We start from the raw sequence: 194,623 nt of genomic DNA on the forward strand, positions 1-194,623 counted from the left end.
GTGGCGCGGGTGCTGCTGGCCAGCTTCGACAGCGTCGAGGACGCCGGCCGGGCGGTGGCCGAGATCATCGCCGCCGGCATCATCCCCGGCGGCCTGGAAATGATGGACAACCTGGCGATTCGCGCCGCCGAAGACTTCATCCACGCCGGCTACCCGGTGGACGCCGCGGCCATCCTGCTGTGCGAGCTCGATGGCGTGGAGGCCGACGTGCAGGACGATTGCGAGCGGGTGGCGGCGGTGCTGCAGCAGGCCGGCGCGCGCGAGGTACGCCTGGCCTGCGATGAAGCCGAACGCGTGCGCTTCTGGGCCGGGCGCAAGAACGCCTTCCCGGCGGTGGGGCGGATTTCGCCGGACTACTACTGCATGGATGGCACCATCCCGCGCCGCGAGCTGCCACGGGTGCTCAAGGGCATCAGCGCGCTTTCCGAGGAATACGGCCTGCGCGTGGCCAACGTGTTCCACGCCGGCGACGGCAACATGCACCCGCTGATCCTGTTCGATGCCAACCTGCCCGGCGAGCTGGAGCGCGCCGAAGCCATCGGTGGGCGCATCCTCGAACTGTGCGTGGCGGTGGGCGGCAGCATCACCGGCGAGCACGGCGTGGGGCGCGAGAAGATCAACCAGATGTGCGCCCAGTTCAACAGCGACGAAATCACCCTGTTCCATGCCGTGAAGGCCGCCTTCGATCCGCAAGGGCTGCTCAACCCGGGCAAGAACATCCCCACCCTGCACCGCTGCGCCGAATTCGGCGCCCTGCACGTGCACCACGGGCAGCTGCCCTTCCCCGAACTGGAGCGCTTCTGATGAGCCTGGACCGCGACATCAGCCAGGACCTGCTGGAGCAGGTCAACCAGGCCCTGAACCTGGGCACGCCACTGCGCATCCAGGGCAGCAACAGCAAGGCCATGCTCGGCTGCCCGGTGGCCGGCGAAGTGGTCGATACCCGCCGCCACCGCGGCATCGTCAGCTACGACCCCACCGAACTGGTGCTCACCGCCCGCGCCGGCACGCCGTTGCTGGAGATCGAGGCAGCCCTGCACGAGGCCGGGCAGATGCTGCCTTGCGAGCCACCGCACCTGGGCCCCGAGGCGACCCTTGGCGGCATGGTGGCGGCGGGGTTGTCCGGGCCACGCCGGCCCTGGGCCGGCGCGGTGCGCGATTATGTGCTGGGCACGCGGGTCATCACCGGCCACGGCAAGCTGCTGCGCTTTGGCGGCGAGGTGATGAAGAACGTCGCCGGCTACGACGTGTCGCGCTTGATGGCCGGCAGCTTCGGCTGCCTCGGGCTGCTGACCGAGGTGTCGCTCAAGGTGCTGCCACGCCCCCGCCAATGCCTGAGCCTGCGCCTGGAAATGGACCGCCACCACGCCCTGGCCGAACTCGCTGAATGGGGCCAGCAGCCGTTGCCGATCAGCGCCGCCTGCCACGACGGCCAAGCCCTCTACCTGCGCCTGGAAGGCGGCGAAGGCTCGGTGCAATCGGCCCGCCAGCGCCTGGGTGGCGAGGTGCTCGACAGTCGCTTCTGGAGTGACCTGCGTGAACAGCGCCTGGCCTTTTTTGCTGACCCGGCGCCACTGTGGCGGCTGTCGCTGCCCATCGCCACGGCCGAGCTGGACCTGCCCGGCCAGCAACTGATCGACTGGGGCGGTGCACAGCGCTGGCTGAAAGCGAACGCGCCGGCGCAGCACATCCGCGAGCAGGTGGCCAAGGCCGGCGGCCACGCCACCGGCTATGCCCCGGGCGAGGCCAGCAGCGCCCCCCTGCCCGCCGCGCTGATGCGCTACCACCGCGCGCTCAAGCAGCAACTGGACCCCCAGGGCCTATTCAACCCTGGCCGCTTGTACCCCGACCTGTGAGGCCCCGCCATGCAAACCAACCTGAGCGATAGCGCCAAGGGCCTGGCCCGAGCCGAGGAGGCCGAAAGCATCCTGCGCAGCTGCGTGCACTGCGGCTTCTGCACCGCCACCTGCCCCACCTACCAGCTGCTCGGCGATGAGCTGGACGGGCCGCGCGGGCGCATCTACCTGATCAAGCAGGTGCTCGAAGGCGCGCCGGTCAGCGCCAGCACGCAACTGCACCTGGACCGCTGCCTGAGTTGCCGCAACTGCGAAACCACCTGCCCGTCGGGGGTGAAATACCATGACCTGCTGGACATCGGCCGCGCCGTGGTCGAGCAGCAGGTGACCCGCCCGCTCGGCCAGCGCCTGCTGCGCCAGGGCCTGCGCGCCGTGGTCCCGCGCCCGGCGTTGTTCAAGGCCCTGGCCCGCACCGGGCAAGCCCTGCGCCCGGTGCTACCGGCCACCCTGAAGAACAAGCTGCCGGCCCAGGTGGCAACCCCCGGCGAACGCCCGACGCCGCGCCACCCACGCCGGGTGCTGCTGCTCGAAGGCTGCGTGCAACCTGCCCTGTCGCCCAACACCAATGCCGCGGCGGCGCGCCTGCTGGACCGGCTGGGCATCAGCGTGGAGCCTGCGCGCGAAGCGGGCTGCTGCGGCGCGGTGGACTACCACCTCAATGCCCAGACGCAGGGCCTGCAACGTGCAAGGCGCAACATCGACGCCTGGTGGCCGGCGATCGAGGCCGGGGCCGAGGCCATCGTGCAGACCGCCAGCGGTTGCGGCGCCTTCGTGCGCGACTATGGCCACCTGCTGGAAAACGACCCGCACTACGCCGCCAAGGCCGCTCGTGTCAGCGCGCTGTCACGCGACCTGGTGGAAGTGCTGCGCGACGAGCCGGTCGAACAACTGGGCCTGTGCGCCGAGCAGCGCCTGGCCTTCCACTGCCCGTGCACCCTGCAACATGCCCTCAAGCTCGGCGGCCAGGTCGAGAACCTGCTGACGCGCCTGGGCTTCACCCTCACCGCAGTGCCGGACGGGCATCTGTGCTGCGGCTCCGCCGGCACCTATTCGCTGACCCAGCCGGCGCTGTCGCGGCAGTTGCGCGACAACCGCCTGAACGCGCTGGAAAGCGGCAAACCGCAAGTGATCGCCACCGCCAACATCGGCTGCCAGACCCACCTGGGCGGTGCCGGGCGCACGCCGGTGCGGCACTGGGTCGAAATCGTCGAAGCAGCCTTGAACCAGGAGAACCGCCATGCATAACAAGCCCGTGATCGGCCAGGACGAGGTGGCCCGGGTAATCGCCGCCGCCCGCCAGGAGGCCGAGGCGCAAACGTGGAGCGTGACCATCGCCGTGGTCGACGACGGTGGCCACCCGCTGGGCCTGCTGCGCCTGGACGGCTGCGCCCCGGCCAGCGCCTACATCGCCGTGGAAAAGGCCCGCAGCGCCGCGCTCGGGCGCAAGGAAACCCGCGATTACGAACAGATGGTCAACAACGGGCGCACCGCGTTCGTCACCGCCCCGCTGCTCACCAGCCTGGAAGGCGGCGTGCCCCTGCGCATCGATGGCCAGGTGGTCGGCGCCATCGGCGTGTCCGGGGTCAAGCCCGAGCAGGATGCCCAGGTGGCCAAGGCGGGTGCCGGGGCTTTGTGATCGGCAGTGCCGGCCTTTTTTTTAAAATGAACATGAACAGCGAGACACCCATGAACCCACTCAAGGTCGCCCCCATTCTGCAGCGCTTCATCGAAGAGGAAGTGCTGCCCGGCACGAGTATCGACGCCACTGCCTTCTGGCAAGGCTTCGCCAGCCTGGTCCACGACCTCGCTCCGCGCAACCGTGAACTGCTGGCCGAACGCGAACGTCTGCAAACCGAGCTGGACAGCTGGCATCGCCAGCACCCCGGGCCAATCGCCGACATGCCCGCCTACCAAGCCTTCCTGCGCAGCATCGGCTACCTGGTCGACAGCCCCGAAGGCGTGCAAATCAGCACCGCCAACGTCGACCGCGAAATCGCCGAGCAGGCCGGCCCGCAGCTGGTGGTACCGCTGAGCAACGCCCGCTATGCCCTCAATGCCGCCAACGCCCGCTGGGGTTCGTTGTATGACGCGCTGTACGGCACCGACGCGATCGCCGACAGCGACGGCGCCGAGCGCGGGCAAGGCTACAACCCGCGCCGCGGTGCCAAGGTGATCGCCTTCGGGCGGCAGTTCCTCGACCAGGCCGCGCCGCTGGCGGGCGCTTCCCATGCCGATGTCGCGGCCTATGCGATCGAGCAAGGCGCACTGCGCGCCACGCTCAAGGATGGCCGCCAGGTCGGCCTGCAAAGCGCTGCGCAATTGCGCGGTTACCAGGGCGAGCCGAAGCAGCCCACCGCCATCCTCCTGCAACACCACCGGCTGCACTTCGAAATCCAGATCAACGCCAGCAGCGCGATCGGCCAAAGCGACCTGGCCGGGGTCAAGGACATCCTCATGGAGGCCGCGCTGACCACCATCATCGACTGCGAAGACTCGGTGGCGGCCGTGGATGCCGAGGACAAGGTCAACGTCTACCGCAACTGGCTGGGCCTGATGAAGGGTGACCTCAGCGAGCAGGTCAGCAAAGGCGGCAAGACCTTCACCCGGGCGCTGGCCGAGGACCGCCAGTACCAGGGTAGCGATGGCCAGCCACTGACCCTGCCGGGGCGCTCGCTGCTGTTCATCCGCAACGTCGGCCACCTGATGACCAACCCGGCGATCCACGACCGTGACGGCCACGAAATCCCCGAAGGCATTCTCGACGCGGTGGTCACCAGCCTGATCGGCCTGCACGACCTCAAGCGCCGCGGCAATTCGCGCCAGGGCAGCCTGTACATCGTCAAGCCGAAGATGCACGGCCCGGCCGAAGTGGCCTTCGCCGACCAGCTGTTCGGCCGCGTCGAAGACTTGCTGGGCCTGCCACGCCATACCCTGAAGATGGGCATCATGGACGAAGAGCGGCGCACCAGTATCAACCTGCAGGCGTGCATCGCCAGTGCCTCGGCGCGGGTGGTGTTCATCAACACGGGCTTTCTCGACCGTACCGGCGACGAGATGCACAGCGCCATGCAGGCTGGCGCCATGCTGCGCAAGGGCGACATGAAGCACAGCGCCTGGATCCAGGCCTACGAACGCAACAACGTGCTGGTGGGCCTGGCCTGCGGCCTGCGCGGCAAGGCGCAGATCGGCAAAGGCATGTGGGCCATGCCCGACCTGATGGCCGCCATGCTCGAGCAGAAAATCGCCCAGCCCAAGGCCGGCGCCAACACCGCCTGGGTGCCCTCGCCCACGGCCGCGACCCTGCATGCGCTGCACTACCACCAGGTGGATGTGGCGGCGGTGCAGCAGGCCCTGGAGCAGGCCGACCCGGCCGCCGAGCGCGAGGCGTTGCTGCATGGCCTGCTGAGCATCCCGGTCAGCCCGGACCGGCCGTGGAGTGCAGCGGACATCCAGGCCGAGCTGGACAACAACTGCCAGGGCATCCTGGGCTACGTGGTGCGCTGGGTGGAGCAAGGGGTGGGCTGCTCCAAGGTGCCCGATATCCATGACGTGGGCCTGATGGAAGACCGCGCCACCCTGCGCATCTCCGCCCAGCACATCGCCAACTGGTTGCTGCATGGGGTGGTGACGGCAGATCAGGTAGAGGCGACGCTGCAGCGGATGGCCAAGGTGGTCGACCAGCAGAATGCCGGCGATGCGGCTTATCGGCCGATGGCCGGGGACTTTGCCGGGTCGTATGCGTACCGGGCGGCGCAGGCGCTGGTGTTCGAGGGGCGGCAGCAGCCGAGCGGGTATACCGAGCCGCTGCTGCATGGGTGGCGGTTGCGGTTCAAGCAGCAGGTTTTGGGGTGAAGCACTGAGGGGCCGCTGCGCGGCCCCATCGCCGGCAGGTTCAGCCCTGCGCGTCGACCACCACCGCCTCGCCGATCGCATAGAAATGCCCACCGGCCACATAGTGCAGGCTGCGCCACTGCGGGTCGGCATGCTCATAGGCCCAGTGGCCGTCCTTGAACACCCGGTCATCCGCCCACGCCGCCACCACTTCGCCTATGAACAGGTCGTAGGTGCTCTGGTTGTGCGGCTCGTCGATCACCCGGCACATCAGCCACGCCGAGCAGCCTTCCACCAACGGCGCCGCATGCCCTTCCACCCGCGCCAGCTCGACGCCGATGCGGGCCAGCTTGTCGGGCTGGTCGAGCAGGCTGCGGGTACCGACCTGATGGGTCAGCTGCGCCTGGGCCGCGGTGGGCACCTGCAGCGCGAACCCGCCACTGCCTTCGACCAGCTGCCGGGTGCGGGTGCCCTTGTCCAGCACCACGGTGACCTTGGGCGGGTCGAAGTCCAGCGCGCAGGCCCAGGCCGCGGCCATCACGTTGTCCACGCCCTGGTGGCTGGCCGATACCAGCACGGTCGGGCCGTGGTTGAGCAGGCGGTAGGCCTTTTTCAGGTCGACGGCTTGGAAGTGGCTGTTCATCGAAGTCCTCAGGTCTGGGTGCACGGGAGCGGGCAATTGTGCAGCATCGGCAGGGCTGGAAGCATCCTTTCAGCACCTTCAGATATTTCCTACGCACCGCTCGGAAGTTTCTTAATTGCCGCCGCCCTCTGCGGAAAACACCATCGCCCCTGGACCGCGCCAGCTACAGCCCGGCGCCCGCGCTCGATCGACAGGAGGCTCCGCATGCACCCGCACCTCAGCACCACCGCCGAACTGCGCAAGACCCTGCGTGAACTCATGGCCCACAAGGTCAGCAACCCGGACGACGACCCGCACCTCTCGGGGGTGTTGTTTTTCTGCGTGACCGATGAGCGCACGCGCCAACTGGTCGAGCGCATCGAGCTGCTGGCCAGCGAGGCGTTCTTCGACCCCTGCGGGCGCGCCATCGCCCAGCAGATGCGCGCGGCAGCCATCGAGGGGGTGTGCATCAAGCAGAAGCGCAAGGCGAGCGTCGAGGAAACGGTGATCCGCATCGCCCTGCTCGACAAGGGCTACATCACCGTCAGCAGCGCACGCCTGTGAGGCCTGGCGGGCGGCCTCAGCCGTACAGGTAGTCGATGTCCTTGTAGGCCAGCGCCGGCACCTGGCCGAGCAGGAAGTCGCGCAACTTGTGCATCTGCCGGGCCTTGGGGCTGGATTTGAGCCAGGTCATGTAATAGCCATCGCCGGTGGAAACGGCATGCTTGAACGGCGTGACCAGGCGCCCGGCGCCAAGGTCGGCGGTGGCCAGCACCAGGTCGACCACGGAAATGCCCAGGCCCTGCTGGGCCGCCGAGATGCCCTGGTCGAGGGTGTCGAACACCTGGCCCTGGTCGATGCTGATGTCCAGCGCATCCATGCGCGCCAGCCAGCGGCGCCAGTCGCGGCGGTCCGGCGACGGGTGCAGGAACTCGCAGTGGCGCAGGTCCGCCAGCTCCGGCTGGGCGCGCGGCATGTAGTCGGGGTGGCACACCGGGATCAGCCACTCATCGAACAGCTTGAAGCTTTCGACGTCGGCCGGGAAACGCCCGTTGGCCAGCAGGATCGCGCAGTCGTAGGGCTCGGAATAGAAGTCCACCGTGTCGATGTCCATCCACACGCTCGACAACTGCACGCTGCAGGCATCGTCGGCCTTCTTGAAGGCATCCAGGGCCCGCAGCAACCAGCGCACGGTGAGCGTGGAAGGCGCCTTGAGGCGCAGGCCGTAGCGGTCCTGGCGCAGCAGCGCACAGGCATTTTCGATGATCTTGAAGCCGACCTTGAGCTCTTGGGACAGCACCCGGCCGTGTTCGGTCAGGCTCAGCTTGGGGCCGCGGCGCTCGAACAGGTCGCAGCCGAACATGGCTTCGAGGGTCTTGATGTGATGGCTGACCGCGCCCTGGGTCAGCGCCAGCTCTTCGGCCGCCCGGGTGAACGACCCATAACGCGAAGCGACCTCGAAGGCACGTAGCGCGTGCAAAGCCTGGATCCGTTCCGACATGAAGCCCCCGAAGCATGAGTAAGACTAATAGTAGGTCATAGTTCCACGCGTTTTACAACGTTAAGTGCGTCTCAGAAAATGCAGGTAAATAACAAAGATAAGCCAACAACCTGCCTGCATATGACTGGAACTTTCTATTAATTAAACGCCTGGGGATATCATGTTTACGGGTTATGGAAATTGCTTACGCCTGGATGCGCTAGAGCTGACCGCCGAACATGAGCGGAACACGCATCACTGGACTTACCAGACACTACAACACTTTCGCAGCATTCTCGCCAACCCCGAGTTTCCGTGCCTGTTCGGGCGCAAGGCGGTCAATGGCGCCACCTGCCACATCCTCTTCGCCCGCGCCGAGCAACTGGCCGACGACATTGCCCAGGGCCTGGCCGACTACGTGCGCCACATCGCCCCGGTACCGGTCAAGCAACGCATCGGCAGCCCGCTGGTGGTGTTTCTCGAAACCCCCAGCGACATCACCCTTGCCGAACAACAGGCACTGGCCTGGAAGGTGCTGCGCGGCGTGCACGCGCGCGACCCGCAGCCCTGGCCACCGTCGATTCCCACCGACCCGGACGACAACGGCTGGTCATTCTGCTACGCCGGCATGCCGCTGTTCATCAACATGAACTTCCCCGGCCACCGGCAGATGAAAAGCCGCAATCTGGGCAAGCACATCACCTTCGTCATCAACCCGCGGGAAAACTTCGACGAGGTGGCCAACGCCGGCACCGAAAGCGGCCAGCGCATCCGTGCGCGCATTCGCGACCGCGTGCGCCACTACAACGACGGCGTCATGCCGGACAGCCTGGGCTTCTTCGGCGACGACGACAACTTCGAATGGAAGCAATACCAACTGCAGGAAGCAGGCTCGCTCAAGCCCTCGCGCTGCCCCTTTCATGCCCACGCCCACGCCACACCTGACACACAGATCGAGAACTGACCGTGAATACCGCACTCACCCTCACCTACGCACTGACTGTCCTGCTGCTGATCGCCACCCCGGGCCCGGTGGTGGCACTGATCGTCAACACCGCCGCCGCTTCCGGCTCGCGCAAGGCCATTTTCACCGCCGTCGGCACCAACTGGGCGTCGTTGGTGCTGATCGGTGCCGCCGCCTGGGTCATCCTCACCAGCGCGGCCATCGACAAGGCCTGGCTCAGCGGCATGAGCCTGCTCGGTTGCCTGTTCATCGGCTACATCGCCGTGGGCACCTTGCGCGAATGCCTGCAGGCACCGGCCGCCAGCGAAACCGCCGAGCCCACGCCCAAGGCCGGCCGCGGCGGCCTCTGGCAAGGCTTCATGGTGGGGATCTCCAACCCCAAGGACATCATCTTCTTCATCGCCTTCTTCCCGCAGTTCATCCAGATCACCGAGTCGTTCGGCAAGAGCATGGTGGTGCTGTCGCTGCTGTGGGTGTTCATCGATTTCGCCGTGCTCAGCCTGTACATCTTCGCCATCGGCAAGATCAGCTCGCCGCGCAGCAACCGCATCATTTCCCTGGCCTCGGGCGTTGCCCTGCTGCTGATCGCCGCCGGTGGCCTGGCCTACAACCTCAAGGCACTGGCGGGCTGAACCGGCCAGTGAAACGGGAGCGCCCATGACCACCCTCGATACCGCCGCACGCGGCCAGGGCCTGCCCTCGCCGCTGCAGCAGGATTACCAGCGCTTCCTGCAACTGGGCAGCCGCCGCGCCCCGCAAACCTTGCACGTTCATGAGCGCGGCTACCGCTCCGGCACCATCAACACCGATGCGCTGGGGCTGCGCTACAGCCATTGCGCCGGCAAGCGCTTCTCGGCCGCCGAGCGCGGCGGTGCCGGGCGCATCAACCTGCTGGTGGGTGGCTCCACGGCCATGGGCATCGGTGCCAGCAGCGATGAACACACGGTGGCCTCGCACCTGTCGATGCTGACTGGCGAGGTGTGGCTGAACCTCGCCGGCTGCGGGCTCAATGCCAGCCAGGAGCTGCTGCTGTTTCTCACCCACCAGCACCGCCTGGGCGAAATTGGCCACGTGGTGCTGCTCAGCGGGCTCAACAGCCTGGCCCACGAAGCCCTCGGCGAGGTGTTGGCCGGCCCGCACGCTGCGCAGTACGCCAAGGCCCACCAGGCCTACCTGAACAGCTTCAACGAAGGCATGCCGGCCCAGGGCGCAGCGCGGCAAGCGTCGTGGTTGCAGCGCCTTGCCCAGGCACTCGCCCCGCGCCGCCCGGAGCCCCTGGCAGACTGGCCGCTGTGCGCGCCAGAGAAGCGCCTGGCACGCGCCGCCGACAGCATCGGCCGCACCCTGCGCCAATGGGAGCGGATGCTGGCCGACAGCCACGCCACCCTCACCTTCATCCTGCAACCCTTGCTGCCCTGGTGCCGCGAGGCCCTGCCGGCCGGTGAAGTCGCCATGCTCGCGGCCCTGGACCGGCAACCCAGCAATTTCGATCGCCTGCTGCAGGGCACCTTCGACAGCCAGCTGCACATGGCCTTCTTCCGCCGCATCAAGAGCCAGGCCGACCCGGTGCCGTGCTACGACATGAACAGCATGCTCAGCAGCTCGCCGGTGTTCGGCGCCGACCTGTTCATCGACCGCCTGCACCTGAACGACCTGGGCAACAATGCGCTGGCCAAGGTAATCACCGCCAAACTCGGCCTGGCCCAGGAAAAACACGCCCAACGCAAGGTCACGCCGATCAAGCTTGTCTGACAATTGCACGCCGCGCTTTCGGTCTGGCCACAGGCTTGGCTAGAATACGGCGTCGTTCCGATACGCCCGAGGCGCAGCTGCAATTGTCATGAACACCCGAGCCATCCCCCCGTACCTGGCTGCGCTGCTCATCACACTGGTGCCGCAGGCATCGCTTGCGCTCGATGTGCGCATCGACCCGCATGCCGACCTGCTCTACCGCCAGGCCCTGCCGCTGCTGGAGCAAGCCGACCACCCGGACGACAGCGCCAGCCCTCTGCGCACCGCCGTAGGCGGCGACCCGGAGCTCAATCGCCAGGGCCAGGCCCTGGCCCGTACCCTGCCAACCGCGGTGGCCTTGCTGGAAAAGTCGGTGGAACTCGGCCACCCCGTGGCGCAGTACCGCCTGGCGCTGTACTACACGACCTACCTGCCCGCTGCGCAGATCGCCGATGCCGCCTGCCCGCTGCTCGAAGCGAGCCTGCAGCAGGGCTTTGCCCCGCCGGCAACGGCGATCGCCAGCTGGTGCCCGCCGTACAACGTCAGCAGCGCCTACCGCGAAGCGCTCGAAGCGGTGCCGAGCATGGCCACCCTGTATGCCGCCTATTACCCGCAACCGGCCACCCGCCTGGCTTGCAGCCGCAGCCAGCCGCAGGGGCTGGAAATGCAGTGGGGCCGGCAACGGGATTACCAGGCCGAGGTCTACCGGCTGCTCGGCGACCTCGACCCACTGCATCGCCAGGCCCTGCTGCAGAAGGCCGTGGACATCAACGGCTGCGTTGCCGCCCAGCAGCGCCTGACCAGCCACCGCTGAGCCTGCGGCGCCTGCCACAGGCAAACCAGCAAGATCGTTCAAGCCAGCCGCGTTGCACTCTGGCAAGCTGCTCTACCGTGTAACCGTGTCGCAGCCATCATGCCCAGCCATCCGCCCATCGCCCGCCGAGCTTTCCTCCACGGCGCCATCGCCATCCTTCCGCTGTCACTTGCCGTCGCCCCCTGGGGCCTGCTGGCCGGCTCCATGGCCATCGAAGCCAACCTCAGCGCCTGGGAAGGCCAGGGCCTGTCGGCGATCGTCTTCGCCGGCGCGGCGCAGCTGGTGGCCATCGGCATGCTCAAGGGCGGCGCCAACCTGCTGTCGATCCTTTTGACCACCCTGCTGCTGACCTCGCAGCACCTGCTGTATGGGCTGTCGATGCGCCCGGTGCTTTCCAGCCAGCCTTTGCGCTGGCGGCTGGGGCTGGGCTTTCTGCTCACCGACGAATTCTTCGCCCTCACCAGCCACTACGACCAGCAGCAGTTCAACCGCTGGTACGCGCTCGGCGTCGGCCTGACCTTCTACGTGGCCTGGAACCTGTTCACCCTGGCCGGCATCGTGCTGGGCCAGAACATCCCGCACCTTGACCAGCTGGGCCTGGACTTCTCCATCGTCGCCACCTTCGTCGCGCTGATCGCGCCGCTGGTGCGCAACCTCGCCACCGTGGTGTGCGTGGCGGTGTCGCTGTTCTGCTCGGTGCTGTTCAGCCACTGGCACTGGGAGACCGCGCTGGTGGCTGCCGGCCTGCTGGGCATGGCCGCCGGTTTCATCTGCCAGAAGTTTTCGGGAGTACGCGCATGACCTGGCTACTGATTTTCGCCATGGGCGCCGTGGTGTTTCTCAACCGCTATGCCTTTCTCGAGCCTCGCCTGCCGCTGCGCCTGAGCTCCAATGCACGCCAGTTCCTCGGCTTCGCCGTGCCCGGCATGCTCACCGCCATCTGCGGGCCGATCATCTTCCTGCCCGGCCACCAGCTCGACCTGAGCCCGCTCAACCCTTACCTGCTCGGCGCGCTGGTCGCCATCGCCCTGGTGCTGTTGACCCGCAGCGTGTTGCTGAGCATGCTGGTGAGCATGTTGATCTTCTTCCTGCTGCGCAGCTGGCTGGCATGACCAGGCCCCTGCGCGAACAAGCCCACCTCTGGCAGGCGCCCGCCCTGGGCGATGTCGAGATGCTGCACGCGCGCTACATCCAGCAGCGCTTCGCGCCCCATGTGCATGAAGGCTACGTGTTCACCGTGATCGAGTCCGGCGCCCAGAGCTTCTGGCACCGCGGCAGCGAGCACCTGGCGCCGGTGGGCAGCATGGTGCTGATCAACCCCGACGAACTGCACACCGGCGCCACCGCCCACGAGGCCGGTTGGCGCTACCGCGGCTTCTACCCCGAACATGAACGGGTCACCGGCGTGCTCGACGAGCTGGAACTGGGCCGCCACGGCATGCCGCGCTTTCGCGAAAGCGTGATCCAGGACCCAGCGCTGGCCTCGGCCTTCAGCCAGCTGCACCGCTTGTCCGAGCTGGGCGCCAGCGCCCTCGAACAACAGACCGCCTGGCGCCAGGCGGTGCTGGCGCTGGTGCAGCGCCACGGCCATTGCCCCGAACCCACGGCCCCCGGCAACGAGCCCGTGGCCGTGGCCCGCGCCCGCGAGCTGCTGGAAAGCCAACTGGCCGACCCACCTTCGCTGGAAGCGCTGGCGGCGGCGGTTAACTTGTCGCCCTTCCATTTCGCCCGCGTGTTCCGCCAGGCCACCGGGTTGCCACCGCACGCCTGGTTGAAACAGCGGCGCCTCACCCACGCCCGTGATCTGTTGAAAAGGGGCCAGGCAGCCTCTGAGGTGGCGTTCGCGCTAGGGTTTGCAGACCAGAGCCATTTGAGCCGGCAGTTCAAACAGGCCTACGGGGTGACCCCGGGGGCCTATCGCAAAGCATGCGTCGACGCAGCGTTGCCTGCCCGGCTGCTCAAAATCCCAACTCAAGTTGCAATGGGTCCGGCAGACTTCTGCGGATCTTGACGGCAATACCGACCAGGCGCACGGCTCGCCCCTGCCGCTTGGTATTCCAAAGCATGCGGCACAGGCCATGCACCACCTGCGGCTCCAATGCCAGGGCGCCCGCCTCGGCACTGGCCATGGTGAAATCGGCAAACTTCAGTTTGACCTGGTTCCTGACAATCGGCGGCGCATCGCCAAGCGCCTCCATGCGCATCGCCAGGGCCGCCAGCAGTCCATCCAGTTCGCTGGCACAGCGCGCAAAGTCATGGCAGTCGCTGGGCAAGGTGTGCTCGACGCCCAGTGACTGCACACCGCCCGCCTTGCCTTCGTAGCCCTCCTGCCCGCGGCAACGCTCCCACACATAGAAACCATGCGCCCCGAGCTGGCGCAGCAGCGCAGGGATCATCTGCTCGGTGACATCAGCGCATTTGACGCACCCCATGGCCTGCAGCACAGCCCAGGTCTTGGGCCCCACCCCGGGGATCTTGCGAATGTCCAGGTTCGCAAGAAAGGCCTGCACCTGATCCGGTGCAACCACAAACTGGCCATTGGGCTTGTTCACTTCAGAGGCCATTTTCGCCAGGTACTTCAACGGTGCGATGCCCGCCGAAGCCGTCAACTGCAGCTCTCGCTCGATGGTCGCCCGGATGCGGCTGGCCATGTGCGTTGCCGAACCGTTGCAGTGCGGCTGCCCTGTGACATCCAGCGTGGCCTCATCCAACGAGAGAAACTCGACGGTCGGCGTAAAGCGCCGGAAAATTTCCTCCAGCCTGCCAGTGACTGCCTCGTAACGCTCGAAGCGCACAGGCAAAAGCACCAGGTCCGGGCACAGGCGCTGCGCGGTGGCGGTTGCCATGCCGCTTCTGACGCCAAACGCCCTGGCAATGTAGTTGGAGGTACTGATCACGCCCCGCTCCAGCGCCGTGCCGCCCACAGCGACCGGCCGATCACGCAACCAGGGCGCATCCAGGAGCTCGACGGCGACGAAATAGGAGTCCATGTCGACGTGAATGAACTTGCGCGCACCGCCAGGCCGCTGAGGGTGTTCAGTCAAGCACGAATACCCCCAGCGAGGCAGAGCCATCGGCATTGCGCACTTCATGGACACCCTGGATATGCGGGGCGAACTCGCAGTACTGCGCCGCCAACGCCTCGACGGCTTGCAGATAGTCAACCAACGCAGCCGTCCAGCGCTCGCCGGGGGCGATGCACATGATCCCGGGTGGGTACGGGATCACCCCCTCGGCCGCCACTTGGCCCAGCACCTCCTTCACACAACGCAAGCGGGCCTCGCCCCGCACGAACTGCTGGTTGGCCCGGTAAGGCGAGCGATCGCACTGCGCCGCCCCGATTGCGCTGAAAATCTCGCTTTGCCGCTGCTCAACCTGATGCGTGCGATAAAGCGCATTGATGCGCTCGCCCAGCTCAGCAATGGACAGCCCCTCGTAAGTAGCTGCAGCTCCACGCAACGAAGGCAGCACCTGCAGCGCCGCAGTCCCCTTGTGCCAATGCGCTTCGAACGCTTCGAGCGCGTCTACCAGCCGGCTCAAGGCGGCGCTGTCACTGGAGGGCGTCATCAGCAGGGTGAAGGTGTAGAAGTCGGTTTTTTCCGGCGTGAACTCGCAGTCCTGCAGGTAGCGGGTCAGCAGGCAGGCCGGGATATCCAGCGGCCCGCGGGTGAGGAAAATGACTTTGCACGGGTCGACATGGTGCAGGCCAGGCTCGATCGCCAAGGCACCTTGTGGCTGGTACTGGCTCGAGGCATTCGAGACGGTCGGCATCAGCGGCCGGATCAAGCGACAGCGGCGCGCCACCTGCTCGCGCAACCACTGCGCAGCCGCCAACGCCTGGCGCCAGTGGCGCTCGCCCTCACCCTCGGCGAGCATGGCCGCATTCACTTCCAGCGACATGAACAGCGGATAGGAAGGGCTGGTCGAGGCGTGCTGCATGAAGGCGGCGTTGAACACCGGCCAGCTGCAGTAGCGGCGCAGGTGGCTGATATGCCGGTCCTTCTTGTGAATCTGCGAGGTTTGCGAGAGGCCGGACATCTGCTTGTGCACCGACTGGGTCACGACAATGCCCGGCGAGGCGTCGGTCAGTTGCACATTCAGCGGCGATAACCCGGCCAGCGCCGGAACAAAAGGCTCATACCCGGCCCAGGCGCCATCGAACAGCACGTAATCACACAAATGGCCGATGCGCGCCAACAAGGCTGACGCATCGACCACCACTCCATCGCACGTTGCCTGCTGGATCACCGCCAGGCGAAAGGGCCTGGGCTCACGCGCCCGGCGCTCACAAACCTGCCCCGCCCAGCTGCGCAGATGGGCTTCATCCAGGGCACCGACGCGATAGCCGCCCAGCAACCCACGCTCATCGCGCACATTGTCCAGGTACACCGGCAAGGCGCCGCACTGCACCAAGGCGCCAAGAAACACCGACTTGTGGCTGTTGCGATCCAGCAAAACCAGGTCGCCGGCCGCCAGCAGCGCGCTGGCAACCACCTTGTTGGCGGTGGACGTGCCATTGAGCACGAACCACGTCTCGTCGGCACCAAACACCCTTGCGGCCAGTTGCTCCGCCTCCAGCACCGGGCCTTCATGGCTCAGCACATCACCCAGCTCGGGCGCGGCATGGGGCACATCCACCTGGAACACGCCCTGCCCCAGCAAGCTCATGAAACGCGCCCCGGCAGGGTGCTGCTGCAAACACGCGCCACCTTGGTGCCCAGGGCAGGCGAAGGTAGGCCGGCGCTTGCCGACGAAAGACGCAACCGTGCGTGTGAAAGGGGGCAGCGCCTGGTGTTCGAAAGCGAGCGCGGCAGCCATCAACCGAGCCCTGTCGTGTGCCGACAAGGGTATGTCCACTCGCGGCTCATCGCCTGCCTCTGGCGGGCTGTGCCGATGTTCCGCGGCGATAAACAGCGGCAGGCCCCAACGCTCCACCGCTTCACGCACTGCGGGTTGCAGCGCATCTTCAGGCCTCAATAGCAAAACGCAAGCGAGCGCGAGGTTGGCTGACGAATTGAAAACGCTCGCCTGCATGCCCTCCCATGCAGCCATGGGCAGCCCCGCGCTATAGAGGATGGTCGGTGTCATGGGCAGTTCCTTTGAGGTTCCAGCGCACGGGCGCGATGAACAGCATGAGCGTCATCCAGATGAACGTTGCCGGGCCCGCAAGTACGAAGACCAGGCTGGCAACCAGCCCTGAAACGGCGTCACCAATGACGGCCGTGAAGTAATAGAGGGAAAAGTTGCGGCCAACTTCATGCTCGCTCGACAAGCATTGGATGTTGGTGACGATGGCGATATCGACGAATGCACCAATGAAGCCGACCAGAAACAGCACCAGCAGAAACAGCCAGCTGTTGAATTGCAGCGCCACTGCAGCCGCAAAGAACAGTGCGCCGTACAGCACCCAGTAACGCAGCACCAGGCGCGCAGTTGTGCGCGGGTTGAAGCGTGTGTAGAGCACGCCACCCAATACGGTGCCTGCCGCCAGCAGCGAGAACACGTAACCGACCGCCGCTTCAGAGGCAAAGTGCTCCAGCACCGAAGCCGGAAGAATGAAGCGAATCACCGACGTCGCGAACATCGCACAGAGCGTGGTGCAGCCAATGACAGCAAACAACGGCGCATTGCTGGCCCTGAGCTGGCCAACACTGCGCGCCGCATCGCGGATGATGGCGCGGCCTTCGAATGCCTGCCGGGCGCCTCGCCTGGCAGGCCCCAACGTTGCGATGGAAATGGCCGACAACACCAGGCATATGGCAAAGAACAGGAACGTTGCATCGCGAGACAGCAACAACACGCACACCGAGAAAACCAGCGGGCCGATAATCGAGGCAGCATCCTCGATCACCTGGATTCCGCTGTTGACCGAGGCCAACTGGTGCTTTTCGACAAGGTCGGGAAAGTACGCGCGAAACGTCGGCACATACAAACACTCGAGCGCGGTCATGACCATCGCCAGGCCAACCAACACGGGCAATACTGGCGCGAACAGGCTGAACGCCATGAAGAAGGCAAGTGCCAGGATGCCTTTGGCGGCCTCTACCAGAAACAGTGTGCGTTTCTTGTCGGCGTTATCCGCAAGCCACCCCCCCAAGGGCGAAAACACCATGCTCGGCAAGTAGCGGAAAAAATAGGCAATGCCAATCAACAGCAGATCCGCATCGGTCATGGACACGATTGCCACGGCAAAGGCCGCTTCGAAGGCAAACTCACCACATTTGGAAAAGCAGTAGCCCAACGTCAGGGAACGTGTGCCGCTGTTAAGACTCAACGCCTGCATATTTCATGCTTTCCTCAGCCAGCGGCATAAATCAATTCATGTTCCGTGATGTCCCGCCCAGGGACATCGAGCCGTTCGAACACCAGCTTTCGGAGAATGTCCTGTTCGCTCGCAGGCATCAGGTAGAACATGATGTTGCTGTACCAAAGCCAACCAAGCCGGGTCAGCCGGTAGTAATGGTTGTCCTCCACCACCAGGCCGGACTGGACCAGTGCATCGAGCCGCTGCATCAGCGCCTTGGGCACACGGCCCAGCTCGACCAGCCGCTTGTCGACCGAACCGTGGTAGGCCAGGCGCAGTACAAGGGGCTTGACCACATCCAGCACCGGGTCGTGCCGGCTGACCTGGCACAGGTGCTCGCCTGCCGTCATGCGTTGGGTATATTTTTCACGCAGGGAAACATTGGTAATGACGTGCCCTGCCACCGAAGAGATAGCGCCTACACCAAAGCCCAATAGGTCGTGATCGGCATAGCCGTAGACATGTTCGTGGTAGATGAACGCGTAATCATCGCTGAACAGTTCACCGGCCTGTGCGGGCCTGTGCACATAGCCATGGCCGTTGTACGGCACATAACCATACTGGCGCAGGTGCGCATCGAGCATGAACTTCATGTTGAGCTTGCGCATGGCGAGCATTACCTGCGTGGAGCGTGCCCTGATCTGCTTGTGCAACTTGACGGAGGTGGCGGCATTGTTGATGGGGTAGATATCGACATTGCTGACACCCATGGCGACGGCCTTGTCGATGTCGGCGAGTGTCTGTTGTTCGTTGCTGCCGTTCATGCCATAGAGAATGTCACACAGCACATGCCCGAAATGGGCGCGCAAGTGTTCAACGGCACGTTCGATCTTGCCAATGTCGGGGTCGAGGTTAAAGAGCTGGCGCCATTCGCTGTCTACCGTTTGCAGCCCAAAACGCGCATGGGTCACCCCGATATCGGCCAGCGCCCGCGCACGCGCTTCGGTGACACTGGTGACATTGAATTCGAATGAAAACTCCTTCACTTCGCTCATGTCGAAGTGACGGTGCAATGCCTCGCCAATGTCCTGGATATTGCGCGGCGACAACAGCGAAGGGGTGCCGCCGCCAAAAAATATTGCCCTGACGGGTACCGCTTTCAAATCGATCATCTGCGCCTTGTATTCGATCTCCCGGATCAGCGCCTGCGTATATCGGTCAATGTCGTCGGCACTCTTGTACAGCCCCCGCGTGAAAGGGCAGAACGAACAAATGGCTTCGCAAAAGGGCACATGAAAATACAACGCACGCGAACGTGCCGATTGATTGGCGCCGGCCATGATTTCTGAAAACTGGCTTGTGTCGGGCGCATAGCAGTTGTGTGTCTGAGCCGGGAAGAAGAAGTTATAAAGCGGAAATTGATAATCGAACTTTACCAGGCCTTTATCGAGCAGTCGCATATCGCCCCCCCGACAAGCCAGTCACCACACTGCCGCGCAACAGCGTCCTCCTGTTGACCTGGACGTCCTCACCAAAAAACGCTGCAATCCGTTCATTGATCGAGTGGTTGCCTTTGCCGCAGGTATAGACATCGATACTGATATACCCACGCTCGGGGTAGGTATGGTAGGAAAGGTGCGACTCCGACAATAGAAAGATCCCCGTCACACCCTCCCCGCCTGAAGAAAACTTGTGGATCATATCGCTGATGACGGTGAACCCGGATGCCTGCAATACAGTCAGAAAAAAGCGATGCAATGTCTTATCGTTGGTCAGCAACTTTGCGCTGGCACCTGTTATATCCCAAAGGGTGTGGTAGCCACGATCATCCATAAACCATGCTCCTTTCAAGAGGTAGAGAGGGGCGGCACTAGGCCGCCCCCTTGCTTACCACATGCACACACCTTGGGTAGTAACGCCCGTTACATCGGTGCGGAACAGTTCGATTGCAGATTTCATAAGAGAACTCCTTTCAGATTATTGAAATCGCCCTTGGTTGGTGCGGGCAATATCAATCTAGGACGATTTTCAGGTTTTGCTCAATGCCCAAATTCTAAAAACCCGGATACTGACCGCAGGCACAGGCCCGCGCGTAGGAATATTCCTACGCACAATTTCTCTCTATATTTCGACTGCCATACCGTTCAATCAGGCGCTACAACGATTTAGTTTCAGCTGCCGAGCATCATCCAAAGTCAACGCACTATCAGAAACTTTAAACATGCTGTTTATAAGTAACGAGTTGTTTCTACGCGTTGAGAGCACGCCTTAAATGCGTCCTGGCAAAGCCAGCAGAGCCCGGCCAATCCTCTGCTACACTCACAGGGCTGAATGGAGGATCCCGCCATGTCCGAAAGAGAGCTCACCACCCTGCTGTCGCTGATGAACCAGCGCCAAGCCTGCCTGAGCAGTGCCTGCAAGGAGATTGCCGACTGGATCGACCGGCAGGGCGATGTGCCCGCCGCTGGCAAGATCCGCGCAAGCCTCAAGGCCTTGGAGGCCGACGAGGCCCAGGTGCGAAAGACCTTGACCTCGTTGACGCTCGACAGGCCTTTGCCACGCTTTCGTAGCTGAACGAACAGGGGCCGCATTGCGCGGCCCCCGGTGCATCAGTTGAATCAGTGCTTCATGTGCATGTGGTCATGCCCGCCGGCCTCGGCGGTCAGGGCCTTCACTTCTGCCTGCACGTTCAACGTTTCCTTCCCGCCCTTGGCATCTTCGATGGTCAGGGTCAGTGGCACTTTCTCGCCTTCCTTCACCTGCTGGTTAAGGCCCATCAGCATCACGTGGTAGCCGTTGGGGTCCAGGCTCACCGGCTTGCCCGCCGGCAGCTCGACGGCCTTCACTTCCTTCATGCCCATCACGTCACCGTTCATGGTCATCTCGTGCACCTGCACGGTCTTGGCCACGGGCGAAGCCACGCCCACCAGCTTGCTGTCGCTGCTGGCGGTGAGGGTCATGAAGGCACCGGTGGACTGCTGGTGCGGTACGCTGGCACGCACCCAGGCATCGCTCACGGTGGTTTCGGCCAGGGCCGGCAGGGCCAGGCCCATCAGTGCCAGAACGGCCAAGCCGCGCTTGATTGGTTGCATCGACATTCAGCAGATCTCCATCAGGGTACGCAGGTCTTCGGCACATTCCTGGGCGTTCAGGGAATGGCCCAGGCTCAGGCGCAGGGTGCCACGCGTGTCGTAGACGTAGCTGGTGGATGAATGGGAAATGGTGTAGGTGTCACCGGCAGGTACCTTCTCGTAGAAGACCTTGAACTCCTTGGCCACCGCGGCGATTTCCTCGGGGGTACCGGTGAGCGCGGTGAACGTCGGGTCGAAGGCCTTGACGTAGGCATCGAGCACTTCGGGGGTGTCGCGCTCCGGGTCCAGGGTGATGAACACCACCTGGAACAGGTCGCGGTCGCGGCCCCTGAGCAGCTTGCGGATTTGCGCCGCGCGCGCCAGGGTCGTCGGGCACACCGCCGGGCACTGGGTGAAACCGAAGAAGATCATCGGCATGCTGCCGTAGAAGCTCGACAGGGTGCGTTCGTTGCCCTGGGGGTCCTTGAGGCGGAACTTGCGCCCGAGGATCTCGTTGCTCATGTTCTTGCCGTACTTGAAATCAAGCCCCCGGGCCGGGCTGCAGCCGGCCAGCAGGCCGAGCCCGAGAACGCCCATCCCGGCGACTACGGCGCGCCGGGTCAACAGATCATTCATGAAACCATCCTTTACAGGGAAGGTGCCCGCCCCAGAAGCGGGCCGGCCGAAAAACCGGGGCATTCTTGCATGACGCCCCGAGGGCTTCTACCCGACCAAGGCCAAGATGGCCCGCAGCCCTTTAAACACGGGCTGCGGCCTGTTGTCGCAGGGGTTGAAACCGTAACAGTTTGTTGCTAGAGACCCACAAAAAACCCTATCAGTAGTAGGCGTTTTCTTTCTGGGTGTGGTCGGTCACGTCACGCACGCCCTTGAGCTCTGGAATGCGCTCGAGCAGGGTGCGCTCGATGCCTTCCTTCAAGGTCACGTCGGCCTGGCCGCAGCCCTGGCAACCGCCACCGAATTGCAGCACCGCGATGCCATCGTCGACCACGTCGACCAGGCTCACCTGGCCGCCGTGGCTGGCCAGGCCCGGGTTGATCTCGGTCTGCAGGTAGTAGTTGATGCGCTCGTTGATCGGGCTGTCTTCGTTGACCATCGGCACCTTGGCGTTAGGCGCCTTGATGGTCAGCTGGCCACCCATGCGGTCGGTGGCGTAGTCGACCAGTGCGTCTTCCAGGAACGGCAGGCTGACCGCGTCGAGGTAGGCGGTGAAGCTCTTCAGGCCCACCGGCTCGTCGTCGGGCTTCTCTTCGCCCGGTTTGCAGTAGGCGATGCAGGTTTCGGCGTACTGGGTGCCCGGCTGGGTGATGAAAATGCGAATGCCGATGCCAGGCGTGTTCTGCTTGGAAAGCAGATCGGCCAGGTAATCATGGGCGGCGTCGGTAATGGTTATAGCGCTCATGGAAGTTCCTCACAGACTTGCGGCCAAGTGTACGCCAACCTGGCCTTTGAACAAAGTCCTAGTATTTGACTCGGGATAGCGCCAATGCCGGGCTCTGGCCCCGTGGCGCCGCCAGCCAGGCCTGCATTCGGCGGTATAGGCCACGCTCCAGCCATTGGTAGCTGAACCACGACATTAGTCCAATGGACGGCACGCACAGGGCGAACACCAGGTAGGGGTTCAGGTGCAGGCGCTGGCTGGCGAACCAGCCGGCATACAGCACCAGCACGTGCACCAGGTACACCGAGTACGAGCAGTCGCCCAGCGCCTTGAGCACCCGGTTGCCCTGGAAGTACGGCTCAAGGGCGACGAACGCCAGCACCACCAGCGCGCTGGGCAAGCCCCAGTGCAGCAGGCGCTGGGAAGCGTCGAGGTGATACAGCGCGTAGCCCGCCAGGCCCAGTATCGCCAACGGCAGCCACACACCCTCGCGGATCAGGCCACGGCGATACAGCACACCCAGGCCGATGCCGAGCAGGAACTCGTAGATGATGTCGTTGTTGTAGAAGCGGCTGAGCACGCCCAGGCGGCCCAGCACTTCGCTCACCAGCAGCAAGGCGAAGGTCACCAGCAGCAGGTGATGGCGCTGGCGAACCAGGAACGCCAGGCCGAACAGCAGGTAGAAGAACATCTCGAAATTCAGCGTCCAGCCCACGTTCAGGGTCGGGTACAGGCCATAGCCACCGGGGTTTTCCGCCGGGATGAACAGCAGCGACAGCAACAGGTGGTGCCAGGCGAATTCCTGATGCGGCATCCACTGGCTGAAGGCCAACAGCAGCGCCGCCATCAGCGCGGTGTAGAACCAGTAGGCAGGGACGATACGCAGGGCTCGGTTGAGCAGGAACTGACGCGGTTCGATGGCCTTGTCACGGGTCGAGAGGTAGATCACCAGCCCGCTGATGACGAAGAAGATGTCGACGCCCACCGCGCCGCGGTCGGTGAGCAACTGGCCGATGGGGCCGGTGGCGTGGAAGTCGAAGAAGATCTGCATGAAGTGGTGGCAGACCACCACCCAGGCGGCGAACGCCCGCAGTGCCTGAAGCGAATACAGCATGAAATACCCTGCGATTGCCGGTGCATTGAGGCCCGGCGAGCGCGTCGCGCTCGTTCGCTGGCAAGCCGGCTCCCACAAAGCTCAGGTACAGCATCGATCCTTGTGGGAGCCGGCTTGCCGGCGATTGGGCCACCCACCGTTTCCGACCGCAGGGCCTTCGGAAAGGTCAGCCGACCCGATCAGAGGTTCTCGTAGCGGTTCATGTCCAGCACACCCGCCTCGACCGGGGTGGTTTCCTTGATGTAGCTGTTGAGGTCGTGGAAGTAGCGCCAGAACTCCGGATGGCTGCGGCGCACACCCCAGCGCATGACGATACGCTCGAACTTGGCGGCATCATCGCGGGCGTACTCCATGTCTTCGACGAACTCCGGCACATCCTTGGTCGGGATGTTGAAGATGAAGTTCGGGTAACTGCTGAGCACCCCCGGGTACAGGGTCAAGGTATCCAGCCCCGGCTGGTAGCGCGAGGCTTCGCCGAGCAGGAACGCCACGTTGCTGTGCGCGCGGTTGCGCAACAGGCTGTAGACCTGGCGCTGGCCGCCCTCGCCTTCGATGCGCAGCATAATCGCCTCGGGCAGCTGGTTGATCACCTTCAGGCCCGCGGCCGGGCGCGACACCAGGCGGCTGAGCGACTGCTCGGCATTGCGAAACTCTTCGCTGACCTGCGGCCGCGAGCAGTAGGCGCCCTGGCAGCGGTTGATCGGGTCAGGCGCGGCATTGAGGCTGCCGGTGCGCTGCAGCAACTTGAGGCCGAAGTCGCGCTTGGGGTCGCGCGGGTCGAGCGCGATGCCGGTCGGGGTGTCGGTGTCGATGTCTTCGTAGTCGAGCCACATCTTCACCTTGCCGCTGTTCTGGTACCAGTTGCTGAGGATCGCCCCGCGCTGGCCGGCCGGCATCAGGCGCAGGAAGTTGACCTCGGCGCCGTTGCGGATCAGGTCGAAGTACAGGCGCGTCTGCAACTGGTGCGAGACGTTGCCGAACACATCGAAGTTGACCGCCAGCTGGTAATAGGTGCGCTCGAACAGCGGGTAGTCGAACAGCCACACGGTCAGCGGCACGTCGCCGATCAGGCCCTTGGTCACCGAGGCGCTGTCGAAGTGGCGGAAGATGCTCAGCAAGGCGTTGTCGTTGCCGGCCCACAGCGTGGCCCAGCCCGGTGCCGGCATTTCGGCGTAGGCTTCGCGGCGCAGCTTTTCATAGTCGTTGCGTTTGTCGCGGTAGGCGTGCCACAGCGACAGTACGCTGCCCACGTCGTCGATCTGGCCTGGCATCGCCAGCAGCGGCGTGGCCTCGCCCCGGTACTTGGCGTCGGTGATGTAGCGGTCGTGGGCCGGCTCCTGGAACAGCGCCCAGAAGTTGTCGCGGATCACGTCGGTGGCGATCTGCCCGCGGCACACCGGGCCGCGGATGAAGGTGCGCACGAAGTACTCGGCGTTGTCGAGCATGAACTGGTAACGCGCCACCGCCGGGATCGCCTCGAAGGTCTCGAACGGGTTGGCCCGGTGGCGCGGGCCATAGCCCGGCAGTGCCGTGGCATGCCAGTCGCCGGCATAGAACAGCTGCTTCACCCGCTTGAGCTTCTGCGGCCCCATGGGGTAGGTGATGTGGGTCTTGTGCACGATCACGCCCTGCACCGGAATCAACCGATAGTAGAAATCGGTGCCGGGTGGGTCGTTGGGGCGCCGCGTGGCGATCAGGTCGACCGGCTGGCCGCTTGGCGTGCGCGAGCGCACCCACTGGAAGAAGTGGCCCTGCTCGCCGCCGACGAAGTAGATGTGCGCCAGGAACAGGTGCTCGTACAACCAGCGGCCGACCAGGGCTTCGGTCGAGCCCGGGCGGTTGAGCAGCTCTTCCCAGTCGGCAATCTGCCGGGCTTCGGCGTCGCTGGGCTTGATTGGCTGGTACTCCACCGGGGCACCGGCGGCCAGCCAGCGGCGCATGGTGTCGTATTCCTTGTCGGTCAGGCCGGTCACGGCCAGCGGCATGCCCTCTTGCGGGTGGGCGCCGGCGTAGGCGTCGAACTCGTGGGGCAACGGGCACATGTTGGTGCGGTTCAGGCCCAGGACGATGTCATCAGGCAGCTTGGCATTGGGCGTGATGGGCGTCTTGTGCCCCAGCTCGAGCATGCGCGCCATCAGCGCGGCCTGGCTGCCCTGGTTGTCGAGCACCGAATAGAAGCCTTTCTTGCGCCACTCCTGTTCGCTGTGGGCGTCGTAGAACAGCCGCGTGGTGGGCACCGCCTTGCTCCGGTCACCCTGGTACACCGGTACCTTGGAGGCGCCGCGCACCGCCCCTTCGGGGCTTTCCAGCTTGAGCTGGCAGGCGGCGTCGTTGCACGCGTGGCAGGCCACGCACTTCTCGGTGAAGATCGGCTGGATATCCCGGGTGTAGGAAATTGCCGGGCTCGATTGGGGGGGCTGCGCGAACGCCATGCTGCTGGTCAGCAAGGCGAAAGCGGCAACCATAAGGCGATGCACCATGTGCCGTAAGTCCTGGTTCTTGAAAGCTATCACGATATGCCTGGTCGTCCTGGGTGCTTGCGCCTGAACATGAACAGAATTCATGCAAATGGCCGATGCGCCTAAAAACCGCGCAGCTTTGTTATGATTCCGCACCTTCTGATATTTGCCCGACCAGGTAGTTCCTATGTCCGACCGCAGCGCTCGTCTCCAAGCACTCCAGCACGCACTCAAAGAGCGCATCCTGATCCTCGACGGCGGCATGGGTACTATGATCCAAAGCTATCGCCTCGAGGAACACGACTATCGTGGCACGCGTTTCGCCGATTGGCCAAGCGACGTCAAGGGCAACAACGACCTGCTGCTGCTCAGCCGCCCGGATGTGATCGCCGCGATCGAGAAAGCCTACCTCGATGCCGGCGCCGATATCCTCGAAACCAACACCTTCAACGCCACGCAGATTTCCCAGGCCGACTACGGCATGGAATCGCTGGTCTACGAGCTGAACGTCGAGGGCGCGCGCGTCGCCCGCCAAGTGGCCGATGCCAAGACCCTGGAAACGCCCGACAAGCCGCGCTTCGTCGCCGGCGTGCTCGGCCCGACCAGCCGCACCTGCTCGATTTCCCCGGACGTCAACGACCCAGGCTATCGCAACGTCACCTTCGATGAGCTGGTGACCAACTACATCGAAGCCACCCGCGGCCTGATCGAGGGCGGCGCCGACCTGATCCTGATCGAGACTATCTTCGACACCCTCAACGCCAAGGCCGCGATCTTCGCCGTGCAGCAGGTGTTCGAGGACGACGGCGTCGAACTGCCGATCATGATCTCCGGCACCATCACCGACGCCTCCGGGCGCACCCTGTCGGGCCAGACCACCGAAGCGTTCTGGAACTCGGTGCGCCACGCCAAGCCGATTTCCGTGGGCCTCAACTGTGCCCTGGGCGCCAAGGACTTGCGCCCGTACCTGGAAGAGCTGTCGACCAAGGCCGACACCCACGTCTCGGCCCACCCCAACGCCGGCCTGCCCAACGCCTTCGGCGAATACGACGAAACCCCGGCCGAGATGGCCGCGGTGGTCGAAGAATTCGCCGCCAGTGGCTTCCTCAACATCATCGGCGGCTGCTGCGGCACCACCCCGGGCCACATCCAGGCCATTGCCGAAGCGGTCGCCAAGTACAAGCCGCGCGAGATCCCGGAAATCGCCAAAGCCTGCCGCCTGTCGGGCCTGGAGCCGTTCACCATCGATCGCCAGTCGTTGTTCGTCAACGTCGGTGAGCGCACCAACATCACCGGCTCCGCCAAGTTCGCCCGGCTGATCCGCGAAGAGAACTACACCGAGGCCCTGGAAGTCGCCCTGCAGCAGGTCGAGGCCGGCGCCCAGGTGATCGACATCAACATGGACGAAGGGATGCTCGACTCCCAGGCCGCCATGGTCCGCTTCCTCAACATGATCGCCGGCGAACCGGACATCTCCCGCGTGCCGATCATGATCGACTCCTCCAAGTGGGAAGTGATCGAGGCGGGCCTCAAGTGCATCCAGGGCAAGGGCATCGTCAACTCGATTTCCATGAAGGAAGGCGTCGAGCAGTTCAAGCACCACGCCCGCCTGTGCAAGCGCTATGGCGCCGCCGTGGTGGTGATGGCCTTCGACGAGGTCGGCCAGGCCGACACCGCCGCGCGCAAGAAGGAAATCTGCCAGCGCAGCTACGACATCCTGGTCAACGAAGTGGGCTTCCCGCCGGAAGACATCATCTTCGACCCGAACATCTTCGCCGTCGCCACCGGCATCGAAGAGCACAACAACTACGCCGTCGACTTCATCGAGGCCTGTGCCTACATCCGCGACCACCTGCCCCATGCCCTGAGCTCGGGCGGCGTGTCCAACGTGTCGTTCTCGTTCCGCGGCAACAACCCGGTGCGTGAGGCGATCCACTCGGTGTTCCTCTACCACGCCATCCGCAACGGCCTGACCATGGGTATCGTCAACGCCGGCCAGCTGGAGATCTATGACGAGATCCCCGCCGAGCTGCGCGAGAAGGTCGAGGACGTGGTGCTCAACCGCACCCCGGAAGGCACCGACGCGCTGCTGGCCATCGCCGACAACTACAGAGGCGGCGGCGCCACCAAGGAAGTGGAAAACGAAGCCTGGCGTTCGCTGCCGGTCGGCAAGCGCCTGGAGCACGCGCTGGTCAAGGGCATCACCGCACACATCGTCGAGGACACCGAAGAGTGCCGCCAGCAATGCGCGCGCCCCATCGAGGTCATCGAAGGCCCGCTGATGAGCGGCATGAACGTGGTCGGCGACCTGTTCGGCGCGGGCAAGATGTTCCTGCCGCAGGTGGTGAAATCCGCCCGCGTGATGAAGCAGGCGGTGGCCCACCTGATTCCGTTCATCGAAGCCGAAAAAGGCGACAAGCCCGAAGCCAAGGGCAAGATCCTCATGGCCACGGTCAAGGGCGACGTGCACGACATCGGCAAGAACATCGTCGGCGTGGTGCTGGGCTGCAACGGTTACGACATCGTCGACCTCGGCGTGATGGTGCCGGCCGAGAAGATCCTGCAGACCGCCCGCGACGAGAAGTGCGACATCATCGGCCTGTCGGGCCTGATCACCCCGTCGCTGGACGAGATGGTCCACGTCGCCCGCGAAATGCAGCGCCAGGGCTTCAACCTGCCGCTGATGATCGGCGGCGCCACCACCTCCAAGGCGCACACCGCAGTCAAGATCGAGCCCAAGTACAGCAACGATGCGGTCATCTACGTCACCGACGCCTCGCGCGCGGTGGGCGTGGCGACGCAGCTGCTGTCCAAGGAACTCAAGCCAGGCTTCGTCGAGAAGACCCGCCAGGACTACGTCGAGGTTCGTGAGCGCACCGCCAACCGCAGCGCCCGCACCGAGCGCCTGAGCTATGCCCAGGCGGTGGCGACCAAGCCGCAATACGACTGGGCCGGCTACCAGCCGGCGGTGCCCTCCTTCACCGGCGTCAAGGTGCTGGAGAACATCGACCTGCGCACCCTGGCCGAATACATCGACTGGACCCCGTTCTTCATCTCCTGGGACCTGGCCGGCAAGTTCCCGCGCATCCTCACCGACGAAGTGGTCGGCGAGGCAGCCACCGCGCTGTACCAGGACGCCCGCGAGATGCTCGACAAGCTGATCGACGAGAAGCTGATCAGTGCCCGTGCGGTGTTCGGCTTCTGGCCGGCCAACCAGGTGGCCGACGACGACATCGAAGTGTACGGCGACGATGGCCAGCCACTGGCCACCCTGCACCACCTGCGCCAGCAGACCATCAAGCCCGATGGCAAGCCGAACCTCTCCCTGGCCGACTTCGTCGCGCCCAAGGGCAGCGGCGTGACCGACTATGTCGGCGGCTTCATCACCACCGCCGGCATCGGCGCCGAGGAAGTGGCCAAGGCCTACCAGGACAAGGGCGACGACTACAGCTCGATCATGGTCAAGGCCCTGGCCGACCGCCTGGCCGAAGCCTGCGCCGAATGGCTGCACGAACAGGTGCGCAAGGAGCACTGGGGTTATGCCCGCGACGAGCACCTGGACAACGAGGCGCTGATCAAGGAGCAGTACAGCGGCATCCGCCCTGCCCCGGGCTACCCGGCCTGCCCGGACCACACCGAGAAGGAAACGCTGTTCCGCCTGCTCGACGGCAGCGCGATTGGCGAGACCGGGCCAAGCGGCGTGTTCCTCACCGAGCATTTTGCGATGTTCCCGGCGGCAGCGGTCAGCGGCTGGTACTTTGCCCACCCGCAGGCGCAGTACTTTGCCGTGGGCAAGGTGGACAAGGACCAGATCGACAGCTACAGCGCGCGCAAAGGGCAGGATGTGAGCGTCAGCGAGCGCTGGCTGGCGCCTAACCTTGGGTACGACAGCTAAGACTGTTTGGGCCCCCATCGCCGGCAAGCCGGCTCCTACAGGGACAGCGCAGGCCTTGAGTGCTCTGCGCTACTTGTGGGAGCCGGCTTGCCGGCGATAGGTCCGGTACATTCACCTACACTGTCCCTGATTGCCTCCGATTCCCCAGGAGCCCCCATGGACGATTCCAGCCAAGGCAAGCCCCCAACCTTCTGGCAAATGCTGCACAGCATCCTCGCCGCCGCCTTCGGCGTGCAGAGCGGCAAGAACCGCGCACGCGACTTCACCCACGGCAAGGCCAGCCATTTCATCGCATTGGGTACGTTATTCACCCTGGTGTTCATCGCGGTGCTGATCGGCCTGGTGCAGCTGGCCCTGCACCTCACCGCCCGCTAGAACGCAACCCGCCCGCGGAAATCCCTTCCGCGGGCGGCTCAGGTGGCATCACGGTCTGAAAACAAGGTGCTACTGGTGGCTGACCCAATACACGGCAGTGACCACCACCAGGACGATCAAGCAGAGAATCGCCCAGGCATCGACGCTGCTGTCAGCTTTGCGGACCTTGGTAGAGTTTCCCATTGCATTGCCTCTTGTAGTGTTTATGGGAATGCACTTCACCACCAGCAGTTAAGACGAGCCATGCCCTTTGCTCAAGCAGGGTCTTTCAATAGTCGACGGGTGACGCAAGAAAAGGATACTGGTAGCTCGAAGGCCGCCCTTGAGCACTGTAATGCTGGAAATCGACGCCGTAATCGTCCTTTTCCAGCAGCTTGAGCCAGCGCCTGGCCTTGGCCGGGTCGATCGACTGCAACACCGGCAAGCTGTGCTCGTCGCGCCCGTCGCGGTTCATCGCCAGGCCCTGGGCGTCATCATGCAGCATCACCATGGCCCAGCCTCCCAAACTGAAATGCCCGCCCATCAGCACGCCCAGGCGCCCGTCGATACGTGCGCGCAGCGCTTCGGGCGAGCTGTTGACCGCGCTGAACACCACGTCGCGCCCCGGCTTGCGCCCGGCGGCCTCGAAGGCCTGCATGGCGCCGAAGGCCATTTCGTCATTGGCCGACCACACCAGTTTGGTTTGCGGGTAACGCTGCAGCAGCTGCTGGGCCTGTTCGAAGGCGCGTTGCCGGCTCCAGCCGCCGTACACCACCTGGCGCAAGCGCACCCGCGGGAAATCGGCCAGGGCGCGGCGCATGCCCTGCTCGCGCAGCTGCGAGGCCGGCGTGGTCTTGACCCCGGAAAAGGCCACCAGGTCGATGAAGTCGTCGCTGGGCGGCAGCAACGCAACCATCTGGTGCAGCATCTGGTAGCCCGCCTGTTCGTCGTTGCCGGTCAGGGTGCCCAGCAACTGCCCGTACTTGCCCGGTTGCGCCTCGATGCTTTCGGCCTGGCCTGCGGTCAGGCCATTGTTGACCAAGAACAGCTTGACCCCGGTCCCCTTGGAAAGCCTGATGATTTCCGGCGCCACGTACTGCTCGTTGACCAGCACCAGGTAGTCGGGCCGCTGCGGCCCTTCGAGCACCGCCCGCGCCTGGGTCAGCGCCCGCTCGGCATTGCGCTCGCCATACTCCACGCGCAAGGTCATGCCCAGGTCGTCGGCGGCCGCCTGCATGAAGCGCGAATAGCTGAGCCAGAAGGTTTCGGTGGATTGCCCGGGGTTGAGGAACACCACCGAAGCAGCCTGGGCCGTGGCTGCCAGCGGCAAGCTCAGGCACAAGCTTTGGCACAGCGCCTTGAGCATGCGGTCCCCCTTGGGCAAACCGCGGAGTATAAACGCCAGAGGGCCAATCACGAACAAATGCCAGTCAGTCTCAGTTAGTTCGTTTGGTTCTTTTCATATGCAAAAACATCACTTTAGCGCATAACCCCAACCTGATATCGTTCCTCGGCTCCGAACCGGAGTGCGCGGCCGTGCGCGCGAATAGCTGCATGCAGCCTGAGACAGGACTTTTATGTACGTATACGACGAGTACGATCAGCGGATCATCGAGGACCGCGTCAAGCAGTTCCGTGATCAGACCCGCCGCTACCTGGCCGGTGAGCTGAGCGAAGAAGAATTCCGCCCTCTGCGCCTGCAGAACGGCCTCTATATCCAACGTTTCGCACCGATGCTGCGTGTCGCCGTGCCGTATGGCCAGCTCAACGCCCGCCAGGTCCGCACTCTGGCCAAGATCGCTCGCGACTACGACAAAGGCTACGCCCACATTTCCACCCGCCAGAACGTGCAGTACAACTGGCCGGCCCTGGAAGACATCCCGGACATCCTCGCCGAACTGGCCACCGTGCAGATGCACGCGATCCAGACCAGCGGCAACTGCCTGCGCAACACCACCACCGACCAGTTCGCCGGGGTTGCTGCAGATGAGATCATCGACCCACGCCCGTGGTGCGAGATCGTCCGCCAGTGGACCACCTTCCACCCCGAATTCGCCTACCTGCCGCGCAAGTTCAAGATCGCCATCAACGGTTCCAAAGAAGACCGCGCGGCCATCGAAGTGCACGACATCGGCCTTGAGCCGGTGCGCAACGCCGCAGGCGAGCTGGGCTTCCGCGTGCTGGTCGGCGGCGGCCTGGGCCGTACCCCGGTGGTCGGCTCGTTCATCAACGAGTTCCTGCCCTGGCAGGACCTGATCAGCTACCTGGACGCCATCCTGCGCGTGTACAACCGTTACGGTCGCCGTGACAACAAGTACAAGGCGCGGATCAAGATCCTGGTCAAGGCACTGACCCCGGAAGTGTTCGCCGAGAAGGTCGAGGCCGAGATGGCCCACCTGCGTGGCGGCAGCACCACCCTGACCGAAGACGAAGTGCAGCGTGTTTCGCGCCACTTCATCGACCCAGAGTACCTGGCCCTCGACAACGTCGACTACAGCGCCCAGGACGCCGAAAACCCAGGCTTCGCCCGCTGGCGCTCGCGCAACACCCGCGCCCACAAGCGCCCTGGCTACGTGGCCGTGACCCTGTCGCTCAAGCCCACCGGCGTTGCCCCGGGCGATCTGACCGACAAGCAGCTGGACGCCGTGGCGGACCTGGCCGAGCGCTACAGCTTCGGCTTCCTGCGTACCTCCCACGAGCAGAACATCATCCTCGCCGACGTCGAACAGCGCCAGCTGCACGCGCTGTGGCTGGAGCTGCGCGAAGGCGGTTTCGCCACGCCGAACATCGGCCTGCTGACCGACATCATCTGCTGCCCGGGCGGCGACTACTGCTCGCTGGCCAACGCCAAGTCGATCCCGATCGCCGAATCCATCCAGCGCCGTTTCGACGACCTCGACTACCTGTTCGACATCGGCGAAATCGACCTGAACATCTCCGGTTGCATGAACGCCTGCGGCCACCACCACGTCGGCCACATCGGCATCCTCGGCGTGGACAAGAAGGGTGAAGAGTTCTACCAGGTGTCGCTGGGCGGCAACGCCGCGCGTGACGCGAGCCTGGGCAAGATCCTCGGCCCATCCTTCGCCCAGGACGCCATGGCCGATGTGATCGAGAAGCTGATCGCCGTGTACGTCGAGCAACGTACCGAGGAAGAGCGTTTCATCGACACCTACCAGCGTATCGGCATCGACCCCTTCAAGGAGCGCGTCTATGCAGCGAATCATTAAGAACAACCAGATCGTCGACGAAACCTGGCACCTGCTGCCCAAGGAAACCAGCCTCGACGAGCTGACCAACTGCGACGACTACATCGTCCCGCTGCAGTTGTGGCGCGACCATGCCCACGTGCTCAAGGCCCGCGACGGCGGCCTGGGCGTGTGGCTGGACAGCGACGAGCAGGCGGAAGAGATCGGCGACGACGTGCAGCACTTCCAGGTCATCGCCCTGAACTTCCCGGCCTTCACCGACGGGCGCAACTACTCCAACGCGCGCCTGCTGCGTGACCGCTACCAGTTCAAGGGTGAGCTTCGCGCCATCGGCGACGTGCTGCGCGACCAGCTGTTCTTCATGGCCCGTTGCGGTTTCGATGCCTTCGCCATCCGTGCCGACAAGGACCCGGAAGACGCCCTGCAAAGCCTGAAAGACTTCTCGGTGACCTACCAGGCCGCCACCGACGAACCGCTGCCGCTGTTCCGCCGCCGCTGATCGTCCCCCCCACATGGCCCACCCACCGGTGGGCCATGTGCATTTCACATGCGCATTCAGGTTTACTGCTGGCCTGCCGATATCAAGGTTTACCCTTGATGATCAGTAAGGATGCTGGCGATGACCACCATTACCTCTGCGGTACGCCTGACACCCGTCGTTCAATTCGCCCCACGCGCCCCCCAGGTCGCGAGCACCAGCCTGCCCCAGGCACAGACCGTGCGCCCCAGCACCGTGGTCAGCCTTGGCCAGCAGACCTCCAGCATCGACGCCCAGACCTACACCGCCAAAGGCACGCTGCAAGAGCCGCAGGGCCAATACGTGTGGGAAAAGAACGGCCTCGACAAGCTCAGCATGTCCATGCACACCGCAATCCAGTCTTCCTCGCCTGCCGCCCGCTTCCAGGGGCTAGGCGCCGCCCTGCTCGAGCAGTTGGCAGCCAACGGTGGTCAGCGGATTTCCCAGTCAGGGCTGGCGGTCAATGACAGCACGGGTACCGACCCCTTGCTGCTGGGCATGCAGCAGGCCCGGTTGCGTGAACATGCGACCAATACCGTGACCTTCCAGCTCACCAGCGCCTCGGGGGCCACCATTTCCCTGGGCCTGTACAGCAGCGAAGCAGGCCTTGCGGTGGATGCCGATGTGCAGGGCGGCACCTTGACCGATGAAGAGCTCAAAGGCCTGGCAGCCTTGGCCGACAGCTTCCAGTCCACCATCAACGGCCTGACCCGCGAACCCCCTCAACTGCAACTGGGGGCGCTGGTCAAGCTCGACCCAAGCCTGTTCACCGGCCTGCAGCTCAATGCCAAGCTGGACACCGCCAGCGGCGTGCAGCAGACCTTCGACCTGAACCTGGGCGAAAGCACCCGCAGCCTGTTGCTCAAGGGCGCCAGCGGCGAAGTGAAGATGAACCTCGACACCCAGGGCGGTACCCTGCTGGGCAGCCAGGCGCAGCGCCAGGCCGCAGTGGCCAATTACCTGACCCAGTTCGATACTGCGCAGAAACGCGGCCAGGGCGATGCGCAACTGATGGCCCTGTTCAAGGATGCCTTCAGCCAACTCAACAGCGTGGACGACACCAGCACTCGCCCGACCAACCATGACACGGCGCTGAACAAGGTCAGCCGCACGCTGTTGAGCGGCCTGGCCGACTTCGATGCCTCGATCACCCAGGCCGTCGGCCAGAGCAACCCGATGCGCCCTGAAGAAGCCGACCACTTCGACTACAAGGTCTCGCAGTCCACCAGCCGCAAAGGCAATGCCGCCAACCTGGAGCTGCAGCAGGACCAGCAAGCCAGCCTCAAGGCCGCGTGGCACAAGGGCCTGAACCCGCTGGTGGATTTGATCCTGACCGGCGACAGCAAATCGCAGAACTACCGCTACCACGAAGTCGAGGACGTTTCGCGCAGCAGCACGCGCCTGGCGTTCGCCAACAACACCTTGGTGGAAGCCAGCGCTACCCAGGAAGCCAGCCAGAACGAGCGTGTGCGCACCTATCAGGATGGGGTGCTGAAGTCGGATGAGACCCAACGCGCCTCGGCGGACCAATCGCGCAACCTGCTGAACATGCTCGAAAAGCTGCTCGGCCAGGACCAAGCCGCCCGCCGCACCGGCGCGGCATCGACCCTGGAAGCCCAGCTCGAAGGCCAGCGCCACCTGTGGCTGTTGCAGTCGGTGCCGGGGCAGATCGCGGCCTGACCTTCATTACCCGCCTGAAATCACGAGCCAGGCATTGACTCGTGATTTCAGGTCAAAAGACCTTGGCCCCGCCCCGCCTTAATCAATCACCTCGAAACCCGCACACTGCTGCCCATGCCAACGAGCCTGGAACCCGAGCAACTAAGCTCTAGTTCTCTCGATCACTTCAGCAGGAGCACCACATGAGCATTCCATCCTTCGGCCTGGGCACCTTCCGCCTCACCGGCCAAACCGTCATCGATTCGGTCAAGGCCGCCCTGGAACTGGGCTACCGGGTCATCGACACCGCCCAGATCTACAAGAACGAAGGCGAAGTCGGCCAGGCCATCGCCGAAAGCGGCGTGCCGCGCAGCGAGCTGTTCATCACCACCAAGATCTGGGTCGAGAACTACGCCGCCGACAAGCTGGTACCGAGCCTGCGCGAGAGCCTGGCCAAGCTGCGTACCGACCACGTCGACCTGTTGCTGATCCACTGGCCGGCGCCGGGCAATGGCGTCGAACTGCGCGAATACATGACCGCGCTGGCGCAAGCCAAGCAACTGGGCCTGACCCGTCAGATCGGTGTTTCCAACTTCAACATCGACCTGACCCGGCAAGCGATCGAGGTGGTCGGCAAAGGTGAAATCGCCACCAACCAGGTCGAGCTCAGCCCCTATCTGCAGAACCGCAAACTGGCGGCGTTCCTTGAGGAACAGGGCATCACCGTGACCTCCTACATGACCCTGGCCTACGGCAAGGTGCTCAACGACCCGGTGCTCACCGCCATCGCCAGCAAGCACAAGGCCACCGTCGCCCAGGTGGCCCTGGCCTGGGCCCTGCAGCTGGGTTACGCGGTGATCCCGTCCTCGACCAAGCGCGAGAACCTGGCCAGCAACCTGCTTGCCCGCAGCCTGCGCCTGGACGCCGAGGACATGGCGCAGATCGCCACCCTGGAGCGCAACGGGCGGGAAGTCAGCCCGGCCAATCTCGCCCCAGCCTGGGACTGATGGGCCCGGCCTGCACGGCAGCCCCCCTTCCACCTTTAGACCGGAGCTCCTGATGAGCACGCTTTCTCCCAAACGGGTCCTCTTCGCCCTGGCCATCGGCGCCTTCGGCATCGGCACCACCGAGTTCACCCCGATGGGCCTGTTGCCGGTGATCGCCCAAGGCGTGGATGTGAGCATCCCCAGCGCCGGCATGCTGATCACCGCCTATGCCGTCGGCGTGATGGTCGGCGCGCCGATCATGACCCTGCTGTTCAGCCGCTTCGGCAAGCGCGCCGCGCTGATGGCGCTGATGGCCATCTTCACCCTTGGCAACCTGTTGTCGGCGCTGTCGCCGGACTACTACACCCTGCTCGCCTCGCGCCTGGTCACCAGCCTCAACCACGGCGCCTTCTTCGGCCTGGGCGCGGTGGTGGCGGCCAGCGTGGTGCCCAAGGACAAGCAGGCCAGCGCCGTGGCGACCATGTTCATGGGGCTGACCATCGCCAACATCGGCGGCGTGCCGGCGGCCACCTGGGTCGGCCAGCAGGTCGGCTGGCGCATGGCTTTCGCCGGCACCGCGGTGCTCGGCCTGCTGGCCATGGCCGCGCTGTGGTACGCCCTGCCCAAGGGTGAGCGCGGCAGCGTGCCGCAGGTGCGCAAGGAGCTGGCGGTGATTGCCCGGCCCAACGTGCTGCTGGCGATGGCCACTACCGTGCTCGGCGCCGGGGCCATGTTCACCCTGTATACCTACGTGGCACCGGTGCTGGCCGAGTTGACGGGGGCTTCGGACAGCTTCGTCACCCTTGGCCTGGTGCTGATCGGGGTCGGCTTCACCCTGGGCAACAGCCTCGGTGGGCGCCTGGCGGACTGGTCGCTGGACGGCGCCGCACGCATTTTCCTCGGCACCCTGGCGCTGATCATGCTGCTGATGCCGCTGGTGCTCGGCAGCCACATCGGCGCGGCCATCGCCCTGCTGGTGTGGGGCGTGTTCACCTTCGCCGTGGTGCCGCCGCTGCAGATGCGGGTGATGACCGCCGCCGCCGAGGCGCCGGGCCTGGCCTCGTCGATCAACGTCGGCGCGTTCAACCTGGGCAACGCCCTGGGGGCGGCCCTGGGGGGCGGCGTGATCAGCCTGAACCTGGGCTATGCGGCGGTGCCGATGGCCGGCGGCGTGCTGGCCGCCGCCGGCCTGCTGCTGGTGTGGCTGGGCGGGCGCGGCAAGGTGGCCGACAAGGCCCTGCCCAACGCAGCCTGAGGCACAACGCACTGAGGCTGCCCTGCAGCCTCAGAACCTCAACCCCACATTGACCATCCCCGCGGCTGCACCCAATACCACGAACTCCGCCCCCACCGGCCCCCAATGGGCGCCAAACGATGGAATGATCACGGGCGCAACGCCAAAGTGGTTGAGCGGGATCTTGTCGTCGTATTCGCCCTTGTAACCCTCGATCAACCCGGCGCTCAACTTGGCGTAAACGGGATACTGCGGATTTTCCCAGACCTTGCCCAGGTAGCCGTAGTAGGAGCGCTGGTAGAACGAGTTCTTGAAGGTCGCCGCGCCCCACAGCAGCCCATCGGTGTACACCCGCTCGATGCCGATCAGCTCCTGGTGGTTGTTGTGCTCGGGGTCATGGCTCCAGTGCCGGGTGTAGGCGCTGGTCTGCACGTACCAGTAATCCCCTTCTCGCTCAGTTTCCGCCGCCGATGCGGCAAGGCTTGCGATCAGCAAGCCGATCGCTGCGCTGGACGTCCTGTTCATGCTTCGCGCCTCGCGGGACAATTCCTTGACACTAGCCGGGGCGCCGAGAAACGCCAACGGGCGATAGTCAGAAATGGACTACAGGGAAAGGCGAAAACGCGATGCTCATTCTGTGCGAGGCTCTTTTGCGCCGCCTTTCTCGAGGATTACCGCAATGCTGCTCTCTAATGTGATTTTGCCTCTCCAGCGCTATGATGCCCTCAATGTCTGTAACCTGTTACAGCATGCTCGGAGGTCCATCATAGTGGCTAAAAAAGCTGATACCCCTTCAGAAGCTCAAACCGATGCACTGGAGCAGCAAGTGCCTCGCTGGGCCAGTGATGCCACCTACTGCGCGCATGTGCGTGCCCTGCAGATACGCGAGCAAGGCGTACTGTGCACCGACGATGGCAATCTTGTACGCGTTTCCAGCGACGGAGAAAAAACCGTAGTGGCCAAGGCCAAGGCCCGCCGCAAGGTCAAGTTGGGCGAAGTCATCACTGTGCGCAAGGCCAAGGAGAGCTCGACGGGTGAAGGTGCCTAGGCTGAGGGTTTTTGCAGGTCCGAATGGTTCCGGCAAAAGTACTATCAAGGCCGAAATGCCACCTACCTTGACGCAGCTATTCGTGAACGCGGACGAATTGGAAAATGAAGCGAGGACCACTGGCTTCATCGACCTTTCGCCCTTTGAAATCAAAACCACCTTGCACGAACTGCTCAGGTTCCATATCGACCATTACCTGATCAAGCAAAAACACCTGGCCGAACAGTCCGTAAAGCTCAGAATGCTTGGCAACCGGATTGATTACCGAGCAGTCGAAGTCGACTCTTACCTTGCTTCGGTCGCATCGGACTTTATTCGCCACCAGCTGTTGGAAAAAGGTATCAGCTTAAGTTTTGAAACAGTCATGTCGCACCCGAGCAAGATCGCGTTCATGCAACAGGCGCAATCGCGAGGCTACCGCACCTATCTCTATTTCGTGTCCACAGAAAACCCCGACATCAACATCGATCGCGTCGAAATCCGAGTTCAGCAAGGCGGCCATCCAGTCAGGCCTGACCTGATACGCAAACGCTACACAAGAGCGTTGGCTTTGCTGCCGAATGCCATTGCATGCAGCGATCGCGCTTATGTTTTCGATAACTCGGGGGAACGTGCCATCTGGCTAGCGGAGATCACTGACGGTACCCAGCTCGAGTATCGTTGCGAAGAAATACCCGAGTGGTTCTTCGGCGCCTATATGGCTGAAGTGGGCGCCGAGTGACGCTCTGAGGGCATTGCAGCATTGTTCCGCTAGGCGCAATTTTGAAGTGCTCTACGCCCACCTTCACACTTCGACCCTCCCGGCACTACGCTCCTTGATATTCATCCTGCCAAGGAGCGTACCCATGTCCCGCCCCCCGCTGCCCCCCTTCACCCGCGAAAGCGCCATCGAAAAGGTCCGCCTGGCCGAAGACGGCTGGAACAGCCGCGATGCCGCCAAGGTGGCACTTGCCTACACCGCCGATACCGTGTGGCGCAACCGCGTGGAGTTTCCACGGGGCCGTGCGCAGGTGGAGGCTTTTTTGCAACGCAAGTGGAACCACGAACTGGAATACCGCCTGATCAAGGAGCTGTGGGCGTTCACCGGCAACCGCATCGCCGTGCGCTACGCCTACGAGTACCACGACGACAGCGGCCAGTGGTTCCGTGCCTATGGCAACGAGAACTGGGAGTTTGCCGACGATGGCCTGATGCAGCATCGCCATTCGAGCATCAACGAGCACCCGATCGCCGAGGCCGAGCGCAAGTTCCGCTGGCCCCTGGGCCGGCGCCCGGATGACCACCCCGGGCTCAGCGACCTGGGCCTCTGACCAACATCAGCCGACAGGCAGCGTGACCTTGACCTCGAGCCCGCCCACCGGGCGGTTGGCCAGGGTCATGCTGCCGCCCTGCTCGAGCACGATGGCGCGTGCCGCCGGCAGGCCCAGGCCCACGCCACCGGTGTCCTTGTTACGCGAGCCTTCGATGCGAAAATACGGCTCGAACACCCGCGCCTGCAGGTGCTCGGCGATGCCCGGGCCGCGGTCGAGCACACGAATGACGATCTGCTCGGCCTCCACCGTGAGCTGCACTGCAGGCTCGCGGCCGTACTTGGCCGCGTTGTCGAGCAGGTTCACCACCACCCGCTTGATGCCGATCGGTCGGCCGACATAGACGCAGCGCTGCGGCCCGCTGTAGCCCACATCCACCCCCGCATCCTTGAAATCGTCGATGGCCGTGAGCAGCAGCCCGCCCAGGTCGAACGCCGTCACCGGCTCCAGCCGCGCATCATCGCGAAAGAACTGCAGCGCAGCGTCGACCATCGCCTGCATCTCGTCCACGTCCTTGAACATCTTCGCCTGCAGTTCGGCGTCTTCGATGAATTCGCCGCGCAGGCGCATGCGCGTGAGCGGCGCGCGCAGGTCGTGGGAGATCGCCGCCAGCATTTGCGTGCGGTCGTCGATGAAATGCTTGAGCTGGGCCTGGGTGGCGTTGAACGCAAGGATGGCCTGGCGCAGGTCGTGGGGGCCGACCACCGGGATCGGCGGGGCGTTGAAGTCCTTGCCGAAGCGCCGTGCGCCTTGGGCGAAGCGCTCCAGCGGGTCGGCCAGGTAACGCGCGGCGAACCAGGCCACCGCCAGGCTGGAGATCAGCATCAGGGTCAGGATGATCAGGTTGCGCGGCAGCTCATCCAGCCCCCAGCTGCGGTCGAGCACGTGAAACTGTATCCACGAAGCGTCCGCAAGCTGGATCAGCAGGGCATAACCGCGTGGCGTGGCCTGGGCGGGGAAGTCCGCAGGGCCGAACACCTCGATCTGCACCTGCTGGCGGTTCAACAGGGCGCGCAGCATGGTCGCGCCTTTGTGAAAGTCCTTTTCGACCCGCACGGGCAAGCCAGATTCCTCACGCTGGCGCAGCCACTGCACGCTGTACGACGCATCGCCTGCGGCACGGGCGATGGTCGAACGCTGCGCCACCGGCGCTGCATCGACCATGCGCGTCACGGTGGCGATCTTTTCGATCAGCCCGCTTTCGAGCAACGGCGGCTGCGCCCACACGCTCAGCAGCAGGCTGAACAAGCCCTTGAGCAACAGCAGGCTGAGCATCGCCGCCAAGGTGGTCAGGGCGATCCAGCGGGCGATGGTGATGCGTGGCCGCGGCAAGGCCTTGCGCGCCCAGGCCAGCCAGCTCATCGCTTGTTCACGTTGGCAGTGAACAGGTAGCCGGCATTGCGCAAGGTGCGGATCAACGGCTCGCTGCCGCCATCGGTTTCAAGCTTGCGGCGCAGCCGGCTCACCTGCACATCGATGCTGCGGTCATAGGCCTCGTGCGCCTCGCCCCGGGCCAGGTCCAGCAGCTGCTGGCGGCTGAGCACCCGCCGAGGGTGCTCGGCGAACACCAGCAACAGCTCGAACTCACCGTTGGACAAGGGGATCATCACGTTTTCCGGCGAACGCAGCTCGCGCCGCAGCACATCCAGCTGCCAGCCGGAAAACTCAAGCACAGTACGTGGGTTGCCCACAGGCCCGGGCGCCGTTTCGCCCGCCCGGCGCAGCACCGCGCGCACCCTGGCCAGAAGCTCGCGGGCGGCGAAGGGTTTGGTCAGGTAGTCGTCCGCGCCCAGCTCCAGGCCCACCACCCGATCGCTCAACTCGCCCATGGCGGTCAGCATGATCACCGCCACCTGGTATTCGGCGCGCAGGCGCTGGCACAGCACCAGGCCACTGTCGCCGGGCAGCATCACATCGAGAATGACCAGGTCCGGCACGCGCCGCTCCAGCGCCTGCCAAAGCCCGTCGCCATCAGCGGCCACATCGACGTCATAGCCGTGTTGGCGGAGGAATTTCTGTAACAGATCGAGCACTTCGACATCATCGTCGACAATCAGCAAATGACTCACGCCGGGCACCGCGAACAGAGGTAAATAAGGCGTACTGTAAAGCCAACTTCAGGCATCCGTCATATATTTCAACAACGCAATAAAGTGTCCACGCGGAGATATTTCGGACATTCGCGGGCAATCAATCACCTGCAGCATTGGCAGCAGTTCTTGCCTGGAATGAGCCTTATGCCTCTGTCATTTTCTGCTTGGTTTTCAGCCCGCAACTCGGTACTTGCCTTGACCCTCCTGGCGGCCGGAGGCTACCTGCAGCGGCCACCGTCCAATGGCTACGGGCAAACCGCCTACCAGACCAGCGACCCGGCCGAACCGGCCAACCGCGCCATCTTCGCCTTCAACCGCAGCGTCGACGCCCAGGCACTGGCGCCAGCCACCCATGGCTGCAAGCACGTGCCGGACTTCACGCCCCCCTGCATGCACAACTTTACCGCCAGCCTGAATGGCCACCGCATTATCTGGAGCTGAACCGCGATGAATGACGTACTACAGCCTCCAGTGCTGCTGTTCCGCCGCCTTGAGAGTGGCGCAGAGCAAGCGCTTTTGCATGAACTGGAGGCGCGGGTGTCGGATGATGGTCGCGATCTGATCGTCAGCCGCTACCGCGAGCGCTATGGCAACGGCGATGCACTGCAACGTCACGAAGTGCACCGCCGCGTACCGATCGCCGCGCTGCTCAAGTGGATGGGCAGGAAAGGCTTGCCGCTCTAGCCGGTGCCGATACCGCTACGATCTGCAAGGCAGGTGCGGCCCTATCGCCGGCAAGCCGGCCCCCACAGGTGCTGCGCTGTGCTTGTGGGAGCCGGCTTGCCGGCGATAGGGCCACACCGCACCCCGATGTCCGAAACGCGCTAGTGGGTGCCTGTTCGACGTGAGACAGACAAAAGCAGCGCTGGCTATCCTCCAGCCGCAATGCCTTGCCATCACTCGAAAAAGAGCCTCGCCCATGACGACTCCAGCCGCCACCTTGGCCTCGCCCTCCACAGCCACCGACCAGCCCCAAGGCTTTCTGGTCAGCATCGTCGGTGCCGCCGCCTTCGCCCACCTGCTCAACGACCTGATCCAGGCCGTGCTGCCTTCGATCTACCCGATGCTCAAGAGCGACTTCTCGCTGAGCTTCGCCCAGATCGGCTGGATCGCCCTGGTCTACCAGGTCACCGCCTCGCTGCTGCAGCCCTGGGTGGGCATGTACACCGACAAGCACCCCCAACCCTACCTGCTGCCCGCCGGCATGCTGGTCACCCTGGTCGGTATCGCCCTGCTCGCCTTCGCCGACAGCTACAGCATGCTGCTGGTGGCCGCGGCGGTGGTCGGCGTCGGTTCCGCCACCTTCCACCCCGAAGCCTCGCGGGTGGCGCGGATGGCCTCCGGCGGGCGCTTCGGCACCGCGCAATCGACCTTCCAGGTGGGCGGCAACACCGGTTCTGCGATCGGCCCGCTGCTGACCGCCGCCATCATCATCCCCCACGGCCAGTCGGCCATCGCCTGGTTCATGCTCGCCGCCGCATTGGCAGTGTGCGTGCTGCTGCGGGTCACCGGCTGGACCGTGCGCCACGGCCAGACCCGGCTCAAGACCTTCGCCGGCCAGCAGGCCCCGGGGCTGTCCAAGGGCGCCATGTGGCGCGCAGTGGGAGTGATCGCGGTGCTGATGTTCGCCAAGTTCGTCTACATCGCCTCGTTCACCAACTACTTCACCTTCTACCTGATCGAGCACTTCGGCCTGAGCGTGCAGCAAAGCCAGCTGTACCTGTTCGTGTTCCTCGCCGCCGTGGCCCTGGGCACCTTCGCCGGCGGGCCGGTGGGCGACCGCATCGGGCGCAAGGCGGTGATCTGGGTGTCGTTCCTGGGCGTGGCGCCCTTCGCCCTCGCCCTGCCCCACGCCAACCTGGCCTGGACGGCGGTGCTGGCGGTGCTCATCGGCCTGGTCATGTCCTCGGCGTTCGCCGCCCTGGTGGTGTATGCCCAGGAGGCGGTGCCGGGCCGGGTCGGCATGGTCTCGGGGGTGATGTTCGGCCTGATGTTCGGCATCAGCGGCATCGGCGCCGCCGGGCTCGGCGAGCTGGCCGACCGCCACGGCATCGAGTGGGTGTACCAGGCGATCGCCTTCCTGCCGCTGCTCGGGCTGGCCACCGCACTGTTGCCGGCGACCCGCTCCAAGGCGCGGCCGGCCACCTGCTGCTAAGATGCCGGCGCAGTATTGCGGCGCTACGGGAGCACCATGGTCAAGCCCTTGAAAGACATGCTGGTGGAGGTGGACGAATGGTCCTGGGAGGTGGGCAGCCGCGCCACCGACTACCCGCCGGACTGGTACATCGCGCCGCACTCGCATGCCAAGCACCAGCTGATCTACGCCATCAAGGGCCTGATGATCGTCGAGTCCCAGGCCGAGCGCTGGACCGTGCCACCGAGCCGCGGCATCTGGATGCCCTGCGGCCAGGTGCACGCCATCCGCTGCGTTGGCGATGTGAAGATGCGCAGCGTGTTCGTGCGCCCCGACGCGGCCGCGCAATTGCCGCGCCAGAGCAAGGCCATCAGCATCTCGGCGTTGCTCAGCGAACTGATCAAGGCCTCGGTGGACTTCACCGGGCCTTTCGTCGAAGACTCGCGCGAGGCGCGCATCATGCGCCTGATCCTCGATGAAATCAGCGTGCTGCCGACCCTGCCGCTGAAGCTGCTGCAGCCCAGCGACCCGCGCCTGCAAGCGATCTGCACGGCGCTGCAGCACCGGCCGCACGACCCCTCCACGGTGGCCGACTGGGGCCTGCACCTGGGCATCGACGAAAAGACCATCCAGCGCCTGTTCCGCAAGGAAACCGGCATGACCTTCGGCCAGTGGCGCCAGCAGGCGCGGCTGATGCAGGCACTGGAACGCATCGCCCTGGGCGAGCGCATCATCGATGTGGCCGGCACCCTGGGCTATGACAGCCCCAGCGCGTTCGCCAGCATGTTCAAGCGCCAGTTCGGCATCACCCCGAGCCAATTCTTCAAGTAATTGCGGCCATTTGCAGACAGATCACGCACGCCCCGGACACATCGCGCAGGCTTTGCCATGGGGCCTCGTTTAGTAACATTAAGTTTCATCTAGCCTGGCGAGAGTAGCCACACCCACTCCCCTCTCGAGGCCAATTCCGTGTCGCAACGTCTGCTCCTTTCCCTGCCCCTGCTCACCCTCGCCGTCTCCGCCGCCCACGCCGCAGATACCCTCAACACCCCGCGCCTGGCCGGCATGGACAACTTTCGCGATGTCGCCGGCACCACCACCGCCTACCACACAAGCCACGACGGCGTGATGCGCGGCGGGGTGTTCTACCGCTCCAACGCCCTGACCCCGACTGCCGGCGACCTGGCTGTGCTCAACGGCCTGGGCATCAGCGATGTGTTCGACCTGCGCACCCCCAGCGAAATCGCCGCCACGCCCGACACCCTGCCGGCCGGTGCCCGCTACACCAACATCGATATCATCGGCAGCACCACCTCGGGCGCGAACATCACCGACATGGCGTTCACCAGCGCCGCCCAGGCACGGGCCATGATGGAGGAAACCAACCGCGCCTTCGTCAGCGACGCCGGCATGCGCGGGCAATTCACCCAGCTGTTCAACGAACTGGCCAGCGCCGACGGCGCGGCGGTGTTCCACTGCACCGCCGGCAAGGACCGCACCGGCTGGACGGCGGCGGTGCTGCAGAGCATCGCCGGGGTCGATGACGCCACGATCATGCAAAACTACCTGGCCACCAACGACTACACCGCCGCCCGCATGGCCGCGACCCTGGCGCACATGCCGCCGAGCATGGCCGCCATCTACGCGCCGTTGATCGGTGTCGACGCCAGCTACCTGCAGGCGGGCCTGGACCAGGTGACCGCCGAGTACGGCAGCATGGACAACTACCTGAAGCAGGGCCTGGGCCTGAGCCAGGAAACCATCTACGTGCTGCGCGGCAAGATGGTGCGCTACAACACCCTGCCCGGCGAGGCCGGCCTGCAGGGCAACGCCGCTGCCGGTGCGCGCCTGCTCGGCCAGTTGCAGGACAGCGCACTGTCCGGCACCTACAGCGCCTACAACTACTACCTGCAGTCGGCCATCGACGCCGGCACCCTGGGCGGCGTCGAGGCCACCGTCGGCGGCCAGGTGCACGCCGATGCCGCCAGCTCCCTGCTGCGCCAGGCGAGCATGATCGACCGCGCAGCGGCGCCGTTTGCCGATGGCAGCGATCTCAAGGTCGGCCAGTCGCGCCTGTGGAGCACCGCACTGGCCGGCTACCTGGGCACCGACGGCTCGGCCCACGCCGCCAGCAGCAACGAGCACAGTCAAGGCCTGATGATCGGCATGACCCAGCGCTTCTCCGAACAGCTCAGCGCCCATGCCGGCGTCGGCTACAGCCAGGGCAACGTCGGCGGTGCGGGCGGCGAGGCCGACACCGACCTGACCTTCCTGCGCCTGGGTGCGCGCTTCGCCCCGGGCAGCCTGGAGCAAGGCCTGTTCATCGACGCCAACGCCAGCGCCGGCTACCTGGACTACAGCAGCAAGCGCGAGCTCGGCGGCGGCCTGGGCACGGCCAAGGGCGACAGCCACGGCACCCTGGCCGGCGGCAGCCTGGCGCTGGGCTATCGCATGAATACCAGCGGCCTGGTGCTGGAGCCGAGCCTGGGGGTGCGGGTCAGCCGCGTCGACCTTTCCGGGTTCACCGAAAAAGGCAGCGAGTTGGCGCTGCAGGTGGACGACCTGAAAGAAACCCGGCGCAGTGCCTTCACCAACCTCAAGGCATCGTTTGCCGCGATTCCCGTGGGTAGCTGGCAACTGGTGCCGGGCATCGAAGTGGGCTACGACCACGCCCTGGGCGACCACCAGGTCGACAGCGATGGCCACCTGCTGGGGCTGGATATCGAACAACGCGCCGCCTTCGACAACCGCGACCAGTTCAACGCCGGCGTGAACCTGATGGCCAACCTCGGCGCGCTGAGCGTCGGCGCCGAAGTGGCGGCATTGAGCGGTGGCGACAGCCATGGCGTGAGCGGCAGCCTCAAGGCCAGCTACGCCTTCTGATCTTGCACGCCCCTGTAGGAGCGGATTTATCCGCGATAGCGCCGGTAGATTCACCGACGCCATCGCGGATAAATCCGCTCCTACAAGTGCCCGCGTCTGACCTGCGCCGGGCTCACCCCGAAGGCCTGCTGGAAATACTGGGTGAACCGCCCGGCATTGCTGAAGCCATGCTGCAAGGCCACCTCCGCCACCGACCCACCTGCCTCGCTTGCCAGCACCTTGCGCGCCAGTTCAAGGCGCACCTGGCGCTGAAAGCCGACGATCGAGGTACCGGCAAAACGCCGAAACCCTTCCTGCAGCGCGCGCAAGCTGACATTGGCCAACGCCGCCAGCTCAGTGCCACTGACAGGGCTGGCAGGATGCTCGCGGATATACCCCATCGCCAGCTTCACATGGCGCGGCGCAAGCGATGGCGTGGGCCTGCGCAGCGCCTCGCTGTAGTTGTGCGGCCAGGCTTCGAGCAGCGCATCCACCAGCATGTCCTGCAAGCGCTGGGGCATCAGCAAACCGCTGTTGAGCAGCTGATCGAACGCGTTGCCGGTGGCCATTTCGAGCAACGCGCGGATGCCCTGGAACGCCGGCAACCTGAGGTCCACCACCGGGGCAAAACGCACCGGCTCTGCCAATGGCCGCTGCAGCAACGCCACCAGCCGCTCCACGAACAACCCGCGGCGCAGCGACATGCCGCACTGGGCATGGCCCTCGGCAAAGCGCATGGAGCGCAACTCCTGCTTGTCGACGGCCAGGCCCACCTGGGCACCACCAATCGACTCGCCGCGGTGATCGAAAACGATCTTGCCGGCCGTGGGCAGCACGAAGGTGATTTCATCCTGCGGGGTGGGCAGCACGAAGGTGAAGTCGCCCTGGTACTGCATGCGCCGCACGCTCATGCCTTCATAACGGCCGTAGACACCGCTGATGACAATGTCCTGCGCCAGGCGTGGCAGGTCGCTGTAGAGGTTGCCGTGCAGCTGGGTGAACAGCGCGGCGAAGTCGTCGCTGCGCATGTTGGCGGAGCGGAGCATGAATGACTTGCGGGTTGTGCCTGGGTACACCGTTTGGCTTTCCTTTATCGCCGCGAGACGGGACCAGCAACCTAGCAGGCGGGCATGACAGCGCCGTGACGATCAGGCCGGTACGGCGCTGCCGCGATCACGCACCAGGCCCGTGATCGGGGCGCACAAGGTTCAGTGCAGGCCCGCTTCGGCGGCCACTTCAGGCTGCCCCTGCCCTATCGCCTGCGCCAGATGATTGGCCGCGATGTAGCCAAAGGTCATGGCCGGCCCAATGGTCGAACCCGGGCCCGGATAGGTCTTGCCCATCAACGCCGCACTGGTATTGCCGATCGCGTACAACCCTTCGATCCGCGAACCGTCCGGGCGCAGCACCCGCGCTTGCGCATCGGTGCGCAAGCCGCCTTTGGTACCCAGCTCGCCCGCATCGATGCGCAGCGCGTAGTACGGTGCCCGCTCCAGCGGGCCGAGGCAGGGGTTGGGCCGGCAGTGGCTGTCGCCGTAGTAGCGGTCGAACAGGCTGTCCCCTTTGCCAAAATCGGTGTCCACGCCCTTGGCGGCTTGCTGGTTGAGGCGCTGCACGCTCTGCGCCAGGCCCTGGGCATCCACGCCGATCTTGGCGGCCAGCGCGGCCAGGCTGTCGGCGCGGTAGATCACCTTGTCCAGCCAGCCATCAGGGATCTTGCTGTCCGGCTGCACCGTGCCTGGCAGCAGCACGCCGCACGGGTAGCGCTTGCGGTACTCGGCATCGAAGATCAACCAGGCAGGCACGTTGGCGCCGTTGCGCGCCTGGTCGGCGTACATGGCGTAGATGATGTCCGGGTAAGGCGCCGCCTCGTTGACGAAGCGCTGGCCTTGGCCATTGACCATGATGCAGCGCGGGAACGCCCGCTCGACGAACAGCGCCCGCTGCTTTTCCTCGCCGGGAACGTGCACGGTCGGCGCGCCCCAGGTATGGCTCATCAGCGCCACATCGGCACCCAGCTCAAGGCCTGCGCGGATGCCGTCGCCGCTGTTGATTGGTGGCGCTGCCGTCCATTGGGCGCTGGTGGGGCCGGGCAAATACTGCTCGCGCATGAGCTGGTCGGCCTCGAAGCCGCCGCAGCCGAGGATCACACCGGCAGTGGCCTGCACGTTCACCGCCCGGCCCTGGCGTTCGAGCACCACCCCGGTGACCTTGCCGCCCTGGCTGCACAAGCTGCGCATCGGCGTTTGCAGCCACAGCTCGATCCCCCTGGCCTGCATCGCTGCGCGCAAGCTCGCGACCAGGGCGTTGCCCAGCGTCAGGCGGCGGTCGCGCGGGGTGCGCCGGCGCCAGCGCAGGTCGGCGAGGTAACGCAGGCCCAGGCGCGCCGTCAGCCACAGCCAGCCGGGCTCCTTGGTGACGATGGTGTGCGCCTCTACCTGGGTCATGGCGATGCGCCCGGCGATCAGGGTGGCTGGCGACGAGGCGCGCAGGCGCTGGAATTCATCGCCCAGGCGGGCCGCATCGAAGATGGCCGGCTCCATGGTGCGGTAGCCCGACTTGCCGCCGTCGCGCTCGGGGTAGTAGTCGGGGTAACGCGCAACGGCGTGAAAGTGCGTCTGGGCGCGGGCGGCCAGGTAGCCGACCATCCTCGGGCCGTGCTCCAGGTAGGCGTCGATGCGGGCGGGGTCGTAGTCCTCGCCAACCGTGGCGCGCAGGTAGGCCCGCGCCTGCTCGGGTGAATCGCTGCCGCCCAGGCCTTCGATCTGCGCGTTGCAGGGCACCCAGATGCCGCCGCCGGAGATCGCCGTGGTGCCGCCGTACTCGGCGGCCTTTTCCACCATCAGCACCGTCAGGCCGTGGTCATGGGCGCGCAGCGCCGCGGTCATGGCGCCGGCGCCGGAGCCGACCACGACCACGTCGTAGGCAGCGTCCCAGCGCACGGCATGGGTATTGTCATTGTTCATTGATGCCCTTCTCCATGAGCGGCCACCGGCCGCGATTGCGACGATTGCAGGCCGGCCCGGCGGCTGCGGTTGCTCAAGGCAACAAGCGCATGGCCCCGAGCGCCGGCATGTAGCACGACTGATAGCCAGGCTGGCAGTAGAAGGCCATGCGCTGGGGCAAGGGTTTGACCATCGCCGACACATAGGCCGCGACGAAGGCAGAAACGATCAGGGTCAGGCAAACTTTTCTTGTTTTCATGGCCATGCCTCTAAACGCAACGAGGGTGAGCTGCCAGCCTAGAACCGCCGCCGCCCGCCGGCTTCGTCCAAACGGACGAGGCCTGCGGGCCTCAACCCAGTGCCCGGCGCAGGTCCGCAGCGGCGCCCTGCAAGGCCTGCGCGGCGGCGTCGACGAACGGCGCCAGGCTGATGAAGCCGTGCACCATGCCGTCGCAGCGCTGCAGGCGCACGCTCACCCCGGCCGCCTGCAGGCGTTCGGCAAAGGCCTCGCCTTCGTCGCGCAGCGGGTCGTATTCGGCGCTGAGCAAGGTGGTGGCCGGCAGGCCCTGGAGGTTGTCGTCGCGCAGCGGCGAAGCCAGGGGGTCTTCAGCGTGTTGCGGATGCGCCAGGTACTGCCCCCAGAACCAGCCCATCATGGCCCGCGACAACAGGTAACCCTCGGCGAACTGGGCGTAGGACGCGCTGGCGCACGCGGCATCGGTCACCGGATAGAACAGGCACTGGTGGCGGATCGCCGGCCCTCCCTGCTCACGGGCCAGGCGACAGACGGCGATGGCCAGGTTGCCACCGGCGCTGTCGCCGGCCACCGCCAGGCGGCCGGCGTCCACACGCAACGCTTGGGCATGTTCCACCAGCCACCGGGTCGCGGCGTAGCAGTCGTGCGGCGCTGCCGGGAAGCGCGCCTGCGGTGCCAGGCGATAGGCCACCGACACCACCACCGCACCCGTCTGCAGCGCCAGCGTCCGGCACAGGTTGTCGTGGGTGTCGAGGTTGCCGATCACGAAACCGCCGCCATGGAAGAACACCAGCAAGGGCAGGCCGTCGCGCGCCAGCGGGCGGTACAGGCGCGCGGCGAGCATGCCCTGGGCGCCGCCCACTTCGATATCGCGCACCTCGGCCATGCCCGCACCTGGCAAGGGCGGCATCAGGTTGTCGGCATACAGGCGGTACTGGCAGGCATCGAGGGTGGCGTAATCGGGCTCGCCCTGGGCGCTGAAACCCTGCAGTACGGCGGCAATCTGGTTATCGAGCGGCATGGCTGTCCCCTTCAAGTTCGGGCATGGCGAAAGTCGGGTTGGTTTCGTCGAGCACGCTGCGCAGGCGCCGCTCCAGGGCTGGTTTGAACGCCTTGTGCGGCAGGATCCAGAAGCGCTTTTCATCCACGGCCTGGAACACCAGCGCAGCCAGCTCGCGCGGGTTCATGCCGGCGCGAATGCTGCTGTCGAGCGCGGCGCTGAACGACGCTGCCGGGCCGGCCTCGACCGGGTCGGAGTCCATGATGGCGCTGGCCACCGCGCCCGGGCAGAGCACCGACACCGAAACCTGCGCACCCAGCTGGGCCAGCTCGTAATGCAGGGTTTCGCTCAGCGCCACCACGGCCTGCTTGGTCACGGTGTACGGCGCCATCAACGGGCTGCACACCAGCCCCGCCAGCGACGCGGTATTGACCACGTGGGCCGGGCGCCCCTGCTCGAGCAGCAAGGGCATGAAACAGCGGATGCCGTTGATCACCCCACGCAGGTTGATGTCGAGGATGCGCTGCCACTGCCCGGCGTCGATTTCCCAGCTGTAGCCGGTCTGCATCACGCCGGCGTTGTTGAACAGCAGGTCGACGCCGGCAAAGCGCGCCAGGGCCGCCTCGCGCAGCTGCGCCATCTGCTCGGCGTCGCCCACGTTGGTCACCCGCGCCAGCACCTCGGCGCCCTGCCCCTGCAACTGCGCGGCCAGCGCCATCAGGCGCGGCGCATCGACATCCGCCAGCACCAGGCGCAGGCCCAGCTGCGCCGCATGCTCGGCCAGCCCGCGGCCAATGCCGCTGGCCGCACCGGTGATCACTGCTACCCGTCCCGCCATCACGTTCTCCTGCCACTGGCTGATGGCTGCCAGTAGATCCGCCCTGCTGTCGGCGGCCATCGTCCGTTCAGACGATGACCGCCCCGCCACGCGCGGCAGAATCGCTTGGGTGCACCGTACCGTTGGCCGCGCCGCCTGTGCGGCCCTGAGAAGAACCGGAGAACAACAACATGAGCACACTGCACCGCATCGAAGCCAAGCTGCTGGAGGACCGCTACGCGCGCGGTTGGCACTGCCTGGGCCTGGCCGCCGACTACCGCGACAGCAAGGCCCACCGCCTGGACGTGTTCGGCACACGCCTGGTGGCCTTCCAGGGCGAGGACGGCCAACTGAACATTCTCGACGGCTACTGCCCGCACATGGGCGCCGACCTGAGCACCGGCTGCGTCGAAGGCAACGCCATCCGCTGCCCGTTCCACGGCTGGCGCTGGAACGCCGACGGCGTGTGCGACGACATCCCCTACGCCAAGCGCATCCCGCCGCGGGCCAAGGTCAAGCGCTGGCCGATCATGGAGCAGAACCACCTGCTGTTCGTGTGGAACGACCCCGAAGGCAACGCGCCGATCGCCGAGCAGGCCATCCCGCGCATCGATGCCTGCCACGACGCGCAATGGGCATCGTGGGAAATCGCCGAGCTGAAGATCGACACCAACTGCCGCGAGCTGATCGACAACATCGCCGACATGGCCCACTTCGACACCGTGCACGGCGCGCCGATCGATGCCTTCAGCAACGTCTTCGAAGGCCACACCGCCACCCAGATCATGCGTGCACGCAGTGCGCGGCTCTCCGGCGACAGCGTGCTGAGCACCGTCGCCACCTACTACGGCCCGGCCTACCAGATCACCGAAATGACCGGCGCCATGGGCGACCAGCCAATCCACTCGGTGCTGCTCAACTGCCACGTGCCGATCGATCTGAACAGCTTCACCCTGCGCTATGGCGTGCTGGTGAAGAAGATCCCGGGGCTGAGCGAAGAAGACAACCAGGCCATCGCCAAGGCCTATGTCGCCCAGGCCCAGGCAGCCTTCTACGAGGATGTGGCGATCTGGCACAGCAAGACCCGCGTCGACAACCCGCTGCTGTGCGACGGCGACGGCCCGGTGTACCAGCTGCGCCGCTGGTACGAGCAGTTCTACACCGATATTGCGCTGATTGGCGACGAAACCCGTACCCGCAAGCACTTTGCTGTGTGTGGCGCCGAGCGCGCCTGACAGCTGCCCCCTGGCACCCGGTCAGCGCTACGAAAGGACCGCTGATCGGGCCTGTAACAGGACATTGCGCGTAAACAAGGACACCGTTTATGCTCGCCGACGCCAGTGCTAATAATAATAAACGGTACGCCTTCATGCAGAGTCTCACCCTGGAAGACTTCAGCGAGCTGGTCGGTCAGCTCTATCAGGGCCCCATGGAAAACATCCCCTGGGTCACCTTCCTCAACCAGCTCAATCGGCTCCTCGACAGCAAGTACGTCACCTTCATCCTGCGCCCACCCAGCAGCCAGGTGGATGGCCTGATGGTCAGCACCAACGGCACCTCCAGCGAAGCCACCAACTCCTACAACAAGCACTTCTACGCCCTGGACCCATTCATCGGGCTGCCCAACAGCGAGGTCGTGGCCCTGAGCGACTACCTGCCGGAAGCCGAGCTGCGGCAATCGGAATTCTTTCGCAACTTCCTCGAGCCGGTGGATGTGTTCCACATCCTCGGCGTGGACATCAACACCAGCGACGGCGCCCAGTGCCGCCTGCGCATCAGCCGCGGGCGCGACGACCCGCCCTTCGTCAGCGCCGAAAAAACCCTGCTGGCGCGCTTCATCCCGCACCTTGAGCAATCGATCAAGGTGCACATGCAGCTCAACCGCATCGAGATCGAACGCAACCTGTATGCCGGCGCGGTCGACCAGATGGCCGTGGGCACCATCATCCTCGACGAAACCGGCAAGGTGCTGCAGACCAACCAGGTGGCCGAACGGCTGCTGCAGGAGAAGGACGGCATCAAGCAGGTCAACGATGGCCTGCAGGTCGGCAGCGCCCGCGACACCCAGGAGTTTCGCCGCCTGGTGCGCCAGGCCATGCTCTCGCAGAAGGGCAACCAGGCCACGGTGGTCGAGGCCATGCGCGTCACCCGCCCGTCCGGCCGTGCCGACCTTGGCATCATCGTGCGCTCGGTGCCGCTGGCGGCCTGGAGCGAGGGCAAGCAATGCCCCGCCGTGGTGATCTTCATCAGCGACCCGGAGCAGCAGAGCTCCGCCCCCCAGGAAATCGTCCGCGCCCTGTTCGACTTCACCCCGGCGGAAACCCAGCTGGCCATGCTCCTGGCCAACGGCCTGACCCTGGACGAAGCCTCCGAGGAACTGGGCATCAGCCGCAACACCTCGCGCGCGCACCTGCGCTCGACCTTCTCCAAGACCGGCGTCACCCGCCAGACCATGCTGGTGCGGCTGATCTTGCGCAGCGTCGCCACCCTCGGCTGAGCCCAGGCTGCCATCGTCCGCCCGGACGATGGCAGCCACCCCTGGCCGCGCCATAGTAGGCCTGTCGCTTACCGTCGCCAGAGGCCCGCCCCATGCGCCAGAGCCCTACCATCCTCAAGACCGAGCTGCTGGCCAAGAGCAGCCATTTCCAGATCGAAGCGCTGCACCTGCAGTTCAGCAATGGCCAGCGCCGCATCTACGAGCGCCTCAACGGCACCGGTTACCGCTCGGTGCTGCTGGTGGCGATGCCAGACCCCCAGCATGTGCTGATGGTCCGCGAGTACGCGGTGGGGGTGGAAGGCACCCTGCTCGGCCTGCCCAAGGGCGGCGCCGAGGCTGGCGAAAGCTACCTGCAGGCGGCGCAGCGCGAGCTTGGCGAAGAGGTGGGGTTGCGCAGTGCGCGGCTGACCGAACTGGGCGACCTGACCTTGGCGCCCGGCCACCTGGGCCATCGCTGCCGGGTGGTGCTGGCCGAACAGCTCAGCCCGTGCACCCGGCTGGCCGGCGATGAGCCCGAGCCTCTGGAATGCCTGACCCTGCCGATGGCGCAGATCCCCGCCCTGGTCGCCAGCGGCGAGCTGCACGAAGCGCGGGCGATCGCGGCAATCTTCATGGCCATGGGGGTGCTGGCGCAGCGTAGCTGACGCCAGCGAACGCCCGCCTCAGGTTGGCAGCACCCCGCGCGCACGCGACAGGGTCAGGGCCAGGTCCTCGATCATGTCTTCCTGCCCCCCCACCGTGCCGCGGCGCCCCAGCTCCACCAGCAGCTCACGGGCCGGCACGCCGTACTTGAGCTGGGCACGCTTGGCAAACAGCAGGAACGAGCTGTACACCCCGGCGTAGCCCAGGGTCAGGGCATCGCGGTCCAGGCGGATCGGCTGGTCCATCATCGGCACCACGCGGTCCTCGGCCACATCCATGATCCGGTACAGGTCCACGCCGCTGTGCACGCCCATGCGCTCGAGCACGGCGACGAACACCTCCAGCGGCGTGTTGCCGGCCCCGGCGCCCAGCCCTGCGACCGAACCGTCGATGCGCGCCGCGCCCGCCTCGATCGCCGCCAATGAGTTGGCAATGGCCATGCCCAGGTTGTGATGGCCATGAAAGCCCACCTCAACCCCCGGCTCCAGGCCCGCGCGCAGCACAGCGATCTTCTCGCTCACTTCATCGGGCAGCATGTAGCCTGCCGAATCGGTGCAGTAGATGCAGTTGGCGCCATAGCTCTGCATCAGGCGCGCCTGCTCCAGCAGCTTATCGGCGCTGACCATGTGCGCCATCATCAGGAAGCCCACGGTGTCCAGGCCCATCTTCGCCGCCATGCCGATGTGCTGGCCGGACACGTCGGCCTCGGTGCAGTGGGTGGCCACGCGGATGGTCGAAACGCCGTGCTCATGGGCCATCTTCAGGTGGTCGAGGGTGCCGATCCCCGGCAACAGCAGGGCCGAAACCTTGGCCTGCTTGAGCCGTGGGATCACCGCGCTGAAGTATTCCTCGTCGCTGTGCGCCGGCAAACCGTAGTTCAACGAGGCGCCGCCCAGGCCATCGCCGTGGGTGATCTCGATCAGCGGCACGCCGGCCGCGTCCAGCCCGGTGGCCACCTCGACCATCTGTTTGATGCTGATCTGGTGACGCTTGGCATGCATGCCGTCACGCAGGCTCATGTCGTGCAGCAGCACGTTCTTGCCTTGCAGGTTCATGGTCACTCTCCTCAACGGGCGGGCAATTGCAGGGCGCCCTTGTGGGCTTCTTCGGCGAACATCTCGGCGGTGCGCAGGCCGGCGGCGGTCATGATGTCGAGGTTGCCGGCCGACTTGGGCAGGAAGTCGCCCAGGCCCTCCACCTCGATGAAAATCGACACCTGGTTGCCGTCGAACACCGGGCCGTTGACCAGCTTGTAGCCGGGCACGTAGCGCTGCACTTCGCTGACCATGCTCAGCACCGAGGCGCGGATGGCGTCCTGGTCCGGGGTGTCGTCGGTCAGGCAGTGGATGGTGTCGCGCATCATCAGCGGCGGCTCGGCCGGGTTGATGACGATGATGGCCTTGCCGCGCCGCGCGCGGCCGATGCTTTCCACCGCCCCTGCGGTGGTGCGGGTGAACTCGTCGATGTTCTGCCGCGTGCCCGGCCCCACCGAGCGCGAGGACACCGTGGCGACGATCTCGCCATAGGCCACCGACTGGATGCGCGACACCGCCGCGACCATGGGGATGGTCGCCTGGCCGCCGCAGGTGACCATGTTGACGTTCATCGCAAGCTGCGCGGCATGCGCCTTGAGGTTGACCGGCGGCACGCAGAACGGGCCGATGGCCGCCGGGGTGAGGTCGATCATGACCACGCCCAGCGCGTTGAGCTTTTCGCTGTTGCGGGCATGGGCGTAGGCCGAGGTGGCGTCGAAGGCGATGCGGATATCGTCGTCCAGCACGTGCGGCAGCAGGCCGTCGAGGCCTTCGGCGGTGGTCTTCACGCCCATCTCGCGGGCGCGCTTGAGGCCTTCGGACTCAGGGTCGACGCCGACCATCCACACCGGTTCGATCCATTCGGAGCGCAGCATTTTCATCAGCAGGTCGGTGCCGATGTTTCCCGGGCCGATAATGGCCGCTTTCAGTTTCTGGCTCATGGCCTTGCTCCTTGGTCAGGCACGGAAGGACACCTGGGCGCTGCCCAGGCCGTCGATGGTCAGGAAAAACTGGTCGCCGGCCTGCACCGGCTCCAGCGGCACCAGCGAACCGGAGAGAATCACCTCGCCGGCCTTGAAGGGGATGCCGAAGGCGCCGAGGGTGTTGGCCAGCCAGGCGACCGCGGTCAGCGGGTTGCCCTGCACGGCCGAGCCCAGGCCTTCGCTCAGGGGCTGGCCGTTCTTCGACACGCGCATGTGCAGGTTGGGCAGGTCGAGGGTGCGTGGGTCGATGCGCTGGTTGCCGAGCACGAACACGCCGCAGGAGGCATTGTCGGCCACCGTGTCCTGGATGCGGATGCGCCAGCCGTGAATGCGCGAATCGACGATCTCGAAACAGGTGCTCACGTAGTCGGTCGCCGCCAGTACATCGGCCTCAGTCACACCGGGGCCGGCCAGGTCGTGCTTGAGCACGAAGGCGATCTCGCCTTCGGCGCGTGGCTGGATCAGGCGCTGTTCGGCCAGGGAAATGTCGGCACCGTCGTCGAAGGCCATGCTGCGGGTGATGAAGCCGAAGTCCGGCTGGTGCACGTCGAGCATGCGCTGCACGGCGGCCGAGGTGACGCCGATCTTCTTGCCGATCACCCGGTCGCCGGCGGCCACCCGGCGCTGCATGCTGTGCAGGGAGATGTGGTAGGCATCCTCGAGGGTCATGTCTGGCCAGCGTTCGGTCAACGGCGCCAGGGTCTGGCCCTCGGTCAGGGCCTGGTAGAGCTCGTCGCCGTAGTGCTGGCGAAGCTGCGCGGTCATGGCCGGCCCTCCGCGAGAAACGCCAGGCACTCGCGGTTGAACAGCTCGCGGTGCTCGACCATCACCCAGTGGCCGCACTCGCTCAGCAGCACGAAGCGGATGCGCTGGCAGGCCTGCATCAGCGTCTGCGCGCCGGAGGCCGGGCAGAACTTGTCGTCCATGCCCCAGAAGCCGAGGATCGGGCAGGCCAGCTGCGCCACCTGCTCGGCCATGTTCGGCACGTCCATGGTCGAGAGCACGCAAGGGGGCTGCTCGGCGACCACCGCCACGCGCTCGGCCACGGTTTCGTCGTCGATCTGCGCCGGGTCGAACAGTTGCAGGCTGAGCAGGCGCTTCATGCCGCTGGCATCGCGCAGCTCACCGCTGGCGAACGCGGCGGCCATGCGCTGGATGCCTTCCATCTGCAGGTAGTACTGGGCCTTGTCCATCAGCCCGCCGGGGGCCATCAGCACCAGGCGGGCGACCCGCTCGGGGTGGCGCAGGGCGATCGCGATGGCGATGGCGCCGCCCAGGGAGTTGCCCACCAGGGTGCAGCGCGGGATGTCCAGGGCATCGAGCAGGCCCAGCAGGGCGTCGACGAAAAAGTCCAGGGTGTAGTCGCTCAGCGGCTTGTCGGACGCCCCGTAACCAGGCAGGTCGGGCACGATCACGCGGTGGCCGGCGGCGGCGAAGGCCGGGTAGTTGTGCTTGAAATTGCTGTGCCCGCTGGCGCCGGGGCCGCTGCCGTGGATGAAGACGACCGGCTCGCCTATGCCTGTGTCGTGGTAGTGCAGCTGCAGGCCGCTGGCTAGCGTGACCTTGTGCCCTTGCGCTGGTGCGCCCATGGGGAAACCTCCCGGCTCATTGTTGTGCCGGAATTATTCAGAGGGGGCTGCGGCGCAACATCGTCCGAGAGGACTACGCGGGGGCAATAGTCCCTTTGGACGTAGGCCCGAGCCCCAGCGGCGCCTAGGATCGGGGCATTTCCCTGACGACAAGGCTTCCCCATGCACGACCCCTTGAGCTTTCACGACAAAGTCGTCCTGGTCACCGGCGGTGGCAAGGGCGTGGGCAGAGGCATCAGCCGGCGATTCCTGGAGTGCGGCGCCCACGTGGTGATCTGCGGCCGCCAGGCCCCGGAGCGGCTGCCGGCGCGCGCTGGCCGCGAGGCGCTGTTTTTGCCCTGCGACGTGCGCGATGTGGAGCAGCTGGAGCGCTTGATGGGCAGCATCCTGGAACGCTTCGGCCGCCTCGATGTGCTGGTGAACAATGCCGGGGGCGCGCCTTATGCCGATGCGGCCAGTGCCTCGCCGCGCTTCTCCGAGTCGATCATCCGCCTCAACCTGCTGGCTCCGCTCAACCTCTGCCAGCTGGCCAACCGGGTGATGCAGGCACAGCCCGAGGGCGGCAGCATCATCAACATCTGCAGCGTCAGCGCCACCCGCCCTTCCCCCGGCACCGCCCCCTATGGCGCCGCCAAGGCCGGGCTGCTCAACCTCACCCGCTCGCTGGCCGTGGAATGGGCACCGAAGGTGCGGGTCAATGCAGTGACTGCCGGGCTGATCCTCACCAAACAGGCCGGCCTGCACTACGGCGACGACCACGCCGTGGCCCAGGTGGCGGCGACCATCCCCCTGGGGCGCCTGGCCGAGCCTGACGACATCGGCGACACTTGCCTCTACCTCGCCTCGCCCCTGGCCCGCTACGTCAGCGGCGCCGACCTGGCCGTGCACGGCGGCGGTGAACGCCCGGCATTTCTCGATGCGGCGAATGCCCACTGAACCTGGAGATTGCACATGAACCGCATCGCTCGCCACACCGTGGCCCTGAACCTGACCCGCGACCAGGCCTGGAGCAAGCTGCGCGACCTCAGCCTGGCCCCGCACTATGTGCCGGGGTTGACCGGCAGCCAGTTCCACCCCGGCGCCCGCGAGGGCATGGGCGCCAGCCGCCGGGTCATGCGCAAGGGTGGGCAGTGGCTGGATGAAAGCGTGGTGCAGTGGGAGGACGGCGCAGGGTTCGTGCTGGTGTTGCACAAGGGCAATGCCGGCGCGCCGTTTCCGTTTCGCCAGGCCAGTTTCAGGTATTGGCTGGAGGGCTCGGGGGCTAGCTGCAGAATCAGCACCAGCCTGCATTACCGACTGCGCGGCGGGCGGTTGGCCGAATGGCTGCTGGGCCGGGCGTTCGACAAGGTGGTGCGGGAGATTGGTGAAAACCTCAAGGCCTATTACGAGAGTGGGCGCACGCAGAACAAGCACCTGCAGGGTTGACGGCAGTGCGATATGAAATCGCTTTTGCCTGGGCTGGCCCTATCGCTGGCAAGCCAGCTCCCACAAGTACCCCGCTGCCCTCGAGAACAGTGGTGTACCTGTGGAAGCTGACTTGCCAGCGATAGGGTCCTTTACACCCCGCTGCCCTCAAGAATAGTGACGTACCTGTGGGAGCCGGCTTGCCGGCGATAGGGCCCTCAAATCCCCCCAAGCAGCGAGCTCATTGCGCCCCGACGTTAACCTCACTCCAATACGCCTTCATGCTGCGGATCAACCCCCGCTCATCAAACGCCATCACATCGATCACATCCAGCGCACGCCCACCAAACACCACGCGAAACGGCACCGCGCCCTGCCCATCGCAGGTCGCCCGCACCGGCCCGGTCAGCGCCGCCGACACCTGCATGGCCCCAAGCCCCTGGCGGTAGAACGCGGCAATGGCCGCGATCCCCTGCAGCGGCGCCGTGCCAACCGGGTCCTCGACCGTGGCATCTTCGGCATACAGCGCCAGGATGCCGTCGATATCCCCCGCATCCACCAGCGCCACGTAGCGCTGCATCAGCACCTGAACATGCTGCGCCGTCGGCACGCCCATCTCAGGCCACCTCGAACAGCGCGGCAGCACCCATGCCGCCACCAATGCACATGCTCACCACCACATAGCGCACGCCGCGGCGCTTGCCCTCGATCAGCGCATGCCCGACCATGCGCGACCCGGACATGCCGAACGGATGGCCAATGGCAATGGCGCCGCCGTTCACATTGAGCCGGTCGTCATCGATACCCAAGGTGTCCCGGCAATACAGCACCTGGCAGGCGAACGCCTCGTTCAGCTCCCACAGGCCGATGTCCTGGACCTTCAAGCCATGGCGCTTGAGCAGCTTGGGAATGGCATACACCGGCCCGATGCCCATCTCGTCCGCCTTGCACCCCGCCACCGCCAGGCCGCGATAGATGCCCAGCGGCTGCAACCCACGCTGCTCGGCCAGGCGTGCATTCATCAGCACCGCCGCCGAGGCGCCGTCCGACAACTGCGAGGCGTTGCCCGCGGTGATGAAGCGCCCGGCGCCGGTCCACTGCCCACCGCCCCACACCGGCTCCAATGCAGCCAGGCTGGCGGCGCTGGTGTCGGGGCGGTTGCACTCGTCCTGGCGCAAGGTCACCGGCTCGTGCCGGCTCTCGCCGCTGGCCTTGTCCAGCAGCAGCTTGTGGGTGAGCAGCGGCGCCAGCTCCTGGTCGAACAGCCCGGCCTGCTGCGCCTGGGCAGTGCGCAGCTGGCTTTGCAGGCTGTAGGCATCCTGCTCCTCGCGGCTGATGCCGTAGCGCTGGGCGACGATCTCGGCAGTCTCGATCATCGGGATATAGGCGCTAGGGTCGCGCTCCAGCACCAGGCCGGACTGCAGGCGGTAGAGGTTCTTGTGCTTGTTCTGCACCAGCGAGATCGACTCCAGGCCACCGGCCACGGCAATGTCGAGTTCGTTGCAGACGATGCCCTTGGCGGCGATGGCAATGCTCATCAACCCCGAGGCGCACTGGCGCTCCACCGCCATGCCGGCGACCTGCGCCGGCAGCCCGGCCGCCGTGGCGCACAGGCGCCCCAGGTTGTAGGCCTGGGTGCCTTGCTGGGCGGCGGCGCCGATGATCACATCCTCCACTTCCTCCGGCGCGATGCCGGCGCGGCGTACCGCCTCGGCCACCACATGGCCGCCCAGGGTCGGCGCCTCGGTGTCATTGAAGGCACCGCGAAAGGCTTTGCCAATGGGCGTGCGCGCCGTGGCAACGATCACTGCTTCGTTCATGCTCGATTCCTCAGTTCGGGTAGTAGCGGCTGATGGTGTCGACCACACAGCCGGGCCGGTCCTGGCCTTCGATTTCGACGCTGACGCGGATCAGCGCCTGCACGCCTTCGCCCACCGCCTCGGTGGACAGCAAGGTGGCGCTGCCGCGCACCCGCGCGCCCACGCGCACCACCGACGGGAAGCGCACCCGCTCGCAGCCGTAGTTCACGCCCATGGCAATGCCACGCACCTCGACGATCTGCGGCAGAAACAGGTTGACCAGCGCCAGGCTCAGGTAGCCATGGGCGATGCAGGCGCCGAACGGCCCCTGGGCGGCGCGCTCGGCATCCACGTGAATCCACTGGTGGTCGCCACTCGCCTCGGCGAACAGGTCGATGCGCGCCTGGTCCACCAATAGCCACTCGCTCTTGCCCAGCTCCTGCCCCTGCGCCTCGTGCAGCGCAGCAGGCGTTTGGAAAATACGCGGCATGCTCAAGCCCTCTGGCTGGAAACCGACAGCACTTCGCCGGTCATGTACGAGCTGTAGTCGCTGGCCAGAAACATCATCACGTTGGCCACTTCCCACACCTGGGCAGCACGGCCAAAGGCCTCGCCTGCGGCCAGCTGGTCGAGCACCGCCTGGGGCGCGGAGCGTGCGAGAAAGTCATGCATGGCGATGCTTGGGCTCACGGCGTTGATGCGGATGCCATGCTCGGCCGCTTCCAGCGCCGAGCAGCGGGTCAGCGCCATCACCCCGGCCTTGGCCGCGGCGTAGTGGGCCTGCTGTTTCTGCGCCCGCCAGCCCAGCACCGAGGCGTTGTTGACGATCACCCCGGCGCGGCGCGCCATCATGTGCGGCAGCATGGCCCGGGTCATGCGCATGGTGCCGGTGAGGGTCACGTCGAGCACCCGCTGCCACTCTTCGTCCGGCATTTCCACCAGGGCCCGGGAGCCGCCCAGGCCTGCGTTGTTGATCAGCACATCGACACCGCCCAGCTCACGCTCGGCGGCGCTGACCAGGTCGCGCACCTGCGCTTCGTCGGTGACGTTGCACACGTGCCCGTGCACCGCCTGCAGCGCGGTGGCTTCGCGGATGCGCGCCACGGCCTCGTGCAGCCGGCCTTCGTGGATATCGCTGATCATCAGCGCCCGGCAGCCCTCCTCGGCGGCGCGCAGCGCAGCCGAATAGCCGATACCGGAACCGGCGGCCGCGGTAATCAGCACCGACTTGCCGCGCAGCAGGCCATGGCCCGCAACATAGTTGGGAACAGTCATGCAGGAAACTCCTTCGATCAGGGGCGCACGCGCGGCTCCCGGGGCATGCCCAGGGCGCGTTCGGCGATGATGTTGCGCTGGATCTCGTTGCTGCCGCCGTAGAGGGTGTCGGCGCGGCTGAACAGGTACAGCGACTGCAGGCGGCTGAGCTGGTAGGGCGCAGCGTCGAGCAGCTCGGCCTCGGGCCCGAGCACGTCCATGGCGAGCTTGCCCAGGCTTGCGTGCCAGCTCGACCAGTTCAGCTTGTAGATGGTCGCCTCGCGGCGCAGTGAGCCGTCCTGCGGCCCGGAGAGCATGCGCAGCGAGTTGTAGCGCAGGATGCGCAGGCCGCACCAGGCCTCGGCCAGGCGCAGGCGCAGCTGCGGGTCGCGGTCGGCGCCATTGGCTCGGGCGATGGCGATGATCTCGTCCAGCTCGTTGTGAAACTGCATCTGCTGGCCCAGGGTGGACACCCCGCGCTCGAAGCCAAGCAATGCCATGGCGATCTTCCAGCCTTCGCCAGGCTGGCCGACGATGTTCGCAGCCTCGGTGCGGGCGTCGTCGAAGAACACTTCGTTGAATTCCGAGGTGCCGGTCATCTGCTCGATGGGGCGCACGCTGATGCCCGGCTGGTCCATCGGCACCAGCAGGAACGACAGGCCATGATGGCCGACGCTGCCAGGCTCGGTGCGGGCCAGCACAAAGCACCAGTCGGACTCGTGGGCCAGCGAGGTCCAGACCTTCTGGCCGTTGATCAGCCAGTCGCCGTTGGCATCCTGGGCGGCGCGGGTTTTCACCGCCGCAAGGTCGGAGCCGGCACCCGGCTCCGAATAGCCCTGGCACCAGAACGTGGTGCCGGCGACGATACCTGGCAGGAAGCGGCGCTTCTGATCTTCGCTGCCGAAAGCGGCAATGGTCGGGCCGGCCAGGCCCTCGCCGATGTGGCCCATGCGCCCTGGCCCGCCGGCGCGGGCATATTCCTCGTGGAAGATCACCTGCTGGCTGATCGACAGCCCGCGCCCGCCATGCTCCGGGGCCCAGCCCACGCACGTCCAGCCGCCCTCGGCGAGCTTGCGCTCCCAGGCTTTGCGCTCGGGCGCGAACATGTGCTCGTCACCCGGGCCGCCGCGAAAACGCAGCGCCTCGAACGCGCCGCACAGGTGTTCGGCCAGCCAGCCGGCGACCTCCTGGCGAAAGTGTTCGTCCTGCTCACTGAAACCGATCTTCATGCTTGCTCCCTGATCACCAGGTTGGCGATCTGCTGCAGATGCCAGGCGGGCGCACCGAGGTAGCTTTCACTGGCCCGGGCACGCTTGAAATACAGATGGGGGTCGTACTCCCAGGTAAAGCCGACCCCGCCGTGCAGCTGGATCGACTCGGCGGCGCAGTGGAAATACGCCTGGGAGCACTGGGCCTTGGCCAATGACGCGGCCAGCGGCAACTCGCTCGCGACCTTCGGGTCGCCGGCCGGGTCCAGCGCTTCCTGGGCGACGCAGGCCGCGTAGTAGCTGGCCGAACGGGCGCACTCGACCTGCAGCATCATGTCGGCGGCGCGGTGCTTGAGGGCCTGGAAGCTGGCCAGCGGGCGGCCGAACTGCTGGCGCTCCTGCAGGTAGGCAACGCTCAGGTCCAGCGCCTGCTGGGCACCGCCGACCTGTTCGGCGGCAAGGCAGATGCAGGCCAGGCGCAGCACCTGCTGCAACAGCGCCCAGGAGGCATCGAGCACGGCCTCGGGCCCAACGTACACGCGGTCCAGGCGAATGCGCCCGAGGCGCCGGGTCTGGTCCAGGGTCGGCTGCCACTGGCGCGCGAGGCCCACCTGATCCGCTTCGACCAGGAACAGGTTGACGCCCTGCGCCGTCCAGGCCGCGACCACCAGCAGGTCGGCACTGTGGCCGTCGATGACCTGGGCGTATTCACCGTCGAGCACATAGCCCTCGCCTTCGGCCTTGGCCGCCACGCTGATGCCGTCCTGCGACCAGCCCCCGCCGCTGCCCCAGGCCAGGGTGGCGCGCACCCGGCCTTCGGCGATGGCCGGCAGCCAGCGCTGTTTCTGCGCGTCGCTGCCGGCCAGCAACAGCGCCGGCGTGGCCAGGCAGGCGGTGGCGAAGAACGGCGAACAGAGCAGGCGTCGGCCCATCTGTTCGAGCAAAATCGCCAGCTCGACATAGCCCAGGCCCAGGCCGCCATAGGCTTCGGGGATGTGGATGGCAGGCCAGTACATCTCGCTGCACAGGCGTTGCCAAAGATTGGTGTCGTAGCCGGCTTGGCTGACCATGGCCGCGCGCACGGCGGCGCAGTCGCAGACATCGGCGAGCAAACCCTCGGCCGATTCACGGATCATTTCCTGCTCGTCGGTGAATGCAAAGTCCATCGCGGCGTCTTCTACTCGTCTGGCGGGTGTTGAGCGAAGTGTGGGCGGCTGCGGGTCGGGTGGAATCGGCCAATCGGACTAGGGGCGGCCTTGGCCCAGGCCCGGGCACAAGAAAAAAAACCGCATCACCCTGGCAAGTGATGCGGCCCGCGGAGCAAGCGCAAAACCTGGCGTCAGGTGCCGTAGACTTTCTGCGCCGGCACCGCCTGTTGCAGCAGTTGCGCCACGGCGGCGCCCACCTCGGCCACCGCCCAGCGCCCGTGGTTATCCAGCTGCGGCCCACGGCGCCAGCCGTCGGCGATCGACAGGCGCCCGCCCTCGACCTCGAACAACTGCCCGCTGACCCCCGCCGACGCCGCCGAACCCAGCCACACCACCACCGGCGCAACGTTCTCCGGCGCAAAAAAATCGAACCCCTGCTCCGGCCGCTTCATCACCTCGGCGAACACCTGCTCGGTCATGCCGGTGCGCGCCGCCGGGGCCAGGGCATTGACCGTGATGCCATAGCGCGCAAGCTCCGCCGCCTGGACCAGGGTCAGCGCGGCGATCCCGCCCTTGGCCGCGCTGTAGTTGGATTGCCCGATCGAGCCCTGCAACCCGGCGCCGGAGCTGGTATTGATGAGCCGCGCATCCACCTGCACGCCTTGCTTGGCCTGCTCGCGCCAGTAGCGCACGGCGTGGCTGGCCAGGCAAAAGTGCCCCTTCAGGTGCACCGCCACCACCGCATCCCAGTCGGCCTCGGTGAGGCTGGCGAACATGCGGTCACGGCAGATGCCGGCGTTGTTCACCACCACATCGAGCCCGCCAAAGGCGCCCAGCGCCGCCTGCAGGATCAGCCCGGCATCGGCGTAGTCGGTGATGTCGTTGCTGTTGGCCACGGCCTGCCCGCCGTGCTCGCGGATCTGCGCCGCCACCGCTTCGGCCGCTTCGCGGTTGATGTCGTTGACCACCACGTTCGCGCCTTCTGCGGCGAAGGCCAGGGCATAGGCCCGGCCCAGCCCGCCGCCGGCACCGGTGATGATCACGGTGCGGTTTTCACAACTTGCCATAGTGTTCTCCTACAAGCGTTCGATGATGGTCACGTTGGCCTGGCCGCCGCCTTCGCACATGGTCTGCAGGCCATAGCGGCCGCCGCTGCGCTCCAGTTCGTGCAACAGGCTGCACATCAGCCGGGTGCCCGTGGCGCCCAGCGGATGGCCCAGGGCGATGGCGCCGCCGTTGACGTTCGTCTGGGCATGGGGGTAGCCGGTTTCCTGCAGCCAGGCCATGGCCACCGAGGCGAAGGCTTCGTTGATTTCCACCCGGTCGATGTCCTCCAGGCGCATGCCGGCGCGCTTGAGCGCGTACTCGGTGGCCGCGATCGGCGCGGTGAGCATCCACACCGGGTCGTCGGCGCGCACGCTCATGTGGTGGATGCGTGCCCGCGGCGTCAGGTTGTAGCGCTCGAGCGCCGCCTGCGAAACGATCAACAGCGCACTGGCCGCATCGCAGGTCTGGCTCGACACCGCCGCGGTGACCCGGTCGCAACCGAACAGGTAGTCGAGCTCGGCCATCTTCTGCAGGCTGGTATGGCGCGGCGTCTCGTCATGCTCGACGCCTGCCAGCGGCACGATCTCGCGGCGAAAATACCCCTGCTCGATGGCCCGCAACGCCCGCCGATGGGACTCCATCGCATAGGCCTCCAGGGCCTGGCGGCTGAGCTGCCAGCGTTCGGCAATCATCTGCGCCGCGCGAAACTGAGTCGGCGGCGTGGCGCCGTAACGGCGCACCCAGCCCTCGGAGCCGCTGAACGGGTCGCTGAAGCCCAGTGGCTCGGCGGCGGTCATGGCCGAGGAAATCGGGATCTGCGTCATGGTCTGCACACCGCCTGCCACCACCACGTCCTGGGTGCCGCTCATCACCGCCTGGGCGGCAAAATGCAGCGCCTGCTGCGACGAGCCGCACTGGCGGTCGATGGTGGTGCCCGGCACGGCTTGGCTGAGCCCGGCCGCCAGCCAGGCGGTGCGGGCGATGTCGCCGGCCAGCGGGCCGATGGTGTCGACGCAGCCGAAGATCACATCGTCGTAGTCGTCGTCGGGAATGGCATTGCGCGCGACCAGGGCCCGCAGCACATGGCCGCCCAGGTCGGCAGCGTGGATCTGCGCCAGGCCACCCTTGCGCCGCCCGGTGGGCGTGCGCAGGGCGTCGACGATATAGGCTTCAGGCATGCTCTACCTCTGCATCGGCAATCAGAAAGTGGCGCCGGCGCCAATCGCCAGCCCCTGTTCGAACAGTGCGGTGCGTACCCGCGCCTTGTGCAGCGCCGGGTCGCCCCAGGCCTTGTCCAGGGCCCAGGCGCGTTTCATGAAGATCTGCAGGTCGACTTCCCAGGTGTAGCCCATGGCGCCATGGGCCTGGATCGCGTTGCGCGCGGCCAGCAAGGCCGCCTCCGAGGTGGCCAGGCAGGCATGCGACACGGCCAGCGCCTGCGCCGCCTCGCCATGGGCCACGGCATGGGCGGCGCGGTACAACGGGCCCTTGGCGAACTCGATGCGCACCGCGACGTTGGCCATCAGGTGCTTGACCGCCTGGAACGAGCCGATCGGCTTGCCGAACTGCTTGCGCTCGAAGCTGTAATCCACGGCCAGGTCGACCATGCGCTTGGCCAGCCCCAGACGCTGCGCGGCGCAGCCCAGCGCGCCCCGCTCGAAGGCTCGCGCCAGCAGCTGCGCGGCCTCATCGCCACGGGCCACGCAGGTGGCGGCGGTTGGCGTCCAGCTCACCTGGTACAGGTGGCGGCTGGGGTCCAGCGAGGCGTTGCGCACCAGCTCGACGGCCGCACGCGGCACGGCATGCAGTTCGCCGGCATGGCTGAGCAACAGCAGGTCGGCGACATGGGCGTCACTGACCAGCGGGTTGCCCGGCTCGCACACCGCCAGCCGTGCTTGACCTGCGGCCACCCGGGCCAGCCAGTCCTGCTTGAGCGCCTCGTGCGCCGGGCCCAGCTCGACCAGCAGCGGCACCGCCACCAGCATGGTTTCCACCAGCGGCTCGGGCAGCCCGGCATAGCCGCATTCCTGGGCCAGCAGCACGCAGTCCAGCGCCCCCAGGCCCAGGCCACCGTAAGGCTCGGGCACGGTCAGGGCGGTGAGGCCCAGCTCGACCAACTGCCCCCACAGCCGGTCGCAACGGCCGCTGTCGGTCTGCCACAGCTCGCGAATGCGCTCGGGGGTGACCTCGTTGATGAAGAAACTGCGCACGCTGTCCTGGAACAGCAGCTGGTCGCTGTTGAAACTGAAGTCCATGGTCTGCTCCTCAGGCGCGCGGCATGCCGAGCATGCGCTCGGCAATGATGTTGCGCTGGATCTCGTTGGTGCCGGCATAGATCGGCCCGGCCTGGGCGAACAGGAAGCCCTCAAGCCAGGCGCCGACATCGCCCGCCGCCGGGGCCTCGGGCAGCAGCTCGCCGCGCAGGCCGAGGATGCTCATGGCGGTGTCGTGCAGGCGCAGGTCCAGCTCCGACCAGAAGATCTTGTTGGTCGAGGACTCCGGCCCGATCCGCCCGCCCTTCACCAGCTGCGAGGCGGTCATGTAGGTGAGCTGGGTGTAAGCCTCGGCATCCAGCCAGCAGCGCATCACCGCCTCGCCGATGGCCGGGTCGCGGTCGGCGCTCTGGCGGTTGGCCTGATACAGCTGCACCAGGCGCCGCGCGGCTTCCTGAAAGCGTGCCGGCGAGCGCAGCATCAGCCCGCGCTCGAAGCCTGCGGTGGACATCGCCACATGCCAGCCCATGCCCTCGCCACCGAGCACGTTGTGCGCCGGCACGCGCACGTCGTCGAAGAAGATTTCGGCGAAGCCCGGCAGGCCATTGAGCTGCGCGATCGGCCGCACGGTGATGCCAGGGCTGTTCAGCGGCACGAGGATGAAGGTCAGGCCGTGGTGGCGCTGGGAAGCCGGGTCGGTGCGGAAGATGCAGAACACCCAGTCGGCCCAGACCGCGCGGGTCGACCAGGTCTTCTGGCCGTTGAGCACGTAGTGGTCGCCGTCGCGCACGGCCTTGGCGCGGATCGCCGCCATGTCGGAGCCGGCGCCCGGCTCCGACCAGCCCTGGGCCCAGATGTCCTGGCCGGTGGCCATGCGCGGCAAAAAGCGCGCCTTCTGCTCCTCGCTGCCGTACTCCATCAGGGTGGGGCCGAGCAGGAAGATGCCGTTCTGGTTGACCCGCGCCGGGGCGCCGGCACGGTAGTACTCCTCCTCGAAAATTAGCCACTCGATCAGGTCGCAGCCACGCCCACCCAGCCGGGTGGGCCAGGTGACCATGCCCCAGCGCCCCTGGTTGAGGGTCGCTTCCCAGGCGCGGTGCGCGGCAAAACCCTGCTCGGTATCGAACGAGGGCAGCGGCTCGGCAGGCACGTTGGCTGCGAGCCAGGCCCGCACTTCGCCGCGAAAGGCCTGTTGGGCCTTGGTGTAGGTCAGGTCCATGGTCCGCCCTCAGCCGTTGAATTGGGCGCTGCGCTTCTCGACGAACGAGTCGCGCGCTTCCTGGGAGTCCTGGGCCCGGTACGCTTCCAGGGTGAAGCCCTGTTCGCGGCGGTACTTGTCTTCGAGGTTGCCGTCCTCGATACCGTTGAGCGCCTCTTTGGCGAGGCGGATCATCGCCGCGCTCTTGCCGGCGATGGACGCGGCGATCTGCAGCGCCGCCTCGCGCAGCTGCTCACGCGGCACCACGCGCTCCACGGCGCCCAGGCGGTAGGCCTCGGCGGCGTCGATCATGGCGCCGGTGAAGTACATGTGGCGCACCTTCTGCACCGGGAACAAACGCTGCAGGTGCGCGCCGCCACCCATGGCGCCACGGTCCACCTCGGGCACGCCGAAGCGGGCGCAGTCGGCGGCCACCAGGATGTCGGCGGCGCCGCAGATGCCGATGCCGCCGCCCAGCACGAAGCCGTGCACGGCGACGATCACCGGCAGCGGGTTGCGGTGGATGGCCTTGAAGGTGTCGTAGTTGCCCTTATTGACCGCCACGATCAGGTTGGCGTCGGCGGCCAGCTCCTTGATGTCGACCCCGGCGCAGAAGCCGCGGCCCTCGGCGCGGATGACGATCACCCGAACCTTGTCGTTGCGGCCCAGCTCCTCCAGGGTGCGGGCAATGTCGGCCCAGCCCTGGCTGTTGAAGGCATTGACCGGCGGGTGATCGAACACCAGTTCGGCAATGCCCTGGTCGATGTTGACGCTGAATGCTTGCATCGGGATTCCCCCTCAGGAAAGTCGGCGGTACAGCGCGTCCAGGTGGCGCTCGGCGTCCTGGACGATCTGCTCTATCAATTCGGCGCAGCGGGGCAGGCTGTCGATGCCGGCGGCCACTTGCCCGGCGGGCAGCACGCCCTCGGCAGGCAGGCCTTCGACCATGGCCTTCTGGATCACCATCGGTGCGTTGGCGGCCATCAGGCTCTGGGCGGCGCTCAAGCCGGCGCCCTGGCGCATCTTCAGCGCGCTGCCCAGCAGCTGGCCCAGGCCCAGGCCAGTGTGGCGGCGGTAGGCCAGGCCGCTGCGCAGCGCCAGCAGCCAGCGGCGCAGGCTGCCGCCGGACTCCAGCGCATCCAGCAGCTCGTTGCGGATCATGCGTTGCGGCATGCCATCGATGGCCCGGCTGACGATCACCTGGGCCGGGTCACGCACCGCCAGGTAACGCGCCAGCGTGGCTGCTGGCACCGGGCTTTCGGCACTCATCAGAAAGCGCGTGCCCATGGCGATGCCCTCGGCGCCCTGGGCCAGGGCGGCCACCAGGCCACGGCCATCCTTGAAGCCGCCTGCGGCCACCACCGGCACCTGCACCGCATCGAGCACCTGGCCCAGCAGCATTGCGGTCGGCACGGCGCCGGTGTGGCCACCGCCCTCGCCGCCCTGCACGGTGACCACGTCGGCGCCCATCTCCACGGCCTTTTGCGCGTGCTTGAGGGCGCCGACGGTGGGCATGCAGACAACGCCAGCGTCCTTGAGGCGGGCGACCATCTGCTTGCCCGGCGAGCGGCTGTAGCTGACGGCGCGCACCTGGTGGCGCAGCACCAGCTCGACGATGTCGGCGGCGTTGGCCTGGTACATGTGGAAGTTGACGCCGAACGGCTGGTCGGTGAGGCGCCGGGTTTCGACGATCGCCGCCTCCATCTGCCGCGGCTCGATGGTTGCCCCGGCGAGAAAGCCAAAGCCCCCGGCGTTGCAGGTGGCGGCCACCAGGCGCGGGTCGGCGACCCAGCCCATGGCCGTCTGGACGATCGGGTAGCGGCAACCGAGCAAGGCGGTCAGGCGCGTCTGCAGTGACACCGCCATCTCACGCCCTCCCCGTTTCACGCTGGGCGCTGGCCATGGAGCGGGCGTCGTGGCCGCCCAGGCGGTCGCCGCAGGTCAATTCGTTGTGGGCATGGGCGAAGTGGTGCAGGCCGAACACCATGTCCATGGTGGCGCGCTTGCCCATCAGGTCCTCGGCGTTGTTGACCGCCTGCTTGGCCAGCTGCAGGCCCAGGCGCGGCATCTGTGCCAGCTGCTCGGCCATGGCCAGGGTTTGCTGCTCCAATTGCTCGCGCGGCACCACCCGGTTGAGCATGCCCATCTGGTAGGCGCGGGCCGCCGGCATGGGGTTGCCCAGCAGCAGGAATTCCTTGGCGATGCGCGGGTTCAGTTCGTGCACATGGGCGAAGTACTCCACCCCCGGGATGCCCATGCGCACCACCGGGTCGCGGAACCAGGCGTCGTCGCTGGCGACGATCAGGTCGCAGACCCAGGCCAGCATCAGGCCGCCGGCAATGCACGCGCCCTGGACCATGGCGATGGTCGGCTTGGGCATGTCGCGCCAGCGCCGGCACATGCCCAGGTACACCTCCTGTTCGCGGGCGTAGAGAAACTCGCCGCCGGGCTTGTTGACGTGGTCGTACCACAGGCTGACGCGGTCGAAGCTCTGGTCCACGTCGCGCCCCGGGGTGCCGATGTCGTGGCCGGCCGAGAAGTGCTTGCCCGCGCCACGCAGCACGATGGCCTTCACCGCATCATCGGCGCAGGCGCGGGCGAAGGCCGCATCCAGGGCATAGGTCATGCGTGAGTTCTGCGCGTTGTGGAACTCGGGCCGGTTCATGGTCACCAGGGCCACCGCACCCCGCACTTCGTACAGCACCACCTCATCGGCGTGTGTGTTGTGTTGCTCGCTCATTGCTGCTACTCCGGTTCGAGGTGTTGGCCGTCGGCGGCTCAGCGCTGGCCTGGCGGGTTGCCCTTGAGCTGGCTGGCGCGCAGGCCATGGGGGTCCAGCCGCTGGATCAGTTGCAGCTGCGCCGCGCTGGGCGCCGTGGTGAGCGGCACCTGCTCGGGTACATGCAGGGCAAAACCTGTGTTGTCGCGCACCTCGTCCAGGCTGACCCCCGGGTGCAGCGAGCGCACCCGCACCTGGTGCCGGGGCCCGAGGAAGTCCAGCACGCACAGGTCGGTGACGATCAGGCGGATGTCGATGTCTTCCAGCGCCCAGCCGCGGGCCAGGCGCGCCGGGTTGTAGCCCACCGACGAGACCATGTCGCACTCGCCTTCGACGAACACCCGGCGGTTGTGGCTGGGCACGTAGAACGAGTTGGCATGGCTGATGGAGTTGCCCGGCAGGCCACGCACGCCGAGCATCTGCGACTTGGGCTTGCGGTAGTCGCCGATGCACGAGAGGTTGGCCTGGCCGAAGCGGTCGACCTGGATCGGCCCGATCATGGCGTGGCGCTTGCCGCTCCAGACGTTGTCGAAAATCCGCGAGAAGCCCATCCAGCTGTCGCGTCTGGGTTCATGGCCGTTGCGTGGCCCGACCGGCACCGGCTCGGCGACCAGGTAGGCTTCCGAGTCGGTCATCATCAGCTGGGGGTTGCTGTCGAGCATGCTCAGCGACGCGGCCAGGCGCGGGATCACGCCGATGCCGGTGGCCAGCACCTCGCCGTCGTCGCGCCACGCCTGGGCGGCGGCGCAGATCATCAGTTCGGCGAGGCTGTAGGTGTTAGCGGTGGTCATGGCGTTCCTCGCTTAGAAAACCGGCAGGGGCAGTTGGCGGATGGCCGCAAGGCCGCCGCAACGTTCCAGGTACTGGGCGTGGGAGCAGCCCACGTAGCGCTCGACATAGGCCTGCCACGCCTGCTCGCTTTGCGCCGAGGCGGCGTAATCCTTGAAGTGCGGCACGTCGAAGCCATACAGCGGCGCGCAGGACGAGGGGTGGGCGCCGCCCGGCACATGGGCGAGCGCGGTGGTGAGGTTGCGCTCCCAGAACACCTGCCGTGCACGGGAGGGTTCGGCATGGAACCAGTCGCTGGGCACCAGTTCGTCGCAGGTGACATAGGTGCGCGCCGCGGCCCGTACGAACAGGTCGTCCATGTAATGGTCGGGGCCGGCGATCTGGCAGACGCCACGGGCATCGGCGCGGTCCACGTGCACCAGCGCGGCGTCGAGCTTGAGCGCCGGCATGGCCACCCAGTCACGGCCGTCGGCATAAGGCGAGGCCACCAGCTCGATGCCCGGGTTGCAGCGCAGCACGTCGGTGCCCAGGCCCACGGCCGTGGGGATGAACGGCACGTTCATCGCCGCCGCGCGCAGGCCCAGCAGCAGCATGCCTTCGTCGATTTCCATCACCTCGATGGCGCCGTCCTGGCGCGCCTTGCGAAAGTGCGGCTCCAGGGGGATGAAATCCAGCGAGACGAAGGCGAACACCAGCTTCTTCACCTTGCCGGCGGCGCACAGCATGCCGACATCGGCGCCGCCGTAGGCGACGATGGTCAGGTCCTTGAGGCCAGAGCGCAGGATCTCGCGCACCAGCGCCATCGGCTTGCGCCGCGGGCCCCAGCCACCGATGCCGAGGGTCATGCCGTCGTGCAGCTGGGCGACCATCTGCGCGGTGGTCATCTGTTTGTCCATCGGTACTGTCCTCATTGGCGGCCGACGCTGAAGTCATGGCCCCACTGGCTGACCACGGTGCTCTCGAACGGCGTGTGGCGGCTCCAGTCGACCACCAGCCCGTCGCAGCCGTATTCCAGGTCGAAACCCGAAGGCGTGCGCATGTAGAAGGAGATCATCTGGTCGTTGGTGTGCTGGCCGAGGGTGGCGGTCAGCTGCACGCCGTGGGCGTGCAGGCGGTCCAGGGCGCGGCCGACTTCGTCGAGGCCATCGACCTCGACCATCAGGTGCACGCAGCCGCTGGCCACCGGGCATTCGAAGATCGCCAGGGAGTGGTGGCGGCCGTTGTTGCAGTGCATGAAGTGGATGCGTTTTTCCGGCTCGGCCGGGTCGGCGGTGAAGCGCACTTTCATCAGGTCCGAGAGGCCAAGACCCATCAGCTGCTCGTAGAAATCGCGGCAGCGTTCGAAGGTCGGCGCCGGCAGCACCACGTGGCCCATGCCCAGCGCGTCGCTGACGAAACCACGCACGCCGACCGGCGAGACGAAGCGGGCAAAGTCCTGCTTCGGCCCCCAGTACAGCTCGTGGCGGTTGCCGTCCGGGTCGGCGAACAGCGCCAGCGCCTGGACCCGGCGCTGGGCGCACTGGCCGGCATCGCCCTGCTCCACGCTCACGCCGCCGGCGCGCAGCTCGGCCACGGCCTGGTCGAAAGCGGCCTGGCTGGCCACCTCCCAGCCGCAGGCGCCGAAGCCGTCCTGGGTGCTGTGCTGCACCAGGATGCGGTAAGGGCGCTCGTCCATCTTCAGCAACAGGCGCTCGCCGGACGCGTCCTCGACCACCATCATGCCCAGCACCTGGCTGGCGTAGTGGCGCCATTGCTGCAGGTCGCGCGATTGCACGGTGACATACCCCAGGCCACGGATATCCATGTGCCGTCTCCTCGTCTGGTTACTGCTGTTTACGGAAGTGCGGGATGACTTTCTCGCCGATGTTGCGCAGGGTCTCCAGCTGCGCCCACTGCGGCACGGTGCCCATCTGGCAGATGAACAGGATCTCGTCGGCGCCGGCATCGATCAGCCGCTGCACATAGCCGATGCAGTCCTCGACGGTGCCGTAGGCGTGGTTGGGGTTCATCATCGCCATGGTCGGGTCGGAGAAATCGACGCGCACTTCCTCGGAGGCGAAGCGCGACTTGATCACCGCCTGGCCGTTGCCATCGACATAGGTGTCGTCCTTCCACTTTTCCGGGTCCGGGCGTTCGCCGCCGCCGTACCAGTAGCCCAGCGACTCCATGAAGTAGCGCTGGCCACGGATACCGATGTGGCGGGCCTGCTCGTTGTCGTCCAGGACGATCGCCGGGCACAGCGCGGCGATGTGGCGGTTGGGGCGAAAGCCCACCTGCTTGCGCTCGTCACGGTTGTCGAACGCCTCGTGGTACACCGCAACCTTCTTGGCGATTTCCTCCGGGCCGCCGAAGCCCAGCACCAGCGCGCCCATGCCGCGCCCACCGGCGTTCTTCAGCGAGTCGGTGTTGGTGCAGGCCAGGTACATCGGCGGGTGCGGGTCCTGGTAGGGCTTGGGGTGGATCGGCCGCTTGGGGATCTTGACGAAGTCGCCGTGGTGCTCGATTTCGTCCTGCACGAACATTTTCGGGATCAGGTACATGGCCTCGTCGATCTGCGGCTGCAGGGTCGCCAGGTCGTAGCCGAAGGTGCCGGCCTCCTGCTGGGTGCCGCCCTTGCCCACGCCAAAATGCACGCGGCCCTTGGACAGCAGGTCGAGGGTGGCGATGCGCTCGGCCACCTTCACCGGGTGGTTCATCGCCGGCGGCAGGCAGACCACGCCATGGCCGATGCCGATGCGCTCGGTCTTGCCGGCGACGAAGGCCAGCATGGTTTCGGGGGCGGACATGTGCGAGTAGTTGGTCAGCGCGGTGTGCTCCACGCACCAGAAGGTGTCGAAGCCCAGCTGGTCGGCCAGCACCGCCTGCTCGACGGTGTCATCGAAGATCTTGCGGTCACCCTCGCGGCTGGCATCGATGGTCTGGGCTTCGTATATCAGCGAGAATTTCATGTGCCTTTCCTTGTTGTTCTGCAGACGTGGCCGGGAGCCCGGCCTTGATCACATCCTCGGGCATTGCCCGGGCGCTCGAATCCCACAAATGGACTAGCCGAAACCGGTGAGCGCCCGGCGCGCTCAGAGGAAGAAGTCGGTGCTGTCCTGGCCCATGCTCACCGCGCCCAGGTTCCAGGCGTACTTGGCCGGGCTGTTGGCCACGTGGGCGCGGCCGGTGTGGATGTCGCGGAAGGCGCGGTTGATCGGGTGGTCGTGGAAGATGGTCGATGCGCCGCTGTTGAACATCAGCTCGGCCACCGCCTTGGCGCAGCGCTCGACCACCAGCGCCGAGTCGTAGCGCATCCTGACCCGCAGCTGCATGGCCAGCGCGGTGCCGGCACGGGCGCTTTCGAGCATCAGCTCGAAGTTGCGCAGCAGCACCGTGCGGCACTCGTCGACGCAGACCATGGCGTTGGCCAGCGCGCTCTGCGCGGCCGGGTCCTGGAGCACCTTGCGGCCATCGTTGACGGCCACCCGCGCGCGGTTATGGGCGATGAAGTGGTCCACCGCGCCCTGCAAGGCACCGATCGCCGAGGTCGACACCGCACGCACGAAGATCTGCCCGAACGGCAGGCGATACAGCGCCGCGGTGTTCACCTGGTTGCCCGGGCTCTGCTGCATGAAGCCGTCGGCGGCCCGGTGGGTGCGGTATTCGGGCACGAAGGCGTTGTCGACCTGCACGTCGTGGGAGCCGGTGGCTTCCAGGCCCATGACGTTCCAGTTATCGAGCACCTGGTAGTCGCTGCTGGGCACCAGGAAGGTGCGATAGTCCGGCGCGCCGCCCGGCGTCTGCGGCGGTACCAGCGCGCCGAGGAAGGCCCACTGGCAGTGCTTGCTGCCAGAGGAAAACCCCCAGCGGCCGCTCAGGCGAAAGCCGCCCTCGACCCGCTCGACCTTGCCTACCGGCATGTAGGACGAAGAAATCAGCACGCTGCTGCTGTGCCCCCACACATCCTGCGCCGCGCGGTCGTCGAACAGCGCCAGTTGCCAGTTGTGGATGGCCACCACGCCCAGCACCCAGGCCGACGACATGCAGCCTTCGGCAAGGATCATCTGCACTTCGAAGAAGTCTTTGGGTTCCAGCTCCAGGCCCTGCCAACGGGCTGGCTGGAGAATGCGAAAGAAGCCTGCCTCGTGAAAGTCGGCGATGGTTTCCTCTGGCAGGCGGCCAGCCTGGGCGGCCTGGGCGGCGCGCTCGCGCAGCACCGGCACCAGTTCGCGGGCGCGCTGCAGCAGGGTTTCACGCGTGAGGTGGTTGTTCATCTTGTTGTTCTCCTCTAATCGCCCCGTTCGCCGGAGCGCATGCGAGAGAGGCGCTGGAGCCTCCACCGCCGGCATTGCAACAAGGCATACAGGGTTCGGCATCCCTCAAACGGACCATGCGCGCGGCGCATCGACTAGTCCCCTCGGACGATGTTGGGCATTGCCGCGGTTGCAAGAATTCATCGCACTGAACCCGCCAACACCGAGGCCGTGCGATGAACGACAACTCACTCAAAGCCGACATGCTCCAGGCCATGCGCCGCCTGGCCAAGTCCGTCACCATCATCAGCACCAGCGACGGCAGCCAGCGCTTTGCCATGGCGGCGACCGCGGTCGATTCGCTGAGCACCGAACCGCCGTCGCTGCTGATCTGCGTCAACCAGAGCGCCTCCCCCCACGCGGCACTGGCCGCAGGCGCAGGCTTTTGCGTGAACATCCTGGGCCTGGAGCAGCAGCACCTGGCCCACCTGTGCAGCGGCAGCATCAAGGGCGAGGCGCGCTTCGGCCAGGGCCAGTGGCTGACCAGCGACGAAGGCATCCCCTACCTGGCCGACGCCCAGTCGTCGATCCTCTGCCGCCAGGACGGCCAGTTCGCCTACGGCACCCACACCATCTTCATCGGCCGCATCCTGCGCATTCACACCACCCCGACCATCACCCCGCTGGTGTACCTGGACGGCCACTACACCACCACCGCGCAACCTGTGCCGCTCGCGGCCAGTGCCGGCTGAGGCGGCCATGACAGCGCCGGCGGTGATGGCACCGCTGCGGGTCGCGCACGCCGAGCAGCTGCAATGGCAACAGCACGCCGACCTGGTGGTGGTCGGCTTCGGTGGCGCAGGCGCCAGCGCGGCCATCGAGGCGGCCAGCCGCGGCCTCGCGGTGCTGGCCCTGGAGCGCTTCGCCGGGGGCGGCGCCACCGCGCTCAGTGGCGGCGTGGTGTATGCCGGGGGCGGTACGCCGCAACAGCGCCAGGCCGGCTACCAGGACAGCCCCGAGGCCATGTGCGCCTACCTGCGCCAGGAGGTTGGCGACGCCGTCAGCGAACAGACGCTGCGCCGCTTCTGCGAGGCCAGCGCCGAACACTTGAGCTGGCTGGAGCGCCAGGGCGTGGTGTTCGAGGGCAGCATGGCGCCGCACAAGACGTCCTACCCCAGCGACCGCTACTCCCTCTATTACTCCGGCAACGAAGCCGTGCCGGCCTATGCCGCCCTCGCCGCTCCCGCGCCACGCGGGCACCGCGCCAAAGGTTCGGGCCTGTCCGGCGCCAGCCTGTTCGCGGCGCTGGCCGACAGCGCCCGGCGCCAGGGCGTGGCGGTGCGCACCCAGTGCCAGGTGCGCCGGCTGGTGATCGACCAGCATGCCCAGGTGGTGGGAGTGGAGGCCTGGCAGCTGCCCCCGGGTAGCCGCGCAGCCCGCCAACATGCCCGGCTGTCGCGATGGGCGGCGGCGGTGCACATGTACGCGCCGGGCATTTCTGCGCGCTTGCGGGCACGCCTGCAACGCATCGAGCAGGCATCCGCTCAACCGCTATTGATACGCGCGCGCCACGGCGTGCTGCTGAGCAGCGGCGGCTTCGTGTTCAACCGCACGCTCATGCAGCAGTACGCACCCCGCTACCTGCAAGGCCTGCCGCTGGGCAGCAGCGCTTGCGACGGCAGCGGCATCGAATTGGGCCGCAGTGCCGGGGGGAGCCTTGGGCAGATGCACATGGTCAGCGCCTGGCGCTTCATCAACCCGCCGCTGGCCTGGGCCCGTGGGCTGATCGTCGATGGCCGTGGCGAGCGCTACTGCAATGAAGAGGTGTACGGCGCCACCCTCGGCCACGAAATGGTCGAGAAGCACGACGGCCGCGCCCTGCTGATCCTTGACCGCCCGCTGCGCAACCAGGCCCTGCGCCAGGTGGGGCCGGGCAAGGTGTGGGCGTTCCAGCGCCTGCCGGTGCTGCTCAACCTGCTGTTCAACTGCCGGCGCGGCAACACCCTCGAACAACTTGCCAAACGCTGCAAGCTGCCGGCCCAGGCCCTGCGCGACAGTGTGCAAGGCTATGGCCGCGCCGCCCGTGGCGAAATCGACGACCCGCTGGGCAAGTCGCCGGCGATGCGCCACGACCTCAGCCACGGCCCCTGGTACTGCCTGGACCTGTCCTATGACAGCCGCCTCTACCCCTGCCCGACCCTGACCCTCGGCGGCCTGCAGGTCTGCGAGCAGAGCGGCCAGGTGCTCGATGAACGGGGCCAGCCGATCACCGGCCTGTACGCCGCCGGCCGTTGTGCGGTGGGCGTGGCTTCCAACCTGTATGTCTCCGGCCTGTCCCTGGCCGATTGTGTGTTTTCTGGCAGGCGCGCGGCGGCCCACGTTGCCCAGCGCCATGCCAGCCACCCTAGCCCCCAAGGAGTACACCCATGCAACGTGTAGAAGGAAAAGTCTGCCTGGTCACCGGCGCCGCCAGCGGCATCGGCCGTGAAGATGCCCTGCTGCTGGCCAGCCAAGGTGCCCGCGTGGTGCTCACCGACCTCAACGACCAGGCCGGCCGCGAAGTGGCCGCGCAGATTGGCGAAAACGCCCTGTTCATCAAGCACGACATCGCCAGCGAAAGCGACTGGCAGCGCGTGATCGCCACCACCCTTGAGCACTTCGGCCGCCTCGATGTGCTGGTCAACAATGCCGCGATCCTGGCCATGGGCACCATCGAGGACACCAGCCTCGAGCTGTGGCAGAAGGTGCAGAAGATCAACGGCGACGGGTATTTTCTCGGCTGCAAGTACGCCATCGAGGCGATGAAGAAAACCGGCGGGGGCTCGATCATCAACATGTCGTCGGTGGCGGCCCTGGGCGCCATGCCGATGTTCTGCGCCTACTCGGCCTCCAAGGGCGCGGTGGCGGCCATGACCCGCTCCATCGCCCTGCACTGCAAGCAGCAGGGCTACCGCATCCGCTGCAACAGCGTGCACCCGGACGGGGTCAACACGCCCATGACCCAGGCCCTGGCCGGCGGCCAGGCGATCCCCCAGGCCGTGCTCGAGCAGGACCCGATGAACCGCATGTGCGCGCCACGCGATATCGCCAACGTGGTGCTGTTCCTGGCCAGCGACGAGTCGCGCTTCGTCAATGGCGCCGAGCTGCGGGTGGACAACGCGCAGCTGATCAGTGGCATCTGACATGGGCGCCCTGGCCGCTGCAGAACCAACCCCGAGCGCCAGCACCACGGCAGGCGAGCTGCGCCTGCAGGTGTGCGCGATCATCAGCGAGACCGCCGACGCCCGTTCGCTGGTGTTCGAGGTGCCCGAAGCGCTGCGGGCGCGCTTTGCCTACAAGCCTGGGCAGTTCCTCGGCTTTCGGGTGAACGTGGGGGGCCAGCGCCTTACCCGCTGCTACTCGATGTCCAGCTCGCCGTGGACCGATGCCAGGCCCCAGGTGACCATCAAGCGCGTCGAGGGCGGGCGGGTGTCGAACTGGATGAACCAGTGCGTGCAGGTGGGCGACTGGCTCGACGTGCTGCCTCCGGCCGGGCATTTCTGCCTCGACCCGCACCAGGCGGCCGACACCAGCCGGCCGCTGGTGCTGTTTGGCGGCGGCTCGGGGATCACCCCGGTGTTCTCCCTGCTCAAGGCCGTGCTGCACAGCGGCCAGCGCCCGGTGCTGCTGGTGTACGCCAACCGCGACGAAGCGTCGGTGATCTTTCGCGACGAACTGCGCCAGCTCGCCCGGGCGCACCCGGAGCAACTGCAGGTGGTGCACCTGCTGGACTCGCTGCAGGGCTACCTGGAGGCGGCCCAGGTGCGCCAGCTGGTGCGCCAGTGGCGCGGCGCGGACTACTTCATCTGCGGGCCGGGGCCGTTCATGGATACCGTGGAGGCCACCCTGCTGGCCCTGGGCGAGCCGCGCGAGTGCATCCATGTGGAGCGCTTCGTCTCGCCAGCCGACCCCAGCCCTGCTGCGGCCGTGGCCGAAGGCGCTGGGTGCGAGTTGCTGCTGGTGGAACTCGATGGCGCCACGCACCAGATCGTGCCCCGCCCGGGCGACACCTTGCTGCAAAGTTGCCGCGCGGCCGGGCTCGATGTGCCGTTCTCGTGCGAAGAAGGCTTCTGCGGGGCGTGCATGTGCACCGTGCCGGAGGGCCAGGTGCAACTGGCCCGCAACGATGTGCTCAGCAGCGCCGAGCTCGAGGCGGGCTGGACCCTGGCCTGCCAGGGGCATCCGCAGGGGGCTCGCGTGCGCGTGCAGTTCCCCGCCTGATGCATCTAGTCCTTGCGGACGATCCCGGCGGGCTCGGCAACCGGTAGACTCGCCAGCGGAAACGCTCCACAACAATAAGACAGAGGGTTTGGATATGGCTCGTTTGCAAAACAAGGTCGCCGTGGTCACCGGAGGTGCGTCGGGCATCGGCCTGGCCTGCGTGCGCCGCTTCTGCGCCGAGGGCGCGCAGGTGGTCGGGCTGGATGTCGGCCAGCCGCCGGCGGATTTCCCTGGCCTGTTCATGACCCTGGACGTGCGCAATGAAGAGCAGGTGCAGCAGGTGATGAACGAGGTCATCCAGCGCTTTGGCCGCATCGACGTGCTGGTCAACGCCGCCGGCGTGGCCAGCCAGGGCAGCGTGACCCGCGCCAATACCGCCGACTGGCAGCGCGTGCTGGACATCAACCTGACCGGCAGCATGCTCACCAGCAAGCATGTGCTGGGGCAGATGCAGGCCCAGCGCAGCGGCTCGATCATCAACATCGGTTCGATCTTCGGCCTGCAAGGCTGCGACGGCAACGTGGCGTACAACGTGTCCAAGGGCGGGATCAACCAGCTCACGCGCAGCATGGCCATCGACTACGGCCACGCCAACATCCGCGTCAACGGCCTGTGCCCTGGCCTGATCGAGACGCCGATGACCAGCATGGTCCGCGAGCAGCAGGCCTTCCACGATTTCTTCGCCTCGCAGCACATGCTCAGCCGCTCGGGGCAACCGGAAGAAGTGGCCAGCGCCGCGCTGTTCCTGGCCTCGGACGATGCCTCGTTCGTCAGCGGGCAGATGATTGCCGTAGACGGTGGCTTCTCCGCCGGCCGCCGCTTCGCCCCGCCAAGCGCCTGACCCCTACGGCCGGGCCTGCGGGCCCGGCCATCTCCCTGGATTATCGATCCTCTGCCTGAGGAGGCCGCATGCCGCCCGTGGAAAACGCTCAGACCTTCCCGCAACTGTTCGCCCTGGCCGCCGCTGCCTACGGCGAACGCCCGGCCATCGAAGAGGCCGGCCAGGCCATCAGTTACCAGCGCCTGGACCAGCTGCGCCGGCTTGCCGCACGTGCCCTGCTGGCATTGGAGGTGCCGGTGGCGGCGCGGGTGGCGGTGTGGGCGCCCAACCTGTGGGAATGGATCGTCGCCGCCGCTGCCCTGCACAGCGTCGGCGCCACCCTGGTGCCGCTCAATACCCGCATGAAAGGCGCGGAAGCGGCGCAGGTGCTGCGTGACAGCGACACCTGCGTGCTGTTCTGCATCAGCCATTTCCTCGACACCGACTACCCCGCCCTGCTCGCCGGCCAAGCGTTGCCTGCGCTGCGCCAGGTGATCCACCTGCGCCCCCAGGGCGAGGTGGCCGGCGGCCTGGGCTGGGAGGCGTTCCTCGCCCTGGCCGACCAGGTCGGCGAGGCTCGGCTGAGCGAACGCGAGCAGCAGGTGAACGGCGATACCCTGTCGGACCTGCTGTTCACCTCCGGCACCTCGGGCAAGCCCAAGGGCGTGATGAGTGGCCATGGCCAGAACCTGCGGGTGGTGCGCGACTGGAGCGAAATCGTCGGCCTGCAGGTGGGCGACCGCTACCTGATCGTCAACCCGTTCTTCCATTCCTTCGGCTACAAGGCGGGCTGGCTGGCGGCCTTGATGCGCGGCTGCACGCTGCTGCCCCAGCAGGTGTTCGACACCCGGGCGCTGCTCGAATGCATCGAGCAGCAGCGCATCAACGTGCTGCCCGGGCCACCCACGCTGTACCAGTCGCTGCTGGCCCACCCACAGCGCGCAGAATACGACCTGGGCAGCCTGCGCGTGGCCGTGACCGGCGCGGCGTCGATCCCGGTGGAGATGATCCGGCGCATGGCCAGCGAGCTGGGCTTTGCCACCATCGTCACCGCTTACGGGCTGACCGAGGCCTGCGGGTTCGTGACCATCTGCCGCAGCGGCGACAGCGCCGAGCGGGTGGCCACCACCTGCGGCCGCGCGATGCCGGATGTGCAGGTGCGCTGTGTCGACCCCCAGGGGCGGCCGGTGCCGGCCAACACCCCGGGCGAGGTGCTGGTGCGCGGCTACAACCTGATGCGCGGCTACCTGGATGACCCACAGGCCACCGATGAGGCGATCGACGACCAGGGGTGGCTGCACACCGGGGATGTGGGCGTGCTCGATGAAGAGGGTTACCTGCGCATCACCGACCGGCTGAAGGACATGTTCATCACCGGTGGCTTCAATGTGTACCCGGCGGAGATCGAACAAGCCCTGGTGCGCTACCCGGGGGTGGCCCAGGCGGCGGTGATCGGCATTGCCGATGAGCGCCTCGGCGAGGTGGCGATGGCGTTTCTGCTGCCGGTGCCGGGGCAGCGGATCGACGAAGCGGCGGTGCTGGCCTGGTGCCGGGAGCAGATGGCCAATTACAAGGTGCCGCGGCGGGTGCGGGTGCTCGATGAGATGCCGCTCAATGCCACGGGGAAAGTGGCCAAGCAGGTGTTGCGCAGTTGGCTGGCGGTGCCTGCTTGAGGGGCTGCAGTGCAGCCCATCGCCGGCAAGCCGGCTCCCACAGGTAACTCGCAGCGCTTGACCCTGTGGGAGCCGGCTTGCCGGCGATGGGCCGCACGGCGGCCCTGCTTCTAGATCACCCGGGCCGGATGCTGGCGGCGTGGCTCACCCAGCAGCGCCCGGTGCGAAGGCGGTTGACGCCCGCCGGCCTCGGTGATGCCATAGCGCGGTGCGAGCTCGGCACTGATCAGCGTCTGCCCGCTGTAGGCGGCCAACTGCGGGTCGTTAAGCAGGGCATGGATCAAGCGGCCATTGAACCCCGGCGTCTCGGCATTTTCCAGAAACTGCCGATACTGCTCGCCATGCTGCTCCCCGGCAATGCGCGTGCGCTCGGTCAATTGCGGCCCCAGCCACAGCGATACCGCCGCCACCCCACGCCCTTCGAAATCGACGGCCATGTCCGCCGCCAGCTTGTCGCAGCCGGCCTTCTGCGCGCCATAGGCCGGGCCGTGCATGTAGCAACCGGCGCCGAACGACGAGGTGAAGCACACCAGCGCCTGGCGACTGCGCAACAACAGCGGGGCCGCGTGGTAGCTGGCGACATAGGCCGAGCGCAGGCCGACATCGAGAATGCGCACCAGCGACAGCGGCTTCTCCCAGAAGGGGCCGGGTTCGATCAGCAGGTCGTGAACATGGGCAACGTTGTTCACCAGCAGGTCCAGCCGCCCACTTTCGCGCTCGATGCGTTCGAACAGGGCGCGCACCTGCTCGTCGTCGCCATGGTCGCACGCCACTGCGATGCCCCGCCCACCGGCGGCCTCGATGGCGGCGGCCACGCCCTGCAGGTCGCCCGCCAGGGCATGGCCGTAGAGGGTCGAACCACCCTGCCCCGGCCCCCGGCCGGTGACATACACGGTCATGCCCTGCTCACCCAGCGCCAAGGCAATACCGCGCCCGACGCCTCGGCTGGCGCCGGTTACCAATGCCACCTGTCGCGTGTCTTGTTGCATGCTTATCTCCCGGTCAGGGCCAGGGTGAACTCACCCTGGCGTTGCTGGCTATTGAGGTGAATCTGGTTGGCGGCCAGGTAGCCGTGGGTCATGGCGGCGCCGAGGCTGGCATCCGCGCCGGTGGCATAAAGGCCGGTGAGGCCGGGGCGCATCGCTTGCTGGCAATGCCTCGAGGCGATGACCAGCCCATGGCGCGCCTTGATGTTCAGCCATTGCCCGTCGCGCAGCACGCGGGCACCTGCGACGCGATGGTCGGCCCGCAGCAGTTGCTCGAACGAGCAGTTCAGCCACAGCGGCACGCGCCGGTCGAGCAGCGAGCAACGCAAGGCGCCGGCCAGGGCGCTGCCTTGGGTGAGAAAACGGTCACGGCGCGACAGCTTGCGCCCTTCGAGGTCACGCCAGTAGCGCCACAGCACTTTCATCGCCAGGTGCGCCCAGCCCCTGCCGCGCCCCTGCAGCACCCGCGCTTCGTCCAGGGTCATGGCCATGCGCCCGATCATCAAGGTGTCGGGCGACGGCGCGCGCAGGCGCAGCAATTCCTCGCCCAGGGCGGCGCCGGCGAATGGCTGGGGCTCGAGCGAGCTGAAGCGTACCCGGGTGTCACGCTCGAGGTACTCGAGCATCGCCCGCCCCTGGCCGTGAACACAGACAACGCCGGCTGTGGCCACCGAGCGCCCTCCGTAGCGGTCGCGCTTTTCGATCAGCAAGGTGTCGAGGCCCAGGTCATGGGCCCGTAGCGCTGCGGTCATGCCGCCAGCCCCCGCCCCGATCACCAGCACATCGCAGCATTCGTCCCACCTGATCATCGGCGTAGCTCCCTGGCACACGGCACCCCGGCGCGGGGCCATCGGCCAGGGATTGTCCGGCGCCGGGCATTGCCTGCCATCGTCCGTTGGGACTACCGAGGCAACCCAGCGAACGCGTAGTCCACTTGGACGATGTTGCTGCCAGAGGCCCAACCCATAGTCGTGCCTGCACCACCTACCCAAAACGTCGGACGGGCAGGCATGCCCGCGCACGAGGACGACAATGATAAGAACAACAATCGCCCCCCCGCCTCTGAACACCTATGTTAGCTTGTCCTTGCTGCTGCTGGCGGGGAGCCTCAGCCAGCCTGCCAGCGCCATGACCTTCCAGCCCAGTGATGACTTGAGCGTCGACTGGGACACCACGCTGAGCTACAGCCTTGCCTGGCGTACCGAAAAACGCGACCACAAGCTGGTGGCCAACGCCGACGCCAACGACGGCGACAACGCCTTCGACCGGGGCAGCCTGATTACCGACCGGGTGGGTTTTCTCACCGAGGCCAACCTGCGCTGGCAGGACAACTACGGCGTGTTCATGCGCGCCTCGGGCTTCTACGACCGGGCCTACGATCAAAGCAACGACAACGACACCGGCACCTCCAACTGCTTTGCCAGCGGCGTGTGCAGCAAGCCCGACCGCTTCCCCAAGGACACCGTCGACCAGCACCGCGACGACCTGCGCATGCTCGACGCCTACGCCTACGGCACCTGGGACATGGCCGGGCACAACCTCAACCTGCGCGTGGGCGACCAGGTGGTGAGCTGGGGCGAGAGCCTGTTCTACCCCGGCGTATCGGGCGCGCAGAGCCCGGTGGACGCCACCAAGGCCACCACCCCGGGCGTTGAGGTGAAGGAAGTGCTGCTGCCGGTCGGCCAGGTGTTCGGCCAGTTCAGCCTCACCGACGACCTGGATGTGGAGGCCTACTACCAGTACAAGTGGGAAAAGACCCAGATGTTCGGGGTCGGCAGCTACTTCTCCACCACCGACTACATCGACCGTGGCGGCTACAGCGACGCCACCGGCTTCGTCAGGCGCCTGAAGGACGACGAGCCCAGCGACAGCGGCCAGTACGGCGTGGCCTTGCGCTACAGCGCCGCCTCGCTGAACAACACCGAGTTCGGCCTGTACTACGTGCGCTACCACGACAAGACCCCGACCCTGGACTTCCAGAGCGACCTGGGCTTCTACCGCGCCCGCTACTTCGACAACATCGACCTGTATGGCGCAAGCTTCGCCACCGTGCTGGGCGACACCAGCCTGGCCGGCGAAGTCAGCTACCGCGACGGCCAGCCGGTGATGGTCGACAACGGCTTCTCCAGCGCCGTGCGCGCCGAAACCCTGCAGGCACAGGTCTCGGCCATCCACGTGTTCGGCCCCAATGCCTTCTCCGACAACACCACCCTGACCGGCGAGCTGGTCTACAACACCGTGCTGCACAACGACAAGTCCGACCCGCTGACCCTGGCCCCCGGCCTGACCCTGGGCGGCACCGACAGCCTGGTGGGCGACCGCGATGCCTGGGGCTACACGGTGCAGCTCAACCTTGACTACAACGACGTGTTCAGCGGCTGGGACATGTCGGTGCCGATCAACTTCAGCACCGCCGCCCAGCACGACAGCGCCCTCACCGGCTCGATCAACTACGGCCAGGGCGACGATCGCGCCAGCATCGGCACGACCTGGCGCTACCTCGGCAACTTCACCGTCGAGGCGCTGTACAGCGCCTACCTGGGCAATGCCAACAACTCGCCCTGGGCCGACCGCGACAACGTCGCACTCAACTTCAAATACCGGTTCTGAAGCCCTGATTGAGGATCAACGACATGCATGACTTCAAGCACGCCTGGCTACGCGCCACACTCACCGCCACCCTGCTGAGCAGCGCCGTGGCCCTGCAGGCCAGCGCCAACGGCAGCGATGCCGGGCAACTGGGCAAGGAACTGACGCCAATAGGTGCCGAGCGCGCCGGCAATGCCGATGGCAGCATCCCGGCCTGGAGCGGCAAGTGGCGCGGCGTGCCACCCCAGGTGAAGTTCGCCGGCCCCGGCAGCCCCTACCCGGACCCGTATGCCGACGAAAAGCCGTTGTTCGTCATCACCGCGCAGAACATGGACCAGTACGCCGAAAACCTCTCCGAAGGCCAGAAGGCGCTGTTCAAGCGCTACCCCGCCACCTTCAGGATGCCGGTCTACCCCAGCCACCGGGATTTTCGCGCCGACCAGGACACCGAGCAGGCGATCTTGCGCAATGCGCAGCACGCCAAGCTCAGCGCCGACGGCAATGACGCCCTGGAAGCGTTCGGCGCCTCGCCGTTCCCGATCCCGAAGAACGGCAACGAGCTGATCCTCAACCACAACATGCAGGCGCGCGCGATCACCGAGGAGGCCAACTACAACCAGGTGGTGGTCTATGCCGACAACAACCGCGTGCTGGAGAAGGTCAACTACAAGATCTACTCGCTGTGGTCCGACCCCAAGCAGAATGCCCAGAGCACCAACGGCGTGTTCACCAACTTCCTGCTCACCACCCTGGAGCCGGTGCGCAAGAAAGGCGAGATCATCGTCGGCCACGAGTTCACCGACGCTGCCGCACAACCGCGCCAGGCCTGGCAGTACACCCCCGGCCAGCGCCGCGTGCGCCGCGCGCCGACCGTGGGCTACGACTCGCCCACCGGCGCCGGGGGGTTTCGCGTGTACGACGAAGACCGCTTGTTCAACGGGGCAACCGACCGCTATGACTGGACCATCGTCGGCAAAAAGGAAATCTACATCCCCTACAACAACTACAAGATCGATGAACCGGACATCAAGCAGTCGGACATCATCAACGCCGCCGGCCACGTCAACCCGGACCTGATGCGCTACGAAAAACACCGCACCTGGATCCTGCAGGCCACGCTCAAGCCCAGCGCCCGCCACATCTACGCCAAGCGCACCTTCTACATCGACGAAGACAGCTGGGCAGCGACCCTGGCCGACAACTACGACGGCCGCGGCCAGCTGTGGCGCACCAACATGCAGACCTCGATCTATGCCTATGACATCCAGCGCTTCCACGCGCGCCTGGCCATCTACCATGACCTGATCGCCGGGGCCTACATGGTCGACCGGCTGCTCGACCAGCAGAAACCGGCGCTGCTCAATGCCAGCAACTTCGGGCCTGAAGAGTTTACGCCGGGGAACTTGCGCAAATTGGGCACTCGCTGAGTGCGACGCCCCGCCCGTTGCTGGGCGGGGCGACCCTTGCCTTAGCGCGATGCCTGACTGAGCTCGGCACAGGGCTGCAGAACAGGCAACAGACGAATATCGACTCGCCGGTTAGCAGCCCTGCCGGCGGTCGTCTCGTTGCTGGTCAACGGCTGATTCGCCGCCGCGCCGCGCACGGCGAAGCAGCTGTCCGGAATATCCCCCATGTGCTGCAGCCAATCGCGCACTGCCAGTGCCCGAGCACGGGACAGCTCCAGGTTCGTACTGACTTCACCGCTGGCATCGGCATGCCCGGAGATGACCACCAACCAGCCAGGTCGCGACTTGATTTCGACCAGTGCGCTCATCAACGGCTTGGTCGATTCGGCCCTTATCTCGCTGCTCCCTGGCGCAAACAGGCTCAGGCTAGCGAGCTGAACGGGCGCAGCCACGGGCTGCTTGCGGGCCTGCTCAGCAAGCCAGTACTGCCACCCTCCCACACCTGCCAGCGCAACCGCCAACGCTGCCGCCAAGAGCCACGGCAGGACGCTGCGTTTCCTGGCTTGAGGCTCGAAAACGATCGAGTAGGTAGTGTGCAACGGCGCCAGCACAGCAGCAGGTGCCACCAGGGAGGTTGCAGGGCTGCTCACCCACTGCGGCACAGGCAAGACCTGCGTGCGCTGCTCGGCCAGGCGATTCATGAACAAATCAACCAGGCTACGCAGGCTCTGCAGTGTGGCTACGGTGACCTGGGCCACGTGGGCGAGCCGCGACTCCAGCTGCGCCAGCTCGACGGCCAGGTGATTGAGTGCCGGCACCCTGTCCGGGCCCCAATCAAGCACCCGCAACAAGGGCTGCAGCTGGGCAAACAAGGCGGCTAGCAGATCCACCCGCACTGACGCCTGAGCGGGCCACAGGCGGGGCCATTGCTCGATCAGGCTTGCCAGCAGCGCCAGCCCCTCGCCCATCCCCAGCAGGCCCGCGCGATGGCTGCGGGCCAAGACAAAGGCCACCGCTGTCTGCAACTCCGCGCCATGCTGCTCGAATAGATCGAGGCAGGCCCTTTCGATCTTCGCCCAATCCACATCCGGGCGCGCCGGATGATTGAGCTTCGCCAACTCCTGTTGTAGAGCCTTGAACTGATCCAGGCCGCGCGGATCCCCTCCCAGGCGAATACGCACTTCAAACAAAGACGACATCAGTTTGCCTCCGGTCCCTTCACTCACTGCAGGTAGCCCTGCTGCTTCAGATGGCGCACCGTGACTTTGCCCTCTGGCGCAAGGGTCGTTGCGAACGTCATGCTCGCGCCGCTGTGGAGGGTCATGTTCAGGGTGTATTCGAGATGGCCGGGCCGGGTCTGCGCCAGCATGTCGATGGCAACCGCTGCCAAGCGCGGCTCATACTTGAGCAAGGTGCCAGTCATGGTGCTCATCAGTGCCTGGGCGGAAGCAGGCAACCCTTGCAAAATGGTGCCCATGTCGGGCAGGCCGTAGTCAGGCAGGTGAGCAAGGGCCCCGGCGCGGCTGTTGAGGATGCGCTGCAGGTTGTCCAGCACGGACAGCGTCAGCTGGTCTTCTTCGGCAACCTGGTGAAGATCCAGTTCGCCAGCGAAGTTCTGCAGCAACAACTCGTAAAGTGAAGGCGTCAGTTCAGGCATGCCTGCTACTCCTTCAGCCGTGGGCGCAACGTCAATCGGTTGTCCGCAAGCTCGATCACCCGCGCCTGGTCCGGGTCCAGGTCATCGCGGTCGAGCTTCAGGCGCCAGGCATCGGATTCGCTGCCTGGTGCACGCAGCAGCGCCACCACCGCAATCATGCGGGTGTCTTTTTCCAGCGGGACGCTCAACAGCGCAGCACCCTCGGGTTTGACGACCAAGGTTCGCTCGCTGAGCAGGTCATCACCCAGCAATCGATGTGCATTGCTCAGCCAGTCGTCGTAGGTAAGGCGCTCCAGGGTCTTGCCGTCGCGCAACTGGTACACCCGGACCATGGTCGCAACCGACAGGCCGCTCATGTCGGCGGCGTCGGTGTTGATCACCGCGCGGCCGACGACATCCAGGTGAAGGGTATTCACCTGCTTGTAAAAGATCGCCGTGGTGACGGCGGCGCTGCTATCGGCCACCTTCTGCGTCAACCCGCAGCCACTTAGCGCCGCGAGCAGCGCCGCGACCTTGAAAAGATCAAAAACGGTACGCGACATGCTGTACCTCCCTGTTGCAAGGATTCAAATGCAGGCCTTGGTAATGGCCCAAATGAAGGGTGATGAGGTCGGATCCCCTGGACGCCTGAAGCGCTTCGGTCAGCCCCATGACTGCCGTCATTCCCAGAATGGCTTTTGCCTTGCCCAATACCGGGACTGGAAGCATGCGCATCGGCAGCGACAACTGCAGTTTCGCCAGGCAGCGCCAACCCAGGTACACCTGCAGCAGCACCAGCAGATCCTGGTGCAGCTGGCCGCCCGGCAGCCAACCCAGCGCTTCATCCGGGTCCTGGGTGCACAGGGCCAGCTGCAGCTGGCTGGTGGCATCGAGGCTGAATGCGCCCAGCGGGGTGCCTTGCCCCAGCGTTACCGGGCTGCTTGGCGACAAGCACGCGGGCTGATCGAGCAGCACTTTTCTCGGCCAGTGCGCCGTGACATTTGCCTGTGTACGCGGAGCCAGCAGCTTGACCAGTGCGACGATGCCCTCTGCATTGCGCGTTGGCAGGCGCATCACGCTGAGCAAGGCGAGAAAGCGCGACATGGGCGTTGCTATGCGCTCGGCAGACCCGGGTATGCCGAGCCCGATCAAGCCCAGCAGGCACTGGGACGTTGCATCGCTGCCACCGGCCTCGAACGCCGCCGGGTACGAATACTTGCGCCAGATCCGATAGAACTGGGTGAAGAGGCGGTGATTGAAGATATCCAGGAACGCCTCGACCGCCTCATGCCCTTCGCGGCGCTGGACCAGGTCGTCCAGGTAGGCCGTGGGCAGCGGTGAATCGACCCCGTACAGGCCAAGCAGGCGAGTTCGCACCGTGGCCGGTTTGTCCGGGTGGGCTTCATCATGCTCGATTGCCCGCAGTTCACTGGCAGGAAACCCCATGCCCGGGTCGGGGCGAAAGCGGATGACGTCAGCCTCGGGGCGCGCCGTGCTGCCCAGCGGCGGCTGCCCAGGCACGGCCTGCTCCAGCAGCTGGCAGACCCGATACAGATTGGCTTCGGTCAAGTGCCCTTGTAACGCTTGCAGCAAGCCGGTGGCGTTCAGCCGGGCATACGCTGACTGTGATGCTCGTTCCATCGCAGTGACTTTCCAGTAGGTTGAATGATCAGCGTCAGCTGCGTGCACAGGTGGATGTCGGCATACAACGCGAAGAAGCGGTTGAGCATTTCGCCGAACAGGCTGATATCGCCCTCGCCCGCGAAACCCTTGGCATCCACCGTGACTTCGATGTCCACGCCGCGCAGCAGGAAGCCTTTGTCGAAACGCTGGATGAGGTGATGCTTGACCTCGACGATCGCCTCCAGGCGGCGCCGGTTCATCTCGCTGTGGGTCCAGTCATAAAGCGCCAAGGTCCCGCGCAGGACCTCGGCACTGGCAAGCATGGGCAGGAAGTTGGAGCCCAGGTGGCTGAGCACTCGCCAGTGAAAGCGGTCACGGTTTGGCGGGTAGCACGGCAAGGTCGGCGCACACAGGTTGCGCACCCGCAAGCCGGCCTGGGCGGACTGTGCAACGGTATCGAGCAGCGTGCTCTGCAGTGCCTTGCGCGGCAGCTGGCCATTGGTGCCGGTCAGGCGCAACGACAGGCTCGCCGGCTCGCTCAGGGCCTGCTGGTCAAAGCCCTCTCCGCCCAGTATCAGCCAGGTGTCATGCAGGCCATTGGCACCACGCCGCAGGCGGGTATGGAAGTAGTGCTCCGGCGCCTGGTCACGCAGCATTCCGCCCTTGTGGCGAAAGCTGGTGAACGGCACGTAGTCGTACCGCGTGGCGTTTTTCGTACCGGTGACGCGGTCGACCGAATAGATTTCGGTATGGCCATCCTGCAGACGCATGGGGCGCAGCAGGTAGTCGCTTTGCAGGGGGTCGACCGTCAGTGGGTCGGCCTCCAGCGGGAACAGGTTGATGACCGGCACTGCGTGCAGGCGAATGTGTTCGGCGTTCGGGGTGAACGCATGGGGCCAGGCCCCCATGAACACCACCTCGAGCTCGAACCAGGGCGTGCCGGCAGCGAGCTTCAGCTGCTGCAAGCCCTGCAGCGTCACGAACATGAACTTCTCACGGAAGGTGAAGTACTCCAGCAGCAGCTGGTAACCGCTGAAGGCACTGTCCCCTTTGGGCCAGAGGCGGTCCTCCTGGGCAAAGCCCTTGGGCGAGAAATGGCCATCGAGCAGCTGGCGCCCTTGCTGGCCGGGCACTCGCACGTACAGCTGCGCAACGTTGAGCGTCAGGGCCTGGTGCAAGGCGCTGGTCAAGGCTGCATCGCCCTGCAGATAGAGAGGCAAATCGGCAAGCTCGACCTGAGCCCAATCAGCCAGCACACCGCACGTAAAGCGAAGGCGCAACAGGGCTCGCCCATCGAGCTCATGATCAAGACCAGCGGTGCCCAAGCTCAGTGGCTGCAACTTGACGGCCTGGGTGGTGGCGTACTGGCAGCGGGTTCGATCCGGCCCTATGGGTTGCGAAAGGACCTGAAACCCCGGCGCAACCCCTTCACTGCCTTTCATCTGGTCGATCTCGGGCAGCAGTTCGATGATCGACAACGAGGGGATGGTGCGCAGGTAATGGGGCCACAGAAGGCTTACCAGCCCTTCGGTCAGCTCGGGAAGGTCGTCATCGAGCTTCTCGCGAAGGCGCCCCATCAAAAATGCAAACCCCTCGAAAAGGCGTTCTACATAGGGGTCGTCGGCACCCGGCTTGTCCAGGTTCAACTGGGCTGCACGGTCAGGGAAGGCTTGCGCAAACTCCTTGCCGGCTTCGCGCAGGTAGCGCATCTCGGCATCGAAGTAACGCAGCGTCGGATTATCCGTATTCAAGAAAACGTTCCTGTTCGAAGGCGCTAGCTGCAAAGCACTGCGGCGCGCACGGGGTCGATTGCAACGAGCGCAGCCAGCTGCGCCTCCATCTGCCCAGCCAGGCTGGGCTTGTCGGCATCGTTGCGCTGGGCTTTGAGGCGCAGCAACTTGAGCAGCCGCGCCTTGACTTCGAAATACAGCTGCGGCTCCCATTGCGAGAGGCCATGGCGTTGGCCACTGGCATCGAGCTCGCTGAGCAGGTGCAAGGCCAACTCAGCTTTGCCGTGCTGCTCGGCCACGCGCGCCATTACCAGGCGTAGCAGCCAGCGCTGGCGCCCGGTTGCCAGGTCGGTGCGCGCAGCCAGCCATGCCAGGGCTCGCTCGATGCCATCGCTGTCGGCCTGCGCCAACGCTTCGCTTTCCAGGCTCAGCACATCGTCTTCGCCCGCCCCGCCCACTGGCGCAGCGGCGGGCAGCCATTGGTGGGCAGCATTGCCGCTGACATGCTGGTTGATCCAGTCACGCGTCGCTTCATCCGCAAAGGGGGTGCCATCGCTCCAGCGCAACAGCTCGATACCCGTCAGCCGCTCGAGGAACATGCCCAGGTCACGCTTGACGATGCCCGCCCAACTGCTGTCGTGGGCCGCCGACTGGCTCAACGCCTGGTACAGGTACCAATGCAGGTCCAGCCAGAAGTGGTTCACCCCTTCCGTGAACATCTGCTCGACCTGATCGAGCAGCGCGCTCCACGCCTGCTGCAAGTACAGGCGCTGGAGCTGGGCACGGTACTCGCCGCGCGGCGCCGACAGGCGCGTAATACCCTCGGCATCATGGGGCGGTACCTGGTGCAGCGTGTCCCAGCGCAGGCTTCTGAGCAGCCGATGGGCCGCGAGCCAGCCTTCGGGTTGCTCGCGCAGGTAACGCGCCAGGTTGCGGCCACTGTCCAGCAGATCACGACCGGACTTGATGGCCACCGGCGCCTGCTGGGGGGCCGCTTGTGCGGCGCCGGTCTGAGGAACGATCGCATCAACCCCACCCGACTGCGCCAGGCGATTGGACAAGGCGCTGATCAAGGGTGACAAGTTGGGCCGATGCGCTTCAGGCCATGCATCGAGGCCACTGCGCAGCCAGGCGAGTGCGGCCACCGTTCTTTGCGCCTGCGCCTTCACCACTTGCGGATAACGCGACAGGCTGTCCAGCACCTTGCTGCTGGCCAGCCAGTCCATGGCCAGCTTGCGGCTGTTGGCGCGGGCAGGCAGCACCTGCGTGCCGTAGCGCTCGACCAACGCCGCCAGAAGGCTCAGGCCGTCTGCCAGCCCCGCCTCCCCGCCCTTGTGCAGGCGCGCCCAGAGGTAATAGGTAGCGACGCGCAGGTCTTTGCAGGTGTGCTTGAGCAGCTGCTCTGCCAGCGCGATCACTAGCTCGACATCCGCACCGGAAAGCTTGTTGACCTCCTCGCGCATGCGCTGGAAGTCGTCTTCGTGAGCCGGGTCATCGCCCGCAGGAGCGTCCGCACGGATGGGCTGCAACCACGCTTCCCAGCATTGCCCCTGTTGTCGTGCCAGGAGCAAGGGGTCTTCTGTCGGCAAGCAACTGTCGATCAACTTGTTCAACATCATTGGGCTTCTCCTCGCAGTGCAACGCGCTGCACGTTTGCGTCGCCCACCAGAAAGATCTCCCGCGGCAGCGTGAAACCCCGCAGCGCAAGCAACGCCAGCGGCCCGCCGGCCAATTCGGTGCGCAGGTGCCAGGTCAGGCCGAGGCCATCTGGCGCCTTGAGCACCACGCGCATCTGGCTGCCGCCGTCGTCGAGGTGGGTCACCTGGGCCTGCTCGAGCAGGCGTATCAGGCCCCAGGTGCCCTGCAGGTCGGCGAACAGGCGCTCGCCTGTGTGCACGCTGGCCCAGCTCAGGCTGACGCCGGGATAGTCGCTCTGCCCCGGCCAGCGAAAGCGCTGCCAGCGCTCGCGCTGGTTGAAGTAATGGTGCTTCTCGCCATTGAGGATGAAGGTGGTCTGCACCACATCGCGCACCGGCTTGCCGCGCAGCTCGAAGCTCAGGCCCATGCCGCCGTCGGTGTAGAGCACATCCGCCAGCTGGCTGAGCTGGTTGATCGCCGCCAGGAACTGCGGGTTGAAGCGCAGGCCCTGGCTATAGCGCGGGTCGGCCACCCAGCGGCTGCCTTCCTTGCGCAGCAGCCCCGACAGCTGCTCGCGCAGGAACTGCTCGATGCGCCCTGAGTCGGCGCGGATCATCTGCCCCAACATGGGCAGCGACGCATCGCTGGAGGTGACGGCAAAGGGGTAGCGGCCGGCGAATGCGCCGTTCCACTCATCGACCACGGCGCGTTGCCAGTTGCGGTTCAAGCCGGCGGCCGAGGGCTGCAGCACGCGCTGCCAGGCCTGGTCCAAAGGCTGCACGAACAGGGCCTGCGCGGCGCCGCCCCATTCGGCGCCCAGGCTTGCGGCGATCAGGCTGCCGTAGGCCTGGGTTTCGGTCAGGTCGACGCGCTTGCCCTGGAACACCGTTTGCGCCAGGGCTTGGGTCATGGCCTGCGGGTCTGGCGCCTGGGTGACCTGCTGCAGCTTCAGGCGGGTGCTGGTCACGCGGGTGAGAAAGGCCTGCAGGCTCAGGCTGTCATCGCGAAGCTGCCCTTCCGGTTTTTTGCCCAACAGCGTGAGTAGCGGCCCGAAGGTGCTATCCAGCGGGCCGCTCTGGCCCTGGGGCAATTGTTCGATGAGCGCCGGCTTGTCCTGGCCGATCAGGTTTTGTGCGGACTGGATCAAGGAGTCGGCCAGGGCCTGGCCACGCATACCCGCCTGGGCCTGATACGCCAGGGTGTTCATCAAGGCGATCAGCGGCGACTGGCGGGCATCGCTCATCAGCGTCAGTTGAGCGATTACTTCGTCCAGGCTGCCTCGCTGCTGCCAGCGCAGGCTGTTGAGAAAGGCCAGCCAGGCGCTGCCGTAGTCCTGGAAGTAGCGCGCGGTCAGGCGCTCGCGGAGCTGGTCGGGGCTGAGCTCTGCGGCGAGGGTTTGCGGGTTGTCGCTGAGCACCCAGTCGATTTGTTCGCGGCGCGCGTTGGCGGCCTCGTCGATGGCCTGGCGCACGTGGCCTTCCCAGGCTTGGCGGGTGAACACGCCGGGGACGCTGGCCGCGGTGTCGAACAAGGTACTGGCATCGGTGTCGCCAACCAGCTGCTCAAGGCCCTGCGCCGGGTAATGGTTGGCCGCCGCATCGAGTGCGCGCTGGTAGAGGCTGGTGTCGGCGTTGCGTTGGCCGAGTTGGCCGAGCAGCACCTGGCGAACCTGGGCGATGAGCCTGGCGTCGGCCTGGATGGCCCAGTCGGGGTTGGCGGGCAGTTGCTCGGCGAAGAAGGTCCACAGGGTGGGTTCGGCAGCGCCGAGGGTGCGGACCAGGAAGGCTGCGTCGGCCTTCTCCGGGCGGGCCAGCATGAGGTAGGCCTTGAGCTGGTCGTAGGCCTGCTTGGCGCGCTCGGCACGTTGCGGGCTGCTGGGGTTGAGCTTGAGCAGGGCGGTGAGTTGGCTTTTCAGGGTGGCTGCGGCGGGGTCGCGGAGCAGCTGGTTGTTGGCTTGTGTGTAGTGTGGCCACAGGGCGTTGCGCAGGGGCTGGGCCTGGTCGAGGCCGAAACGTTGGTACCAGGGCGCTCCGTGTTCGGCGCGATAATCCAGCCGTGACAAATCGCGGACCAATTTGTCCAATGCGCCCAGTGAGTCGCTGCCGCCCGTCGCTTGCTGCAGTGCCGCCAGTGCCTCATCTACCCGGGCGACTTCGGCACGGTTGCTGATGAAGGACAGCAGCAGGCCTACCCCCCAGAGCGCCGCGCAAGCCACAGCCGCGACGTATGACAGACGACCAACACGCCAACCCAGCCGGCGAGGTTTGGCATTGCTGTCAGTGAGAAGACCAGCCCAAGCCGTATCGAGTGATAGAAAGTGCTCAGACGCTTGAGCCTCTCTGTGTACTACCGGCAAGCCGAACCATAGACCCTGTAGTGAAACACATTGCTTACCCTGCAACGCGAGCAGGATCGATCGCCATCGGTCAGTGCCTTCAGCTCGCAGGCTTTGCGATAGACGAAGCAGGAAGTCATGGCTCAAGGTATTTTGCACCTGAGCCAGGCCTTGTTCGCGCAGCGGCTGCTGCAGTTTATCCAAGCAAATTTGCAGATCTGCCGTGCTGGAGCGCCCCCCCAGCAAACAGCCGACAGGTTGAGCTTTGCGGTTGTGTTGCGGCCACTCGCTGACGCAGACCTGCCACAGGTGCAAAGGCACCTGCCAACCCAAGGCATTGCCCATGTCCTGCAGACGGCGAATGCATGCCTTGGTTTCAGGCGCGACACTGCCCATTGCCGGGTCTATTGCCCAGATCACACCGTCGAATCCTCGCCGCTGATACAGAGGAGCCCAACGCTTGATCAGCGCCATGTTCAGGGCAGATTGCAAGCTACCGCCCCACAGCATCACGACGCCTTCTGCTTCAAGCCATCCGTGCGTGGTCAGGGTTGGCACGGTCGCCTCAATCTGCTCAGGCTCCCCCATCCATAAAAACAACCGCACCTTTCGGCGCCAGAAGTAGCCGTATTGATTTCGAAGATGCTCCACGGTCTCAACGGGGTCGTGATTATCAGAAGGCGCAACAGGCAAAACCGGTGCATGCGCACGCCTTACCAGCGTCCAGACCCCTCGGTGCACAACCTGCCAGATCACCAACGCGACCGTGTAACACAGCAACCAGCCAAGCAGACCCTTGAAAAGAATGCTTTGCATCTGCGCACGCGGTTCAGCTTCGCCAGACCAGAGCCACCAGCCCCCGCCAAGCAAAATAACGATGACCGCGATCAGCACCGCCAACAGCAGTGCCGTGCGCCATGGAGAAACGTTTTGCACTTCAACTGCTTCAGTCATTGGGTCGCACAATTCCGAGGGTCAAGGGGTGGTGAGGATCGGCCGCGAGCCAGGCACAAGGTGTGTCGTTCTGCTCTGCGTACCAAGCGGCCAAGGTCTGCACCACCATGCTCTCCAGGCCGCCCAGTGAGCCAAAGTTGGCGTCCTGGCAGGGTTTCAAGTTCCAGTTGAGCGCAGTGAGGTCGAGCGCCTCGTGATGTGAAAACGAAACGCACCTATTGGGCGGGGTATCCAGTTGAGCCTGGCGCAGCGCTCGATCGGCTACGTCTTCGAGTGAATCGGCTTCAGGGGCGTACCATTCTGCGCGTGCGAACCGTGTGCGCCCCGTCGGCCCAAGCAGCCACAGCACAGCGGCCTCACCTGCCACAAACGGCGAGGCGCTATCGGTTGGCGAAGAATGGCAACCGGCACAGAGGATGCGGGTATCGGCCGGTGCGTCGTGCAACGAATCAATGATTGCTTCAAGGCTGCGAATCCCTTGCCACGGCTCTGGTTGCTCAGGCAAGCAGGCACCAGGAAAGCTGTGCTGCAACTGCTGCGTAAATGCTTGCCATGCCTCGTTGGTACCCTGCCAATAACAGCCTTGCAGTTGCGCCCAGCTTGCCACCTTGCATTGTGCCTGCCATTGCAGGGCAAGCAATATCCCAAGCTCGCGCTCACGCATCGCAGGCTCTCGAGCAAGGGCCTGCGGCAAACGGATCGCTTTTCCCTCGATTAAATCAACTGCCATGGGCGGTTTGTGATCAGGCACGAACAAACCGGACACTTGCGTTGGTTTGCTGCACGCAGCGGTAAGCAATACCGACTCGATCAAGCCCGCTGTTTGCCGATGCTGACGCCACCAAGCTTGCTGTTGCTGCTTCGTCGCCGCGGCATAGCTGCACGCAATGTGCTGATTGAAGCGATAGCGCAAGACTCGGGTGAGGAATGCCACCGACCAGCACAGTACAACGCCACCCACAACGACTGCGCAAACCCGAGCTTCGACCAGGTCTCGCAATGCAAAGCAAACCACGATGGCAATTCCCGTCATTAGAACGCCCGCCCGCAACCAGCGCGTGTATGCAGGCCTCGACGCCAAGGGGTAGGGAGCAAATTCCAAGGCCGGCTTCATGATGCGGCCATGGTATCGGGCAGGGAGCTGACCAGCGTGCAACCACAGGCGCAGCTGTGGCCATCCAGTGCCACGGGATTGCCATCGATCATCGCCAGATCACTTCCTTGTGCGATATGCGTGGCGCCGTGCAGATTGCAGCGTACCGCGTCACCTTGGCAGGCGATCGGCAGGCCGTCGCACAAGTAGTGACCAGCGAGCACCTCGCCTCCAAACTCGCGCAATGCGTCGCCTTGGCGAACGAATGCTTTCATTTCGGGGACTCCAGGCTTGTGAGTGGGCACGATTGAGGCACTGGGAGATGCAGAGGGGTTTTTATTGGGTATTCGGGGGTGCCGTAGGCGTAGCAGGAAGTTGTGACTTTAATGTCGTCACAGGGTAGGAAATGCACTGTAATCCCACAGACATCTTCGCCGGCGTAATCGGGCACCGGCACAACTTTAGAATGCCTGACTTTTTGCGCATCTATTTTCTCTACCCACGCCAGATACCTAGGCCAGTCAGCATAACCAGGAAAATCATCTGAATATGCCACACCCGTCTCCCAGTCGACCCTGACTGCCAAATCCGAAGACCAAATTTCAGGAGCCATATAACAACACCCTCCTCCCCCGCCTTGATTGGGCCCAACAATATCAATGCCTGAGCGCCCATCCACGCTGAAGTAATTTATTGCCCAATGGGTATGATTGATCGCCTCAATGGTGCTTGCGTGGGCTGATATCAATGGCAAAGCCAAGAAGAATCCGGCAACTATGCCCTTGGCAAACTTAAGCAGCACGCAAAGCGAAAGTGGCTTACCAACTTGCGAACCCATCAAAGTCGACACTTTTTTTAGCCTCCTTAGATAACAGCCTCCATTTTATTTCGGGCATGACTGAGGCTCCGGCAGGTGTAGGGGAGTTTTGATTGGGTACTCGGGACTGCCGTAGGCGTAGCAGGAAGTGGCGACCTTGATGTCGTCGCAGGGCAAAAAGTGCACGGTAATCCCGCAGACTTGTTGGCCGGTGTAATCGGGAACCCGCACAACTTTGCTATGCGTTCTTTGTTGAGCCCTGACTTTCCCAGCCCAATCAAGATATTTGGGCAAATCTCCATACCCTGGAAATTCGTCTGCGAGCGTACTCATGGCGCTTGCCCCCGTTTCCCAATCAATTTTAACCGTCATCCCGGGAAGCCACTGTTCGGGAAGAATGACGCAGCATCCCCCCTCCACCCCCTTGATAAGCACCAATGATGTCAGCGGCTGAACGCCCATCAACACTGAATCGATTGATCGTCAAATGGGTGTGGTTAATAGCCTCAATCGTGCTCGCCTGGGCGATTGAGAAAGGCAGAATGAGGAAGAGCCAGACTGATACGACTCGACTTTCCGTATCTGAATCAGACATTGCTCGCTCCTCGTACCGTCGCGTAATGCTCTTCCCACATAGCCGCAATGTCTTGCTGAATTCGTACTCGATCTTGTTCGCCCATTGCAATAGCGGGATGTGAAATATCGGAAAGTGGCTGCCCTCTACCTTTGTCAGGGACAGGGCCCAAAGCGACGGTTCTACGCGTGGCATTGCCGAAGAACACCATTCGCTCTGTGAAATAACTTCCCCACGGTTCTCGTCCGGCCGCTATTTGTATAGAACTGTAGGTATTGTTGAGAGCCGAGTGAAGGAACCACGCGCGAGAATCGTGTACATGATCGTCAAACAAGTCGCGCAGCAGGCCGGTGGGCTGATCGCGGTTTCCAGTCTCATCCACATTTCCCCGATGAGTCTCTGAGGTGTGGTTCTGCTGATTCGGAGGCGGTGGAAAAAGTTGACTGACCTTAGAGTGACCTCCAGTCTTCATACGTTTATGTTCGGCATTTATTTCCTCAGCATCCCAATAAGCGAGAAGTGCTGGGGCACTGACCCACCGTGCCTTCTTTAAAAATATCAGCAAAGGGTCGCTTTCTAAGTGCCGATACGTCCTGCCAAACTCTTCAGCGGCTTCCAGCAATTGCGATTTCGATCTATTTGGGTCGAAACCTTTAACACCGGGCTCCAAAGGCATTTTCGGAAATCCACGACGTTCGCGGTCCAGCTGAATTTCTCGTCGCCTTTCAATTTCTGCCTGTTTCCTATCACGATCAAGCTGGGCTCTAGCACGAGAATCACTAGACGCATGCTCATCAGTAGACGAACGGTAGAACTGCGCACTCTCCAAACTACCAAAAGCATAACGATCAATTCGCCAAGCTGTTATCCAAGACATTTGAACCCTAATCGCGTCTTCCAATGAAACCCCCGAAGACATCGGCGCATAACTATTTACCTGCACAACCTCATATTCCCGGTCAACATTAGAGGCCTCGAGCGTTACATACCTCCACGCATTGAACCTCCGAACAAGAACAGGAGAGAACACAAACATCTTTTCAACTTCGGCCTCCAGCCTGCGCCACTTCTCTACCGCCAAATCAAGCGAGAGAACGCCTTTTGACACTTTGAACGGGGCACCGCTGGCATATGCATCCGCATATAAGTCTTGTAGTACGATTTGCGATAACAACAAACCATCACCGACACGATCATCTGGGCTTGACGCTTTTCCTTGCTCTCCTGGTGAATAGCCTCCCCCTAGGTCGCTATGAACGCCCGGGTAAATCACCTCTTGGCTACTACTCGGATACGTCCCATCCTCCCGCCGTATCGACTCCAATGGAAAACTCAAGCGCTGCTCATGACTCGACACGATATGCAGGCATCGCTTAACCAAATCGCCCTTGGGTATTTCTTGACTCCCATCCCCCCAACCCATATGACCTTTCGCGACCGGCACGATATCCGCCAACCCCACTGACACCACGGTGTCCAGCAAGCCCAGGTACTCCACACTGATCGGCAATTTCAGGCTGCTGAGCCTGAGGGTGGGCTTCGGCTCCTTGGGCGCCAGCAACCCATTCAACCAATTCACGAAGGCTCGCGCGGCAGCCGCGCCGCGGGAGAAGCCATACACATACAACTTGATGCCCAAGAGCTTGGGCCGACCTGGCGAGGGCGCCTCCAGGGCCAAGCGCAAAGGCCCTTCCAACGCCTTCAATTGGCGACGAAAAACGCTACCGCGGTTGGCACGGCCCATGATCCATTGGTTGAACCCCAGGGTGCTCATGGCGTCGACCTCGGCCTTGAGCGTCGAATTGTCCAACCTTGGCATGCCCAAGGCGCGGCGCAGGGCATCAATGATCATCAGCAGCGCCCAGTTGATGCGCTCTTCACCGCGGTAGGCGGCGGCCATACCCAAGGTGCTGTAATCCAGGTCACCGATTTCCGGGAAGGGTGTACCGACCCCAGGCATGTAGTACTTGTAGTACTGCCCATTGCCGGTTCCGGGCGCATCGGTCAGCCCACTGGCCTTGGCGCTGTGGCTGGTTCCGCCGGCGTAACCATCGCCAATCGTCGCGCGAAAAAGCCGCGCAATATTGGTTGGATGCGCAATCGCTGATTCGTACAGGTCATTGTTGAGGTTGTTACCGGTGCCATCGAAGAACAGGCTGATATGCAGAGTCTTGCAGCAAGGCCGCGGTTGTCGGGAGCCCGCAGCCAGGCACAATGCATCGTGATATTCACGTTCCCATTCACCCTGACGACGCAGGTTTTGCTGGACCTGCCCGGCGCGTTGCGGCAGGCGGCCCTCCAGCGGGAATTGCGGAGGAAACCAAACGGGGGCTTTGTTTATTTTGGACATGACTGAGGCTCCGGCAGATGCAGGGGTGTCTTGATCGGATATTCGGGACTGGCGCAATCCTTACTCGACTTCAGCCTCAAGACTTCGCTCCCTGTGTCACCTGCCCTGAGGTTTCAAATTTCGCCAGTTGCTCGCAGATGAAAGCTTCACGCTCCTCATCCAGCAGCAACCCGGCCGCATTCGCGTCGAGGATGCCGCGGTAGCAAACCTCAAACCGCCGCTCCTTCCCCCACTCACAGGGAAAAGCATCGATCAGCCTGGCCATCGCCAAGGTGGCATCGCTGGCACAACAGAGGATGTCCACTTGCGCATCGCTCAGTTCGATAGGCCCGTTCTCGTGTGCACTGCCTGGCACCTGCGCAGTACCCGGCAGGTGCTGAGGAACGCCATCACGGTCAAGCCAACTCCAGAACTGTGCCGGGCGTAACCACAGCTCCTGCTGCTGCTCTTGCAGAACGTGGCTGAACAACACCGGGAACAGGCGCGGGTCGTAGAAGCGCAACAGCCCCAGGCGACCACCGTTGTAGGCCTGCATGCCTTGCCCCAGGTGATTGGCCAGGGTGGAAAAGGGCCAGTTGCAGACCAGCGCCAGAAGCTGCGACTGCCCATCACAGGCTTGCATCAGGCTGAGCAGCCATTGCCGTTGCAGCGGTTGCGTAAGATCGACCCGCACCAGTAGCGGTGCCAACTGCTGGGCGCCCGCTTCAGGCAGGCCATCGAACAGGGAATGCCAAAGAAGTGCCGGCTCCACGCCGAGCACGCTGGAAAGCAGCGGCCGGTCACCGCCAGCCTGATCGATGATCAGGTCAAGGTGGGTAATGCCTGCCGATGCACAACCGCGTTCGAGCAGGGCGAGCCAGCTTTCGAGGTGCCGAGCGATCATGCGCGAGGCTCCCGAAGCACGAACCCGAGTGCTGCCGCCTGCGCTTTCTTCAAGCACTCCTCGCACACCACTCCTGGCAGCTCCGGCAACGGAAAATGCTCACCGGCGGGAGGCTCCAGCCTGTGCTTGCCCTTCAAGCTGAGAATGCCTGGGCTGTGAATATGGACATCGCCTTCGGCGGTAAGACGTATGTACGCCCCACCACAACCCAGGGTAATGCCGTTTTTGGCGGTGACTTGAATGTGCCCCTGGGCTGATTGGACGGTAATGTCTTGTTGAGCCGTCAGCCCCATTACGTCGGCATGGGATTCGATTTCGAGGGGCCCCTTGCCCGATACCAGACGCACGCCCTCTTCCCGTGCCAGCAATGACATTCCCTGCTCGGCATTGACTGATAGGCGTTTGGCAGCCGCCAGGTTTATCTCGTCGGCACTTTGCAGGTAGAGACCTTCACCACTCTCCAGTAACAAGCTGGCTGGCGTGACCGCCACAATGCCTTTCGGAGCGCTGAGCAATATGGCGGGGCCATTCAAGGCGTGTGCATCTGCTTGAAGCCGTTGCAAACCGTTGATCGAAGGTGGGCGGCTATGATGCCCCTTGGCAATCACCTGCCATTGGGCTATCTGCTCCTTCGCGGCCTCGATTCGAGTGCTTGCGGCCTGCATGGCCAGCACATCACCCGAAGCCTTCGCCTGCTCGTCCGCGCTGATGAACACGCCCTTGCCGCCGCGAATCGCGCCCCAGGCATCGGTCCTCAGCTCAAACCCTTCACCCCGCTTCTGCTTCTGCCCATCAACCACATGCCCCAGGTTGAGCTGGCTCTTGCCGCCATGCTCGGAACTCAGCTTGACGTGCTCCTGCCCCCGGGTGTCGTCCATGCGCAGCTTGTTGTTGGCCGGTGTGCGCAACACGTTGCGTTGGTAATTGCGCAGGGTCACGTGGTCCGGGTGCTGGCTGTCGTGCAGCGCGTGGGCGATGTAGGGCCGGTCGGGGTCGCCTTGCTCGAATGCCACCGCCACTTCGGTGCCCTGGATCAGCGGCAGGTGCAGGCCGTGGGTGTCGCCGGCATAGGGCCGGGCCAGGCGCAGCCAGGCGCTCTCTTCCCCGGTTTTCCAGGTGTCGCGGTCGAACAGGAAATTGACCCGGTAACGCCCGTGCAGGTCGATGTGGCCATAGCGGTCGTGCTGCAGCGAACTGGTCACCCGGGCCGGCACGGTGCCGGCGATCTGCGGCTTGGGCGCCAGTGGCGGGCGAAAGCAGATGGAGTGCGAGTAGGGGATGGCTTCGAAGCGGGCGGTCAGGCTGCGATCGCGCGCAGCCTCGATGACCAGGCGGGTGATCACGGCGCCGGGCGCGAATGCCTGGGGCGCGCCGCCGCTGATTTTCAGCACCTGCCCCGGCGCCAGGGCTGCACTGCTGCTGACGCCGCTGAGCCGGGTCTGGTCGTTGAGGTACAGCTCGTGGCGCAGGCGGGCGTAGAAAAAACCGCTCTCGCTGAGCAGGTCTTCGTGCTGGTCGATGGCATCGCCCAGCTCGGCGTAGGGCTCGGCGTAGCGGTAGCTTTCGCCGTAGGTGGTGGTGGCGCCACGGCTCTGGTCGACCTCGCCATCGAGAAAGGCGCGGGCCTGGAGGTGCTGGTAGCTGCGCATGTTGATGCGCTGCTCCACCACCTGGTGGCGGGCCTGCAGTGCCCACACCGCATCCTCGCCGGTGCTGCTCAGGCCCGACGGCGGCCGGCACGGCAGCGCGAGGCCGAACTGGTAGCGGCGCTGGTCATCGTGGAACTCGACCACGTCCAGGCGCAGCCGGTCATCACTGCTGAAGCGGTACCAGATGCCGACGTCGGCCAGCAGCCGGGCGATGAACGCCAGGTCGCTTTCGCCGTATTGCATCACCTGCTCGCGGCGGGGGTACTCGCGCACCAGGTCGAAGTGAAAGTGCTGGCCCTCGAATTCATGGCGGCTGCGCAGGATGTGCTCGACGATTTGCGGCACCGACTGGTGCTGGTAGATACGGTATTGCTGGCCGCGGCCCAGCAGCGCCAGGCGCGGCTGCAAGGTCAGCTGATAGCGGGCTTCGTCCCGCGAGCTGGACAGGCGCTCAAAGCCGGTGACCACGCCATGCACGGTGCGCAGCGGTTTGATCTGGGGTGCGGGCAGGCCCAGCAGGGGCAGCTTGCTGGGGGGTGGGTGCAGGCTGAAGGTGGCGCGCTTGCCGAGCATGAGCTCGACGGCGATGTCCTGTTCTGCCGAGGTGAATTCCACGCGGTAGAGGAAGGGTTCGCTGAGCTGCTCCCTGCCTTCGAAGGACAACACGTCGAGTGCTGCGGCCAAACCCTCCACTGCCAGTTTGTGCTGGCTGGGGTTGAACAGGCCCAGAATCCCTTCTGCCATGATCAGGCCTCCATGGGCGCACGTTGCGCGAGTGGATCCCCGTCGGCGTCGGCGAAGTCCAGGGTGACACCCAGCCCCTCGCTATGCCCCAGTGTCACGCCTCGCGTGGCCTGGCCGGCTGCCTGGCGCTGCAGCAGTTGAAGGCTCAGCACGGGAAGGATCTGCTGATTCAGCAAACTGTCGATGTTGCGGGCACCGCTATCGGGCAACAGGCAGGCATCGACCAATGCATCGTTGAGCGCCTCATCGATGCTGCACTTCACGCCATAGTGACGCTCAAGCCGCTTGGCCACCTGGGCGAGCTTGACGGCCACGATGCGTTTCAGCGCATCCGCTCGCAGCGGCCGGTAGATCAGGGTTTGAAAACGCGCCAGCAAGGCGGGCTGGAAGTGTTCGCGCAGAACGGGGCGAAGCAGATTCTGCAGTTGACTGTCGGGGGCTTCGGGTTGCGCATGCAGAAAATCTTGCAGCGCGTCGCTGGCGAGGTTGGATGTCATGAGGATAACGGTGTTGCGAAAATCAACTTCCCGCCCTTCGCCATCACGCATGAAACCGCGGTCGAAAACCTGATAGAAGAGGTTGAGCACATCGCGGTGGGCCTTCTCTACCTCATCCAGCAACACCACGCTGTAGGGGCGCTGACGCACCGCTTCGGTGAGCACCCCGCCCTGCCCGTAGCCCACGTAGCCAGGCGGCGAGCCCTTGAGTTGGCTGACGGTATGCGCCTCCTGGTACTCCGAGAAATTGAGGGTGATCAGCGACTTCTCGCCACCGAACAAGCTGTCTGCCAGCGCGAGTGCCGTTTCGGTCTTGCCAACGCCACTGCTGCCGACGAGTAGGAAAACGCCCAGCGGGGTCTTGTCATCGGTCAACCCGGTGCGGGCTGCACGCAGGCGGTGAGCCAGTGCGTTCAACGCGTGTTCCTGACCAATGACGCGTTCTGACAGCTGCTGTTCCAGGGCCAGAAGGCTGGCGTGTTCATCCTTGAGCAAGCTGCCCAGCGGCACACCGGTCCAGTCGGCAATCACTTCGGCCACGCTGCGCGCGGTCACATCCAGCGCGAGCAAGGGCTGCTGCCCTGCGATGCTGCCCAACTGTCGCTGCAGCTCAGCAATTTCAGCAGGATCCTTTGCTACAGACTGACGCGCTTGCAGCAAGTGCTGAGTCAGCGCCAGCTCTTGCCGATACTGCAGCTCAAGGGCCGCTTGCTGCTCTTGCAAATGGCTCAGTTGTTCACCAAGCCTGGCCAACAGGTCGTCGTCGCAGCGCCCCCGAAGCTGACCGTCCTCTTGCACAGCCTGCTGCTGCAATTTGAGCGCGGCCTGGCTGGACTTGAGCCGCACCAACGCCTGCGGTTCGCAGTCCAGGCTCATGCGAACGCGAGCACAGGCCGTATCGAGCAGGTCGACTGCCTTGTCAGGCAAGCGGCGGCCGGTCAGGTAGCGCCGTGACAGGGTGACCGCCGCCTGAACCGCTGCATCTTCGACATGCACTCCATGGTGGTCGGCATACCGCGCCTTGAGCCCACGCAGCATCAGGCAAGCGTTGCCATCGTCGGGCTCATCGACCTTGACCATCTGAAAGCGACGTTCCAGCGCAGCATCACGCTCGAAATATTGTTTGTACTCACTCCAGGTGGTGGCGGCGAGGGTGCGCAGCTCGCCCCTGGCAAGGGCGGGCTTGAGCAGGTTCGCAGCATCTGCCGCGCCAGCCTGGTTGCCGGCACCGATCAGGGTGTGGGCTTCATCGATGAACAACAGGATGGGCGTGGGGGACTGTTGAACGGCATCGATGACACTTTTGAGCCGCTGCTCGAACTCGCCCTTTACACCCGCGCCCGCTTGCAACAAGCCAAGGTCCAGGGCCCGCACTTGCACGGGCTTGAGGCTGTCAGGCACTTCCCCTGCGCTGATGCGCAAGGCCAGGCCTTCGACCAGCGCAGTCTTGCCTACCCCTGGCTCACCGACCAGGATCGGGTTGTTCTTGCGCCGCCGACCGAGGATATCGATGACCTGGCGAATTTCGTCATCCCTGCCGAACACCGGGTCGATCTGCCCTGCCGCAGCTTTTGCCGTGAGATCTTGCGTGAACCGTTCGAGCACTTGCGACAAGGCACTGTCATCGAAGGCCTGGCTTTCACCCGTAGGTTGCTCGCCCAGCGTGACCGGGCTCTCGGGGCGTTCCTCCGACGCTTGATCGAGCGATGCAGCCATTTGCTGCAATTGCGTTGAGCCGATACTGAGCAATGGCCAGGCGGCCGGGCACCTGAGCAACCCTGGAGCCTTCAGCAAAGCGCCCAACAGATGAGACGAACGCAAGCACTCGCTGTTGCCCTCCAGCGATGCCTGCAACCACGCATCGGTAATCAGCTGCTGCAGCTCATTGCTCAGTTGCGGCTTGCTGCGAACGCTACGTGGCAACTTGTCGAAGTACTCGAGCAAGCCTTGCCACATGGCATCCATGTCCCAGTTGCAACGACGTGCAATCACTGTCAGGTCGCCCTGCCCTTGCTCCAGCAACTTGAGCAGCCAGTGTTCGAGGGTGATCTGCGCGTGACCGCGGCTCTGGCACATGGATGCAGCCGCCGTCAGTGCCTGGGCACAATAAGCGTTGAGGCGACGAAGCAGGCGGGTTGGATCATGTGACATACAGTGCGTCCTTGTTAGGCGGGCAAGACTTGCGTCCGAGTAGCAGGTGACGAGGGGCGATGTGTTCGGTTGAACATCCTCGAGCGGACGCTCAACCCAGCACACCGCTGGTAGATCCGGCAGACGGATGGCCGCCTGCCGGCAGTAGCGCATCAGGCGTTGGGGCGCTCGTTCCAGGCATCGGAATGAATGATGTTGCCGTCCTTGAAGGTCCAGGTGATCTTCTCGTAACGCAGCTCGATCTCTTCCAGGTGGTTATGTTTCTCCTTCGATGGATCCTTGATGTCATGCATCTTTGGCGCGACTTTCACGACCTTCACGTTCTCCAGCGTGGTGTTGAAGTACTCGACTTCCTGGCCGGCATCATCGATCCGGTACCACTTGAATTCAGCGGACTTCAGCGTCTGCCCCGTGGTGGCTGCCTTGTACAGGTAGGGGCTCGAAGCATCGATCTCCTTGCTGAACACGAACGGCGTATGAATCCGCGTGCCCGTCAGTTTTCCGGTGTTGTTATCGGTCGGGATGTACAGGCTGTGCGCCTGCGCGACCACCTCGATCGAGCCCTCGCGCCCGCCGACGCCCACAGAACCTTTGAGCTCCGCGCCGCCGTCATCTTTCAGCCAGAGGTAAACGGGTATAGCCATGTGAAACTCCTTCTCCTGGAAGTTGAATGCCGCCAAATGCGGCCTGGGTTACGCGCCCGACGCCACGGCCGAAGAGGCACAGGCCCCCGGCTCTGGCACCAGGCGAATTTCTACGCGACGATTGAGCGAGCGACCGTGCTCGGTGTCATTGCTGGCAACCGGTTGGCTGGCACCGAAGCCCTGGACGGCAAAGCAGCTGCCGGGGATATCGCCCATGCGCGACATCCATTGGTGCACCGCAGCAGCGCGTGCGGTGGACAAACGCAGGTTCTGTTCGTCATTGCCGGTGGCGTCGGTGTGCCCGGTTATGACAATCAGCCAGCCAGGCTGGGCCTTGATGCCGACCAGTGCCTTGACCAGCACGTGGGTCGACTCCAGCTTCAGTTGGGCGCTGCCACTGCTGAACAGTGACAGGCTGTCTAACCGCACGACCTCGCGGGGATTGGTTGGGAGGGGCACTGTCGCCGGCCGGCGATGGCCGGAAATCGTGGCGTGCACAGGCGCCCGCAGCCGCTCCCCCTGATACAAGCCCAAGCCAAGCGACCACGGCTCGCCCTGGCGGTAGTAGTCGTCCAGGCGCAGCGCATCCTGGCGAAGCGTTGCCAGTGCCTGCTCTTGATCCTGGCTCAGCGTCGCAGCCTGGTAACGGCGCAGGTCGTCAGTTACCTGGCGCACGAGCAATGTGTTCTGCCATGCCGAGCTCATCAGCGCGATGACACCTGCGCCGACCAGCAGCCACAGGCCCAGCAACTGCGCACGGTATCGCTGGTGACGCGGGGCGTTGATGGGCAACAGATGAAGCAGAGGGTCCGGGAATGGCGACTGTTCTGCGGCCTTGGTGGCTGGCGCCTTGGGCGTGGCGCGCAATCGCGTGTGTTCATGCAGCCAACGTTGCCACAGGTTGTTTTCCACCCAGTGCCCCGCCGCAGGCCCTGCCACGAAGGCAACTGCCACGGCAGGCCAAAACGCGTGACTGTGCCGCTTGCCCGCCCCACCAGACTTCATCAGTTCAGCAAGCCATTGGGTGGCGCTGTGCAACTGCACGCACGTCTCCAGGCGCGCCGCTGGGTTCGCGCTTTGCTGCCACTCGCTCACGTCGATGCAGTCACCCGCCTCCCGCACCACCAGGCCGGCTTTGCCCGCTTCCCAGCTGAACCAGCCCGCTGACAGGGTTTGCAGGTAGCAGGTCACCAGGACAGGCAGGCCGACCCCACGCTTGCGCACCATGGCGACTTGATTGCCAAAGCGGCGTATCTGGCCAGTCAGTACCGGCGCGTCGCTATGGGCACAAGGATCGACAATCAACAACGCACTGAGCTGCCCTTTCCACGCCGGCCGTTTTGCCAGCACTTGCGCAGCCAGCCCTTGCAATTGGTCCACGCAAGGCACTCGTACATAACAACCTAGATCGGTCACACGCAGTGCCAAGCGGTCATCGGGAATCGGGCCGAACAGGCCGACAAGCCCATCACCACACACCAGCAATACGGGGTGAGGGTATGAAGCGGGCGGGAAGGCGCAACCCTGCGCCAAAAACAGGTCACCCTGGGTATTCCTCTGGTCTTGAGGCGCGCAGCCAAGTGAGGAGCGCAGCGCACGCTATCGCCACCACGCAGAGCACCCGCCAGCCAGCGGCAAGAGGGACGATCGCCACGATCGCCAAGGCCAATGCCGCTGCCCATAAACTGAGGCCGCGAATCTGCTTGCGTGTCATAGGCGCCTCACACCAGGCCCGGCAGCAGCGAGGCAAGCGCCCCTGCCAGTACCCGGTCCAGCCCCCACCAGACACCGGCGAGAACCACACTCGCGGCGACAACGTGCAGCACAGGTGAATGCAGCCAGAACAACGCTTGCCGCGAAGGGGTTTTACCTGCCCGCACCACAAGGCCTTGCGTGAGGTCGAGCGGGGCAACTTGCGAGGTAAGAGCAGCCAGCAGTTGCTGGCGCTCCGGGTCATTGGCATCGCGATATCGCCCCAGGAAACCCAGCATCAATACCCGTTGAAAAACGGTGAGCACAAGCGGGTTGGCCGAAGGCTCTCCCAGGACCGAGCGTATTTCCTGATAAACAAACTCACCCGCCTGATGGGTATTGAAGAACCTGGCCTGCAAAGACTCTCTGGCCCAGGCGGCATGAGCCTCGTCCACCACGCGCGCGAGCACGGTTTCGTCCAGCAAGGCGCATTGGGCGTGGCGGATGAAATCGATGTTTCGCGCATCCAGCCCTGCCTCCACGAGTGCTTCTCGGACGCGTTCGACTTGCTCTACACAGCTGCTCCATAGCTCCGGCGAGCTGTGCACCTTGGCGCCCTGGCGCAACTCGATGACCAGCAGATAGGTGTCTTGCAGCAGCTCGTCGATGTTCAAGCGCGAGGCGAAGGGTTGCTCTACCCGCTTCATGCGCGCAGTACCGCAAAGAGTTCAAGCTTGAGGTCCGCGAACGTGCTCGGCACGTACAGCGCACAAACGCCTTCGGCCAACATGGCCTGGCCCTTGGCATGGGCGAGATCGAGGGCGAAGTACTGATTCTCCAGCCGCAACGGAATTGCCGCCGGCACATGGCTGAGCGGCTGCAGGGGTACCCCCTCCAGCGCAGCGTTCACCAGGTGATCCACGTCCTGTGGCGCACCTACCTTGCACAGCCTGGGAAACTGGCTCTGCACCTGGGCAACGGGCAGCCGGCAACGAACCGACAGGTAGAAATCAGCGCCGTTGGGTTCGAGCAGGCGGGGGTCGTTCAAGCTGACCTGCCAACGGTTGGCACTGGGCTGCTCCAGCACCAGCGCCACGACCCGCGACGGCAGGCTCGCTTCCAGCAAGCTGGAAATGGTCCGCATCAAGGGCGGCAACACGGCTTCCAGGTTGCCGTGCTGGTACGGCGCAATGCTGCCAACATCCTGATCGAGCGAGAACGTCAGCAAACTCCCCGCCAACTGGATAAGGCATTGATACACCTGCTCGGGGTGCCGAGCGGGCTGGGCCTTGAGGTCTGCCAGCACTGGCTGGAAGGTGTTCAAGGCATTGAGTAGCCAGAACAAGGTGACATCCGCCACGGCAAAATCGGCCATGCGCTGGTTGCTTTCACGCCGCATGCCCATCAGCCGCTCTCGCTTGGCTGAAAGCTGCGTCAGCAGGTTGTCCAACTGCGAAAGCAAACCTGGATGAGCATCGATACTCAGCAGCGGCGCAATGAACGCGCCATCCACCTCCCAACCACCCTGGGCGCCACGCACCAGGCGAGCCAGGGGGCATGTCAGGTAGTCGGCATTGTCATCATCAGCAAAACGCAGGCTCAAGGTGTGCTCAAGCACACCGATCGACTGCACTTCGTCACCGAACTGGTCCTGCACCTCGCGCCACACCTGGCGATAGCGCCTCGGACGATCCGCCGTACTGCCTTCGAACAGGCAGTTGTTGCCGTTGGCCTGCTCCAACGGCAAGGCCAGCAGCACCGTTGCGCTTTGCGCATCCTCCGGCCGATGCGCAAGTTCGATCGCCGCGGGTAACGGGTCGATACGATCAGTGTCGATCAACGTGCCATCCGGCATGCAGAGGCGAATGCAAGCTGCCTTGAGTTTGCCGAGAAGTAGCGCGTCCTTATCGAACGCCACTGCCTGTATGCCCCAAGGATGAACAAGGCCCAGTTGCATACAGAAACGGTTGGCCCACGATTCGAGGCGAGCTTGCTGTTGGAATTGTTGCGGTGACAACAGCATTCCCGAAGCCCATAACGGACGCGCAATATTCAAGGCATAGACTCCTGCAGCCGTGGTTACGATTTCGTCTTGGGCATTTGCGATACCAATGACAAGTTGATATCCATACCTTCCACTTGAAAGTGCGGCACGGCGAACAACTTGACCCGGAAGAAGCCAGGGTTGTCGTCAATGTCTTCGACGATCACCTTTGCCTCGCGTAAAGGATGTGAAGCTTGCAAGTCATCGCTCGGGTCGGTCATTTCAGTCACCAATCCGCCGACCCACTTGTTCAACTCCATTTCGAGCAAACGACGGTCTTTGGTCGTGCCAATGTTTTCTCGCTGGATCAGCTTCAAGTAATGGGCAATTCGCGACAGCAGGAAAACATAGGGCAAACGGGCGTTGATACGGCTATTGGCCGTCGCTTCGGCGGTATCGTAAATCGCGGGCTTATGCGCAGAGTTCGCCGAAAAGAAACACGCATAATCGCGATTCTTGTAATACGACAGCGGGATGAGGCCCAGGTTGGAGAATTCAAACTCACGGGTTTCTGGGATCATCACCTCGGAGGGGATTTTTACCTGGTTTCCCGTGCCCAGGTCATAAAGATGAATCGGCAGGTCGCTGACCGCACCGCCCGATTGCGGCCCACGAATTTGCACGCACCATCCGTTGGCGATAAAGCTCTTGACCATATTGGCGGCGAAGGCAAACGTGGCGTTTACCCAGAGGTACTTGCCATGGTCGGGGCCTTTGACCTTTTCCACGTAATTGAAAGCCCGCACCGGGCGCGTATCCGGGCCGTAAGGCAAGCGGCCCAATACCCGTGGCATCAACAGCCCCACGTAGCGCGCATCGTCGCTGGCGGCAAAACTCTGCCACTTGATGTACTCGGCGCGGTCCATGTAGTTGCCGATGTCCTTGATGGCAGCAACCTCCTCCATGCTTTCCTTGCCAAAGAAAGCTGGCCCCACCGCTCCCAGGAAGGGCATATGCGCAGCCGCCGCCACTTTCGAGATGCTGCGCAGCAGCGCGATGTCTTGCGGGCTGCGGTCGAACTCATAGTTGGACACTGCGGCGGCGATGGGCTCGCCTCCGGGCGTGTCGTACTCCTGCGTGTAGGTATGCAGGTACAAACCGCTCTGGGCGATTTCGGGTGCGTCGTCGAAATCCTGGACCAGGTGGGCTTTGCTGATATCCAGCAGTTCAATGCGCACGTTCTGGCGGAAGTCTGTCTGATCGACCAGTGACTTCGCGCCGCGCCAGGTTGATTCGACTCGCTGGAAGTCAGGGTGGTGCATTACCGCATCGAGCTGACGGCTGATTTGTGTATCCAGCGCTGCGATGTGCCTGTCGAGCAATGCCCTGTCGAGGCGCTCGACTTTCGACGACGCACCTTTGAGTAAATCGAGAAAGACACTGATGGATGCCGTCACGCGCGCGTCGGCACTCGCCTCCGAGAGCACCTCTACACTTTGAAACGCTTCAATCCCACCCATTTCGGCAAGCGGTTTGAGATTGATTCTTTCGAAAAGCGCGTGGTACACACCCTGACCTTCAGCCAATACCGTGCCGCTGCGCGTTTGCGCAGAAGTTTGTTTTTCGGACATTTCTAACTTCCTGTGATGGGGTCGAAGCGCGATCAATGCTCAGTGGGCGGGGCCAATGCCGTCAGTTCGTTGCGCAGGGCTTCGCTCAATGTTTCATCCCTGAGGATGCGCTCCAGCTCGGTGCGAAACGTGGCGTTGTCCAGCACATTGGCTTTCAATTCACGCAACAGATTGCGCATCGCCAGAAGCGCACGCAGCTGAGGAATTTGCCGCGCCACGTGTTCGGGTTCAAAATCCTTGATGCTTTGGAATTGCAACGCGACCGAGGTATCGGAGCCGTCGTCGAGCAACGTGTTTTCCACCACCATTTGCAACGTGGGCGAAAAGTCCGCCAGGACGTGATCGAAGTTATTCTTGTCGATATTGATTTTTGTTCTTTCTGAAAGGGGGCGCTGCTCCGCGCCGTTGCTGTAATCCCCCATCAACATGAGTTTCAGCGGTAGCTCAACCTTGCGTTGCGCACCGCCCGTATGCAGATCCAGCTTGATATTGACGCGTGCCTTTGGCACTTCGCCTTGAAAACTCTTCGAAGCCATAACCCCTCCCGAAATTTGGCGGGCCTGATGATGTCATTAGTTGAATATCGCTTCTTTCTAACGACAAGCGCCGCACCACCGGGTGACACCTTGGATGAAGTTTTCAAATCAATCTATAGTTGGGCCAAAAGATAGACCGGGCCTACATTTAATGGAAATTATTCCTACAGAAAACCTGTAGCAGGCAGTTATCGCGGAAACTTTCAATTGATTCACATCAATAAAAAGCGTCTGGAAGAAATTCGATAAAACCAGCGTCACTGAAACGTGAGGACGGTCAAGGACAAAGAGAGGGCGTCATGTGAAGTGCTGGCGGCTGCCACGTTCGGCTTTGGCCCTGGCAGGCCAAATTCCAGGCACAAAAAAAAGAGGCCCTTAGGCCTCTTCTTTGTGATCCCAGCGACGCACTGAAGATCGAATTTGGAGCGGGAAACGAGACTCGAACTCGCGACCCCGACCTTGGCAAGGTCGTGCTCTACCAACTGAGCTATTCCCGCGTCGTGATGGGCGCCATTCTACCGATATCTAAAATGGCGTCAACCCCTTGATTCAAAAAAGTTTTATTTCTGCTCCGAACCTTCGCGCAGGTGCGGCCAGGCGGCCAGCAGGTAGTGCACCATCGACCACAGGGTCAGCGCCGCCGCCACCAGCAGCAAGCCGTAGCCCAGCACCACCCAGAAGCTCACGATCGGCGGGTTGGCCAGCAGGATCACCAGCGCCAGCATCTGCGCCGCGGTCTTCCACTTGCCCAGGTTGGACACGGCCACATGCGCCCTCGCCCCCAGCTCGGCCATCCACTCGCGCAGGGCCGACACCACGATTTCGCGGCCGATGATTACGGCCGCCGGCAGGGTCAGCCAGAAGTTGGCGTGTACCTGCACCAGCAGCACAAGGGCCACGGCCACCATCAGCTTGTCGGCCACCGGGTCGAGGAAGGCGCCGAACGGCGTGCTCTGCTGCAGGCGGCGCGCCAGGTAGCCGTCCAGCCAGTCGGTGGCGGCGGCGATGGCGAACACCGTGCTGGCGGCCATGTAGCTCCAGTGATAGGGCACATAGAACAGCAGGATGAAGATCGGGATGAGCAGGACGCGTAGAACGGTGAGCAGGTTTGGAATATTCATCGGTACGACTGGCTGCGGGTTGAGCCCGGCATTCTACTCGCTATGCAGGCTGGCATAAATTGATTCGGCAAGCTTTTTACTGATGCCGGGGGCTTTGGCGATTTCGTCGATGCTGGCGCGGTTGAGCTCCTGCAGGCCGCCGAAATGTTTCAGCAGGTCGCGGCGGCGCTTGGGCCCTACCCCGGCCACGTCTTCCAGGGTCGACACGCGCCGGGCCTTGCCGCGCCGGGCGCGGTGGCCGGTGATGGCGAAGCGGTGGGCTTCGTCGCGGATCTGCTGGATCAGGTGCAGCGCCGGGTTGTCGCCCTTGAGGGTGAACTCGTGGGCCACGTCGTTGAGGTAGAGGGTTTCGAAACCGGCCTTGCGCGTCACGCCCTTGGCCACGCCCAGCAGGGTCAGGTCGGTGAAGGCCAGCTCCTGCATCACTTCGCGGGCCATGTTCAGCTGGCCCTTGCCGCCGTCCACCAGCAGCACGTCGGGCAGCTTGCCCTCGCCGTCCTTGATGCGCCCGTAGCGGCGGGTCAGGGCCTGGTGCATGGCGGCATAGTCGTCACCCGGGGTGACGCCTTCGATGTTGAAGCGCCGGTAATCGGATTTCAGCGGGCCTTCGGGGCCGAACACCACGCAGCTGGCCACCGTGGCTTCGCCGCTGGAATGGCTGATGTCGTAGCACTCCAGGCGCTGAGGCACTTCATCCAGGCCAAGCACCTCGGCCAGGGCCTCGAAGCGCGCGGCCATGTGCTGGCGGTTGGCCAGGCGGGCGTTGAGCGCCTGTTCGGCGTTGGTCACCGCCAGCTGCTGCCAGCGCGCGCGGGTGCCGCGCACCCGGTGGCTGATGCTCAGTTCGCGGCCGCGCAAGGTCTGCAGGGCCTCGGTGATGGCGGCGAAGTCTTCGTGCACCACGTTGACGATCAGCTCGCCCGGCAGCTCGCGCTCGGCGTTGCCCAGGTAGTACTGGGAGAGGAACGCGGCCATCACTTCGGCCACCTCCTCCTCGATGCCCACCTGCGGGAAGAAGTTCTTGCTGCCCAGCACCCGCCCGCCGCGCACGCTGATCAGGTGCACGCAGGCGCCCCCGGGGTTGACGAAGGCGGCGACCACGTCGACGTCACCGGAGCCGCCCTCGATGTACTGCTGGTCCTGCACCCGGCGCAGCAGGGCAATCTGGTCGCGAAGCTCGGCGGCCTTCTCGAAGTTCAGGGCCATGGCGGCCTTTTCCATCTCGGCGTTGAGCTCGTTGCCCAGCTGCTGGCTGCGGCCTTCGAGGAACATCACCGAGTGGCGCACGTCCTCGGCGTACTCCTCGGGCTCGACCAGGCCCACGCACGGCCCCTTGCAGCGCTTGATCTGGTACTGCAGGCACGGCCGGGTGCGGTTGGCGTAGTAGCTGTCTTCGCACTGACGCACCGAAAAGGCTTTTTGCAGCAGGCTCAGGCTTTCACGGATGGCGCCGGCGCTGGGGTATGGCCCGAAATAGCGGCCCTTGGCCTTTTTCGCCCCGCGGTGGATGCCCAGACGTGGGAATTGCCCGTCAGAAAGGAAGACATAAGGGTAGGATTTATCGTCGCGCAACAAAATGTTGTACGGCGGCCGCCACTCCTTGATCAGGTTCTGCTCGAGCAGCAGCGCCTCGGTCTCGTTGGCGGTGATGGTGGTTTCCACCTGGGCGATACGGCCCACCAGCGCGGCGGTTTTCGGCGCCAGGCCGGTCTTGCGGAAATAGCTGGCCAGGCGCTTCTTGAGGTTCTTCGCCTTGCCCACGTAGAGCAGGCGGGCTTGGGCGTCGAACATCCGGTAAACGCCCGGGCGACCACTGCAGGTCGCCAGGAATGCGCTGGCATCGAAATTCTGAGACATGAGGGTTTACAGGCTTGCGTCGACCATACCGTGGCGAACGGCCAGCAAGGTCAGTTCGACGTCGCTGGTGACCGAGAGTTTTTCAAAGATCCGATAACGGTAAGTATTGACGGTCTTGGGCGACAGGCACAACTTGTCGGAGATGATCTGCACCTTCTGGCAGCCAACGATCATCAGGGCAATCTGGATTTCCCGCTCCGACAACGCATCGAACGGCGAGCCTTGCGGCTGGAACGACTTGAGCGCCATCTGCTGGGCGATCTGCGGGCTGATGTAGCGCTGGCCGGCAAACGCCAGGCGGATGGCCTGGACCATTTCGTCGAGCCCCGCGCCCTTGGTCAGGTAGCCGGCGGCGCCAGCCTGCATCAGCCGCGTGGGGAACGGGTCTTCTTCGCACACGGTGACGGCCACCACCTTAATGTCGGGGTGGCTGCGCAGCATCTTGCGGGTGGCTTCCAGGCCGCCGATCCCAGGCATCTTCACGTCCATCAGCACGACGTCCGGCTTGAGCTCTCGGGCCAGCTTCAGCGCCGACTCCCCCGAATCCGCCTCGCCCACCACCTGCAGGCCGTCGATGTCGGCGAGCATGCGTGTAATACCGGTTCGTACCAGATCGTGGTCATCGACCACTAGGACCCTTATCAAGCAGACACCTCGTCAACAGGGCGATTGGATCCCGCCACCTTAACAAAATTTTTCAAGACGAACCTAGCGTAAAACTTCTGTCACACCTGACTGGCGCTCATGATGCCGGGGCCACGCCCCCTGGCCGTTCCTGCCCTCGCCCGCCAGGCGCTCGAGCAGATGCCCCAATGCCGCCTGGTCGGCGGCCGACAAGCGTCGAAACGCCCCCAGCAAACCGCTTTCTTGCGTGCTCAGGCTCTCCAGCGGCGCAGGCGTGCGCACACCGCTCAATACATAAAGTGCATCAACCCCCTTGGCCGCCAGCGACGCCAGGTAATCGAGCCGTGGCGTGCGCTCACCGCTTTCGTACTTGCCCTGGGCATTGGGCTCGACGCCGCCGATATCGCCAAACACCCGCTGGGTCATGCCCAGCCGCTCGCGCTCTTCCCTTAGCCGTGGACCGAGTCCGTTCATATGACGCTTCTCCTTTCCTTTAATCGTCATTGGGGCCTGCTCACCATCCTGTGCGCAGTTGCAGACTGCGTGGTCACTATGCCCCTGGTCAGCATCCGTCGCAAGCCAGTATTAGGCCATCAGGCATATCGCAGCAGCGGGCGCGAACCTGTTGTTAATCATGGGAAATAACAACTTGGGCCGCTGACAACAAACACCCACGGGGCGGAAAAACAGGGGGAACGCCATCGATCTGGCGCCATTAAGCCGGCATCAAGGAGGAAGAAGCTTTTTTGACGCCCAACTAACAGCAACTTTAACTCATTGATTTGTTTAGGTTTTTTAACTTTCACAGAGATAAATAAGGCGATTTGCAAATAAGCCAAGAGCAACGCTTGCAATAAAAATAAGAACGCATTTAGTCTGTAAATAGACCACTAAGAAACAGCCTGTAACGCCACTTCTGAGCGCGGCTTAATTCTGCGCGTCTGCCATTCGACAACTACTTGAACTGTGTATCTCGGCCGGCTTCGCCGCGCCTGGGGAGAGGGATCTATGAACATCAGTATCTTTGGACTTGGCTATGTCGGCGCGGTCTGCGCGGGTTGCCTTTCGGCCCGCGGCCACCATGTGCTGGGGGTGGACATTTCCCCGGCGAAAATCGAACTGATCAACCAGGGCAAGTCGCCCATCGTCGAGCCGGGCCTGGAGCAATTGCTGCTCGACGGCGTGCGCCAGGGCCGCCTGCGCGGCACCACCGATGTGCAGGCGGCCATCCTGGCCAGCGAAATGTCGCTGCTGTGCGTAGGCACGCCGAGCAAGAAGAATGGCGACCTCGACCTGGTCTACATGGAAGCGGTCTGCCGCGAAATCGGCGCGGCCCTGCGCGACAAGGGCAGCCGCCACACCGTGGTGGTGCGCAGCACCGTGCTGCCCGGCACCGTGAAGAACGTGGTCATCCCGATTCTGGAAAAAGCCTCCGGCAAGCGCGCCGGCGTCGACTTCGGCGTGGCGGTGAACCCGGAATTCCTGCGTGAAAGCACCGCCATCCAGGACTACGACTTCCCGGCCATGACCGTGATCGGCGAACTGGACAAGGCCTCGGGCGACCTGCTCGAGTCGCTGTACCAGGGCCTGGACGCACCGATCATCCGCAAGCCGATCGAAGTCGCCGAGATGATCAAGTACACCTGCAACGTGTGGCATGCCACCAAGGTCAGCTTCGCCAACGAGATCGGCAACATCGCCAAGGCCTCGGGCGTGGACGGCCGCGAGGTGATGGACGTGGTCTGCCAGGACTTCAAGCTCAACCTCTCGCGCTACTACCTGCGCCCAGGCTTCGCCTTCGGTGGCTCGTGCCTGCCCAAGGACGTGCGCGCCCTCACCTACCGTGCCAGCCAGCTCGACGTCGAGCACCCGCTGCTGGCCTCGATCATGGCCAGCAACCGCAACCAGGTGCAGAACGCCATCGACCTCATCGAGCGCCAGGACAAGCGCAAGGTCGCCCTGCTCGGCCTGAGCTTCAAGGCCGGCACCGACGACCTGCGCGAAAGCCCGCTGGTGGAACTGGCCGAGCGCTTGATCGGCAAGGGCTACCAGCTGCGCATCTTCGACTCCAACGTCGAATACGCCCGGGTGTTCGGGGCCAACCGCGAGTACATCGAATCGAAGATCCCGCATGTCTCGTCGCTGCTCAACAGCGACCTGCAGCAGGTGATCGATGACGCCGACGTGATCGTCCTGGGCAACAACGACGAGCGCTTCGCCCGTGCCCTGGAGGCCGGCAACGGCAAGCAGGTGATCGACCTGGTCGGCTTCATGCCAGGCATCAGCGACACCCACACCCAGGGCATCTGCTGGTAACCGCCACCCCGCACAGCAGCGCAACACCCCACGCAGGCCCCGGCCTGCGCGGGGCTTTGCGCGGGCGGCGGAAAACAGGAGTCATGGCTACATGGATCGACAGCAACCGCCCTTCGTGGCACCAGGCTACTTGCGCGCGGGCGCCAGCTTCTTCGCCTGGGCCTGCCTGGCCGGCCTGATCGCACTGGCATCGGAGATGGTCGCGCCGCAATACCTGGACCCGAACCATCACCTGTTCATCTTCATCATCGGCACCGTGGGCATGTGGCGCTATGGCAATGCCATCGTCCACTACCTGCGCGGCATGTACTTTTTGCACTGGCAGTTCCCGCGCCTGCGCCGGCGGGTCGAGCGCATGGGCGATGCGGCCTTGCCGTCGCACCTGTTCATGGTGGTGACCAGCTTTCGCATCCCCACCCACACCACCTTCAAGGTGTACCAGTCGGTGTTCCAGGAGGTGCAGCGGCTGAAGGTGCCGTGCACGGTGATCGCCTCGATCGTGGAAAAGGGCGACGAGACTTTCATCAAGGACATCATGCGCAACGAGGTGCAGGGCCGCGACGACATCAAGCTGGTGATCGTGCGTGCCCGCGGCACCGGCAAGCGTGATGGCCTGGCCCACGCCTTCCGCGCGCTTTCCCGGCAGATGCCGCTGGAAGACGCGGTGGTCGGCGTGGTCGACGGCGACACCATGATGCTGCCCGGCTGCGTCGAGCGCGCGGTCAAGCTGTTCGCCGTGCTGCCCGACGTTGGCGGCCTCACCACCAACGAGTTCTGCGAGGTCGAAGGCAGCCGCTGGATGCGCCAGTGGCACTCGATGCGCTTCGTCCAGCGGCACATCAACATGTGCTCCATGGCGCTGTCGCACCGGGTGCTGACGCTGACCGGGCGGCTGTCGTTCTTCCGCGCCTCGGTGATGATCGACCCGGCGTTCATCCGCGACGTCGAGGCCGACTTCCTCCAGCACTGGCGCCTGGGCCGCTTCCAGTTCCTCACCGGCGACGACAAGTCGAGCTGGCTGAGCCTGATGCGCGCCGGCTGGGACACCTTCTACGTGCCCGACAGCCACACCCTGACCGTCGAGCACCCACCCAGCGACAACTTCTGGGTGGCCACCCGCCAGCTGATGTTCCGCTGGTACGGCAACTCGCTGCGCCAGAACTTCCGCGCCACCGCCCTGCTTGGCCGGGCGCGGCTGGGGCTGTTCACCTTGTACGTGCTGCTCGACCAGCGGGTGTCGATGTGGACCTGCCTGATGGGCCTGACCGCCTCGGTGGTGGCCGGCCTGGTGTTCGGCATCCAGTACCTCTTGGTGTACCTGTTCTGGGTGCTGATCTCGCGCAGCCTGGTGACCGTGCTGTTCGTCTTCGCCGGCCACCCGGTCAGCCCGATGTACCCATTCGTTCTCTATTACAACCAGATCGTCGGTTCGCTGATGAAGGTCTACGCGATGTTCCACATGGACCAGCAAAGCTGGACGCGGCAGAAGACCACCCTGGCCACCGGTAGCGTCGACTTCGACGCCACCCTCAACCGCTGGTCCTCGAAGGCGATGCTGTGCTCATCGATCGCCATCTTCTTCGGGGTCATCACCGTTCTTTTGGAACTCACGCAACGTTAAGGAAAGGCGCCTGCACATGAGTAGCACGAACATTCCCGTGGCCCCGGGCAAGACAGCGGCCAACATCGTCCACGAGGCCATCGACGAGCGCCAGTACGTGCGCACCCGGATGAACGCCCGCGTACGCCTGAGCAGTGCCGGCCAGGCGCCGTTCGAAACGGCCCTGCAGGACATCTCCCTGGGCGGCCTGGGCCTGCGCCACGAGGCGCCGCTGACCATCGGCGCGCTGTACGACGCCTCGATCCGCCTGCGCCTGAACCAGGTCGACCTGAGCATCGACAGCAAGATCCGCATCGTCTCCCAGCGCGGCAGCGAAGTGGGCGCGCAGTTCGTCGAGCTCGATGCTCAGAAGCGCGACATCCTGCGCTACCTGATCAGCGCCTACATGTCGGGCGAAATCGCCGACATCAACGGCCTGTTCAACGTCATGCAGCGCGAAAACTACATCAAGGAGCGCAAGCACAAGTACGCCAGCGCCCGCACCCCGGGCGCGCGCCTCAAGGCCCTGGCCGGCACCCTGGCGTACACCGCCGCCGGTGTCGCGGCGCTGGCCTTCGTCGGCTACAAGGGCTACCTGCTGTTCTTCCGCATCCCGGCCGTGCAGGCCCAGGTGGCGGCCAACGCCCAGGTCATCAGCATGCCCGACAACGGCTACGTGAAGTACCTGCTGCCCGCCGACGCCAGCGAAGTGAAGGCAGGCCAACCGGTGGCGAACATCTCCACCCAGCTGGCCACCAGCTTCACCAGCCCGGCCGACATGAAGGCGGTGGCCGACCTCGCCCCCGGTGACCTGCAGGCCCTGCTCGGCCGCGCCACCATCGAGACGGTGATCAACAGCCCCTGCGACTGCCTGGTCTACTACCCCGGCCAGCGCCTGGACGGCTACGGCTACAAGCAGGCGCCGCTGCTGCACCTGCTGCCCAAGGACCAGGGCCTGTTCGTGCGCGCCAACGTGCCGTTCGACAAGCTTGCCGATGTCGACCGGGTGAAGTCGGTGGACATGCAGGTGTTCGGCCTCGACCAGCACTTCAGCGGCAAGGTGGTCGACGCCCGCGTCGATGAAACCAACCGCAACCTGGCGCTGACCATCCAGCCGGACACCCCGCTGCCGGCCGACGCCTACCAGAAAGCGGTGGCGGTCGACCTGTACCTGGGCCTGCCGTTCGGCGCTGCGCGCTGACTGGCCGAGGACTGACCCCATGAGCGTGAACATGCCGTCCCGCCTGCTGCTGGCAAGCCTGGCCCTGGCCTGCGCCAGCGCGGCCACTGCCGGGCAGAGCCTGGAACAGATCCGCTACGCGCTGTACAAGGACCCAGGCGCCGAGGTCACTGCCGACCTGCGCGAACTGGCGGCCCGTGGCGACCTGGCCAGTACCCTGCTGCTGGGCGATGTGCTGGCCGGGCGCGACGACGCCAGCCGCACGGAGGTGGTGGCGCTGTACCAGAAGGCCTTTGCCGACGGCCACGGCCTGGTGCCGGCGCTGGCCTCGCTGGCCCGCCTGATCGACCGCACGCCCAGCCTGCGCGAAGCGCAACGGCCCTGGGTGGCCCAGGCGCTGACGCGCTACCCGGCCAACCTCGACCCGCGCAACACCAGCACCACCCTCGAGGTGTTCCTGGCCTACCCGGAGCTGGTCGAGACCACCCAGGCCGCGCAACTGCTGGGCCTGTACGAACGCGCCTGCCTGCTCAACTGCCGCCCCGAGCTGTACCACGCGGTGCTGGCCGAGCGCCAGGGCGACCGCGCCAGCGCCGAGCGCTGGTACCGCCAGGCGGTGCAGGTGGATGTGCGTGCCATCGACCGCTACTACGCGTTCCTCGGCGAGCGCCAGGATCAGCTGTTCCCGGCCTTCACCGACCAGCTCGAGGCGCAGCGCGAGCAGTTGCCGGTGGAGATCGTGCACCGCATCGCCGCGCTGCTCGACAGCATCACCAGCGTGCAGCGCGCCGAGCTCGACGCCGACCGCTACGAGCGCCAGGCCGCCACCAGCACCCTGGAGAAGCTGCCACCGAGCCCCGAGCAACTGGCCCGCGACAAAGCCCAGGACGATGCCCTGAACCTGGCCAGCGCCCGCGTCCAGCGTTGGCGCGACGTGGCCGTGGCCCGCGGCTTCGTGCCGGCCATGGTGTCCAAGGCCAACTACATGATTTCCAACCCCACCGAGCACAACGCCGAGGAAACCCAGGCGCTGATCGACCAGGTGCGCGAGCGCGAACCGACCCGGGCCAAGGCCCTGCAGGCGCAGTTCTACATGGTCAACAACTGGCTGACCCTGGACCCGGACAAGGCCCGCGCCCTGATCGAGGAGCTGCGCGCCAGCCACTACCCGGGCGCCGGCCTGCTTGAGGCCGAGTACTACAGCAAGGGCGTGGCAGACCAGCCCGACCAGGAAAAGGCCCTGGCGCTGTTCCAGGCCGAAGCCGACAAGGGCAACACCGCCGCCTGGTACCGCATGGCCACGCTGCACGCCTATGGCCGCGCCCTGTGCCACGACCCGGTCAAGGCCTACACCTACGCCCGCGTCGCCCTGGACCTTGGCGAGCGCAGCGCGCGCAGCCTGCTCAAGCGCCTGGAGAAGACATTGCAAAAGGATGACATCGAGCGCGCCCTCGCCGCTCGCAACGGACTGTTCAAGGAGGCCACCCTGTGAAAGCGCACCACCCTCTGTTCGGCGCCCTGCTGGCCCTGGCCCCCTTGCCAGCGGCCCTGGCAAGCGAAGAAATCACCGGCCCGCAAGCCGACAGCAACGAGCCGGTGCGCGTCGCCGCCGCCGATGGCAGCGAGCCGGTCATCACCTCGGAGTTCTTCAACAAGCTCACCGTGCAGACCGGCTACGGCCCCGAGGACTCGCAGGTCGGCAGCGACCGCGAGTCGTTCTACAGCCTGCGCTACGAGCCGTCGTTCGCCTGGTACTCGCCGGAAAAGCGCTGGGCCAAGTGGATGGTCTACGGCCGCCTGTGGCTGAACTACGACTCCAGCCAGTCGAGCAACCTGACCAACGAAGCCAGCAACGGCAATGAGCGCGAGCAGCCCGAAGGCTGGTACGCCGAACTGCGCGAGCTGTACGTCAAGCGCAACCTGATCGGCGACGACCCGCGCTTCTCGGCCTCGCTGGGCCGCCAGCGGTTCTACGACGACTACGGCATCTGGTGGGACGACAGCCTCGAGTCGCTGCGCTTCAACTACCAGGACACCTTCAGCGAGGCGTTCTTCGCCGTCGGCCAGAAATTCCACAACTACAACACCGACGTCAACCGCCTGGCCGACAGCGAAGAGCGCACCACCTACCTGATGGGCCAGTACGCCTACCGCTGGAGCCCGAACAACCAGGTCGGCGTGCGCCTGATGCACGAGAACGACCACAGCGGCCACGACGCCGACGACCGCTACGACTTCAAGGGCATGCGCTACGGGCTGTTCTTCAAGGGCGACAACCTGGCCTACCCGGTGCTCAGCGACTACCACCTGGAGCTGGCGGCGCTGGACGGCAAGATGGACAACACCGACGGCAACGGCCAGACCAGCACCGGCCACAGCAGCAAGGGCTGGGCGGCCCTGGGCGAAGTCGGCAAGCGTTTCGACAGCCTGCCATGGACCCCACGCCTGGCCCTGCGCGGCGGCCTGACCGACAAGCCCAGCGACGAAAACGATGGCTTCCGCCTCAATGCCATCCAGTCCGACCGCATCACCCGCAGCGGCTCCTACAGCACCCGCCTGACCAGCTCGTTCGTCGCCCTCGACCTGCGCAACCTGAGCTACTACGGCCTGGCCGTGGAAACCCGGCCGACCCCGCGCAGCGCGCTGGATTTGCGGGTCACCCAGCTGAACCTGCGCGACGCCGATGGCACCCTGCCGATCCGCATGAACGGCGACCAGCGCGCCGAGCGCAACCGCGCCATCGCCCAGGGCAGCAACGGCAACGGGCGCAACGTCGGGCAGATGCTCGACCTCAACTACTACTGGAAGATGTTTCCGGTGGCCATCGACGGCAAGCACCTGGACGTCAACGCGCTGGTCAGCGCCAGTTACCTCAATGCCGGCAGCGCATTGGCAACCGGCGACGACTACCAGCTGAGCGTCGGCGTGGTCATCAGCTACTAAGGACGGGCCCTGCCATGATCTTCGCCTCCAATGTGTTCCTGTTCCTTTACCTGCCGCTGTTCCTGGCCGTGTACTTCCTGGCAAGGCCAAGCTGGCGCTCGACGGTGATCGTGGCCGCCAGCTACATCTTCTATGCCTGGTGGCGGCCGGACTTCCTGCTGCTGTTCGTCGGCATCACCTACTGGAACTACGCCTTCGGCCTGCGCATCAAGGCGCGCCTGGATGCCGGCGACAAGCGCTGGGCCCTGCGCCTGCTGTGGATCGGCGTGGCCGGCAACCTGGCGACCCTGGGCTACTTCAAGTACGCCAACTTCGGTGCCGAAGTACTGGCCCTGCTGCTGGCGCCGTTGGGCATCAACACCTGGACCCTGGAAAACATCTTCCTGCCGCTGGGCATCTCGTTCTACGTGTTCCACGCGCTGAGCTACATCGTCGACATCTACCGCAAGGACGCCACGCCCACCCGCAGCTTCATCGACTTCGCCGCCTTCGTCGCGCTGTTCCCGCACCTGGTGGCCGGGCCGATCCTGCGCTACAGCCAGCTGGCCCCGCAGCTGCGCGAGCGCAGCCATTCCCTGGAGCTGTTTTCGCTGGGCGTGTGCCGGTTCATGCTCGGCTTCATCATGAAGGTGCTGATCGCCGACCGCCTGGCGCCGATCAACGTGCTGTTCGTCAGCGAGGGCGCGCTGCAGTTCAGCGATGCCTGGTTCGGCCTGGTGATCTCCACGCTGCAGCTGTACTTCGACTTCGCCGGCTACAGCCACATGGCCCTGGGCCTGGCGTTGATGATGGGCTTTCGCTTCCCGGAAAACTTCAACCAGCCCTATGTGTCGCAGAGCATCACCGAGTTCTGGGCGCGCTGGCACATGACCCTGGCGCATTTTCTGCGCGACTACGTGTACATGCCGCTGGTGCGCAAGCGCGTGGCCGGCGCGCTGCCGGCGCTGGTCTGGACCATGCTGCTGTCGGGCCTGTGGCACGGGGCGAGCTTCGCCTTCATCTGCTGGGGGCTGTTCTTCGGCATCGGCATGGTCATCGAGCGCAAGTTCGGCCTGGCCACCAAGGTCACCACGCCCTACCGCCTGGGGCGCAACCTGCGCACCGCCCTGCTGATCGTGCTGAGCATGCCGCTGTTCTTCACCATGGACCTGCGCCACAGCCTGGACATCTACCAGGCGCTGTTCGGCTTCAACGGCTTCGGCTCGCTGCAGCTCTACGTGCTCGGCGCCTCGAAGATGGCCATGGCCTTTGCCCTGGTGGCGCTGGCCTGGCTGCTGCTGGCCGGGATCAACAACGTGCGCTTCTATGCCGGCAACAAGGAAGGCTACTTCATGCGCCATGTCGGCGCGCTGCACAGCGTGCTGCTGTGGGGCGGTTTCCTGTTGGCGCTGAGCAGCCTGGCGGCCAACTCCTTTTCGCCCTTCCTGTATTTCCAGTTCTAGGAGACGGCCATGTACCCGGTAATGAATTCGGCCAGCAAGGCCAATGGCCTGATCTTCGCCCTGGTGCTGGGGGCGATGTTCATCTATTCGCTGCCGCCGGTGGCGAGCTTCGCCCGCACCTCCACCGACACCTGGAACCTGTTCGTCGACGGCAAGCTGCTGCGCAAGTTCGAGCAGGCCTACGACAAGCGTTTCTTCCTGCGTGAGCCGTCGGTGCAGCTGTGGGCCGACGCCCAGTTCCACCTGTTCGGCGAAGGCACCAAGGGCGTGGTGCTGGGCAAGGATGGCTGGCTCTACACCAACCAGGAGTACCGCGTGCCCAACGACCTGGAGGCCAACCTGGGCAGCCAGCTGGAGCAGATCGCCAAGGTGCGGGCGCAACTGGCCGAGCACGGCAAGCAGCTGGTGATCCTGCCGCTGCCGATGAAGCTGGACGTGTACGCGGCGCATGCCGAACAGGCCTTCGACCCGCGGGTGAGCAGCCTCTACGACCGCTTTGTCGCCGAGCTGCAGCGCCGCCAGCTGGACGTGGTGCCGCTGCGCTCGGCGTTCCTGGCCAACCTCGACGGCCCGCAGCTGTTTCTCAAGTCCGACACCCACTGGAGCCCGGAAGGCGCGCGGTTATCGGCCTACGAGCTGGCGCGCCAGCGCCCGCAGCTGCTCGGTGACCAGGTGTACGTGTCGCACAAGGCCGGCGAGAAGAGCGTCAAGGGCGACCTGATGAACTACATCCAGTTCGACCACGCGCGCCTGGCGCCGCAGTTCGGCCCCAACCCGATCGCCCTGTACGAAACCCTCAAGGCCGAGCAGCAGGCCGACGACCTGTTCGCCGAGCAGGACCAGAGCCTGCTGCTGGTGGGCACCAGCTACAGCAAGATCGACGACTGGAATTTCGTCGGCTTTCTCAAGGAAGCGCTCAACCGCGACCTGTTGAGCATCGCCGTGGAAGCCCGCGGCCCGTTCGAGGCGATGAACCAGTTCCTGGCCAGCGACCAGCTGGCCAATGCGCAGATCGACACCGTGGTCTGGGAATTCCCCCTGCGCACCCTGCTTGCCCACCGGCCCGGCTCACTCAGCCGCAGCGCCACGCCGCAACATTTCTGACGAATCATGGAGAACCTGATGAAACTGACCCACCTGTTCGCTGCCATCGCCCTGGCCACCGCCAGCCACGCCACCCTGGCCGCCGAGGGCAATGCCGACCTGTATGACGCGGTGGCCCCGGCCGACTCGGCGTTCGTGCGCGTGCTCAACCTGTCCGACAGCAACATCGACGTGACCCTCAGCGGCAAGGTCAACCCGCAGCGGGTCGCCGCCGGCCAGCTCAGCGGCTACCGCTTCACCCCGGCAGGGGCGCACAAGATCGCCGTCGCCGGCAAGGCCATCGAGCCGCAGCTCAAGGCCAATGCCGCCAGCACCGTGGTGTATGACGGCAAGCAACTGACGCTGATCAGCGACAAGTACGTCAACGAGCCGAAAAAGGCCCAGATCGCCTTCTACAACCTGACCCCAGCCCAGGCTGCGCTGAAGACCTCCGATGGCAAGCACGAGGTGGTCGCCCCGCTCGCCAACGGCCAGACCGGCACGCGCATGGTCAACGAAATCAAGATCGACTTCGCCGCCTATGCCCAGGACACCAAGGTCGCCAGCTTCGACGAGCAGTTCCTCAAGAAGGGCCGCTCCTACAGCTATGTGCTGCTGCCGGGCAACCGCAGCATGACCCTGGCCAACAGCATCGACCCCACCGAGTGACGCCCACGCTGCAAGGATGAATGGCACATGAAGACGCTTCTAACCTCCGCCCTGGGCCTGGCCATGGCCGTGCTCAGCCTGCCCGGCCAGGCCGCGCCGGCGGGCAAGGCCGGCTGTGAAAACCTGCAGTGCATGGTCTGCCCGGCGCTGAGCGACCCGCAACGCTATGGCGAAGGGCGCATGAAGCTGATGCGCGAGATCGTGCCCGGCAAGGACCGCTGGCTGTTCCGCTCGATGGTCGACCTGACCAACGACTTCGGCATCCCCGCCCCCATGCGCCCGGAGTTCGCCCGCCTGATGCAGGCCTTCGAGCGCCAGGGCATCCATGTGGCCATGGCGATCCAGCCGACCCGCGGGCTGATGCACCGCGACAAGCTGCTGCCGGGGCAACTGCACGGCTTCGACTACGCCCGCGCCAGCAGCAACCTGGGCAGCTACCTGGGCCAGCTGCGCCAGGGCGGCGCGGTGGTGGCGCCGATGATGCAGCTGGTGCAGCAGCCGCCCGAGGGCGAGTACTTCTTCCGCCGCGACCACCACTGGACGCCCAACGGCGCCGAGGCCACGGCCAAGCTGATGGCCGAGGAAATCCGCCGGCAGCCGTTCTACGCCGGGCTGGCCAAGAAGGCCTACCGCACCGAGCCGGGCGTGATGGTGCCCAAGGACGGCACGCTGAACCTGGCGCTGAGCTACATCTGTGGCAACAACTACGGTTTCCAGTACGTGCGCGGCTACCAGACCATCCCCGAGGCCGCGGGCGCCGACGCCTTGTTCGACGAAGCGCCCGACCCCGAAGTGATCCTGGTCGGCGACAGTAACGCCGCCGCCCGTGAAGACGAGAGCAAGCAGTTCAACTTCGATGGCTACCTGAAGCAGTACCTGGGGGTGGACATCCTCAACTATGCCCTGCCGGGGGTGGGCGAGGATGGCTCGCTGCTGGAGTACCTGCTGTCTGGCGACTACAAGCCCAAGGCGCCGCCCAAGCTGATCGTCTGGGAACTGCCGGCCAACTACCGGCTCGACTCGCCGTTGATGTACCGCCAGCTGGTGCCTGCGGTGCAGGGCGGCTGCGCGGTGTCCAAGGAGGTGCTGGGGGCGAAGCTGCAGCGCCCGGCGCTGAAGGTGGGCGAGCGCATCGAGCTGCTGAGCAATGCCGGCAGTGGGCGCCAGTCGCTGAGCGGTTCGAAGGGGTTTCTCGACATTCGCCTGAGTGACAAGAACGTCAAGGACTTCTACATCATCGTCTATTACGACAATGGCGCGCGGGACAAGGTGTGGTTCCGCCGCGAGGCAGCGGTGACCGGGGGGCAGTATTACCTGGAGCTGAGCAAGGACCCGGCGTTTGCCGGGGCCAACTTGCTGTCGGTGTTCATGGAACCGACCAAGCCGGGGACAGTGGCTACCGATGTGGAGACGCGGCTGTGTCTGTGAAGAGTGTATTGCCGGGGCTGGGGCTGCTTTGCAGCCCTTTCGCGACACAAGGCCGCTCCTACAAGGATCGCGCGGCGCCTGTAGGAGCGGCCTTGCGTCGCGAAAGGGGCGCAACGCGCCCCCAGAACCTCGCGCTGCTGCTGGCCTTCTCCCTATGGCTCCCGCAAACCCAGGCCGCGCAATCCATCTGGCCCGCCCACAGCACCCCACAGTCGGCCATGATCGCCGACTACCGCACCCTGTCCTGCACCCAGGAGCCGCCCGCGCCCTACACCGGCACCCTGCACCTGCAAAGCAAGTACGACCAGCGCGATGCCAGCAAGTCGACCCTGCGCAGCAGCCCCGACGCCGACAGCGAGCGCATCGGCAAGCAGGTCAAGCAGTTCGTCGGCGGCCTGATCTACGCCAGCAAGCGCTTCCAGCGCGCCAAGAAGCCCCAGCAGGCCAACATGGCCCTGGCCTGCCAGGACCAATGGCTGCAGCGCTGGGCCGAAGCCGGCGCGCTGCTCAACCCCGATGCCAGCGGCACCGGCATGGCCGCACGCAAATGGGCGTTGGCGGCCATGGCCGGCAGCGTGCTGCTGACCCAGGCCGCCAGCGACGGCAAGCTGCAACTGAGCCCGGCGCAGAAAACCTGGTTCAGCCGCCTGGGCGAATTGGTGATCGCCGAATACGACCCACGCCGCACGGCCAAGGGCGTGTACTTCAACAACCACGACTACTGGGCGGCCTGGGCCGTGGCCGCCACCGGCATGCTGGTGGGCCGCGACGACTTCATCCAGTGGGCCGACGGCAACCTGCGCCGCGGCCTGGCCCAGGCAGTGCGCAGCAGCGACGGCAGCTATGCCTACCTGCCGCTGGAAGTGGCGCGCAGCAAGCTGGCCGCCACCTACAGCCAGTACGCGCTGGTACCGCTGGTGCTGCTGGCAGAATCGGCACGCGCCAATGGCCTGGGCTGGAGCGCCGAAGACCAGCACACCCTGGACCTGCTGGCCAACTTCGCCGCCCGCAGCGTGCTCGCCCCCGATGAGCTACCCGAACTCAAGGGCCAGGCACAAACCGACGTTGCGCCCTACAAGCTGGCCTGGCTGATCCCGTTCCTCGAGCGTAACCCCCGGCACGCCCTGGCGCGCCAGCTGTACGACAGCGAAGACGGCGAGGTGGACAACTACAGCCAGCTCGGTGGCCCGCTCAAACCCTTCTACTCGCCACTGCCCGGATCAAGGAGCTGAACCATGGCCGCCCTCGCCCGCTTTTCCCTCACCTGCCTGGCCGCCTTGTGCCTGGCCGGCACGGCCCAAGCCGCCAGCCAGGCGCTGCCGGCCAACCAGACGGTGACCCAGCTGACCCAGGACCAGCGCCAGCTCAAGGTCGAGCAGCTGCGCCAGCAGGTGCGCCAGGCCGTGGCCTTCCAGCAGGCCGAACGCCCGCGCCCGGCAGGCCGCGCCAGCGTCAGCCTGCAGCCGATGTTCTCGGCCCAGGCCGGCAGCTGGCCGTTCGAACCGTTCGTCAACAACGGCCTGTTCCGCGCCATCGCCGGCTACCAGGCGCATCACCCGCAGGTGGTGCAGCTGCGCGGCGGCAGCATCACCCTGGCGCAGTTGCACGATGCCCTTGGCGACCCGCGCATCCTCAAGCGCTACAAGGACGGCTACCTGCTCAGCTACCCGCTGCTGATCGCAGCCGATGCCGGGCTGGTGATCGAAGGCACCAGCCTGTACCTGTCGAGTTTTTCCGGCACCGCGCTGATCAACCAGGGCTGGCTGGGGCTCAACCAGTCGAGCCTGGAAAGCATGGCCGGCGAGCGCCCCGGCGCCACCGAACGCGCCTGGCGCCCGTTCGTGGTGGCCTGGGCCGGCAGCCACACCCAGGTGCTCGGTTCGACCCTCAAGCGCCTGGGCTACAACGCCAACCTCTCGCGCGGCCTGACCACCGCCCTGAGCGCCCAGCAGCCGGCGAGCACGCGCCTGGCCACGGTGCTGATCCGCGACAGCCACTTCAGCCAGATGTCCAGCGCGGTGGAGTTGCAGCACAGCCAGGCGACCATCGGCGCCAGCCAGTTCGAGCAGTCGCAGCAGTACGCCATCGACGTGCGCGACAGCCAGCTGAAGCTTGAGGGCAACCAGCTGCGCGGCATCGACAACAACAGCGGCGTGCGCCTGCGCGGGCAAACCCAGGCGCTGGTGCAAGGCAACCTGATCCTCGGCGCGGCCAAGGCGGCCATCGAGGTCAGCGAGCAGCAAGGGGCGGTGCTGTTGGCAGGCAATCGTATCGGCGACAGCCGTGGCAATGGCATCCAGTTGCGCAACCTGGCACCGACCGCGGCGGCGCCGCTGGTGATCGACGACAACCTGCTGGCCAGCAGCCAGGGCAGCGCGGTGGATGCCAGCGAGGTGGGCGCCGTGGCGTTGCTCGACAACCGGATTGGCAATACCTCGGAATATGCCGTGAGCGTGCGCAACGCCGCGCCGCTGCCGGGGCCGCTGGTGCTCAGCGGCAACCGCCTGGGCCAGGTGGGCAAGGCGCTGGTGCGGGTGGAGGGGGTGCGTGATGTGGTGCTGGGGGCGAACAGCTATGAGGGCAAGCCGTTGCTGCAGAACCTGTTGATTGGGGATTTGCTGCCGTTGCAGGGGCAGCTGCTGGAGGCCACTGTGCGCCAGGGGGGCACGGTGCGGGTGCAGCAGCAGTGATTGATCGGGCCCTATCGCCGGCAAGCCGGCTCCCACAGGAGCCTTCCGTGCCCATGCGATAGGTGTGGGAGCCGGCTTGCCGGCGATAGGGCCCGATCAGTTCACCCCACCACCCGCTGCATACGCACGAAACACTCATCCTCGCCCATCTCGACAAACCCATGGCGCAGGTACAGCCGCCGCGCCGGGTTGCTCTTGAACACCATCAACCTCAGCAACGGCAAGCGCCGCTGCCCGGCCCAAACGGCCAACTGCTCCAGCACCCAGCCGCCCACCCCGCGCCCACGCTGCTCTGGCCGCAAATGCAGCTCGCGAATGAACAGCGCCTGGCGGTCCTGGCTGAGGCTGCAGAAACCCAGCACGTTGTCCCCCTCGACGATCAGCCACTGCTCGCGCCAGCCCCAGGCCTGGTCGAAGGCCTCTTCAACCCACAGCAGATCGAACTGGCGGTAATAAGGCAGCATCGCCCGGCGCGTGAGGTCGCGGGCGAAGGTGCAGTGCTGGTCGCCGGCGCGCTTGAGTTCAAGGGGCATAGCACACCGGCGAACTGCCCGGCGCGCGCCGTTCCCATTCCTCTTCGAGCCAGGCGGCCAGCACCTGGGCGTTGTTGTGCTCGGTGTCCTTGCCGGCATACAGCAGGGTCAGGTCACCCTTGGCCAGCCAGTCCAGCAGTGGATACCAGTGCTCGGGATGGGCTGCCAGCTCCTGCCGATAGCGCTGGGCGAACGCATTGAAATCGAGCTCGCCCTGGTGAAACGCCTTGCGCAATCGAGCCGACGGCGCCACCTCGCGCAGCCACTGGCCGTGCAACTCATCCTTGCGTTTGTTGCGCGGCCACAGGCGGTCGACCAGCACCCGCTGGCCATCGCCGGGGTCAGCCGCGTCATAGACGCGCTTGCAGCGAATCATGGGGTTCTCCTGCCTTTACCACTCGTCTTGAGCCTAGGTAATTCATTGACCGAGGTCACGTCCCGGTAACGAATTGTTTCTATGCTGACAGCCTTCGGCACCTTCGCCTGAAGCCACTCGGAGCCACCATGGCAACCCCGTCACTGGCCAGCCAGCCGCAACTGGCCCACCGCGATTCACGCCCGCAGCTGTCGCACAAACCCGGGCGCGCCACACTCTTTCTGTTCTTCGGCCTGCTCATGGCCGGCATCGCCTACACCGCCTGGAGCCTCAAGCAGGACGTCAGCGCCAGCGGCACGGTAATCACCACGGTCACGCCGTTTCTGCTGCTGGGCCTGGCGCTGTTGATCGCCCTGGGCTTCGAGTTCGTCAATGGCTTCCACGATACCGCCAATGCCGTGGCCACGGTGATCTACACCCACTCGCTGCCGGCGCCGGTGGCGGTGGTCTGGTCGGGGCTGTGCAATTTCCTCGGCGTGCTGCTTTCCAGCGGCGCGGTGGCCTTCGGCATCATTGCCCTGCTGCCGGTGGAGCTGATACTGCAGGTGGGCTCCACCGCGGGGTTCGCCATGGTCTTCGCCCTGCTGCTGGCCGCGATCATCTGGAACCTCGGCACCTGGTGGCTGGGCCTGCCGGCCTCGTCCTCGCACACCCTGATCGGCTCGATCATCGGCGTGGGCGTGGCCAACGCCCTGATGCATGGGCGTGACGGCACCAGCGGGGTGGACTGGGGCCAGGCCAGCAAGGTCGGCTACGCCCTGTTGTTCTCGCCCTTGATCGGCTTCGCCTGCGCCGCCCTGCTGCTGCTCGCCCTGCGCGCGCTGGTCAAGCGCAAGGAGCTGTACCAGGCACCGGAAGGCCGCACGCCGCCACCTTGGTGGATCCGTGGGGTGCTGATCCTCACCTGTACCGGGGTTTCCTTCGCCCACGGCTCCAACGACGGGCAAAAAGGCATGGGCCTGATCATGCTGATCCTGGTCGGTACCTTGCCGATGGCCTACGCGCTGAACAAGACCATGCCCAGCGAGCAGGCGCTGCAGTTCTCCGCCGTTGCCGAAGTGACCCGCCAGGCCCTGGTGCGCAGCGACCCGCGGCCGTTGCCCGGCGACCCGCGCCAGGTGCTGACCGCGTTCATCTCAGAGCCCAAGGCCAACCCGCAACTGGTGCCTGCCCTGGCCAGCCTCACCGGCATGATCGGCGAGGAAGTCAAAGGCTACGGTTCGCTCAAGCGGGTGCCGGCCGAGGCCATGGCCAACGTGCGCAATGACATGTACCTGACCAGCGAAGCGATCCGCCTGATGGAGAAAAACCAGCTGGTCAGCTTCGACGCCGACACCCGCAGCCACGTGCAATTGTTCAAGACCCAGCTCGACGACGCCACCCGCTACATCCCGCTGTGGGTCAAGGTGGCCGTGGCCATCGCCCTGGGCCTTGGGACCATGGTCGGCTGGCGGCGCATCGTGGTGACGGTGGGCGAGAAGATCGGCAAGACCCACCTGAGCTATGCCCAGGGCGCTTCGGCCGAGGTGGTGGCGATGTGCACCATCGGTGCTGCGGACATGTTCGGCCTGCCGGTTTCGACCACCCATGTGCTGAGCTCTGGCGTGGCCGGGACCATGGTCGCCAATGGCTCGGGGATTCAGAAACGCACGCTGATCAATTTGCTGATGGCCTGGGTGCTGACCTTGCCGGCGATAGGGCCAGACCTGCCCACATCAACCCGGAATCTTCAGCCCACGCTGCACCGCCGGCCGCTCGAGGAACCTGGCCAGCACCCGCTGCACTTCCTTGAACTCATCGAACCCCACCAGCTCCCGCGCGTTGTAGCGCTCCACCAGGTTGCGCACCCAGGGGAAGATGGCGATGTCGGCAATGCTGTAGTGCTCGACCATCCATTCGCGGCCCTTCAGGTGCCGGTCCAGCACGCCCAGCAAGCGCTTCGATTCGTTGACGTAGCGATCACGCGGGCGCTTGTCTTCGAAGTCCTTGCCGGCAAAGAAATGGAAGAAGCCGACCTGGCCGAACATCGGCCCGATGCCGCCCATCTGGAACATCAGCCACTGGATCGTCTGGTAGCGGGTGGCCGGGTCCTGGCTGAGCAGTTGCCCGCTCTTCTCGGCCAGGTACTGCAGGATCGCGCCCGACTCGAACAGCGGCAGCGGCTGGCCGCCCGGCCCGTTGGGGTCGAGGATCGCCGGGATTTTGTTGTTGGCACTGAGGGAGATGAACTCCGGGCTCATCTGCTCGTCGCTGTCGAAGCTGACCTTGTGCGCCTCGTAAGGCAGGCCGATCTCCTCCAGCATGATCGACACCTTCACCCCATTGGGCGTGGGCAACGAATACAACTGCAGGCGCTCGGGGTGCTGCGCGGGCCATTTGCGGGTGATGGGGAATGCGCTGAGATCGGTCATGGTCAACCTGTGCCAGGGAAGTGGAACTTGTCACTCTAGTGGCATCGCGCGCGGCTGACCATCACCGGCCTGTGCTCAGCTCGCCTGGCCGTGCGCCTTGAGCTTGAGCTTTTCGGTGTCGACGCGCACGAACACCGAGTCGGCGCTGACGGTGAGCACATCGCCGGCCCAGACCTCGCACAGCACACGGGTCTTGCGCCCCACTTCACCTTCGACGCGCGCCTTGAGCAGCAGCTCGACTCCCATCGGCGTGGGCTTGAGGTAGTTCACGCCCAGGCTGCCGGTGACGCAGTCGATACGCGGCAGGCTGCCGGGCTCGCGGCCCTCGGCGCGGTAGTGATAGGCCATGGCCGTCCAGTTGGAGTGGCAGTCGACCAGCATCGCCAGGAGCCCGCCGTAGACCAGGCCGGGCCAGCCGATGAAGCTGCTGTCGGGGTTGTGCCGGCACAACAGGTGGATACCATCGCTGTCCCAGTGGCTTTGCAGGTGCAGGCCGCTGGGGTGGGAGCAGCCGCAGCCGTAGCAGGTGCCTTCGGGCGCGGCCAGGGCCTGGAGGGAAAGGGTGTGCTCGTTCATACGCTTCCTGTGCTTGTTGGAATGGGGGCGCGCAACGCCCCCATTAAATCAGAAAGCTCAAGCCGTCTGCGCAACCACCTTGCCGCCCTTCTGGGTCAGCGACACCAGCAGGATGAACAGGGTTACCCCAGCGGTCATCAGCGTTTCGTAACGGTAGGCCTCGTTGAACAGCATGTAGCCGAGCACCAGCAAGATGGTGCCGATCACCAGCCAGGTGAGCCACGGGAACAGCCACATCTTCAGCTCCAGCGGCCGCCCTTCGCGGTCGGCACGGGCACGCATGCGCAGCTGCGACACGGCGATCACCAGGTACACCAGCAAGGCGATGGCGCCGGTGGTGGAGAGCAAAAAGCCGAACACCTTGCCGGGGAACACATAGTTGACGAAGCAGCCGGCAAAGCCTGCCAGGGTGGAGAGAAGCACCGCCACGGTCGGCACGCCCGCGCCGGAAATACGCTTGGTCATGCTCAGCGCCTGGCCGCGTGCGCCCAGCGAGTAGAGCATCCGCGAGGCGGTGTAGAGGCCGGAGTTCATGCAGCTGGTGACCGCCACCAGCACCACCAGGTCGACCAGCAGCTTGGCGCCCGGCACGTTGAGCACTTCCAGCACCCGCTGGAACGAGCCTACTGCCTTCAGGCCCGGGTCGTTCCACGCCACCAGCGACACCACCAGGAAGATCGACGCCAGGTAGAAGATCGCGATGCGGTACACCACCAGGTTGGTGGCGCGGCGGATCTTGTCTTTCGGGTTGGCGGTTTCATCGGCGGCGATGGTCACGATCTCGGCGCCGAAGAACGAGAAGATGGTGATCAGCACCCCGCCCAGCACCGTGCCGAAACCGTTGGGCATGAACCCGCCGTTATCCCACAGGCGGCTCACGCCGGACACTTCGGCCAGCGGCCAGAAGCCGAACACGGCCAGGCTGCAGACCGCGATGAAGGCGACGATGGCAATCACCTTGACCAGGGCGAACCAGTACTCGAATGCACCGAAGTTCTTCACGCTGACCAGGTTGGTGCCCGACAGCAGGAACATGATCAGGAAGGCGAACAGCCACGACGGCACCCCGGGGAAGTAGGCGTGCAGGATGTCTGCGCCGGCGATGGCCTCGACCGGGATGATCAGCACCCAGAACCACCAGTACAGCCAGCCGATGGTGAAGCCGGCCCAGGGGCCGATGGCCTCGGAGGCGTAGGTGGAGAACGAGCCGCTGTTGGGGTTGGCGATGGCCATTTCGCCGAGCATGCGCATCACCAGCAGCACCAGCAGGCCGGTCATTGCGTAGGAGATGAGGATGGCCGGGCCGGCGGTGGCGATGGCGTTGGACGAGCCGATGAACAGGCCGGCGCCGATGATGCCGGCGATGGAGATCATGGACACCTGACGCGATGTCAGGCCGTGCTGCAAGGAACGCTGTTTGTTGTTGTCTAGCGAAGCCATGGAGAACCCTCGAATGGGTCGGCCGCCACGCGGACGGCTGAAAAGTTGGAGCAGAATTCTTGTAGGTGTGTTGCTCTTTTTTCTTGTTCTGAAGTTGCCGGTCGCGCACTGACCTCCTCTTTGCATCACCGGTTGTAATCGTTGATCGAGGTCAGTATTAATCTATAGGCGCGGGTCAACAAACGACCTTTTCGAAGCACATGATTCCATTTGGGAATGAACTTCTTCCTTTTTTGCTCGGTAAATCCTTGCCATGTCCAAACGCCTGATGCCCTCCACCACCGCTTTGCAGTGCTTCGAAGCTGCCGCCCGCCACCTGAGCTTCACCCGCGCCGCCGAAGAGCTGCACCTGACCCAGAGCGCCGTGAGCAAGCAGGTGGCGCAGCTGGAGGAGATGCTCGCGCACTCGCTGTTCCAGCGCATTCGCAGGCGCCTGCACCTGACCCCGGCCGGCGCCCTGTACCTGGCCGAGGTGAACAAGATCCTCAACCAGATCGACATCTCCAGCCGCTACATCCTCAGCTACGGCGACGAAACCGAGGTGCTGCGCATCGCCACCCAGCCGACCTTCGGCGCGCGCTGGCTGGTGCCCAGGCTCAAGGGTTTCGGCGACCGCTACCCGCGCATCCACCTGGACATCCGCAACGAGCTGGAGCCGTTCGACCTGGTCCAGGCCAACGCCGACATCGCCTTCTTCTTCGGCCAGGGCACCTGGCCGGGGGCCACCTGCATCGAGCTGTTCAGCGAAGAGGTGGTGCCGGTGTGCGCCCCGGCGCTGCGCGCCCGGCACAGTTTCGACAGCGCCCAGGCGCTTACCGAGCACCGCCTGCTGCAGTGCGCCTCGCGCCCCGAGGCCTGGCACGAGTGGTTCCTGGGCCTTGGCCTGCACAGCCAGAACAGCTACCACGGGCCGCGCTTCGACACGTTCTACCTGTGCATCCGCGCGGCCATCGCCGGTTGCGGCATCGCCCTGATTCCGCGCTACCTGGTGGCCGAGGAGCTGAGCGAGGGCAAGCTGGTGGTGGCCTGGGACCACCCGGTGGCGAGCAACGGCCGGCACTTCATCGCCCATGCCGAGCATGCCGCCGAGGTGCCCAAGGTCAGGGCATTCGTGCAGTGGATTCGCGAGCGGGTGGCTGAGGGGGATTGAGCGCACCTGCACGGGCTCGAAGTTGTCGAGCACTTTGTGGGAGCGGGCTTGCCCCGCGAAGAGGCCGGCACAGAAAGATCACGAATCCAGGGAATGATCGCAATCAAATAATTCGTTTGCGGAATAATACCCCGGCACGCTTGGATAGTAAGAAACTCGAACAAGGTCCGCGTGCCCCATGAACCAGGAAAGTATCAGCCAATCCATTGCCATCGTTCACCCGATCACACTTTCCCATGGCCGCAATGCCGAAGTCTGGGATACCGACGGCAAACGTTACATCGACTTCGTCGGCGGTATCGGCGTACTCAACCTGGGCCATTGCAACCCGGCCGTGGTCGAGGCGATCCAGGCCCAGGCCACGCGCCTGACCCACTACGCCTTCAATGCCGCGCCCCACGGGCCGTACCTGGCGCTGATGGAGCAGCTGAGCGCCTTTGTCCCGGTCAGCTACCCACTGGCCGGCATGCTCACCAACAGCGGCGCGGAAGCGGCGGAAAACGCCCTGAAAGTCGCCCGCGGCGCCACCGGCAAGCGCGCCATCATCGCCTTCGACGGCGGGTTCCATGGGCGCACCCTGGCCACCCTCAACCTCAACGGCAAGGTCGCCCCTTACAAGCAGCGGGTCGGCGAACTGCCAGGGCCGGTCTACCACCTGCCCTACCCCAGCGCCGACACCGGGGTAACTTGCGAGCAGGCGCTAAAGGCCATGGAGCGGTTGTTCAGCGTGGAACTGGCGGTGGAGGACGTGGCCGCGTTCATCTTCGAACCGGTGCAGGGCGAAGGCGGCTTCCTGGCCCTGGACCCGGCGTTCGCCCAGGCCCTGCGCAGGTTCTGCGACGAGCAGGGGATCCTGATCATCATCGACGAAATCCAGTCTGGCTTCGGCCGTACCGGCCAGCGCTTCGCCTTCCCGCGCCTGGGGATCGAGCCCGACCTGCTGCTGCTGGCCAAGAGCATCGCCGGCGGCATGCCGCTGGGGGCGGTGGTCGGGCGCCAGGCGCTGATGTCGGCATTGCCCAAGGGCGGCCTGGGCGGCACCTACTCGGGCAACCCGATTGCCTGTGCCGCGGCGCTGGCGAGCCTGGCGCAGATGAGCGACGAAAACCTCGCCACCTGGGGCGAGCGCCAGGAGCAGGCGATCGTCAGCCGGGTGGCGCGCTGGCAAGGCCGCTTTGCATTCATCGGCCGCCTGACCGGGGTCGGCGCCATGCGCGGTATCGAGTTCGTCAATGCCGACGGCAGCCCGGCACCGGCGCTGCTGGCCAAGGTGATGGAAGCGGCGCGGGCCAAGGGGCTGCTGCTGATGCCCAGCGGCAAGGCGCGGCACATCATCCGCCTGCTGGCACCCTTGACCATCGAGGCCGAGGTGCTCGAGGAAGGCCTGGATATCCTCGAGCAATGCCTGGCGCAGCTGAGTTGAGGCTTACAGGCCCAGCTCGTCGGGGGTGAGCATGTCGGATTCGAAGGCGATCCAGCCGCCTTCGAGTTCGGCGTGGCCGTTGACGATCGGGCCGTAGTAGGTCAGGCCGTTGTCCAGGGTCACGCAGATGTGCGTGGCGGGTTTTTCGGGGGCCGCGAGCGTACCGACGAAATGCACCTTCTTCAGGGTTTCGGTCACCGCTTCGAGGCCGACGCGCATGCTGGGGTTCTCGGAGGCCTCGGTATCGCCGCCACGGTCTTCGGCGCTGATGGTCACGATGGCGGTGTACGGGTACTTGTTGCTCAAGCGGGGTTACCTCGGAGTCAGATGTAGGCTTGCGGGCGCGTAGAGTACGGCAGCCGTGCGCTGTTGTCTCTACTGGCCTCATCGCCGGCAAGCCGGCTCCCACACGGGCCCTGCCCTGGCACAACCGCATGGCCTCCCCCGCCCCGATCTGTTAGGGTGCCCGCCGATGCACGCCACACCACACGAGGACACCGAGTGAGCGCCGAAGAACCCCTGATCGCCGACCTGTTCGAGGTCGACAAACGCCTGACCCTCAAGCCCGTCGTGGACTTCAACAGCTACCTGCGCGCAGCCTTCGGCGAAGGCCCGTGCCGCTGCCACCGCTGCAGCGAAGGCGCTGACCCGAGCACCTACAGCCACGCCCACAGCTTCACCTTCGAAGGCCGCAGCTGGTACCGCCGTTTCGCCAGCACCGCCGGCAGCGATGTGGCCCAGGCGCTGAAAAAGGCCTGGCTGTCGTACACCAAGGCCGAACTGACCCTGGCCGGCACCCTCGATCTGGCCACCCTCAAGACCTTCACCGAGGCCGCCCTGCACGAGCGCCTGCTGGCCCTGCTGGCCGCCAGCGGCCTGGCCCGTGAAGTCGAAGGCGTTTGGTTGCTGCAAGCCCAGGCCGACTGACGGCCCGGCGGTAAAGCAGGATTCTCCCGCTCTGCTACCTTGGGAGAATCCGCATCGCCGCAGGTAGTCCGTCATGGCCCGTACAACGCCCATCGAGCTGTACCGCAATATCGGCATCGTCGCCCACGTGGACGCCGGCAAGACCACCACCACCGAGCGCATCCTCTTCTACACCGGGGTCAACCACAAGATGGGCGAGGTGCATGATGGCGCCGCGACCATGGACTGGATGGCCCAGGAGCAGGAACGCGGCATCACCATCACCTCGGCGGCGACCACGGCCTTCTGGCAAGGCTCGACCAAGCAGTTCGCCGACAAGTACCGCTTCAACATCATCGACACCCCCGGCCACGTCGACTTCACCATCGAGGTGGAGCGCTCGCTGCGCGTGCTCGACGGCGCGGTGGTGGTGTTCAGCGGCGCCGACGGGGTCGAGCCGCAGTCCGAGACGGTCTGGCGCCAGGCCAACAAGTACCACGTGCCGCGCCTGGCCTACATCAACAAGATGGACCGCCAGGGCGCCGACTTCCTGCGCGTGGTCAAGCAGATCGACAAGCGCCTGGGGCACCACCCGGTGCCGATCCAGCTGGCCATCGGCAGCGAGGAAAACTTCATCGGCCAGATCGACCTGGTGAAGATGAAGGCCATCTACTGGAACGAGGCCGACCAGGGCACCAGCTACCGCGAAGAAGAAATCCCCGCCGAGCTGCAGGCACTGGCCGACGAATGGCGCGAGCACATGCTCGAAGCCGCGGCCGACGCCAGCGACGAGCTGACCGCGAAGTTTCTCGACGGCGAGGAACTGACCATCGACGAGATCAAGGCCGCGCTGCGCCAGCGCACCATCGCCAACGAGATCGTGCCGACCATCCTCGGCTCCTCGTTCAAGAACAAGGGCGTGCCGCTGATGCTCGATGCCGTCATCGACTACCTGCCCGCGCCTTCGGAAATCCCGGCGATCAGGGGCACCGACCCCGACGACGAAGACAAACACCTGGAACGCCACGCCGACGACAAGGAGCCGTTCTCGGCCCTGGCCTTCAAGATCGCCACCGACCCGTTCGTCGGCACCCTCACCTTCGCCCGGGTCTATTCCGGGGTGCTCAGCTCCGGCAATGCCGTGCTCAACTCGGTCAAGGGCAAGAAGGAACGCATCGGCCGCATGGTGCAGATGCACGCCAACCAGCGCGCCGAGATCAAGGACGTGTGCGCCGGCGACATCGCCGCGCTGATCGGCATGAAGGACGTGACCACCGGCGACACCCTGTGCGACATCGACAAGCCGATCATCCTCGAGCGCATGGACTTTCCCGACCCGGTGATTTCCGTGGCGGTGGAGCCCAAGACCAAGGCCGACCAGGAGAAGATGGGCATTGCCCTGGGCAAGCTGGCCCAGGAAGACCCCTCGTTCCGTGTGCGCACCGACGAGGAAACCGCCCAGACCATCATCTCGGGCATGGGCGAGCTGCACCTGGACATCATCGTCGACCGCATGCGCCGCGAGTTCAACGTCGAGGCCAACATCGGCAAGCCCCAGGTGGCCTACCGCGAGAAGATCCGCAACACCTGCGAGATCGAGGGCCGCTTCGTTCGCCAGTCGGGCGGGCGCGGCCAGTACGGCCACTGCTGGATCCGCTTCGCGCCGGGCGATGAGGGCAAGGAAGGCCTGGAGTTCACCAACGAGATCGTCGGCGGCGTGGTGCCGCGCGAGTACATCCCGGCCATCCAGAAAGGCATCGAGGAGCAGATGAAGAACGGCGTGCTCGCCGGCTATCCGCTGATCAACCTCAAGGCGGCAGTGTTCGACGGCTCGTACCACGACGTCGACTCCAACGAGATGGCCTACAAGATCGCCGCCTCCATGGCCACCAAGCAGCTGTCGCAAAAAGGCGGCGCGGTGCTGCTGGAGCCGGTGATGAAGGTCGAGGTGGTGACGCCCGAGGAGTACCAGGGCGACATCATGGGCGACCTGAGCCGGCGCCGCGGGATGATCCAGGATGGCGACGAGACCCCGGCCGGCAAGGTGATCCGCGCCGAGGTGCCGCTGGGGGAGATGTTCGGCTATGCCACCTCGATGCGCTCGATGACCCAGGGGCGGGCCAGCTACACCATGGAGTTCACCCGCTATGCCGAGGCGCCGGCGAGTATCGTCGAATTGATCGTGAAAAAAACCAGCGGCAAGTGATCAGCCGAAGGCTTCGCCTTCGATCGCCGGCAAGCCGGCTCCCACAGGGATCTGCAGCGTTGCACTGATCGGTGTGGGAGCCGGCTTGCCGGCGATGGGGCTCAGTGCTGTTCGCCAGCCCGCTTCAGCAGCTTCTTGCAACGCTCCGACAAGTGCACCACGCGCAGGTGCTTGCCCGCCTTGGCATAACGCTCGCGCAAGGTCTGCAGGGCGGCGATCGCCGAATAGTCGACAAAGCTCAGGTGCTTGCAGTCCAGGGTCACCTTGGCCGGGTCGCTCGCGGCATCGAACTGGTTGAGAAACGCCGTGGTCGAGGCGAAGAACAGCGTGCCGTGCACCTGGTAGTGCTTGCTGCCCTCGGCATCTTCATGGCTTTCGGCATACAGCTCCCGCGCATGCTGCCAGGCGAAGTTGATCGCGGCGATGACGATGCCGAACAGCACCGCCGTGGCCAGGTCGGTGAACACGGTGACCACGGTCACCGCAATGATCGCCAGCACATCGCTCACCGGCACCTTGTGCAGCACCCGCAAGGACGCCCAGGCGAACGTCTGCTGGGCCACCACGAACATCACCCCCACCAGCGCCGCCAGCGGAATACGCTCGATCAACGGCGAGAGAAACAGCACGAACAGCAGGATCATCACCCCGGCGACCACGCCTGACAGCCGGCCACGGCCGTTGGAGCTGAGGTTGATCACGGTCTGCCCGATCATTGCGCAGCCGCCCATGCCGCCGCACAGGCCCGAGACCATGTTGGCCGCGCCCAAGGCCACGCACTCGCGGTCCGGGTAGCCGCGGCTCTCGGTGATTTCGTCGGTGAGGTTGAGGGTCAGCAGGGTTTCCAGCAGCCCGACCATGGCCATCAGCACCGCGTAGGGCGCGATGATCTTCAGGGTTTGCAGGTTCCAGGGCACCTGCGGCAGGGCCAGCGCCGGCAGGCCACCGGCGATGTGCGCCATGTCGCCGAGGGTGCGCGTGGGCAAGCCGAGCAGGTACACCAGCAAGCCGACCCCAAGGATCGCCACCAGCGCCGGCGGCACCGCACGGGTGAGCTTGGGCAGCAGGTAGACCACCAGCATGGTCAGCGCCACCAGGCCGATCATCAGGTACAGCGGCGCACCGCTGAGCCACTGCTCGCCCTGCTTGAAGTGCTCCAGCTGGGCCAGGGCGATGACGATCGCCAGGCCGTTGACGAAGCCGAGCATCACCGGGTACGGCACCAGGCGCACCAGCTTGCCCAGGCGCAGCAGCCCGAACAGGATCATCACCACCCCGCCCAGCAGCACCGTGGCCAGCAGGTACTGCGCGCCGTGCTGCACCACCAGGGCGACGATGACCACCGCCATCGAGCCCGCGGCGCCGGAAATCATCCCCGGCCGGCCGCCGAACAGTGCCGTCAGGGTGCAGATGATGAAGGCGCCATACAGGCCCATCAGCGGGTTGAGGTGGGCGACCAGGGCGAAGGCGATGCACTCGGGCACCAGGGCAAAAGACGTGGTCAGGCCGGCGAGCACGTCGGCACGAAGTCGAGCGGGTTTCATGGGAATCCTGTGATGGCGCCCACCCTCGAGCCAGGCATCTTCGCGGTAGATACCAGGGCCGAGGGCGAGCAAGAAACGAGGCGGCCGATGTTACGGAATTTGTCCGGCAGCAGCCACCTCGCCTTCTACCTCAGAACCACTGGCCAAAACGGCGGATGTACAGGGCCTTGATGGTCTGTGCCAGCACGCAGTAGCCCAGCAGGGTGGCTGCCAGCCAAGGGAAATAGGCCAGCGGCAGCGGCACCAGGCCGATCATCGCCCCCAGGGGCGAGAACGGGATGTAGATGCCCAGGCACATCACCAGGCCCGTGGCCAGGATCACCGGCAGCGCCGCGGTGCTCTGCACGAACGGCACCTTGCGGGTGCGCAGCATGTGCACCACCAAGGTCTGCGACAGCAGCCCCTCGACGAACCAGCCAGACTGGAACAGCGCCTGCATCTGCACGCTATTGGCGGCGAACACGTACCACATCACGGCGAACGTGGTGATATCGAACACCGACGAGGTCGGCCCGACCCAGCGCATGAAGCGGCCGATGTTGCGTGCATCCCATTGCCGTGGCTTGCGCAGGAAGTCCTGGTCCATGCGGTCCCACGGCAGCGCCAGCTGCGAGGCGTCATACAGCAGGTTCTGCAGCAGCAGCTGGATCGCCAGCATCGGCAGGAACGGCAGGAAGGCGCTGGCCACCAGGACCGAGAACACGTTGCCGAAGTTGGAGCTGGCCGTCATGCACAGGTACTTCATGATATTGCCAAAGGTTTCACGCCCTACCCGCACGCCATCGCCCAGCACCAGCAGGCTCTTGTCCAGCAGGATGATGTCGGCCGACTCCTTGGCGATGTCGGTGGCGCTGTCGACCGAAATACCGACGTCGGCATCGCGCAGGGCCGGGGCATCGTTGATACCGTCGCCAAGAAAGCCGACGGTATGGCCATTGCCCTGCAGGGCCTTGAGCACACGCGACTTCTGCAGCGGGGTGAGCCGGGCGAACACCGTGCGCCGCTCGACCTGCTCTGCCAGCTGCGGGTCATCCATGCTGTCGATGTCCTGGCCCAGCAGCGGTTCGCCGGGCGCCAGGCCCACTTCACGGCAGACCTTGCAGCACACCTGGGCGCTGTCGCCGGTCAGCACCTTCACGGCCACCCCTTGCTCGGCCAGGGCGGCAATGGACGGGCCGGCGCTGTCCTTGGGCGGGTCGAGGAAGGTCAGGAAGCCGCGAATCACCAGGTCGCGCTCATCCTCGGCGGCGTACTGCAGCTTGCCGTGATCGGCGCCCAGGGCACGGGTGCCGAGCAACAGCACGCGCAGGCCCTGCTCGTTCAGGGCCTCGGCCAAGGCCTGCAGCTGCGCCCGGCGCGGGCCGTCGAGCACGGCCTGCACAGCGCCTTGCTGAACATGGCTGGCGATGGCGAGCATTTCCTCAACGGCGCCCTTGCTGACCAGCAGCCGCTCGCCCAGGGCATCCTTGACCACCACCGACAGGCGCCGGCGAATGAAGTCGAAGGGCAGTTCATCGACCTTCGCATAGGCGAACGGTGCCTGGAACCCAGGCGTCTCGGCAGCGCAGCGCAGCACGGCCTGGTCCATCAGGTTCTTCACCCCGCTCTGGTGGTGGCTGTTGAGCCAGGCCAGCTCCAGCAACTGCGGGTCGGGCATGCCGCTGGGCGCCAGGCACTGCTCGAGGGTGATGCGGTCCTGGGTCAGGGTGCCGGTCTTGTCGGTGCACAGCACGTCCATCGAGCCGAAGTTCTGGATCGCGTTCAGGCGTTTCACCACCACCCGCCGCCGGGCCATGGCCACCGCGCCCTTGGCCAGGTTGGCGCTGACGATCATCGGTAGCATTTCCGGGGTCAGCCCCACCGCCACCGCCAGGGCGAACAGGAAGGCATCGCTCCAGTCGTGCTTGACCAGGCCGTTGAGCAGGAACACCACCGGCACCATCACCAGCATGAAACGGATCAACAGCCGGCTGACGCTGTTCACCCCACGGTCGAAGGCGGTCTGGCTGCGCGAACCGGCGATGGCCTTGGCCAGGGTGCCGAAATAGGTGCGCCGGCCCGTGGCCAGCACCACCGCACGGGCGTGCCCGCTGACCACGCTGGTGCCCATGAAGCAGACGTTGGCGGTTTCCAGCAGGCGCCCTTCACCGCCGGCGCTGTCGCTGACCGACTTGTGCACCACGTGCCCGAGGGTGTCGTACTTTTCCACGGGCAGCGCTTCGCCGGTGAGCACGGCCTGGCTGATGAACAGGTCACGCGATTCGATCAGGCGCACATCGGCGGGGATCATGTCGCCCGCGTGCAGCTGCACGATGTCGCCGACCACAAGCTCGGCCATCGGCACCTCGCGCAGGCGCGGCACCTGCCCCTGCTCCTGGCTGCGCGACACCGTGGCGGTGGTCCGCACCATGGCCTTGAGGGCTTCGGCCGCCTGGCTCGAACGGTATTCCTGGTAAAAACGCAGCAGGCTGCTGAGGCTGACCATGACCAGGATGATCAGCACCTTGGTCAAGTCGGCATCGTCCGCGTTGCCGGCGCGGATCGGCAGCCAGTAGTCGGTGACGAAGCTGAGCGCGGCAAGGGTCAGCAGCACATAGATGAAGGGGTTGTGCAGCGCCCCGAGCAATTGCCTGAAGGGCGTTTGCGGGGCGCCATGCAGCACTTCGTTGGCGCCATCGCGCAGCAGCCGGCTGGCGGCTTCGGCCTCGCTCAGGCCGTGCGGGTTGGCGCCGAGGTTTTCCAGGGTAGCGGCCAAGCCATCGGCGGCTTCGCGGGCCAATGGGCCCGAATGGGTGTTGCGGTCTTTGACGGTCATGGTCTGTGCTCCTGCCGTGGGAGGCAATGCGAAGCACGGACGCAGCACCGGCTAGCCAGTACGCGCGGGCACCTCGGATCGCAGTGTGAGACTTCGTCGGTCTGGCATGGGTGGGTTCACTTGCGTGGGTTGGAAACCCAAGCGTAGCGCGGCCAAGGGCGCACAGGGTGAAGCTGAAAAAGGTTTCATCATCGGCGCCGCAGTTGTGATCCAGACACGGCAAGAAGCCGGCAAATTTGCCATCATGTTGATTCCACCCGCGGAGACCATGGACATGCCGCTACGCCACCTTTTCGCTTCCCTGCTGCTGGCCGCCAGCCTGGCGGCCCAGGCAGCCACCGAAGTGCTGCCGCTGCAGCACCGCAGCAGCGCCGAACTGCTGCCCGCCGCCCAGTCCTTCATCGGCAAGGACGGCAGCGTCAGCGCCTTCGAGAACAAGCTGATCGTCAACGCCAGCCCCGAGCGCATCGACGACTTGCGCACCCTGCTGCAGCAGCTGGACACCGCACCCAAGCGCCTGTTGATCAGCGTCGACAACAACGACAGCAACTTCCAGGACGCGCGTGGCAATGGTCGCGTGATCCGCTACGGCACCAGCAACCGCGAAGGCGGGCTGCAGCAGGTGCAGGCCAGCGAAGGCCAGCCGGCGCTGATCCAGGTGGGCCAGAGCATCCCGATCACCAGCACCAGCACCGACGGCTATGGGCGTATCCAGAGCGACACCGAATACCGCAATGTGACCCAGGGTTTCTACGTCACGCCAAGTGTGAGCGGCGATACGGTTCGTCTGCAAATAAGCAGCAATAATGACCGAATCAGCCAGGAACGTGCCGATGTAGTGAAAGTGCAGAGCACCGACACGACCCTCACTGGCAAGCTCGGCGAATGGATCACCCTGGCAGGCTACAACCAGCAGTCCCAAGCGGACCGCAACCTGTCAAGCCGCACATACAGCACCCAGCGCGGTGAAAACATGACTTTGCGTGTCAAAGTCGACCTTCTCGACTGATCCCAGGCAAATCAAGGCCTCGACCCAAGGCCTTGAAACTGACCGGCAAGTCGCATCCGAGCGAAAATGTAGTAAGTGAAAAAAAGCACTACAAAACATTTGACAGGTACTTTTTCCCAAGGGCATGATGGCCTCGCTCCCGCTAATCAGGGGCCCTGGCAAGGGCCTTCGAGGCGTACTCCCAGCACCCCGGGAGGCACCTCGTGTCTATACGGCCCACAAGGCGGTTCGACGGGATTGCGACTGCAACGAAGAAGTTGTCCCGAGGGACGGAAGCGCATCACCGCAGTACTGGCAATCGCGTAGCACCGCAGCAAGGCAACCACGAGCCGACCTGCAGGCGCACACCTTCGCCCGGCCTGCACCTCCTTCCCCCTTCGAGCCTTCGCGTTCGCCGCCGCACTCCCCCGGACAGGACAGCCGCCACACCCCCTGATTCGCTTCGTGAGCATCAGCACAATTACCCCAAGATCGATGCGACGAGGTTTATTTCCATGGCACTGACACGCGAACAGCAAATTGCAGCCCTCGAGAAAGACTGGGCCGAAAACCCGCGCTGGAAAGGCGTGACCCGTACCTACACCGCCGCTGATGTCGTTCGCCTGCGTGGCTCCCTGCAGCCGGAGCACACCCTGGCCCGCCAGGGCGCAGAAAAACTGTGGAAGCTGGTCACCCAAGGTGCCCACCCGTCCTTCCGCCCAGAAAAAGATTTCGTCAACTGCATGGGCGCCCTGACCGGCGGCCAGGCAGTGCAGCAGGTCAAGGCCGGTATCCAGGCCATCTACCTGTCCGGCTGGCAGGTTGCCGCCGACAACAACTCGGCCGAGTCCATGTACCCTGACCAGTCGCTGTACCCGGTCGATTCGGTACCGACCGTGGTCAAGCGCATCAACAACTCGTTCCGCCGCGCCGACCAGATCCAGTGGAAAGCGGGCAAAAACCCGGGCGATGAAGGCTACATCGACTACTTCGCACCGATCGTGGCGGACGCCGAAGCCGGCTTCGGCGGCGTGCTGAACGCCTACGAGCTGATGAAGAACATGATCGAAGCAGGCGCCGCCGGCGTGCACTTCGAAGACCAGCTGGCCTCGGTGAAAAAATGCGGCCACATGGGCGGCAAGGTCCTGGTACCGACCCAGGAAGCCGTACAGAAGCTGGTTGCAGCGCGCCTGGCCGCTGACGTTTCGGGTGTGCCGACCATCATCCTGGCCCGTACCGACGCCAACGCCGCCGACCTGCTGACCAGCGACTGCGACCCTTATGACCAGCCGTTCGTGATTGGCGAGCGTACCCGTGAAGGCTTCTACAAGGTGCGTGCCGGCCTCGACCAGGCCATCGCACGCGGCCTGGCCTACGCCCCGTATGCCGACCTGATCTGGTGCGAAACCGCCAAGCCGGACCTGGACGAAGCCCGTCGCTTCGCCGAAGCGATCAAGAAGGAGTACCCGGACCAGATCCTGTCGTACAACTGCTCGCCTTCGTTCAACTGGAAGAAGAACCTGGACGACGCCACCATCGCCAAGTTCCAGCGCGAGCTCTCGGCCATGGGCTACAAGCACCAGTTCATCACCCTGGCCGGTATCCACAACATGTGGCACGGCATGTTCAACCTGGCGCACGACTACGCCCGCAACGACATGACCGCCTACGTGAAGCTGCAGGAACAAGAGTTCGCCGACGCCAGCAAGGGCTACACCTTCGTGGCTCACCAGCAGGAAGTCGGTACCGGCTACTTCGACGACATGACCACCGTGATCCAGGGTGGCGCTTCGTCGGTGACTGCACTGACCGGTTCGACCGAGGAAGAGCAGTTCCACTGATAGCAGTGGCTTGCTGAAAGAGGCCCGGGATTCGAAAGGATCCCGGGCCTTCTTTTTTGCTGCACTGGCCCTATCGCCGAACGCGCAGGTATTGGAGAGTCCTGTGGGAGCCGGCTTGCCGGCGATAGGGCCGAAGCAGAACCCAGGATCCAGACTATGCTTGTGGCAGCCCAGCAGCAAGGTCCGCCCATGCCCCGCCCAAGCCACTTGCTCATCATCGCTGCCGCAGCCGCCGCCCTCTATATATATGCACTGGCCACCGGCAACGCCCTGCTCGGCCTCTTGGCCAAGCCCATTCCGGTACTGGCCCTGATCGCCTGGATGCTCGGCGCGCCCGCCACCGCCTATCGGCGCTGGATCACCCTGGGCCTGGGCTTCTCGGTGCTCGGCGACATTCTGCTGGCCGTGCCTGGCGACCTGTTCGTGTTTGGCCTGGCCGCCTTCCTCTGTGCACACCTGGCCTACCTGCGGGCGTATTGCAGCAAGACCTTGCGCCCGGCACTGCCGGCACTGATATTGAGCGCCATCACCGGCATCACCCTGCTCGGCGTGCTGGCCAGCCACGGCCTCGGCCCGCTGTTGATCCCGGTGGCGCTGTACGCACTGGCCATCAGCGCCATGCTCTGGCGAGCTTTGGCCTGTGGAGGCGTCGCCGCGCTGGGCGCCTGCCTGTTCGTGTTCTCCGACAGCCTGATCGGCATCGACCGCTTCGTCAGCCCGTTCGCTGCCGCGCCCTACCTGATCATCCTCGCCTACTGGTTGGGCCAATGGGCGATTGCTTCGTCAGCCCAGCACGGCTTATCCGGCAAAGTATTGACCCAGAGCGGTGCGGGCGGTGTCGGAAACTGCTAGAACAAGAGTCTTTCGCATTTGCAAGTAGGGGGCTGACGGCAAATGAACTTGCAAGACTCAGGACAGGCAAAGTTTCAGGGATCAGGTTAAACGATATTAATTATCATTACCAAGTTAGCACTTCGTTACACCGGGCAAGAAACATAATTAACAAAACCGTGCGCAATGCCCGAATTTCAAGGCTTTCAGCCAGTTAGGACGGATTTTTATTCTTAATGCTACGAATAAATTTGCGACAGAAATTTTACTTGCACCGGGTTTACCCATAAAATCAGCGCGATTGATTCAGCTGCGACATTTGGTCACTGCACCTGCGACACCACGTCGCCGCTCTACTTATTTCAGACTGCAGAGCTGGGTCTCTGTATAAGGATCTCTAGCATGTCCGATTCGGCAGGACTCATCGCCCACAACTGGGGCTTTGCCATCTTCCTTTTGGGTGTCGTCGGCCTGTGTGCCTTCATGCTCGGCCTGTCCAGCCTGCTCGGTAGCAAGGCCTGGGGCCGCGCCAAGAACGAACCCTTCGAATCCGGCATGCTGCCCGTCGGCAGCGCTCGCCTGCGCCTGTCCGCCAAATTCTATCTGGTCGCGATGCTGTTCGTGATCTTCGATATCGAAGCCCTCTTTCTCTTTGCATGGTCTGTGTCCGTCCGCGAAAGCGGCTGGACCGGATTCGTCGAAGCACTCGTTTTCATAGCAATTCTGTTGGCAGGTCTTGTCTACCTATGGCGCGTCGGGGCACTTGATTGGGCTCCCGAAGGTCGTCGCAAGCGGCAAGCGAAGCTGAAACAATGAGGCTTTGGCATGCAATACAATCTCACCAGAATCGATCCGGATGCGCCCAACGAGCAGTACCCGGTCGGTGAACGGGAAACCGTCACCGATCAACTGCTAGAGGACCAGGTCCACAAGAACATCTTCATGGGCAAACTTGAAGATGTGCTGCGTGGCGCGGTCAACTGGGGTCGCAAGAACTCCCTCTGGCCGTACAACTTCGGCCTGTCCTGCTGCTACGTGGAAATGACCACGGCCTTCACGGCGCCCCACGACATCGCCCGCTTCGGCGCCGAAGTCATCCGGGCATCGCCGCGTCAGGCCGACTTCATGGTCATCGCCGGTACCTGCTTCGTGAAGATGGCGCCGATCATCCAGCGCCTGTACGAGCAGATGCTCGAGCCCAAGTGGGTCATCTCCATGGGTTCGTGCGCCAACTCCGGCGGCATGTACGACATCTACTCGGTCGTTCAGGGGGTCGACAAGTTCCTCCCCGTGGACGTCTATGTGCCCGGCTGCCCGCCGCGCCCTGAGGCTTTCCTGCAAGGCTTGATGCTGCTGCAGGAGTCGATCGGCCAAGAACGACGCCCGCTTTCCTGGGTTGTTGGTGATCAAGGCATTTACCGTGCCGAGATGCCAGCCCAGAAAGACCTGCGTCGTGAGCAGCGCATCGCCGTAACCAACCTGCGCAGCCCCGACGAAGTCTGATCCAGCGACCTGCCGCCCGCTCCTATTTGGGAGCCGGCGGCCTGGCTTCATTCTTAACGTTGACCCAAAGCGACCGAGACCATGACAGCGGACAACGCTATTTTCATTCCGCCCTACAAGGCTGACGACCAGGATGTGGTCGTCGAACTGAACAACCGTTTTGGCGCCGAAGCATTCGTCGCCCAGGAAACCCGCACCGGCATGCCCGTGCTGTGGGTCAAGCGCGCCCAGCTCAAAGAGGTGCTCAGCTTCCTGCGCGGTGTCGCCAAGCCCTACAGCATGCTGTACGACCTGCACGGCGTCGACGAGCGCCTGCGCACCCAGCGCCGCGGCCTGCCGGCCGCCGACTTCAGCGTGTTCTACCACCTGCTGTCGATCGAACGTAACAGCGACGTGATGATCAAGGTGTCGCTCAGCGAAGGCGACCTGAACCTGCCCACCGTGACCGGTATCTGGCCCAACGCCAACTGGTACGAGCGCGAAGTCTGGGACATGTTCGGCATCGACTTTGCCGGCCACCCGCACCTGAGCCGCATCATGATGCCGCCGACCTGGGAAGGTCACCCGCTGCGCAAGGACTACCCGGCCCGTGCCACCGAGTTCGACCCCTACAGCCTGACCCTGGCCAAGCAGCAGCTTGAAGAGGAATCGGCACGCTTCAACCCCGAAGCCTGGGGCATGAAGCGCCAGGGCGCCAACGAGGACTACATGTTCCTCAACCTCGGCCCCAACCACCCTTCGGCCCACGGCGCGTTCCGTATCGTCCTGCAGCTGGACGGCGAAGAGATCGTCGACTGCGTCCCGGACATCGGCTACCACCACCGTGGCGCCGAGAAGATGGCCGAGCGCCAGTCCTGGCACAGCTTCATCCCCTACACCGACCGCATCGACTACCTCGGCGGGGTGATGAACAACCTGCCGTACGTGCTCGCCGTCGAGAAGCTGGCGGGCATCAAGGTGCCGCAGAAGGTCGACGTGATCCGCATCATGCTGGCCGAGTTCTTCCGCATCACCAGCCACCTGCTGTTCCTGGGTACCTACATCCAGGACGTCGGCGCCATGACCCCGGTGTTCTTCACCTTCACCGACCGCCAGCGCGCCTACACCGTGATCGAAGCGATCACCGGTTTCCGCCTGCACCCGGCCTGGTACCGCATCGGTGGCGTCGCCCACGACCTGCCGCGCGGCTGGGACAAGCTGGTCAAGGACTTCGTCGAATGGCTGCCCAAGCGCCTCGACGAATACACCAAGGCTGCCCTGCAGAACAGCATCCTCAAGGGCCGTACCATCGGGGTTGCCGCGTACAACACCAAGGAAGCCCTGGAGTGGGGCACCACCGGTGCCGGCCTGCGTTCCACCGGTTGCGACTTCGACCTGCGCAAGGCTCGCCCGTACTCCGGCTACGAGAACTTCGAGTTCGAAGTGCCGCTGGCCCACAACGGCGATGCCTACGATCGTTGCATGGTCCGCGTCGAGGAGATGCGCCAGAGTATCCGCATCATCGACCAGTGCCTGCGCAACATGCCGGAAGGCCCGTACAAGGCGGACCACCCGCTGACCACGCCGCCGCCCAAAGAGCGCACCCTGCAGCACATCGAAACCTTGATCACGCACTTCCTGCAAGTCTCGTGGGGCCCGGTCATGCCGGCCAACGAGTCGTTCCAGATGATCGAAGCGACCAAGGGCATCAACAGCTACTACCTGACGAGCGATGGCGGCACCATGAGCTACCGCACCCGGATCCGTACCCCGAGCTACCCGCACCTGCAGCAGATCCCTTCGGTGATCAAAGGCAGCATGGTCGCCGACCTCATTGCGTACCTGGGCAGTATCGACTTCGTTATGGCTGACGTGGACCGCTAAGCATGAACAGCACGCTTATCCAGACTGACCGTTTCGCCCTGAGCGAAACCGAGCGCTCGGCCATCGAGCACGAGATGCACCACTACGAGGACCCGCGCGCGGCGTCCATCGAAGCCCTGAAGATCGTCCAGAAGGAACGTGGCTGGGTGCCGGACGGCGCCATCTACGCCATCGGCGAAGTGCTGGGCATCCCGGCCAGCGACGTCGAGGGTGTCGCCACCTTCTACAGCCAGATCTTCCGCCAGCCGGTCGGGCGCCACATCATCCGCGTGTGCGACAGCATGGTCTGCTACATCGGCGGCCACGAGTCGGTGGTCAGCCAGATCCAGAGCGAACTGGGCATCGGCCTGGGCCAGACCACCCCGGACGGCCGCTTCACCCTGCTGCCGGTGTGCTGCCTGGGCAACTGCGACAAGGCCCCGGCGCTGATGATCGACGACGACACCTTTGGCGACGTGCAGCCCGCTGGCGTCTCCAAGCTGCTGGAGGGTTACGTATGACCATCACTTCCTTCGGCCCGGCCAACCGCATTGCGCGCACCGCCGAAACCCACCCGCTGACCTGGCGCCTGCGTGACGACGGCGAGCCGGTCTGGCTGGCCGAGTACGAGTCCAAGAACGGCTACGCCGCTGCCCGCAAGGCACTGGCCGAGATGTCCGCCGACGACATCGTGCAGAGCGTCAAGGACTCCGGCCTCAAGGGCCGCGGTGGCGCAGGTTTCCCCACTGGCGTGAAGTGGGGCCTGATGCCCAAAGACGAATCCATGAACATCCGCTACCTGCTGTGCAACGCGGACGAAATGGAGCCGAACACCTGGAAGGACCGCATGCTGATGGAGCAACAGCCCCATCTGCTGGTCGAGGGCATGCTGATCAGCGCCCGCGCCCTGAAGGCCTACCGTGGCTACATCTTCCTGCGTGGCGAATACACCACCGCGGCGAAGAACCTCAACCGCGCCATCGATGAAGCCAAGGCCGCAGGCCTCTTGGGCAAGAACATCCTGGGCAGCGGCTTCGATTTCGAGCTGTTCGTGCACACCGGTGCCGGGCGCTACATCTGCGGTGAAGAAACCGCACTGATCAACTCGCTGGAAGGCCGCCGCGCCAACCCGCGCTCCAAGCCGCCCTTCCCTGCCGCCGTTGGCGTGTGGGGCAAGCCGACTTGCGTGAACAACGTCGAGACCCTGTGCAACGTGCCGGCGATCGTCGCCAACGGCAACGACTGGTACAAGTCGCTGGCCCGCGAAGGCAGCGAAGACCACGGCACCAAGCTGATGGGCTTCTCCGGCAAGGTGAAGAATCCGGGCCTGTGGGAACTGCCGTTCGGCGTCACCGCCCGCGAGCTGTTCGAAGACTACGCCGGCGGCATGCGCGATGGCTTCAAGCTCAAGTGCTGGCAGCCAGGCGGCGCCGGTACCGGCTTCCTGCTGCCCGAGCACCTCGACGCGCAGATGTACGCCGGTGGCATCGCCAAGGTCGGCACCCGCATGGGTACGGGCCTTGCCATGGCGGTCGACGACAGCGTCAACATGGTCTCGCTGCTGCGCAACATGGAAGAGTTCTTCGCCCGCGAATCGTGCGGCTGGTGCACCCCCTGCCGTGACGGCCTGCCGTGGAGCGTGAAGATGCTGCGCGCGCTGGAGAAAGGCCAGGGCCGCGCCGAAGACATCGAGACCCTGCTGGGTCTGGTCAACTTCCTCGGCCCAGGCCGTACCTTCTGTGCTCACGCACCGGGTGCCGTCGAGCCATTGGGCAGTGCCATCAAATACTTCCGCTCGGAGTTCGAGGCCGGTGTGGCGCCTGAAAGCGCTGGCACCCTGCGCCCGAACCTGGCGAAACCGATCGTGGTCGGCGCATAACAAGATGAAACACGGGTGGTCCGTGCCACCCGTCAGCCTGCAGGCTGGCCCGAGTGATCGAGGCGAGCCGCAGGCACACCGATTTCCATTAGCCACGCCCGCTCACGCGGGCCAACGAAGAACTTTGAACAATGGCCACTATCCACGTAGACGGCAAAGCGCTCGAAGTCAACGGTGCAGACAACCTGTTACAGGCGTGTCTGTCGCTCGGCCTCGACATCCCCTATTTCTGCTGGCACCCGGCGCTCGGTAGCGTTGGCGCCTGCCGGCAATGTGCGGTCAAGCAGTACACCGACGAGAACGACACCCGTGGTCGTATCGTCATGTCCTGCATGACCCCTGCCTCCGACGGCACCTGGATTTCCATCGACGATGACGAGTCCAAGGCGTTTCGCGCCAGCGTCGTCGAATGGCTGATGACCAACCACCCGCACGACTGCCCGGTGTGCGAGGAAGGCGGTCACTGCCACCTGCAGGACATGACGGTAATGACCGGCCACAACGAGCGCCGCTACCGTTTCACCAAGCGTACCCACCAGAACCAGGACCTCGGCCCGTTCATCGCCCACGAGATGAACCGCTGCATCGCCTGCTACCGCTGCGTGCGCTACTACAAGGACTATGCCGGTGGTACCGACCTGGGCGTCTACGGCGCCCACGACAACGTGTACTTCGGCCGCGTTGAAGACGGCGTGCTGGAAAGCGAATTCTCCGGCAACCTGACCGAGGTCTGCCCGACCGGCGTGTTCACCGACAAGACCCACTCCGAGCGCTACAACCGCAAGTGGGACATGCAGTTCGCCCCGAGCATCTGCCACGGCTGCTCCAGCGGCTGCAACATCAGCCCGGGCGAGCGCTACGGCGAACTGCGCCGCATCGAGAACCGCTTCAACGGCTCGGTCAACCAGTACTTCCTGTGCGACCGCGGCCGCTTCGGCTATGGCTACGTCAACCGCACCGACCGCCCGCGCCAGCCGTTCCTCGCCGATGGCACCAAGCTGGGCCTGGACGCCGCCCTGGACAAGGCCGCCGACCTGCTGCGCGGCCGCACCATCGTCGGTATCGGCTCGCCACGCGCCAGCCTCGAGAGCAACTACGGCCTGCGTGAGCTGGTCGGTGCCGAGTACTTCTACTCGGGTATCGAAGCCGGCGAACTGGCCCGCGTGCGCCTGGCCCTGAACGTGCTGAACAACAGCCCGCTGCCGGTGCCGACCCTGCGCGACATCGAAGACCACGACGCCGTGTTCGTGCTCGGCGAAGACCTGACCCAGACCGCTGCCCGCGTCGCCCTGGCCGTGCGCCAGGCCACCAAGGGCAAGGCCGAGGCCATGGCCGAATCGATGAAAGTGCAGCCGTGGCTCGACGCCGCGGTGAAGAACATCGGCCAGCACGCGCTGTACCCGCTGTTCATCGCTTCCCTGGCTGAAACCAAGCTCGACGACGTCGCCGAAGAGTGCGTGCACGCCTCCCCGGCCGACCTGGCCCGCATCGGCTTCGCCGTGGCCCACGCCATCGACCCGAGCGCCCCAGCAGTCGCCGGCCTGGACCAGGAAGCGCAAGCCCTGGCCCAGCGCATCGCCGATGCCCTGGTTGCCGCCAAGCGCCCGCTGGTCGTTGCCGGTACCTCGCTGGCCGACGCGGCGCTGATCGAAGCGGCCGCCAACATCGCCAAGGCCCTGAAGCTGCGCGAGAAGAACGGCTCGCTGAGCCTGGTCGTGCCTGAGGCCAACAGCCTGGGCATGGCGATGCTCGGCGGCGAGTCCGTCGATGCCGCGCTGGACGCGGTCATCAGCGGCAAGGCCGACGCCATCGTGGTACTGGAAAACGACCTGTACGCCCGCGTACCGGCCGCCAAGGTCGACGCAGCCCTGGCCGCGGCCAAGGTGGTGATCGTCGCCGACCACTCCAAGACCGCCACCCTGGACCGTGCCCACCTGGTGCTGCCGGCCGCCTCCTTCGCCGAAGGCGACGGTACCCTGGTCAGCCAGGAAGGCCGTGCCCAGCGCTTCTTCCAGGTGTTCGACCCGCAGTACCTGGACAGCAGCATCCAGATCCACGAAGGCTGGCGCTGGATGCACGCCCTGCGTGCCACCCTGCTGAACAAGCCGGTCGACTGGACCCAGCTGGACCACGTCACCAGCGCCTGCGCCGAAGCCGCCCCGCAACTGGCCGGCATCGTCAACGCAGCGCCAAGCGCCGCATTCCGCATCAAGGGCATGAAGCTTGCCCGTGAGCCGCTGCGCTACTCCGGCCGTACCGCCATGCGCGCCAACATCAGCGTGCACGAGCCGCGCACCCCGCAAGACAAGGACACCGCGTTCGCCTTCTCCATGGAAGGCTACTCGGGCTCCGCCGAGCCGCGCCAGCAGGTGCCGTTCGCCTGGTCGCCGGGCTGGAACTCGCCGCAGGCCTGGAACAAGTTCCAGGACGAAGTCGGTGGCCACCTGCGCGCCGGTGACCCGGGCGTGCGCCTGATCGAATCGCAGGGCGACCGCCTGAACTGGTTCAACGCCATCCCGGGCGCCTTCAACCCGGCCCGTGGCACCTGGACCGCGGTACCGTTCTTCCACCTGTTCGGCAGCGAAGAAAGCTCCTCGCGCGCCGCCCCAGTGCAAGAGCGCATCCCGGCTGCCTACGTGGCCCTGGCCAAGTCCGAAGCCGACCGCCTGGGCGTCAACGAGGGTGCCCTGCTGAGCCTGAACGTCGCCGGCGTTTCGCTGCGCCTGCCGCTGCGTATCAATGAAGAACTGGGCGCTGGCCTGGTTGCGTTGCCCAAAGGCCTGGCCGGCATTCCGCCTGCCATCTTCGGTGCATCCGTCGAAGGTCTGCAGGAGGCAGCACAATGAGCTGGTTCACCCCCGAAGTGATCGATGTGATCCTCACCGTGCTGCGGGCCATCGTGGTCCTGCTCGCGGTGGTGGTCTGCGGCGCGCTGCTCAGCTTCGTCGAGCGCCGCCTGCTGGGCTGGTGGCAGGACCGTTACGGCCCGAACCGCGTAGGCCCGTTCGGCATGTTCCAGATCGCTGCCGACATGCTGAAGATGTTCTTCAAGGAAGACTGGAACCCGCCCTTCGTCGACCGCGTGATCTTCACCCTGGCGCCAGTGGTGGCCATGAGCGCCCTGCTGATCGCCTTCGTGGTCATCCCGATCACCCCGACCTGGGGCGTCGCCGACCTGAACATCGGCCTGCTGTTCTTCTTCGCCATGGCCGGCCTGTCGGTCTATGCCGTGCTCTTCGCCGGCTGGTCGTCGAACAACAAGTACGCCCTGCTGGGCAGCTTGCGCGCGTCGGCACAGACCGTGTCGTACGAGGTGTTCCTGGGCCTGGCGCTGATGGGCGTGGTGGTGCAGGTGGGTTCGTTCAACATGCGCGACATCGTTGAATACCAGGCCCAGAACCTGTGGTTCATCATTCCGCAGTTCTTCGGCTTCTGCACCTTCTTCATCGCTGGCGTCGCCGTGACTCACCGTCACCCGTTCGACCAGCCGGAAGCGGAACAGGAACTGGCCGACGGCTACCACATCGAATATGCCGGCATGAAATGGGGCATGTTCTTCGTCGGCGAGTACATCGGCATCATCCTCATCTCGGCGCTGCTGGTAACTCTGTTCTTCGGCGGCTGGCACGGCCCGTTCGGCATCCTGCCGCAACTGTCGTTCCTGTGGTTCGCGCTGAAGACCGCGTTCTTCATCATGCTGTTCATCCTGCTGCGCGCCTCGATCCCGCGCCCACGCTATGACCAGGTGATGGACTTCAGCTGGAAGTTCTGCCTGCCGCTGACCCTGATCAATTTGCTGGTGACCGCTGCGATCGTGCTCTACAACACGCCAGCCGTCGCGGCCCAGTGAGGATTTGACCCATGTTCAAGTATATCGGCGACATCGTTAAGGGCACCGGCACCCAGCTGCGCAGCCTGGCAATGGTGTTCTCCCACGGGTTCCGCAAGCGCGACACCCTGCAATACCCCGAAGAGCCCGTGTACCTGCCGCCGCGCTACCGCGGCCGCATCGTCCTCACCCGCGACCCCGATGGCGAGGAGCGTTGCGTTGCCTGCAACCTCTGCGCGGTGGCCTGCCCGGTCGGCTGCATCTCGCTGCAGAAGGCCGAGACCGAGGACGGCCGCTGGTACCCGGAGTTCTTCCGCATCAACTTCTCGCGCTGCATCTTCTGCGGCCTGTGTGAAGAAGCGTGCCCGACCACCGCGATCCAGCTGACTCCGGATTTTGAAATGGCCGAGTTCAAGCGTCAGGACCTGGTGTACGAGAAAGAAGATCTGCTGATCTCCGGCCCCGGCAAGAACCCTGACTACAACTTCTACCGTGTTGCGGGTATGGCGATCGCTGGCAAGCCGAAAGGCTCTGCACAGAACGAAGCCGAGCCGATCAACGTGAAGAGCTTGCTCCCATAAGGACAGAAAGATGGAATTCGCTTTCTACTTCGCATCCGGGATCGCCGTGGTCTCCACCCTTCGGGTGGTTACCGGCACCAACCCCGTGCACGCCTTGCTTTACCTGATCATTTCGCTGATTTCCGTGGCCATGATCTTCTTCGCCCTGGGTGCGCCGTTCGCCGGCGCCCTGGAAGTGATCGCCTACGCCGGCGCCATCATGGTGCTGTTCGTGTTCGTGGTGATGATGCTCAACCTGGGGCCGGCTTCGGTCGCCCAGGAACGGGGCTGGCTCAAGCCCGGTATCTGGGCAGGGCCGGTGATCCTCGCCGCGCTGCTGCTGCTGGAGTTGCTGTACGTGCTGTTCGTCGCCCCGAGCGGCGCCGGCATCAGCGGCACCACCGTGGGCCCGAAAGAAGTGGGCATCAGCCTGTTCGGCCCGTACCTGCTGGTGGTCGAACTGGCGTCGATGCTGCTGCTCGCGGCGGCCGTCACTGCCTTCCACCTGGGCCGCAACGAGGCGAAGGAGTAAATCATGGGTGCTATCCCTCTCGAACACGGGCTCGCCGTCGCCGGCATCCTGTTCTGCTTAGGTCTGGTTGGCCTGATGGTCCGCCGCAACATCCTCTTCGTGCTCATGAGCCTGGAAGTCATGATGAACGCCTCTGCCCTGGCGTTCGTCGTCGCCGGTGCCCGTTGGGTCCAGCCCGACGGCCAGGTGATGTTCATTCTGGTGATCAGCCTGGCAGCCGCCGAGGCCAGCATTGGCCTGGCCATCCTGCTGCAGCTGTATCGCCGCTTCCACACTCTCGACATCGATGCTGCCAGTGAGATGCGCGGATGAACCTTCTCTTCCTGACTTTCGTCTTCCCCCTCGTCGGCTTCCTGCTGCTGTCGTTCTCGCGCGGGCGGTTCTCGGAGAACCTGTCCGCGCTGATCGGCGTCGGCTCGGTGGGCCTGTCGGCCGCCACCGCCGCCTATGTGATCTGGCAGTTCAATGTCGCCCCGCCTGAAGGCGGCGCGTACAGCCAGCTGCTGTGGCAGTGGATGTCGGTGGACGGCTTCGCGCCGAACTTCACCCTGTACCTGGACGGCCTGTCGGTCACCATGCTCGGCGTGGTCACCGGTGTCGGCTTCCTGATCCACCTGTTCGCCTCCTGGTACATGCGTGGCGAAGCCGGTTACTCGCGCTTCTTCTCGTACACCAACCTGTTCATCGCCAGCATGCTGTTCCTGATCCTCGGCGATAACCTGCTGTTCATCTACTTCGGCTGGGAAGGCGTGGGCCTGTGCTCGTACCTGTTGATCGGTTTCTACTACAGCAACCGCAACAACGGTAACGCGGCACTGAAGGCCTTCATCGTCACCCGTATCGGCGACGTGTTCATGGCCATCGGCCTGTTCATCCTGTTCGCCCAGCTGGGTACCCTGAACGTGCAGGAACTGCTGGTGCTGGCACCGCAGAAGTTCCAGGCGGGTGACACCTGGATGGTACTGGCGACCCTGATGCTGCTGGGTGGCGCGGTCGGTAAATCGGCCCAGCTGCCGCTGCAGACCTGGCTGGCCGACGCGATGGCAGGCCCGACCCCGGTTTCGGCACTGATCCACGCGGCAACCATGGTGACCGCGGGCGTGTACCTGATCGCCCGTACCAACGGCCTGTTCCTGCTGGCGCCGGACATCCTGCACCTGGTCGGTGTGGTCGGTGGTGTCACGCTGGTGCTGGCCGGCTTCGCCGCGCTGGTGCAGACCGACATCAAGCGTATCCTCGCCTACTCGACCATGAGCCAGATCGGCTACATGTTCCTGGCCCTGGGCGTTGGCGCCTGGGACGCGGCGATCTTCCACCTGATGACCCACGCCTTCTTCAAGGCCCTGCTGTTCCTTGCCTCGGGTGCGGTGATCGTTGCCTGCCACCACGAGCAGAACATCTTCAAGATGGGCGGCCTGTGGAAGAAACTGCCGCTGGCCTACGCCAGCTTCGTGGTCGGTGGCGCGGCCCTCGCGGCCCTGCCGATCGTGACCGTGGGCTTCTACTCCAAGGACGAGATCCTCTGGGAAGCCTTCGCCAGCGGCAACAGCGGCCTGCTGTACGCCGGCCTGGTCGGTGCCTTCATGACCTCGCTGTACACCTTCCGCCTGATCTTCATCGCCTTCCACGGCGAAGCCAAGACCGAAGCCCACGCCGGCCACGGCATCAGCCACTGGCTGCCACTGGGCGTGCTGATCGTGCTGTCGACCTTCGTCGGCGCCTGGATCACCCCGCCGCTGGCAGGCGTGCTGCCTGAAAGCGCCGGCCACGCCGGTGGTGAAGCCAAGCACGCGCTGGAAATCACCTCGGGCGCCATCGCTATCGCCGGTATCCTGCTGGCGGCGATGCTGTTCCTGGGCAAGCGTCGCCTGGTCTCGGCCATCGCCAACAGCGGCATCGGCCGCGTCCTGTCGGCCTGGTGGTTCGCCGCCTGGGGCTTCGACTGGATCTACGACAAGCTCTTCGTCAAACCTTACCTGCTGATCAGCCACATCCTGCGCAAGGACCCGGTTGACCGCAGCATCGGCCTGATCCCTCGGATGGCTCGCGGCGGCCACGTCGCCATGAGCAAGACCGAGACTGGCCAGCTGCGCTGGTACACCGCCTCGATCGCCGTCGGTGCCGTGCTGGTGCTCGGCGCCGTGGTAGTGGCCGCGGTATGACAATGAATCTTGCGACTTTGCCAAAGGAAACCAACCCGTCATGATTTTGCCTTGGCTGATCCTGATCCCCTTCATCGGCGGCTTCCTGTGCTGGCTGGGTGAGCGCTTCGGCGCCACCCTGCCGCGCTGGATCGCACTGCTGACCATGTCCCTGTTGCTCGGTATCGGCCTGTGGCTGTGGGGCACCGGCGACTACACCCTGGCCCCCGCTCCGGGCGCCGAACCTGCCTGGGCACTGGAATACAAGGTCCAGTGGATCAAGCGCTTCGGCATCAGCATCCACCTGGCCCTGGACGGCCTGTCGCTGCTGATGATCCTGCTCACCGGCCTGCTCGGTGTGCTCTCGGTACTGTGCTCCTGGAAAGAGATCCAGCGTCACGTCGGCTTCTTCCACCTCAACCTGATGTGGATCCTGGGCGGCGTGGTCGGTGTGTTCCTGGCCCTGGACCTGTTCCTGTTCTTCTTCTTCTGGGAAATGATGCTGGTGCCGATGTATTTCCTCATCGCGCTCTGGGGTCACAGCTCGGCAGACGGCAAAAAGACTCGGATCTACGCCGCCACCAAGTTCTTCATCTTCACCCAGGCCAGCGGCCTGATCATGCTGGTGGCGATCCTTGGCCTGGTGCTGGTCAACTACAACACCACCGGCGTGCTCACCTTCAACTACAGCGACCTGCTCAAGGCCGAACTGCCGGCCGGTGTCGAGTACGTGCTGATGCTGGGCTTCTTCATCGCCTTTGCGGTGAAGCTGCCGGTGGTGCCGTTCCACTCCTGGCTGCCTGACGCTCACGCCCAGGCACCGACCGCAGGTTCCGTGGACCTGGCCGGTATCCTGCTGAAGACGGCGGCCTACGGCCTGCTGCGTTTCGCCCTGCCGCTGTTCCCGAACGCCTCGGCCGAGTTCGCGCCGATCGCCATGACCCTGGGCCTGATCGGTATCTTCTACGGTGCCTTCCTGGCCTTCGCGCAAAGCGACATCAAGCGCCTGATCGCCTTCTCCAGCGTTTCGCACATGGGCTTCGTGCTGATCGGCATCTACTCCGGCAGCCAGCAGGCCCTGCAAGGCGCGGTGATCCAGATGCTGGCCCACGGCCTGTCGGCCGCCGCGCTGTTCATCCTGTCCGGCCAGCTGTACGAGCGCCTGCACACCCGTGACATGCGCCAGATGGGCGGCCTGTGGCACCGCATCGCCTACCTGCCAGCCATCAGCCTGTTCTTCGCCGCCGCCTCCCTGGGCCTGCCGGGTACCGGCAACTTCGTCGGCGAGTTCCTGATCCTGATCGGCAGCTTCGCCCATGTACCGTGGATCACCGTGATCGCCACCACCGGCCTGGTATTCGGTTCGGTGTACTCGCTGATCATGATCCACCGCGCCTACTTCGGCCCGGCCAAGGCCGACACCGTGCTGGCCGGCATGGACGGTCGCGAAATGATCATGGTCCTGGGCCTGGCGGTACTGCTGGTGCTGCTGGGCGTGTATCCGCAGCCGTTCCTCGACACCTCTGCCGCCACCATGAGTGGTGTGCAGCAGTGGCTCGGTTCCGCTTTCACTCAACTCGCTTCGGCCCGGTAAGAGCGCTATGGAATTCACCACTCAACACTTCATCGCATTGGCGCCGATGCTGATCACCACCATCACCACGGTGGTGGTGATGCTGGCGATCGCCTGGAAGCGCAACCACTCGCAGACCTTCCTGCTGTCCACCGTGGGGCTGAACCTGGCCCTGCTGTCGATCCTGCCGGCGCTGAAAGTCGCGCCGCTGGCGGTCACCCCGCTGATCACCATCGACAAGTTCGCCTGCCTGTACATGGCGATCATCCTGGTGGCCACACTGGCCTGCGTCACCCTCGCCCACGCCTACCTCGGCGAAGGCTCCAAGGGCTTCCCGGGCAACCGTGAAGAGCTGTACCTGCTGCTGCTGATGTCGGCCCTGGGCGGCCTGGTGCTGGTCAGCGCCAACCACCTGGCCGGCCTGTTCATCGGCCTTGAGCTGCTGTCGGTACCGGTCTACGGCCTGGTGGCGTATGCCTTCTTCAACAAGCGGTCGCTGGAAGCGGGCATCAAGTACATGGTGCTGTCGGCTGCCGGCTCCGCCTTCCTGCTGTTCGGCATGGCCTTGCTGTACGCCGACGCCGGCAGCCTGAGCTTCGACCAGATCGGCAAGGCCCTGGCCACCACCAGCCTGCCAAGCCTGCTGGCGCAACTGGGCCTGGGCATGATGCTGGTGGGCCTGGCCTTCAAGCTGTCGCTGGTACCGTTCCACCTGTGGACCCCGGACGTGTACGAAGGCGCCCCGGCGCCGGTCGCCGCGTTCCTGGCCACGGCCAGCAAGGTTGCGGTGTTCGCCGTGGTCGTGCGCCTGTTCATGATCTCCCCGGCTGCCAGCAGCGGCGTGCTGAGCACCGTACTGGCAGTCATCGCGGTGGCCTCGATCCTGATCGGCAACCTGCTGGCGCTGACCCAGAGCAACCTCAAGCGCCTGCTCGGTTACTCGTCCATCGCCCACTTCGGCTACCTGCTGATCGCCCTGGTCGCCAGCAAGGGCCTGGCCCTGGAAGCCATGGGCGTGTACCTGGTCACCTACGTGATCACAAGCCTTGGCGCATTCGGTGTCATCACCCTGATGTCTTCGCCTTACGGTGGCCGTGATGCCGATGCGCTGTACGAGTACCGCGGCCTGTTCTGGCGCCGCCCGTACCTGACTGCGGTGCTGACCGTGATGATGCTGTCGCTGGCGGGCATCCCGCTGACCGCAGGCTTCATCGGCAAGTTCTACATCATCGCCACCGGCGTCGAGTCGCAGCTGTGGTGGCTGGTCGGCGCCCTGGTGATCGGCAGTGCCATCGGCGTGTACTACTACCTGCGCGTGATGGTCACCCTGTACCTGGTAGAGCCGAACCTGCGTCGCCACGACGCCCCACTGAAGTGGGAACAGCGCACCGGTGGCGTGATGTTGCTGGCCATCGCCATCCTGGCGTTCGTGCTGGGCGTCTACCCGCAACCGCTGCTGGAGATGGTCCAGCAAGCAGGTCTGCAACTGATCGGTTGATCAGGATGTAAAAAAAAACACCCCGCTCTGCGGGGTGTTTTTTTATCTGCGTGAAACAGACTGGGCAGCGCGCTTTGGGGAACGCTGCCCAGAGGCAGCATCCTCCTCCCGCTGCAATGCGGTGTGGCGTTGCTCCCTACTGGCGGAGGGTAGGTGCACCTGTGGGTTGGGCATGCCACTGGGTGACAGTTCATGGGTCATTTCAAACTCCGCGCGCACCGACCACCCGCATGCCTCAGTGGTGCATTGCAGGTAGGCAACCCGTAAAAAAATATGTCGTCCTTCGCTGGTACGGATACGCATTCGGCTATTGCAATGGGGACAGACCAGCTTGTAAGTACTCACGGCACGTACCTGCTAATGGCTATTGGGCAAAAAAGCTGTAAGGCTGATCGACAAGTTGCCGCGCTATCAGCCAAATCGATAACGGTTTTTTTCATTACACTACTGCTCATGCCAGGATTTCTCCTTTAAACGAAACCGATGTATTCATAACGAGTATTTTAAGCCTAAGGAATATCTTTAAACCAGCCATGGATATTTGTAATGAGTAACCAATCGCTCGCCTCAGTACTGGCACGCCTAAAGCTTCTGACCGGTTCAGATACCGATGTTCAGCTAGCACGGGCCCTGGAAGTCAGCCCTCAGACACTGAGCAGCTGGAAGGTCCGCGACAGTATTCCGTACTCACTATGCGTATCCATCGCCCGAAAACATGGGTGCACACTCGATTGGCTGTTGATGGGAGAAACGCAAAACCCTTCGCCCGCCCAAACCGAAGACGGGTGGGAGAACGATGTGCTCGAGCGCTTGCGCAGCCTTTCATCGGCGGACCGGCAGGCCATCTTCCTGCACATCGAAGACAAGCATCGCATCCAGCGCCTCGAGCAACAGCTGCACGCGCTCGCCCAGCGCGCCCCGGGGCAGGCTTGAGGCTAACCGCGTCGGCGCCAGCGCTGGATCAGCTCGCGCACTTCCACCGTATCGAGCCAGACCAGCACCTTGAGCGTGATCGGTATCACTACCACTGCGGCGACGAAGGCGGCCATGCCGCGCGACAGCATGGGCGCCAGCGACTGCAGCAACGGCTCGAACAGATAACCGACGCCCAGGGTCAGAAACACCAGCATCAACTGCTTGCGTATTGACAGGCGCTTGCGCGAAACGATGTTCAAGCGATCCCGCGCGGCACTTACCAGCAAGGCCCCGAGCAACGCGCCCAGCAGCACGCGGCCTTCCGACGTCAACAACTCGACGACTGCGCCGACAGCATCCTTGAGTTCGTAGTCCTCAGCCATGTTCGACCTCCTCGGAAAATGCCCGGAAAAAGCGCTCCCCATGCAAGGTGCGCCACACAGCAGCGGCGATGAAACACCGGTAACACACCGACAGTGCACGCCCTTGAGTGTGCCCGGCCAGGTCTTCCAGGCGCTTGTAACCACGGGCCCGCAGTGCCGCCCGCCAGCGCGCGAACTCCTGGGCGGCAGCGATGCCAGCGCAGCGCACCGCCAATACCAGGCGCGCCTCGCTGACGTCGTCGCCAAGGCGCAATCGCTCACGCAATGCACGCAATTCGATGCGTGGCCAGAAAGGATCATGGCAATCGGGAAAATGTGCCTTGTTCATGGCCCCTGCGCCTTCAGTCGGCCGTTGAATCGGGATATCCATGTACGCCTCCTCAGGCTTCGGCCAACATGCCGTAGCGAATGGCCTTGATCACCGCCGCGATGCGGGTGGGGACAGCGAATTTGCGCAGGATGTTGGACACATGGAAATTGACCGTCGATTCCTTGCACTGCAGGATCTGGCCGATCTCCCACGAGCTCTTGCCATAGGCGCACCACAGCAGCACCTGCTGTTCTCGAGGCGTGAGGCGGACCGGCACATCGATTGCGCTGTCGGCAATCAATCGCTCACTGTTTTTCATCATCGAACTCCTCAACCATCGCCAACTGCGACAACCAATCGTGCTGCCGCCCTGCAATGCACATTACGAAGCGCCACTGCCCGGCACTACTCGCACGCTTTGTAGCACCTCGCCCTACAAGACTTGTCTTGAACCACGGCTGCAAAAGGCTGAAATTGCGCGTGCTCTGAACGTCATTTCGCTCGTCACAACGCCGTTGCCTGTCTGCCCTTCGCCTGGAGTTGTACGATGCGTCCTGTCTTGCCCCTTTCGTCATGCCTCGGCCTTGTGGCTGCTTTTTCTGCAGGGCCCGGCGCGGCAGCGCCCTCGCTCGAACTGGGCCAGCTGCTGATCAATGACCAGGAGCAAAGCGAGCTGGAGTACGCCCGCGAGCGCCTCCAGGCGATACCCGGCGCCAGCAACCTGGTGGACATGCAGCACGTCGAGCAGGGCCGGGTGGCCAGCAACCAGGATGTACTGGCCTACCAGCCCGGGGTGTTCGCCCAGTCGGCGGGCAACGATGGCATCAAGCTGTCGATCCGTGGCTCGGGCATCAACCGCGCACCCGGCGCCCACGGCTCCGGCGTGTACACGATGTTCGACGGCCTGCCCCTTACCGGCCCCGGCGGCACACCTTATGAATTGTTCGAGCCGCTGTGGCTGAGCCGCGCCGAGGTGCTGCGCGGCGCCAACGGCTTCGACCAGGGCGCCTTGGCCCTGGGCGGGGCGATCAACTACGTGACCCACACCGGCTACGATGCCGCGCCGCTGCAGGTGCGCTACGAGGCTGGCAGCCGCGGCTACCAGCACCGCCATGTCAGCTCCGGCCAGGTACTGGGCAACCTCGACTACTACGTGGCCCTGACCGACTCCGAATACGATGGCTACCAGGCCCACAGCAGCGGCAGCGCCAAGGGCATCGCCGCCAATATCGGCTACCGCTTCAACCCCAACCTGGAAACACGCTTCTACCTGCGCTACCGGGAAACCGAAAACGACCTGGCCGGGCGCCTGACCAAGCAGCAGATCAAGCACGACCCACGTGCCGCCAACGCCGCCTACCTGGCCCGCGACGACAGCCGCCCGCAACCGGGCAGCACCTGGGTCGGCAACAAGACCACCTTCTACCTTGAAGACGACGCCCGCGTGGAAGCCGGGCTGGTCTATCACGACTACCCGATGGATCTGCGCGAAGGCCCGATGCGCCTGAAGGTCGCCTACTCCGACGTCAGCGGCACGCTGAACTACCTGCGCCGCGACACGCTGCTGGGCCACGAGAGCAAGACCACGATCGGCTGGCGCACCACCAAGCACCTGCCCAACAGCGGCGCCTCGCAGTTTGCCCGCAGCAGCGGCGACAATTTCGGCGCCCGCGTGCGCGACTTCAGCTACCAGGGCTCGGACACGGTGCTGCACGTCGGCAACGACCTGGAGCTGATCCCCGACCTGTGGCTGACCACGGGCCTGGCGATGATCTACACCCGCCGCGAAAGTGACGTGACCTACCCCGCCAGTGGCGGCAAGGTCAGCCAGCATGACTGGGACTACGCGCCGCGCCTGGGGCTGCGATACGACATCAGCCCGGCCCTGCAGGTGTACGGCAACCTCAGCCGCTCGGTGGAGCCGCCGCACCCTTGGGCGCTGATCTGGAGTGCGCCGGTCAGCACCCAGCCGATCGAGATGCAGAACCAGACCGCCACCACCCTGGAGCTCGGCGCGCGCGGGGATTCGGCACTGGGCCGTTGGGACCTGGCCTGGTACTACTCGCAGGTTCGCCATGAACTGCTGGCCGTGGAGATCGTGCCGGGCGTGCTGCCCAAGGAGTTCAACGCCAGCGCCACGGTGCACCAGGGCGTCGAGGCGGGCCTGGACAGCACCCTCTGGGAACGCGCCGGCAGCGGCAAGTTGAGCCTGCGCCAGGCCTACACCTTCAGTGACTTCCATTACCGCGACGACGACCAGTTCGGCGACAACCGTCTGCCTGGCATCCCCATGCACTACTACCAGGCCGAGCTGCGCTACGACTGGCCGAGCGGTTTCTATGCCGGGGTCAATACGCAGATGGCGTCCAAGGTGCAGGTCGACTATGCCAACAGCTACCACGCCGACGCCTACGCGCTGCTGGGCGCTCGCCTGGGCTGGAACTCGCCCAAGCAGGACTGGCAAACCTGGCTGGACCTGCGCAACCTGACCAACGAGCGCTACGCGGCGACGGTGACGCCCGGCTACAACGACGCCGGGCAGGACATCGCCCGCTCGACGCCGGGGGAAGGGTTTGCTGCGTATGTGGGGGTTTCGTACAGCTTTCGCTGAAGCAGCCGCCTATTGAGGCAACTGCACCTGCGGCTTGGTGGCGGCGAAGATCGCCCAGCTCGACAAGAACAGGGCCGCGATCAACGGCCCGATCACGAAGCCGTTGAGCCCGAACACCGCCAGCCCGCCCAGGGTGGACACCAGGATCAGGTAGTCCGGCATCCGCGTGTCCTTGCCCACCAGGATCGGCCGCAGCACGTTGTCCACCAGGCCGATCACCAGCACGCCAAAGGCCGTCAGGATGATCCCCTGCAAAATCGCTCCCGTCAGCAGGAAGTAAGCGGCCACCGGCGCCCAGATGATCCCGGCGCCGACCGCCGGCAGCAGTGACAAGAACGCCATCATCACCGCCCAGACCAGTGCGCTGGGGATGTCCAGCACCCAGAAGATGAAGCCGCCCAGCGCCCCCTGGGTAATGGCCACCAGCACGTTGCCTTTCACCGTGGCCCGCACCACCCGGTTGAACTTCAATTGCAGCCTGCGCTTCTGGTGCTCGGGCAACGGCACGGCAAGGCGCACCTGGCGCGCCACCTCGGCGCCCTCGCGAAGAAAGAAGAACAACAGGTACACCATGATGCCGAAGCTCACCAGGAAGTCGAACGTGCCCTGGCCGAAGCTGTATGCCTGGCCGGCCAGCACCTGGCTGCCTTGCGTGGCCCACTTGGTGATCTTGTTCTGCAGGCCGTCGAGGTTGCCCATGCCCAGGCTGTCCAGGCCATGCTGGGCGAACGCCGGCAGCATGTGCTTGCCGCGCGTGACAAAACCGGCAATGTCCAGTTGCCCGCTTTCGATGCGCTGGTACAGGTTGGCGCCCTCCTGCACCAGCAGCGCGCTGGTGATGATGACCGGCAGCACCGCCACCACCAGGCAGACCAGCAAGGTGGTGGCGGCGGCAAGGTTGCGCCGCCGGCCGAAACGCAGCAGCAAATTGCGTTGCAACGGGGCGAACAGGATGCCGAGGATGACCGCCCAGAAGATCGCGCCGTAGTACGGCAGCAGAATCCAGACGAAGGCAAGCGTCACCAACGCCAGGAGTACGGCAAGGGCTTTGTTCTGCAGCGCGGTCGCGTTCATGGCGTTTCCTTCAGGGGCCTGAATAGTTAGTGCAGGCGATCACTGGAAAAGTGCCACTGACGCCTTGATTCAAATCAATACGCCCCCTGCGCCAACGCCCTAGGATCCGCGACTTTTGCCCCGGTGCGCCCATGACCCCGACCGCCAAGCCCGAACTGCTGGCCCCCGCCGGCACGCTCAAGACCATGCGCTACGCCTTCGCCTATGGCGCCGACGCCGTCTACGCCGGCCAGCCGCGCTACAGCCTGCGGGTGCGCAACAACGAATTCGACCACGCCAACCTGGCCCAGGGCATCGCCGAGGCGCATGCCCTGGGCAAGCGCTTCTACGTGGTGGTCAACATCGCGCCGCACAATGCCAAGCTCAAGACCTTCCTCAAGGACCTGGCACCGGTGGTGGCGATGGCGCCGGATGCGCTGATCATGTCCGACCCTGGCCTGATCATGCTGGTGCGCCAGCACTTCCCGCAGATGCCGGTGCACCTGTCGGTGCAGGCCAACACGGTCAACTGGGCCAGCGTGCAGTTCTGGCAGGGCCTGGGGTTGAGCCGGGTAATCCTGTCGCGCGAGCTGTCGCTGGAGGAGATCGAGGAAATTCGCCAGCAGGTGCCAAACATGGAGCTGGAGGTGTTCGTCCATGGCGCGCTGTGCATGGCCTACTCCGGGCGTTGCCTGCTGTCGGGCTACCTGAACAAGCGCGATGCCAACCAGGGCAGCTGCACCAATGCCTGCCGCTGGAAGTACCAGGCAACCCCGGCCAGCGAAAACGCCACCGGCGACATCGTGCAGCAGGTCGAACCGACCCTGGGCCTGGGGGCGCCGACCGACCAGGTGTTCCTGCTGCAGGAAAGCAACCGCCCCGGTACCGAACTGCCCGCCTTCGAAGACGAGCACGGCACCTACATCATGAACGCCAAGGACCTGCGCGCCATCCAGCACGTCGGGCGGCTGGCGGCCATGGGCGTGCATTCGCTGAAGATCGAGGGCCGCACCAAGTCGCACTTCTACTGCGCCCGTGCCGTGCAGTCGTACCGCCAGGCGATCGACGATGCCGTGGCTGGGCGGCCGTTCGACATGGCCCTGATGGACAACCTCGAATCCCTGGCCCAGCGCGGCTACACCGAAGGTTTCCTGCGCCGCCATGTGCACGACGAATACCAGAACTACCTGCGCGGCAACTCGCTGTCCGAGCGCCAGCAGTTCGTCGGCGAACTGACCGGGGCCCGGATTGACGGCCTGGCCGAGGTCAAGGTGAAGAACCGCTTTGCCGTGGGCGACCACCTGGAGCTGATGACCCCGCGCGGCAACTATCACTTCGACCTGCACCGCCTGTGCAACCGCCAGCAGCAGGCCATCGAGGTAGCGCCAGGCGACGGCCATGTGGTGTACCTGCCGATCCCCGAGCAGGTGCCGCTGGAGTTCGGCCTGCTGATGCGTGACCTCGGCCACGAGCAGCCGGCAGCGCTGCCTGACAATGCTGTAATCCCCGCCTCAGCCAGCTGACAGGCGCCACGGGCGACGATCGTGACTCTTCTGCATGAGGTCACGACATGTTGCCCACCCCTTCCCGCCGCACCTTCGTCAAAGGCCTGGGCGCCGCTGCCACGCTCGTGGGCCTGGGCCTGTGGCGGCCACTGGCCAATGCTGCCGATGGCCGCGCCCTGGCCGGCCAGCACTTCGAGCTGTACATCGGCCAGACCCCAGTCAACATCACCGGCCAGCCGCGCACGGCCCTGACCGTCAACGCCAGCCTGCCCGGGCCCGTGCTGCGCTGGCGCGAGGGCGACACCGTGACCTTGCGCGTGCGCAACCGGCTGGAGCAGGACACCTCGATCCACTGGCACGGCATCATCCTGCCCAGCGAGATGGACGGCGTGCCCGGGCTGAGCTTCGCCGGCATCGCCCCCGGCGGTGACTACCTGTACCGCTTTACCCTGCGCCAGAGCGGCACCTACTGGTACCACAGCCATTCCGGCCTGCAGGAGCAGGCCGGGGTGTATGGCGCGATCGTCATCGAGCCGCGCGAAGCCGAGATGCATCGTTACCAGCGTGACCATGTGCTGCTGTTCAGCGACTGGTCCGATCAAGCGCCCGAAGCGCTGCTGGCCACGCTGAAAACGCAGTCCGACGCCTTCAACTACCACAAGCGCACCCTGGGCGACTTCATCGACGACGTTGCCCAGAACGGCTGGCGCGACACCGTCGACGAGCGCCTGGCCTGGGCACGCATGCGCATGAGCCCCACCGACCTCGCCGACATCAGCGCCGCAGCCTACACCTACCTGCTCAACGGCCAGCCACCGGACGGCAATTTCACCTGCCTGTTCCAACCCGGCGAAACCGTGCGCCTGCGGCTGATCAACGCGTCGGCGATGACCTACTTCGATTTCCGCATTCCCGGCTTGCAGCTCACCGTGATCGCCGCCGACGGCCTTGCCGTGACGCCGGTGAAGGTGGACGAGCTGCGCATCGCCGTGGCCGAAACCTACGATGTGCTGGTAACCGTCGGCGACCTGCCCGCCTATACCCTGTTCGCCCAGAGCATGGACCGCAGCGGCTATGCCCGCGGCACCCTGGCCCGCGCGCTCGGCCTGCAGGCCGAGGTGCCGCAGCCCGACCCACGGCCGGTGCTGAGCATGGCCGACATGGGCCACGGCAACATGGCGGCGATGGACCACAGCAACATGGCGGGCATGGACCATAGCGCCATGGCGCCCATGCAGCAGCACCCGGCCAGCGAAATCGGCAACCCGCTGGTGGACATGCAGACCATGGCCCCGCGCGCCAACCTCGACGACCCGGGCATCGGCCTGCGCGGCAATGGCCGGCGGGTACTGACCTACGCCGACCTGCGCAGCCCCTACCCCGACCCGGATGGCCGCGAGCCCTCGCGGGACATCGAGCTGCACCTGACCGGGCACATGGAGCGCTTCGCCTGGTCGTTCGATGGCATCAAGTTCAGCGACGCCGAGCCGCTGCGCCTGGCCTACGGCGAGCGGGTGCGCATTACCCTGGTCAACGACACCATGATGACCCACCCCATCCACCTGCACGGCATGTGGAGCGACCTGGAGGACGAGCACGGGCGCTTCATGGTGCGCAAGCACACCGTCGACATCCCGCCCGGGAGCCGGCGCAGCTACCGGGTCAGTGCCGACGCCCTGGGCCGCTGGGCCTACCACTGCCACCTGCTTTACCACATGGAAACGGGCATGTTCCGCGAGGTACGCGTCGATGCATGAGATCAACAGGCACATCATCGGCAGCCTGGCCTTGCTGGCGCTGCTCAACAGCGAACGGGCAACGGCCGACGCCGCCCCCATGGCCAACCACCAGGTGCACGATCGCGCCATCAACTGGGCAGTGATCGTCGACCAGCTGGAGTACCAGCACTTCGAGAGCAGCAGCGCGCTGAACTGGAACGCCACGGCCTGGATCGGCGGCGATGTCGACCGCCTGTGGCTGCGCAGCGAGGGCGAGCGCGAGCAGGGCAAGACCCACAAGGCCGAACTGCAGGCGCTGTGGGGCCATGCCATCAGCCCCTGGTGGGAGCTGGTCGGCGGCCTGCGCCAGGATTTCAAGCCCGCCAGTGGCCAGGCCTGGGCGGCGTTCGGCATCCAGGGCACACCGCTGTATGGCCTGGAGCTGGAAGCCACGGCCTATGCCGGCGAGCGACAACAGACCGCGCTGCGCCTGGAGGCCGCTTACGCTATGCTGCTGACCAACCGCTGGATCCTCGAGCCAACCCTTGAAGCCAACCTTTACGGGCGCAACGCTGCAGCCCACGAGCAAGGCGCAGGGCTGGCCGACAGCGAAATCGGCCTGCGCCTGCGCTATGAAATCACCCGCGGCTTCGCCCCCTATATCGGCGTAAGCTTCAACCGCCTGCACGGCAACCGCGCCGACCAGGCCCGCGAACAGGGCGAAGACCTCGCCCAGACCCGCCTGGTGGCGGGGGTGCGCCTGCGTTTCTAAAGGAGTCGTTCGACCATGCTGCGTAAACACCTGATCACCTTCGGCCTGCTGGCCATCACCGGCCTGGCCCAGGCCGCCGAAACCATCGACGTCTACCGCGACCCCAACTGTGGCTGCTGCAAGGCCTGGATCAGCCACCTGCGCGACAACGGCTTCACCGTCAATGACCATGTCGAGCCGAACATGAGCGCGGTCAAGCAGCGCCTGGGCGTGGCGCCACGCCTGGCGTCGTGCCACACCGGGGTGATCGACGGCAAGTTCGTCGAAGGCCACGTGCCGGCCGAACAGGTGCGCCTCTTGGCCAAGCGCGCCGACCTCAAGGGCCTGGCCGTGCCCGGCATGCCCATGGGCTCGCCAGGCATGGAAATGGGTGACCACAAGGATGCCTACCAAGTCATCGGCGTGACCCAGGACGGCCAGGACACCGTGGTCGCCAACTACTGATGCTCAGCCTGGGGGCGCTGTTCCTCAGCGCCTTCGGCGCTGCCACCTTGCTGCCGCTGCAATCGGAGGCGGTGCTGGTGGGGTTGCTGCTGCGCCAGCCCGATGCCTGGCTGACCCTGTTGCTGGTCGCAACACTGGGCAATGTGCTCGGCTCGGTGGTCAACTGGCTGCTCGGCCGGGCCATCGAGCACCTGCGCCACCGGCGCTGGTTCCCGTTCAGCGCCCGCCAGCTGGAACGTGCCCAGCAGCGCTACCAGCGCTGGGGGCAGTGGTCGTTGCTGCTCAGCTGGATGCCGGTGATCGGCGACCCGCTGACCCTGATCGCCGGGATCATGCGCGAGCCGTTCTGGCGCTTCATGCTGCTGGTGACCCTGGCCAAGGCCGGGCGCTACATCGTCGTGGCACTGGTGACCCTGGGTTGGTTTCACACTTGGTGACACCTTTAACGTTTAAGGTGCTCCACTGACTGCTACAGTCGCCAATTCCTACATGGTCCTACACGGAGTGCCCCCATGCTGCGCGCAACCGCCCTGGCCCTGGCCTGCCTTGTCGGCGCCCCGGCCATCGCTGCCGAAACGCCCACCTACGGCAAGCAGCTCGAAGGCTTCAGCTATCCTCACCCACTCAAGCATTTCGACTTCCAGTCCCAGGGCCAGCCCCTGCAGATGGGCTACATGGATGTGCCTGCCAAGGGCCAGGCCAATGGCCGCAGCGTGGTGCTGATGCACGGCAAGAACTTCTGCGCCGCCACCTGGGAAACCACCATCGATGCCTTGAGCCAGGCGGGTTACCGGGTCGTCGCGGTGGACCAGGTGGGTTTCTGCACCTCGAGCAAGCCGGCGCATTACCAGTACAGCTTCCAGCAACTGGCCAGCAACACCCATGCCCTGCTCGAGCATCTGGGCATCGATAAGGTGGCCGTCCTCGGCCATTCCACCGGCGGCATGCTCGCCACCCGCTACGCGCTGATGTACCCGCAGCAGGTCGAGCGCCTGGCGATGGTCAACCCGATCGGCCTGGAAGACTGGAAGGCCCTCGGCGTGCCCTACCGCAGCGTCGATCAATGGTATGCCCGCGAACTCAAGCTCGATGCCGAGGGCGTGCGCGAATACGAGCGCAAAACCTATTACGCCGGGCGCTGGAAGCCGGAGTACGAGCGCTGGGTGCAGATGCTGGTGGGGCTGAACCAGGGGCCGGGGCATGAGGCGGTGGCGTGGAACTCGGCGCTGATCTACGACATGATCTTCACCCAGCCGGTGTACTACGAGTTCAAGGACTTGAAGATGCCGACCCTGCTGATGATCGGCGACCAGGACAGCACCGCCATCGGCAGTGACATCGCCCCGCCGCAGGTCAAGGCGCAGCTGGGCAAGTACGCGGTGCTTGGGCCACAGGTGGCGAAACTGATTCCCCACGGCGAGCTGGTGACCTTCGAAGGCATGGGGCATGCGCCGCAGATCGAGGAGCCGCGGCGCTTCAACCGCACCCTGGTGGAGTGGCTGGCGCGCTGAGCTGGCAACGCCCCGGGCTTCAGGCGAAGCGTTGCAGCTGCATCTCCCGCAGCCGGCTCAGGGTCCTTTGGAATGGGAACGCCAAGTACCCTTGGGTGTAGAGCGCATCCAGCGGTACCTGCGCCTCCAGGTACAAGGCCACGCGGCGGTCATAGCATTCGTCGACCAGGGCAATGAACCGGCGCACGGCGTCATCCTTGGGTGACAGGGCGGGCAACTCACGGTCGCCCGCCGCCACCCGCGCCGCGCCATCTTCGGTGCCCCGGGCGATACGCCCTTCGCGCTGGGCACCGCCCAGGGCCGGCACCCCCTCGACCAGGATCGCCGCAAAGCGGTCGCACAGGGCCATGAATTCCATGGCCGACAGCGGCTGCTCGCACAGGTCGGCAAAGCGGCACCAGATGGCCTCGGCGCTGTGGCGGATGACCTGAACCTGGCGTGTGCCGACCGACAGCGGCTCGGTGCTGCCAGGGCCCTGGGGGCTGAGCTGCTGGAAAACCGCCTGTAGCTGGCCCGGCCTGCCCGCTTCGGCCACCCAGTAACGTTGCCGCGCGGCGCCCGGATGCAGGCGGTGGTCCTGCTCGCCGGCCACCGGCAATACCTGCATGTGCCGCTCGATGGCGTGGATCGCGGGGAGAAAGCGTTCGCGGTTGAAGCCGTCGCGGTACAACTGCTCAGGCGGCTGGTTGGAGGTGGCCACCAGCAGAACGCCCTGGTCGAACAGCACCTGGAACAGCCGGCCGAGGATGATTGCATCGCCGATGTCGCTGACGAACAGTTCGTCGAAGCACAGTACGCGGATCTGCCCTGCCAGCTCGCGCGCCAGCGCCTGCAGCGGGTCGGCGGTGCCATTGAGCTGGAACAGGCGCTGGTGGACCCAGGCCATGAAATGGTGAAAGTGCTGGCGCCGCGCTGGCACGCTCAGGCAGCGGTGGAACAGGTCCATCAGCCAGGTCTTGCCGCGGCCTACCGGGCCCCAGAGGTAGAGGCCCTGGGTCGGGCGGCCTTTTTCGAGGGCTTCGAAGCAGGCCTGCAGCGCGTCGACGGCCTGGGCTTGCGCCGGGTCAGGGGCGTAGCCTTGGGCGGTGAGGGCTTGCTGGTAGAGCGATTTGGGATCGTGCGTCATGCGGCATTATGTTCACCGGCCCTATCGCCGGCAAGCCGGCTCCCACAGGTGCACCGCAGGTACACCACAGGTACACCACAGGGCTGGAGGTCTAGGGTGTACCTGTGGGAGCTGGCTTGCCAGCGATGGGGCCGGTGCAGGCCACATACCTGTTCAGCCGGCGTTGAGGCCGACTTTGAGCAACTGCCCATCCTTGGCGTCGGTCAGCACATATAGATAGCCATCCGGCCCTACCCGCACATCGCGGATGCGCGCCTTCAAATCGCCCAGCAAACGCTCTTCATGGACGATCTTGTCGCCATCGAGCTGCAAGCGGATCAGCTCCTGGGTCGCCAACGCGCCGATGAACAGGTTGTGGTCCCAGGCCTTGAAGGTAGGGCTGTCATAGAAGGCCATGCCGCTGATGCCGGGCGATTTTTCCCAGACATGGTGCGGGTCGACCATGCCATCGACATGCTTGCCCTTGGCCTCGGGAATCGGCAGCAACGAGTAGTTGATACCGTGCGTGGCGATCGGCCAGCCATAGTTCTTGCCGGCCTGCGGGATGTTGATCTCATCACCCCCGCGTGGGCCGTGCTCATGGGTCCAGAGCTTGCCGGTCCAGGGGTTGAGCGCGGCGCCCTGCTGGTTACGGTGGCCAAACGACCAGATTTCCGGGCGCACATTGGCGTTGCCGACGAAGGGGTTGTCCTTGGGCACTTCACCGTCGGGCAGGATGCGCACCACCTTGCCTTGCAGCTTGTCCAGGTCCTGGGCGGTCGGGCGCTGGTTGTTCTCGCCCAGGGCGATGAACAGGTAGCCGTCACGGTCGAACACCAGCCGCGAACCGAAGTGGTTGCCGACCGACAGCTTGGGCTGCTGGCGGAAAATCACGGTGAAGTTCTCCAGGCGTGCGCGGTCTTCGCTCAACTGGCCGCGGCCCACTGCAGTGCCGGCCTTGCCGTCGCTGCCTTCCTCGGCATAGGAGAGGTAGACCGTGCGGTCCTTGTCGAACTGCGGCGAAAGCACCACGTCGAGCAGGCCGCCCTGCCCCTCGGCCCAGACCTTGGGCACGCCGCTGATTGGCGCGCCGACCTTGCCTTCGGCGTTGACCAGGCGCAGGTTGCCGGGGCGTTCGGTGACCAGCATGTCCTTGCCGCCCGGCAGAAACGCCAACGCCCAGGGGTTGCGCAAGCCGTCGGCGACGGTACTGACGCTGAGCGTGCCCTCTTCACTGGGGAACTGCTGCTCGGATGCAGCCTGCGCCAACAATGGCAGCAAGGTAGCGGCGGCCAGCGTGGCCAGCCAGGTGGCTTTGTTCATGCACAATTCCTTTCGTGGAGGGCTCAGGGCACGCGTTGGCTGTCCCGCGGGGGCCGGGTGGGTTCCAGGTTGGGAGCCTGCTGTTGGCGGCGCAGGTTGTCGCCGTTGCCGATGCCACGGTTGTCGAGGCTGGGTGTGGGCTGGATGGGGACGGTCGAAGGCCCGCGCACCGGCGGGGTGGCGGGCATGCTGCCCTGGCGGCTGTTGGGGTTGGCACGCTGGATCGGGCTGTTGTACGGGTTGTTGTTGCTGGCGGCGAGCTTCAGGGGCTGCAGCGGGGCAGCCTGCACCGGCAGGCACAGCAAAAGGCCGATGGCCACGGCTGGCAATGTAAGGTTCATCCTCACCTCCTGTACGAAAAAGGCGCGCCTCGTGCGTTGGATAGCCTAAGGCGCGATGGGTTCGCGACAAAAGTGTGAATGCGATTCCTGATGTTTCAGTATGAACCTGCCAGGGTGGCCATGCAGCCGTTGTTACCGGGCGCTGTCGACCTTGTGCCGCACCGCATACAGGCACAGCATCTCCATCGCCAAGGTGGCACCGGCCAGGGCGGTGATGTCGGCATGGTCATAGGCCGGCGCGACTTCCACCAGGTCCATGCCCACCAGGTTGATGCCGCGCAGGCCGCCGAGTATTTCCAGCGCCTGCACCGTGCTCAGGCCGCCGCACACCGGCGTACCGGTGCCGGGCGCGTAGGCTGGGTCCAGGCAGTCGATGTCGAAGGTGAGGTACACCGGGCGCTCGCCCACCCGCTGGCGGATCGCCGCGATGATCGCCTCGGTGCCTTGGCGATGCACTTGCCGAGCGTCGAGGATGGCGAAGCCCTGGCTGTCGTCATTGGTGGTGCGCAGGCCGATCTGCACCGAGCAGGACGGGTCCACCAGGCCTTCGCGCGCGGCATGCCAGAACATGGTGCCATGGTCGATGCGCTTGCCCTCCTCGTCCGGCCAGGTGTCGCTGTGCGCATCGAAGTGGATCAACGCCAACGGGCCATGGCGCCGGGCATGGGCCTTGAGCAGCGGGTAGCTGATGAAATGGTCGCCGCCCAGGGTGAGCATCGCGCAGCCGGCTTCGAGGATATGGCTGGCATGCGCCTCAATGCTGCCTGGTACCGACTGCGGCGTGCCGCTGTCGAAGGCGCAGTCGCCATAGTCGATGACGGCCAGGTGGTCGAACGGGTCGAACGCCCACGGCCAGTGCCGGGCCCAGGCCTGCTGCACCGACGCGGCACGGATCGCCCGCGGCCCGAAGCGTGCACCCGGGCGGTTGCTGGTGGCGGTGTCGAACGGCACGCCGCTGACCACCACATCCACCCCGCGCAGGTCGCGGCTGTAGCGACGGCGCGAGAAACTGGTAATACCGGCGTAGGTACTTTCCGCAGCGGTGCCATACAGGCTGTCACGGGTCATGGCCTGGTCATTGTTCTGGGCTTGATCCACGGTCGGGCTCCTTGGTGGTCTGGGGGTTACTGGCGGGTGCGGAAGGCGGTCCACAGCCGGTTGCGCTGGCGCAGGTCGGACAGCGCCATGCTGCGGTCGGCATACAGGCGCTCGCGCACCGCCGCCGGCGGGTAGATGTCGGGGTCGTTGCGCACCGCCTCGTCAACCAGCGGTGTGGCGGCCTGGTTGGCGTTGGCGAAGAACAGCGCATTGGTCAGCGCGGCCACCGATTCGGGCTTGAGCATGAAGGCGATGAAGGCGCGGGCCGCCTCCGGGTGCGGTGCGTCCTTGGGGATGACCAGGTTGTCCTGCCAGACCAGCGTGCCTTCGCGCGGGATGCGATAGATCAGCTCGAACGGCTTGCCGGCGCGGCGCGCCTGGTCGGCGGCCATGGCCGCATCGCCGTTGTAGGTCAGCGCCAGGCACACGCTGCCGTTGGCCAGGTCGTTGATCTGCCGGCCGTTGGCGACATAGCTGATCGACGGCTGCAGCTGGTTCAACAGCTTCTGCGCCTGGGCAAGATCGGCCTTGTCCTGGCTGTACGGGTCCTTGCCGAGGTAGTTGAGCGCCACGCCGATCACTTCCTGCGGCGAGTCGGGCATGGCGATGCCGCATTCCTTCAGGCGGCTGGCGTATTCGGGTTTGAACAGCAGGTCGAGGCTGTCCATCGGCACATCGCCCAGGCGCTGGCGCACCGCCTCCACATTCACCCCCAGGCCCAGGGTGCCCCAGGTGTAGGGCACGGCATAGCGGTTACCCGGGTCGGCCTCGGCGAGCTTGCCCAGCAGGTCCTTGTCGAGGTTGGCATAGCCGGGCATGCCCTGGGCATCCAGCGGCTGCAGGGCGTTGGCCTTGAGCGCCCGGGCCAGCACGGTGGACGATGGCACCACCACGTCGTAGCCACTGCCGCCGGTGAGCAGCTTGGTTTCCAGCACCTCGGTGGTGTCGAAGGTGTCGTAGCGCACCTTGTAGCCAGTCTCGCGCTCGAAACGCTGCAACGTTTCCGGGGCGACGTAATCGGCCCAGCTATAGAGGTTGACGACCTTCTCTTCGGCCTGCAGCGGCAAGGCCAGGCACAGGGACAGCAGGCACAGCGACTTTCGCATGGCGGACACCTCGGGCAATGGGTGGATGCCGCCAGCATGCCAGCCGGGTTACATTGCAAGAATGGCAACTTTGCAAAGCTGACATTCACCAGGAGCAATGTGATGCTCGGACAACTGCACGACCCTGACCTGCACCTGTTGCGGCTGTTCGTCACTGTAGTCGAGGCCGGCGGCTTCAGCGCCGCGCAAGGCGTGTCGGGGCTGAGCCAGCCCACCATCAGCCAGCGCATGGCGCAGCTGGAGGCGCGCCTGGGCTATCGCCTGTGCAGCCGCGGCAAGCGTGGCTTCAGCCTGACGGAAAAGGGCCAACTGCTGCTGGAGGCGGCGCGCGGCTTGCTGCTGGACATCGAGCGCTTTCGCCAGCAGGCCAATGGCGTCGCTGGGCGCTTGCTTGGCACAGTGCGGGTCGGCATGGCGGAAAACCAGGACGCGGCCGTCAACCTGCGGCTGGCGCGGGCCATTTCACGCTTTCGCGAACGGGATGAGGCCGTGCAGCTGGAGCTGATCAGTGCGCCACCTGCGGAGCTTGAGCGCTTGCTGCTGGAGCAGCGCCTGGACTGCGCCATCAGCTACTTTTCCGGCAACCAGGCGGCGTTCGACTACCAGCCGTTGTTCGAGGAGCGCCAACGCTTGTACTGCGGCAAGGGGCATGCGCTGTTCGGCGCGGCGCAGGTAACTCGTGAGCAGTTGCTGGAAGCTGACCAGGTGCGCCACCCCTACCGCTTTCTCAAGGGTGGCGAGCCGTTCCAGAGCCGGCGCAGCATGGCCGTGGCCGAGCAGATCGAGAGTGTGCTGATGTTCATTCTGTCGGGGCGGCATGTGGGGTACCTGCCGTGCCACTGTGCCCAGGCGTGGGAGGAACAGGGGTTGCTGTGGGCGCTGGATGCCGAGTTGGACTTCGTGGTGCCGTTTACCTTGGCCAGGCATCGGGGGCAGGTGCCGGGGGAGGCGCAGCGGGCGTTTGCGCAGGATTTGCTGGCGGTGTTTGGTTGAGCGGTGGTTTGACTGGGCCGGCCCTATCGCCGGCAAGCCGGCTCCCACAGGCCCGCCACACCTTTCAGTCTTGTGTTGTACCCGTGGGAGCCGGCTTGCCGGCGATAGGGCCAGCAGATCAGTACGCCATGCTCCAGGTCAAGGTGTAGGTACGCCCCCGCCCTTGGTAGTCATAGAGGTACGCCGGGCCGTAGGTGGGCGAGTAGAACAGCGTCGCGCGCTGCCCCCAGACGGTGCTGTACTGCTTGTCCAGAAGGTTCTGGATGCCGGCGCTGAAGGTCCCGAAGCCGGTGTCCTGGCTGCCCAGCAGGTCGAAGGTGGTGTAGCCGTCGATCTCGTGGTCGGCATCATCCTTGAGGCTGAAGGCATGGTTGGCCTGCAGCCTGGCACTGCGCCCATCACCCTTCCAGCCAACGAACGCGGTGGACTTGGACAGCGAGGCATAACGCGCATCGCGCTTGATCCAGCCACCGTCGGCATCCTCTTCCTCGGAGCGGGTCAGGTGCAGCGTGCCGCCCGCTTCCCAGCCGCTCTGGAAATGCCGGGTCAAGGCACCTTCGAAGCCGAAGTCGCGGCTCTTCTGGTCTTCGACGTTGATGGTCAGCGTCTGCGAATCGACGTTGATGATCTTGTCCGACCAGATGTAGTACAGCGCTGCCTGGGCATCCCAGTCGAGGTCGGCGTAACGCCAGCCCAGCTCGACCTGGCGGCTCTTGATGCCGGCCAGCGGGTTGTCGGCCACGCTCAGGCCCGGCTTGCCGTAGTACTTGGCCGGGTCTGGCAGGTCGAAGCCCTCGCCGTAGTTGGTCCACACCTGGTGGCCGTTCTTGAAGTCGTAGATGGCACCGACGTTGTACAGGCTGACTTGGTAGTCGTTGCTGCCACCGGGCACGCCTTTGAAGTCGCTGACGTCCACATCCATCTGCTGGCGCCGGGCGCCGCCGGAGAGGGTGAGGTTGTCGGTGGCATGCCAGTCCAGCTGGCCATACACCGAGACGCCGTCCACGCGGTAGCTGGGGTAGCGGGCGGCCTTGCTCTGTTTGTCCAGGTCCAGGCCACCGCTTTCGGATGAGGTCTGGGCATCGAAGGTGGTCTGGTCGGCATTGAAGCGCTCGCGGTCCAGGTCGACGCCGTAGGTGAGCTTCAGCGTGTCCCACTGCTTGGCGAACAGGCCCTTGAGGCTGGTGACTTCGAAGTTCTGCTGCGAGGCGGCGAAATACACCCCGCGCGAGCCGGTTGGCGTGGCGCGGTTGTAGTACGGGAACGGGTAGAAGTTGTCGTCTTCCTTGCGATAGGACGCCTGCAGATAGAAGTCCTGGCCCAGCACGTCGGTGTGGTGGTAGTTGGCGTTGAGCAGCAGGCGCCGGGTGCGCGGCTCAAGGTCCGACGAATAGCCGCTGCGCAGTTCGGCGTCTTCAAGGTCGGAGGGCGCGTTGTAGTTGAGGTTGGGGAAGTAGATGCCGGTGCTGCCGTGGTTGCCGGAGTCGTAGTACTGGGCCAGCAAGTCGAGGCTTTGTTCGTCGGTGAGCTTCAGGCCAATCGTGCCGAGTACGTCGATGGTGCGGTTGTACTGCAGGTCGGTCTGGGTGTTGTCGATGAAGATCTGCTCGCCCGCGCCGTCGTAGAAGGCTTCGTTCTGCTCGCCGGAGATGCCCAGGCGGGCATTGACCCGCTCGTTGCCGCCGCTGATGGACTGGGCAAAACGGGTGGCCAGGTCATCGCTGTTGTTGAAGCCGCTGCTGGCGCCCAGCTGGGTCTCGAAGCGTGCCGGGCCCGGCTCGCCCTTCTTGGTGACGATGTTGATGATGCCGCCGGTGGCGCCGCCGCCATAAATGGCGCTGGCGCCGGAGAGCACTTCGACGCGCTCGACGTTGAACGGCGAAATGCTGTCGAACTGGCGCGAAAGCCCGCGCGAGCTGTTCTGGCTGACCCCGTCGATCATCACCAGCACGTTGCGCCCGCGCATGTTCTGGCCGTAGTTGGTGCGCCCTTCCGGCGCCAGGTCCAGGCCCGGAACCAGCTTGCCGATGGCTTCCTTGAGGCTCACCCCGCTGTCGATCTGCTCGCGCAGCTGCTGCTGGTCGACCACCCACACCGTGCCCGGGATTTCACTGATGGCGGTGCTGGTGCGCGAGGCGACGCTTACTTCGATGGGCTTGAGGTTGACTGCCTGGGGAGCGGCTGCGGCCTTGCTCAGGGTGACGGTGCGGGCATCGCTGAACTGCCAGGCCATGTCACTGCCGGCGAGCAATTGCGCCAGCGCCTGCTCGACGCTGTAGCTGCCCTGCAGGGCCGGGCTGGTCAGGCCCTGGACATCGGCGGTGGTGTACAGCAGGTGCAGCCCGGCCTGGTCGGCGAATGCGGTCAGCGCCTGGTCGAGGGATTGCGCGGGCAGGTCCAGCTGTACCTGGCGCGTTTCCATCGCGGCCTGCCCAGCTGGCGTGGCAGCCCACGCGTGCAGGGGGCCAGCGAAGACGGCCAGGGCGCTGCAGGACAGCAAGGCGTGATGGAAACGACCGCCGCGACGGTACGAAGGCATGGGCATGAGAGGCACGAATGAGCTTCCAGACAAGTCGTAAATGAGAATGAGTTGCTGATCAGTCCCACTACGACGATCTGGCTTGTACGAACTTGCAGTGCCAAATGAAAAATATTTCGATTATTTTTTAATGCTTCAGTACACCACTGCCAGCCATGGCAGATAAGTGACCTTGAGGCCGTAGCGTTGCTCGAGGGTGTGCAGCAGTGCCTGGGGTTCGCCCAGGTCGAACACACCACTGACTTCGAGTGCCGCCAGCTTGCTGTCGGAGAGCACGATGCGCCCGTGCTGGTAGCGCTCGAGTTCGGCCAGCACCTGCCCGAGCGGCTTGCCGTTGAAGATCAGCTTGCCGCGTTGCCAGGCGGTCTGCGCGCTGGCGTCGGGCGATACGGCCAGGTTTTGCGAGCCGGCCCGGGCATCGCCCTTGGCCAGCACCACGTGGCCGTCGCGGCGCACGCTGAAGGTCGCAGCATTGCCTTGCACGGGCTGCGCTGCGGTCTCGACCACAAAGGGCCGCGGATCCTCGGCGGTCTCGAACAGCGCCTCGCCGGCGCGCAACGTGACCCTGCGCTCGCTCGCGGTAAAGGCCACATTCAGGGCACTGGCGCTGTTGAGCACCACCCGCGAGCCGTCCGCCAAGGTGATGTGCTGCCGCTCGCCCATGGCGGTGTGATAGTCCGCCAGCCAGAGCGGCATCTGCTGCCAGCTGCCGTAGCCGGCCACCAGCAACACCAGGGACGCCGCGATGCCAGCCGCCCAGTGCCGCTTGGGCCGGCGCACGGGGGGCGCTTGGAAGGCTTGGGCCGTCGGCGTGTGGCCGAGGCTCTGCCACAGCGCCTCGGCTTCGCATGCCGCCTCGGCGTGCGCCGGGCTCAGCGCACGCCAGCGCAGGTAGCGCGCCTGGTCGGCCGCGCTGGCATTGCCCGAATGCAGCAGTACCTGCCAGTCGAGGGCATCGTCGGACAAATCGCTGATGGGCTGTGGCACAGGCATGCTCAAGGTGTCAGTCATGGTTATGTTTGAGCCAGTCGCGGCAATGGCGCAGGGCCTGGCCGATGTATTTTGCCACCATGCTCTCGGAGACGCCCAGTCGTTGTGCGATCTGCGCCTGGGTCAGGCCCTCGACGCGATTGAGCAGCAGGGCCTGGCGAGCCTTCTCGGGCAGCAGCAGCAAGCCTTCATCAAGAATCTTCAGGCGTTCGCGGGCCAACAGCGCCGCCTCCGGCGCCGGGGCCGGGCAGGCTACCTCGGCGCCACCATCGCTGTCCTCGTGGCTGGCGGCCAGGCGCTGCTCACGGCGCAAGGCGTCGATCGCAAGGTTACCCGCCACGCGGAAGATGAAACTGCGCGCGTGCAACACCGGCACCGCCTGCTCATCGATCTTCACCAGCTTGAGGTAGGTCTCCTGCGCCACGTCGGCAGCGCGCTGGCGATCGCTCATGCGCCGGGTCAGAAACTGCAGGAGGTCGTCGTAGTGCTCCTGGAAACTTGCCAGCAGACCAGACACGGGAGACGTCAGCATTGGGTGGAGGCACTGCCAGTAGGAGGAATTATCGGGCGTTAATGAGAAACAGTATCTTTCATAATGCCCGACACTTTCAACGCTACCGTGCATTTGCCACACTGCAGGCCTGACTCTGCTGGCAAGGTTCGCGCCCATGGCTCTGCGTTTGCGTCGTTACACCCGCCTTTTGCTGGTCTTGCTGATGGCGAGCGGGCTCAATGCCTGTGCGCTGTTCCAGGCCCGCGACCCGATCAACATCACCGTGATCGGCTTCGAACCGCTTGCGGGGCAGGAGCTGGAAATGCGCATGGCGGTGAAGATGCGCGTGCAAAACCCCAACGAACAGGCGATCGACTACAACGGCATCGCGCTGAACCTGGAAGTCAACGGCCAGCCCCTGGCCGCGGGCGTCAGCGACCAGCAGGGGCATATCGGCCGCTATGGGGAGCAAGTGGTCGTGGTGCCGATCAGCATCACGGCGTTCTCGTTCCTGCGCCAGGCTTATGGCCTGGGGCAGCTCGATACGCTGCAGGGCATGCCCTACGTGCTGCGCGGCAAACTCGCCGGTGGCCTGTTCGGTACCGTGCGGTTTACCGAGCAGGGCAAGCTCGACCTGCCCAAGGGCGCAAGCCTTGGCTGGTGAAGGTATCAGCGGTTGCCGCTGGCGGCCGCCATCATCTTGTTGACCTCGCTGCGCACCATGCTGGCGTACTCGGGAGGCGACATGGCGTCCAGTTCGGCGCGCACCCATTCGGCCCATTTGCCTTTGCGCCGGGGTTTTTCAGCAATCAGCCGGGCAGCCTCACCTTTGGCCTTGCCCAGGTTGTTCTGCCACAGCTCGAACAGCCGAGCTTTCTCTGCCTCGATCTGCGCCCGTTCCTGGAAGCTCTTGTTGGCCAGATTGAAACTCATGGAAATACCTGCCATTGAAAATGGCCGCTATCTTACACCTTGGCGGCGCATCATCGAAAACCGTCGCAACTTTCCGCACGCGCCGGCATCCATTGCTTATCCACCCCCATCGACGAGGACGAGTTCATGGCCCGTAAAACTGCCGCACTGACCGACAGCGACCAGATCAAGGATCAGGTATTCAGCGAGCTGCAATCACTGATCGAAGAGTCGGAGAAGCTGCTGAACGACAGCGCCGCGCTAGTCGGCGAAGAAGCCGATACCTTGCGCGCGCAAGTCAGCCTGAAACTGCGCCAGGCCCGGGAAGCCGCTGGCCAGGTGCGTGCCAAGGCGCAACCGGTGGTCGACGCCACCCAGGACTACATCGGCGGCCATCCGTGGCAGACCGTGGCGATTTCCGCCGGCTTCGGCCTGGTCATCGGCCTGTTGCTGGGTCGCCGCCCTTGAGCTGAATCAGGCGGCTTGCGCCATTGGAATACCGCTGTGGAAGCGGAGCTCCTGGTCGGGCGACTGGATCAGCTCGGCTTCCGCTTCCCTCACCAGCTCGACGCGCCGGGCGATGTCCGCCTCCTCTCCATAGTGATGGGCCAGCTTCAGGTAACCCTGGTAGTGGCGCGCCTCACTCTTCAACAAGCCGTGATAGAAGGTGCCCAGCTCTTCATCCAGGTGCGGCACCAAGGCGGCGAAACGCTCGCAGCTACGGGCCTCGATGAAAGCGCCCACGACCAGGGTATCCACCAGCTTCACCGGCTCATGGGCGCGTACCAGGCGGCGCAGGCCCGAGGCGTAGCGCCCTGCCGACACTGGCCGCAGCGGCACGCCGCGGCGCTTCATCAGGCGTAGCACCTGCTCGTGGTGCACCAGCTCTTCGCGCGCCAGGCGCGACATCATGTTGATCAGGTCCAGGTGAGTGTTGTACTTGGCGATCAAGCTCAAAGCAGTGCTCGCGGCCTTGAACTCACAGTTCTTGTGGTCGATCAGCAACGTCTCCTGGTCGGCGAGCGCCGCTTCGATCCAGGCGTCTGGCGTTGGGCAACCGAGGAAGGCTTCGATTTCGGGGATCAGGGACATAGAGGTGCAACCACACAGGACGGGCAGGACCGGCGATTATACCGGCGGCGCCAGGGATCTCCAGTGACTATGCTTGATGTACATCAAACGGCGGCGCAGCGGACGCCGACTATAGTCAGGCATTGGCCGCCACCTTTGAAGGGAGTTCACGCCCATGCAAGCTGTCCGTAGCATCCTTGTCGTCCTCGACCCCGAACATGCACACAGCCGTGCGCTCACCCGGGCCAAGCTGATTGCAGGGGTGACAGGTGCGCGCCTGCATCTGCTGATGTGCGACAAGAAGCATGACCACAGTGCCTTGCTCAGCCTGTTATCCAGCCAATTGCACGATGATGGCTACGATAACGTCACCCACGAGCAGACCTGGCATGACACGTTGCATGAATCGATCATCAAGGTGCAGGAGGCCGAAGGTTGCGAACTGGTGATCAAGGAGCATCGGCCAGACAACCCCCTGAAAAAGGCATTGCTCACGCCTAGCGATTGGAAATTGCTGCGCTTCTGCCCTTGTGCGGTGTTGATGGTCAAGAGCGAGCGGCCGTGGACAGGCGGCGTGATCCTCGCCGCGGTGGATGTCGGCAACCAGGATGACGACCATCGCAGGCTGCACGCGGACATCATCGATCATGGCTACGCGATTGCCGGCCTGGCCAAAGGGCATTTGCACGTCGTCAGCGCCCACCCCTCCCCCATGCTGTCGGCGTCGGACCCCGTGTACCAACTGAGCGAAACCATCGACAAGCGTTATCGGGAAGCGTGCAGTGCGTTCCAGGCGGAGTACGACATCAGTGAAGATCGCTTGCATGTCGAAGAGGGGCCGGCCGATGTGCTGATCCCACATTTCGAGAAGGCACTGGATGCGGTGGTCACGGTAATTGGCACCGTGGCGCGCACGGGCATCACCGGGGCCTTGATTGGCAATACGGCCGAGGTGGTATTGGATTCGCTGAAAGGCGATGTGCTGGTGCTCAAGAGCGAAGAAGCCACCGCGCACCTGGCAGAATTGGCCCGCGGTTAATATCTCCCGGAAGCCCGGAAAGACAAAACCCCTACCTGCTCGCGCAGATAGGGGTTTTGCGAAATGAATCTTGACGATGACCTACTCTCACATGGGGAAACCCCACACTACCATCGGCGATGCATCGTTTCACTGCTGAGTTCGGGATGGGATCAGGTGGTTCCAATGCTCTATGGTCGTCAAGAAATTCTGTTGCCAGAATGTCCAGATGGACAGCCCAGCGAATTCGGATATGTGATATTTGTGATGTTGCTTGCGAACTTTCGGTTCGTTTCGTCTTCACCACCGCAATCTGCGCTAGCAAATTGCTTGGGTGTTATATGGTCAAGCCTCACGGGCAATTAGTATTGGTTAGCTCAACGCCTCACAGCGCTTACACACCCAACCTATCAACGTCGTAGTCTTCGACGGCCCTTTAGGGGATTC

176 protein-coding genes, 1 tRNA gene, 2 rRNA genes and 3 pseudogenes (1 of these 182 only partly in view) are annotated in these 194,623 nt (G+C 65.0%); 86 read left to right on the forward strand and 96 right to left on the reverse strand.

Annotation, left to right across the window (positions count from 1 at the left end; genetic code table 11):
* The 5 genes in view from glcD to L6D75_RS08125 are tightly spaced (at most 32 nt apart) and all read left to right on the forward strand, a layout consistent with a single transcriptional unit that may run on beyond the window.
* Nucleotides 1-804 carry the 3' portion of a glycolate oxidase subunit GlcD gene (gene glcD, locus L6D75_RS08105; protein ID WP_176514989.1) on the forward strand. The gene continues 696 nt to the left of window position 1, outside the view, so the window shows 804 of its 1,500 coding nt (coding positions 697-1,500); its start codon lies off the left edge, out of view; the stop codon is at nucleotides 802-804.
* Complete coding sequence (gene glcE / locus L6D75_RS08110; RefSeq protein WP_176514992.1) at nucleotides 804-1,856, forward strand: glycolate oxidase subunit GlcE; 1,053 nt, start codon at nucleotides 804-806, stop codon at nucleotides 1,854-1,856. Before glcD ends, glcE begins: the two co-directional genes overlap by 1 nt.
* A 9-nt stretch (nucleotides 1,857-1,865) precedes the next feature.
* On the forward strand, nucleotides 1,866-3,101 hold the full coding sequence (gene glcF / locus L6D75_RS08115) for a glycolate oxidase subunit GlcF (RefSeq protein ID WP_176514994.1): 1,236 nt from the start codon (nucleotides 1,866-1,868) through the stop codon (nucleotides 3,099-3,101).
* Nucleotides 3,094-3,492: a heme-binding protein gene (locus L6D75_RS08120; RefSeq protein ID WP_176514996.1), complete on the forward strand. Its 399-nt coding sequence runs from the start codon at nucleotides 3,094-3,096 to the stop codon at nucleotides 3,490-3,492. Before glcF ends, L6D75_RS08120 begins: the two co-directional genes overlap by 8 nt.
* A 32-nt stretch (nucleotides 3,493-3,524) precedes the next feature.
* Nucleotides 3,525-5,708 carry a malate synthase G gene (locus L6D75_RS08125; RefSeq protein WP_371871961.1) on the forward strand — a complete coding sequence of 728 codons (2,184 nt, stop codon included), beginning with the start codon at nucleotides 3,525-3,527 and terminating at the stop codon, nucleotides 5,706-5,708.
* A gap of 40 nt (nucleotides 5,709-5,748) precedes the next feature.
* Here the strand turns inward: L6D75_RS08125 and L6D75_RS08130 are convergent, their stop codons facing one another.
* Nucleotides 5,749-6,330 (reverse strand): flavin reductase family protein, encoded by a 582-nt coding sequence (locus L6D75_RS08130; RefSeq protein ID WP_236193476.1) that lies wholly within the window; start codon nucleotides 6,328-6,330, stop codon nucleotides 5,749-5,751.
* A 204-nt stretch (nucleotides 6,331-6,534) separates the two neighbouring features.
* Here L6D75_RS08130 and L6D75_RS08135 point away from each other — a divergent pair, with 204 nt between their 5' ends.
* Entirely contained in the window at nucleotides 6,535-6,873 is a 339-nt protein-coding gene (locus L6D75_RS08135) for a hypothetical protein (RefSeq protein WP_176516784.1), read from the forward strand.
* Between the two features lie 16 nt (nucleotides 6,874-6,889).
* On the opposite strand, the gene L6D75_RS08140 is transcribed toward L6D75_RS08135, so the two are convergent.
* A complete protein-coding gene (locus tag L6D75_RS08140) occupies nucleotides 6,890-7,810 on the reverse strand; it encodes a LysR substrate-binding domain-containing protein (RefSeq protein ID WP_176516782.1) in 921 nt (306 codons plus the stop codon).
* 160 nt (nucleotides 7,811-7,970) lie between these two features.
* Between L6D75_RS08140 and L6D75_RS08145 the strand changes: the two genes are divergently transcribed.
* The 7 genes from L6D75_RS08145 to L6D75_RS08175 all read left to right on the forward strand — a co-directional run bounded on the left by L6D75_RS08145 (nucleotide 7,971) and on the right by L6D75_RS08175 (nucleotide 13,309).
* Nucleotides 7,971-8,753 carry a YqcI/YcgG family protein gene (locus L6D75_RS08145; RefSeq protein WP_176516780.1) on the forward strand — a complete coding sequence of 261 codons (783 nt, stop codon included), beginning with the start codon at nucleotides 7,971-7,973 and terminating at the stop codon, nucleotides 8,751-8,753.
* 2 nt (nucleotides 8,754-8,755) lie between these two features.
* The gene (locus tag L6D75_RS08150; protein ID WP_176516779.1) at nucleotides 8,756-9,385 is read left to right on the forward strand and encodes a LysE family translocator; all 630 of its coding nucleotides are present in this window, start codon (nucleotides 8,756-8,758) and stop codon (nucleotides 9,383-9,385) included.
* Nucleotides 9,386-9,410: 25 nt separating this feature from the next.
* On the forward strand, nucleotides 9,411-10,505 hold the full coding sequence (locus L6D75_RS08155) for a hypothetical protein (RefSeq protein ID WP_176516778.1): 1,095 nt from the start codon (nucleotides 9,411-9,413) through the stop codon (nucleotides 10,503-10,505).
* Between the two features lie 88 nt (nucleotides 10,506-10,593).
* Complete coding sequence (locus L6D75_RS08160) at nucleotides 10,594-11,298, forward strand: sel1 repeat family protein (protein ID WP_176516777.1); 705 nt, start codon at nucleotides 10,594-10,596, stop codon at nucleotides 11,296-11,298.
* A gap of 99 nt (nucleotides 11,299-11,397) precedes the next feature.
* Nucleotides 11,398-12,099 carry an AzlC family ABC transporter permease gene (locus L6D75_RS08165; protein ID WP_176516776.1) on the forward strand — a complete coding sequence of 234 codons (702 nt, stop codon included), beginning with the start codon at nucleotides 11,398-11,400 and terminating at the stop codon, nucleotides 12,097-12,099.
* Nucleotides 12,096-12,410, forward strand: a complete 315-nt coding sequence (locus L6D75_RS08170; protein WP_176516775.1) for an AzlD domain-containing protein — start codon at nucleotides 12,096-12,098, stop codon at nucleotides 12,408-12,410. The genes L6D75_RS08165 and L6D75_RS08170 overlap by 4 nt, the downstream gene beginning before the upstream one ends.
* The gene (locus tag L6D75_RS08175) at nucleotides 12,407-13,309 is read left to right on the forward strand and encodes a helix-turn-helix transcriptional regulator (protein ID WP_176516774.1); all 903 of its coding nucleotides are present in this window, start codon (nucleotides 12,407-12,409) and stop codon (nucleotides 13,307-13,309) included. Before L6D75_RS08170 ends, L6D75_RS08175 begins: the two co-directional genes overlap by 4 nt.
* On the opposite strand, the gene dinB is transcribed toward L6D75_RS08175, so the two are convergent.
* Genes dinB through speD form a run of 5 tightly spaced genes read right to left on the reverse strand, consistent with a single transcriptional unit; the run spans nucleotide 13,257 to nucleotide 19,375 of the window.
* A complete protein-coding gene (dinB, locus tag L6D75_RS08180; RefSeq protein WP_236193477.1) occupies nucleotides 13,257-14,288 on the reverse strand; it encodes a DNA polymerase IV in 1,032 nt (343 codons plus the stop codon). The two genes, L6D75_RS08175 and dinB, sit on opposite strands and share 53 nt — an antisense overlap.
* Nucleotides 14,289-14,334: 46 nt before the next feature.
* Nucleotides 14,335-16,386 (reverse strand): Orn/Lys/Arg family decarboxylase, encoded by a 2,052-nt coding sequence (locus L6D75_RS08185; RefSeq protein WP_176516772.1) that lies wholly within the window; start codon nucleotides 16,384-16,386, stop codon nucleotides 14,335-14,337.
* Nucleotides 16,364-17,581, reverse strand: a complete 1,218-nt coding sequence (locus tag L6D75_RS08190; protein ID WP_176516770.1) for an MFS transporter — start codon at nucleotides 17,579-17,581, stop codon at nucleotides 16,364-16,366. The genes L6D75_RS08185 and L6D75_RS08190 overlap by 23 nt, the downstream gene beginning before the upstream one ends.
* 14 nt (nucleotides 17,582-17,595) lie before the next feature.
* Entirely contained in the window at nucleotides 17,596-19,002 is a 1,407-nt protein-coding gene (locus L6D75_RS08195; protein WP_176516768.1) for a coproporphyrinogen-III oxidase family protein, read from the reverse strand.
* On the reverse strand, nucleotides 18,986-19,375 hold the full coding sequence (gene speD / locus L6D75_RS08200) for an adenosylmethionine decarboxylase (RefSeq protein WP_176516767.1): 390 nt from the start codon (nucleotides 19,373-19,375) through the stop codon (nucleotides 18,986-18,988). Before speD ends, L6D75_RS08195 begins: the two co-directional genes overlap by 17 nt.
* A 513-nt stretch (nucleotides 19,376-19,888) precedes the next feature.
* On the opposite strand from speD, the gene L6D75_RS08205 reads away from it, so the two are divergent.
* A complete protein-coding gene (locus tag L6D75_RS08205) occupies nucleotides 19,889-20,116 on the forward strand; it encodes a hypothetical protein (RefSeq protein ID WP_003250422.1) in 228 nt (75 codons plus the stop codon).
* A gap of 44 nt (nucleotides 20,117-20,160) precedes the next feature.
* Here the strand turns inward: L6D75_RS08205 and L6D75_RS08210 are convergent, their stop codons facing one another.
* From L6D75_RS08210 to L6D75_RS08230, 5 genes are all read right to left on the reverse strand, one after another.
* On the reverse strand, nucleotides 20,161-20,640 hold the full coding sequence (locus tag L6D75_RS08210; RefSeq protein ID WP_176516766.1) for a copper chaperone PCu(A)C: 480 nt from the start codon (nucleotides 20,638-20,640) through the stop codon (nucleotides 20,161-20,163).
* Nucleotides 20,641-21,249 carry an SCO family protein gene (locus tag L6D75_RS08215; protein ID WP_176516765.1) on the reverse strand — a complete coding sequence of 203 codons (609 nt, stop codon included), beginning with the start codon at nucleotides 21,247-21,249 and terminating at the stop codon, nucleotides 20,641-20,643. It lies immediately after the preceding gene.
* A gap of 199 nt (nucleotides 21,250-21,448) precedes the next feature.
* Nucleotides 21,449-22,033, reverse strand: coding sequence for a Fe-S biogenesis protein NfuA (nfuA, locus tag L6D75_RS08220; protein ID WP_176516764.1), 585 nt, complete (start codon nucleotides 22,031-22,033; stop codon nucleotides 21,449-21,451).
* Between the two features lie 58 nt (nucleotides 22,034-22,091).
* The gene (locus tag L6D75_RS08225; RefSeq protein WP_176516763.1) at nucleotides 22,092-23,126 is read right to left on the reverse strand and encodes an acyltransferase family protein; all 1,035 of its coding nucleotides are present in this window, start codon (nucleotides 23,124-23,126) and stop codon (nucleotides 22,092-22,094) included.
* A 179-nt stretch (nucleotides 23,127-23,305) separates the two neighbouring features.
* The gene (locus tag L6D75_RS08230) at nucleotides 23,306-25,606 is read right to left on the reverse strand and encodes a fatty acid cis/trans isomerase (RefSeq protein WP_176516762.1); all 2,301 of its coding nucleotides are present in this window, start codon (nucleotides 25,604-25,606) and stop codon (nucleotides 23,306-23,308) included.
* A gap of 166 nt (nucleotides 25,607-25,772) precedes the next feature.
* Between L6D75_RS08230 and metH the strand changes: the two genes are divergently transcribed.
* Both metH and L6D75_RS08240 read left to right on the forward strand, forming a co-directional pair.
* On the forward strand, nucleotides 25,773-29,480 hold the full coding sequence (metH, locus tag L6D75_RS08235; protein ID WP_176516759.1) for a methionine synthase: 3,708 nt from the start codon (nucleotides 25,773-25,775) through the stop codon (nucleotides 29,478-29,480).
* 156 nt (nucleotides 29,481-29,636) lie between these two features.
* A complete protein-coding gene (locus tag L6D75_RS08240; RefSeq protein WP_012271636.1) occupies nucleotides 29,637-29,855 on the forward strand; it encodes a DUF2970 domain-containing protein in 219 nt (72 codons plus the stop codon).
* A 268-nt stretch (nucleotides 29,856-30,123) separates the two neighbouring features.
* Here the strand turns inward: L6D75_RS08240 and L6D75_RS08245 are convergent, their stop codons facing one another.
* Nucleotides 30,124-31,200 (reverse strand): ABC transporter substrate-binding protein, encoded by a 1,077-nt coding sequence (locus tag L6D75_RS08245; protein ID WP_176516757.1) that lies wholly within the window; start codon nucleotides 31,198-31,200, stop codon nucleotides 30,124-30,126.
* Nucleotides 31,201-31,411: 211 nt separating this feature from the next.
* On the opposite strand from L6D75_RS08245, the gene L6D75_RS08250 reads away from it, so the two are divergent.
* From L6D75_RS08250 to L6D75_RS08270, 5 genes are all read left to right on the forward strand, one after another.
* A complete protein-coding gene (locus tag L6D75_RS08250; protein ID WP_176516755.1) occupies nucleotides 31,412-33,064 on the forward strand; it encodes a nitrite/sulfite reductase in 1,653 nt (550 codons plus the stop codon).
* Nucleotides 33,048-33,542 carry a DUF934 domain-containing protein gene (locus tag L6D75_RS08255; RefSeq protein WP_176516753.1) on the forward strand — a complete coding sequence of 165 codons (495 nt, stop codon included), beginning with the start codon at nucleotides 33,048-33,050 and terminating at the stop codon, nucleotides 33,540-33,542. The genes L6D75_RS08250 and L6D75_RS08255 overlap by 17 nt, the downstream gene beginning before the upstream one ends.
* Before the next feature lie 120 nt (nucleotides 33,543-33,662).
* Nucleotides 33,663-35,240: a hypothetical protein gene (locus L6D75_RS08260; RefSeq protein ID WP_176516751.1), complete on the forward strand. Its 1,578-nt coding sequence runs from the start codon at nucleotides 33,663-33,665 to the stop codon at nucleotides 35,238-35,240.
* 182 nt (nucleotides 35,241-35,422) lie between these two features.
* Nucleotides 35,423-36,226 carry a 2,5-didehydrogluconate reductase DkgB gene (gene dkgB, locus L6D75_RS08265; RefSeq protein ID WP_176516749.1) on the forward strand — a complete coding sequence of 268 codons (804 nt, stop codon included), beginning with the start codon at nucleotides 35,423-35,425 and terminating at the stop codon, nucleotides 36,224-36,226.
* 52 nt (nucleotides 36,227-36,278) lie between these two features.
* Nucleotides 36,279-37,460, forward strand: coding sequence for an MFS transporter (locus L6D75_RS08270; protein WP_176516747.1), 1,182 nt, complete (start codon nucleotides 36,279-36,281; stop codon nucleotides 37,458-37,460).
* A gap of 30 nt (nucleotides 37,461-37,490) precedes the next feature.
* Here the strand turns inward: L6D75_RS08270 and L6D75_RS08275 are convergent, their stop codons facing one another.
* The gene (locus L6D75_RS08275; protein WP_176516745.1) at nucleotides 37,491-37,964 is read right to left on the reverse strand and encodes a sn-glycerol-3-phosphate transporter; all 474 of its coding nucleotides are present in this window, start codon (nucleotides 37,962-37,964) and stop codon (nucleotides 37,491-37,493) included.
* Between the two features lie 154 nt (nucleotides 37,965-38,118).
* Here L6D75_RS08275 and L6D75_RS08280 point away from each other — a divergent pair, with 154 nt between their 5' ends.
* The 3 genes from L6D75_RS08280 (at nucleotide 38,119) to L6D75_RS08290 (ending at nucleotide 39,797) form a co-directional block, all read left to right on the forward strand.
* Nucleotides 38,119-38,487, forward strand: coding sequence for a hypothetical protein (locus L6D75_RS08280; protein WP_236193478.1), 369 nt, complete (start codon nucleotides 38,119-38,121; stop codon nucleotides 38,485-38,487).
* Nucleotides 38,474-39,208: an ATPase gene (locus L6D75_RS08285; RefSeq protein ID WP_176516743.1), complete on the forward strand. Its 735-nt coding sequence runs from the start codon at nucleotides 38,474-38,476 to the stop codon at nucleotides 39,206-39,208. Before L6D75_RS08280 ends, L6D75_RS08285 begins: the two co-directional genes overlap by 14 nt.
* A gap of 124 nt (nucleotides 39,209-39,332) precedes the next feature.
* Complete coding sequence (locus tag L6D75_RS08290; protein WP_176516741.1) at nucleotides 39,333-39,797, forward strand: nuclear transport factor 2 family protein; 465 nt, start codon at nucleotides 39,333-39,335, stop codon at nucleotides 39,795-39,797.
* 6 nt (nucleotides 39,798-39,803) lie between these two features.
* Here the strand turns inward: L6D75_RS08290 and L6D75_RS08295 are convergent, their stop codons facing one another.
* Both L6D75_RS08295 and L6D75_RS08300 read right to left on the reverse strand, forming a co-directional pair.
* Nucleotides 39,804-41,159, reverse strand: a complete 1,356-nt coding sequence (locus tag L6D75_RS08295; protein ID WP_176516739.1) for an ATP-binding protein — start codon at nucleotides 41,157-41,159, stop codon at nucleotides 39,804-39,806.
* Complete coding sequence (locus L6D75_RS08300; RefSeq protein WP_176516737.1) at nucleotides 41,156-41,866, reverse strand: response regulator; 711 nt, start codon at nucleotides 41,864-41,866, stop codon at nucleotides 41,156-41,158. The genes L6D75_RS08295 and L6D75_RS08300 overlap by 4 nt, the downstream gene beginning before the upstream one ends.
* A gap of 219 nt (nucleotides 41,867-42,085) precedes the next feature.
* On the opposite strand from L6D75_RS08300, the gene L6D75_RS08305 reads away from it, so the two are divergent.
* From L6D75_RS08305 to L6D75_RS08325, 5 genes are all read left to right on the forward strand, one after another.
* Nucleotides 42,086-42,331: an MlaA family lipoprotein gene (locus L6D75_RS08305; protein WP_236193479.1), complete on the forward strand. Its 246-nt coding sequence runs from the start codon at nucleotides 42,086-42,088 to the stop codon at nucleotides 42,329-42,331.
* A gap of 6 nt (nucleotides 42,332-42,337) precedes the next feature.
* The gene (locus L6D75_RS08310; protein WP_176516733.1) at nucleotides 42,338-42,574 is read left to right on the forward strand and encodes a hypothetical protein; all 237 of its coding nucleotides are present in this window, start codon (nucleotides 42,338-42,340) and stop codon (nucleotides 42,572-42,574) included.
* A 235-nt stretch (nucleotides 42,575-42,809) separates the two neighbouring features.
* Nucleotides 42,810-44,045 (forward strand): MFS transporter, encoded by a 1,236-nt coding sequence (locus tag L6D75_RS08315; RefSeq protein ID WP_176516731.1) that lies wholly within the window; start codon nucleotides 42,810-42,812, stop codon nucleotides 44,043-44,045.
* 36 nt (nucleotides 44,046-44,081) lie between these two features.
* Entirely contained in the window at nucleotides 44,082-44,855 is a 774-nt protein-coding gene (locus tag L6D75_RS08320; protein ID WP_176516729.1) for an AraC family transcriptional regulator, read from the forward strand.
* 138 nt (nucleotides 44,856-44,993) lie between these two features.
* A complete protein-coding gene (locus L6D75_RS08325; protein ID WP_176516728.1) occupies nucleotides 44,994-46,907 on the forward strand; it encodes a tyrosine-protein phosphatase in 1,914 nt (637 codons plus the stop codon).
* An 80-nt stretch (nucleotides 46,908-46,987) separates the two neighbouring features.
* Here L6D75_RS08325 and L6D75_RS08330 read toward each other — a convergent pair whose 3' ends face one another.
* From L6D75_RS08330 to L6D75_RS08350, 5 genes are all read right to left on the reverse strand, one after another.
* Nucleotides 46,988-47,932, reverse strand: a complete 945-nt coding sequence (locus tag L6D75_RS08330) for an AraC family transcriptional regulator (protein WP_236193480.1) — start codon at nucleotides 47,930-47,932, stop codon at nucleotides 46,988-46,990.
* Between the two features lie 162 nt (nucleotides 47,933-48,094).
* Nucleotides 48,095-49,852, reverse strand: coding sequence for an FAD-dependent oxidoreductase (locus L6D75_RS08335; RefSeq protein ID WP_176516724.1), 1,758 nt, complete (start codon nucleotides 49,850-49,852; stop codon nucleotides 48,095-48,097).
* A 73-nt stretch (nucleotides 49,853-49,925) separates the two neighbouring features.
* Complete coding sequence (locus L6D75_RS08340) at nucleotides 49,926-50,090, reverse strand: hypothetical protein (RefSeq protein WP_176516722.1); 165 nt, start codon at nucleotides 50,088-50,090, stop codon at nucleotides 49,926-49,928.
* A 91-nt stretch (nucleotides 50,091-50,181) separates the two neighbouring features.
* Complete coding sequence (locus L6D75_RS08345; protein ID WP_176516720.1) at nucleotides 50,182-51,108, reverse strand: alpha/beta hydrolase; 927 nt, start codon at nucleotides 51,106-51,108, stop codon at nucleotides 50,182-50,184.
* A complete protein-coding gene (locus L6D75_RS08350) occupies nucleotides 51,095-51,925 on the reverse strand; it encodes an SDR family NAD(P)-dependent oxidoreductase (protein WP_176516718.1) in 831 nt (276 codons plus the stop codon). The genes L6D75_RS08345 and L6D75_RS08350 overlap by 14 nt, the downstream gene beginning before the upstream one ends.
* A gap of 170 nt (nucleotides 51,926-52,095) precedes the next feature.
* Between L6D75_RS08350 and L6D75_RS08355 the strand changes: the two genes are divergently transcribed.
* From L6D75_RS08355 to nudE, 3 genes are all read left to right on the forward strand, one after another.
* Entirely contained in the window at nucleotides 52,096-53,139 is a 1,044-nt protein-coding gene (locus tag L6D75_RS08355) for a 3-ketosteroid-9-alpha-monooxygenase, oxygenase component (RefSeq protein WP_176516716.1), read from the forward strand.
* A 134-nt stretch (nucleotides 53,140-53,273) separates the two neighbouring features.
* A complete protein-coding gene (locus L6D75_RS08360) occupies nucleotides 53,274-54,401 on the forward strand; it encodes a helix-turn-helix transcriptional regulator (protein WP_176516714.1) in 1,128 nt (375 codons plus the stop codon).
* 92 nt (nucleotides 54,402-54,493) lie between these two features.
* A complete protein-coding gene (gene nudE, locus L6D75_RS08365) occupies nucleotides 54,494-55,045 on the forward strand; it encodes an ADP compounds hydrolase NudE (protein ID WP_176516712.1) in 552 nt (183 codons plus the stop codon).
* Between the two features lie 18 nt (nucleotides 55,046-55,063).
* Here nudE and dmpG read toward each other — a convergent pair whose 3' ends face one another.
* The 4 genes from dmpG to L6D75_RS08385 are packed head-to-tail and all read right to left on the reverse strand — an operon-like array spanning nucleotide 55,064 to nucleotide 58,649.
* A complete protein-coding gene (gene dmpG / locus L6D75_RS08370) occupies nucleotides 55,064-56,098 on the reverse strand; it encodes a 4-hydroxy-2-oxovalerate aldolase (RefSeq protein WP_176516710.1) in 1,035 nt (344 codons plus the stop codon).
* A gap of 11 nt (nucleotides 56,099-56,109) precedes the next feature.
* Nucleotides 56,110-57,018 carry an acetaldehyde dehydrogenase (acetylating) gene (locus L6D75_RS08375; protein WP_176516708.1) on the reverse strand — a complete coding sequence of 303 codons (909 nt, stop codon included), beginning with the start codon at nucleotides 57,016-57,018 and terminating at the stop codon, nucleotides 56,110-56,112.
* Between the two features lie 15 nt (nucleotides 57,019-57,033).
* Nucleotides 57,034-57,825: a fumarylacetoacetate hydrolase family protein gene (locus L6D75_RS08380; RefSeq protein WP_176516706.1), complete on the reverse strand. Its 792-nt coding sequence runs from the start codon at nucleotides 57,823-57,825 to the stop codon at nucleotides 57,034-57,036.
* The gene (locus L6D75_RS08385) at nucleotides 57,822-58,649 is read right to left on the reverse strand and encodes an alpha/beta fold hydrolase (RefSeq protein ID WP_176516704.1); all 828 of its coding nucleotides are present in this window, start codon (nucleotides 58,647-58,649) and stop codon (nucleotides 57,822-57,824) included. The genes L6D75_RS08380 and L6D75_RS08385 overlap by 4 nt, the downstream gene beginning before the upstream one ends.
* A gap of 162 nt (nucleotides 58,650-58,811) precedes the next feature.
* Between L6D75_RS08385 and L6D75_RS08390 the strand changes: the two genes are divergently transcribed.
* Together L6D75_RS08390 and L6D75_RS08395 are read left to right on the forward strand one after the other, a co-directional pair.
* Entirely contained in the window at nucleotides 58,812-59,585 is a 774-nt protein-coding gene (locus L6D75_RS08390) for an SDR family oxidoreductase (protein WP_236193481.1), read from the forward strand.
* A 15-nt stretch (nucleotides 59,586-59,600) separates the two neighbouring features.
* Complete coding sequence (locus L6D75_RS08395) at nucleotides 59,601-60,074, forward strand: SRPBCC family protein (protein WP_176518246.1); 474 nt, start codon at nucleotides 59,601-59,603, stop codon at nucleotides 60,072-60,074.
* 220 nt (nucleotides 60,075-60,294) lie between these two features.
* On the opposite strand, the gene L6D75_RS08400 is transcribed toward L6D75_RS08395, so the two are convergent.
* From L6D75_RS08400 to L6D75_RS08485, 18 genes are all read right to left on the reverse strand, one after another.
* Entirely contained in the window at nucleotides 60,295-60,669 is a 375-nt protein-coding gene (locus tag L6D75_RS08400; RefSeq protein WP_236193482.1) for a nuclear transport factor 2 family protein, read from the reverse strand.
* Between the two features lies 1 nt (nucleotide 60,670).
* Nucleotides 60,671-61,873 carry an acetyl-CoA C-acyltransferase gene (locus L6D75_RS08405; RefSeq protein ID WP_176513336.1) on the reverse strand — a complete coding sequence of 401 codons (1,203 nt, stop codon included), beginning with the start codon at nucleotides 61,871-61,873 and terminating at the stop codon, nucleotides 60,671-60,673.
* A gap of 10 nt (nucleotides 61,874-61,883) precedes the next feature.
* Nucleotides 61,884-62,342 (reverse strand): MaoC family dehydratase, encoded by a 459-nt coding sequence (locus L6D75_RS08410; protein ID WP_176513338.1) that lies wholly within the window; start codon nucleotides 62,340-62,342, stop codon nucleotides 61,884-61,886.
* A gap of 2 nt (nucleotides 62,343-62,344) precedes the next feature.
* A complete protein-coding gene (locus L6D75_RS08415; protein WP_176513340.1) occupies nucleotides 62,345-63,127 on the reverse strand; it encodes an SDR family oxidoreductase in 783 nt (260 codons plus the stop codon).
* Between the two features lie 17 nt (nucleotides 63,128-63,144).
* A complete protein-coding gene (locus L6D75_RS08420) occupies nucleotides 63,145-64,335 on the reverse strand; it encodes an acyl-CoA dehydrogenase family protein (protein WP_176513341.1) in 1,191 nt (396 codons plus the stop codon).
* Entirely contained in the window at nucleotides 64,332-65,480 is a 1,149-nt protein-coding gene (locus L6D75_RS08425) for an acyl-CoA dehydrogenase family protein (protein ID WP_176513343.1), read from the reverse strand. Before L6D75_RS08425 ends, L6D75_RS08420 begins: the two co-directional genes overlap by 4 nt.
* Before the next feature lie 173 nt (nucleotides 65,481-65,653).
* Nucleotides 65,654-66,529: an SDR family oxidoreductase gene (locus L6D75_RS08430; protein ID WP_176513345.1), complete on the reverse strand. Its 876-nt coding sequence runs from the start codon at nucleotides 66,527-66,529 to the stop codon at nucleotides 65,654-65,656.
* A gap of 9 nt (nucleotides 66,530-66,538) precedes the next feature.
* A complete protein-coding gene (locus L6D75_RS08435; protein ID WP_176513347.1) occupies nucleotides 66,539-67,687 on the reverse strand; it encodes an acetyl-CoA C-acetyltransferase in 1,149 nt (382 codons plus the stop codon).
* 21 nt (nucleotides 67,688-67,708) lie between these two features.
* Nucleotides 67,709-68,764: an acyl-CoA dehydrogenase family protein gene (locus L6D75_RS08440; RefSeq protein WP_176513349.1), complete on the reverse strand. Its 1,056-nt coding sequence runs from the start codon at nucleotides 68,762-68,764 to the stop codon at nucleotides 67,709-67,711.
* A gap of 10 nt (nucleotides 68,765-68,774) precedes the next feature.
* Entirely contained in the window at nucleotides 68,775-69,941 is a 1,167-nt protein-coding gene (locus tag L6D75_RS08445) for an acyl-CoA dehydrogenase family protein (RefSeq protein ID WP_176513351.1), read from the reverse strand.
* 9 nt (nucleotides 69,942-69,950) lie between these two features.
* Nucleotides 69,951-70,706, reverse strand: coding sequence for an enoyl-CoA hydratase family protein (locus L6D75_RS08450; RefSeq protein ID WP_176513352.1), 756 nt, complete (start codon nucleotides 70,704-70,706; stop codon nucleotides 69,951-69,953).
* Between the two features lie 12 nt (nucleotides 70,707-70,718).
* The gene (locus tag L6D75_RS08455; RefSeq protein ID WP_176513354.1) at nucleotides 70,719-71,786 is read right to left on the reverse strand and encodes an NAD(P)H-dependent flavin oxidoreductase; all 1,068 of its coding nucleotides are present in this window, start codon (nucleotides 71,784-71,786) and stop codon (nucleotides 70,719-70,721) included.
* A 1-nt stretch (nucleotide 71,787) separates the two neighbouring features.
* Nucleotides 71,788-72,660, reverse strand: a complete 873-nt coding sequence (locus tag L6D75_RS08460) for an enoyl-CoA hydratase (RefSeq protein WP_176513357.1) — start codon at nucleotides 72,658-72,660, stop codon at nucleotides 71,788-71,790.
* A 38-nt stretch (nucleotides 72,661-72,698) separates the two neighbouring features.
* Nucleotides 72,699-73,490 (reverse strand): CoA-transferase subunit beta, encoded by a 792-nt coding sequence (locus tag L6D75_RS08465; protein WP_176513359.1) that lies wholly within the window; start codon nucleotides 73,488-73,490, stop codon nucleotides 72,699-72,701.
* Nucleotides 73,491-73,502: 12 nt separating this feature from the next.
* A complete protein-coding gene (locus L6D75_RS08470) occupies nucleotides 73,503-74,384 on the reverse strand; it encodes a CoA transferase subunit A (RefSeq protein ID WP_176513361.1) in 882 nt (293 codons plus the stop codon).
* 11 nt (nucleotides 74,385-74,395) lie between these two features.
* The gene (locus L6D75_RS08475) at nucleotides 74,396-75,292 is read right to left on the reverse strand and encodes a VOC family protein (RefSeq protein ID WP_176513363.1); all 897 of its coding nucleotides are present in this window, start codon (nucleotides 75,290-75,292) and stop codon (nucleotides 74,396-74,398) included.
* Between the two features lie 19 nt (nucleotides 75,293-75,311).
* Nucleotides 75,312-76,436: an LLM class flavin-dependent oxidoreductase gene (locus L6D75_RS08480; protein ID WP_176513364.1), complete on the reverse strand. Its 1,125-nt coding sequence runs from the start codon at nucleotides 76,434-76,436 to the stop codon at nucleotides 75,312-75,314.
* Nucleotides 76,437-76,559: 123 nt separating this feature from the next.
* Nucleotides 76,560-77,741 carry an acyl-CoA dehydrogenase family protein gene (locus L6D75_RS08485; protein ID WP_176513367.1) on the reverse strand — a complete coding sequence of 394 codons (1,182 nt, stop codon included), beginning with the start codon at nucleotides 77,739-77,741 and terminating at the stop codon, nucleotides 76,560-76,562.
* Between the two features lie 215 nt (nucleotides 77,742-77,956).
* Here L6D75_RS08485 and L6D75_RS08490 point away from each other — a divergent pair, with 215 nt between their 5' ends.
* The 6 genes from L6D75_RS08490 (at nucleotide 77,957) to L6D75_RS08515 (ending at nucleotide 84,473) form a co-directional block, all read left to right on the forward strand.
* A complete protein-coding gene (locus L6D75_RS08490; protein ID WP_176513369.1) occupies nucleotides 77,957-78,472 on the forward strand; it encodes a flavin reductase family protein in 516 nt (171 codons plus the stop codon).
* A 7-nt stretch (nucleotides 78,473-78,479) separates the two neighbouring features.
* Nucleotides 78,480-80,159, forward strand: coding sequence for an FAD-binding protein (locus tag L6D75_RS08495; RefSeq protein WP_176513371.1), 1,680 nt, complete (start codon nucleotides 78,480-78,482; stop codon nucleotides 80,157-80,159).
* Nucleotides 80,147-80,902: a glucose 1-dehydrogenase gene (locus tag L6D75_RS08500; protein WP_176513373.1), complete on the forward strand. Its 756-nt coding sequence runs from the start codon at nucleotides 80,147-80,149 to the stop codon at nucleotides 80,900-80,902. The genes L6D75_RS08495 and L6D75_RS08500 overlap by 13 nt, the downstream gene beginning before the upstream one ends.
* Nucleotide 80,903: 1 nt before the next feature.
* The gene (locus L6D75_RS08505; protein ID WP_176513376.1) at nucleotides 80,904-81,980 is read left to right on the forward strand and encodes a ferredoxin--NADP reductase; all 1,077 of its coding nucleotides are present in this window, start codon (nucleotides 80,904-80,906) and stop codon (nucleotides 81,978-81,980) included.
* A 94-nt stretch (nucleotides 81,981-82,074) separates the two neighbouring features.
* Nucleotides 82,075-82,821, forward strand: coding sequence for an SDR family NAD(P)-dependent oxidoreductase (locus L6D75_RS08510; protein WP_176513378.1), 747 nt, complete (start codon nucleotides 82,075-82,077; stop codon nucleotides 82,819-82,821).
* Between the two features lie 68 nt (nucleotides 82,822-82,889).
* Nucleotides 82,890-84,473 (forward strand): FadD3 family acyl-CoA ligase, encoded by a 1,584-nt coding sequence (locus L6D75_RS08515; RefSeq protein WP_176513380.1) that lies wholly within the window; start codon nucleotides 82,890-82,892, stop codon nucleotides 84,471-84,473.
* Nucleotides 84,474-84,583: 110 nt separating this feature from the next.
* Here L6D75_RS08515 and L6D75_RS08520 read toward each other — a convergent pair whose 3' ends face one another.
* Together L6D75_RS08520 and L6D75_RS08525 are read right to left on the reverse strand one after the other, a co-directional pair.
* Nucleotides 84,584-85,462, reverse strand: a complete 879-nt coding sequence (locus tag L6D75_RS08520) for an SDR family NAD(P)-dependent oxidoreductase (protein WP_176513382.1) — start codon at nucleotides 85,460-85,462, stop codon at nucleotides 84,584-84,586.
* A gap of 2 nt (nucleotides 85,463-85,464) precedes the next feature.
* The gene (locus L6D75_RS08525; RefSeq protein WP_176513384.1) at nucleotides 85,465-86,268 is read right to left on the reverse strand and encodes an FAD-dependent oxidoreductase; all 804 of its coding nucleotides are present in this window, start codon (nucleotides 86,266-86,268) and stop codon (nucleotides 85,465-85,467) included.
* A gap of 271 nt (nucleotides 86,269-86,539) precedes the next feature.
* On the opposite strand from L6D75_RS08525, the gene L6D75_RS08530 reads away from it, so the two are divergent.
* Together L6D75_RS08530 and L6D75_RS08535 are read left to right on the forward strand one after the other, a co-directional pair.
* The gene (locus L6D75_RS08530; protein ID WP_236193485.1) at nucleotides 86,540-88,069 is read left to right on the forward strand and encodes a DUF1302 domain-containing protein; all 1,530 of its coding nucleotides are present in this window, start codon (nucleotides 86,540-86,542) and stop codon (nucleotides 88,067-88,069) included.
* Between the two features lie 23 nt (nucleotides 88,070-88,092).
* A complete protein-coding gene (locus L6D75_RS08535) occupies nucleotides 88,093-89,475 on the forward strand; it encodes a DUF1329 domain-containing protein (RefSeq protein WP_176513389.1) in 1,383 nt (460 codons plus the stop codon).
* A gap of 41 nt (nucleotides 89,476-89,516) precedes the next feature.
* Here L6D75_RS08535 and L6D75_RS08540 read toward each other — a convergent pair whose 3' ends face one another.
* The 26 genes and pseudogenes from L6D75_RS08540 to L6D75_RS08665 form a co-directional block, all read right to left on the reverse strand.
* Nucleotides 89,517-90,653: an OmpA family protein gene (locus L6D75_RS08540; RefSeq protein WP_176513390.1), complete on the reverse strand. Its 1,137-nt coding sequence runs from the start codon at nucleotides 90,651-90,653 to the stop codon at nucleotides 89,517-89,519.
* 23 nt (nucleotides 90,654-90,676) lie between these two features.
* Entirely contained in the window at nucleotides 90,677-91,111 is a 435-nt protein-coding gene (tssE, locus tag L6D75_RS08545; protein ID WP_176513392.1) for a type VI secretion system baseplate subunit TssE, read from the reverse strand.
* A gap of 5 nt (nucleotides 91,112-91,116) precedes the next feature.
* Nucleotides 91,117-91,653, reverse strand: coding sequence for a type VI secretion system lipoprotein TssJ (gene tssJ, locus L6D75_RS08550; RefSeq protein ID WP_176513394.1), 537 nt, complete (start codon nucleotides 91,651-91,653; stop codon nucleotides 91,117-91,119).
* Entirely contained in the window at nucleotides 91,634-92,731 is a 1,098-nt protein-coding gene (gene tssG / locus L6D75_RS08555) for a type VI secretion system baseplate subunit TssG (RefSeq protein ID WP_176513396.1), read from the reverse strand. The genes tssJ and tssG overlap by 20 nt, the downstream gene beginning before the upstream one ends.
* Complete coding sequence (gene tssF, locus L6D75_RS08560) at nucleotides 92,695-94,464, reverse strand: type VI secretion system baseplate subunit TssF (protein WP_176513397.1); 1,770 nt, start codon at nucleotides 94,462-94,464, stop codon at nucleotides 92,695-92,697. The genes tssG and tssF overlap by 37 nt, the downstream gene beginning before the upstream one ends.
* A gap of 23 nt (nucleotides 94,465-94,487) precedes the next feature.
* Complete coding sequence (tssA, locus tag L6D75_RS08565) at nucleotides 94,488-96,062, reverse strand: type VI secretion system protein TssA (protein WP_176513399.1); 1,575 nt, start codon at nucleotides 96,060-96,062, stop codon at nucleotides 94,488-94,490.
* Entirely contained in the window at nucleotides 96,059-99,370 is a 3,312-nt protein-coding gene (locus L6D75_RS08570) for an ImcF-related family protein (RefSeq protein ID WP_176513401.1), read from the reverse strand. The genes tssA and L6D75_RS08570 overlap by 4 nt, the downstream gene beginning before the upstream one ends.
* A complete protein-coding gene (locus L6D75_RS08575; protein WP_236193487.1) occupies nucleotides 99,363-100,403 on the reverse strand; it encodes a hypothetical protein in 1,041 nt (346 codons plus the stop codon). Before L6D75_RS08575 ends, L6D75_RS08570 begins: the two co-directional genes overlap by 8 nt.
* 77 nt (nucleotides 100,404-100,480) lie before the next feature.
* On the reverse strand, nucleotides 100,481-100,738 hold the full coding sequence (locus L6D75_RS08580) for a PAAR domain-containing protein (RefSeq protein WP_176513406.1): 258 nt from the start codon (nucleotides 100,736-100,738) through the stop codon (nucleotides 100,481-100,483).
* Entirely contained in the window at nucleotides 100,735-101,313 is a 579-nt protein-coding gene (locus L6D75_RS08585) for a Tli1a family immunity protein (protein WP_236193489.1), read from the reverse strand. Before L6D75_RS08585 ends, L6D75_RS08580 begins: the two co-directional genes overlap by 4 nt.
* Before the next feature lie 33 nt (nucleotides 101,314-101,346).
* Nucleotides 101,347-101,875: pseudogene (locus tag L6D75_RS08590) on the reverse strand (DUF3304 domain-containing protein).
* A complete protein-coding gene (locus tag L6D75_RS08595; RefSeq protein ID WP_176513409.1) occupies nucleotides 101,868-104,204 on the reverse strand; it encodes a T6SS phospholipase effector Tle1-like catalytic domain-containing protein in 2,337 nt (778 codons plus the stop codon). The pseudogene L6D75_RS08590 and the gene L6D75_RS08595 overlap by 8 nt, the downstream one beginning before the upstream one ends.
* A 76-nt stretch (nucleotides 104,205-104,280) precedes the next feature.
* Nucleotides 104,281-105,144 (reverse strand): toxin Tle1 chaperone Tla1, encoded by an 864-nt coding sequence (locus L6D75_RS08600; RefSeq protein WP_236193491.1) that lies wholly within the window; start codon nucleotides 105,142-105,144, stop codon nucleotides 104,281-104,283.
* Complete coding sequence (locus L6D75_RS08605; RefSeq protein WP_176513413.1) at nucleotides 105,084-107,480, reverse strand: type VI secretion system Vgr family protein; 2,397 nt, start codon at nucleotides 107,478-107,480, stop codon at nucleotides 105,084-105,086. The genes L6D75_RS08600 and L6D75_RS08605 overlap by 61 nt, the downstream gene beginning before the upstream one ends.
* A 2-nt stretch (nucleotides 107,481-107,482) precedes the next feature.
* On the reverse strand, nucleotides 107,483-110,128 hold the full coding sequence (tssH, locus tag L6D75_RS08610) for a type VI secretion system ATPase TssH (RefSeq protein WP_176513415.1): 2,646 nt from the start codon (nucleotides 110,126-110,128) through the stop codon (nucleotides 107,483-107,485).
* Nucleotides 110,129-110,280: 152 nt separating this feature from the next.
* The gene (locus tag L6D75_RS08615) at nucleotides 110,281-110,772 is read right to left on the reverse strand and encodes an Hcp family type VI secretion system effector (protein ID WP_176513417.1); all 492 of its coding nucleotides are present in this window, start codon (nucleotides 110,770-110,772) and stop codon (nucleotides 110,281-110,283) included.
* A 48-nt stretch (nucleotides 110,773-110,820) separates the two neighbouring features.
* Entirely contained in the window at nucleotides 110,821-112,305 is a 1,485-nt protein-coding gene (locus L6D75_RS08620) for an OmpA family protein (protein WP_236193492.1), read from the reverse strand.
* A gap of 188 nt (nucleotides 112,306-112,493) precedes the next feature.
* The gene (tssL, locus tag L6D75_RS08625) at nucleotides 112,494-113,171 is read right to left on the reverse strand and encodes a type VI secretion system protein TssL, short form (RefSeq protein WP_176513419.1); all 678 of its coding nucleotides are present in this window, start codon (nucleotides 113,169-113,171) and stop codon (nucleotides 112,494-112,496) included.
* Nucleotides 113,168-114,520, reverse strand: a complete 1,353-nt coding sequence (tssK, locus tag L6D75_RS08630) for a type VI secretion system baseplate subunit TssK (protein ID WP_176513421.1) — start codon at nucleotides 114,518-114,520, stop codon at nucleotides 113,168-113,170. The genes tssL and tssK overlap by 4 nt, the downstream gene beginning before the upstream one ends.
* A 23-nt stretch (nucleotides 114,521-114,543) precedes the next feature.
* Nucleotides 114,544-116,079, reverse strand: a complete 1,536-nt coding sequence (tssC, locus tag L6D75_RS08635; protein WP_176513423.1) for a type VI secretion system contractile sheath large subunit — start codon at nucleotides 116,077-116,079, stop codon at nucleotides 114,544-114,546.
* A gap of 32 nt (nucleotides 116,080-116,111) precedes the next feature.
* Nucleotides 116,112-116,615: a type VI secretion system contractile sheath small subunit gene (tssB, locus tag L6D75_RS08640; RefSeq protein ID WP_176513425.1), complete on the reverse strand. Its 504-nt coding sequence runs from the start codon at nucleotides 116,613-116,615 to the stop codon at nucleotides 116,112-116,114.
* Between the two features lie 421 nt (nucleotides 116,616-117,036).
* A tRNA-Gly gene (locus L6D75_RS08645) sits at nucleotides 117,037-117,112 on the reverse strand.
* 63 nt (nucleotides 117,113-117,175) lie between these two features.
* Entirely contained in the window at nucleotides 117,176-117,736 is a 561-nt protein-coding gene (pgsA, locus tag L6D75_RS08650) for a CDP-diacylglycerol--glycerol-3-phosphate 3-phosphatidyltransferase (protein ID WP_176513427.1), read from the reverse strand.
* Between the two features lie 33 nt (nucleotides 117,737-117,769).
* Nucleotides 117,770-119,593: an excinuclease ABC subunit UvrC gene (uvrC, locus tag L6D75_RS08655; RefSeq protein WP_176513429.1), complete on the reverse strand. Its 1,824-nt coding sequence runs from the start codon at nucleotides 119,591-119,593 to the stop codon at nucleotides 117,770-117,772.
* A 6-nt stretch (nucleotides 119,594-119,599) separates the two neighbouring features.
* Complete coding sequence (gene gacA, locus L6D75_RS08660; protein WP_176513431.1) at nucleotides 119,600-120,238, reverse strand: response regulator transcription factor GacA; 639 nt, start codon at nucleotides 120,236-120,238, stop codon at nucleotides 119,600-119,602.
* Nucleotides 120,239-120,301: 63 nt separating this feature from the next.
* Nucleotides 120,302-120,691 (reverse strand): helix-turn-helix domain-containing protein, encoded by a 390-nt coding sequence (locus tag L6D75_RS08665; RefSeq protein WP_176513433.1) that lies wholly within the window; start codon nucleotides 120,689-120,691, stop codon nucleotides 120,302-120,304.
* Between the two features lie 534 nt (nucleotides 120,692-121,225).
* On the opposite strand from L6D75_RS08665, the gene L6D75_RS08670 reads away from it, so the two are divergent.
* From L6D75_RS08670 to L6D75_RS08720, 11 genes are all read left to right on the forward strand, one after another.
* On the forward strand, nucleotides 121,226-122,533 hold the full coding sequence (locus tag L6D75_RS08670; RefSeq protein WP_176513435.1) for a nucleotide sugar dehydrogenase: 1,308 nt from the start codon (nucleotides 121,226-121,228) through the stop codon (nucleotides 122,531-122,533).
* 91 nt (nucleotides 122,534-122,624) lie between these two features.
* Nucleotides 122,625-124,154: a glycosyltransferase gene (locus L6D75_RS08675; protein ID WP_176513437.1), complete on the forward strand. Its 1,530-nt coding sequence runs from the start codon at nucleotides 122,625-122,627 to the stop codon at nucleotides 124,152-124,154.
* A 16-nt stretch (nucleotides 124,155-124,170) separates the two neighbouring features.
* The gene (locus L6D75_RS08680; RefSeq protein WP_176513439.1) at nucleotides 124,171-125,334 is read left to right on the forward strand and encodes a PilZ domain-containing protein; all 1,164 of its coding nucleotides are present in this window, start codon (nucleotides 124,171-124,173) and stop codon (nucleotides 125,332-125,334) included.
* 19 nt (nucleotides 125,335-125,353) lie between these two features.
* A complete protein-coding gene (locus L6D75_RS08685; protein ID WP_176513441.1) occupies nucleotides 125,354-126,805 on the forward strand; it encodes a sel1 repeat family protein in 1,452 nt (483 codons plus the stop codon).
* Nucleotides 126,802-128,256: an alginate export family protein gene (locus tag L6D75_RS08690; RefSeq protein ID WP_176513443.1), complete on the forward strand. Its 1,455-nt coding sequence runs from the start codon at nucleotides 126,802-126,804 to the stop codon at nucleotides 128,254-128,256. The genes L6D75_RS08685 and L6D75_RS08690 overlap by 4 nt, the downstream gene beginning before the upstream one ends.
* A 14-nt stretch (nucleotides 128,257-128,270) precedes the next feature.
* Nucleotides 128,271-129,698, forward strand: a complete 1,428-nt coding sequence (locus tag L6D75_RS08695) for an MBOAT family O-acyltransferase (RefSeq protein ID WP_176513445.1) — start codon at nucleotides 128,271-128,273, stop codon at nucleotides 129,696-129,698.
* 9 nt (nucleotides 129,699-129,707) lie between these two features.
* A complete protein-coding gene (locus L6D75_RS08700; RefSeq protein WP_176513447.1) occupies nucleotides 129,708-130,802 on the forward strand; it encodes an alginate O-acetyltransferase in 1,095 nt (364 codons plus the stop codon).
* An 18-nt stretch (nucleotides 130,803-130,820) separates the two neighbouring features.
* Nucleotides 130,821-131,450: an alginate O-acetyltransferase AlgF gene (locus L6D75_RS08705; RefSeq protein WP_176513449.1), complete on the forward strand. Its 630-nt coding sequence runs from the start codon at nucleotides 130,821-130,823 to the stop codon at nucleotides 131,448-131,450.
* Between the two features lie 27 nt (nucleotides 131,451-131,477).
* A complete protein-coding gene (locus L6D75_RS08710) occupies nucleotides 131,478-132,878 on the forward strand; it encodes an alginate O-acetyltransferase AlgX-related protein (protein ID WP_176513452.1) in 1,401 nt (466 codons plus the stop codon).
* A 92-nt stretch (nucleotides 132,879-132,970) separates the two neighbouring features.
* A complete protein-coding gene (locus tag L6D75_RS08715; protein ID WP_176513453.1) occupies nucleotides 132,971-134,110 on the forward strand; it encodes a polysaccharide lyase in 1,140 nt (379 codons plus the stop codon).
* A 3-nt stretch (nucleotides 134,111-134,113) separates the two neighbouring features.
* Nucleotides 134,114-135,568: a right-handed parallel beta-helix repeat-containing protein gene (locus tag L6D75_RS08720; protein WP_176513455.1), complete on the forward strand. Its 1,455-nt coding sequence runs from the start codon at nucleotides 134,114-134,116 to the stop codon at nucleotides 135,566-135,568.
* A 101-nt stretch (nucleotides 135,569-135,669) separates the two neighbouring features.
* On the opposite strand, the gene L6D75_RS08725 is transcribed toward L6D75_RS08720, so the two are convergent.
* Nucleotides 135,670-136,101 (reverse strand): GNAT family N-acetyltransferase, encoded by a 432-nt coding sequence (locus L6D75_RS08725; RefSeq protein WP_176518230.1) that lies wholly within the window; start codon nucleotides 136,099-136,101, stop codon nucleotides 135,670-135,672.
* Nucleotides 136,091-136,477, reverse strand: coding sequence for a DUF488 domain-containing protein (locus L6D75_RS08730; protein ID WP_176518229.1), 387 nt, complete (start codon nucleotides 136,475-136,477; stop codon nucleotides 136,091-136,093). The genes L6D75_RS08725 and L6D75_RS08730 overlap by 11 nt, the downstream gene beginning before the upstream one ends.
* A 128-nt stretch (nucleotides 136,478-136,605) precedes the next feature.
* On the opposite strand from L6D75_RS08730, the pseudogene L6D75_RS08735 reads away from it, so the two are divergent.
* Nucleotides 136,606-138,171 (forward strand): annotated as a pseudogene (locus L6D75_RS08735) (inorganic phosphate transporter); the annotation flags it as partial.
* Between the two features lie 21 nt (nucleotides 138,172-138,192).
* Here the strand turns inward: L6D75_RS08735 and L6D75_RS08740 are convergent.
* The 3 genes from L6D75_RS08740 to L6D75_RS08750 form a co-directional block, all read right to left on the reverse strand.
* On the reverse strand, nucleotides 138,193-138,888 hold the full coding sequence (locus L6D75_RS08740) for a glutathione S-transferase N-terminal domain-containing protein (protein WP_176517998.1): 696 nt from the start codon (nucleotides 138,886-138,888) through the stop codon (nucleotides 138,193-138,195).
* Nucleotides 138,889-138,963: 75 nt separating this feature from the next.
* Nucleotides 138,964-139,464: a PaaI family thioesterase gene (locus L6D75_RS08745; RefSeq protein WP_176517999.1), complete on the reverse strand. Its 501-nt coding sequence runs from the start codon at nucleotides 139,462-139,464 to the stop codon at nucleotides 138,964-138,966.
* A 57-nt stretch (nucleotides 139,465-139,521) separates the two neighbouring features.
* Nucleotides 139,522-140,904, reverse strand: a complete 1,383-nt coding sequence (locus L6D75_RS08750) for an amino acid permease (protein WP_176518000.1) — start codon at nucleotides 140,902-140,904, stop codon at nucleotides 139,522-139,524.
* Between the two features lie 253 nt (nucleotides 140,905-141,157).
* On the opposite strand from L6D75_RS08750, the gene gcvA reads away from it, so the two are divergent.
* Nucleotides 141,158-142,054, forward strand: coding sequence for a transcriptional regulator GcvA (gcvA, locus tag L6D75_RS08755; RefSeq protein WP_176518001.1), 897 nt, complete (start codon nucleotides 141,158-141,160; stop codon nucleotides 142,052-142,054).
* A gap of 178 nt (nucleotides 142,055-142,232) precedes the next feature.
* Nucleotides 142,233-143,477 (forward strand): 2-aminoadipate transaminase, encoded by a 1,245-nt coding sequence (locus L6D75_RS08760; protein ID WP_176518002.1) that lies wholly within the window; start codon nucleotides 142,233-142,235, stop codon nucleotides 143,475-143,477.
* 3 nt (nucleotides 143,478-143,480) lie between these two features.
* Here the strand turns inward: L6D75_RS08760 and L6D75_RS08765 are convergent, their stop codons facing one another.
* Nucleotides 143,481-143,783: a hypothetical protein gene (locus L6D75_RS08765; RefSeq protein ID WP_176518003.1), complete on the reverse strand. Its 303-nt coding sequence runs from the start codon at nucleotides 143,781-143,783 to the stop codon at nucleotides 143,481-143,483.
* Between the two features lie 195 nt (nucleotides 143,784-143,978).
* On the opposite strand from L6D75_RS08765, the gene L6D75_RS08770 reads away from it, so the two are divergent.
* Together L6D75_RS08770 and fusA are read left to right on the forward strand one after the other, a co-directional pair.
* Nucleotides 143,979-144,404: a hypothetical protein gene (locus L6D75_RS08770; RefSeq protein ID WP_176518004.1), complete on the forward strand. Its 426-nt coding sequence runs from the start codon at nucleotides 143,979-143,981 to the stop codon at nucleotides 144,402-144,404.
* A 73-nt stretch (nucleotides 144,405-144,477) separates the two neighbouring features.
* Nucleotides 144,478-146,589, forward strand: a complete 2,112-nt coding sequence (gene fusA / locus L6D75_RS08775) for an elongation factor G (protein ID WP_176518005.1) — start codon at nucleotides 144,478-144,480, stop codon at nucleotides 146,587-146,589.
* A gap of 101 nt (nucleotides 146,590-146,690) precedes the next feature.
* On the opposite strand, the gene L6D75_RS08780 is transcribed toward fusA, so the two are convergent.
* Nucleotides 146,691-148,133, reverse strand: a complete 1,443-nt coding sequence (locus L6D75_RS08780; protein ID WP_176518006.1) for a SulP family inorganic anion transporter — start codon at nucleotides 148,131-148,133, stop codon at nucleotides 146,691-146,693.
* A gap of 130 nt (nucleotides 148,134-148,263) precedes the next feature.
* A complete protein-coding gene (mgtA, locus tag L6D75_RS08785) occupies nucleotides 148,264-150,948 on the reverse strand; it encodes a magnesium-translocating P-type ATPase (RefSeq protein ID WP_176518007.1) in 2,685 nt (894 codons plus the stop codon).
* Between the two features lie 244 nt (nucleotides 150,949-151,192).
* Between mgtA and L6D75_RS08790 the strand changes: the two genes are divergently transcribed.
* The 16 genes from L6D75_RS08790 to nuoN all read left to right on the forward strand — a co-directional run bounded on the left by L6D75_RS08790 (nucleotide 151,193) and on the right by nuoN (nucleotide 169,965).
* Complete coding sequence (locus L6D75_RS08790; protein ID WP_176518008.1) at nucleotides 151,193-151,957, forward strand: secretin N-terminal domain-containing protein; 765 nt, start codon at nucleotides 151,193-151,195, stop codon at nucleotides 151,955-151,957.
* 494 nt (nucleotides 151,958-152,451) lie between these two features.
* On the forward strand, nucleotides 152,452-153,777 hold the full coding sequence (gene aceA, locus L6D75_RS08795) for an isocitrate lyase (RefSeq protein ID WP_176512818.1): 1,326 nt from the start codon (nucleotides 152,452-152,454) through the stop codon (nucleotides 153,775-153,777).
* A gap of 189 nt (nucleotides 153,778-153,966) precedes the next feature.
* Nucleotides 153,967-154,629: a lysoplasmalogenase gene (locus L6D75_RS08800; protein WP_176518009.1), complete on the forward strand. Its 663-nt coding sequence runs from the start codon at nucleotides 153,967-153,969 to the stop codon at nucleotides 154,627-154,629.
* A 381-nt stretch (nucleotides 154,630-155,010) separates the two neighbouring features.
* A complete protein-coding gene (locus tag L6D75_RS08805; RefSeq protein ID WP_003251427.1) occupies nucleotides 155,011-155,424 on the forward strand; it encodes an NADH-quinone oxidoreductase subunit A in 414 nt (137 codons plus the stop codon).
* Between the two features lie 9 nt (nucleotides 155,425-155,433).
* Nucleotides 155,434-156,111, forward strand: coding sequence for a NuoB/complex I 20 kDa subunit family protein (locus tag L6D75_RS08810; RefSeq protein WP_003251429.1), 678 nt, complete (start codon nucleotides 155,434-155,436; stop codon nucleotides 156,109-156,111).
* An 81-nt stretch (nucleotides 156,112-156,192) separates the two neighbouring features.
* On the forward strand, nucleotides 156,193-157,974 hold the full coding sequence (nuoC, locus tag L6D75_RS08815) for an NADH-quinone oxidoreductase subunit C/D (protein WP_176518010.1): 1,782 nt from the start codon (nucleotides 156,193-156,195) through the stop codon (nucleotides 157,972-157,974).
* Nucleotides 157,975-157,976: 2 nt separating this feature from the next.
* Complete coding sequence (gene nuoE, locus L6D75_RS08820; RefSeq protein WP_176518011.1) at nucleotides 157,977-158,474, forward strand: NADH-quinone oxidoreductase subunit NuoE; 498 nt, start codon at nucleotides 157,977-157,979, stop codon at nucleotides 158,472-158,474.
* Nucleotides 158,471-159,832 (forward strand): NADH-quinone oxidoreductase subunit NuoF, encoded by a 1,362-nt coding sequence (gene nuoF, locus L6D75_RS08825; protein WP_176518012.1) that lies wholly within the window; start codon nucleotides 158,471-158,473, stop codon nucleotides 159,830-159,832. Before nuoE ends, nuoF begins: the two co-directional genes overlap by 4 nt.
* Nucleotides 159,833-159,963: 131 nt before the next feature.
* On the forward strand, nucleotides 159,964-162,678 hold the full coding sequence (nuoG, locus tag L6D75_RS08830) for an NADH-quinone oxidoreductase subunit NuoG (RefSeq protein ID WP_176518013.1): 2,715 nt from the start codon (nucleotides 159,964-159,966) through the stop codon (nucleotides 162,676-162,678).
* Nucleotides 162,675-163,682: an NADH-quinone oxidoreductase subunit NuoH gene (nuoH, locus tag L6D75_RS08835; RefSeq protein WP_003251440.1), complete on the forward strand. Its 1,008-nt coding sequence runs from the start codon at nucleotides 162,675-162,677 to the stop codon at nucleotides 163,680-163,682. The genes nuoG and nuoH overlap by 4 nt, the downstream gene beginning before the upstream one ends.
* An 11-nt stretch (nucleotides 163,683-163,693) precedes the next feature.
* Nucleotides 163,694-164,242 carry an NADH-quinone oxidoreductase subunit NuoI gene (gene nuoI, locus L6D75_RS08840; protein WP_003251442.1) on the forward strand — a complete coding sequence of 183 codons (549 nt, stop codon included), beginning with the start codon at nucleotides 163,694-163,696 and terminating at the stop codon, nucleotides 164,240-164,242.
* Between the two features lie 10 nt (nucleotides 164,243-164,252).
* Nucleotides 164,253-164,753 (forward strand): NADH-quinone oxidoreductase subunit J, encoded by a 501-nt coding sequence (gene nuoJ / locus L6D75_RS08845; RefSeq protein ID WP_087499961.1) that lies wholly within the window; start codon nucleotides 164,253-164,255, stop codon nucleotides 164,751-164,753.
* Nucleotides 164,754-164,756: 3 nt separating this feature from the next.
* Nucleotides 164,757-165,065 carry an NADH-quinone oxidoreductase subunit NuoK gene (gene nuoK / locus L6D75_RS08850; protein ID WP_003251446.1) on the forward strand — a complete coding sequence of 103 codons (309 nt, stop codon included), beginning with the start codon at nucleotides 164,757-164,759 and terminating at the stop codon, nucleotides 165,063-165,065.
* Nucleotides 165,062-166,915, forward strand: coding sequence for an NADH-quinone oxidoreductase subunit L (nuoL, locus tag L6D75_RS08855; RefSeq protein WP_176518014.1), 1,854 nt, complete (start codon nucleotides 165,062-165,064; stop codon nucleotides 166,913-166,915). Before nuoK ends, nuoL begins: the two co-directional genes overlap by 4 nt.
* A gap of 40 nt (nucleotides 166,916-166,955) precedes the next feature.
* Nucleotides 166,956-168,488 (forward strand): NADH-quinone oxidoreductase subunit M, encoded by a 1,533-nt coding sequence (nuoM, locus tag L6D75_RS08860; protein ID WP_176518015.1) that lies wholly within the window; start codon nucleotides 166,956-166,958, stop codon nucleotides 168,486-168,488.
* A 7-nt stretch (nucleotides 168,489-168,495) separates the two neighbouring features.
* Nucleotides 168,496-169,965, forward strand: coding sequence for an NADH-quinone oxidoreductase subunit NuoN (gene nuoN / locus L6D75_RS08865; RefSeq protein ID WP_176518016.1), 1,470 nt, complete (start codon nucleotides 168,496-168,498; stop codon nucleotides 169,963-169,965).
* 42 nt (nucleotides 169,966-170,007) lie between these two features.
* On the opposite strand, the gene L6D75_RS08870 is transcribed toward nuoN, so the two are convergent.
* Nucleotides 170,008-170,310, reverse strand: a complete 303-nt coding sequence (locus L6D75_RS08870; RefSeq protein WP_176518017.1) for an Ogr/Delta-like zinc finger protein — start codon at nucleotides 170,308-170,310, stop codon at nucleotides 170,008-170,010.
* 201 nt (nucleotides 170,311-170,511) lie between these two features.
* Here L6D75_RS08870 and L6D75_RS08875 point away from each other — a divergent pair, with 201 nt between their 5' ends.
* Nucleotides 170,512-170,898, forward strand: a complete 387-nt coding sequence (locus tag L6D75_RS08875) for a helix-turn-helix domain-containing protein (RefSeq protein ID WP_176518018.1) — start codon at nucleotides 170,512-170,514, stop codon at nucleotides 170,896-170,898.
* A gap of 2 nt (nucleotides 170,899-170,900) precedes the next feature.
* Here L6D75_RS08875 and L6D75_RS08880 read toward each other — a convergent pair whose 3' ends face one another.
* Genes L6D75_RS08880 through L6D75_RS08890 form a run of 3 tightly spaced genes read right to left on the reverse strand, consistent with a single transcriptional unit; the run spans nucleotide 170,901 to nucleotide 171,892 of the window.
* Entirely contained in the window at nucleotides 170,901-171,263 is a 363-nt protein-coding gene (locus L6D75_RS08880; RefSeq protein ID WP_176518019.1) for a hypothetical protein, read from the reverse strand.
* Nucleotides 171,256-171,591, reverse strand: a complete 336-nt coding sequence (locus L6D75_RS08885) for a head completion/stabilization protein (protein ID WP_176518020.1) — start codon at nucleotides 171,589-171,591, stop codon at nucleotides 171,256-171,258. The genes L6D75_RS08880 and L6D75_RS08885 overlap by 8 nt, the downstream gene beginning before the upstream one ends.
* A 52-nt stretch (nucleotides 171,592-171,643) precedes the next feature.
* Nucleotides 171,644-171,892, reverse strand: a complete 249-nt coding sequence (locus L6D75_RS08890; RefSeq protein WP_176518021.1) for a helix-turn-helix domain-containing protein — start codon at nucleotides 171,890-171,892, stop codon at nucleotides 171,644-171,646.
* Nucleotides 171,893-172,120: 228 nt separating this feature from the next.
* Here L6D75_RS08890 and L6D75_RS08895 point away from each other — a divergent pair, with 228 nt between their 5' ends.
* A complete protein-coding gene (locus L6D75_RS08895) occupies nucleotides 172,121-174,184 on the forward strand; it encodes a TonB-dependent receptor family protein (protein ID WP_176518022.1) in 2,064 nt (687 codons plus the stop codon).
* A gap of 9 nt (nucleotides 174,185-174,193) precedes the next feature.
* Here L6D75_RS08895 and L6D75_RS08900 read toward each other — a convergent pair whose 3' ends face one another.
* Complete coding sequence (locus L6D75_RS08900) at nucleotides 174,194-175,258, reverse strand: AI-2E family transporter (RefSeq protein WP_176518023.1); 1,065 nt, start codon at nucleotides 175,256-175,258, stop codon at nucleotides 174,194-174,196.
* Between the two features lie 131 nt (nucleotides 175,259-175,389).
* On the opposite strand from L6D75_RS08900, the gene trhP reads away from it, so the two are divergent.
* The 6 genes from trhP (at nucleotide 175,390) to L6D75_RS08930 (ending at nucleotide 181,187) form a co-directional block, all read left to right on the forward strand.
* On the forward strand, nucleotides 175,390-176,760 hold the full coding sequence (trhP, locus tag L6D75_RS08905; protein WP_176518024.1) for a prephenate-dependent tRNA uridine(34) hydroxylase TrhP: 1,371 nt from the start codon (nucleotides 175,390-175,392) through the stop codon (nucleotides 176,758-176,760).
* Between the two features lie 47 nt (nucleotides 176,761-176,807).
* Complete coding sequence (locus tag L6D75_RS08910; RefSeq protein ID WP_176518025.1) at nucleotides 176,808-178,499, forward strand: copper resistance system multicopper oxidase; 1,692 nt, start codon at nucleotides 176,808-176,810, stop codon at nucleotides 178,497-178,499.
* On the forward strand, nucleotides 178,492-179,232 hold the full coding sequence (locus L6D75_RS08915) for a copper resistance protein B (RefSeq protein ID WP_176518026.1): 741 nt from the start codon (nucleotides 178,492-178,494) through the stop codon (nucleotides 179,230-179,232). The genes L6D75_RS08910 and L6D75_RS08915 overlap by 8 nt, the downstream gene beginning before the upstream one ends.
* 15 nt (nucleotides 179,233-179,247) lie before the next feature.
* A complete protein-coding gene (locus L6D75_RS08920; RefSeq protein ID WP_176518027.1) occupies nucleotides 179,248-179,676 on the forward strand; it encodes a DUF411 domain-containing protein in 429 nt (142 codons plus the stop codon).
* Entirely contained in the window at nucleotides 179,676-180,113 is a 438-nt protein-coding gene (locus L6D75_RS08925; RefSeq protein ID WP_176518028.1) for a YqaA family protein, read from the forward strand. The genes L6D75_RS08920 and L6D75_RS08925 overlap by 1 nt, the downstream gene beginning before the upstream one ends.
* 75 nt (nucleotides 180,114-180,188) lie before the next feature.
* On the forward strand, nucleotides 180,189-181,187 hold the full coding sequence (locus L6D75_RS08930; protein WP_176518029.1) for an alpha/beta fold hydrolase: 999 nt from the start codon (nucleotides 180,189-180,191) through the stop codon (nucleotides 181,185-181,187).
* A gap of 19 nt (nucleotides 181,188-181,206) precedes the next feature.
* On the opposite strand, the gene zapE is transcribed toward L6D75_RS08930, so the two are convergent.
* The 5 genes from zapE to L6D75_RS08955 form a co-directional block, all read right to left on the reverse strand.
* On the reverse strand, nucleotides 181,207-182,313 hold the full coding sequence (zapE, locus tag L6D75_RS08935) for a cell division protein ZapE (protein WP_176518030.1): 1,107 nt from the start codon (nucleotides 182,311-182,313) through the stop codon (nucleotides 181,207-181,209).
* Nucleotides 182,314-182,466: 153 nt separating this feature from the next.
* The gene (locus L6D75_RS08940; RefSeq protein WP_176518031.1) at nucleotides 182,467-183,615 is read right to left on the reverse strand and encodes a PQQ-dependent sugar dehydrogenase; all 1,149 of its coding nucleotides are present in this window, start codon (nucleotides 183,613-183,615) and stop codon (nucleotides 182,467-182,469) included.
* Nucleotides 183,616-183,638: 23 nt separating this feature from the next.
* Nucleotides 183,639-183,956: a hypothetical protein gene (locus L6D75_RS08945; protein ID WP_176518032.1), complete on the reverse strand. Its 318-nt coding sequence runs from the start codon at nucleotides 183,954-183,956 to the stop codon at nucleotides 183,639-183,641.
* Between the two features lie 132 nt (nucleotides 183,957-184,088).
* Nucleotides 184,089-185,054 carry an agmatinase gene (speB, locus tag L6D75_RS08950; RefSeq protein ID WP_176518033.1) on the reverse strand — a complete coding sequence of 322 codons (966 nt, stop codon included), beginning with the start codon at nucleotides 185,052-185,054 and terminating at the stop codon, nucleotides 184,089-184,091.
* 26 nt (nucleotides 185,055-185,080) lie between these two features.
* Nucleotides 185,081-186,160, reverse strand: coding sequence for a polyamine ABC transporter substrate-binding protein (locus tag L6D75_RS08955; protein ID WP_176518034.1), 1,080 nt, complete (start codon nucleotides 186,158-186,160; stop codon nucleotides 185,081-185,083).
* A 102-nt stretch (nucleotides 186,161-186,262) separates the two neighbouring features.
* Between L6D75_RS08955 and L6D75_RS08960 the strand changes: the two genes are divergently transcribed.
* Entirely contained in the window at nucleotides 186,263-187,153 is an 891-nt protein-coding gene (locus L6D75_RS08960) for a LysR family transcriptional regulator (RefSeq protein WP_176518035.1), read from the forward strand.
* A 118-nt stretch (nucleotides 187,154-187,271) separates the two neighbouring features.
* On the opposite strand, the gene L6D75_RS08965 is transcribed toward L6D75_RS08960, so the two are convergent.
* From L6D75_RS08965 to L6D75_RS08975, 3 genes and pseudogenes are all read right to left on the reverse strand, one after another.
* A complete protein-coding gene (locus tag L6D75_RS08965) occupies nucleotides 187,272-189,698 on the reverse strand; it encodes a TonB-dependent receptor (protein WP_176518041.1) in 2,427 nt (808 codons plus the stop codon).
* A gap of 129 nt (nucleotides 189,699-189,827) precedes the next feature.
* Nucleotides 189,828-190,703 (reverse strand): FecR family protein, encoded by an 876-nt coding sequence (locus L6D75_RS08970; protein WP_236193500.1) that lies wholly within the window; start codon nucleotides 190,701-190,703, stop codon nucleotides 189,828-189,830.
* 4 nt (nucleotides 190,704-190,707) lie between these two features.
* Nucleotides 190,708-191,214: pseudogene (locus L6D75_RS08975) on the reverse strand (RNA polymerase sigma factor); the annotation flags it as partial.
* A gap of 136 nt (nucleotides 191,215-191,350) precedes the next feature.
* Between L6D75_RS08975 and L6D75_RS08980 the strand changes: the two are divergent.
* A complete protein-coding gene (locus L6D75_RS08980; RefSeq protein WP_176518036.1) occupies nucleotides 191,351-191,839 on the forward strand; it encodes an LEA/WHy family protein in 489 nt (162 codons plus the stop codon).
* Nucleotides 191,840-191,844: 5 nt separating this feature from the next.
* On the opposite strand, the gene L6D75_RS08985 is transcribed toward L6D75_RS08980, so the two are convergent.
* Complete coding sequence (locus tag L6D75_RS08985) at nucleotides 191,845-192,108, reverse strand: hypothetical protein (protein ID WP_176518037.1); 264 nt, start codon at nucleotides 192,106-192,108, stop codon at nucleotides 191,845-191,847.
* 126 nt (nucleotides 192,109-192,234) lie between these two features.
* Between L6D75_RS08985 and L6D75_RS08990 the strand changes: the two genes are divergently transcribed.
* Nucleotides 192,235-192,555, forward strand: coding sequence for an ElaB/YgaM/YqjD family protein (locus tag L6D75_RS08990; RefSeq protein WP_176518038.1), 321 nt, complete (start codon nucleotides 192,235-192,237; stop codon nucleotides 192,553-192,555).
* Nucleotides 192,556-192,561: 6 nt separating this feature from the next.
* Here the strand turns inward: L6D75_RS08990 and L6D75_RS08995 are convergent, their stop codons facing one another.
* Complete coding sequence (locus L6D75_RS08995) at nucleotides 192,562-193,179, reverse strand: MiaE family protein (RefSeq protein WP_176518039.1); 618 nt, start codon at nucleotides 193,177-193,179, stop codon at nucleotides 192,562-192,564.
* Nucleotides 193,180-193,333: 154 nt separating this feature from the next.
* Here L6D75_RS08995 and L6D75_RS09000 point away from each other — a divergent pair, with 154 nt between their 5' ends.
* Nucleotides 193,334-194,197: a universal stress protein gene (locus L6D75_RS09000; RefSeq protein WP_176518040.1), complete on the forward strand. Its 864-nt coding sequence runs from the start codon at nucleotides 193,334-193,336 to the stop codon at nucleotides 194,195-194,197.
* Nucleotides 194,198-194,265: 68 nt separating this feature from the next.
* Here L6D75_RS09000 and rrf read toward each other — a convergent pair.
* Both rrf and L6D75_RS09010 read right to left on the reverse strand, forming a co-directional pair.
* Nucleotides 194,266-194,381, reverse strand: a 5S ribosomal RNA gene (rrf, locus tag L6D75_RS09005).
* Nucleotides 194,382-194,517: 136 nt separating this feature from the next.
* Nucleotides 194,518-194,623 (reverse strand): 23S ribosomal RNA (locus tag L6D75_RS09010); the annotation flags it as partial.

This window comes from Pseudomonas faucium, assembly GCF_021602585.1.
Taxonomy (GTDB): Bacteria; Pseudomonadota; Gammaproteobacteria; order Pseudomonadales; family Pseudomonadaceae; genus Aquipseudomonas; species Aquipseudomonas faucium.

Excerpts from the sequence above, each read along its gene's own strand:
- glcE (WP_176514992.1), top strand. The coding sequence starts at position 804 with ATGAGCCTGGACCGCGACATCAGCCAGGACCTGCTGGAGCAGGTCAAC.
- glcF (WP_176514994.1), top strand. The coding sequence starts at position 1,866 with ATGCAAACCAACCTGAGCGATAGCGCCAAGGGCCTGGCCCGAGCCGAG.
- L6D75_RS08120 (WP_176514996.1), top strand. The coding sequence starts at position 3,094 with ATGCATAACAAGCCCGTGATCGGCCAGGACGAGGTGGCCCGGGTAATC.
- L6D75_RS08125 (WP_371871961.1), top strand. The coding sequence starts at position 3,525 with ATGAACAGCGAGACACCCATGAACCCACTCAAGGTCGCCCCCATTCTG.
- L6D75_RS08130 (WP_236193476.1), bottom strand. The coding sequence starts at position 6,330 with ATGAACAGCCACTTCCAAGCCGTCGACCTGAAAAAGGCCTACCGCCTG.
- L6D75_RS08135 (WP_176516784.1), top strand. The coding sequence starts at position 6,535 with ATGCACCCGCACCTCAGCACCACCGCCGAACTGCGCAAGACCCTGCGT.
- L6D75_RS08140 (WP_176516782.1), bottom strand. The coding sequence starts at position 7,810 with ATGTCGGAACGGATCCAGGCTTTGCACGCGCTACGTGCCTTCGAGGTC.
- L6D75_RS08145 (WP_176516780.1), top strand. The coding sequence starts at position 7,971 with ATGTTTACGGGTTATGGAAATTGCTTACGCCTGGATGCGCTAGAGCTG.
- L6D75_RS08155 (WP_176516778.1), top strand. The coding sequence starts at position 9,411 with ATGACCACCCTCGATACCGCCGCACGCGGCCAGGGCCTGCCCTCGCCG.
- L6D75_RS08160 (WP_176516777.1), top strand. The coding sequence starts at position 10,594 with ATGAACACCCGAGCCATCCCCCCGTACCTGGCTGCGCTGCTCATCACA.
- L6D75_RS08165 (WP_176516776.1), top strand. The coding sequence starts at position 11,398 with ATGCCCAGCCATCCGCCCATCGCCCGCCGAGCTTTCCTCCACGGCGCC.
- L6D75_RS08170 (WP_176516775.1), top strand. The coding sequence starts at position 12,096 with ATGACCTGGCTACTGATTTTCGCCATGGGCGCCGTGGTGTTTCTCAAC.
- L6D75_RS08175 (WP_176516774.1), top strand. The coding sequence starts at position 12,407 with ATGACCAGGCCCCTGCGCGAACAAGCCCACCTCTGGCAGGCGCCCGCC.
- dinB (WP_236193477.1), bottom strand. The coding sequence starts at position 14,288 with ATGGACTCCTATTTCGTCGCCGTCGAGCTCCTGGATGCGCCCTGGTTG.
- L6D75_RS08185 (WP_176516772.1), bottom strand. The coding sequence starts at position 16,386 with ATGACACCGACCATCCTCTATAGCGCGGGGCTGCCCATGGCTGCATGG.
- L6D75_RS08190 (WP_176516770.1), bottom strand. The coding sequence starts at position 17,581 with ATGCAGGCGTTGAGTCTTAACAGCGGCACACGTTCCCTGACGTTGGGC.
- L6D75_RS08195 (WP_176516768.1), bottom strand. The coding sequence starts at position 19,002 with ATGCGACTGCTCGATAAAGGCCTGGTAAAGTTCGATTATCAATTTCCG.
- speD (WP_176516767.1), bottom strand. The coding sequence starts at position 19,375 with ATGGATGATCGTGGCTACCACACCCTTTGGGATATAACAGGTGCCAGC.
- L6D75_RS08205 (WP_003250422.1), top strand. The coding sequence starts at position 19,889 with ATGTCCGAAAGAGAGCTCACCACCCTGCTGTCGCTGATGAACCAGCGC.
- L6D75_RS08210 (WP_176516766.1), bottom strand. The coding sequence starts at position 20,640 with ATGTCGATGCAACCAATCAAGCGCGGCTTGGCCGTTCTGGCACTGATG.
- L6D75_RS08215 (WP_176516765.1), bottom strand. The coding sequence starts at position 21,249 with ATGAATGATCTGTTGACCCGGCGCGCCGTAGTCGCCGGGATGGGCGTT.
- nfuA (WP_176516764.1), bottom strand. The coding sequence starts at position 22,033 with ATGAGCGCTATAACCATTACCGACGCCGCCCATGATTACCTGGCCGAT.
- L6D75_RS08225 (WP_176516763.1), bottom strand. The coding sequence starts at position 23,126 with ATGCTGTATTCGCTTCAGGCACTGCGGGCGTTCGCCGCCTGGGTGGTG.
- L6D75_RS08230 (WP_176516762.1), bottom strand. The coding sequence starts at position 25,606 with ATGGTGCATCGCCTTATGGTTGCCGCTTTCGCCTTGCTGACCAGCAGC.
- metH (WP_176516759.1), top strand. The coding sequence starts at position 25,773 with ATGTCCGACCGCAGCGCTCGTCTCCAAGCACTCCAGCACGCACTCAAA.
- L6D75_RS08240 (WP_012271636.1), top strand. The coding sequence starts at position 29,637 with ATGGACGATTCCAGCCAAGGCAAGCCCCCAACCTTCTGGCAAATGCTG.
- L6D75_RS08245 (WP_176516757.1), bottom strand. The coding sequence starts at position 31,200 with ATGCTCAAGGCGCTGTGCCAAAGCTTGTGCCTGAGCTTGCCGCTGGCA.
- L6D75_RS08250 (WP_176516755.1), top strand. The coding sequence starts at position 31,412 with ATGTACGTATACGACGAGTACGATCAGCGGATCATCGAGGACCGCGTC.
- L6D75_RS08255 (WP_176516753.1), top strand. The coding sequence starts at position 33,048 with ATGCAGCGAATCATTAAGAACAACCAGATCGTCGACGAAACCTGGCAC.
- L6D75_RS08260 (WP_176516751.1), top strand. The coding sequence starts at position 33,663 with ATGACCACCATTACCTCTGCGGTACGCCTGACACCCGTCGTTCAATTC.
- dkgB (WP_176516749.1), top strand. The coding sequence starts at position 35,423 with ATGAGCATTCCATCCTTCGGCCTGGGCACCTTCCGCCTCACCGGCCAA.
- L6D75_RS08270 (WP_176516747.1), top strand. The coding sequence starts at position 36,279 with ATGAGCACGCTTTCTCCCAAACGGGTCCTCTTCGCCCTGGCCATCGGC.
- L6D75_RS08275 (WP_176516745.1), bottom strand. The coding sequence starts at position 37,964 with ATGAACAGGACGTCCAGCGCAGCGATCGGCTTGCTGATCGCAAGCCTT.
- L6D75_RS08280 (WP_236193478.1), top strand. The coding sequence starts at position 38,119 with ATGCTGCTCTCTAATGTGATTTTGCCTCTCCAGCGCTATGATGCCCTC.
- L6D75_RS08290 (WP_176516741.1), top strand. The coding sequence starts at position 39,333 with ATGTCCCGCCCCCCGCTGCCCCCCTTCACCCGCGAAAGCGCCATCGAA.
- L6D75_RS08295 (WP_176516739.1), bottom strand. The coding sequence starts at position 41,159 with ATGAGCTGGCTGGCCTGGGCGCGCAAGGCCTTGCCGCGGCCACGCATC.
- L6D75_RS08310 (WP_176516733.1), top strand. The coding sequence starts at position 42,338 with ATGAATGACGTACTACAGCCTCCAGTGCTGCTGTTCCGCCGCCTTGAG.
- L6D75_RS08315 (WP_176516731.1), top strand. The coding sequence starts at position 42,810 with ATGACGACTCCAGCCGCCACCTTGGCCTCGCCCTCCACAGCCACCGAC.
- L6D75_RS08320 (WP_176516729.1), top strand. The coding sequence starts at position 44,082 with ATGGTCAAGCCCTTGAAAGACATGCTGGTGGAGGTGGACGAATGGTCC.
- L6D75_RS08330 (WP_236193480.1), bottom strand. The coding sequence starts at position 47,932 with ATGCTCCGCTCCGCCAACATGCGCAGCGACGACTTCGCCGCGCTGTTC.
- L6D75_RS08335 (WP_176516724.1), bottom strand. The coding sequence starts at position 49,852 with ATGAACAATGACAATACCCATGCCGTGCGCTGGGACGCTGCCTACGAC.
- L6D75_RS08340 (WP_176516722.1), bottom strand. The coding sequence starts at position 50,090 with ATGAAAACAAGAAAAGTTTGCCTGACCCTGATCGTTTCTGCCTTCGTC.
- L6D75_RS08345 (WP_176516720.1), bottom strand. The coding sequence starts at position 51,108 with ATGCCGCTCGATAACCAGATTGCCGCCGTACTGCAGGGTTTCAGCGCC.
- L6D75_RS08350 (WP_176516718.1), bottom strand. The coding sequence starts at position 51,925 with ATGGCGGGACGGGTAGCAGTGATCACCGGTGCGGCCAGCGGCATTGGC.
- L6D75_RS08355 (WP_176516716.1), top strand. The coding sequence starts at position 52,096 with ATGAGCACACTGCACCGCATCGAAGCCAAGCTGCTGGAGGACCGCTAC.
- L6D75_RS08360 (WP_176516714.1), top strand. The coding sequence starts at position 53,274 with ATGCAGAGTCTCACCCTGGAAGACTTCAGCGAGCTGGTCGGTCAGCTC.
- nudE (WP_176516712.1), top strand. The coding sequence starts at position 54,494 with ATGCGCCAGAGCCCTACCATCCTCAAGACCGAGCTGCTGGCCAAGAGC.
- dmpG (WP_176516710.1), bottom strand. The coding sequence starts at position 56,098 with ATGAACCTGCAAGGCAAGAACGTGCTGCTGCACGACATGAGCCTGCGT.
- L6D75_RS08375 (WP_176516708.1), bottom strand. The coding sequence starts at position 57,018 with ATGAGCCAGAAACTGAAAGCGGCCATTATCGGCCCGGGAAACATCGGC.
- L6D75_RS08380 (WP_176516706.1), bottom strand. The coding sequence starts at position 57,825 with ATGACCGCGCAGCTTCGCCAGCACTACGGCGACGAGCTCTACCAGGCC.
- L6D75_RS08385 (WP_176516704.1), bottom strand. The coding sequence starts at position 58,649 with ATGGGCGCACCAGCGCAAGGGCACAAGGTCACGCTAGCCAGCGGCCTG.
- L6D75_RS08390 (WP_236193481.1), top strand. The coding sequence starts at position 58,812 with ATGCACGACCCCTTGAGCTTTCACGACAAAGTCGTCCTGGTCACCGGC.
- L6D75_RS08395 (WP_176518246.1), top strand. The coding sequence starts at position 59,601 with ATGAACCGCATCGCTCGCCACACCGTGGCCCTGAACCTGACCCGCGAC.
- L6D75_RS08400 (WP_236193482.1), bottom strand. The coding sequence starts at position 60,669 with ATGGGCGTGCCGACGGCGCAGCATGTTCAGGTGCTGATGCAGCGCTAC.
- L6D75_RS08405 (WP_176513336.1), bottom strand. The coding sequence starts at position 61,873 with ATGAACGAAGCAGTGATCGTTGCCACGGCGCGCACGCCCATTGGCAAA.
- L6D75_RS08410 (WP_176513338.1), bottom strand. The coding sequence starts at position 62,342 with ATGCCGCGTATTTTCCAAACGCCTGCTGCGCTGCACGAGGCGCAGGGG.
- L6D75_RS08415 (WP_176513340.1), bottom strand. The coding sequence starts at position 63,127 with ATGACTGTTCCCAACTATGTTGCGGGCCATGGCCTGCTGCGCGGCAAG.
- L6D75_RS08420 (WP_176513341.1), bottom strand. The coding sequence starts at position 64,335 with ATGAAGATCGGTTTCAGTGAGCAGGACGAACACTTTCGCCAGGAGGTC.
- L6D75_RS08425 (WP_176513343.1), bottom strand. The coding sequence starts at position 65,480 with ATGGACTTTGCATTCACCGACGAGCAGGAAATGATCCGTGAATCGGCC.
- L6D75_RS08430 (WP_176513345.1), bottom strand. The coding sequence starts at position 66,529 with ATGGCAAGTTGTGAAAACCGCACCGTGATCATCACCGGTGCCGGCGGC.
- L6D75_RS08435 (WP_176513347.1), bottom strand. The coding sequence starts at position 67,687 with ATGCCTGAAGCCTATATCGTCGACGCCCTGCGCACGCCCACCGGGCGG.
- L6D75_RS08440 (WP_176513349.1), bottom strand. The coding sequence starts at position 68,764 with ATGGACTTCAGTTTCAACAGCGACCAGCTGCTGTTCCAGGACAGCGTG.
- L6D75_RS08445 (WP_176513351.1), bottom strand. The coding sequence starts at position 69,941 with ATGGACCTGACCTACACCAAGGCCCAACAGGCCTTTCGCGGCGAAGTG.
- L6D75_RS08450 (WP_176513352.1), bottom strand. The coding sequence starts at position 70,706 with ATGCAAGCATTCAGCGTCAACATCGACCAGGGCATTGCCGAACTGGTG.
- L6D75_RS08455 (WP_176513354.1), bottom strand. The coding sequence starts at position 71,786 with ATGGCGGTGTCACTGCAGACGCGCCTGACCGCCTTGCTCGGTTGCCGC.
- L6D75_RS08460 (WP_176513357.1), bottom strand. The coding sequence starts at position 72,660 with ATGAGCGAGCAACACAACACACACGCCGATGAGGTGGTGCTGTACGAA.
- L6D75_RS08465 (WP_176513359.1), bottom strand. The coding sequence starts at position 73,490 with ATGACCACCGCTAACACCTACAGCCTCGCCGAACTGATGATCTGCGCC.
- L6D75_RS08470 (WP_176513361.1), bottom strand. The coding sequence starts at position 74,384 with ATGGACAAACAGATGACCACCGCGCAGATGGTCGCCCAGCTGCACGAC.
- L6D75_RS08475 (WP_176513363.1), bottom strand. The coding sequence starts at position 75,292 with ATGGATATCCGTGGCCTGGGGTATGTCACCGTGCAATCGCGCGACCTG.
- L6D75_RS08480 (WP_176513364.1), bottom strand. The coding sequence starts at position 76,436 with ATGAAATTCTCGCTGATATACGAAGCCCAGACCATCGATGCCAGCCGC.
- L6D75_RS08485 (WP_176513367.1), bottom strand. The coding sequence starts at position 77,741 with ATGAACAACCACCTCACGCGTGAAACCCTGCTGCAGCGCGCCCGCGAA.
- L6D75_RS08490 (WP_176513369.1), top strand. The coding sequence starts at position 77,957 with ATGAACGACAACTCACTCAAAGCCGACATGCTCCAGGCCATGCGCCGC.
- L6D75_RS08495 (WP_176513371.1), top strand. The coding sequence starts at position 78,480 with ATGACAGCGCCGGCGGTGATGGCACCGCTGCGGGTCGCGCACGCCGAG.
- L6D75_RS08500 (WP_176513373.1), top strand. The coding sequence starts at position 80,147 with ATGCAACGTGTAGAAGGAAAAGTCTGCCTGGTCACCGGCGCCGCCAGC.
- L6D75_RS08505 (WP_176513376.1), top strand. The coding sequence starts at position 80,904 with ATGGGCGCCCTGGCCGCTGCAGAACCAACCCCGAGCGCCAGCACCACG.
- L6D75_RS08510 (WP_176513378.1), top strand. The coding sequence starts at position 82,075 with ATGGCTCGTTTGCAAAACAAGGTCGCCGTGGTCACCGGAGGTGCGTCG.
- L6D75_RS08515 (WP_176513380.1), top strand. The coding sequence starts at position 82,890 with ATGCCGCCCGTGGAAAACGCTCAGACCTTCCCGCAACTGTTCGCCCTG.
- L6D75_RS08520 (WP_176513382.1), bottom strand. The coding sequence starts at position 85,462 with ATGCAACAAGACACGCGACAGGTGGCATTGGTAACCGGCGCCAGCCGA.
- L6D75_RS08525 (WP_176513384.1), bottom strand. The coding sequence starts at position 86,268 with ATGATCAGGTGGGACGAATGCTGCGATGTGCTGGTGATCGGGGCGGGG.
- L6D75_RS08535 (WP_176513389.1), top strand. The coding sequence starts at position 88,093 with ATGCATGACTTCAAGCACGCCTGGCTACGCGCCACACTCACCGCCACC.
- L6D75_RS08540 (WP_176513390.1), bottom strand. The coding sequence starts at position 90,653 with ATGTCGTCTTTGTTTGAAGTGCGTATTCGCCTGGGAGGGGATCCGCGC.
- tssE (WP_176513392.1), bottom strand. The coding sequence starts at position 91,111 with ATGCCTGAACTGACGCCTTCACTTTACGAGTTGTTGCTGCAGAACTTC.
- tssJ (WP_176513394.1), bottom strand. The coding sequence starts at position 91,653 with ATGTCGCGTACCGTTTTTGATCTTTTCAAGGTCGCGGCGCTGCTCGCG.
- tssG (WP_176513396.1), bottom strand. The coding sequence starts at position 92,731 with ATGGAACGAGCATCACAGTCAGCGTATGCCCGGCTGAACGCCACCGGC.
- tssA (WP_176513399.1), bottom strand. The coding sequence starts at position 96,062 with ATGATGTTGAACAAGTTGATCGACAGTTGCTTGCCGACAGAAGACCCC.
- L6D75_RS08570 (WP_176513401.1), bottom strand. The coding sequence starts at position 99,370 with ATGACTGAAGCAGTTGAAGTGCAAAACGTTTCTCCATGGCGCACGGCA.
- L6D75_RS08575 (WP_236193487.1), bottom strand. The coding sequence starts at position 100,403 with ATGACGGGAATTGCCATCGTGGTTTGCTTTGCATTGCGAGACCTGGTC.
- L6D75_RS08580 (WP_176513406.1), bottom strand. The coding sequence starts at position 100,738 with ATGAAAGCATTCGTTCGCCAAGGCGACGCATTGCGCGAGTTTGGAGGC.
- L6D75_RS08595 (WP_176513409.1), bottom strand. The coding sequence starts at position 104,204 with ATGTCCAAAATAAACAAAGCCCCCGTTTGGTTTCCTCCGCAATTCCCG.
- L6D75_RS08605 (WP_176513413.1), bottom strand. The coding sequence starts at position 107,480 with ATGGCAGAAGGGATTCTGGGCCTGTTCAACCCCAGCCAGCACAAACTG.
- tssH (WP_176513415.1), bottom strand. The coding sequence starts at position 110,128 with ATGTCACATGATCCAACCCGCCTGCTTCGTCGCCTCAACGCTTATTGT.
- L6D75_RS08615 (WP_176513417.1), bottom strand. The coding sequence starts at position 110,772 with ATGGCTATACCCGTTTACCTCTGGCTGAAAGATGACGGCGGCGCGGAG.
- tssL (WP_176513419.1), bottom strand. The coding sequence starts at position 113,171 with ATGAAGCGGGTAGAGCAACCCTTCGCCTCGCGCTTGAACATCGACGAG.
- tssC (WP_176513423.1), bottom strand. The coding sequence starts at position 116,079 with ATGTCCGAAAAACAAACTTCTGCGCAAACGCGCAGCGGCACGGTATTG.
- tssB (WP_176513425.1), bottom strand. The coding sequence starts at position 116,615 with ATGGCTTCGAAGAGTTTTCAAGGCGAAGTGCCAAAGGCACGCGTCAAT.
- pgsA (WP_176513427.1), bottom strand. The coding sequence starts at position 117,736 with ATGAATATTCCAAACCTGCTCACCGTTCTACGCGTCCTGCTCATCCCG.
- uvrC (WP_176513429.1), bottom strand. The coding sequence starts at position 119,593 with ATGTCTCAGAATTTCGATGCCAGCGCATTCCTGGCGACCTGCAGTGGT.
- L6D75_RS08665 (WP_176513433.1), bottom strand. The coding sequence starts at position 120,691 with ATGAACGGACTCGGTCCACGGCTAAGGGAAGAGCGCGAGCGGCTGGGC.
- L6D75_RS08670 (WP_176513435.1), top strand. The coding sequence starts at position 121,226 with ATGAACATCAGTATCTTTGGACTTGGCTATGTCGGCGCGGTCTGCGCG.
- L6D75_RS08675 (WP_176513437.1), top strand. The coding sequence starts at position 122,625 with ATGGATCGACAGCAACCGCCCTTCGTGGCACCAGGCTACTTGCGCGCG.
- L6D75_RS08680 (WP_176513439.1), top strand. The coding sequence starts at position 124,171 with ATGAGTAGCACGAACATTCCCGTGGCCCCGGGCAAGACAGCGGCCAAC.
- L6D75_RS08685 (WP_176513441.1), top strand. The coding sequence starts at position 125,354 with ATGAGCGTGAACATGCCGTCCCGCCTGCTGCTGGCAAGCCTGGCCCTG.
- L6D75_RS08695 (WP_176513445.1), top strand. The coding sequence starts at position 128,271 with ATGATCTTCGCCTCCAATGTGTTCCTGTTCCTTTACCTGCCGCTGTTC.
- L6D75_RS08700 (WP_176513447.1), top strand. The coding sequence starts at position 129,708 with ATGTACCCGGTAATGAATTCGGCCAGCAAGGCCAATGGCCTGATCTTC.
- L6D75_RS08705 (WP_176513449.1), top strand. The coding sequence starts at position 130,821 with ATGAAACTGACCCACCTGTTCGCTGCCATCGCCCTGGCCACCGCCAGC.
- L6D75_RS08710 (WP_176513452.1), top strand. The coding sequence starts at position 131,478 with ATGAAGACGCTTCTAACCTCCGCCCTGGGCCTGGCCATGGCCGTGCTC.
- L6D75_RS08720 (WP_176513455.1), top strand. The coding sequence starts at position 134,114 with ATGGCCGCCCTCGCCCGCTTTTCCCTCACCTGCCTGGCCGCCTTGTGC.
- L6D75_RS08725 (WP_176518230.1), bottom strand. The coding sequence starts at position 136,101 with ATGCCCCTTGAACTCAAGCGCGCCGGCGACCAGCACTGCACCTTCGCC.
- L6D75_RS08730 (WP_176518229.1), bottom strand. The coding sequence starts at position 136,477 with ATGATTCGCTGCAAGCGCGTCTATGACGCGGCTGACCCCGGCGATGGC.
- L6D75_RS08740 (WP_176517998.1), bottom strand. The coding sequence starts at position 138,888 with ATGACCGATCTCAGCGCATTCCCCATCACCCGCAAATGGCCCGCGCAG.
- L6D75_RS08745 (WP_176517999.1), bottom strand. The coding sequence starts at position 139,464 with ATGAACGAGCACACCCTTTCCCTCCAGGCCCTGGCCGCGCCCGAAGGC.
- L6D75_RS08750 (WP_176518000.1), bottom strand. The coding sequence starts at position 140,904 with ATGGCTTCGCTAGACAACAACAAACAGCGTTCCTTGCAGCACGGCCTG.
- gcvA (WP_176518001.1), top strand. The coding sequence starts at position 141,158 with ATGTCCAAACGCCTGATGCCCTCCACCACCGCTTTGCAGTGCTTCGAA.
- L6D75_RS08760 (WP_176518002.1), top strand. The coding sequence starts at position 142,233 with ATGAACCAGGAAAGTATCAGCCAATCCATTGCCATCGTTCACCCGATC.
- fusA (WP_176518005.1), top strand. The coding sequence starts at position 144,478 with ATGGCCCGTACAACGCCCATCGAGCTGTACCGCAATATCGGCATCGTC.
- L6D75_RS08780 (WP_176518006.1), bottom strand. The coding sequence starts at position 148,133 with ATGAAACCCGCTCGACTTCGTGCCGACGTGCTCGCCGGCCTGACCACG.
- mgtA (WP_176518007.1), bottom strand. The coding sequence starts at position 150,948 with ATGACCGTCAAAGACCGCAACACCCATTCGGGCCCATTGGCCCGCGAA.
- L6D75_RS08790 (WP_176518008.1), top strand. The coding sequence starts at position 151,193 with ATGTTGATTCCACCCGCGGAGACCATGGACATGCCGCTACGCCACCTT.
- aceA (WP_176512818.1), top strand. The coding sequence starts at position 152,452 with ATGGCACTGACACGCGAACAGCAAATTGCAGCCCTCGAGAAAGACTGG.
- L6D75_RS08800 (WP_176518009.1), top strand. The coding sequence starts at position 153,967 with ATGCCCCGCCCAAGCCACTTGCTCATCATCGCTGCCGCAGCCGCCGCC.
- L6D75_RS08805 (WP_003251427.1), top strand. The coding sequence starts at position 155,011 with ATGTCCGATTCGGCAGGACTCATCGCCCACAACTGGGGCTTTGCCATC.
- L6D75_RS08810 (WP_003251429.1), top strand. The coding sequence starts at position 155,434 with ATGCAATACAATCTCACCAGAATCGATCCGGATGCGCCCAACGAGCAG.
- nuoC (WP_176518010.1), top strand. The coding sequence starts at position 156,193 with ATGACAGCGGACAACGCTATTTTCATTCCGCCCTACAAGGCTGACGAC.
- nuoE (WP_176518011.1), top strand. The coding sequence starts at position 157,977 with ATGAACAGCACGCTTATCCAGACTGACCGTTTCGCCCTGAGCGAAACC.
- nuoF (WP_176518012.1), top strand. The coding sequence starts at position 158,471 with ATGACCATCACTTCCTTCGGCCCGGCCAACCGCATTGCGCGCACCGCC.
- nuoG (WP_176518013.1), top strand. The coding sequence starts at position 159,964 with ATGGCCACTATCCACGTAGACGGCAAAGCGCTCGAAGTCAACGGTGCA.
- nuoH (WP_003251440.1), top strand. The coding sequence starts at position 162,675 with ATGAGCTGGTTCACCCCCGAAGTGATCGATGTGATCCTCACCGTGCTG.
- nuoI (WP_003251442.1), top strand. The coding sequence starts at position 163,694 with ATGTTCAAGTATATCGGCGACATCGTTAAGGGCACCGGCACCCAGCTG.
- nuoJ (WP_087499961.1), top strand. The coding sequence starts at position 164,253 with ATGGAATTCGCTTTCTACTTCGCATCCGGGATCGCCGTGGTCTCCACC.
- nuoK (WP_003251446.1), top strand. The coding sequence starts at position 164,757 with ATGGGTGCTATCCCTCTCGAACACGGGCTCGCCGTCGCCGGCATCCTG.
- nuoL (WP_176518014.1), top strand. The coding sequence starts at position 165,062 with ATGAACCTTCTCTTCCTGACTTTCGTCTTCCCCCTCGTCGGCTTCCTG.
- nuoM (WP_176518015.1), top strand. The coding sequence starts at position 166,956 with ATGATTTTGCCTTGGCTGATCCTGATCCCCTTCATCGGCGGCTTCCTG.
- nuoN (WP_176518016.1), top strand. The coding sequence starts at position 168,496 with ATGGAATTCACCACTCAACACTTCATCGCATTGGCGCCGATGCTGATC.
- L6D75_RS08875 (WP_176518018.1), top strand. The coding sequence starts at position 170,512 with ATGAGTAACCAATCGCTCGCCTCAGTACTGGCACGCCTAAAGCTTCTG.
- L6D75_RS08880 (WP_176518019.1), bottom strand. The coding sequence starts at position 171,263 with ATGGCTGAGGACTACGAACTCAAGGATGCTGTCGGCGCAGTCGTCGAG.
- L6D75_RS08885 (WP_176518020.1), bottom strand. The coding sequence starts at position 171,591 with ATGAACAAGGCACATTTTCCCGATTGCCATGATCCTTTCTGGCCACGC.
- L6D75_RS08890 (WP_176518021.1), bottom strand. The coding sequence starts at position 171,892 with ATGAAAAACAGTGAGCGATTGATTGCCGACAGCGCAATCGATGTGCCG.
- L6D75_RS08895 (WP_176518022.1), top strand. The coding sequence starts at position 172,121 with ATGCGTCCTGTCTTGCCCCTTTCGTCATGCCTCGGCCTTGTGGCTGCT.
- L6D75_RS08900 (WP_176518023.1), bottom strand. The coding sequence starts at position 175,258 with ATGAACGCGACCGCGCTGCAGAACAAAGCCCTTGCCGTACTCCTGGCG.
- trhP (WP_176518024.1), top strand. The coding sequence starts at position 175,390 with ATGACCCCGACCGCCAAGCCCGAACTGCTGGCCCCCGCCGGCACGCTC.
- L6D75_RS08910 (WP_176518025.1), top strand. The coding sequence starts at position 176,808 with ATGTTGCCCACCCCTTCCCGCCGCACCTTCGTCAAAGGCCTGGGCGCC.
- L6D75_RS08915 (WP_176518026.1), top strand. The coding sequence starts at position 178,492 with ATGCATGAGATCAACAGGCACATCATCGGCAGCCTGGCCTTGCTGGCG.
- L6D75_RS08920 (WP_176518027.1), top strand. The coding sequence starts at position 179,248 with ATGCTGCGTAAACACCTGATCACCTTCGGCCTGCTGGCCATCACCGGC.
- L6D75_RS08925 (WP_176518028.1), top strand. The coding sequence starts at position 179,676 with ATGCTCAGCCTGGGGGCGCTGTTCCTCAGCGCCTTCGGCGCTGCCACC.
- L6D75_RS08930 (WP_176518029.1), top strand. The coding sequence starts at position 180,189 with ATGCTGCGCGCAACCGCCCTGGCCCTGGCCTGCCTTGTCGGCGCCCCG.
- zapE (WP_176518030.1), bottom strand. The coding sequence starts at position 182,313 with ATGACGCACGATCCCAAATCGCTCTACCAGCAAGCCCTCACCGCCCAA.
- L6D75_RS08940 (WP_176518031.1), bottom strand. The coding sequence starts at position 183,615 with ATGAACAAAGCCACCTGGCTGGCCACGCTGGCCGCCGCTACCTTGCTG.
- L6D75_RS08945 (WP_176518032.1), bottom strand. The coding sequence starts at position 183,956 with ATGAACCTTACATTGCCAGCCGTGGCCATCGGCCTTTTGCTGTGCCTG.
- L6D75_RS08955 (WP_176518034.1), bottom strand. The coding sequence starts at position 186,160 with ATGCGAAAGTCGCTGTGCCTGCTGTCCCTGTGCCTGGCCTTGCCGCTG.
- L6D75_RS08960 (WP_176518035.1), top strand. The coding sequence starts at position 186,263 with ATGCTCGGACAACTGCACGACCCTGACCTGCACCTGTTGCGGCTGTTC.
- L6D75_RS08965 (WP_176518041.1), bottom strand. The coding sequence starts at position 189,698 with ATGCCCATGCCTTCGTACCGTCGCGGCGGTCGTTTCCATCACGCCTTG.
- L6D75_RS08970 (WP_236193500.1), bottom strand. The coding sequence starts at position 190,703 with ATGACTGACACCTTGAGCATGCCTGTGCCACAGCCCATCAGCGATTTG.
- L6D75_RS08980 (WP_176518036.1), top strand. The coding sequence starts at position 191,351 with ATGGCTCTGCGTTTGCGTCGTTACACCCGCCTTTTGCTGGTCTTGCTG.
- L6D75_RS08985 (WP_176518037.1), bottom strand. The coding sequence starts at position 192,108 with ATGAGTTTCAATCTGGCCAACAAGAGCTTCCAGGAACGGGCGCAGATC.
- L6D75_RS08990 (WP_176518038.1), top strand. The coding sequence starts at position 192,235 with ATGGCCCGTAAAACTGCCGCACTGACCGACAGCGACCAGATCAAGGAT.
- L6D75_RS08995 (WP_176518039.1), bottom strand. The coding sequence starts at position 193,179 with ATGTCCCTGATCCCCGAAATCGAAGCCTTCCTCGGTTGCCCAACGCCA.
- L6D75_RS09000 (WP_176518040.1), top strand. The coding sequence starts at position 193,334 with ATGCAAGCTGTCCGTAGCATCCTTGTCGTCCTCGACCCCGAACATGCA.